The organism is Streptomyces sp. AK010, assembly GCF_014207295.1.
GTDB lineage: Bacteria > Actinomycetota > Actinomycetes > Streptomycetales > Streptomycetaceae > Streptomyces > Streptomyces massasporeus.
Window position 1 is genome coordinate 166758 of record NZ_JACHCX010000007.1, and the last position, 201691, is coordinate 368448.

Genomic DNA, 201691 nt, shown 5'->3' on the forward strand with positions numbered 1-201691 from the left:
GCGGGTGGCCGTGTGCCCGAACCCGGGCTCCGCCCGGGCCCGTTTCGCCGGTCTGCCGTTCGCGCTGCGGGCCGGGGGCGGGAGCTTGCTGGTGACGCCGGTGCCGGGGCCCGGTGTCGCGCTGCGGCTGGCCCGGCGCGCCCGACGCGTGCTCGGTACCGCGCGCCGGAAGGTGAATTCCCGTATCAGGAACGGAGGGCGGTGACGGCATGCGACCGCTGGGGACAGAGGGCGCCTGGCTACTGGAGCCCAAGATCTTTCCGGACGACCGGGGCAGCTTCCACGAGTGGTACCGCGGTGCGGAGTTCCGCGAGGCGACGGGACACGACCTGTCCCTGGCGCAGGCCAACTGCTCGGTCTCCAGGCGGGGCGTGCTGCGGGGTGTGCACTTCGCCGACGTACCGCCCGGTCAGGCCAAGTACGTCACGTGCGTCCGCGGTGCCGTCCTGGACGTGGTGGTCGACATCCGCGTCGGCTCCCCCACCTACGGGGCGTGGGAGGCCGTACGGCTCGACGACGACACGCGGCACGCGATCTTCCTCGCGGAGGGCCTCGGTCACGCCTTCATGGCCCTCACGGACGACGCGACGGTGGTCTATCTGTGCTCGGAGGGCTACGCCCCGGGCCGTGAGCACGGCATCCACCCCTTGGACCCGGCGCTGGGCATCGAGTGGCCCCAGGGCATCACCCCGCTTTTGTCCCGCAAGGACGAGCAGGCCCCGACCCTGGCCGAGGCGGAACGCCAGGGGCTCCTGCCCTCGTACGAGGCCTGTCTGGCGTACTACGAGGAACTGCGGAGCGAGCAGGGGGCGTAGCCCTCGGCCCGAGCTCGGACACGCCGCAGGCCCGGACGCGATCGGCGTCCGGGCCTGCGCTCCGTGCAACCCGGGAAGGGTGTCGGCCCCGGCCGTCCTCGGGCGGTGGCCGGCGCCGTCGTTCAGCGGCTCACGCCGACCTGCTGCAACGCCTTGCGCAGGGGCTCCCAGCCGATGGAGCGGGGCAGGCCGCGGTTGCGGGCCTGCGCGAGAGGGCGCCAGAAGCCGGCTTCCAGGAGCGTCTCGGGGCGGACCGCACCGGCCCGCTCCAGGATCGTCTCGGGGACCTTCTGCGGGTCGGGGATCTTGTACTCGGCCATGATCTCGTCGTACTTGTCGTGCAGGACCCGGTTGTCCGGGTCGGCACCGAAGACGACCAGCTGGCCGGTGGGGGCGGTGTCCACCTGCACCGTGACCAGGTCCGGGCGGTAGCGGGCCAGCACCTCGGTGATCTTGTAGACGTCGCCGGTCCAGGCGTTGGTGTGCCGGTCCCGGGCCGCCTCGTCCACGCTGCGCGGCAGCATGTCGTCGAGGACGATCACACTGCCCCAGTCCGAGTACTTCTCGACGTTCATGAAGTCGCGCAGCGCGAACTCGAACAGGTGCATGCCGTCGATGAACGACAGGTCCAGCGTCGTCTTGCGCCAGTAGCCGATCGGGCTGCGGCCACGGCGCAGGTTGCGCAGCGGGTGACGGCCGCCCTTCAGGTGCTGGAGGGGATTGTCACGCGCGAAGAAGTCGTCGCTGGTGGCCTTCACCAGGTGGACGTCACACCTCAGCTCCGAGACCACCTTGAAGGCGGGGTCGATCGCGATGCTGGGGACGCGGGACAGCGTCAGGCTGCGCCCGTCGTTGACGCCGATCTCCAGGTAGTTGCGATTGGCGCTGACCTTGTGCAGTTCCCGGAGGAACTCATGGCGTTTCACGAGGAAGACCTTCCTTGCGGATGCGGGGCAGTGCTTCGTGCAGGGCGGAGCGCCAGTCGCGCGGCAGCGGCAGGCCGATCTCCTGCCAACGGCGGTGCGCGAGGGCGCTGTACGCCGGGCGGGGCGCGGGCCGGGGGAAGGCCGCGCTGCTGGTGGGGCGTACCCGGTCCGGGTCGGCGCCGATGAGGGAGAACACCTCCCGGGCGAGGTCGAACCAGGTCGCCTCGCCGGAGTTGGTCGCGTGGAAGACGCCGTGCGCCTCGGGGCCGAGCAGGGGGCCGAGGTCGGCGATCCGCTCGGCGACGTCCGCGCTCCAGGTGGGCTGCCCGCGCTGGTCGTCGACGACGTCGAGGGTGTCCCGGCGTGCTTCCAGTCCGATCATGGTCCGGACGAAGTGGGAGCCGTGGACACCGTAGAGCCACGCCGTGCGCAGCACCGCGCTCGCCCCGGGGAGCTCGTCCAGCACGGCCCGCTCCCCGGCCAGTTTGGTGCGGCCGTAGGCGGTGCGGGGGCCGGTCGGGTGGTCCTCCGGGTAGGGGGTGGTACGGGCCTCGCCGGAGAAGACGTAGTCCGTGGAGACGTGGATGAGGCGGGCGTCGTGCGCGGCACAGGCCCGGGCCAGCAGGCGCGGGCCGTCGCCGTTGATCTCCAGGGCGCGGGCCTCGTCGGTCTCGGCGTCGTCGACGGCCGTGTAGGCGGCGCAGTTCACGACCAGGTCGGGTCGGTGCTCCCGCACGGCGGAGTCGACGGCCGGGGGGCTGGTGATGTCCAGGGCCGCGCGGTCGAGGCCGACGACGCTCTCGCCGCGGCGCGTGAGTTCCTCGACGACGTCACGGCCGAGCATCCCGCCCGCGCCGGTGATCAGCCACCTCATGCCCGCTCCTGGGCGACGCGCTGCTTCAGGGGCTCCCACCAGGCCCGGTTGCCGCGGTACCAGGCGACGGTCTCTTCGAGGCCGGTGGTGAAGTCGTGGCGGGGGCGGTAGCCGAGTTCGTCGCGGGCCTTGGAGCAGTCGACGGAGTAGCGCAGGTCGTGGCCCTTGCGGTCCTCGACGTACTCCACCCGGTCCCAGTCCGCTCCGCAGGCCTCCAGGAGCAGGCCGGTGAGTTCCTTGTTCGTGAGTTCGGTGCCGCCGCCGATGTTGTAGACCTCGCCGGGCCGGCCCTTGGCGCGGGCGAGGTCGACGCCCTGACAGTGGTCGTCGACGTGCAGCCAGTCGCGGATGTTGCGGCCCTCGCCGTACAGCGGCACCTTGTGGCCGTCGAGGAGGTTGGTGACGAACAGCGGGATGACCTTCTCGGGGAACTGGTGCGGGCCGTAGTTGTTGGAGCAGCGCGTGACGCGCACGTCCAGGCCGTGGGTGCGGTGGTAGGCCAGCGCGAGGAGGTCGGAGGATGCCTTGGAGGCCGAGTACGGCGAGTTCGGCTGGAGCGGGTGGTCCTCCGGCCACGAGCCGGTCTCGATGGAGCCGTAGACCTCGTCGGTGGAGACGTGCACGAAGGGGCCCGTGCCGTGGCGCAGGGCGGCGTCCAGCAGGGTCTGGGTGCCGAGGACGTTGGTGCGGACGAAGTCGGCGGCGCCGCTGATGGAGCGGTCGACATGGGACTCGGCGGCGAAGTGCACGACCTGGTCCGCGTCGGCCATCAGCTTGTCGACCAGTTCGGCGTCGCAGATGTCGCCCTGCACGAACTCCAGCCGCGGGTGGGTCAGTTCGAGGTTGTCGAGGGTGCCGGCGTAGGTGAGCTTGTCCAGCACGGTGATGCGCGGCGCGTCGGGCGCGTCCGAGGCGAGCAGTGCCCGGACGTAGCGGGAGCCGATGAACCCGGCGGCGCCGGTGACGAGGAGGTTCATGAAGTGATCTGCACCTTGCTGTGATCTCCGAGGACGAGACGGTGGGCGCTGGGGACGCTGGGGGCGGGGGTCACCTCGACGTGCCGGCCGATCAGCGAGGCCTCGATGCGGCCGACGCCCTGGATCGAGGAGTCCCGCAGCACGATGGAGAACTCCAGCTCGCTGTCGATGATCCGGCAGTTCTCGGCGACGGAGGTGAAGGGGCCGACGTAGGAGTTGCTGACGACGGTGCCCGAGCCGATGACGACGGGTCCGACGACACGGGAGTTGACGATCCGCGCGCCCTCTTCGAGCACGACGCGCCCGATGGTCTCGGACGCGTCGTCCACCTCGCCGTCGATGCGGCGCTCCATGGCTTCGAGGACCGTGCGGTTCACCTCGAGCATGTCGCCGACGTTGCCGGTGTCCTTCCAGTAGCCCTTGATGACCGTGGAGCGCACGTCGGCGCGGGTGTCGATCAGGTGCTGGATGGCGTGGGTGATCTCCAGTTCGCCGCGCCAGGAGGGTTCGATGGCGCGGACCGCCTCGTGGATGAGGGCCGTGAACATGTAGACGCCGACCAGCGCGAGATCGCTCTTGGGCTGGTCGGGCTTCTCCTCCAGGCCGATCACCTGGCCGGACGGGTCGAGTTCGGCGACGCCGAAGGCGCGCGGGTCGGCCACCCGCGTGAGCAGGATCTGGGCGTCGGGCCGGTTGCCGCGGAACTCCTCGACGAGGCCGGTGATGCCGCCGACGATGAAGTTGTCGCCGAGGTACATCACGAAGTCGTCGTCACCGAGGTAGTCCCGGGCGATCAGCACCGCGTGGGCGAGCCCCAGGGGCCGCTCCTGGGGGATGTAGGTGACCTTGAGGCCGAACTTCGACCCGTCCCCGACCGCTTCCTCGATCTCCTCGGCGGTCTCCCCGACGATCATGCCGACGTCGGTGATGCCGGCCTCGGCGATCGACTCCAACCCGTAGAACAGCACGGCCTTGTTGGCCACGGGCACCAGTTGCTTGGCCGACGTGTGCGTGATCGGCCTCAGTCTTGTTCCTGCGCCGCCGGACAGCACGAGAGCCTTCATTCGGTTCACCTTAGTCGTGATCCGGCGGATGTGAACATCACTTCTTTTGGTTGTCGATGCGCGGAGTTACTCGGATCGACACCGCGCGGTCCGCGGGCGAGGTATCAGTCCTCACCCCGGACGATGTTCCACTCCGCCCCGGAGTGCGCCACTCCGGGCGTGCCCCGGTCCTCGACGGCGGGGAGGCAGGTGCGCAGCGCGGCCTTTCCGCGCAGACGGCGTGCCTTCGACCAGCCGGTCTCGTGCTGACGGACGACGGGCTTCTCACTGGTGTCCATGGACTCCACGACTCATCATCTTCCTTCTGCTTCCACTGCTGTTCGAGTCCCCAGTGAAAAACCGAACAAACCCGGACCGGAGCACCTGCGGCGCGATGCCGAAGTCCCTTGCTCCGGACCGGGGTTCGGAACACCAGTTAGGCGGACGCGTTCCGACCGCGCCCGTCAGGCATTGGGGTGCGCGGCGCTGATGTCACCGAGCGCCGACTCCGGGTCACGCTCCATGGCCATGTCGCCCAGGGAGGCGATGCCCACGGGATGCCCGTGGTCGACGACCGGGATGCGGCGCACGGAGTGCTCGCGCATCAGGCCCACCGCCTGGGCCGGGTCCTCGTCGGGGCCGACGGTGACCAGCTCGTCGCTGCACGCGCCGGCGACGGTGATCCGCTCCGGGTCACCGCCCCGGCTGACGGTCCGCACCACGATGTCACGGTCGGTGACCACCCCTCGCAGCCGGTCGCCCTCCGTCACCAGTACGGCTCCGAGGTCCTCGTCGCGCATGATGCGCGCGACCTCGGCGACGGAGGTCTGCGGTTCGACGGTGACCGGGTCGCCGGTCATGATGTCGCGGACATGCTGAGCCATGACGTTCCTCTTCCTTCGGCTCGTGGTGTCTTCTCCGTCCTGCGCCGCGGCGGGTACCCGGCCGGCCCGCGGCGTCACCAGGTGCGGCCGGCCGCCAGCAGACGGTCGCGGACGAGGGTCACGTGCGGGTTGTCCGAGGTGCCCGGCCGCTGGACGAGGAAGCCGGTGTTGATCGGCGCGTCCTCGGGGGCGTCGAGAAGGACCAGGGCGCCGGACGCCAGCTCCCCGGCGCACAGGTAGCGCGGCAGCACGCTGTAGCCGGCACCGGCCGTGACCAACGCGAGGACGGCCCTCAGGTCCGGGACCGAGACTGCGGCGCGGCAGTTCAGGCGCCGGCCGAAGACGTGCCGCCAGTAGCGGCGCACGATGGGCAGGTCCTCGGCGTACGTGATCAGCGGGATGTCGTGCAGCGCGGCGGGTCCGTCGGCGGCCGGTCGCCGCGCGACGCGCTCGGCCCAGTCGGGAGCGGCGACCAGGACGAACTCCTCGTCGGTCAGCGGCACCGCGGACAGGGTGCGGCCGCGGGGCCGGGTGGTGGCGATCACCAGGTCGTGGCGGCCGGCGCGCAGTTCGTCGAGCAGGGGCTCGGTGAGCCCCATGGTCACACGCAGCCGTACGCCCTCGGTGACGAGCGGGGCGAGGGCTGGCAGGGCTCGGGTGGACAGCAACTCGGCGGGCCCGGCGAGGTGGACCGGCTCGGCGCGCGAGCGCTCCTGGGGGCCGTGCCCCGTGGCCTCCGCGAGCGCGTCGAGGGGGGCCGCGACGCGGGCGGCGAGTTCGTCGGCCACGGCGGTCGGGGCCACGCCGCGCGGCAGCCGTTCGAAGAGCTCCCGGCGGGTCTGCCGCTCCAGGGAGCGGATCTGGGTGGTGACGGTGGGCTGGGACAGGCCCAGCAGCTGCGCGGCGGCCGTGAAGGAGCCGGACCGGTAGACGGCCAGGAAGGTGCGCAGCAGGTTGAGGTCGTACTGCGGGGGCGTGCCGGACGTGCCGAGGGGATCGATGGGCCTCACACGATCCGACCCTACTGCGCTGCGCCATTGGAATCCCTATGGCTGCCATTGGCTCTGCCATTGGAAAACCGGCGGTGCGGGGGCCTACCGTCGAGCTCATCCGAATTATCGCCGCGCTGTCCGACCGCGGCCCGTCCTCACGGAGATGCACCCACCATGTCGAAGATCCTCTTCGTCGTCACCGGCGCCGACACCTGGACCCTGGCCGACGGCACCGCACACCCCACCGGCTTCTGGGCCGAGGAGGCCGTCGCCCCGTACGAGGCGTTCCGGGCCGCCGGCCACGAGGTCGTCGTGGCCACGCCCGATGGGGTCGAGCCCACCGTCGACCGGGCCTCCCTCGCCGCCGAGGTGAACGGGGGCCAGGAGAACGCCGACCGGGTCGCCAAGGCGCTGGAGTCCTTCACCGAGCTGCGCCACCCCGTCCGTCTCGAGGACGTCCGGGTGGACGACTACGCGGCCGTCTTCTACCCCGGCGGCCACGGCCCGATGGAGGACCTCGCCGTGAACGCCGACTCCGGCCGGCTGCTCGCCCGGGCCCTGGAGTCGGGCAGGCCGCTCGGGGTCGTCTGCCACGGGCCGGCCGCGCTGCTGGCCGCTGTCGGGGCCGACGGCACCAACGTCTTCGCCGGCTACGAGGTCGCGGCGTTCACCAACGCCGAGGAGATCCAGGGCGGCCTCGCCGACCGCGCGAAGTGGCTGCTCCAGGACCGCCTCACCGAGGCCGGGGTGACCGTGCGGGCCGGTGAGCCGTGGGCCCCGCACGTGGTCGCCGACCGGAACCTGGTCACGGGCCAGAACCCGGCGTCGTCGGCCCCGCTGGCCCAGGAGCTGCTGAAGCGGCTCGGCTGAGCGGGAGCACCGCCCGCCGCGACCGGGTCAGCGTCCCAGCACCAGTTCCGCCCACACCTGCTTGCCGCCGCTGACCGGCAGGGTGCCCCAGGTCGCGGCGAGGGCCTCGACGAGGAGGATGCCCCGGCCGCCGGTGGCCTCCCAGCCGATGCTGGTCGGCCGGACCGGTGAGCGGGGTGAGGCGTCGGCGATGGCGATGCGCAGGCGGTTGTTGACGAGGGTGAGGTCCATCCGGACCTTGCCGTCGGTGTGGACCAGGGCGTTGGTGACGAGTTCTGAGACGACGAGGAGCGCGGCGTCGTAGTCCACGGTGACGCCCCAGGAACGCAAGGTGCGCCGGGCGAAGCGGCGGGCGTGCCCGACGGCCTGCGGCACCCGCCAGACCGTCCAGCTCTCCCTCAGCGGGCGCAGTTCCATGCCGTCGTAGCGCAGGAGGAGCAGGGCCACGTCGTCGCTGCGCGGGGCGTTGCCCAGGAGGGCGTCGGCGACGAGCCCCATGGCGGTGGGGGTGGCTTCGGCGAGCCGCTCGGCCAGGTGCTCCATGCCTTCGTCGATGTCGGAGTCGGGCGTCTCGACGAGCCCGTCCGTGGCCAGCGCGATGACGGTGCCGGGCGGGAGCCGCAGCGGGCTCATGGGGAAGTCGGCCCGGGCGACCACCCCGAGGGGCGGGCCGCCCTCCGCCTCCGCGATGTCGGTCCGGCCGTCCGGGTAGCGCAGCACCGGCGGCAGATGCCCGGCGCGCACGCACCAGGCGGCGCCCTCCTCCAGGTCGACGTCGACGTAGCAGCAGGTGGCGAAGAGGTCGCTCTCCATGTCCATCAGGAGCCGGTTGGCGTGCGCGACCACGACGTCCGGCGGGTGCCCCTCGACGGCGTAGGCGCGCAGGGCGGTGCGCATCTGGCCCATGAGGGTGGCGGCGCCGGCGCTGTGGCCCTGGACGTCGCCGATGACGAGGGCGACGTGGTTGTCGGGCAGCGGGATGACGTCGTACCAGTCGCCGCCGAGTTCGAGCCCGGCCGTGCTGGGCAGGTAGCGGGCGACGGCCACCGCGCCGGGCAGCCGGGGCAGGCTGCGTGGCAGCAGCTGGCGCTGGAGCATGCCGACGAGTTCGTGCTCGGCGTCGAAGGCCCGGGCCCGCATCAGGGCCTGTCCGGCGAGGCCGGCGCAGGCGGTGAGCAGGGCGCGTTCGTCGGTGCCGAAGTCGTGCGGGGTGTCCCAGCCGATCAGACAGGCTCCGGCCATGCGGTTCCCGGCGGGCAGCGGCAGCACGGCGAGGCCGCCGGGGCCGACCTCGGCCAGGGCCCGTTCCAGGGAGCTGCCGGCGGGCCAGATCCGGGCCCGGCCCTCGCGCAGCGCGGCGGCGAGGGTGGGCATGGCGCGCACGGGTGCGTCGGGCCACTCGGTGCGCCACTCCGACCGCCACAGCTCGGGCCAGGCCTCGGGCTCGGGCGGGTCGAGGACGGTGACGACGAGCCGGTCGCCCTCCAGCTCGGCGAGGGCGATCCGGTCGGCCCGCAGCGGCCGGCGCAGCGCGGCGACCACGGCCCGTCCGACGTCGCGGACGGTGACGGCCGTGGCCAGCGCGGCGGCCAGGCGCTGGACGCGGGCGACGTCGGTGACGTCGGAGCGCAGTGTGGAGACGTCGACGACCGTGCCCACGAGGCGGGCCGGGCGGCCCTCGCCGCCGGGCAGGAGGCGCCCGCGCAGCCGGAGCCACTTCGGCGGCCCGGAGGGCTGGAGCACCCGGAACTCCAGCTCCCGGTCGCCGATGGACATGTGGTCGGCCTCGACCACGGACATCAGCGACGGCAGGTCCTCGGGGACGGTCAGGCTGAGCAGTGTCTCGACCCGGCCGTCGAACTCCACCGGGTCCAGGCCGAACAGGTCCAGCAGGTCGTCGCCGACCCGGACTCGTCCGGTGTCCATGGCGAGGCTGAAGGCGCTCGGCGGCAGTTCACCGGCCTCGGCGGGCGCGGCCGGGACGGTGAAGGCGACCGCGTCCGCGATGAGTTCCAGGCAGCGGAGGTCGTCGGCGCCGAACCCACCGGGCCGTTCGGTCACGGCCAGCAGGCAGCCGCCGTCGCCCTGCACGGGCAGGGCCGTCAGGAAGAAGTCCCTCGACGGTACGCGCCGCGCCTGGGCGTGCTCGGCGAGTTCCGCCGGGCTCAGTGACACCGGCTGCCCGCGGCGGTGGGCCTCGGCGGCCGGGGACCGTCCGGCGCGCGGGTAGCTGTCGCGCAGCCCGTACAGCGTCCTCGGGACGCCGGCCGACTCCATCAGGCAGAGCAGCTCGCCGTCCTCGCCGGGCGCGTAGACGGCGGCGAGCGCCGCACCGGCGAAGACGAGCGCCTGTTCGAGGACGCGGCGCAGCCGATCGGGCGACTCGTGATCGACCGCGATCGCCTTGAGGGCACCTTCGGCACGCAGCGTTCGCGTTCCGCTCTCCTGGGCGCCCTGACTGACCACGTTGGCCATTACAGCGCTAATGAGACACCTGCGCAGCCCCTGTGGGCGTTCCGTGGACCATCGAGGACGCGGACGCTCGAAAGAATCCGAACATGTCTTGACGCATGCGTTTCGCACGGTGTTCTCGTGACAGGCGTGACTGTCCGTGCCCGGCTGGTGGCTGGAAGGCTCGGTGCTCGTCAGGAGGGGGACGCATGGACAAGCGGTACGAGGTGTACGCGCTGGCCGACCGGCATTTCTACGAGACGCCGGACCGGCTGGCGCGGGGCGGCCAGGGGATGGCCGACCACCTCTACGAGACGGCCCGCCGGCCGCTGCCGGAGGGCTGGGAGTCGGCCCGGATCGGCGACTGGCAGACCATGACGCCGCTCGGCCCGGACGGCGAACCGGTGCAGGGCCCGGCCCAGGGGTGGAAGATCCACGCCTCGGCGACCCGGGCGAACGCCGGGGAGATCGCCCGGATCGTGTGGGACTACTGCGTCGAGCGGCGCGTCCCCTTCAAGTTCGTGCCGGGCCCGCATCTGCTCCACCTGCGCAACACCAAGTACGCGCCGCGTGACGGCAGCGGCAAGTTCGTCACCGTCTACCCGGCCGACGAGGAGCAGCTGCACCGGGTGCTGCGCGAGCTGGGCGCGCTGCTGGAGGGTTTCGAGGGGCCGTACATCCTCACCGACCTGCGCTGGGGCGAGGGCCCGCTGTACGTGCGCTACGGCGCCTTCGCCCGGGCGTTCGTCGTGGACGAGCGGGGCTCGCTGGTGCCGGCGGTGCGGGACGGCGAGGGGCGGCTGGTGCCGGACCGGCGGGCGCCGTCCTTTCAGGTGCCCGAGTGGGTGACGCTCCCGGCATTCCTCCAGCCGCACCTCGACGCGCGGAACGACACGACGACCGGCGAGCTGCCCTACCGCATCGAGAAGGCGCTGCACTTCTCCAACGGCGGCGGGGTGTACGCGGGCACCGACACCCGCGACGGGCGCAAGATCGTCCTCAAGGAGGGGCGGCCGCACGCGGGGCTGGCCTCGGACGGGGCCGACGCGATCGCCCGGCTGGAGCGGGAGAAACAGGCGCTGGAGCAGGTCGCGGGCACGGGCGTGGTCCCGGAGGTGCGCGACTGGTTCGAGCTCGGCGGGCACCGCTTCCTGGTGATGGACTTCCTGGAGGGCCGTCCGCTCAACGCCTTCTTCGCCCAGCGGCATCCGCTGCTCACCCAGGACCCCGACGCGCAGGCCGTCGCCTCCTACACGGCATGGGCGCTGCGCATCCACCGCAGGGTGGAGGAGGCCGTGGCGGCGGTGCACGCCCGGGGCATCGTCTTCAACGACCTGCACGTCTTCAACATCATGGTCGCCCCGGACGGGGAGACGGTGTTCCTCCTCGACTTCGAGGCCGCGGCCCCGGTCGGGGAGAACGGCCGACAGGTCGTCGCCCACCCCGGGTTCTTCGCGCCGCCGGACCGCCGGGGCGCCGACATCGACCGCTATGCGCTGGCCTGTCTGCGGCTGGCCCTGTTCCTGCCCGTGACCACGCTGTTCGTGGTCGACCGCGGCAAGGCGGCGCACCTGGCCGAGGTGATCGCGGAGCAGTTCCCGGACGTACCGCGGGAGTTCCTCGACGAGGCGGTCACGGAGATCACCCGGGAGGTGTCCGGCCGTACGGTGGCCGCTCCCTCCTCGCCGGTGGACCCGGGCGACTGGCCGTACAGCCGCGACTCGATGGTCAAGGCCATCCTCGCCTCGGCCACTCCCGAGCGCGACGACCGGCTCTTCCCGGGCGATGTCGCGCAGTTCTCCGACGGTGGCGGGCTCGGGCTCGCCCACGGCGCCGCGGGGGTGCTGTTCGCGCTGGACGCTGCCGGCGCCGAGCGGTACGAGGAGGGCGAGCGCTGGCTGCTGGACCGGACGGCACCGCCCCCGGTCGGCACCCCGCTCGGGCTGTACGACGGGCTCGCGGGCGTCGCCCTGGTCCTCGACCGGCTCGGGCACCGGCAGCGGGCGCTGGACCTGGTCGAGGGCATCCTCGCCGAGCGGTGGCAGAACCTCTCGTCCGACCTGCACGGCGGACTGGCCGGGCTCGGCCTCGTCCTCGGGCACCTGGCCCGTACGACCGGCGAGGCGGAACTGGCCGAGCGGGCCCACGAGGCCGCGCGGATCCTCGTCCAGCGGCTCACCGAGCCGGTCCCGGCCACGTCCCGGCCGCGCGCCGGACTGCTGCGCGGCGCGAGCGGCCCCGCGCTGCTCATGCTGCGGCAGTACGAGTGGACCGGCGAGGAGGCCTGGCTGGAGGCGGCGGCCGTGGCCCTGCGCCGGGACCTGGCGTCCTGCGTGACCCGCGAGAACGGGTCGCTGGAGGTCGACGAGGGCTGGCGGACGCTGCCCTACCTCGGCGACGGCAGCGCGGGCCTCGGCATGGTCCTGGACGACCTCGTGGACCGCTCCCCCGGCCTGGCCGGGGAGTTCGGGACGGCCCGCTCAGGGGTGATCACCGCCGCGACCTCACGCTTCTACGCGCAGCCCGGCCTCTTTCAGGGCCGCGCCGGAATGATCCTGCACCTCAGCCGCACGACCGCGCCGGGCGCGACCGAGGACCGGCTGGCGGCGCAGATCGCCGGGCTCGGCTGGTTCGCGATGGCCTACCAGGGCCAACTGGCCTTCCCCGGACACCAGATGATGCGGCTCTCCATGGACCTCGCCACCGGAACGGCAGGGTGCCTGCTGGCGCTCGGCGCGGCCCTCGACCCGGCGACCGACGCCCACCTGCCGTTCCTCCCGCCGCCGAGCAGGCGGCCCCACTGACGCGGCTGCGCGATCCCGCGGAGTCGTGACACCACCCCGTCCCCACGGATGACCACGGACGGACCCCCAATGGAAGGACACACCATGGCACTTCTCGACCTGCAGACCATCGAGACCGAAGAGCGCACGGACGGCGGCGGCAACAGCACGGTGAGCCTGCTCTCCTGCATCAGCGCCGCGAGCGTTCTGCTCTGTCTCTGACCAGCGGTCTGCTCCCTCCGGGCGGCTCCCTCCCTTCGGGGAGGGGCCGCCCGGGGTCCTTCCCGCCCCAGGAAAGGCCCGTATGACCTCGCGCGGCGACGACGACCCGGCGACCGGACACGCGCGCACCCTGCTGCGCGCGGCCACCCGGTACAGCGGGGCGCGCTGCCTGGCGCTGTGCCTGGTGAGCATCGCCGCCACGGGTGCCGGGCTGCTGCTGCCGACCGCGCTGGGCCGGGCCCTCGATCTTCTGCTGGCGCACGCCCCCGCCACCGGCTGGGTGCTCTGCTGCGCCGGCCTCGTCCTGCTGCTCGGTCTGCTCGACGCGGTCCAGACCGTCCTCACCGGCACCGTCGACGCCCGTACCACCGCATGGCTGCGCCGCCGGCTGACCGGGCACGTGCTGGGCGTCGGCCCGCGCGCCGCGGACCGCTTCGGCTCCGGTGACCTCGTCGCCCGCCTGGTCGGCAACGCCGCCGAGGCGGGGACCACGCCGGCGGCCCGGGCGGCGCTCGTGGCCGCACTCGCCGGCCCCGTCGGCGGGGTGGTCGCGCTGGGTCTGATCGACTGGTGGCTCGCGGCCGTGTTCCTCGCCGGAGCCCCCGTGCTGGCCCTTCTCCTGCGCGCCGTCTCCCGTGACACCTCCGAGAGCGCGGCGCGCTACCAGCGGGCCCAGGGCCGGATCGCGGCCGCGCTGGCGGAGGCCGTCGAGGGCGTGCGCACCGTCCGGGCGGCCGGCACGGAAGGCCGGGAGACGGCCCGGGTGCTGCGGCCGCTGCCCGATCTGTCCCGGGCCGGGCACCGCATGTGGCGGGTGCAGGGGCGGGCCGCGGCCCGGGCGGTCGCCGTGGCACCGCTGCTGCAACTCGCGGTCGTCGCCGTGGCCGGGGTGCTGCTCACCCGGGACCGGCTCTCGGTCGGCGAGGTGCTCGCGGCGTCCCGGTACGCGGTGCTCGCGACGGGCGTCGGTGTGCTGGTCGGCCGGCTCGCGGGCCTGGCGCGGGCCCGGGCCGCGGCCCGGCGCCTCGGCGAGGTCGGGACCGAACCCGCCATCGTGTACGGCACCCGCGGGCTGCCCGACGGCCCCGGGCGGCTGGAGCTGCGCGGGGTGACGGCCCGGCGTGGCGGACGCGCCGTGCTGGGCGGGGTGGATCTCGACGTGCCGGGCGGCACGACCCTGGCCGTCGTCGGCCGGTCCGGCGCGGGCAAGTCGCTGCTGGCCGCACTCGCCGGACGGCTGGCCGATCCGGACGCGGGCGAGGTGCTCCTCGACGGGGTGCCGCTGCGCGAGCTGCCGCACGACGTCCTGCGCGGCGCCGTCGGCTACGCCTTCGCCCGCCCCGCCCTCCTCGGCGGCACGGTCGGGCGGGCGATCGGCCTCGGTCTGCCCTCCCCCTCCCCCGGCCTGGTCCGGAAGGCGGCCCGCGCGGCCCTCGCCGACGACTTCGTCCGCCGCCTCCCCGACGGATACGACACGCCCGTCGCCGACGCCCCGCGCTCCGGCGGCGAGTCACAACGGCTCGGTCTCGCCCGGGCGTTCGCGCACGGCGGCCGGCTGCTGATCCTCGACGACGCCCTCTCCAGCCTCGACACGGTGACGGAACGCCGCATCACCGACGCCCTGTTCGGCGACGGGCCGGGCGCCACCCGGCTGCTGGTCGCCCACCGCGGCGCGACGGCCGCGTGCGCCGACGCCGTGGCGTGGCTGGACGGGGGGCGGGTGCGGGCGGTGGGGCGGCACGAGGAGTTGTGGCGGCTCGCGGAGTACCGGGCGGTGTTCGGGGACGGCGCGGGCCCCGGCGGCACGGACGCGGGCGACGACGGTGCGCGGACGGACCCGGGCACCCGGGACGGGACGAGCGGGGAGAGCGCCGTGACGGGTGCGAACGGCCGGAGCGGTGCGGATGCCGGGGACGGGGCGCTGGCATGACGGCCCGGATCCGTGCGCGCCGACGCAGCGGGCGGGACGCGGACACGACCGCCGACGCCCCGGCGGGAGCCGCCCTCCCCACCCGGGGCCTGCGTTTCCTGCTGGCCCGCCGGCGGGTCCTGCTGCGGCTCACCGCCTGGTCCGTGCTGGAGACCGGTCAGACCTTCCTCATCGGGTACGGGCCCGCCCGCGCCCTGGACGAGGGGTTCCTGAGCGGGCGGGCGGATGTCGGACTGCTCTGGCTGGCCGTGACCGGAGTGGGCGTCCTGCTCGGCGCGTACGGGACCGCCCGGGTCTACGCCGCCGTCGCCGCGCTGGTCGAACCGTTCCGGGACCGGCTCGTGGAACGGGTGGTCACGCGCGGGGTGCGGACCGGGGACGCGGGTTCCCTGTCCGGGCTCACCCAGCAGGTGGAGATCGCCCGGGACACCTTCGCCGGGCTGGTCATGGTCTCCCGCTCCTTCGTGTTCACCGCCGCCGGTGCCCTGGCCGGCCTGTTCACGCTCGCCCCGCCGCTCCTGCTGGTCGTGGGGCCGCCCCTGGCGCTGGGCGTGGCGCTGTTCGCCGCGACGCTGCGTCCGCTCGCCCGGCGACAGGAGACGTTCCTGGTCGCCGACGAGGCCCTCGCCGGCGACCTCGGCGTCGTCGGCCCGGGCCTGCGGGACATCACGGCGACCGGCGCGGAGGCGGACATCGCCGCCGGCACCGGGGAACGGGTCGAGGCGGAACTGCGGGCGGCACGCGCCCTGGCCCACTGGGGCGTGCTGCGCGTGGCGTCCCTGACGATCGGCGGCCAGCTGCCGATCGTGCTGCTGCTGGCCGCCGGACCCTGGCTGCTGTCCCACGGCGTCACCGCGGGTGCCCTGGTCGGCGCCCTCGCCTACGTCACCCAGTCCCTGCTCCCGGCCCTGCGCAACCTGATCCACGGCCTGGGCACGAGCGGCTCCCGCCTGACGGTGGTGCTGCGCAGACTGGCCGGGCCGGACGCCGGCACACCCCGCCCGCCGGAGAGCAGGCCAGGGCCTTCGGGCACCACCGCGGACCACGGCACTCCGACCTCCGCCTTCTCCCTCTCCTCCGTCACGTTCGCCTACGGGCCCGCCAGCGCGCCCGTCGTCCGGGATCTCGATCTCACCCTCCCGCCCGGCGCGCACCTGGCCGTCGTGGGGCCCAGCGGCGCCGGCAAGTCCACGCTCACCGCGCTCGTGGCGGGGCTGCTCGCCCCCTCGCACGGCACGATCCGGGTCGGTGGACACCCCGTGCCCGGCCCGGAGGCTGCCGCCGAGCGGGTACTCATCCCACAGGAGGCGTACGTCTTCAGTGGCACCCTGGCCGAGAACCTCGCGTATCTGCGACCCGATCCGGTGCCCGTGGAGGAGTTGCTGGCCGCGGCCGAGGCGGTCGGGCTCACCCCGCTGGCCGAGCGGCTCGGAGGGCTCGACGCCCGGGTCGATCCGGCGACGCTGTCGGCCGGCGAACGGCAGCTGGTCGCACTGACCCGGGCCTATCTGTCGTACGCCCCGCTCGCCCTGCTGGACGAGGCGACCTGCCATCTGGACCCCGGGACGGAGGAGCGGGCGGAGCGGGCGTTCGCCGCGCGGCCGGGCGGGACCCTGGTGGTCGTGGCCCACCGCATCAGCTCGGCCCGCCGCGCCGGCCGGGTCCTGGTGATGGACGGCCGGAGCACGGCGTACGGCGGTCATGAGGAGCTGCTGCGGTCCTCGGCGCTGTACCGGGACCTCGTGGGGAGCTGGACTCGCGCCCCGGCCCGGCGCGGGTCAGAGCCAGCCCTGGCCCTGGGAGATGCGTATCGCGTCGATGCGGTTGCGGGCCCCGGTCTTGCGGGTGATGGCCGCCATGTAGTTGCGCACCGTCCCGTGGGACAGGTGCAGGCTCCCGGCGATCTCCGCGATGGAGGCTCCCTCGGCCGCGAGGGATAACACGCTCAGTTCTCTGCGGGTCAGCGGCATCTCCGCCGCCTGGAGGAACCCGAAGCCCAGCGAGTCGTTGACGAAACGTTCCCCCTCGGCAACGCGACGGATCCCGCGCAGCAGATTCTGCGGGGATCCCTCCTTGTCCACATAGCCGAGCGCCCCCGCCTCGGCCGCCCGCTTCAGCAGGCCCGGCCGATTCGCGCTGGCGAGCACGAGTAATCGGGGGCGCACGCGCTCCGGGCCCGGCCGGCACAGTTCGCCCAGCGGTGGGATGCCGTAGGAGTCCGCGCACTCCAGGTCCGCCGCGCACACGTCCGGCCCAACCGACCGCACCGTGCCCGGCGCGACGCGCCACGACGTGTCGTGCACCGCCAGGTCGGTCTCCCGCCGCAGCCACTCCGCCAGCACGGACCGCACCAGACACTCGTCGTGCACCAGAAGCACCCGGATCACTGCCACCCCTCCGCTCGACCTACGCCCCCTCGCCTGTTGAGCGCGTGCCCCATTGTTCGCGACCGTCACGCAGCGTGGGCGCGGAGAACCGGCCATCAGGGTGCGCGGGGGCGCACGCCCAGCGTCCGTACGCCCGGCCACGCTTCGACTACGGGGGCATGGGTCGGGGCAGTCGGGGTACGTGAGCGCGCCCGCCGGGGCCGGAGCGCATGTGACCGACGGTAACCAGGCCCGTCGCGGAATCGCTCGTCGTGCGGGACCGGCCGTCTGGGGGGAGATTTGTTCCTGGACCCGGTCGCGCGGCCGTGCGAGGAGGTGGTCGGCGTGTCCGACGAGCAGTCGTCCGCGCAGGCGCCGGCCGCCGCCATACCGCCGGTGGGCCGGCCGCTGCTCTCCTTGGCGCTGGCCTCGATGATGGACGAGGTGCACGCCCACTCCGGCGCGGTGTACCTGATGTCACCGGACCAGCCGGTGCTGGAGATGACCGTGATGGCCGGTCTGCCCCGGGCGTTCGCGGCCCCCTGGGAGCGGGTGGGCCTGAGCGCCCCGATCCCGGTCGCCGACGCGGCGCGCGAGCGGCGGCTGGTGTGGGTCGGCGGCGAGGAGGAGATGGCCCGCCACTATCCGCGGATCGCCGTGGTGCTGCCCTATCCGTTCGCCCTGGCCGCGGTGCCGGTCGCCACCGAGTCCAAGGTGTACGGCGCGGTCTTCGTGACCTGGCCGGGCGCGCATCCGCCGGAGATGTCCGACCACGAGCGCGAGCACCTGACCGCGGCCTGCGGCCGGCTCGCGGTCCGGCTGGAGCGGGCCGCCGAGCACAGCATCCCGCCGCACCCCGAGACCGATCTGCTCGCCTCCCCCCTGGTGGGCGGGATGGCCGGGACGCTGGGCACGGTCGAGGCGGCCCGGATGGTGAGCCGGCTGCCGTACGGACTGGTCTCACTGGACCTGCACGGACGCGTCGGCTTCGTCAACGCGGCGGCGGGTGAGCTGCTGAACGTCCCCGTCAGCCGGCTGCTCGGCACCCAGCTGTGGGCGTCGGTGCCCTGGCTCAACGACCCGGTGTACGAGGACCGTTACCGGGCCGCGCTGCTGAGCCAGCACGTCACCTCGTTCGTGGCGCTGCGCCCGCCCGGCGAATGGCTGTCGTTCCGGCTGTACCCGAGCACGACGGGCCTCAGCGTCCGCATCACCAGATCCCGGGCCGTGTCCCGGATGAACCGCACTGCACCGCCGCCCGACGGGACGCCGTCCCGCCTGGTCACCATCTCTCAGGTGCTGGACCTGGCCGGGGCGCTGACCGAGGCCGTGGGGGTGCAGGACGTGGTGCAGCTGGTCGCGGACGAGATCTCCCCGGCGGTGGGCAGCCAGGCCCTGGTCGTGCTGGGCTCGCGGGCGAACCGGCTCCAGGTGCTCGGGCATCGCGGGTACCGGGACCCGCACGTGGTGGAACGGTTCGACGGGATGCCCCTGACCGAGTCGACACCCGGCACCCAGGTGCTGCGGACGGGCGTGCCCGCGTTCTTCGAGTCGCAGGAGCAGCTGGAGCGCCTGTACCCGGCGCGGCTCGCGACCCCCGACGGGTTCGCGGCCTGGGCCTACCTGCCGCTGATCGCCCAGGGCCGCCCGGTGGGGACCTGTGTCCTCTCCTACGCCGAGCCCCACCCCTTCCCGACGGAGGAGCGGGCGGTGATGACCAGCATGGCCGGGCTGATCGCCCAGGCGCTGGAGCGGGCCCTGCTCTACGACGCCAAGCACCGGCTCGCGCACGGCCTCCAGGAGGCGCTGCTGCCGCACTCGCTGCCGTCACTGCCCGGCATCGAGGCGGTCGGCCGCTATGTGCCGGCCACTCAGGGCATGGACATCGGCGGCGATTTCTACGACCTGGTCGGCGCCCAGGGGACCGCGGCGGCGGTGATCGGGGACGTCCAGGGCCACAACGTGACGGCGGCCGGGCTGATGGGGCAGGTCCGCACCGCGGTGCGCGCGTACACGACCGTGGGGCAGGCGCCGGAGGAGGTCATGCGCAGCACCAACCGGCTGCTGCTCGACCTGGGTGCCGATCTCTTCGCCAGCTGCCTGTACCTGCGGCTCGACCCGGAGCACGGGCGGGCCGTGATGTCCCGGGCCGGGCATCCCCCGCCGCTGCTGAGACGGCCGGACGGCAAGGTGCGCGTCCTGGACCTGGCGGGCGGTCCGCTGCTGGGCATCGACGCCTCGGCGGTGTATCCGACGACGGAGGTCGCGCTGCCTCCCGGTTCGCTGCTCGTCCTCTACACCGACGGGCTGGTCGAGTCCCCCGGCACGGACTTCGAGGAGGCCCTCGCGGACCTGAGCCGGCGCCTGGCCGACGCCGGGGGCCAGCCGCTGGACGAACTGGCCGACAGCCTCGTCCACCAGGAGCGGCACCACACGGACGGGGAGGAACGGCTCGACGACATCGCCCTGTTGCTGATCAGGGCGCTCGGGTAGCTCCACCGGGCACAGCGCCGCGGACACGCCGGTGGCCGGCCCGGTCCCGCCAGGAAGGGGGCGGGACCGGGCCGGCGGCGTCGGACCGGCTGCCGACGGCTTGGGGAGGGGTCAGCGGGACTCGGTCAGACCGGAGTTGTCCTCGACGCCCTGACCCGCGTCCTGACCGGCACCGGCACCGGCTCCGGCACCCGCTTCGTCACCGCCGGCCTGCTCACCGGCACCCGCACCGGCTTCTTCACCGGCCCCGGCTTCCTGGCCGGCACCGGCCTCGCCACCGGCTCCGGCCTCCTCACCGGCACCGGCACCGGCGTCGTCGCCCGCGCCCGCACCGGCGTCGTCACCGGCACCGGCACCGCCGCCCGCGGCACCGCCCGCGCCGAGGGTCGCGCCGACCGCCTCCAGGGCGGTGGTCACCGGCTGGAAGAACGTCTCGCCGCCGGCCGTGCAGTCGCCGCTGCCGCCGGAGGTCAGGCCGATGGCGAGACCGTCCTGGGTGAACAGCGAGCCGCCGCTGTCGCCGGGTTCGGCGCAGACATCGGTCTGGATGAGGCCGGTGACCGTGCCCTCCGGGTAGTTCACCGTGGCGTCGAGGCCGAGGACCTGGCCGTCGTTGAGCCCGGTGGTGCTGCCCATCCGGAAGACCTGCTGGCCGACGGTCGCCTCGGCGGCCTCGGTGATCGGCACGGTCTGGTTGCCGGTGTTGACCTCGCTGGGCGCCTCGGTCGCCGGGTCGTCGTACTTCACGAGTGCGAAGTCGCCGTTGCCGGGGAAGGTCGACTGGTCGACCGTGGCGATCGGCTGGCCGCCCTGAGTGTCGGACCACTCGTTGCCGCCGAGGGTGCAGTGACCGGCCGTCAGGAAGGCCGGGGAGCCGTCGCCCGCGGTGACGTTGAAGCCGAGGGAGCAGCGCGAGCCGCCCGCGAAGATGGCGTCGCCTCCGGAGACGAACGGCTTGAAGGTGCCGGAGGACTTCTTGATGGTGGCCATGTCGGAGCCGAGCTCCTTCACGGTGCTCTCCAGTCTGTCCCACTTGGCACCGGTCACGGTGCTGTCCGCGGTCACCAGGAGCTTGTTGGTGCGCGGGTCGATCGACCACGAGGTGCCCGCGACGGTCGCCTCGGACTTGAGCGTCGACGCCCCGTCCTGAAGCTCCGACCAGCTGTTCTCCACCTCGCGGACCTTCGCGCCGGCCGCCTTCGCCTGCACGATCACGTTGTTGTCGTCGCCCGGCACGACGTTGACGACGAGCTGCCTGCTGTCGGCGTCGTAGTAGGAGCCGCCGAACGCCTCACCGAGGAGCCCGGAGAGCTGCGAGGCGAGATCCGAGGCGTCGCCCGCCTTCAGGGTCTTCGGCGCGGCCGCCGCGTCGCCGGACGAACCGTCCTGCGAGGCGTTGGCGTTGGGGAGCAGGATCGCGGCCGCGCCGAGCGCCACCACGCCGCCCGCCGCTATCGCGGCCTTGCGCTTCGGAATTCGCTTGTGACTCAAACTTCTCTCCTCCTGGGGAACGGAGTAGGTGCCGCCGTCCGGCAGCTTCTGGGGGGCGCCTGGATGGCTGTTGGTACGCACGGGCCGCACGGGGCGTTCAATTCCGATTGCAAGTGATCCCTTCGCATCGCGGAATCAGCCAACTCCCGCCGTCCGCACGGCGACCGCGCGGTCCACGACCGCCCTGTTCACATGGCCCGCTCCGGCAGGCCCGACCCGGGCGGACCGCGGAGAGCCATGGCCGGATGACGGCGCTCCAACGACGGGCCTCGCTGCGGCATGACGGAACGAAACGCTCCGTATCCAGTCGGGAACGATCTGTCGCAGTCACGGAGTCGAATCCCGACTTCAGTGAATCTGCACATCGAATGCTCAACCCGGTCACCGAAATGAGGGTTGTCCACACCCCGGCCGCGTAGGTCACACCTTTGGGGCGGTAGTGCCGGATTCGCCGCCCCGCCGGGCAAGGGCCCGGATGCGCCGATGCCGTGCGGCATGTGAAGAACTCGCCGCCAAGCGGTGCGCAGACCTGCACGGATCGGTGCCGCTGGGGCGCAAGTTGCCTGGTGAGGGGGGTGGTTGATTGGAAGCGCGGACCCGCAGCGTGCTTTGATCCATCGCACCGCGGGGGCCGCTCAGGGCATTCGGAAACGGATGCCCGGTGCTCGCGGTCGCGGCCGTCATCTGTCCCCAGAGGGGGCCGCTCCCCCCTTGTGAGATATCCATACGAAGGGAAGTTCCATCATGAACTCCACCCCCCAGGTTGAGACCGTCGAGATCGCCGACGCCGAGCTCGACGCCGTCTCCGGTGGCCTCGCCGTGAACGCCGTGAACACCGTCACCGACACGGTCGACAGCATCGCTCCGGTCTCCGGCCTGGTGAACACGGTCGTCGGCACCGTCGAGGGCACCACCGGCCTGAACACGGCCCCGGTCACCAACCTGGTCGCCGGTCTCTGATCGAGCCCTTGTGCCGTTGAGACCCGGAGCCGCAGCCGGCGGTTCCGGGTTCTTCGGGTTCCACATGCACCTCTTGCACGGTCGCAGGCACCTTCGCCAAGGCCGTGAGTACCTCTTCTACGGGTGAGGGAAGTTCCTTGCAGTTCCGCCAACAGGCCCTCGCCAAGCTCCAGTCACCGGAGGAACTCGACCTCCCGGTGCGCTTCGCCCGGCCGCAGGGCTGGCTCGTGCTCTCGGTGACGGTGGTCGCGATGGCCGCCGCCTCGGTGTGGGCGGTGGCCGGCTCGGTGACCTCCACCGTCAGCGCACCCGCCATCCTCACACACGGGCAGGGCAGCTACCTCCTCCAGAGCCCCGTCGCGGGCCAGGTCACGGCAGTGCTGGCCAAGCAGGGCCAGCAGGTGCCCGCGGGCTCCCCCGTGCTCAAGGTCCGCACGGCCAAGGGCGACGCGGTCGTCCGCACCCTCGACGCGGGCCGCGTCTCCGCGCTCGCCGCGACCGTCGGGCAGATCATCCAGACCGGCGCGAACGTCGCCGCCGTCGAGAAGGTCGCCCGCACGACGGACCCGCTCTACGCGACCGTGTACGTCCCCGCCGAGAACGCCGCCTCGATCCCCGACGACGCGGCCGTGGACCTGACCGTGCAGTCGGTGCCGACGCAGGAGTACGGCGTGCTGCGCGGCCATGTGAAGTCGGTGGACCGCTCGGCTCAGTCCCCGCAGCAGATCGCCGCGTTCCTCGGGGACAGCCAGCTGGGCGAGCAGTTCACGAAGAAGGGCAGGCCGGTGGCCGTGACGGTCCGGCTGGACACGTCCTCCGCCACGAAGAGCGGCTACCGGTGGTCGTCCGCGGACGGGCCCCCGTTCAAGCTGACCTCCATGACGCTGGCCTCCGGTTCGATCCGGCTGGCCGACCAGCATCCCGTCGACTGGCTGCTGCCATGAGCGCGACCGCGCAGGAGCCCCGCAGCAGGCGCCGCGCCGCCCCGACGAAGCGCAAGGTGCCCAAAGCCCGGGCCAAGACCGTCCGCACACCCACCGTGCTCCAGATGGAGGCCGTCGAGTGCGGCGCCGCCTCCCTGGCGATGGTGCTCGGCCACTACGGCAAGCACGTCCCGCTGGAGGAACTGCGCATCGCCTGCGGTGTCTCCCGCGACGGCTCGCGCGCCAGCAACCTCCTGAAGGCGGCCCGCTCCTACGGTCTGACGGCCAAGGGCATGCAGATGGACCTGGCCGCCCTCGCCGAGGTGAAGTCGCCGGCCATCCTGTTCTGGGAGTTCAACCACTACGTCGTCTACGACGGCATGGGCCGGCGTTTCGGCCGCCGCGGTGTCTACATCAACGACCCCGGCAAGGGCCGCCGGTTCGTCCCCATGGAGGACTTCGACGGCAGCTTCACCGGTGTCGTCCTCGTGCTGGAACCCGGTGAGGACTTCGCCCGGGGCGGCCGCAAGCCCGGCGTCCTGGGCGCGATGCCCGCCCGGCTGCGCGGCACGGCGGGCACGATGCCCGCCGCCGTCCTGGCGAGCCTGCTACTGGTGGCGGTCGGCGCCGCGGTGCCCGCGCTGAGCCGCACCTACATCGACGAGTTCCTGATCGGCAACCAGACCTCGTTGCTCGGCGTGCTGTTCACGTCGATGGCGGCGTGCGTGCTGCTCACCGTGGTCCTGACCTGGCTCCAGCAGGCCAACCTGCTGCGCGGCCGCATCATCTCCTCCACGCTCTCCAGCGCCCGCTTCCTGCGGCATCTGCTGCGGCTGCCGGTCACGTTCTTCTCCCAGCGCAGCCCGGCCGACCTGGTGCAGCGCCTGCAGTCCAACGACGCGGTGTCCGAGACCCTGTCCCGCGACCTCGCCGCGGCGGGCGTGGACGCGATCGTGGTCGTCCTCTACGCGGTGCTGCTCTACACCTACGACCCGCAGCTGACGTTCGTCGGCATCGGCGTGGCCCTGCTGAACATCGTCGCCATGCGGGTCGTCATCCGGCTGCGGGCGACGCGTACGGCGAAGCTGCGCGCGGACACGGCACGCCTGACCAACACCGCCTACACCGGTCTCCAGCTCATCGAGACGATGAAGGCGACCGGCGGCGAGGACGGCTACTTCCGCAAGTGGGCCGGGCAGCACGCCACGACCCTGGAGGAGCAGCAGCGGCTCGGTGTGCCGAGTGCCTGGCTGGGGGTGGTCGCGCCGACGCTCGCCACCCTCAACAGCGCGCTGATCCTGTGGATCGGCGGCATGCGGGCGGTCGAGGGGCACATCTCGGTCGGTCTGCTGGTCGCCTTCCAAGCCCTGGTCACCCGGTTCACGGCCCCGCTGACCCGGCTGAACGGCGTCGCCGGCCGCATCCAGGACTTCGCGGCGGACGTGGCCCGGCTGAAGGACGTGGAGAACTTCAAGGCGGACCCGCTCTACGGCCGCCCCGGCTCCGGCGAGTCCACCCGCCGCCTCCAGGGCCATGTCGAGCTGGAGAACATCACGTTCGGCTACAGCCCGCTCGACAAGCCCCTGCTCACCGGCTTCGACCTGACGGTCGGTCCTGGGCAGCAGGTCGCGCTGGTGGGCGGCTCGGGCAGCGGCAAGTCCACGGTGTCCCGGATGATCTCCGGGCTGTACGCGCCGTGGGAGGGCGTGATCCGCATCGACGGGCAGCGCATCGACGACATCCCGCGGGGGGCGCTGGCCGCCTCGGTCTCCTTCGTCGACCAGGACGTGTTCCTGTTCGAGGGCACCGTCCGCGACAACGTGGCGCTGTGGGACCCGTCGATCCCCGACGACGCGGTGGAGGACGCGCTGCGCGACGCCGCTCTGCACGATGTGATCACGCGCCGCCCTGGCGGCATCCACAGCAGGGTCGAGCAGGACGGCCGCAACTTCTCCGGCGGGCAGCGCCAGCGCCTGGAGATCGCCCGGGCGCTGGTGCGCCGGCCGAGCATCCTGGTGCTCGACGAGGTGACGAGCGCACTGGACGCGGAGACCGAGCAGGTCGTGATGGACAACCTGCGCCGGCGCGGCTGCGCCTGTGTGGTGATCGCACACCGGCTGAGCACGGTGCGCGACAGCGACGAGATCGTCGTCCTTCAGCACGGCACGATCGTGGAGCGGGGACGGCACGAGGACCTGGTGGCCCGCGGCGGCGCGTACGCGGCACTGGTCAGGGAGCGGTGACATGACGGCCGTTCACGAAGGGCACGACGGCGACCTGGTGCTCGGCGCCTTCGGGCAGATGGGTTCGCGCATCGACTGCGCCGGGTTCAACCGCCTCGACCTCGAAGGCCCGCAGGTGCTGTGGCTGGTCGCCTCCGGCGCCGTGGATCTGTTCGCGGTCGACGCCGGGCAGCAGGGCCATTGGCACCATCTGGGCCGGCTGGAGGCGGGCTCGCTGGTGCTCGGCCCGGTGCCGGGCCCGCAGCACACCCTGGTGGCCCGGCCGCTGCGGGACTGCGTGGTGCACCGCATCGGCCTGCGCGAGCTGTACCAGCCGGCCAACACGGCGACCTGGTCGTACGACGACTACGGCAACCCGCAGTACGTGCCGCCGACGACGAGTCCACTGGAGTACGCGCTCGCCCTCGGGGTCGGCCGCAGTCTGTCGATCCTCTTCCAGGCACCGATGGCCACCGAGCGGGCCGCCGCGCCCACCGACGACGACGTGTTCTGGATGCAGGTGCCGCCGGGCAGCGTGCAGTACGGCTCGCTGTACGGCGCGGAGGCCGCGGCCGACCTGCTGATGGACCCCGCGCTGTGGCAGTCCATGGTCGACCAGCAGCACCGGCTGCTGACCACGCTGGACCGCTGGATCGAGCAGCTGGAGCGCACCCACGAGTCGCGCACGGCCGAGGGCATCAAGGCCGGTGAGGCGGTGCGCGCCCAGGCCGACCAGACGCTGCTCGCCTCCATCGGCAAGCGCCCCTCGAAGCGCACGACCGCGGCCGACGCGGACGCCACGTACGCGGCCTGCAAGCTGGTCGGGCAGGCGGCCGGGATCCGTATCACCGAACCGACCCAGAAGGGCACCGGCGGGGACCGCCTCGACCCGGTCGAGCAGGTCGCCCTCGCCTCCCGGGTGCGTACCCGGGCCGTACGGCTCGACGGCCGCTGGTGGCGGGACAACGTGGGACCGCTGGTCGGTCAGCGGTCCCTGTCGGGTGCGCCGGTGGCGCTGCTGTGGCGGCGCGGCGGCTATGTCGCGGTGCATCCGTCGACCGGCCGGGAGACGCCGATCGAGAAGGCCAACGCCGAGGAGTTCGAGCCGCGCGCGGTGATGTTCTACCGCCCGCTGCCGGAGCGGGGGCTCAGTCCGCTGAGGCTGCTGCGGTTCTGCATGCAGGGCATGCGCGGCGACCTGACGGGTCTGCTGCTCAGTGGTCTGGTGACGGTGGCGATCGGCGCGCTGGTGCCCATCGCGACCGGCAAGGTGCTGGGCGAGTTCGTGCCGAAGGCGCAGACCGGGCTGATCGTGCAGGTGTGCCTCGCGGTGATGCTGAGCAGTGTGGTGGCGGCGGCCTTCATGCTGTTGCAGAACCTCACGATCCTGCGGCTGGAGGGCCGGATCGAGGCGACGCTCCAGCCGGCGGTGTGGGACCGGCTGCTGAGACTGCCGACGAAGTTCTTCACCGAGCGCTCCACGGGCGAACTGGCCAGTGCGGCCATGGGCATCAGCTCGATCCGCCGGCTGCTGGCGGGGGTCGGGCCGACGGTCGCCCAGTCGGTGACGGTCGGCGCGATGAACCTGGGGCTGCTGCTCTGGTACAGCGTGCCGATGGCGATGGCGGCGATCGGCATGCTCGTCGTGATCGCCGCCGTGTTCCTGGGGCTCGGGTTGTGGCAGGTGCGCTGGCAGCGGCGTCTCGTGGTGCTCTCCAACAAGCTGAACAACCAGGCGTTCCAGACGCTGCGGGGTCTGCCCAAGCTGCGGGTGGCCGCCGCCGAGAACTACGCGTACGCCGCGTGGGCGTCGGAGTTCGCGCGCAGCCGGGAGCTCCAGCAGAAGGTCGGGCGCATCAAGAACCTCACGTCGGTGCTGGGCGCGGTGTACCTGCCGCTGTGCACGCTGCTGATGTTCATGCTGCTGGCCGGCCCGGCCCGGGGGTCGATGTCGGCGGCGGCGTTCCTCACCTTCAACACCTCGGTGACGATGGTGCTGACCTCCGTCACGCAGCTGACGGGCTCGTTCGTCTCGGCGGTGGCCGCGCTGCCGCTGTTCGAGGAGATCAAGCCGGTGCTCGACGCGACGCCGGAGGTGCGCACGGCGAGCACCCGGCCGGGTCCGCTGACCGGGGCGATCGAGGCGCGGCGGGTGTCCTTCCGCTACTCGGACGACGGTCCGCTGGTCCTCGACGACGTGTCGTTCGACGTGCGGCCGGGCGAGTTCGTCGCGGTCGTCGGCCCGAGCGGCTGCGGAAAGTCGACGCTGCTGCGGCTGCTGATCGGCTTCGACCGGCCCGTGTCGGGCAGTGTGCTCTACGACGGGCAGGACCTGGCGGCCCTCGACCAGTCGGCGGTGCGCCGACAGTGCGGTGTGGTGCTCCAGAACGCGCAGCCGTTCACCGGTTCGATCCTGGACGTCATCTGCGGCACCGAGCCGTACACGCCGGAGGAGGCGATGGCGGCGGCCGAGATGGCCGGTCTCGCCGAGGACATCAAGCGGATGCCGATGGGTCTGCACACCATCGTCGCGGGCAGCGGAGCCGTCTCCGGCGGCCAGCGCCAGCGGCTGATGATCGCCCAGGCGCTGATCCGGCGGCCGCGCATCCTCTTCTTCGACGAGGCGACCAGCGCGCTCGACAACGAGACGCAGCGCACGGTCATCGAGAGCACCAAGGCTCTGAACGCCACCCGGATCGTCATCGCGCACCGGCTGTCGACCGTGCTGGACGCCGACCGGGTCGTGGTGATGGAGGAGGGCAAGGTCATCCAGCAGGGACCGCCGGCCCAGCTGCTCGCCGACACCGGAGGCCGGCTGCACGAGCTGGTGCGGCGTCAGATGGCGTGAGGCGGTCAGTCCCGTTGGCGTGAGCGGTCAGTCCAGTCCGGGCACCGGCGCGCCGGAGGGCATCCCCGTCGCGACGTAGGCGGCGTAGAGCTCCTTCCAGGGCGCGTCAGCCCCGGCGTGCGGACCGGCGGTCTCCTCGCCGCGCGCCCTGGCGTCCAGCGCGGCCAGGCACACCTCCCAGCCGGCGCCGTTGCGGGCGGCGCTGTCCTGGGCGTCGAGGACGTTGGTGAGCGTGAAGCGGGTGCTCTTCTCGCCGGTTTCCTCCAGGTCGAAGCGGAGTTCGTCCCCGCCCCACTCGAACGCCAGGTGCCGGGGCGGGTCGACGGCGAGGACCCGGCCGGTTGAGTTCTCCATGTGCGGGTCGCCGCTGAAACGGATCGTGCCGCCGGGGCGCAGCTCGATCTCGGCGCGGGACGGGAACCAGCGCTCCAGTTCGTCCGCGTCGGTGACGAACTGCCAGACGCGGTCCACGGGGTGGTCGTACACGCGGCTGAAACGGACGGCGGGGCGGCCGTCGTCCAGGGTCAGATAGGTGCCGGTGAGGTCGGGGGTCATGGCGGATCAGTCCTTCGGTGGGGTGGTTCGGGGGCGTCCGGCGTCTCGTCGAGGCGGCGGCCCAGCGTGTCGAGGCTCTTGTTCCAGAGCGCGCGGTAGGGGGCGAGCCAGGCGTCCAGGGCGGCGATCGGGGCGGGGTCGAGGGCGTAGACACGGCGTTGCGCGTCCTGCCGCACCCGGACCAGGCCCGCCTCGCGCAGCACCTTGAGGTGCTTGGAGGTGCTCGGCTGGCTCAGTCCGCTTGCCTCGACGATCTCACCGACGGACCGGGGCCGCTCCAGGAGCAGCGCGACGATGGCCCGCCGGTGGGAATCGGCGAGCGCGGTCCAGAGGGCGGCGTCGGACATGACCCCAATATGCCTCGCTCGTTATATACGCGTCAAGGAATATGCGAGCTACCGCCAAGCTGGACGTGCCGGGCACGATCCTGATGGCCGGCGGCCTGTTCTCCGTCGTCTACGGCTTCTCGAACGCGGGAGACGCACGACTGGGGCTAGCCGCACACCTGGGGCTTCCTGATCGCCGGCGGCGTGCTGCTGGCCGCCTTCGCCTGGTGGCAGACCCGCGCCGCCCACCCGCTGCTGCCCCTGCGCATCCTGCTCGACCGCACCCGCGGGGCGTCCTTCCTGGCCGTGCTGATCAGCGGCGCGGGCATGTTCGGGGTGTTGCTGTTCCTCACCTACTACCTGCCACTCCACCTGGGCTTCAGTCCCACGAAGACCGGTGTGGCGTTCCTGCCGATGGTCGGCGCGCTGATGGTGACGGCTCAGCTGGGCACCACCGTGCTGCTGCCGCGCCTCGGCCCGAAGGCCGTGATCCCGCTGGGCTTCGCCATCGCCACCGCCGGCGTGGCGTGGCTGACGGGTATCGGCGTCGGCTCCTCCTACGCGAGCGCGGTGCTGCCGCAGCTCGTCGTGATCGGCGTGGGTCTCGGCCTGGTGATGCCGTCGGCGATGCAGCCGGCCACGGGCGGCGTCGCGGCCGAGGACGCCGGCGTGGCCTCCGCCACCGTCAACGCCATGCAGCAGGTGGGCGGTTCGGTCGGCACGGCGCTGCTGGACACCCTCGCCGCGAGCGCGGTGTCCGACTATCTGTCCGGCAGGGACCCGAGCGGCAAGCTCGTGCAGGCCCAGGCCACGATCGAGAGCTGCACCACCGCCTTCTGGTGGTCGGCCGGGTTCTTTGCCGCGGGCGCGCTGATCACCCTGGCCCTGCACCGGCGCGGGGTGCCGGGACAGGACGCGGAGGCGGCGCCGGTCGTGCACATGTGACCGACGGGGCTGGCCGGGGGCCGTCGTGCGCGGGGGCACGGCGGCCCCCTCTCCCCTGCCGCGGCCTGCGCCCCCCGCGGGTGGCGCGTCCTCGCCGGTCCGGCGCGTGCGATCTGTTGACCGGCCCGGCAAATGGGTACCCACCGGCCATGCGTATCAGCGTGGTGGACGTGGGATCGAACACGGTCAGACTGGTGGTCGCGGACGCGGCGGACGGAGTGCCGCTGCCCGTGCACACCGCCAAGTGGCGGCTGAGGCTGTCCGAGCAGATCGCACCGGGAGGACCCGTCCCGGAGCAGGCCGTGGGGCAACTCGTCGACGCGGTGGCCGAGGCGAGCAGGGCCGCCACCCGGTGGGGTGCCGCCGACCCGCCGGCGTTCGCGACCGCCGTGGTACGCAACGCGCCGAACCGGCGCGAGGTGCTGCGCACCGTCCGCGCCCGTACGGGCGTCGACCTGTGCACCCTGCCGGGCGAGGTCGAGGCCGAATTGACGTTTCTCGGGGCGCGGCGCTGGATGGGCTGGCGCTCGGGTCCGCTCGCCCTGCTCGACATCGGCGGCGGCACCCTCGAAGTCGCCTTCGGGCGCGGCCGGTTGCCCGACTTCGTGGCGTCGCTGCCGCTGGGCGCGCGCCGACTGACGCACGAGTTCTTCGAGGACGAGGACCCGCCGTCGCCGGAGCGGGTGCGGGCGCTGCGCCGCAAGGTCCGCCATCAGCTGCGAGACGTCGCGGCGCGGATCCGCTGGGAGGGCCCGCGCACCGCGGTCGCCACCTCCCGCACCTTCCAGCAGCTGGGGCGGCTGTGCGGCGCCGCACCCGGGCGCCACGGCCCCTTCGTGGACCGGCAGATGCGCCGCTCCGAGCTGCAGGAGGCGATCACCCGGCTGGCCGCGCTGCCCGCCGCCGAACGCGCGCACCTGCCCGGCATCTCCGCCCCGCGCGCCGCACAGAGTCTGGCGGGAGCGGTGGTCGGGCACACCGCGATGAAGCTGACCGGCATCAAGGCCGTCACCGTCTGCCCGTGGGCGATCCGCGAAGGCGTGCTGCTGCGCCACATCGAGGACGGCCCCTCCTGGTGGGCGGAGGTCGCGCGCCGCAGCGAGGAGGCCGCTCCTCCCGACCCGGTGCCGCTGCGGATCGCCGCCACCTCCCGCTGACCGCCCGCGCCCATGCCCGTGACGGGCCGTACCCGAACACAGGAACAGGAAGGAGACTCCCGTGTCCCAGCACCATGATCACGGCCAGGACCAGCATGGCAAGCCGCCCGAGACGGCGCTCGAGGAGGTGCTGCGCGAGGTCGAGGACGCCGAGAACCGCACCCGCGACTCCGCGGAGCGGCGCCGCCACCGGGGCGAGGCCGGGGAGGCCGTCTCCCCCAGCCCGCGTGCGCAGGAGGAGTCCGAGGGGGACTGAGGAGGACCGGGCCGGGCCACTGGGGCGGCGCCCCGAACGGTCGCGCCGCCAGGGCCCGCGCCACACCCGGCAGATCCGCCGCCATGGCCCGCCCGGTCGAGCGCGACCAGTCGTGGCCCCGCTCGGCGTCAAGGAAGCTCGGCCCGGGGCCGGGCCCCTGGTTCCCGTGGGTCCCGCCTGGCCGGGGATCGTGGAGCCGACGTCTCGACGAGTGCTGGACCACGAGTGCCTTCGTGCCATGCCGGAGTACCCCGTGGGGCGGGTGTCACGCGAGGGGTGCCCGGTCGCCGGGCGGGTACCCGGCGCGCATGGAGCACCAAGGACCACGACTGCCGACCCCGCGCGGCCCGCTGAGCAGAGGTGTCGACGCGTATCTGCGGGGCGCGGGCCGCCTGCCCCGCCTCGAGGAGGTCGCCCGCGCCGAGGTGTACGGCGACGACCTCCAGCTCGCCCTGTACCTGTGCTACGAGCTGCACTACCGCGGCTTCGCGGAGGTCCCTCCCGAGCGTGAGTGGGACCCCGACCTGCTGCGCATCCGCGCGGCCATGGAGCAGCGCTTCCTGTCCGCGCTGCGCACCGACGCGCACGTCCACGAGAGCGTGGACGAGGCCTTGGCCGGCCTGCTGGTCGAGCCCGTCGAGGGCACCGGCGTGACCCACTTCCTGCGCGCCGAGGGCGAACTGTGGCAGGTGCGCGAGTATGCGGCCCAGCGCTCCCTGTACCACCTCAAGGAGGCGGATCCACACGCCTGGGTGCTGCCACGGCTGTGGGGCCGGGCGAAGGCGGGGATGGCCGCGGTGGAGTTCGACGAGTGGGGCGGCGGCCGGGCGGAGCGCGTGCACGCGGCCCTGTTCGCCGGCCTGATGACGGATCTGGGCCTGGACACCGCCTACGGCCGCTACCTCGACGCCGCGTCCGCCGAGGCCCTGGTCACCGTGAACATGATGTCCCTGTTCGGGCTGCACCGCACCCTCAGAGGCGCCCTGGTCGGGCACTTCGCGACGGTCGAGATCACCTCGTCGCCGGGGTCGCGACGGCTCGCCGAGGCGATGCGCCGCACGGGCGCCGGCCCCGCGGCCGAGCACTTCTACGACGAGCACGTCGAGGCCGACGCGGTCCACGAGCAGGTGGTGCGCCACGACGTCATCGGCGGACTGCTGGAGCAGGAGCCGCAGCTCGCCCCGGACGTCGCCTTCGGCATCGACGCCACCGAGTTCGTCGAGAAGCGCTTCGGCGCCCGGCTGCTCGCCGACTGGCGTGCGTCACGTTCTTCCCTGCGTACACCACTTGCCCGGGAAGCAGCCCATATCTCCTGATGGCCGGGGTACTCGGCGTGGCGTGATTGCACTGGTACCCCCGGGCGTGTACGCCCCGCAGGAGGACACCGAGCTGCTGGCCGGTGCCCTGTTCGACGAATCGCTGCCCCCGGGCGCGGAAGTCCTCGACGTGGGCACCGGCAGCGGCGCCCTGGCCCTGGAGGCCGCGCGCCGGGGCAGCCGTGTGACCGCCGTGGACGTGTCCTGGAGCGCCGTGTGGGCCGCGCGGCTGAACGCCCTGCTGGCGGGACTCCCGGTCCACATCCGGCACGGGAATCTCTTCGAACCCGTACACGGAGAAACGTTCGATCTGATCCTGGCCAACCCGCCGTACGTGCCGGCGCCGGACGGTCATCGCAGGCCGCCGCGGGGCGCGGCCCGGGCCTGGGACGCGGGCGGCGACGGACGGCTGGTCGTCGACCGCATCTGCCGGGAGGCGCCCGGTCTCCTGCGGCCGGGCGGGGTGCTGCTGCTCGTGCAGTCGGCGCTCAGCGGCCCGGACCTGACGGTCGGGCAATTGCGCGCGGCCGGCCTGAAGGCCGCGGTGACCCGTCGGCGCCGGATCGCGCTCGGGCCCGTGCTGCGTGGCCGGGAACACTGGCTGCGGGAGCGGGGGCTGCTGCCCGCCGTCGAGGACAAGGAAGAGCTGGTGGTCGTCCGTGCCGAACTCCCCGTCTGACCGGTCTGCCGCACCGCGCCGCGTCACCGTCCAGCGCAAGGGCCCGCTGCTGGTGGAGGGCCCGGTGGAGGTGGAGCTCGAGGACGGTTCCGTCGTCAGCTCCGACCGGTTCCGCGTCGCCCTGTGCACCTGCCGCCGCAGTCGCCGCTACCCGTGGTGCGACACGAGCCACCGCGACCGGGCGTGAGGCCCCGGGCGCGGTAGCGCCCAGAGGCCGGCGGGCGGCCCCACTCCGCCCGCCGGCCCCCTCGCACGAGATCGCGACCTCCCGTGACAACGGCCCGGCTCCCCAGCCACGGCCCGCTGCGCTTCACGGTGTCAGCGCGATCCCGGTCTGTGGGTCCAGCCCTCTCAGAAGGAGAAGACTCCCGTTCCGTAGGCGTTCTTCATACAGTCGTTGGAGAAGGTGCGCTCGTAGGAGACGCGCTTGCCCTGCCAGACGCCGTCCACGGTGACGACCACCGGGTCGTACTGCTTGGTGCACATCACGCCGTCCCTCGCGGTCAGGGCGTCGAAGTCCCCACCGACGCCGCGCAGTTCCGCGCAGGCCGAGCGGGCCGCCGGGTGCGTGCCGGCCGCCGTCGGGGCACAGGTCAGGGTGACCGCGCGTTCCGGAGTCGCTGCGATCGCGCTCTCGCCGTGGCCCACCGTGAGGACGAGGGCCGACGGGGCGTAGAGCGCGGTGGGGGCCTGACCCGGGGTGGCGAGCGCGGCCCCGGTGAGGGGTCCGCAGACGGCGGTGGCCGTCATGCCGAGGATCATGGCCCAGCGCGCGGTGTTCCGCATTGTGTGCATCCTTCCGCTTCGATTACGGGGTGTGCCGGTCCGTGCTCGGTCGGTGCCCGGAGCGGCGAGCGCGAGTCTGCCGAGTCCGCCGCGGAAACACACATCGACCCCACGGGTTTCAGTAACCTTGCGTATTGAATCAGTGGCGTGAAGTTACGGAACGCGCGCGGGTGAAGCCCGTAACTGCACGGCCTCCGGGGTCATGAAGCGGCCAGATGGCCGATTCCCGTGCGTTCGTTAATAGGCCTGAAACATTCCGATTCCACTCTCGGCCGACTGCTTTGCGACCCCTTGTGTTCATGTACTGGTGAAGTAATCGTCATTACATGATTACGAATGAGCAGAGAGAGAAGCTCCGCGGCTGGTTCGCCGGTCGCCTGCCCGACGACCTCTTCGAGGAGCTGACCGAGATCACGGTCGACCGCGAGGAGATCACCGTCATCGGCCGCATCCCCGCCCCCAGGCCGGCCGGGGACGCCCCGGCCACCGAACGGGAGGCGGCCCTGGAGAGCCGGGTGCAGGAATTCCGGGAGCGCACCCGCGTCGGCCGCATGGCCGTGGCCCGGGAGGCCGAGCACCGGTTCGGGCGGAAGGTGTCCTGGGGCGTGGAGTGCGGCGGGCGGCGCACACTCTTCACGCACGTGGCCGCGCCGGTCATGACACGGCTGCGCCAGCCGGAGCGCCAGGTGCTCGACACCCTGGTCGCCGGCGGTGTCGCGCGCAGCCGCAGCGACGCGCTGGCCTGGTGCGTGCGCCTGGTCCAGCGTCATACGGACGACTGGCTCGCCGAGTTGCGCGAGTCCCTGGAACACGTGCAGCGCGTCAGGGCCCAGGGCCCGGACTCCGAGCCGGACCCCGCCCCGCACGCGGACGAGGAGTGACCTGTTGTCAGACCCCTCGGCTACGTTGCCCGCATGACGGACTTCGTACTGGTGGCAGGGGCATGGCTCGGGGCGTGGGCATGGGACGAGGTGGCCGCGGAGCTGCGCGGCGCCGGGCATGACGTCCGTGCGCTGACGCTGACGGGCCTCGCCGAGAGACGGGACACACGGCCTGCCGGACAGCAGGCGCACGTCCGGGACATCGTCGAGGAGGTGGAGCGGCTCGGTCTGCGGGACGTCGTCCTGGTCGGGCACAGCTACGCGGGCGTTCCGGTCGGGCAGGCCGCCGGGCGGATCGGCGACCGGCTGCGGCGCGTGGTGTTCGTCGACGCGAACGTGCCCGTGGACGGGGAGTCGTTCCTGTCGGGCTGGCCCAGCGAGCAGGTACGGCGGACGATCGACGCGCAGGGCGGGTACTGGCCGCCGCTCGGCCCCGAGGAGTACGCGGGGCAGGGGCTGACGGACGAGCAGATCGCCCGGATCGTGGGAGCGACCCCGCACCCGGGTGTCACGCTCACCGAACCGGCCGTCCTCGACCGCCCTCTGGGTGAGCTGCCTGCGACGTACGTGAAGTGCCTTCTCGACGGGGACGAGCCGATACCGGCGGTGGCCGCGCTGCTCGGGAGCGACAGCTGGGAGCTGGTGGAGCTGGACACCGGGCACTGGCCGATGTTCTCGCAGCCGAGCGCACTGGCCCGTGTGCTGCGCGAGGCGGCGGTCCGCCCCTGATCCACCGGAGCGCATACCGCTCGGTATCGTCGCCCGTACGGCACGGTCTCGACGAGGAGACGACGGAGGCGGGGCGTACGTGGGCAAGCACTGGGCGGACTTCCAGTACGAGATCTATCTGAACGGGATGACGGGTGCCGTTCCGCGGCTGCCCACCGATCTGACCCGGCTGGAGGAGCTCACCGAGCAGCGGCTGGGGCCCGGACCGGTCGGGTATGTGGCGGGCAGCGCGGGCGACGGCAGTACGGCCCGCGCCAACCGGGCGGCCCTGGAGCGCCGCAGGATCGTGCCGCGCGTGCTGCGCGACGTGCACGACCGGGATCTGTCCGTCGAGGTCCTGGGCCGCGCCCTTCCGGCCCCCCTCGCGCTGGCCCCGGTCGGCGTGCTGTCGATCATGCACCCGGACGCCGAGTCCGCCGCGGCCCGGGCCGCCGCCGCACAGGGCGTGCCGTACATCCTGTCGTCCGCGTCCAGCACGCCCATGGAGCAGGTCGCCGAGGCGATGGGTGACGCCGAGCGCTGGTTCCAGCTGTACTGGCCGAAGGACCCGGAGGTGGCCCGCAGCTTCCTGAACCGGGCGAAGGCGGCCGGGTTCACGGCCCTGGTGGTCACCCTGGACACGCCGCTGCTGTCGTGGCGGCCGCGCGATCTCGACCAGGCGTACCTGCCGTTCCTGCACGGGGTCGGCACGGCGAACTACTTCTCGGACCCGGCGTTCCAAGCAGGTCTGGCCAAGCCGGTGCACGAGGATCCGAACGCGGCCGTGATGCACTTCGTCGGGATGTTCTCCGACCCGGCCAAGAGCTGGCCCGACCTGGCGTTCCTGCGGGAGAACTGGGACGGCCCGATCGTCCTCAAGGGCGTCCTGCACCCGGACGACGCGCGGCTGGCGGCCGAGGCCGGCATGGACGGCGTGGTCGTCTCCAACCACGGCGGCCGGCAGGTGGCCGGTGCCGTCGCCGCGGCCGACGTGCTTCCCCGCGTGGCGGAGGCGGTGGGCGACCGGCTCACCGTCCTCTTCGACAGCGGCGTCCGCACCGGCGACGACATCGTCAAGGCCCTCGCCCTCGGCGCCCGCGCGGTCCTCGTCGGCCGCCCGTACGTCTACGGCCTCGGCCTCGACGGGCAGTCCGGCGTCGAACACGTCATCCGCTGCCTGCTCGCCGAACTCGACCTCACGCTCGCCCTCTCGGGGCATGCGACACCGAACACCGTCGGCCCGGCCGACCTCGTCGAGGATCCGGCCTGACGGCGGGCTGCGCGGCTCGCCGGCCGCGCAGCCCCCGGTCAGCCCCCGGTGCCCCGCGTCACGTGGTCGGGCCGTCGGTGACCGTCACCTGGCGGGCCGCCGGGTCGTCATGCTCCTCGATCGACAGGGAGCCCTCCGTCGTCGGCAGGGGCTCCGACTGCCAGCGCTGGTCCTCGGAGGAGCGGTCGCGGACCTTGACGACGACGTCGGCGTCCGGGTCGTCGTCGGCCGGGGCGAGGGCGAGCCGCTCGTCCCAGCGGGGCAGCAACTCCCCCTGCACGGTGAGGTCGTAGCGCACGTCGTCGCCCCGCTCGGCATCCTCGTCGGCGCAGGTACCGAGGACGACGACACCGGCGTCCTTGTGGGAGTCCAGGCACAGCCCGGGATCGGCGACGCTGCGCAGGAGCCCGTCGTCCTCGTACGTCCACTGCTGGGTCCACACCGCCGAGCACGAGGCCAGCTTCGCGCCCGCGCCCTCCTTCGGCAGGTCCCGGATGTCGAGGCACAGGCCGGCACCGGTGTTGCGCAGCCGGGTCACGCCCTGGGCCATGGGAAGCCCGGCGGTGCCGGGTGGCGTCACCGATGCGGATCCCTTGCCGCCGGCGGCGCTGTTGGAGCCGGCCGGGTCGGCCTCGCCGCCGTCGTAGGACGACGCGCTGATGATGAGCACCGTCGCCAGCACCCCGGCCGAGACCGCGCCGACGCCCGAGAGCAGCGCCCGCGACGACCGCATCGCCTCCGGCACCCGGGCGGGCACGGGGAGCCGGGACAGCAGTCCGTGCCGCCCGCCGCCCCGCCGTCCGCCGCCGCGCCGGCCCGCACGGGCACCGCGCGTGCCGTGCGACGCGCGCCCCGGGCGCGAGTCGAGGTAGCGGCGGGCGCCCCAGCCGAGCACCGCCTCGGCGACCAACGGCCCCAGCGGGCCTTCGAAATGGCTCAGTTGCTCCGCGGCGTTCCGGCAGTAGCGGCACTCGTCCAGATGCTGCTGGACGTCCGGCAGCAGTGCACCGCCGCGGCGGATCGGGACGTCGAGGAGACGGTTGTAGAACCGGCAATCGTGGGTCGGCGCGAGTTCGCGATGGGCACGTACGCAGCCTTCACGGAATTTGTCCCGGGCCTGTTCGAGGGACGCCGCCGCGATGTCGGTGTCCATGCCCAGCAGGCCGGCCGGGACGCTTAAAGGATCTGCCTCGACCTCGACATGCCACAGCAAACAGCGCGAGGCCGCGGGAAGTGCCTGGAATGCCCGCTCCGCGAGGATGCGATTTTCGGGCGTCATGGACGTCGCGGCGCGCAGCCCGCGTCCTCCGGCCGGTTTCTGCAACGCGGGCAGAACGGCTGATATTCGATCGTCGCCGGACCACTCGCGGATCGTGTCGCGCACGGTCACCAGAAGGGCCGGGCGCAGTGCGACGGCGGTCTCGCCGAAGGCGAGGCGGTTGAGGGTCCGGTGGAAGGCGGTTCCGGTCACCATGGCTGCCACCTGCGCCGACGAGGCGAGGCAGATGACCGCGTAGTCGTGCACCGACTGGTAGTGCCGCGCCATCAGCAGCGCGACGGAATGGGCGGCGACCTCGCCCTCCGGGCTGCCTCTCAGCGGGGCGGCGAGTGATTCATCGGATTCCCCGGGATCCCCGCCGGGCGGGGGATACGGGGGACGAGGGGGGTGGGGGGTGGGCACTGAGATGGTTCCTTCCCACGCGTGTGACACACAGAAGTCCTGCCGCCGAAAAAGGAGGCCCGGTTGGTGCGTACCTTTTTGGCGGGGCGCGGGAGGTGCGAATTCACCGACGGCGAATCGGACGCGGTCCACAAAGCACGTGCGACACCCGGCCATTCCCCCCGCACGCGCGTTTCACTCTTGCACAACCCCCACACGGCCAACAAGGCACCCGGACAACATCCCCACCATTGACAGAAAGTCAGAAACGGGGAACGGATACGCGTGGATCGCACCCGTTTTCGACATTTCCCTGCGGCCTGTGTGAATCGGGCGCCGGGTCCGGCCCCTCAGATCTGCCAGGAGCGCAACCGGTCCGCCGCGCCGTAGACGTCGGTGGTGCCGGACAACAGGTCGCGGGCGAGGTCGACGAGGGCGCCGTAGGGCGGGTCGATACCGACACCGCTGACGAACATGTACGCCACGGCCGTCGCACAGGCGAAGCGGGCGTTGGCCGAGGGCAGCGGCCGGAGCACGGTGATGGTGTGCAGCAGCGCGGCGGCCCGCCAGGCCGGGTCGGAGTTCACCCCGAGGCGCGGCGGGTCGACGCGGTGCCGGGCGACGGCGGCGACCAGCGCCGAGAAGTCGTTGACGGTGGGCTGGTCCGGCAGGACCTCCTCATGGCGCTGGAGCAGCCAGGGCACGTCGATATGGATCACGGGCGCCATGGGTCAGGCAGCCCGCCCTTCGCCCTTGGCGGGCGGTTCGTCGTCGGGGAACGCGGCGGCGAACTCGTCGGCGTGCGTGGCGAAGAACCGGCGGAAGGCCTCCGCGCCCTCCTGCAGCGCCCGATGGCGGGCTATGTCGGCCGCGGCCGCCTCGCGCACGAGGGCCTTCATGGACGTACCGCGCTCCTTGGCGATCTGCCGCAGGTCCTCAAGTTCGCGGTCGCTGAACTCCACGTTGAGAGCTGGCATGCCTTCACGGTACCGCTCGGGTACTGACTCGTAAATATCCCCAGGTCAGGGAGGTCGTCTGAAGGTACCAGGGAGAAGGGCCACGTGAGATGTGGGTCACATCGAGCCGTGCGATGTCACAAATCAGCGCGCTGTCCGGCTCGCAGTCGGTGAGCGCATCCACGGGAGGCACACCCATGACCGAGATCTCCGTCACCGGCACCGAAACCCCGCTCGACGCGGCGACCGGGGTGTTCGTCGAACATCGCGAGCTGCTGTTCGGCGTGGTCTACAACATGCTCGGCAGCGTCGCCGACACGGAGGACGTCCTGCAGGAGACATGGCTGTCCTGGGCGGCACGCGGCGGCGCCCCCCTGGCCGGCGTCGACAACCCGCGCGCCTATCTCGTCCGGGTGGCGGTCAACCACGCGCTGCGCCGCCGCGCCGTCATCAGCCGCCGGCGGGAGACGTACGTCGGCCCGTGGCTGCCCGAGCCCCTGGTCGGCGCGGACACCGGGACCGCCGAGGATCCGGCCCTGCGTTCCGAGTCCGTGTCGCTGGCCATGCTGGTGGTCCTGGAGTCGCTGACACCGCTGGAACGGGCCGTGTTCGTGCTGGGTGAGGTGTTCGGCTACCCGCATGCCGAGATCGCGGAGATCATCGACCGCTCCCCTGCCGCCGTGCGGCAGTTGGCGCACCGGGCCCGGGAGCACGTGCACGCGCGGCGGCCGCGGTACGAGGCGCATCCGCGGGTGCGGCGGGAGGCGACCGAGCGGTTCGTGCGGGCGGCGCTCGGCGGGGACATCGCCGAGCTGATGGAGGTGCTCGCACCGGACGTGACGGCATGGACGGACGCGGGCGGCAAGCGCCGGCGGGCGAGCCTGCGCCCGGTGCACGGCCGGGACAAGGTGACCCGGCTGCTCACCGCCGGGCGCGGCGGCCCAAACCACCCGGTCTGGCGCTACCGGCGCGTCAACGGCGACGACGCGGCGGTGCTGTTCGACGGCGACGCGCCGTACGCGGTCCTGGTTCTGGACCTCACCCCGGAGGGCGACCGGGTACGCGGCATCTACGTGGTCGCCAACCCCGACAAGCTCGCCCACCTGCCCGCGGCGCGGGGCGACCGGTGGGGCGCCGGTCAGGAGTGAGCGCGGCAGAACTCCCGGACGGTCCGGTTGAACGGCTCGGGCGCCTCGATGTTGCTGAGGTGCCCGATGCCGGGGAGCACGACCAGCGTGGCCCGCGGGATCGCATCGAGGAACTGGTGGGCGACGGGATCCACGGGTGAGCGGGCGTCGAGCTCCCCCCACAGCAGGAGCGTCGGCACCTCGATCTTCGGCAGCAGATCCCGCAGGTCGGCCTCGGCCATGACGGTGAGTTCGGTCCGCATGCTCTGGGCGCGGGTGTCGGCCGACATCACGGACAGCAGACGGACGGCTTCGGCGGGGGGCCGCCCGGCGAACAGTCCCGGCATGGTCGGTGCGAACGCCTCGGCCGGGACCGCGAGCATGCGCTCCGCCCCCTCGACCCGGGAGCGCACCTCCGCGGCGGGCAGCGAGCCCTTCCAGCCCGCGTAGGTGTCGACGAGGAGCAGGGTCCGCACGAGCGCGGCGTGGTGCCGGTAGAGCTCCAGCACGACGGTGCCGCCCCAGGACGCGCCGAGGACATGGGCCGGTCCCAGATCCACGTCCTCGATGACGGCCGCCAGGCTGCGGGCGTAGTCGGCCAGGGTGAAGGAGGGCGGTACGTCGGAGGAGCGGCCGGCGCCGGGTTCGTCCCAGGCGACGACGGTGAACTCGTCGGCCAGGTCCTCGGCCTGGGGGCGGAACAGCCGGGCGTCCGCCGTGGCGCCGTGCGCGAGCACGAGGGGCGGGCCCTGGCCCACCCGGTCGTACGCGACCTCGATGCCGTCGACCCGCACCGCTGGCATGTCACCAGGCTACGCGCGCGTGCCGGGGGCGTCCTGTCGGCGGACTCCCCCGGCACGCGGGCGGCGGCGCTGCCCGGCTCCTACCCCTGGTCCGCCACGAAGGAGGCCATACGGGTCAGGGCGGCGTTCCAGTTGATCGTGTGCTCGTTGGTCGACCAGGACTGGATGTCGTCGATGTAGCAGAACTGGCCGACGCAGCCCTGCAGTTTGCTCTGTGCGTAGGGGTCCTGGATGCTCGAGTTCGGTCCGCCCGCGAGGGTGCCCCGCGGCGGGTTGGGCAGCTTCGGGTCGAGCTGGCGGGCGTACCAGCGGCTGTGCTGGTTCTGCGCGCTGACCTCGCCGTAGCCGGTGACGTAGGAGATGTTCAGCGCGTTGCGGCCCAGGACGTAGTCCATGCTCTGCAGCGCGCCGTCCCGGTACGCGGCGGCGCCGGTGAGGTCGTACGCCGTGGCGAGGACGACCGCGTTGTTGAGGACCTGGTGGCTGGAGCCCCAGTCGTAGGTGTTGCCGTCCGGTGCGTACGGCATGCCGTAGGGGTGGGCCTTGAGGGTGGCCAGGTAGCGGTCGGCGCCCTTGACGACGGACTGGCGCACCTTGTCGCGGCCGGGCAGTCCGTTGGGCACGGTGGCCAGGTCCAGCCGGCCCGCCGCGCCGGTGCGGGCCCAGTCGAAGCCGAGGGGCTTGAAGAGGTCGGCCGTGTGGACCGGGGACTTCAGGACGTACTCCTCGAACCGCTTCTCCCCGGTGGAGAGGTACAGCTCGGCCGCCGCCCAGTAGAAGTCGTCGGTGACGTCGCTGTCGGGGTAGGCGCCGCCGCCGATGCCGTCGCTCGCAGAGGCGAGGCGGTCGGGGTGGGCGAGCGCCGCCGACCAGGCCTTGCGGGCGGCGGCCAGCGCCTTGCCGGCGAACGTCCTGTCGTAGGGCCGGTAGAGGCGGGCGGCCTGTGCGGCCGTGGCGGCCAGGTTGAGGGTGGCGGCGGTGGAGGGCGGGTGCAGCTCGCGCTTCTGCGGGTCGTCGCTGGGCAGCAGGGGCAGGCCGGTCCACTGCTCGTCGTGGATCTTGTGGTGGGCCATGCCGGCCAGCGGCTTCCCGTCGGGCACCTGCATCCTCAGCAGGAACTCCAGCTCCCAGCGGGCCTCGTCGAGGATGTCGGGCACCTTGTTGCCGCTCTCGGGGATGTCGAGCGTGCCGTCACGGAGTTTGTCCGCCTGCCCGGTGCGGGCGTGCCGGGCGCGTTCGTAGGTGCTCAGCAGTTCCCAGGTGGAGATGCCGCCGTTGACGACGTACTTGCCGTGGTCGCCGGCGTCGTACCAGCCGCCGCTGACGTCGAGGGTGTAGTCGCACACGCCGGGCTGACAGGGCACGGCGGTGTCGCCCTGGTTGGGTGCCACGCCCACGTGACCGGCCGGGCGGCCGTAGCCGGGCCGTAGGTCGTCGCGGATCGCGAGGCCGCTGCGCTGCGTGTAGTAGTACTTCGCCGAGTCCAGCCGGAGCCGCTCGTAGGCGCTCGCGCCGATGTCGAAGGGCCTGCTGGTCTGGCCGTCGGCGACGAGCGTGAAGCCCGTGCCCTTGGTGCGGTAGGCGCCGAAGTCGATGGAGTGGACGTTCTGCCCGGAGGAGGCGTCGACCCCGCGCGGCAGGGTCGTGCCCTTCGCGACGACCGTCCCGCCGGAGGTCTTCAGCTGCCAGGGCAGCCTGGTCGTGGCGTCGGTGACCAGGGTGGCGTTCTTCGGGCCGGCCGGTAGATAGCCGACCTGGTTGACGCGCACCCGGGGACCGGTGTCGGGTTCGTACGGCTCCGGCGCCACGCCGCCGAGCAGCGAGACGTCGTCCATGCAGAAGCGCCAGGCGTCCGCGCTGCCGCCGAGCTGGAAGCCGACCTGGCCCTGCGCGGTGTCGACGGGCGAGGTGAAGGTGTAGGAGTAGTGGTCGCCGGAGACGCTGAGCTGCGGCGTCACCTCGTGGTAGGTGTCGTAGGGCGACACCGACAGGCCCACGATCGCCCGCACCACGTGCCCGGCGGGTGTCCCGGTCGCGCTGAACGAGAAGCGGTACGACTCGCCCTTCACGAGGGTGATGTCGTTCTGCCCGACGGCGGCGTCCCAGCGGTTGGCGGTGCCGCCGGGGACGTCGGCGCAGAGCCGGCCGTCGGACAGGCCCGCGGTGACGTTGCTGGTCGTCCACCAGGGGTCGGTGGTGGTGTCGAAGGTGCCGTTCCTGACCTGCTCGACCTCGTCGGCCCCGGCCGGCGAGGACGGCAGCGCGGTGAGCGCGGTCGCCAGCAGGGCCGTCAGGGACAGCAGGGCGGTTCTGCGTCGTTTCACGTCTGGGCTCCTCCGGGAGGTGCGGGCGACGCTCGGCATGGGAGCGCTCCCAGATGCGGACGCAGGCCATGGTTGTGGCTGTTGTGACGCCCCGTCAACGGTTCGGACGGGACTGGCTGTTCACCGCCCGTCCGGACCGGGGCGGTCTACAGGGCGTCCAGTCGGCTGATGCGGATCGCGCCACGCGCCTCGCCGGGATGGCGGCTTGTCAGCGTGAGCCGGATCCGGGAGCCTCGCAGGGCCTTGAAGGTGATCACGGTGGGGGCGTCGGAGGCGGTGGCCCAGCCTGTCTCGGTGTCCCGCGCGATCCGCCACGCGCGGCCGTCCCAGACCGCCACCTCGATGGCAGCGGGCAGGCTGTGCGCGGCGTCCACGGTGAAGGAGACCTCCACCCGGTCGTAGCCGCGGGTGCGCCCGTGGTCGACGCGGACCCAGTCCTCGGGCCGCGCCCCGTCGAAGTCCGGCAGCAGGGGCGTGGCCTGCTTGAAGAAGCCGTTGGACCAGCCGGTGGCCGGGTCGCCGTCGAGCATGGCGGCGGGCAGTGTGTCCGGACGGCCGGAGTAGCTCGCGTCCGCGCGCGGGTGCCCGACGGGCGCCGGGTGCTCCGGTCCGAAGGCGGCCGGGGCCGTCTCGGCCCGGTCCTGTGCGCGGGTGGCCCGTACGGTCGCCGTGCCCGCGCGCAGCCCCTCGGCGCGGGCGGTCACCTTCACCGCCCCCTCCTTCGTGCCGGACCGGACGATGGCGAGGGCCTTGCCGTGGAAGGCGGTCCGGGTGCTCGCCTGATAGCGCTCGGCACTCTCCTGCCGGCCGTTGTCGAGCCCCGCGAGGGAGCCGCCCGCCACCTCGAAGGACAGCAGGTGCTCCGCGTCGGGCACCACCACCCCGCGCCGGTCGACGACCTCGGCGGTCACGAAGACCAGGGCGCGGCCGTCCGCGGCGAGGGAGGGGCGGTCCGCGGTCAGGCGTATCGCGTGCGGGGCTCCGGCGGTGCGCAGCACGTCGGTGGCGACCACCGTGCCGGCACGCCGGGCGACGGCCTTCAGCTCTCCGGGTTCGAAGGGCACCTTCCAGGTCAGGTGGAGCTTGCCGGCGCTGCCGTTCGGACTGGTGTAGCTGCCCGGGTGGGGGCCGTCGGTGAAGGTCTTGTCGTCGCCGGTCGCCTCGGTGGTCTCCAGGTAGGTGCGGCCGTCGGCGGTCTCCTTGGTGTCGAACCGCCGTACGCCCAGGGACGTGCCGTTGAGGTACAGCTCGACGGTGTCGACGTTCGCGTACGCCCAGACCTCGACCGTGTCGCCCTTGTCGTGGTTCCAGGTCATCGGCAGCAGGTGGACCATCGGTTCGCTGGTCCACTGGCTCCGGAAGAGGTGGTACATGTCCTTCGGGAATCCGGCCGTGTCCACCGCGCCGAAGAAGGACGCCTTGACCGGGAAGACGTCGTACGGCGTGGGCTCGCCGATGTAGTCGATGCCGGACCAGAGGAACTGCCCGGCGAACCACTTCCGGTCCCGGTCCTTCTTGTGGCCGTACTCGCCGCTCATGGTCCAGGAGGCGAGGTTGTTGTCGTAGGAGGAGGTCGCGCGTCTGCCCGGGGTGTGGTTCTCGCCGGTGTTGAGGTGCTCGGGCTCCTGGTAGGCGCCGCGGGTGGAGGTCTCCGAGGAGGACTCCGACTCGAACAGGAACAGGTGCGGGTAGGCAGCGTGCAGCTGGTCGACCGACTTGGCGGTGTTGTAGTTGAGGCCGAGGCCGTCCAGCTTGGCCAGCATCAGGTCGGCGGCGGATCCCTTGGCGGGCAGGCGGCGGTACCTGTCGGAGCCGATGACCAGCGGGCGGGTGTCGTCGGCGGCCCTGATCGCCGCGATGATCCGGTCGGCCATGGCGAGGCCGGCGGTGGAGGTGGAGTCGGGGACCTCGTTGCCGATGGACCAGCTGAGCACGGCGGGCGAGTTGCGGGCCGCCAGCACCATCTCGGTGGCGTCCTTCTCGCACCACTCGTCGAAGAATCGGCCGTAGTCGTACCGGTTCTTTCCGGTGCGCCAGCAGTCGAACGCCTCCACCAGCATGACGACGCCGAGCTCCTCGCAGACCTGGACCACCTCGGGCGCGGGCGGGTTGTGGGAGGTGCGCAGGGCGTTGACGCCCATGGACCGCATGATCTCCAGCTGCCTGCGGACGGCGTCGATGCTGACGGCGGCGCCGAGTGCGCCCAGGTCGTGGTGGAGGTCGACGCCCTTGATCTTGTGGCGGGTGCCGTTGAGGAAGAAGCCCTCGTCCGGGTCGAAGCGGAAGGTGCGGAAGCCGAAGACCGTGCGGTGGGTGTCGGTGGTGCGGCCGCCGACGCGCAGCTCGGTGTGCAGGGTGTAGCGGTGCGGTGTCTCGAAGTCCCACAACTCCGGGCGCGGGACGGTGAGTTCCTGGGTCTCGGTGTGCTCGCCCGTGACGGCCGCGGTGGAGGATGTGCGGGCGACCGTCCGGCCCGTGCGGTCGACGATCCGGGAGACGACCTCGACGTCCGCGCCCGCGCCGGAGGTGTTGACGACGGATGTGCCGACCCGTACGACGGCACGCGCGGCGGAGATCTCGGGCGTGGTGACGCGGGTGCCCCAGCGGGCCACGTGCACCGGCTCGGTGATCACCAGGCGGGCCTCGCGGTAGATGCCGCTGCCGGAGTACCAGCGGCTGCTGGGGAGCCGGTTGCGGACCTCGACGGCGATCACGTTCTCGGTGGTGCCGTCGGTGTGCACCAGGTCGGTGAGGTCGAGGGCGAAGCCGGTGTAGCCGTAGGGGTGACGGCCGGCCACCTTGCCGTTGCAGTACACGGTGGAGTTCATGTAGACGCCGTCGAACTCCACCGAGACGCGCTTGCCGGCGAGGCCGGGCGGCAGGGTGAAGGCCAGGCGGTACCAGCCGAGACCCCCGGGCAGGAAGCCGGTGCCGCTGGTGGTGCCGTGCTCGGTGGTGGGGGTCTGCTCGATGCTCCAGTCGTGCGGGACGGCGGTCTCGCGCCATCCGGAGTCGTCGTAGCCGGGAAGGTGGGCGTCGGCGTAGGCGCCGGTCGGGTCGGTGATGCCGCCCGGGTTCACCAGCGCGAAGCGCCAGCCGTCGCGCAGTGCGACGGTCCGGCGGCCGGACGCGCCGGGCGCCTGCTCGGCGGCCCACGCCTCCGGGGCGCCGAGCAGCGTCCCGGCCGCGGGTGCGGCGGCAGAGGCGAGCAGGACCGATCTGCGCGTGACCGACATGGCGGCTCTCCCTCAGTAGGACCCAGAAGTACTCACAACTGATCGCGAACAAACAGATTCTGTCGACGCGTCACACGCGGCCGTCAAGAGTGCGGGAGCGACCTTCTGCCGCATGGGCGGCTTCGGCGCCATGTGTGCGTGACCCCGGCCGGGAAGGCGGCACCGGGGTTACCGGTCCACGCTGGGCGCCCACGGACTACGCTGGAACTCAACTGACTTCCCTGTTCACTGTGAGTGTCCGTATGGAGTCGCGACGATGAGTCCGGACGAGGCGTTGGACGATGGCGTGGCCGCCCGTGCCGTCATCGCCGTCGACGGCACGCTCACCGAGTGGAGCGAGGGCGCCCGCCGTCTGCTGGGCCACACGGCCGCCGAGGTCGTGGGCCGCCCGGCCGCCGACCTGCTGGCCGACGGCGCGGACCCGCCGGCCGTGCCGGACGACTCGCGCTGGAGCGGCACCGTCACCCTTCGCCATCGTGACGGCCACCCCGTCACCCTCTGGGTGCTCGCCCACCGCCGGCCGCCGGACGCGGCGGAGGCGATCGACTGGCTGGCGGTGTCCCCGCCGGAGGCCGTCGACCACGCGCTTGCGGACGACCCGCTGGTGCGCGCGGCGCTGACGCAGTCGCCCTGCGCCACGATGATCTTCGACGAGCGGCTGCGGCTGCGTGGCGTGAACGAGGCCATGGCCGATCTGCTGGGACTGCCCGCCGGGCGGATGCTGGGCCTCAGGCCCACCGACGTCGGCAGCCGGCCGCCGAACGCCGAGCTCGAGGAGAACTTGCGCCGGGTGCTGAGCACCGGCCGGCGGCAGGACATGCAGTCGTACTTGAAGGCGACCGGCGAGGACCGGGGCGCGCACGCGTGGCTGGCCCGGATGGCGCCGCTCACCGACGGGGCGGGCCGGGTGCGGGGCGTGTGCGTGACCGCCCACGACTTCTCCGACCAGTACCGCGCGCGAGAGCGGTTGCAGCTGGTCAACGAGGCGAGCGTGCGGATCGGCACCACCCTCGACGTCACCCGTACCGCCCAGGAGCTGGCGGACGTGTGTGTCCCGGCGCTCGCCGACTTCGTCAGCGTCGACCTGCTCGACCCGCAGGAGCACGGCGGCGAGTCCGCCGGACCGCCGGTCCCGCCGCTGCGTCTGCGCCGGGCCGCCCACCAGTCGGTCAACAAGGGCAGCCCCGAGGCCGTCGCCAAGCCCGGGCAGGTGGACCTCTACCCCGAGAACTCCCCGCAGTCCGCCTCGCTGGTCGCGGGGCACACCGTCGTGGCCTCGGGCTCCTCCGGCGACCTCGAGCGGTGGCTGGCCTGGGACCCGGTGCGCTTCCGGCGGATCCAGGAGTACGGCATCCACTCCACGATGTCCGTTCCGCTGCAGGCCCGGGGCACGACCCTCGGGGTCGCGGTCTTCACCCGCTTCCGGCGCCCCGAGGCGTTCACCGTCGACGACGTGCTGCTGGCCGAGGAGGTCACGGCCCGGGCCGCCGTCTGCATCGACAACGCGCGCCGCTACTCCCGCGAGCGCGAGACGACCCTCACCCTGCAGCGCAGTCTGCTGCCCCGCACCCTGCCGCGCACCGCGGCGGTCGAGGCGGCCTCCCGCTACCTGCCGGCCACCCGCTCCGGCGTCGGAGGCGACTGGTTCGACGTGATCCCGCTGTCGGGGATGCGGGTCGCCATGATCGTCGGCGACGTCGTCGGCCACGGCATCCAGGCCTCGGCCACCATGGGCCGGCTGCGCACCGCCGTCCGCACCCTCGCCGACATCGACCTGGCCCCCGACGAGCTGCTCACCCACCTCGACGACCTGGTCGTCCGGCTGTCGGAGGAATCCGGCGGGGACCACGGCACCGGAGAGGTGGGCGCGACCTGTCTGTACGCGGTCTACGACCCGGTCTCCCGGCGCTGCACCCTGGCCCGGGCCGGGCATCCGCTGCCCCTGCTGGTGCCGCCGGACGGCCCGGCGCGGCAGCTCGACCTGCCTTCGGGGCCGCCGCTGGGCGTCGGGGGGCTGCCGTTCGAGGCCGCCGAGGTGGAGCTGCGGGAGGGCAGCGTCCTGGCGTTCCACACGGACGGGCTGCTGGTCAACCGGGAGCGGGGCGTCGACGCCAGCGGCCGGATGCTCCGCGAGGCGCTGTCGGCGCCCTCCGACTCCCTGGACGAGATCTGCGACCGCGTACTGCACACGCTGCTCCCGCCGGGCGGCTCCAGCGACGACGTGGCCCTGTTGCTGGCCCGCACCCGCGGCCTGCCGTCCGCCCAGGTCGCCACCTGGGACATCCCCGCCGACCCGGCACTGGTGGCGCCCATCCGCAAGCAGGTCGTCGACCAGCTAGAACGCTGGGGGCTGGCCGAGGCCACCTTCACAGGCGAGCTGGTCGTGAGCGAGCTGGTCACCAACGCCATCCGCTACGGCGCCCCGCCCATCCGGCTGCGGCTCATCCATGACGCGGCCACCCTGATCTGTGAGGTGTCCGACAGCAACCACACGGCGCCGCACCTGCGCCGGGCCAAGACCTGGGACGAGGGGGGCCGCGGGCTGCTCCTGGTCGCCCAGCTCACCCAGCGGTGGGGCAGCAGGCACACCGGCGAGGGCAAGACCATCTGGGCGGAGCTGGCCCTGCTCGACGACGAGACCTGAGTCACCGGCGGCACTCGCTGCGGCCCGTGGTCCTCGACCAGGACCGCGGGGCCGCCGAGGGTCTCTTACCGACGCCTGGTTTCATTGGGCGGGCACCGCCTGATCGCGCCCCGGAGGACCCCGCCCTGAACACCCCGCTCGCCGAAGTCCTGTCCGTGACGCTGCTGGCCGCCGTGCTCGTCTGGGCCGTCGCCCGCCCCAAGGGCCTGCCGGAGGCCGTGCTGGCGGTGCCCGCCGCCGGGATCGCCGTCGCCCTCGGAATCATCACTCCCGATCACGCCTGGGAGGAGATCCAGCGACTGGGGCCCGTCGTCGGCTTCCTCGCGGCCGTGCTGGTGCTCGCCCACTTCTGCGACGTCGAGGGGCTGTTCACCGCGTGCGGGGCGTGGATGGCCCGCTGGGCGGCGGGGCGCCCCACACGGCTGCTGACCGCGGTGTTCGCGCTGGCGTCCGTCATCACGGCCGTGCTCAGTCTGGACGCCACCGTCGTCCTGCTCACCCCGGTGGTGCTGGCCACCGCGACCCGCATGGGCGTGCAAGCACGGCCGCATCTGTACGCGTGCGCCCATCTGTCGAACACCGCCTCGCTACTGCTTCCGGTCTCCAATCTGACCAATCTGCTGGCGTTCACGGCGAGCGGGCTGCGCTTCACCCGCTTCGCCGCGCTGATGGCGCTGCCGTGGCTGGTCGCGATCGCCGCCGAGTACCTGGTGTTCCGGCGGTTCTTCGACGACGAACTCGCGGCGCCCCTCCCCTCCCCCGACGCCGAGCCGCGTCCCGAGCCGCTCCCGCTGTTCGCCCTCGTCACCGTCGGCTGCACGCTCGCCGGGTTCGTAGTGGCCTCCGCCATGGGGATCGAGCCGGCGTGGGCCGCGCTGGCCGGTGCGCTGGTGCTGGCCGGGCGGGCACTGGTGCGGCGCAAGGCCACCCCCCTGACGGTGGTGCGGTCGGCGGCCCCGGCCTTCCTGGTGTTCGTGCTCGCGCTCGGCGTGGTCGTGCGTGCGGTCGTCGACCACGGGCTCGCCGATGCGCTGCGGCGCGTGCTGCCCGGCGGATCGGGCCTGCTGTCGCTGCTGGGTGTGGCCGCGGTGGCCGCCGTCCTGGCCAACCTCATCAACAACCTGCCCGCGGTGCTGGTGCTGCTGCCCCTGACCGCCGGGTCCGGTCCGGGCGCCGTGCTGGCGGTGCTGCTCGGTGTGAACATCGGCCCCAACCTGACCTACGCCGGATCACTGGCGACCCTGCTGTGGCGGCGGATCGTGCAGCAGCACGGGAACCGGGTCGGGCTCGGGGAGTTCACCCGGCTCGGGCTGCTCGCCACTCCGGCGGCGCTGGTGCCGGCCGTGGTGGCCCTGTGGCTGTCGCTGACCGTCGTCGGAGCCTGAACCGGCCCGGTCAGCGGCGTCCGCCTCCGCCGTAGCCGTAGCCGTAGCCGGGGTAGCCGTAGCCCGGATTGCCGTACTGACCGTCCGAGTCGCAGTGGTGGCCGTAGCGGTGGCAGGGCGATTCGGTGGCGGCCGGGCTGCTCCGGGCCGGCTGCGGCGCCGGGGACGTCGCGGACGGCCTCGGGGTGGGCTCGGGCGTCTTCGACGGGGTGGGTGTGGACGTGGGGCGCGGGACGGGAGCGGCGGCCTTCCAGTTCACGGACTCCATCCGGAGGTCCGCCTTGGAGGTGTCGATCACCCAGCGCTGGACCTCGTCGTCCGCCCGGGCCTTGAGGACCAGGGCTCCCGAGCCGTCGGTCGCGGCCGGGGTGAGGGCCAGGTCCTGGTCCGAGCGGGGCACCAGGGCGCCCTGCAGGGTGAAGTCGTAGCGGATGTTCTTCGGGTCGGGCCGGGACGCGCCCGTGCAGGGGGCCAGCCGCACCGAGTATCCGAGCTGCGAGTCCAGGCACAGGTCGGGAGCGGCGCCGTTGCGCAGCAACCCGTCGGTCTCATAGGTCCACTGCTGGGCTGCGTCGGCCGAGCAGGTCGTGAGCTCGGCCTCCCCGCCCTCCACGGCCTTGTCGCCGTCGATGCCCACGCACAGGCCCGAGGAGACGTTGTGCAGCCGGCCGCGCAGGGCGCCCTTCTCGGCATCGCCCGCACCGGCCCAGGACGGGTCGCGGCTCGCCTCGCCCGCGTCGGAGTCGGGGGCCTCCCCGGTGGGCCGGTCGGCAGCGGCCGGCGCGTCGTCGCCGGAGTTGCCGGTGGACCACAGGACCAGTGGCAGGACGACCAGACCGCTGACGGTCAGCACGCCCGCGGTGAGGTTGCGCCGCCGGGCGGTACGGCGGGCCGCCTTCTGGGCGGATCTTCGTGCGGCGGCCCGGGAGCCTTCGGGGCGAGGGGCCCGGGGTGCGGGGGCGGGCGGTACGGAGACGTCCGCGCGGGTCGGAACCTGCGCGGTGGCCGCGGCCGGGGCCACGCACTCGGGCTTCGAAGGGGGCGGCGGCACGGCCGCCGGGCCGCCCGGATCGGTGAACGACTCCCCGACCGCGCCGGCGAGGGCGACCGGGTCCGGGAAGGCCTCACGCCCCTCACGTGCCGGGCCGGGGAAAGCCTCACGCGCCGCATGAACCGGATCCGGGAAGTCCGCACGCGCCGGACCGGGGAACGCCTCGCGCGGTGCACGGACCGGGCCGGCCGGGAAATCCTCACGAGCCCCGCCGGCCGGGCCCGGGAAGGCCTCGCGCCCCTCGCCGGCCGGCCCGGGGAATGTCTCGCGGGGTGGGTGGACCGGATCCGGAGCAGCCGCATGCCGCTCGCGTGCCGGCCCGGGCGTCTCGCGGGGTGCGCGAACCGGGTCCGGAATGATCTCGTACGCCAGATCGACCGGGTCGGGGAAGACCTCGCGCGCCAGGGCGACCGGGTCCGGGAGCAGTTCACGCGCCGCACCGGCCGGCATCACGGCGGCGGCCGCACCGGCCGCCGTCCCGGGCCTCCCGGGCTTTCCGGCGTGCCGCCCGCCCCCGGCGCTCTCCCCCGCCTCGTGCGCCCGGCGCTCCGCGTAGTCCCGCCCGCCCCAGCCCAGCACCCCCTCCGAGAGGGCGACACCCAGGTCGTGATTGAACTGGTCGAGCTGGTCGGCGGCAGCGCTGCAGTGCCCGCAGCCGTCGATGTGCGCGCGTAGATCCGGGTCGATGTCGAGACCCCCGCGCCGGTACGTCACGTCGAGCAGGCGCAGATAGCGCCGGCACTCCTCGTCGGGGGCGAGTTCACGGTGCAGCTGAAGGGACTCCTCGCGCAGCCGGTCCCGGGCCCGGCCCAGTTCGACCCGCGCGCCCTCCTCGTCCAGGCCGAGCAGCCCGGCCGGGGAGGTGAGCGGTTCGGCCTCGACCTCGACGTGCCACAGCAGACAGCGCGCGGACTGGGGCAGCCGCTGGTAGGCCCCGGACAGCAGGCGCCGGCGCGGCGAGGGCAGCAGCCGGGAGGCGGGCCGGTTCCCGTCGCCGGTCCCGGCGAGCAGGTCCGGGTGGAGCGTGTCGCACCGGTGGTCGCCGGCCCACTCGGCCGCGATGCGCCGCACGGTGAGGAGCAGGTGGGGCCGCCACGCGGAGGTCGGGCCGTTCTGCCGGAGCGTTTCGCCGAAGAGGCGGGTGAAAGCCGCAGTCGTGAGCATTCCCGCGGAGCGCGGGCCGTCGGTGCACAGCCGGGCGTAGGCGAAGGCCGCCTCCCAGTGCCGGTCCAGCAGTTCACCCACGGGGTGAAGTGCGGGCGTCGCCCCGGTCCACTTCCTGAGCTCCGCGCTCAGTTGCTCGTCCGTCGCGCCGAACCTGCGGGCCGAGGCCGGGGAATTCGACGGGCCTGCGTCTTCCAAGGCTGCATTCCTCTCAAGGACATACGGAATAAAGTCCATACCAAGGGGTATGCCGGCCCGGCGGCCTCGCGCATACGAAAGAGCGGCGTGTTGTGGACACGCCGACAGGGCACACCTTTGCACAGCTCAGCAACAGGGAACAAGTGAACCAGCGGTTTCGTGCATTGCGCACGCGGCCGGCGGCTTTTGACGAAATGTCAATCAAGTGAGCGAAAGGCATTTCCTTGGTGCCTCCCCCCCTTTGGCCGCTCACATTCGGTCCCCTGCGGCACCGGCCCGAAAACCATTGACACACCGCCTGAACAGCAGCTCACACCGTCGTCCCCGTTCTGGCCGCCGGCCTTTCCCGCCCGGCTGCGGAACCAATAGCGCCGCTCAGCCGGACGGATCGCCGTGCGTCGTGCGGTACGACCCGGGCGGTTCCCCGTAGCGCTCGCGAAAGGCGCGATTGAAGTGGAACGGGCTGACGAAACCCGAGGCAGCGGCGACGCGCTCCACGGGCAGGTCGGTGCTCTCCAGCAGCCGGGCGGCATGGCGCAGCCGCGCCTCGCGCAGGGCGCGCATGGGCGACTGGCCCAACTGGCGGCTGAACAGATGGGCGAAGCGCGACGGTGACAGCGCGACGCCCCCGGCGAGCGAGCGGACAGTGTGCGGGGCTCCCGGGTCGGCGTCGATCAGCTCCTGGGCACGGCGGATCCGTGCGTCGAGGCCAGGCCGGGGCGCCGTCGGCCGGGCGCCGGTGGTGAGGAGGACGACCTCCTCCAGCGCGCACAGGGCCAGTTCGCGGGCCGCGCTGCCGTGCGCCACGGCGACCTGCGGGTTCGGGGGTGACGCGTCGGGCGGCGCCTCGGTGCCGGTCCAGCGGGCGTCGGCGTGCATCCGCCGGAACGCCGTCCCGACGCGGTCCCGCACCGCGGCCGGGGCGGAGGTGACCGCGTACATCCCGTCGCCGGTGCCGTACGGCCGCAGCCACGTGGCCCAGGACGGACGGGCCTGGCAGTGCACCCACCAGAACTGCCAGTGCGGGGCGCCGGGCCCGACGGCGTAACCGTGCGGGACGCCGGGGGCGAGCACGACCAGGTCGCCCGCGCCGGCCGTGGTTCGGGCACCGCCCTGCCACAGCAGGCCCCGGCCCGCGGTGGTCCAGGTGACGAGCCAGCTCGCGGATCCGTGCGGCCGGTTGACGCCGTAGCCGGGCGGCTGGTCGAAGTGACCGAGCACCACCAGCCCGGGGGGCGGGGCGGGATCCCCGCCGTCCCCGGTGCGTCCGGTGTTCCCGGAACTCCCGGTGTTCCCGGAGCTCGCGATGTTCCCGGAACTCCCGGTGATCCCGGAACTCCCGGTGTTGCCGGTGATCCCGGAGCTCCCGGTGATCCCGGAGCTCGCAGTGTTCCCGGAGCTCGCGGTGATCCCGGAGCTCCCGGTGATCCCGGAGCTCGCGGAACTCCCGGTGTACTCGCCGTCCCAGGCGTCCCCGCTGTCCGGGTGCGCAGCAGCGTCGGGCAATCCGTCAGCACGCACGGGCATCCTCCTCCGCGGCCGGGTGGCCTAGCGTTTCGAACCGAGGACACCTGACCGAGGAGTGCGTTCATGACAGTCACGGGCAACGGCGCCGTCGGCGTTTCCATCCTGGACCCCGCTGGGCTCCGGCGGTACCGGGAGGGGTTCGAGGAGGACGGTTTCACGGTGGTGCGCGGGCTCTTCGGGTCCGACGAGATCGATCATCTGTGCGGCGAGTTCACGGCGCTGCGGGCGGCCGGTCCGGTGCCCGGGCACTTCGAGCCACGCGCCGAGGACAGGCCGGGCACCGACCCGCTGCACGTCTGGCCGCGGGTGATGCACCCGCACGAGATCAACGGCCTCGCACGCGAGGTCCTGCTGGACGCCCGGCTGCGGACGGTCCTGGAGGCCCTCCTCGGGGAGGAGGTGCTGGCCGCGCAGAGCATGTTCTACTTCAAGCCGCCGGGGGCCCGGGGGCAGGCGCTGCACCAGGACAACTTCTACCTGCGGGTGGAGCCGGGCACCTGTGTGGCCGCGTGGGTGGCCTGCGACGTGATCGACCGGGAGAACGGCGGACTGGAGGTCGTGCCGGGCACGCACCGCATGGACGTGTTCTGCCCGGAGCCGGCCGATCCCGACGTGTCCTTCGCCCGGGAGTACGTTCCGCCGCCGCCGGGGCTGGCGCCGGTGCCGGTGGACATGACGCCGGGGGACGTCCTGTTCTTCAACGGGAGCCTGGTGCACGGCTCACAGCCGAACCGGGCGCCCGAGCGGTTCCGCCGGTCGTTCATCGGGCACTACGTGGGGCGGTCGGCGGAGCGGATCGGGCGGTTCTACCGGACGCTGGCGATGAGCGGGGCGAGGGTGGAACTGGCGGAGAGCGAGGGGGCGGGCCCCTGCGGAACGGAGTTCGAACCGCAGGGCCCGCACTGAGCTTCGAGTGACCTCTCTCAGTGCCCGGCGATGGGGTGGGGACCGTACGGGCGCTGCAGTTCCTCCAGTTCCTCGTCGCTCAGCTCGATTTCCACGGCGGCCACCGCGTCCTCCAGGTGCCCGGGCTTGGACGCGCCGACGATCGGGGCGGTCACCGTGGGCTGGTGGAGGAGCCAGGCGAGGGCGATCTGCGCGCGGGGGACGCCCCGCTCCCCGGCGATGCGGGTGACCGCCTCGACGATGGCGCGGTCCCCCTCCTGGTACAGGGTGCTGCCGAAGCTGTCGGTGGCGCTGCGCTCGGTGGTGGTGTCCCAGTCCCGGGTGAGCCTGCCGCGGGCGAGCGGGCTCCACGGCAGGACGCCCACGCCCTGGTCCGCGCACAGGGGCAGCATCTCGCGCTCCTCCTCGCGGTAGATCAGGTTGTAGTGGTTCTGCATGGAGACGAAGCGGGTCCAGCCGTTCAGCCGCGCGGTGTACTCCATCTTGGAGAACTGCCACGCGTACATCGAACTCGCCCCGATGTAGCGGACCTTGCCCGCCTTGACGACGTCGTGCAGGGCCTCCATGGTCTCCTCGACCGGGGTCTGCGGGTCGAAACGATGGATCTGGTAGAGGTCGACGTAGTCGGTGCCGAGGCGGGTGAGGCTCTGGTCGAGCTCGGTCATGATCGCCTTGCGGGACAGTCCGCCGCCGTTCGGTCCGGGGCGCATCCGGCCGTGCACCTTCGTCGCGAGGACGATCTCGTCGCGGCGGGCGAAGTCGCGCAGGGCCCGGCCGACGATCTCCTCGCTGGTGCCGTCGGAGTAGACGTTCGCCGTGTCGAAGAAGGTGATCCCCGCTTCGACCGCCTGCCGGATCAGCGGCCGCGAGGCCTCCTCGTCGAGGGTCCACTCGTGCGTGCCGCGGTCGGGCAGACCGTAGGTCATGCACCCCAGACAGATCCGCGAGACGTCCAGGCCCGTCGAACCGAGCTTCACGTACTGCATCGATGCTGCTCCTGCCTTCGGAGGGGTTTCCACGGGGAGCGTACGTGTTCGATCGCACTCGAAGTCGCGGCCGACGAGGGTGCCTGACGGGTCGTCACCACTGCCGTGACCTCTGCCGGCGGCGTCCGGCCGTCAGCCGCGCCCGACCATGTCCAGGGCCCGTTCCCACCCGAACTCCGGCCGGCCGCCGTCCGTCCCCGGCTCTCCCGTGTACGGCTCACCGAACCGCACGCCCATCCCCCGCAGCCGTTCGACGCTGTCCCGGTAGGCGGGGTGGGCGGCCAGCGCGTCGGCCACGCACGGCAGGACGACGATCGGCACCCCGAGCCCCGCGACCTCGCACAGGGTGCCCAGGGCGAGGGTGTCGGCGATACCGGCCGCCCACTTGTTGACGGTGTTGAACGTGGCGGGCGCGACGACCACGGCGTCCGGTGCCGGAAAGGGACGCGGCTCGCCCGGTGCGCGCCAGGCCGAGCGGATGGGCCGGCCCGTCTGGGCCTCGACGGCGGCGGTGTCGAAGAAGCCGTTCATCGCGACGGGTGTCGCGATGACGCCCACCTCCCAGTCCCGTTCCTGCGCGGCGGTGATCAGCTTGCTGACGTCCGCGGCGATGCCGGCGGCGCAGACGACGACGTAGAGGAAGGGCTTGCGGGCGGCCTGTTCGGTCATCCGGGAAACCCTAGCGACTCCCCCGGACTCACCGGAGGGGAAGATGTCTCCGCGTTCCGACTCCGGCCGGGCGCCGTGGATCCGGCTCCTCCTCCTCGATCGGCACGTCGTTGATGCTCGCCTCGCGGCGGGTCATCAGGCCGTGCTCGTCGAACTCCCATCGTTGCCGTAGGAGCGCCACCACTCCGAGTACGCCGAGCGGCACGGGGAGCCGGAACAGCGGATCCTGGCCGTGTTCGACTGGCTCGGGATGTGGTTCGCCGAGCCGGGCTTCCGCGGCTGCGCATGGCTCGACGCGTACGGCGAGCCGGGCGCCACCTCGGAGCGCGTGGCCGGCCAGGTGCGCGCGCACAAGCGGGCGTTCCGGGAGTACCTGGGCGCGCTGGTGGCGGCGGCGGAGCGGCCCGATGCGCTGGCCGGGCAGCTGTTCCTGCTGGCCGAGGGGGCCATGGCCACAGCGGGCGTCACCAGGAGCGCCGAGCCCGCGGCCGAGGCGCGCGAGGCGGCCCGGCGGCTCCTGGAGGCCGGGTGAGCTCCGGGGTCAGCCCACCGTCTCGGACACGCTGATGGCGCTGACCGGGCAGGCGCGGGCCGCCTCCCGCAGCAGCGGGCTGCCGCTGTCCTCGGCGCCGGGCAGCAGGGTGCTGCAGCCGTCGTCGTCCTGGGTGAAGACGTCCGGGGCGGTCAGGGCGCACTGGCCCGCGCCGATGCAGACGTCCTGGTCGATGTCGATGCGCATGTGCGGAAGGCCTCTTACCAGGTCACGGGGAGTTCCAGCATCCCCTGGATGGTGTCGCCGGGCTTGAAGGGGATCTCCTCGGCCGGGGCTGCCAGGCGCAGGGTGGGCAGCCGGTCGAAGAGGCTGCGCAGGGCGATCTCCAGCTCGGCCCGGGCGAGGTTCTGGCCGAGGCACTGGTGGATGCCGAAGCCGAACGCGACGTGGTGCCGGGCGGAGCGGCTCCAGTCCAGCCTGTCCGGCTCGGGGTAGACCGTCTCGTCGCGGTTGATGACGGAGGTCGCGAAGACCACTCCCTCGCCCTTGCGGATCGTCGTCCCGGCCACCTCGATGTCCTCCACGGCGAGGCGCAGCATGCCGTCCGCGATCGACAGCATCCGCATCAGCTCCTCCACCGCGGCCGGCAGCAGCCGGGGGTCCGCGCGCAGCTCGGCGAGCCGCTCGGGGTGCTGGAGCAGGGTGAAGGTGCCGAGCGAGATCATGTTGGCGGTCGTCTCGTGGCCCGCGACCAGCAGGATGAGAGCCATGGCGATCAGGCCCTCGCGGTCGAGGTCGCCCTCGCGCAGCTGCCGGTGGACCAGGTCGTCCAGGAGGCCGGTGCCCGGGTCCTGCTGCTTGCGGTCGATCAGCTCGCCGAAGTACGTCTCCAGCCGGTCGCGGGCGTCGAGCACGTCGGCGGTCTCGGGGCCGCGCAGCAGCCGTCGCGACTGGGTCTCGAAGAAGTCGTGGTCGGAGTACGGGACGCCCAGCAGGGCGCAGATCACCATGGACGGCACGGGCAGCGCGAAGGCGCTCACCAGGTCGGCGACCGGGCCCGCGGCGATCATCGCGTCGAGCCGTTCGTCCACGATCTGCTGGATCCGTGGCCGGAGTTCGACGGCCCGCTTGAGGGTGAAGTCCCCGACGACCATCCGCCGCTGGGCGCGGTGCTCGGGGTCGTCGACGCCGAGCAGGGCCGTTCTGCGGTTGCGGATGCCGGCGAAGCGCTCGGTGGGGGCGGGGAAGCCGGGCCGGTCGCGGTTGGACGACAGGCGCGGGTCGGCCAGCAGCGCGCGGGCGGTGGCGTGCCCGCTGACGAGCCACGCCTCGCGTCCGTCGAAGAGGGCGATGCGGGTCAGGGGGCGTTCGGTGCGCAGCGCGTCGTAGGCGGCGGGCGGGTGGTAGGGGCAGGTCCGGCTCTGAGGGAAGGCGACGGGTGCGGTCGTGTCCGTCATGAAGACCTCGCAGACGAGTAGTGCGTCGTACCGATCTTCATTAGATGCCCCAGGCATCTATAGGGCGACGCGAAGTTCGGCCAGATCGCCGACGCCGGCAACATGGCCGGGGAACGCCGCCTCCCTGTTCGAACACCGGGGGCGGAGGCGCGTGTTGCGGGTTCACCATCCTTGCCGGGGCGCGGGTGCGGCGGCGCCGATTCGAAAACCGGTTGTCGGCGGGGCCGGGCAGGCCTCAGGATCCGGCCATGCCTGCGTTCACCGTTGCCCTGCCGTTGTCCGCCGCCTCCGCCGCGGGCCGACAGCAGCAGTCCGGCCGCCGGGGAGGACCGACGCCACCGCGGTCATGACGGCCGCGCTCGTCGCGGGGCTGCTCGCCGGGTACGGCATCGCCGTCCCCGTGGGCGTTGTCGGGACCTACGTGGTCTCCCTCACCGCCCGCACCACCCTGCGCACCGGTGTCTGCGCCGCGCTCGGCGTCGCCACCGCCGACGGGCTCTACGCCCTCGCGGCCACCCTCGGGGGCACCGCTCTGGCGTCCACGCTGCGGCCGGTGCTCGGTCCGCTGCGCTGGGTGTGCGTAGCGGTGCTGCTGGCCCTGGCGGCATGGGGCGCCATGACCGCGCTGCGGGAGTACCGCGGCCACCGGCTCGCGACCCGTACCGCCCCCGCTCCCCCGGGCCCCGCCCGGGCCTACCTGGGCCTGCTGGGCATCACCCTGCTGAACCCCACCACCGTCGTCTACTTCGCGGCCCTCGTGCTCGGTTCCCAGGCCACCGGCCCGGCCGGTCCGCTGGAGCAGGGCGTGTTCGTGCTGGCCGCGTTCGCCGCCTCCGCGAGCTGGCAGGTGCTGCTGGCCGGGAGCGGCGCCCTGCTGGGCCGTGCGCTGACCGGCCGCCGGGGGCGGCTGGCGACGGCCCTGGTCGCGAGCGGTGTGATGACGGCTCTGGCCGTGCGGATGGCGCTGCCGCCGGGGTGAGGGCCGACTTCCGGCCCGATCCGCCCGGGTGCGGATGATTCCCGGGGGCACGAATGTTGAAGACGGGTGGCGATGAGCCGCGGACGCGACGATGGGACGGATGCCATGCCTCTCGAAGGCGAGTACGAACCCAGCCCGACGCAGTGGGTGCGCAAGCAGGTCGAGCTGTACGAGAGCTCCGGCGGCAAGGAGGGGACGACGCTGCAGGGCTCGAAGATGCCGGTCGTCGTCCTGACCTCACGCGGGGCGCGGAGCGGGAAGCTGCGCAAGACGCCGGTGATGCGGGTGGAGCACGAGGGGCGCTACGCCGCGGTGGCTTCCCTCGGCGGGTCGCCCAAGCATCCGGTCTGGTACTTCAACCTCCTGGCCGATCCGCACGTGGAGCTCCAGGACGGGCCGGTGAAGCAGGACATGACCGCCCGTGAGGTCACGGGCGAGGAGAAGGCGGCCTGGTGGGAGCGGGCCGTCGCGGCCTACCCGGCGTATGCCGACTACCAGAAGAAGACGGACCGGGAGATCCCGGTGTTCGTCCTGGAGCCGACCGAGGGCGGCTGAGCACGGGGCCGGCCGCCCGTGCGGGCAGCCGGCCTCAAAAAAGATCTTGCTCCCCGGGTGTGTGAACCCGTACCGAGGGGGCACGCGAGGTTCAGGCCCCGCCGCGTTCCCCCGTCGCGGCGGGGCTTTCCGCTGCCTCGCGGGCGAGCCGGTCCGTCACGTCGAGGAATATCTGGTCCGCCTCGGGCACCGTCCGCGCGATGGATCGCTTGATCCGGACGGCGACCTCCTCGACGCGCTCGCTGTCCAGGCCGGGCACGAGGTCGACACGGGCCGCCACGAGGGCCGTGTCCAGCCCGGTCTTCATCGTGAACAGCGCCTCCACACTGTCGATCTCCGGCTGGGCCCGCAGCAGTGACTCGATCCGCCCGCTCGACTCCGGGTCGGCCGCCTCGCCGATCAGCTGGTCGCGGGCGTCGCGGCCCAGCCGGAAGGCCACGTAGACCAGGAGCGCGCCGATCGCGAGTGAGGCGGACGCCTCCCACACCACCTGGCCGGTGACCATGTGCAGCGCCATGCCCACGATGGCCAGGGTGACGCCGAGCACGGCGGTGCCGTCCTCGGCGACGACCGTACGCAGGGCCGGGTCGCGCATCCCGGCACCGGCGCCGCCCTGCTTGCGCACCTGGTGGAGCGCCCGCAGCAGCGAACCGCCCTCCGCGAGGAGGGCGATCCCGAGCACGATCAGGCCGGCCACATAGCCGCCGAGTTCCTCCTCCGCACCGCTCGCCAGGGCCTCGAAGCCCTGGAAGAAGGAGAAACAGCCGCCCATGACGAAGATCCCGACGGCCGCGAGGAGCGACCAGAAGAACCGCTCCTTGCCGTAGCCGAAAGGATGACGCCGGTCGGCGGGGCGGCGGCTGCGGCGCAGTGCCGCGAGCAGGAACACCTCGTTCAGGCTGTCGGCCACCGAGTGGGCCGCCTCGGACAGCAGGGCGGGCGACCCCGCCGCCAGGCCGCCGATGGCTTTGGCCACCGCGATCACCAGATTGGCCGCGAGCGCCACCAGCACGGTGACGCGTGTCCTGCGATCACTTCCTTCATCAGTCACCCACGCCGATTGCCCCGGTCGGCGGTGCTCACACCGTGCCGTCGGCGGAAAACGGGGAACGCGTTCACCAGGGTCCACGTACGGCAAGGAGGTCACCCCCATGAGCCGCGACGACGGCGACGACGGCAACACCGGCTACGGAAGGAGGACGTTCAAACGGTCCAAGGCGCATTTCGCGGACCGCATCACCGCGGACGGCCGGGACGGCTGGCCGGTCGAGGCCGGCCGCTACCGTCTGGTCGTCAGCCGCGCCTGCCCGTGGGCGAGCCGGTCGCTGGTCTCCCGGCGGCTGCTCGGCCTGGAGGACTCCCTGTCCCTGGCCGTCGCCGACCCGATCCAGGACGACCGCAGCTGGCGCTTCACACTCGACGAGAACGGCCGCGACCCGGTCCTCGGCATCCGCTTCCTCGCCGAGGCCTACGACCGGCGCGAGAGCGACTACCCCGGCGGGGTCAGTGTGCCCGCGATCGTGGACGCGCCCAGCGGCCGGCTGGTGACCAACGACTACCAGCAGCTCACACTCGACCTCGCGACCGAGTGGACGGCCCTGCACCGGGACGGCGCGCCCGACCTGTACCCGGACAAGCTGCGCGACGAGATCGACGAGGTGATGGCGGGCGTCTACGCGGACGTCAACAACGGCGTCTACAAGGCGGGGTTCGCCACCGGGCAGGAGGAGTACGAGGCCGCCTGCGCCGGGGTGTTCCGCCGGCTGGAGCTGCTCGCGGACCGGCTGGAGCGGCAGCGGTACCTCGTCGGCGACACGATCACCGAGGCGGACATCCGCCTGTTCACCACGCTGGTGCGCTTCGACGCGGTCTACCACGGCCACTTCAAGTGCAACCGCTGGAAGCTGACGGAGAACCAGGTGCTGTGGGCGTACGTCCGTGACCTCTACCAGACGCCCGGGTTCGGCGACACCGTCGACTTCGACCACATCAAGCGCCACTACCACCAGGTGCACACGGGCATCAATCCGACCCGCATCGTGCCGCTCGGCCCGGACCTGTCCGGCTGGCTGACCCCGCACCACCGCGAGGAGCTGCCCGGCCGTCCGTTCGGTGACGGTACACCGCCCGGGCCGGTCCGCGCCGAGGAACGGATCCCGGCGGCCCACACCCCCTGACCCCCTTCAGCTACCAAGGAGTCCCCCGTGGCAAAGAAGAAGAAGATGTCTCTCGCGTACCAGCCCCTCGGGTTCGTGCTCGGCTGGTCGGGCGGCTGGCTGGCCGGGCTCGCCTTCCGCAAGACGTGGATGGCGATCCGGCACGAGCAGGACGCGCCCGACGCGCTGGACAAGGACCGCGGCTGGGGTGAAGTGCTGCTGGCCGCGGCGATCCAGGGCGCCATCTTCGCGGTGGTGCGCAGCGCCGTGGACCGTGCGGGCGCCAAGGCGATCGAGCGTTCGACCGGAACCTGGCCGGCCGGCGAGAAGGGCGGCCGGGACTGACGCCGACGCGGCCCCGCCCGGCACCGTACCGGGCGGGGCCGTGCTGTGCGCTCGGCCGTTGTTCTGGATCGTCTGCGTGGTGGGCGCGACTCGGGGGCGCAGGGCGACGGCCAGGGCCTGCCGGCGCCGGGCGCACGCCGGGTTCAGCCCTGCTTGGGTGCCGTCGGGGCGGTGCGGCGCAGGGTGAAGGAGTGGCCTGCCGGGTCGGCGTAGCCGCGTTCCTCCAGGGGGCCCGAGGGCTCCTTGGCCTCCAGGGGGCGGCCGCCGAGGCCGATGACGCGGCGTTCGACCGCGTCGAGGTCGTCGACCACGAACTCCAGGTGGGCCTGGAGGGAGTTCTCGGGGCGCGGCCAGCTGGGCGGGGTCGCGTTGACGTCCCGGCGCAGTGCGATCCGGAAGCCGTCGGGGCTCTTGATCTCCACCCGGTTGGCGGTGGCGTCCGACTCCTCCCCCTCCAGCAGTTCCTTGTAGAACGCGGCGAGCTTCTCGGGCTCGGCGCAGTCGAGCACGAGGACCCCCGCTTTCACCAGTGCCATGTCTCCTCCGCAGGATTCCGGTCGCGGGGCGGTCGTGCCCCGCGGACCCGTACCTTGCGGATATCCCGGAGCGGCGGATTCAGTCGGTCTTCAACCATCGTCCGTCGCGCATGAGTTCGCGCCCGTCGAGCTCGTCGGCCTCCCGCCGGGCCTGGATCCGCCGCGGCACGACACGGAAGTAGAGGTACGGCGTGGCGAGCCGGCGGGGGCCGAACCCGGTCTTGGCGGCGAAGAGTTCGGCGTCCTGCTCGGTCAGCTCGCCGGGCTGGACCGTCTCGGCGGTGCCCTCGACGAGGACGACGTCGCGGGTCGGCCCGATGCCCGCCCGGGCCCGGCCGGAGGCGGCCGGGTTCCGTCCGGTGGGGCTGGACGCGGGCGTGGCGAACAGCAGGTACGAGCCGTTCCGCAGGAAGGACAGCGGGACGCGGCAGCGCGTCCCCGACCCGCCGTCGGCCGTGGCGACCCAGGCGTCCACGTCGTGCTCCAGGCGGTGCAGGGAGTCCTTCTTGCGCTGCCCGGCGCTGCGCACGGGTGCGGACGTCGTCGTCGGTGTGCCTCCTGAGAAGTCTGAGAAGTCGCCGGACAGACCGAGTCCAGTGTGCGCCGGGCAACCGCAGAGGCCCGGCGGACGCGACACGCCGAGTGAGGGACGAGGGAGTATACGCAGCTCAGGCGCCTTGAGCAGTAACGGACATCACGGTCCGGTCACGCGTAGATCAATTACGCGTTGGGCAGATTGGTTCCGCTTCAACTTTCGTGCCACGAACCCCGGTTCGAGCGGATGGGCGCTCACCCTGACCGTCCACCCGCCGAGGCGGGGCCATTCGTGCTGCCGTGACCACAGCTTGAAGGGAGACCCGTGTGAAACCTCGAGTCGTAGGCGGTGGTCCGGAGTTTTCCACCGACACCTTCCTCCCGGCCCATCCGGGCGCCCAGCTCCAGTCCGCGGAGGCGGGGAACGCCCTGGCCCGCCTCTTCGCACACCACACAAGACGGTGCACGGACGAGTTCCGCGCTTCCGAGAACGCCGCTCAGCAGCGGCTGGACACACTCCGATCCCCGCACTCCAGGACCACGTTGCATGTCGAGGGAGCCCTCCGTCTGGCGCCGCGCGCATTCCTCCCGCCCGACGAAGAGGGCTCCGCCAGGTTGCAGCGGCTCGACGCCGGCCTGCGCGTGATCGCGGCAGCCTTTCCCCAGGTCAGCACCGATATCGAGCTCTGTCGACTGACCTGCGCGATGCTGGAAGGGGCATGGAGGAGCCGAGCACTCGCCGTGCCGCGCGAGGAGGAGCAGACCGCCGTGTGCGACTGCTCGTTGTGCGGTCGGCTGCCCACGCCCCCCGAGCGCACGCCGGCTGACTACGATTGGCGGCAGAGCGCCGGTCGTCCCCTCACAGTCAAGACCTGGCCCTACGCCAGGGAACTCGACAGCGTCCTGACCGGTGGATGGGTCTTGGCCCGGGTGTTGAACGACTTCGAGCGAGACCTCGGCTACCGCCACCGCTTCGAGGACGACATCCTGCTCTTCCACGAGTACAAGCGCGTGATCGACACCATAGACACCACGCACCTCACCCAGCTCATTGCAGCCCGCCTGGCCGAGAACTTCAGCACCAACACCGCACGTGCCCTGGTCTGCGGCCTCTACGCGGCCCACAAGCGATCGGCGGACGAGTACTGGCTCCAGCAGCACCACATGGGCAGCGTCGTACTCCCCCAGACCAACCCGCTCGGCCAGAGCGCCTACTCCGTCCTGCAGATGATGGACTGCCTGTTCTGGCACGTCTCGCCCGACACAGAGCTCTGGCAGGAAGAACACCTCGCCTCCCTGCTGCTGTGCCGCGTCGTCGACGACATGGTCGACGTACGAGCCGACGCCCTCACCGGCGAGATCAGCAATTTCTGGCTCACCGACATGCCCGCCCACGCCAAGGTCCTCTACGCCGCCGCCGCCATCGCCCTCATCAAGCACGGCTGCATGCCCGAGGCGCATTCGCCGATGTGGAACACCTGGCTGATGCCCAGCACCATCGTCTGGCTGGGGCTCACGGGCCGCCACGCCCTGTGGTTCGACGGCATCACCCAGGGCCTCCCCCCGGCCGAGGGGTGCCCGTTGTGCGACCTTCAGCCCGACGCGTGCACCGGTGTCCTCACCCACGGCATCACCCTCACCATCGCCCCGCGGCCCACCGCACCGGCTCTGGGCACCCACGCCGCCGAGCTGTCCGCCCGCTGCCGGGCCCAGTACCCCACGACATGGCCCCTTTTCGACGCCGAGCTCCATGCCTTCGAGGCACTGCACGGTCCCTGGCACGGCAGCATCGACAGCACCTGGGAGGTCCTGCGCCGCACGTACATCTCCGCCGTGGAGGCGGCCGGCGCCGCACCGTCCACGGCCCGCGCGCGTGAGATCCAACAGGACTCCGGCGCAGTCGGAGCCGAGTTCTTCCACACCCTGCAAGACCCTCGCACCGGGAGGGAGGACATCGCACTGCTCGCCTACATGTTCGGCTGCGCCCACCCGCATTTCCTCTGGAGCGCCACGGGATACCGGCCCTCGGACCTCGCAGGCGACTGGCTCGACGGCTGACGCCGCTGCCCGGCCGGCAGAGCCGGCCGGGCAGCGGCGTTCCGGGCCTATACGTCGAACTCGACCGGCAGGCTGTCCAGCAGCGACATCCATGTGGACGCGGTCGAGGTGAGCTCCCCCGACGGCACGGCCAGGCGTAGGCCAGGCAGACGGTGCAGCAGGACGTCCACCGCGATCTCGATGACGGCCATCCCGATGCTCTGCCCCGGGCACTCGTGCGGGCCCGCGCCGAACGCCAGGTGCGCCTGGTTGCCGTGCACCGAGACACCCAACTCCGGCCGGATCTCGGGGTCGAGGTTGCCCGGGGCGAGACCGATGACGAGCAGGTCGCCCTCCTTGACGCGGTGCCCGCCCAGTTCCACGTCGCCGACGGCGAAGCGCCCCGGCAGGACGGCCAGCGGCGGCGAGTTCCACATGGCCTCCTCCACCACCGCCGAGATGTTCAGCTGACCGCTGATCAGGCCGGAGAGCCGGGAGTCGTCGGTCAGGACCAGCGCCAGCACCCGGGCCAGCAGGTTGGTCGTCACATGCGCGGCGATCAGCACCGCGCGCAGGTGGGAGACGACCTCGTCGTGGTCGAGCCCCGCGTGATGCTCCAGCAGGCCGGTGGCAAGGTCGGAGCCGGGTTCCGACCGCCTGCGTTCGGCGAGTTCACCGAGGATCTCTTTGATCACGCCGTCGTGCAGGACGGCGTTCTCGCCGCCCCTCATCACCTGGGCGCAGGACTCGACCAGGCGGCGTCCCTCGGCCTCGGCGAGCCCCAGAACGCGCGCGACCACGATCATCGGCAGGCAGTCGGCGTAGTCCGCCACCAGATCGGCGCGGCCGGAGCCCGCGAACGTGTCGATCTGCTTGTTGGCGAAGCGCATGGCGTGGCGGCGGACACCGCGGCCGGCGGCGGACTGCAGGGCGTCGTTGACGGCTCGGCGCAGCCGGCGGTGAGCCTCGCCGTCCTGGGACACGCAGTCGGGACGCCAGGCCAGCATCGGAACGAGCGGAGAGTCGTCCGCGATCCGGCCCTCCCGCAGGTCACGCCATGTCCGCGCGTCCCGGGCGAACTGGAGGGGATTCTCGAGCACTCGCCGGCTGTCCCGGTAGCCCAGTACCAGCCAGGCGGGGATGTCGCCTTCCAGCAGCACCGGTGCGACCGAGCCGTGTTCCTTGCGCAGCCGCTCGTAGATGCCCCCGGGGTCGGTCGCGGCCTCCGGCCCGTACAGCCGGGTGAGGTCGCTGCCGTGGTGGGCCACGGGGCAGCCGGGGCCCTGGAGGGAGTGGTCGGTCGAGTCGTTCATCGGGGCTCCAGGGCCACGGCCGAGCGTTCCTTCAGATGGTGGATCAGGGCGACGAGTACGTCCCGGCTGGAGGCCCGGTCGCGTGCGTCGAAGGCCACGACCGGGGTGTGCGCGGGGATGTCCAGGGCGTCCCGGATCTCCTCGGCCGGGTAGTTCCGGGAGTCGGGGAAGACGTTCAGCGCGACGACGAAGGGGACCTCCTGGCGCTCCATCTCCTCGATCGCCCGGAAACTGGACTCCAGGCGGCGGGTGTCCACCAGGACGATCGCGCCGAGGGCACCCTTGAACAGCCCGTTCCACAGGAACCAGAACCGCTCCTGCCCGGGCGTGCCGAACAGGTACAGCACCAGACTCTCGTTGATGCCGATCTTGCCGAAGTCGAGGCTGACGGTGGTCTGCGTCTTGTCGGCGACGCCGATGAGATGGTCGATGTCGGCACTGGCCTGGGTGAGGGTCTCCTCGGTGGTGAGCGGCTTGATGTCGCTGACCGACCGGACCATGGTGGTCTTCCCGGTGCCGAACCCGCCGGCGATCATCACCTTCACCGAGCGGGTGTCCCCGCCCGAGCCTCCGGGTTGGTCAAAGCCTTTCAAGTCCACTGAGTACCTCCTCAAGGAGCGCGAGGTCGGGCCCGCGGCCGGCGTCGTGCGCCGGGATGGGGTTACGGGCTTCGACGCGACCTGCGTCCAGCAGGTCCGACAGCAGCACCGCGAGAATGTTGAAGGGGAGCCCGAGGTGAGCGCCGAGCTCGGCGACCGAGAGCGGGTCGCGGCAGCGCCGGAGGATCTCCTCGTGCTCGTGCTGCATGCCCGTTAACGGGGTGGCGCGGGAGACGACGAGGGTCGCCACGTCGAGGCTCGACGCCGAACCGCCCGGTCCGCTGCGCCCGCCGGTGAGGACGTAGTAGCGCTCGAGACCGGACGGGTCCGACGGCCTGCGGGGAGCACTCATCCAGAGTGCTCCTCCAGGCGCGGAGTGGTGCCGAGGAGCTCACCCATCCTGCGGGCCAGATCTCTCATCTGGTGGCCGAGCAGACCCTGGTCGAGGCCTTCCCTGGCGAGGACGCCGAGGTACGTCTCCACACCCGCGCGCACGACGAAGAGGTGCCCGCCGTCCACCTCGATCATCGCGAGGCGCAACTGCCCGGCGTACTTGGGGAACTGCTCGGCGACCGGCTGGGCCAGGGCCTGCAGACCGGCCACCACGGCGGCGAAGCGGTCGACGTCGTCGGGGTCTTCGGCGCCGTAGGACGTGATGGCCTTGCCGTCGCTGGAGGCCACGAGGGCGAAGCGGATCTCCTGGATGCTCTCGACGAGATCGCGGAGCGCCCAGCTCACATCTGTTCCTTGTTGCGTCATGGGACTAGTCGCTCTCTTCGGTGCGGTGCTCGGTGTACTCGCGGCCGGCGAGGGTGTCGCGTTCGCCGGCAGCCTCGGATGCCTCCGCCGCGTCGCGTCCGGCGGTGGCGAAGGCGGCGAGACCCGAGAAGGACGCGTCCGGCGGGACGGCGGCCACCGTGCCCCGGTCGGTCCGTTCGGCCGGCCTGGGCGCCTCCGTCTCGTTGCGCTTGCTGCGGCGCCGGGGCAGTCCGCCGGGCGTGGTCTCCCCGGTCTCGGCCGGCGCGGCCCGTGGTTCGGGTTCCGCGACCGCCTCGCGGGCCGGGGCGGCCGCGGCGGTGCGGACCTGCGGGGCCGGCGCGGCCGGTACGGTCGCGGCCGTCGGCAGCGGGCTGAAGTACTTGTGCGGCACCACGACCACCACGGAGGTTCCGAGCCACGGCGAGTCCGCGAAGGTCACGCGGATGCCGTAGCGGCGGGCGAGGGCGCCGACGACGCGCAGACCGATGTTGGCGTCCTCGGTGATGCCGCCGAGGCCCGCGCCGGGTGCGGTGCCCGCGAGGGCGTACTCGGCCTCGCGCTTCTTCTCCTCGCTCAGGCCCTTGCCGGAGTCCTGGATCTCGATGCCGACGCCGTTGGGGACCTCCTTGCCGGAGATGAGCACCGGCTCGGTGGGCGGCGAGTAGCGGGCCGCGTTGTCCAGGAGGTGGGCCAGGATCAGCGTGAGGTGGTCGACGAGGCCTCCGTCGACGCCGAGTTCGGGCAGGTGGCGCACCTGGATCCGGTGGAAGTCCTTGATCCGGCCGATGCCGCCGCGCACCACGCTGAGCAGCCGCTGCGGTTCCTGCCACTGCCGGCCGGGCCGGTCGGAGCCGCCGAGCACACCGATGCTCGCGGCGAGCGAGTCGGCGGGGCCGAGCTCCTGGTCGAGCTCCATCAGGCCCCGGGCGACGGCCGGCAGCCGGCCGTGCTCGCCCTGCATCTCGTGCAGCCGGCCGCGGAGCTTGCTGGTCAGCACGTGGATGCGGTTGCCGATGCTGATCACGGCCTGCTCGGCGGAGGTGGAGCGGTCGAACTCCGCCTCGAGACCGATGAGTGAGGTGCGCAGCAGCTTGCGCAGTTCGGCCTGGAGTTCCGGGCTGACCTTGGCGCACTGGTTGACCGTGGGCAGCAGGTCGTCGATGGCGTCGCCGGAGCGCAGCTTCTCCATCGCTTCGGGCAGCTGCTCGTCGGCGAGCCGGGCGACCGCGGCGAGCTGGTGGGAGAGCTGCTCCTGCCAGACCGCGGCCTGGTCGGCGAGCTGGGCCTCGTACGACGAGGCCTGCTCGGTCAGCCGTTCCTCGTAGGCCCGGGACCGGTCGGCGAGCTGCGACTCGTACGTGGCGCTCTGGTCGGCCAGGCGCCGCTCGTACGTCGCGTTCTGCTCGTTGAGCTGGGATTCCAGGCCGGCACGATCGGCGGCGAACTTGCGTTCAAGTCCCGCCACATGCTGCTGCCACTGCTGGTTGTGCTCGGCCTGCGTGGTGCGGAAGGAGCCTTCCACACGGTGCAGTTGGGCCCGGGTGCGCAGCAGCAGGCGTACGCACACGGCGCCGGCAGCCGTCGCCGCGACACCGGCGACGGCCACGGTTATTCGCTCCGAGCTCATGAACGTGGCGGCAACGGTCCCGCCTCCCAAGCCCAGCGGCATCAACCACCAGCTGTACCAGGCGACAGGGGCCCGCGCCGCCGGTGGCGGAGTGGCGAGTTCCATCTGCATCCTTCGAAGCAACACGAACGAACAGGGGGGGTGTGGACCGCACTCATGAGTACGCACCGCGAGTCGACCGGACGCGATCGCGTCAACTCGCAGCGCCGATCGGAACCTTATCGGGTTCGGACCCGAAAGGATCAACTGCGGCCACCTGCCGGACGTGAGGGCTCCGTCACTCTCCGAAAGAGGGCAACTGGTCGACAAATGGCTTTGCTGTCAGTGGAATTGGCGGTGCGTCAGGCCGCACGGCGCCCCGCGTAGCGTGCCGTGCGGCGAGGTCGCGGAGGTCAGCGGGCGGTCTGGAACGTGCGGCGGTAGGCCTGCGGGGAAACCCCGATCGCCGCGTTCAGGTGCTGACGCAGGGACGCGCCGGTCGCGAAGCCGACCCGGCCGGCGATCTGGTCCACCGTCAGATCACTGGATTCGAGCAGATGCCGGGCCCGGACCACGCGCTGCTGGATCAGCCAGCGGCCGGGGCTGAGCCCCACCTCGTCGTGGAAGCGGCGGGCGAAGGTGCGCTGACTCATCCGGGCGTGGCCGGAGAGGTCGGCGAGGGTGAGCGGTTCGTCGAGGCGCTCCAGGGCCCAGGCGCGGGTTGCGGCGGTGCTCGCGGCGCCCTGCTCGGGGACGGGCTGCTCGATGTACTGGGCCTGGCCGCCGTCCCGGAAGGGCGGGACGACGCAGCGGCGGGCGACGCTGTTGGCCAGCCGGCTGCCATGGTCCTTGCGGACGAGGTGCAGGCAGATGTCCACGCCGGAGGCGGCCCCGGCGGAGGTGAGGAACGGATGGTCGTCGACGAACAGCACGTCCGGGTCGAGATCGACGCGCGGGAACATGCGCCGGAACCGGTCGGCGACCTGCCAGTGAGTGGTCGCCCGGCGCCCGTCGAGGAGGCCGGCGGCGGCGAGGACGAAGGCGCCGGTGCAGATCGAGACGATGCGGGTGCCGGGGCGGATGAGCGCGAGCGCGGCCAGGATGTCGTCGGACACCTCGTCGGCCAGGTGGGCGGGCGCCACGGGTGCGATCACCACCGTGTCGGCCGTGGCCAGGGCTTCGGGGCCGTGCTCCACGGTGACGCCGAAGTCCGCGTCGGTGCGCACCGGACGGCCGTCGACCGAGCAGGTGAGGACCTCGTAGCGGCCGTCGGCCGCGCCGAGGATCCGGCTGGGGATGCCCAGCTCGAAGGGGTACACCCCGTCCAGGGCCAGGACCACCACTCGTTCACGTCGCATGGCACGATTCTATCGAAGGTTGGCAATCTTGCCATTGGCGGGGTGCGTGCGGACCGGCAGGCTGGTTGACCATGAGCACACAGCACACGATGCGAGCCATGAGCCAGGACGTCCTCGGCGGCCCCGAGGTCCTGAAGGAAGTACAGGTCGAACGCCCGGTACCCAGGCCGAACGAGGTACTGGTCCGGGTGCGGGCCGCCGGGGTCAACCCGACCGACTGGAAGCACCGCGCGACCGGCGGGTTCCTGGGCGAGCCGCCCTTCGTCCTGGGCTGGGACGTCTCCGGGGTGGTGGAGGCGGTCGGCATCGGTGTCGTGGCCTTCGCACCCGGTGACGAGGTCTTCGGCATGCTGCCCTACCCGTACGGGCACGGCTCGCACGCCGAGTACGTCATCGCCCCCGTCCGCGCCCTGACCCGGAAGCCGGCCGGGGTCGACCACACCCAGGCGGGCGCGCTGCCGCTGGTCTCGCTCACCGCCTGGCAGGCGCTGACCGAGCACGCGGACCTCCGGCCCGGCCAACGGGTGCTGATCCACGCCGCGGCCGGCGGGGTCGGGCACGTGGCGGTGCAGATCGCCAAGGCACGCGGCGCGTACGTGATCGGCACGGCGAGCGCGGGCAAGCACGAGTTCCTGCGCTCGATCGGCGTCGACGAGACGATCGACTACCGCGAGACGGACGTCACCGAGGCCGTGAAGGACGTCGACGTCGTGCTGGACACGATCGGCGGCGACAACTCCCTGCACTCACTGCGCGTGCTGCGCCCCGGCGGTGTCCTGGTGTCGATCCTCCCCGTCGGCTCGGACGACCTCTACGAGGAGGCCGCACGGCTCGGCGTACGTGCCCTGCGGATGCTGGTGGACGCCGACCGCAGCGGCATGGAGGTGATCGCGGACCTGATCGAGACGGGCAAGCTGCGCGCCACGATCGCCGGCACCTTCCCCCTGGCCGAGGCCGCCGAGGCACACACCCTCGGCGACACCGGCCGCACGACGGGGAAGCTGGTGCTGCTGAACGACTGAGCCGGCACCGCGGCGGGCGGTTTCAGAACGTCAGGACCGGCTTGATCGTCTTGCCGGACCGCATGTCCTGGACCGCCCGGTCGATGTCCTCGAAGGGGTAGGTGCCGATCAGGCGGTGCAGGGGGAGCCGGCCGTCCTTCACCAGGTGGACCAGGGCCGGGATCATGGTCCGGGTCTCGCTGTCGCCGAGGGTGAGGCCGACGATCCGCTTGCCGCCGAGGAGGCCGTTGACGTCCAGGGCGACCTCGGTGCCGAAGGGCGGGGCGCCGACGACGACCAGGGTGCCGCGTGCGGCGAGCGCGTCGACGCCCCGGCGCAGGACCCCGACGTGGCCCGTGGTCTCCACGACACCGTCCGCGCCCTGGCCGCCCGTGATGCCGGTGAGGGCCTCGGCCAGGTCCTCCCGGCTCGTGTCGACGGTGTGCGTGGCGCCCAGTTCCGTCGCCAGACAGAGGCGTCCGGTGACCCGGTCGACGGCGACGATCCGCGTCGCCGGGGTGAGCGCCGCCGCCATCACAGCCGACAGACCGACCGCTCCGGCGCCCAGGACGACGACCGTGCTGCCCGTGTCCGGCTTCAGCACGTTCCAGACGGCACCCACACCGGTCTGCACGCCGCAGCCCAGCGGGGCGATCGACTCCAGCGGCACATCCGGGTCGACCTTGACCAGGCTGCGCTCGTCGGCCAGCGCCAGCTCCGCGAAGGAGGACTGGCCGAAGAAGTGGCCGCCCAGGGCCTCGCCGCCCCGGCTGATGGTGTGCGACCCGTCGGCCCGGCCGCCGCCGAGCAGGTTCAGCGGCAGCCAGGTCGCGCAGTACGCGGGATGACCGCCGCGGCAGTTGCGGCAGTCTCCGCAGGAGGTGAAGGAGAGCAGGACGTGGTCGCCCGGCGCGACGCCGGTGACGGCGGGGCCGACGGCCTCGACGACGCCCGCGCCCTCGTGGCCCAGGACCCCGGGCAGCGGGAAGGGCAGTCCGCCGCTCGCCACCCCCAGGTCGGTGTGGCACAGGCCGGTGGCGACCATGCGGACCAGCGCCTCGTGCGGGCCGGGCGCGTCGAGGACGACGTCGCAGAGGGTGAAGGGCGCGCCGCCGGACTCGACGACCGCGGCACGGGTGGTGGTGGGCATCGCGATGACTCCTTGACGGTGTCTCAGTCGAGCGAGACGACGACGGACTTGACCTTGGTGTAACCGGCGAGGGCCTCGGGCCCGTACTCGCGGCCGTGGCCGGAGTCCTTCACCCCGCCGAAGGGCACCGCGGGGTCGAGCATCGCCCAGTCGTTGATCCAGACGATGCCGGCCTGGAGCCGGTCGGCGACCCGGTGGGCGCGGGCGAGGTGGCTGGTCTGGATCCCCGAGGCCAGGCCGTACGGCGTGGAGTTGGCGAGGGCGACGGCCTCGTCCTCGTCGTCGAAGGGCTGCACGGTGAGGACCGGCCCGAAGATCTCCTCCTGGATCACCCGGGAGTCGTTCGCCAGGTCGGCGATGACGGTGGGCCGGTAGTAGTAGCCGCCGTCGAGGTCGAGCCGCTCGCCGCCGCAGACGATGCGGGCGCCCTCCATGCGGGCCAGGGCGACGTACTCCTCCACCTTCTTCAGGTGCTTCTCGGCGGCCATCGGGCCGATGACCGTGGCCGGGTCGCGGGGGTCGCCGATGGGTACGCCGGGCACGGCCTCGGCGAGGATGCCGAGCAGGGTCGGGTACACCGGGCGGGCCACCAGCAGGCGCGGCCCGCCCATGCAGAACTGGCCGGTGTTGAAGACGAATCCCTTGATGACCGCGCCGACCGCCTTCTCCAGATCGGCGTCCTCGAAGACGATGTGGGCGGCGTTCCCGCCGAGTTCCATGGTGACGGGCTTCAGCGCCCCTCCGGCGACGCTCGCCACGTGCCGGCCGATCGCGGTGGAGCCGGTGAAGGCGACCTTGTCGACACCCTGGTGCCGCAGCAGCGCCTCCCCCGCCACCGGGCCGGTACCGGTCACGACGTTGACCACGCCGTCGGGGACGCCGGCCTCCTGGAGCAGCCGGGCCATGTACAGGGCGCTGAGCGGCGTCTCGTCGGCCGGCTTGTGGACGACCGTGTTGCCGGCCGCCAGAGCCGGGGCGAGCTTCGAACCGGCCAGGATCAGCGGGAAGTTGAACGGGGTGATCGCGGCGACCACGCCCAGGGGCTCGCGCTTGGTGTAGGCGAGGGCGTTCAAGGGGAGGTCGCGCAGGGCGCCGTCCTGGCTCTGGGCGAGATGGGCGTAGTACTCGTAGTCGTTGGCCGCGTTGGTGACGTCGACCGCGCCGCACAGCGTGATCGGCTTGCCGACGTCGAGGCTCTCCAGCGCGGCGAGCTCGTCGGCGTTCTCCCGGATGAGCTGGGCGACGCGCTGGAGCACCCGGCCGCGCTCACGGCCGCTCAGACCGGACCACGCTCCGTCGTAGAAGGCCTCGCGGGCGGCGTGTACGGCCGCGTCGACGTCGGCGGGGCCCGCCTCGGCGACGGTGGCGACGGCCCTGCCCCGGGAGGGGTCGATCACCTCGGTGCGTGCCCCGTCGGCGGCCTCGCGCCATCGGCCCCCGATGAACAGCTGCCCGGGTGTGCTCTCGAAGGTGGTCATCGCCACTCCTCAGCGTAGTCACCAAGATTTCAACAAACAGGTTTCCTGTCTGTGCGCAGTCTCTTTACGGACAGGAATCCTGTCAATGGTCTAGCCTGCCTCCATGCTCGACACACAGGTGACCAAGGCGCCCCCGTCCCTGCTCTACATGGTCAAGCAGGTGGAGCTCGTGGTGCGCTCCCACCTGGACGAGCTGGTCAGACCCTCGGGAATCACCGCGCTTCAGTACACGGCGCTGACCGTGCTGGAACGGCACGACGGACTGTCCGCGGCACAGCTGGCGCGCGACTCCTTCGTCACCGCCCAGTCCATCGCGGACCTGGTCCGCTCTCTGGAGGGCCGCGGACTCGTACGCCGGGAGCGCAACCCCCGCAACCGCCGGGAGCTGCTGATCCTGCTCACCGACTCCGGCCGCGAGCTGCTGGCCCGGCACGCCGGGCCCGTCCGGGAGCTGGAGGAGCGGATGGTGCGCGACCTCACCGCGCACCAGACCGAGCAGTTCCGCCAGGCGCTCACCAAGGCCTGGCACGCCCTGTCGTGATCCGGCCGGGGCTGCGCGACGCGCCCCCGGAATGTCGCCCGCGTACGCCCCGGCGTGAACCTTGGCCAACTCGGCCGGAATTCAAAGACATATGTCAATCGAACATGCTCAAATTCACTCGTTGGAGGGTAACTTGCACAGCGGGGACCGGTGTTGAGGCCGTCGCCCCTCCCCACGCACGGAGCAGGCTGGAGGCGATCTCGTCGTGCGGCAGGAACCTGCACCGCTCACCCGGCATCTGCGCGTCCGCCAGGAACGGGGACACACGGTGCTGGAGTTCCGCGGCGAGATCGACCTCGCCGCGGCCTCGGAGATCGCCCCGCACCTGGACCGCGAGACCGGCCGCCCCGCCGCCCGGATCGTGATCGACCTCAGCGGGATCGACTTCTTCGACTGCTCCGGCCTGCGGCTGCTGTACCGGGCCCGCAGCCGGGTGCTCGACCGGCGGGGCCATGTGCTCCTCGTCTGTGCGCACCCGCTGACGCTGCGCGTCCTGCGGATCACCGGCCTGTCCCGGCTGCTGCCTCCGCAGCCGACGCTGGACGCCGCCCTGGCGCAGCCCGAGGCGACGTCCCGCCCCTGACGGCTGTGCGCCCCGCGTGCTTCCCCCGAAGTCGTCCCGTCCTCGACTCGGCGGTCTGGCAGGGCGTCTGGCGGGCATCCGGACCGTAGGAAGGAGGGCCGTCGTATGACGACTCCCGTCAAGCGCCTCCCCAGGCGCATGCCCGGCTGGGCGAAGGTGGTGGCCGCGCTCGTGCTGGTGCTGGTCGTGTTCTTCGCCGGGCTCAGGCTGAGCGTACTCCCGGGCCTGAAGGACCTGTTCGGCACCGAGACGCACGACCGGTCCGGTCCCGCGCTGCTGACGTCCATCCAGGACATCAGCCGCTACGACGCCGCCTCCGGCAACTTCCAGGTCGTCGTGGACCTGGAGAAGGACGCCAAGCTCCTGCCCGACGCGATCCGCGGCACCCGCACCCTGTACGTCGGTGCCGGCACCGTCGACGCCTACGTCGACCTGGGCAAGGTCGGCGAGAACGACGTGAAGGTCAACGGCGACCGCACGTCCGCCACGCTCCGGCTGCCCCACGCCCAGCTGGGCAAGCCCGCCCTCGACCCCGACCGCTCCTACGCGGTCTCCAAGCAGCGCGGTCTCTTCGACCGCCTCGGCGACCTCTTCTCGGACAATCCCAACGGTGAGCAGGCCGTGCAGAAGCTCGCGGTGCGGCACATCGGCGACGCGGCGCAGGAGAGCGAGCTGACCGCGCGCGCCGAGTCGAACACCACCGGCATGCTCGAGGGTCTGCTGCGCTCCCTCGGCTTCAAGGAGGTGCGTGTCTCGTACGGGAACTGATCAGTTCCCGAGGACCCCGGGCAGGGCCGACGCCCCCAGCAGCGAGGTGCCGACCAGGAGCCGGGCGACGTAGTCCCCGACGTGCCCGGAGGGCAGGCGCCGTAGCGGCAGGGCCCGGCCCGGGGCGGCCAGCAGCCGGGGCCGGGTGACCGCCACGGCCGTAAGGGCGAGCGCCGGCGCGCCCGAGGCGAGGCCGAGCAGGACGCCGAGCGGGGTCCGTGCCGGCTGCTCGCGGCCCGCCGGCCAGGGCGCGCGAGGCGACGAGGTTGCCGCCGATCAACAGGGCGCCGATCACAAGGAGTTTCGTCGTCTCCCGGCCGGTTCCGTGACCGCGCACAGCGCCGGCACGACCGCGGCCCCGAGGTAGGCCCCCTCCCAGGTGACCCCCCGGCCGCGGGACGCGGCGGGACGCGGCGGCTCCCCGCCGGGAGTGCCCCCGCGATTCGCGGGCAAACCGAGGGTGGGCACGGTCCCCGGCGACGCCGCCGGGGACCGTGGCCGGGAATCACCCCCCACGGCATCGTCGGCCTGCCTGGGGGTAACCGCCCTGTCACGCAGGGACGTTGAAGACTGGAGGACTCCCCATGGCCAGTGCAGCCTCACGTCCCCGGACCACCGGGTCCGGGAGCGAGCGACGCCCGCTCCCGTTGCCCGTCCGGCTGCTGGCGATGCTGTGCGCGTTCACGTTCATGGTGGCCTTCGCCGTGGTGCTGGCCCGGCTGACCCTGCAACCCTCGCCCGCCTCTCAGGCGCTGACCCACAGCAATCTCCAGCCGGGCAGTTCCCTGAAGGCCTACCTCGACCAGCCCGAACTGCGGGACGCCTTCAAGCAGATCGGCGGCAACATCCTGCTGGGCATTCCCTTCGGCGTCCTCGTGCCCGTGGTCGCTCCCCGCACCCGCGGCATCCTGCGCGTGCTGCTCCTGACCGCGATCGTGATGCTCCTGGTGGAGTTCGCGCAGGGCGCCCTGGTCACCGGCCGCGCCTTCGATATCGACGACGTCATCCTCAACACGACGGGCGCGCTCATCGGCTACCTGCTCCTGGGGCGTCGCCTCAGCAGGGCCGTGCACGCGCGCAAGCCGCGCTCGGGCGGGGCGGCGGGGAAGCCGTCGGCGGAGAAGAAGCCGTCGGCGGGCAAGGCCTAGGGACCGGCAGATCCTAGTGCACGGTCCAGGTGAACTTGTCGCCGCCCACCCAGCGGACCACGTCCGGGTCGTCCATGTCGTGCACGGTGATCCCGAACGCGGCCGCGGCCGCCAGCACGTCGGTGACGGCCCGGGCCTCCCCGACCACCTGGCCGTCGATCTGCACGATCCGGAACGGCGGTGTGGCCGGCTGTACCCCGAGCACCAGGATCCGCGGGTGGGATATGTACGGGCTCGCACTTTCGGTCATGCATCGAGCGTAGAACGCAACCGGCGGCGGCGCGGGTCCAGGACGCCCGCCGGGCCGACCCGCCGCTCAGGGGCGGCGCCAGTCGTGACCGGTCAGATGTGAACCGGCCTGCGGGCCCATCCGGAGCATGCCGCCGTCGACGCTCCAGGACGCGCCGGTGACGTACGAGGCGTCCGGGCCGGCGAGGAAGGCGATGACGGCGGCGACCTCGCGGGCGTCGCCGGGCCGGCCGAGCGGGGTGCCCGGGCGGCTCTCGGTGTGCGGGTCGGTGTCCTCCTGTCCGGTCATGGGCGTGGAGATCTCCCCCTCGGCGACGGCGTTGACGGTGATGCGCTGCTCGGCCAGTTCGAGCGCCATGACCTGGGTGAGCTGCCCGAGCCCGCCCTTGGCGGCACAGTAGGGCGCGGCGCCCACCCGCGGCTCGTGCTCGTGGACGGACGTGACGTTGATGATCCGGCCGCCCTCGCCGCGCCCGATCATGTGCCGGGCCGCCTTCTGCCCGCACAGGAACGGCCCCACGAGATCGACGTCGAGGACCTCGCGCACATCGGACAGCTCCAGGTCGAGGAAGGGCGTCATGGTGCCGGTCCCCGCGTTGTTGACCAGCACGTCGATACGGCCGAGCCGTTCGCACAGGTCGTCGACGGTGTCGGCGGCGCCGGGCAGCCGGGTGAGGTCCATCCGGGCGACCTCGGCCCGCTGTCCGTGCGAGCGCACTTCGTCGGCCGTCTCCTCCGCGCCCTTGCGGTCGCTGTGACAGGTGATGCCGACGTCCATGCCCGCCTGCGCCAGGCGTACGGCGGTGGCGCGGCCGATGCCGGAGTCGGCGCCGGTGATCACGGCGACCTTGCTGGGTGACGCGCTGGGGGCGGACATGACGAGCTCCTCGTCGACGGGGCCGGGACGAGGCATCGCAGCACCCGGGGGGATACCGGGCAAACCGCGCGCCCGTCGTGCGGCCTCCCGGGCGCTGGGGAACCCTTGAGGGGGAGGTGGCGATGGACCCCGTCGAGGCACTGGACCGGATCGCCTTCCTGCTGGAGCGGTCCCTGGCACCGACCTACCGCGTGCGCGCCTTCCGTACGGCGGCGCGCGTGCTGAAGGACCTGGGCGGCGACGAGGTGCGCCGACGGGCGGCGGACGGGTCGCTGGAGAAGCTCAAGGGGGTCGGCCCGAAGACGGCGCAGGTGGTGCGGGAGGCGCTGGCCGGCCAGGTGCCCGGCTATCTGTCGAAGCTGGAGGGCGAGGCGCACGAGCAGCCTGCCGTGCGGGGCGGCGAGCAGCTGCGGGCGCTGCTGCGCGGGGACTGTCATCTGCACTCCGACTGGTCGGACGGGGGCAGCCCGATCGAGGAGATGGGCCGGGCCGCCGCGGAGCTGGGCCACGAGTGGGCGGCGCTGACCGACCACTCGCCGCGGCTGACGGTGGCCCGCGGGCTGTCGCCCGGACGGCTGCGGGAGCAGCTGGACGTGGTGGCGGAGCTGAACGAGACCTGGGCGCCGTTCCGGCTGCTGACCGGCATCGAGTGCGACATCCTCGAGGACGGCACCCTCGACCAGGAGCCCAAGTTGCTGGACCGGCTCGACGTGGTGGTGGTGTCGGTGCACTCCAAGCTGCGCATGGACGCCCGGTCGATGACCCGGCGGATGGTGGCCGCCGTACGTGATCCGCATTCGGACGTGCTCGGGCACTGCACGGGGCGGCTGGTGACCGGGCGGGGGCGGCCGGAGTCGGAGTTCGACGCGGACGAGGTGTTCGCCGCCCTCGCCGAGACGGGCACGGCCCTGGAGATCAACAGCAGGCCGGAGCGGCTGGACCCGCCGCGGCGGCTGCTGCGCCGGGCCGTGGACGCGGGGGTGCTGTTCTCCGTCGACACCGACGCACACGCGCCCGGGCAGCTGGACTGGCAGATCAACGGCTGCGCGCGGGCGGAGGAGTGCGGGGTGCCGCCGGAGCGGGTGGTGACCACGTGGTCCCTCGACGAGCTCTTGGCCTGGACCCGGGAGCGGCGGGTGCCGTCCGGCGTGGCGGGCGGCTGACGTGGTACCCGCGCTGCCGTGGAGGAAAGGACTGCACCTATGGGAAGCGCGGGACAGGCTGCCGTGTTCGACGTCGACGGCACGCTGGTCGACACCAATCATCTGCATGTCGTGGCCTGGTGGGAGGCCTTCCGGCAGGCGGGTCACGACGTGCCGATGCACGCCGTTCACCGGGCCGTGGGCCTGCCGTCGACCGACCTGGTCGCCCATCTGCTGGGCGAGGACCGGGACACGGACCAGGACGCCGACATCCAAGCCGGGCACAAGGCTTTGTACGGGCAGTACTTCGACCGGCTGCCCGCGCTGCCGGGGGCCGGGGACCTGCTGCGGCGGCTGCACCGGGACGGCTGGACGGTGGTGCTGGCCACCTCCGCGGGCGGCGCGGAGCTCGGCGCGCTGCGCCGGGCCATCGACGCGGACGAGGCCATCAGCGCCACGGCGAGCGCCGACGACGTCGACGAGGGCAAGCCGGCCCCCGAGCCGGTGGAGCACGCCCTGGAGCTGGCCGGGGTGCCGGCGGCGCGGGCGGTGTTCGTCGGGGACACCGTGTGGGACATGCGCGCGGGCAGCAGGGCCGGGGTGCGCTGCCTGGGCGTCCTGTGCGGTGGCATCCCGCGCGCCGATCTGGAGGAGGCCGGCGCGGACGCGATCTACGCCGACCCCGCGCACCTGCTGTCGGCCCTCGACGGCGGCCTGCTTGCATGAGGGAACGTGAAAGCGCCGGTCAGGCGGATACGCAGCACATGACGCGTGTGACGAGTGCGGTACGGCGCAGGGCGGGAGCCTTCCGCCGGCGGAGGAACATGAAGGCGAACACGGGGGCGGCCTCGAAGGCGCGGTCCCACGGAGCATCCACCGAGCAGGGCCGGATCGGGAATGCGGAGCAGGAAATGCGACGCGTACGGCCGGTGGATGCCGTGCGACGGGACTCGCGGTCGGCCCTGGAGGCCGTACGGGCGGCGTGGCGCGGTCCCGGGCGGGAGCGGGACCTGGTCGTCCAGTCGCTGAAGGCGGCCGGGGCGGCCGTGCTCGCCTGGCTGGTGGGCGGCGTCTGGATGGGCGATCCGCTGGCCCTGATGGCGCCCTGGGTGGCGCTGGTGCTGGTGCAGGCCACGGTCTTCAGCTCCCTGCTGCAGGGGGCGCGGCAGTTCGGGGCGATCTGCGTCGGCACGCTGGTGGCCTCGGGGGCACAGGCCATCACCGACGACACGACCGGCGCGCTCGCCCTGTCCGTACCGGTGCTGATGCTGCTCGCGAACTGGCCTCGCTTCGGTGACCAGGGCATCTACGCGGCGACGACGGCCCTGTTCACCATCTCCTCGGGCATGGTGAGCCTGTCGGCCGTCGGGCACCGCGTGGAGCAGGCCGCGATCGGCGCCGTCATCGGCGTCGCCGTCAACGCGCTCGTCCTGCCCCCGATCCACCTGCGGGACGTACGGGAGAACCTGGCGTCCCTCGCCCGGGAGGCGGGAGAGGTGCTGCACACCGTCGCCGGCGATCTGCGCGAGGGCGAGTGGGACGCGCAGACCGCGGCCGGCTGGGTCAGTGCCTCGAACCGGCTGGACCACCGTCTGAAGGCCTTGCGCTCGGCGCGCCGGTGGAGCCAGGAGAGCCTGCGCCTGACCTACGCCCCGCTGCGCGCCCTGCACCGCGTGCCGCACGACGGTGTCCTGCCGGCGGTGGACGAGGACGAGCGGCTCAGCCGGGTCACCGGGCACGTCGCCACACTGACCCGGGCGCTCGCGGTGTCGGTGGACGACAAGCGGACGCCCGCCCCGCCCGAGGGCCCGGCGCTGCGCTCGTACGCGCGTCTGCTGGAGCTGATCGGGGACGCCCTGTGCGCGGAGGCCGACAGTCTGCTCGAGGGCGGTGTGACCGCCCGGCCGGACGACGAGACCGAGAAGGCCATGCAGGAGCTGCACGAGGAGTTGCAGGACGGACTGCGCCGGCACGCCGGGGAGGGGGCCGCCCACACCGCCGTCCTGGGCACCCTGCTCCTCCAGGCGGAGAACCTGTGGGCCGAGACCGCCCCGGGCGACGAGGAGCAGTGACGCGCCTCACCGGACGGGTGGGCCGCGCGCGGAACACCCGGATGTGATTGCCCGTTGAACAACACGTGGGTCCGGACAGGATCCGCTCCTGTGAGCCGCCCCGGCCGTGATTCCCCCGTCCGGCCGGGGCTTCCCTCTGCCCCCGTAGAAGACGCGCCACCCGGGTACTCGGTCACCTCTCGCGGAACCACGCGGCCGAGAGGAGCGCAGGGTGAGCAGCGCAACGGGCATGAGGGTCGTCGTCACGGGCGCCACCGGCAACGTCGGAACCAGCGTGGTGCGCCGGTTGTCGGAGGACCCGGAGGTTTCCTCCGTGCTGGGTCTGGCCCGGCGGATCCCCGACTGGTCGCCCCCGAAGACGGACTGGGCCGCCGTCGATCTGGCCTCCGAGCGGTCCGATCTGGTGGAGCGGTTCACGGACGCCGACGCGGTGGTCCATCTGGCCTGGGCGTTCCAGCCGACGCACCACCCGGCCGCGACCTGGCGCACGAACGTCCTCGGCAGCATGCGCGTCCTGGAGGCAGTGGCCACGGCGGGCGTGCCGGCGCTGGTGCACGCCTCGTCGGTCGGCGCGTACTCCCCCGGCCCGAAGGACGAGGCCGTGGACGAGTCCTGGCCGACGCACGGCTGGCCGGACGCCGCGTACTGCCGGGAGAAGGCCTATCTGGAGCGGGCGCTGGACACGTTCGAGCGCGACCACCGCGAGACGCGGGTGGTGCGGATGCGGCCCGCCTTCCTGTTCCAGCGGGAATCGGCGAGCGAGCAGCGCCGCATCTTCGGCGGCCGGTTCCTGCCCGGCCCGCTGGCCCGCCCGGAGTTGCTTCCCTTCCTGCCCGACGTCCCCGGGCTGCGGGTGCAGGCGCTGCACACGGGCGACGCGGCGAACGCGTATCGGCTGGCGCTGCGCTCCGACGTCCGGGGCGCCTTCAACCTGGCGGCCGACCCGCCGGTCGACGCGCGGCTGCTGGGCGAGATGTTCGACGCGCGTCCGGTTCGGCTGCCCCGCACGGCGGCCCGGTCGGCGATCGCCGCCGCCTGGGGCCTGCATCTGCTGCCCGCCTCCCCGCACCTGTTCGACGCGGTGCTGCGGCTGCCGCTGATGGACTGCACGCGTGCGCACACGGAACTCGGCTGGCGGCCGGAGCACACGGCGCCCGAGGTGCTGGAGGAGTTCCTGCTGGGCCTGAAGCAGGGGGCGGGGGCGCCCACGGAGCCGATGCGGGGACGCAAGGTGGGCTGACCGGGCGGTCTGCGGTTCCCCAGGTGTTCCCGGGCGGCCTGCGGGACTCTCCAGGTGTCCGGACATGCCCGGGGGCCGCAGCCGACCCCCACAGCCGGCTGCGGCCCCCGGTGGGATGCCCTCCTCAGGCGGAGGGCTCTTCAGGCACCGGGTGCTCGGTCTGAACCGTCCCCGAGCGCGGTGTTCCCTGCCGGCCCGTCCCCGCTTCGTCGGTGTCGGGGACGTCGTCGGAGGGCTCGTCGGTCTCGTCGTCGCGGCGCGTGTCGTGCTCGCCGGTGCCCGTGAAGCGCGGGGCGACCTCCCACGGGTCCTCGCCGGCGTCGGCCTGCTGGTCCGGCATGTCCCGCGGGATGGGGTCACCGTTCTCGCCGGGTCCTTCGAGGCGGTGGTCGGTCACGGCGTGCTCCCTTCTGTGGTCCGGGCGCCTCGCGAGTACCTCCGCGGTGATCGGCGAAACCTCTAGCGGGGCGTCCGCTCCCGAAGCGCCGTGCGCCAGGCCGGGACCGGGTACTCCGGTGCGGGGTCGGGGCGCCGTCCGCCGCGGGCGAAGAAGTCGGCGAGCGGCAGGATCGCGGCGCCGACCGTGACCGCGTCGGGTCCGAGCCGGCCGAGGTCGACGGTCACCTTCCCGGCCGGGTGGCGCAGCGCGTACGACATGGCGTGGCGGCGTACGGCGGGCAGGAAGCGGGAGCCGAGCGCCAGGCCCGCCCAGCCGCCGATCAGGATGCGCTCCGGCTGGAAGAGGTTGATCAGGTCGGACAGACCCGCCCCGAGGTACTCGGCGGTCTCCTCCAGGACGGCCAGCGCGACGGGGTCGGCGGCAGCGCCCTCGCAGGGGTGGGCCGCGGCGAGCATCGTGGTGAGGGCGGTCTCCTCGTCGGTGCCGTCCGGGACGCGGCCGCCCTCCTCCCGCCAGCGGGCGAGCAGCGACTCGGCGCCCGCGTACGCCTCCAGACAGCCGAGCGCCCCGCACCGGCAGCGGCGGCCTCGCACGCGTACGGTCAGGTGCCCCCACTCCACCGCGCGGCCCTGCTCCACGTCGGGGGTGACGAGGCTGGCGCCGACGCCGGAGCCGAACAGCACCACGACGGCGTTGCGGGCGCCGCGTCCGGCGCCGAACCACATCTCGGCCTGGCCCAGGGTCTTGGCGCCGTTGTCGATGAAGTACGGGACGGTGTCCGGCAGCGGGGAACGGGCGCGCAGCAGCGCCTCCAGCGGGACGGCGTCCCAGCCGATGGTCTGCCCGTGCACGAGCGCGCCACGGTCTCCGGTGCGCTCGACGATGCCGGGGACGCCGATGCCGACGCCGAGGAGCCGCTCGGGCGCGAGGCCGGCGGTGTCCAGCACCTCGGCGATGCCGTGGCGGATGTGGTCGACGATGGCCTCGACCTCGTACCGCTGCGGCGACAGCGGGCGCTCGACGCGGGCGAGTTCGGTGAGGGTGAGGTCGAAGAGCTCGACGCGGACCCGGGTCTCGCCGACGTCGACGCCGATCATGTGGCCGCTGCCGGGCGCGACCCGCAGCAGGGTGCGCGGGCGGCCCCCGTCGGAGTCGACGCTGCCGGCCTCCTCCACGAGCCCGTCGGCGACGAGATCCGCGACGACGTTGCTGACGGAACCGGAGCTCAGGCCGGTCACCGGGCCGAGTTCGAAGCGGCTGAGCGGGCCGTCGAAGTAGAGCCTCCGCAGCACGGCCGTGCGGTTGGCCCGCCTGAGATCGCGTACCGTGCGCCCGTTCCGCGCCGCCATGTGACTCCCCTCGCATCCCCTGTCCGACCTGCAACATACCGTCGGGGCGGGGCTCGGCGCGACATTCTCCGCCCCTTATTTCACGGTGTGAGCTAACAGGCGCCCGGGCGGGCGGGAGCGGCCTCCGCGATCTCGTCCAGGGCCGCGACGAGCTTTGGGGCGACGCTCTCCCGCACCCAGCGCCGCTGCTCCTCACCGGCCTCGTGGGGAACCGTCTCGGTGAGCATGATCAGGTACAGGTAGGCGCGGTAGAGCGCGAGGCGCAGCCGGGCCGCGGTGTCGAAGCGGGCTCGTCCTCCGGCCTCCCGGTAGCCCGCGAGGAACTCCTCGTCCTTCCTGATGTCGCCGAGGAGCGCGAGGGAGACGAAGTCGGCCAGGGGGTCGCCCCAGAACATGCGCTCCCCGTCGATGAGGCCGCCGATCCGCACCTCCCCGCCCGTGCGGTCGACGAGGATGTTGCCCCGCCACAGGTCGAAGTGGACCAGGCGGGGGTCGGTGACCTCGTCGAGGGCGCCGAACGCGGACGCCGCGGTACGGGCCACCGCGTCGACGGGGCGGGGGCAGCCGGGCCCCGTAGCGCCGGGCGTCGTCGAGGACGGCGTCGAACATCGCCGTGAACGCGGTGCGCCAGTCGGCGGCGAGCAGGCCGAGGGCGCCGGAGGGGTAGCCGAAGCCGGGGCCCGTCACGCGGTGCAGGCGGGCCACCTGGCGCCCCAGCTCCGCGCGCAGGGTCATCTGCTCCGTGTCGGTGAGCGTGCCGTCCCACGGCTCGCCCGGGACGGCCGTCATCAGCAGGAAGTCGTCCCCCGCGGACACCTTGTGCGGTGCCGGGACCCCGACCCGGGCGGCCGAGCGGTAGAACTCGGCCTCCGAGACGAGCAGCCGCCTCTCGTACCGCAGACCGGGGACGGCCGCGGCGGGCGGGACCTTCAGTACGTAGCGGCCGCCGCCGGTGAGGCGGAGCTCCTCGACGGTGTTGTACGTGCCGCCGGTCAGCGGGGCGAGGTGGGTCAGGCGGCCGGGGTCCAGGCCCGCCGCCGCCAGGACGTGCCGGGCCCGTTCCCAGGAGTCCACCACGGCGTGCCCGCCCCTCCCCTGCCGCTTCGGTCAGCCGGCCGCGTACACGTCCTCGACGTAACGCCCGTCCGCGATCAGGCCGTCGAGCCACTGCTCGGCGGCGGCCTCGTCCGTGCCGTCGACGGCCTGCGTGTGCTTGCGGAACAGCGTACGGAACGCCTCCCGCACCCCGGGCGCCATTCGGGAACCGTCTCCGCAGACGTACACCCGCGCCCCGGCGTCCAGCAGGGCCCACACCTCTGCCGCCTCGGCGGCGATCCGGTGCTGCACGAACCGCACCTCGCCCTCGGGACTCTCGCTGAAGGCGGGGCGCAGGGACACGGCACCGGCGGCCTCGGCGGCGCGCAGTTCCTCGGCGTGCAGGAAGTCCGCGTCGGGGGCGTCGCAGCCGAAGTAGCACAGGGCCGGGGCGAGTTCGGTACCCGCCGCGACGGCCGCCGTGCGGTCGGCGACGACGCCGCGGAACGGCGCGAGGCCGGTGCCCGCCGCGACCATGACGACCGGCGCCGAGTCGGCGGTGACGTCGATGCGGAAGGCGTCCCGGCAGGGCTGCACGCGTGCGTACACGGTGTCGCCGGGCTCGACGGTGGTGAGGTGGCCGGAGCCGGTGCCCCGGTAGACGCCCCGGCCGGAGCGGGCGGGTGCCTCCAGCAGCGAGACCATCAGGTCCACGTGGCCGGGGTCGACGGCGGGCGAGGAGGAGACGGAGTAGTGGCGCGGGCGCAGCGGGGTGAGGAGGTCGAGGAGCGGCGGCCAGTCCAGGGCCCCGCGCAGGGCCGGGTGGTCCTCCAGGATCTCCACGAGGGTACGCGGGTCGTCGCCGAGGGCGGCCAGGGCCGCGCGCTCCGGCGGGCACGGGTTGGCGGCGGCGAGCGCGGCCAGCTGCCCGGCGCTCGGGCGCTCCTGCAGCTCCACGTGGTGGGTGAACAGCTGCCGAACCGTCACGGGCCGGTCCACGGCGATGCCGTCGCGGCGCGGGCGGGTGGCGCGGATGTCCAGAACCGTGTCGAGGTCGACGCCGAGCGCGGTGGCGGCCCGTGTGACGAGGTCCGGGGCGTTGGCGGGGAGCACGGTGAGGTGGTCGGCCGTGCGGTAGGTGACGCCGTCCGGCAGCGCGACGCGGACGAACCGCTTGCGGCGCGCGTAGCCGGGGGCGGTGAGGTCGCGGGTCTCGGTGACGCGCATGGGGACGAGTCCGTGCCGTTCGGCGAGGGCGTCGAGCGGGCCGCCGGTCACGGTGCGGACCTGGTAGGCGGTGGCGGGCTCGGGCTGCGGGGTGGTGGCGTCCGGGTCGCCGTAGCGCTCCAGGAGGGCGCCGCGCAGGGAGGTCGTGAAGGCGCGGACGGTGCCGGTGAGATCGCCGGAGGCGTCGGCCGCGGCACGCTCCAGCAGTCGGCCGGCACCGGACGCGGCGAGCCGCTCGTCGATGCGGGTGGGGACGTGCTGGTAGGTGGCGGCCCAGTTGCGGTCGCCGACGCCGAGGACGGCGTACGTCACGCCGGACAGGTCGTGGGTCTCCTCCAGCCGGGCGGCGAAGGCGGTGGCGTCGTCGGTGGGGCGGCCGTTGTAGGAGGCGGCGGTGATGACGACGGGCCGGTCGGTGGGCAGGCCGCCCGCGTAGGCGTCGAGCGCGGCCACCTCCGTGTCGCAGCCGATCGCGGCGGCCTCGTCGGCGAGCTGCGCCGCATAGTCGCGGCAGGTGCCGTAGTTGCTGCCGTGCAGGAAGAGCGCGGCCGTGCCGGGGCGGACGCGGGCGGGCAGGTCCTGCGGCTCGGCCGACTCCGCGTCCTGGGCCGGGGCGGCCCCGGGCAGCGGCGTGTGGACGCGGTCGGCGGCGGTGCGCGGCGCGAGCGCGAGGGTGAAGCCCTCGGGCTTGAGGGTGAGGGTCTCCTTGACCGTGAGCCGGTAGTCGGCGTGGTCGCTCAGCCGGTAGCGGTGCACGAGCATGGCCAGCAGCATGGTCGCCTCGTGCAGCGCGAACTGCCGTCCGATGCAGGCGCGCTCGCCGGTGCCGAACGGCTTGAAGGCGTGCACCGGGCGCTCCGCCTCGGCCTCGGCCGTGAAGCGGGAGGGGTCGAACAGCTCGGGGTTGTCGCCCCACACGGACTGCCGGTGCAGCATCGGTGTGAGGACGAGGGCGGACTGCCCGGCGCGCAGGGGGATGCGCCCGCCGAGCAGGGTGTCCTCGCGTGCCTGCCGGGAGAAGACGGCGGCCGTGGGCCAGAGCCGCAGGGCCTCGTTGAGGACCTGGCGGGTGTAGGTCAGCCTGCCGACCTCGTCGTACGTCGGCTCGGGGTCGGCCGCGTCGCCCCACAGCTCGTCGACCTCGCGCTGCACCAGTTGGAGGGCCGTGGGGTGCTTGGCGAGGTAGTACAGCGCGAAGGACATGGCGCCGGAGGTGGTCTCGTGGCCGGCGATCAGGAACGTGATGACCTGGTTGCGGATGTTGGCGGTGTCGAGTGTGGTGCCGTCGGCCGGGTGCTCGGCGGTGAGCATCAGGCCGAGGAGGTCGTCGGCGTCGCTCTGGTCGGTGCCGGTGCGCGCGGCGATGACGTCGTCGACGACGCGGGCCAGGTAGGCGGAGTCGTCGCGGAAGGCCGCGTCCTGCGCCGCGTGGTCCTGGCCCGGGACGCGCGCCAGGCGGGTCATGCTCCACTCCAGGCAGCGGACCATCGACTCGACGAAGGGGTGCGGCTCGGCCCGCTCGAAGGAGCCGAAGTCGTAGCCGAAACCGGCGAGTCCGATGGTGTCGAGCGTCATGCGGGTCATGTCGTCGGGCACGTTCACCGGCCGCCCGGCGCGGGCGTCGCGGTCCCAGGACGCGATGAGCCGGCGGGCCACCTTCAGCATCACGGGGTGGTAGGTGCGCATCGAGCCCAGCGCGAAGGCGGGCATCAGGATGTCGTGCGCCTTGGCCCAGTTGGGCTCCTCGTTGTACGCGGTGAACAGGCCGTCGGCGGCGAACTCGCGGACGTTCTCCAGACCGGGCCCGATGTGCTTGGCGAACCGCTGCTCGTCCGCGAGGTCGGCCACGAGGTCCAGGCCGCCCACGAACAGGGTGTCCCGCCCGTACAGCCGCCGCACGAACACGGGCCCGTGCTCGCGCATCAGGTCCATGGCCTGCTGGATGGGCGCGCCGCCGGGTCCGGTGGCGGTGATGTCGGCGACGGGGACGCCGGGGAGGGTGTCGGCGGTCAGGGGAGGCTGTCCGGTGGGGGGCATGACGCGGCAACTGCCTTTCGCGGTACGGAAGTACTGTGCTCCAGCGTGATCCACCGGGCGCGGGAGGCGGTGCCGCGGCCCTACATGATTGTGTAGTGCGAGCAGATGCGCCGCTCTTGCGCGGGAGTGGCCCGGCGTGGCAGGAGAGGCTCGTGGACCTGGCCCGGCAGGAGGCCGTGACATGGCGCAACCGCGCCCTGCTGCTGTTCGACCGGGTCGCGATGCCGGTCGCGGTGTGCGACGTGTACGGGGCGGTGCTGCTGGCCAATCCGGCGATGGCCGCGGAGTGCGGTACGACGCCGGGCCGGCTGCGCGGCCGTGACGTGCTGGACCTGTTCAGCCCGCGGGAGGCCACGCAGGTGGAGCGCATCGCCGAGGCCCTGCGGCTGCGCCACCGCTCGCGCTACCAGATGTCGGTGCGCTGGCGGGCCCCCGGCGGTGTGGAGCGCCACGGCGAGCTGACGGCCGACCCGGTCAGCGACTCGGCGGAGGACACCCCGGCGCTCCTGGTGATGCTCCGGGTGGACGCCGAACCGGCGCCCTCCCCCACCGCACTCGCCGGACAGGTCCGGGTCACACCGATGGAGGCCCGCGTCCTGACGCTGCTGGCCGCCGGCGCCACCACGGCCCGGGCCGCCCGAGAGACGGCTCTCACCACGGACGGCGTGACCTACCACCTGCGCCGGCTGTCGTCCCGCTGGGGCGCGTCCAACCGCACGGAACTGGTGGCCCGGGCCTACGCGCTCGGGGTGCTCAGGGCCGGGGTCTGGCCGCCGGAGGTCTCGGAGGCCGGGCAAGACCGGGAGACCCCGGACGACGAGGCCTGACGGAAATCCGCTGGCCCGCCCGCGTCACGGCTGTCTAATCTGACCTGGCCCCAAAACCTAGGACCCCTAGGTTTCGCGACGATCACTCTCAGGAGCCCCCGTGCAGCCGCTCACCGAGCAGGACATCCGCACCTCCTTCATCAACTGCTCCAAGGGCGAGGCCAAGCGCCTGGCCGTGCCCCGGGACCTCGGCGAGCGCCCCTGGGGCGATCTCGACTTCCTCGGGTGGCGGGACCCGGGGGCGCCCGACCGGAGCTATCTGGTGACCGAGCGGGCGGGGCGGCTCGTCGGCGTGTCGATGCGGTTCCAGCCGCCCAGCGCGGATTCCTGCACCGCAGCATGTGTTCGCTGTGCCTGACCACGCACCCGCGGGGCGGGGTCGCGCTGATGACGGCACGGAAGGCGGGGGCGGCCGGGCGCGAGGGCAACTCCGTCGGGGCGTACATGTGCACCGACCTCGCCTGCTCCCTGTACATCCGCGGGAAGAAGGCGCTCGAGGCCGGGTCCCGGTTCGAGGAGAGCCTCACCGTCGAGGAGCAGATCGAGCGCACCGCGGGCCATCTGGCCGCCTTCCTCGACAAGGTGTACGCCTGATCCCCTCGGTCGCCCGTGGTTTGCCCCGGCGCTAACGTCCTTCATGAGCGTCCTTCATGGATGTGTTCGACGGATGCGTTCGATGCGCCGGGAATTGGATGCGTCGGGAAGGGGAACAGCCCGAGGATGCGAGAGGTACGTGAGTGGACGGCGCACGCCGAGCGGATCGTGAGGAAGCGTCGTGATCCCGTGGTCGTCCAGACGCTGCGGTCCGCGACCGCGGCGACGATCGCGTACGTCATCGCGCTGCGCCTGAGCCCCGAGCCGGCGCCTCTCACCGCTCCCCTGACGGCGCTGCTGGTCGTCCAGGTGACGCTGTACGCCACCATCACCAACGGCTTCCGGCGGGTGAACGCCGTGGTGACCGGCGTCCTCGTCGCCATCGCGTTCAGCCTGCTGGTGGGCCTGACCTGGTGGAGCCTCGCACTGCTCCTGCTGGCCTCGCTGGTCGTGGGGCGGCTGGTCCGGGTGGAGGAGTACGTACCCGAGGTCGCGATCAGCGCGATGCTCGTCCTCGGCGTGACCAGCGTCGGGGACTACGCATGGGCCCGGGTGGTGGAGACGCTGATCGGCGCGGTCGTCGGGCTCGCCTGCAACCTGCTGCTGGCCCCGCCGGTGTGGGTGGAGGAGGCGGGCGAGTCGATCGAGGACCTGGCGCGCCGCCTGCGGCAGTTGATGCTGCGCATGGGCGAGGAGGCGGCCGGCGGCACGCCCGTGGACCGCGTGGAGAAGCAGCTGCACGAGGCGCGCCGGCTGGACCACGACATCGTCGAGGTGGACGCGGCCCTGCGGCAGGCCGAGGACAGTCTGCGGCTCAACCCGCGCGTTCAGGACAGCGTGCTGCACCGGGTGGTGATGCGCACCGGCCTGGACACGCTGGAGATCTGCACGGTCGTCCTGCGGGTGCTCGCCCGGTCCCTCACCGACCTCGCGAAGAAGCGGGAACCCGAGCCGCTGTTCGAGGCCGAGACGGGCGCCGTTCTGGAGCAGCTGCTGTCCGAGATCGCCGACGCCGTGGTGAGCTTCGCGGTGCTGGTCACCACCCATCTCAGCGCGAGCGCCGAGTCGGCGGAGGAGCGGCTCGCGGCGGAACTGCGCACCGCCGCGGGCACCCGCGACAAGCTGAATCTGCTGCTGCGCGAAGAAGCCGGGCGCGACCCCGGGTACTGGCAGCTGCCGGGAGCCGTCCTGACGGAGGTCAACCGCATCCTCGACGAGCTCGACACCGAGCACCGCACCCGGCGCCTGTTCGAGGAGCTGGACCGCGTCTCGCGCGAGCAACGCGCCCGGATGCCCCGTCTGACGCGGCTGCGGGAGCGGCTGGGCGTCACGGAACAGCTGTGGCGGAACCGCGCGGGGTTCGACGGGCGTTCTGGCTGAGGGGAGCGCCGGCAGGGGGCCGGCCCCGGATGCGGGGAGCGGGCCGATGGCCGACACGACCGTGCGGATCGACGGGAACACACTGCGGCTGCCGGGCGGGGTCGCGGTGCGGTTCATCCGCACCCTGCGCCTGCCGGAGACCGGTACCCATCCGCTGCCGCCGGGCCTCGGGGAGTTCCCGGTGCGACGGGTCAGACGCACCAGCTCAAGGACGCCCCGGGCAAGCCGGTCGAGGACGGGGACCGGTAACCGGCCCGGGGGCGGACGGGGAGGCCGCCCCCGGGGCGCGGCGCGGACGGGGACCGTCGGGACCACCACGACGGCCCACCCCGCGCAACGCCCTGCCGTTGTTGCACGCGGGGGCCGGGAAACGCCAGGGTGACTGTCACGACGGGGACGAGTGACGACCTGAGGGGCGACATGGACAGTGGTGGCTGGAGCAGGCGCCGATTCGTCGGCGCACTGGCGGGCGGGGCCGCCGCGGCGGCGCTGCCGGCCTGTGACAACACGCCCGCGCCCGCGACGACTCCGACCACGGCCCCGGAGCCGAGCACGTCACGGGAGGCCCGCCGCCCCTCCGGGCCCCGCCCGCTCCACCTCGGCACCTACACGTCCGTCGAGGGCGGCGGCAAGGGCATCGGCCTGGCCACGTACGACACGGCGACGGGCCGGATCACCGGCGCCGGCACGATCCCCGGCGTCGGCGACCCGTCGTACCTCGCGATCCACCCGGACCGCGGCACGCTGTACGCGGTGGACGAGCGCGACGACGGCACGGTGACCGCAGTCCGGCTGTCCGACCGGAAGGTGCTGGGCAGCCGGAGCACCGGCGGGGCGGCGCCCTGCCATCTGTCGGTGCATCCGGGCGGGCGCTGGCTGCTCAGCGCGAACTACGGCACGGGCAGTGTGGCCGTGCACCCCATCGACGCCTCTGGCGCACTCGGCGAGCGCACCGACCTCGTCCGGCACACCAGCCCGCCGCCCGGCCCCGGACAGGAGGGCCCGCACGCCCACCAGTTCGTCACGAGCCCGGACGGGGGCCATGTCCTCGCCGTCGATCTGGGCACGGACACCGTGTACACCTACCGGCTGAACGAGAAGGCCGGCACCCTCACCGAGGTCGCGCAGGCGCACACCCGGCCGGGCGCGGGCCCACGCCACCTCACCTTCCACCCGGACGGCCGGTACGCCTACCTCGCCAACGAGGCCGACAACACCGTCGCGGTCTGCTCGTACGACAAGGCCTCCGGCCGCGTGACCGTCGGCGAGGCGCAGTCCACGGGCACGGGTTCCGGTACGAGCTACCCGGCGCAGATCCTGGTGACCGCCGACGGCCGCCACGCCTATCTCGCCAACCGGGGCCACAACAGCCTCACCCGCTACGCCGTCGAGGCGGACGGCGCCCGGCTCCGGCTGCTCGACACGGTGCCGGTGGGCGGGGACTTCCCCCGGCAGATCGCCTTCTCGCCGGAGGGCACGCTGTTGTTCGCGGCGAACCAGAAGTCCTCCACCGTCACCGTCTTCCACGTGGACGAGGCGAACGGCGAACTGCGGCGCGCAGGAGAATCGTTCCCCTCACCCGTCGCCGTCTGTGCGCTGCCACTGTAGGGCCCGCGGGCACGACGCGGCGGTGGCCTGGCTGAGCAGGATGTGCATGCGTTCGGTGAGCTGCGCGACGTCGTCCGCGGGGGCGTGGAAGGCGAGGCGTACGTCGCCGTGGGTGCGGGCCCGTTCGATGCGCAGCGTCAGTCCGTGCCGGTCGACGGCGAGCGGCTGGACGCGGACCGCGCCGTGCAGGCTGTCGGAGTCGACGAGCCGGGTGAGCCGCTCAACGGCGTCGGCGTGGCAGTCGGCGAGATGGGTCAGCAGCCGGGCCTCCGCCGTGGTGAGCGGGTCGGGCACGGCGGCGGCGAACTCGTCGAGGTCGACGACCATGGAGCCGGACGGCTGCCGCAGCACGACCCGCGTGGGCGTGAAGGCGAGCCGCTCCCCCTCGACGGCGAACCAGCCCGCGAGCCACAGCCGGGAGCGGATCCGGCTGCGGACCGGGACGGGCGCCACGTCGGCGAACTCCAGCACGGCGGACGGCTCCCCGCGGGGCGCGCAGATCGCGGCCGCCAGCAGGGCGCTGCCCTCCGGCACCTCGACGAGCACCCGGCCGTCCTCGCCCACGGTGTGCGCGCCGACCAGCTCCTCCCGCGTGCCCTCCGCGGTCACGGAGCAGGACCACGCGGCGGCGAGCACCGAACGCGCCCGCTCCGCCGCGGCGGGAGCCGCCGTCCAGCTGTGGCTGTCGTCACCCATCCCAGACCTCCTTAGGTAAGCCTCACCTAACCTACCGAAGATCGGGGTGCACGCCAACCACGGCACGTGCTCTTTCGAGACCTTTCAGGGCGTGAGGACGCCGAGGAGGGCGCGCGTGCACAGCTCGCGCACCTTCCCCCGGCCCAACTCCGCACCGCGCAGCCACTCCAGGCAGACGGCCGTGGTGAACGCCAGCCAGCCGCGCACGGCCAGCCGGACCTCCGGCCGGTCCTCGAAGGCGGGCCCGAACTCGGGGTCCGCGGCGAGCGCGGCGAGGATCTGCCGCTCCTGCGCGGCCAGGGCGCGCTGGTAGACCCGCCGGACCGCCTGGTCCCCGGCCGCGTCGGCGCGATGGAAGGCCCGGTAGCCGTGCGCGTGCGCCTGCACGTACTCCAGGAACGTCTCGAGACCGGCCGCGAGTTGTTCGCGGACCGGCACGCCGGGCACCGCCGCCGTCATGCGCAGCATGCGCTCGCTCTCGCGCTCGACGACCGCCGCGAAGAAGTCCCGCTTGGTCGGGAAGTAGTGGTACAGCAACCCGCGTGACACCCCGGCGATCTCGGCGACCTGCTCGATCCACACGTCGTCGTAGGGGCTCTCCGAGAACAGCCGCGCACCGACCGACAGGAGCTGCTCCCGGCGCTCCTCGGTGCTGAGCCGGCGGCGCGTGCGCCCGCCCTGGTTCGCGGCCATGCCCGCACTTTACTTGACGTCGGTTCAACAACCGCATCAGACTGAACCGCGCTATTGAACCCACGTACAACACGTGCGAACCCGCCGCCGGATCAAGGGAGATCGCGTCATGACCCAGGCGCCGATACGGACCGGGGAGCCCAAGGGTTTCCGGAGTGCCGAGCTGGGCTGGCCGGAGCTGGACCGCATTCCGCGTCCGCCGCGCCGCATCCCCCTCCTCGGCGACGTGGTGGGCGTGAACCGGAGCACTCCCCTGCAGGACTCGCTGCGCTACGCCCGCCGACTGGGGCCGGTGTTCCGGCGGAAGGCGTTCGGCAAGGAGTTCGTGTTCGTGTGGGGTGCCCGGCACGCGGCCGACCTCGCGGACGAGTCGCGGTTCGCCAAGCACGTGGGGCTCGGCGTGGCCAATCTCCGGCCGGTCGCCGGGGACGGCCTGTTCACGGCGTACAACCACGAGCCGAACTGGCAGCTGGCCCACGAGGTGCTCGCGCCGGGGTTCAGCCGCGACGCCATGGCCGGCTACCACCCGATGATGCTGGACGTCGCCAGGCGGCTGACGGAGCACTGGGACCGGGCGGCGGCGACGGGCCGGGCGGTGGACGTGCCCGGCGACATGACCAAGCTGACGCTGGAGACGATCGCGCGCACCGGCTTCGGGCACGACTTCGGTTCGTTCGAGCGCTCCCGGCCGCATCCCTTCGTGACCGCGATGGTGGGCACGCTGACCTACGCGCAGCGGCTCAACACCGTGCCCTTCCCGCTGGCTCCCCTGCTGCTGCGGAGCGCGACCCGCCGCAACGCGGCCGACATCGCCCACCTCAACCACACGGTCGACGAACTGGTCCGGGCCCGGCGCGCCACCGGCGGCGGCGACGGCGACCTGCTCGACCGCATGCTGGAGACCGCCCACCCCGACACCGGGGAACGGCTGGCGCCGCAGAACGTCCGCCGCCAGGTCATCACCTTCCTCGTCGCCGGGCACGAGACGACCTCGGGCGCGCTCTCCTTCGCCCTGCACTACCTCTCCCGCCACCCCGAGATCGCGGCCCGCGCCCGCGCGGAGGTGGACCGGGTGTGGGGCGACACGGCAGAACCCGCCTACGAGCAGGTGGCGCGGCTGCGCTACGTCCGCCGGGTGCTGGACGAGTCGCTGCGGCTGTGGCCCACCGCGCCCGCGTTCTCCCGGGAGGCCCGCCAGGACACGGTGCTGGCCGGAGAGCACCCGATGCGGCGCGGGGCCTGGGCGCTGGTGCTGACGCCGATGCTGCACCGGGACCCCGAGGTGTGGGGCGCGGACGCCGAGCGGTTCGACCCCGACCGCTTCGACGCGCAGGCCGTACAGTCACGGCCCCCGCACACCTTCAAGCCGTTCGGGACGGGCGCGCGGGCGTGCATCGGCCGCCAGTTCGCGCTGCACGAGGCCACGCTGGTGCTCGGGTTGCTGCTGCGGCGCTACGAGCTGCGGGCCGACCCCGCCTACCGACTGCGCGTGACGGAACGGCTGACGCTGATGCCGGAGGGCCTCAGGCTGCGGCCGGAGCGCCGCACCGCGGTGCCGGAGCCGGCCTCAGACCTGCGCCGTCCAGTGCCCGGGGCGGGTGACTGACCCGGGCAGCCGGGTCCCGGCACTCCCCCGGGCCGCGTTCAGCTGCGGTTGGGTGAGGAAGAACGCCCCGGTCAGGTCGGCGTCCGTGAGGTCCGCGTCGCGCAGGTCGGCACCGATCAGATCGGCGCCCCGCAGGTCCGCGCCGGTGAGGTCGGCGGCGATGAGATAGGCACCGCGGAGACTGGCACCGCGCAGGTCGGCGCCCTTGAGGCGGGCGCCCATGAGGTCCGCACCCCGGCGGTCCTTCCTGCGGCCCTCGGTGCCGGCCCTGGCCAGCTCGCTCGTCCTCAGCAGCAGGACGTTGACCTCCTGGCGGTGTGCCGCCACGTCCAGCCCGGCGAGCTCCTCGGGGGTCCCGCCGGTCAGCTCCTGGGTCTTCTCCAGCGCCTCGCACAGCTCGGCGTGGACGGGTCGGGCCGCGGGCAGGGCGAGCGCCTCGGTCAGGTACCACAGCAGTTCGTGCAGCTGCCGGACCACCGGGAACACCTCGAACATGCGGCGGGCCCGCTCCGGCGGCCCGGTCCGCCAGTCCTGCCCGCCGAAGGTGATCTGCGAGACCTGCTGCCCGGCGCCGAAGCAGTCGTAGACCGTGCAGCCGGTGAATCCCTTCTGCCGGAGCCTGGCGTGGATGCCGCAGCGGTGGTCCTCCCGGAGGTTGCGGCAGGGTGTGCCGGCGGCCTTGTCGACCGCGAAGTCGGCCGAGGCGGCGAAGGGCAGGGCGACACAGCACAGCCCGAAACACCGCTCGCAGTCGCCGCGCAGTTCGGCCCGCTCGGCCTGATGATCTCGCATGCGGTTCAGCATACGAAACGACATGTCATCGGTCGGGTGCGGTCACCCCGCGCCCCGGGCGCCTCCAGCCGCTCCAGTCGCTCGGGGTCGGCCAGGATGTACAGGTCGGTGATGCGCCCGTCGGCGATCGTCACGCCCATGACCGACTGGATGCGGCCCTCCGGCGCGATGATCATTCCGACCGAGCCGTTGACCAGCACCAGCTCCGCGGACCGCGTGAACGGGGCGAACATGAGCGCCTGCTCCGCCACCGCCTTCGCGCCCTGGACCAGCTTGGAGGCGGCCGCTCCGCGCACGAGGGCGCCCGAGTCGGCCCGCAGCAGCACATCGGGGTGCAGGAGGGCCACCAGCGCCTAGAAGTCCCCGGCGCGCGAGGCGGCGAGGAAGGCGTCGAGCACCTGCTTCTGCCGGCCGAGGTCGGGCTCGTTCGACGGCGTCGCGCCACTCACCCGGCGCCGGGCGCGGCTCGCCAGCTGCCGGGTCGCGGCGGCGCTGCGCTCCACGATCGGCGCGATGTCGTCGAACGGCACGGCGAACATGTCGTGCAGCACGAAGGTGAGCCGCTCGTCGGGCGCCAGGTTCTCCAGCACGACGAGCAGGGCCAGGCCCACCGAGTCGGCCTGGAGCACCTCCTCGGCCGGGTCGATGTGCGACAGGGGCCGGAGCACCGGGTCCGGGACGAAGGCCCCCACGGTGTCCTGGGTGTCGCCCATCGGCTCCTCGCGGCGGGCGGTGCGCGAGCGCAGCATGTCCAGGCAGACCCGGCCGGTCACCGTGGTCAGCCAGCCGCCGAGGTTCTGGATGTCGTCCGTGTCGGTCCGGCTGAGCTTCAGCCACGCTTCCTGGACGGCGTCCTCCGCCTCGGTTAGCGATCCGAGCATGCGGTAGGCCACCGCCTTGAGGTGTCCGCGGTGTTCCTCGAACCGGTGCGCCAGTTCCTCGCTGCCTGTCATGGTCACCCCCGTCGTCTGCCGGTCAACCGCTGATCATCTGCTGAACAGTTCGAACGCCACCGCGGGGCGGCCCCCGAACCGCTCCCCCGTCCTCTCGGCGTGCTGCGAAAGGAAGCCGCGCACGTACGTCTCCGGGTCCTCGCTGGTCAACACCTCGATGTAGGTGCGGTGTTCCAGCAGGGAACGCACCGCCCGCTCCAGGCCGGGCGTCGCGTCGACGGCGTGCGTGGGGGTGCTGGAGCCCGCGACGGCGACCCAGCGCACGCCGTCCCAGGGGTCGAGGCCCTGCTCGACGAGCTCGGGGAAGATCCACCGGTTGCCGGCGTCGCCGGCCGCGTCGAGCGTGGCCCGGCCCACCGCCACGTGGTCCGGAGTGTTCCAGGCGACGCCGCCCCAGGTATCGCGGTGGTTGAGCGTGATGACCAGCTCGGGCCGGTGCCGGCGGATGGCGGCGGCGATGTCGCGGCGCAGGGCCGTGCCGTACTCGATGACACCGTCCCTGTGGTCGAGGAACTCCACCTCCGAGACGCCGACCACCGCCGCGCTGGCCCGCTGCTCCCGCTCGCGCAGGGGCCCGCACCGCGCGGGCTCGATGGTGTCGATGCCCGCCTCGCCCCGGGTCGCGAGCACGTAGACGACCTCGCGGCCCTCGTCGGTCCAGGCCGCGATCGCCGCCGAGCAGCCGTACTCGAGGTCGTCCGGGTGTGCCACGACCGCGAGAGCACGCCGCCAGTCATCGGGCATGGGCTGCAGTTGAGTGGTCGTCATGCCCGCAGACTAGCCCGCGCCGCCGACAGCACCGGGCGTACGGCACGGCATCAGGCCTCGCCCCGCACGAGCGCCAGCAGCCGGTCGAGGACGCGGGGGCCGCCGGTGCGGATGCCGTCGTGCTCGAACTCGTCCGTGATCCAGGTGCGCAGAGCCCGGATCGTGCGGGCGGTGCGCAGGGAGTGGGCCGTGTCGACGTACATGTCGTCGTGGTAGACGGCCGCCACCACCGGCACCGTGTTGGCGGCGAGGCGGGCGGGGTCGTACAGGGGCGTCCAGTCGGTGCGGGCGGCGAGCAGGTCGGCGGTCTCGCGCAGCGGGCGCAGCGCCGGGTCGCAGTCGAACATCCAGGGGTGAATCGATTCCCCGGTGAACAGGAGAGGCTCGTCGCCCGCGAGGGCCTTGGCGGCGTCGAACTGCGGGAACTCGGCGCGGACCCGCTCGGCGGACCAGGCCGTGGGCCGGGCGTCCTGGCCGTAGATCGACTCGTGGACCAGGGCGTACAGCGGGTGGCGGGCGTAGGAGAGCATGGCCTGCACCTGTTCCTGGAACGCGTCGGAGAGCGTGGTGCCCTGCGGGGTGCGGACGAAGGCGTTCTCCAAGAGGTAGTGCAGGCGGTGGGTGCCGTCGCCGGTGCCGAGGGCGATACCGAGGGACTGGAAGGCCTCGACGGTGAGCAGGTAGCCGTTCGGCAGGACCACGTCGTGGTGCAGCAGGTGGTCGGCGATGCGGCGGGCGCGCTCGACGTCCTGCGGGTAGCGGGCGTAGTGGGCGGCGACCTTGCGTTCGATGCGCGGGAAGGCGGCCCGGTAGACGTCGTCGGCGTGGGCGTCCAGGGAGGGCAGACCGCCGGTGATCACGGCCGTCGCCAGGCCCTCGGGCGCGAGGGACAGGTAGCTGGTGACGCAGAAGCCGCCGAAGCTCTGGCCGAGGACGGTCCAGGGCTTGCCGCCGGTGAGCTCGGCGCGGATGGCCTCGCAGTCGCGGACGATCGCGTCGGCACGGAAGTGCGTGAGGTAGCCGGCCTGCTCGGCCGGGCCGCCGCGCAGCGGGAGCGTCTGGCGGTTGGCGGGTGTGCTGTGTCCGGTGCCGCGCTGGTCGAGCAGCAGGACGCGGTACTCCTTGAGGGCCCGGCCGAGCCAGCCCGGCCGGCCGACGGAGCGGTCCGCGCCGAAGCCGGGGCCGCCCTGGAGGTAGAGCAGCCACGGCAGGTCCTGGTGCGTCTTGTCGCTCGCGACGACCTCGCGGGCGTACAGCTCGATCGTCTCGCCCCCGGGGCGGTCGTGGTCGAGGGGGACGGTGAAGCGGCGGTCGGTGAGGACGACTCCGGGCTGGCGGTAGCTGACGGTCAACAGGGCTCCCGGGACGGACGGATTTTCGGGCCGCGTCCCAGTTCATCACAGCGACCGTCCGCGGGTGAGCCCTTCGATCATGAAACCTTGCTGAACGGCCGTTCAGGCTGAGCCTGAGCGGCCGTTCAGGCTCAGCGGGCGGACAGGCTGGAGCGGCGGACCACCAGCTCGGGCTGGAGGACGACCCTGCGGTGCTCGTGTGCGCGCGCCGCGCCGTCTTCCTCCGTCTCCTCCAGGAGCAGGTCGGCTGCCATGGCGCCCATGGTGACGGCGGGCTGCCGCACCGAGGTGAGCGGGACGGCCGCGGCGGCGGCGAACTCGATGTCGTCGTAGCCGACGATGGCGAGGTCGTCCGGGACGCCGACGCCGGCCGCGTACATGGCCTGCAGGACGCCGAGGGCGAGCAGGTCGTTGGCGCAGAACACGGCGGTGGGCCGGTCGGCGAGGCCGAGCAGCCGGGCCCCGGCGTCGCGGCCGGCGGCGACGTCCAGCCGTTCGCTGGGCAGCTCGCGCAGCGCGTCGGGGCCGAGCCCGGCCTCGGCGAGCGCCTCCAGGGCGCCGGTGCGGCGGTCGCTGACCTGGTTCAGGCCGGGCGGGCCGCTGACGTAGGCGAGAGAGCGGTGCCCGGCGTCGACGAGGTGGCGTACCGCGAGGGCGCCGCCCGCGACGTCGTCGACGGAGACCGAGCACTCGGTGGTGCCCTCGGCGACCCGGTCGACCAGGACGAACGGGATGTTGTGCCGGCGGAACGCCTCGATGTTGCGGCCGGTGGCGTCGGCCGGGGTGAGCAGCACGCCGCGCACCCGCTGCTCGGCGAAGAGCGACAGGTACTCGGCCTCCTCGCCCGGGTTCTGGGCGCTGTTGCAGACCATCACGCCGAGTCCGGCCCGGCGGGCGGCACGCTCGGCGCCGCGCGCCACGTCGACGAAGAAGGGGTTGCCCATGTCCAGGACCAGCAGCCCCATGATGCGGCTGCGGCCCGCGCGCAGCTGGCGTGCGGACTCACTGCGGACGTAGCCGAGCCGGTCTATCGCGGACAGCACCCGGGCCCGGGTCTCGGTCGCGACCGTGTCCGGGCGGTTGATCACGTTCGAGACCGTGCCGACGGAGACTCCGGCGACGCGGGCGACGTCCTTGATACCCACCGACTGGGCCATCGGGCAGGGACCTCCAGAGGGGAGACGAGGGGGCGGCCGGGGCGGCCTCACATTACCGGCATGCCGCCCCGGGAACCGGATGCGGTCAGGCGGGCAGCCGGAAGTCCGTCACGTGCAGCGCCGAGGGCGTCGTGCCGCTGGACTTCTCCTGGTACATGAACGACAGCACCCCGTCCTGCGCGACCCTCGTCTCGTCGATGACGACCTCGCCGAAGGCGTCGAGTCCGCTGCCGTCGAAGAGGATCCTCCAGTCCGTGTGCCCCGAGGCGGCGGAGGCCGCGGCGATCCGGCCGAAGGGGAAGACCGCGTACGCGTTGTCGTACTTGTCCAGGATCAGCTTGGTGCGCTGGCTGGAGTTCAGCGGGACCGGTATCTCGGTCTTCTGCCAGGTGCCGGAGGCGTTCTTGCGGACGTGGAAGGCACGGCCGTTGGCGGTGCGGTCCGCGACGTAGTTCGTGGTGCACTGGCCGAAGCGGCCGGGCACGTAGGAGATGATCGCGTGCGGCCGGCCCGCGGAGTCGGTGAACTGGCTCTCCTGGTTCATCAGGGAGTGGTCCGGATTGAGCGGGTCGATCACCAGGCCGGCGTCGGTCACGGACACCTTGTCGGAGCCGCCCGTCACACCCACGACGGTCCCGGCGTTGTTGCGCCAGGTGCGGCCGCGGTCGTCGGAGTAGACGTAGCCGGTGTCGTGGTTGGTGATGCCGCCGCCGTTGCACATCACGGCGCCGTTCTGCTCGCGCCAGGTGAAGAAGGAATGCAGCCGGCCGTTGCGGTCGTAGTCGATGCCGTGCAGGTACATGTTGCGGGCCGTCGAGGAGCCGTGCTCGCTGGTGTACGTGCCCGTCGAGGCGGACCACTCGCCGAGGTTGGTCCACTTGGTGCCGTCGTACTCGGCGAGGGCGTTGCGGCCGTTGCCGGAGACGGCGACGCGGTAGCTCAGCTGGAGCTTGCCGTCGGGCGTCGACACGAACTGCGGATAGGTGAACTGCGAGGTGAGCGCCACCCCGTCCAGGGTCGACTGGGGCGCCCCGAAACGGGCGGCGGTCCAGCTCAGCCCCGCGGGGTCGTCCATGAGCCCGGCGACGGACTTGACGTAGGTGAAGCCGTCGCTGTGGGAGTCCATGTTGAGGTGCAGCCGGCCGTCGCCCTTGGAGACGCCCATGGAGATGACGTTGTGCGAGTCGCTGGCCTTGAGCGTGTGGCCGACCTTCACGGTGGACCAGGTGCTCCCGCCGAGGACGCGGCGGCCGACGACGGCGCCCCGGTCGGCGGTGTACCAGACGGCGTACTGGTAGCCCTTGTAGGTCAGCAGGCCGTTCTTCTGGAACGCGTTGTTGTTGACCAGACCGTCGTACGACACGAAGAAGATCGCCTGGCCGTCGAGCGTGGTGGTGCCGGTCCGGGTGACGGAGGGGCCGGGGTCGGCGGCCCGCGCGGTGCCGGAGGCGAGGGCGGGGGTCACCACCGCTCCCGCGAGGGCGGCGGCCAGCAACGTACGTCTGTGCATCTCGTGGACTCCATCGTCATGCGAGGTGGAACACTTCGGTGAGCGGTTTCATGGCCTCGTCGGGCCGGGCGCCGTCCAGCGACTCGAAGAACGGCGCCATCTCCGCCTGCCAGCGGGCGTTGACGTCGGTGGCTTCCATGGCGGCCCGGGCGGCGGCGAAGTCCTCGGTCTCGAGGTAGCCGACGAGCAGTCCGTCCTCGCGCAGGAAGAGCGAGTAGTTGTGCCAGCCGGTCTGCGAGAGTGCCGTCAGCATCTCGGGCCACACCGCGGCGTGCCGCTCGCGGTACTCGTAGAGGCGCTCCGCCCGGACCTTCAGCAGGAAGCACACGCGCTGCATCAACGACCTCCCAGGGTCTAGAAGTTGAACTGGTCGATGTTCTTCGCGTCGAACACGGTCGGCTTGCCGAGGCTGATCACGCCGTCCTTGCCGATGGTGTACTCGCCCATGGAGCCGGCCTTGAAGGTCTCGCCCTCCTTGCCGGTGATCTGCCCGGAGGACAGGGCGACGGCGGTGCGGGCGGCCAGTTCGCCGAGCCTGGCCGGGTCCCACAGCTCGAACGCCTCGACGGTGCCGTTCTTGACGTACTTGCGCATGTCGTTCGGGGTGCCGAGGCCGGTCAGACTGACCTTGCCCTTGTACTTGGAGCCCGACAGGTACTGGGCTGCGGCCTTGATGCCGACGGTGGTCGGGGAGATGATCCCCTTGAGGTTCGGGTACTCCTGCAGCAGGCCCTGGGTCTGCTGGAAGGACTGCTGGGCGTCGTCGTTGCCGTAGGCGGTCTTCACCAGCTTCATGTTCTTGTACTCGGGCTTCTTCAGCTCGTCCTTCATGAAGTCGATCCAGGTGTTCTGGTTCGTCGCGGTCTGCGCGGCGGACAGGATCGCGATCTCGCCCCTGAAGTCGATCTGCTTGGCGAGCAGCTGCACCTCGGTACGGCCCAGGTCCTCGGCGGAGGCCTGCGAGACGAAGGCGTTGCGGCAGTCGGGCGTGGTGTCGGAGTCGTAGGTGACGACCTTGATGTCGTTCTTCATGGCCTGCTTGAGCGCGGTGCACAGCGCCCCCGGGTCCTGCGCGGACACGGCCATCGCGTCGACCTGCTGCTGGGTGAGCGTGTTGACGTAGGAGACCTGTCCGGCGGTGTCGGTCGCGCTGGACGGGCCGACCTCCTTGTAGCTGGAGCCCAGCTCCTTGAGCGCCTTCTCGCCGCCCTTGTCGGCGCTGGTGAAGTACGGGTTGTTGACCTGCTTGGGCAGAAACCCGACGGTGAGGCCCTTCTTGGTGGCCGCGTTCGGGTCGGCCTTGCCGGCGGTGGCGGCGCTGCCGCCCTCGTTCGCGACGTCCTTCTTGGTGGTGCCGCCGCCGCAGGCGGTGAGGGCCAGGGTGAGAGAGGTGGCGGTGGCGAGGGCCGCGCAGCTGCGGCGCAGGGTTGACTTACGCATGACGGTTTCCTTTGACGAAGGAGAGTGAGACGCGCCCTTGTCTGCCAGGGGCGCGGGGCTGTATCGCTGTGCGGCTCCGCCGCACAGGGCGCGAACAGCCACAGCGGACGGTCAGCCGGACGACGATGGAGCACGCACGACGGCGATCTGCCGCGCGACCCGCGGCCCGAGTACGGAAAGCACGAGCAACACACCGGTGACGACGATCTGCGACTGCGCGGAAACGTCCTGGAGGCTCATCACGTTCTGCAACGCCCCCAGCAGAAACACCCCGGCGATGGCACCGCCGAGCGTGCCCTTGCCGCCGTCGAAGTCGATGCCGCCGAGCAACACGGCGGCCACGACGGACAGTTCGAGGCCGGTGGCGTTGTCGTAACGGGCGCTGGCGTAGTGCAGCGCCCAGAAGATCCCGGTCAGGGAGGCCATCAGACCGGTCAGCGTGAACAGGATCAGCTTCTGCCGCCTGACCCGGATGCCGGCGAAGCGGGCCGCCTCCTCGCTCGCGCCGATCGCGAACAGCGACCGCCCGAACGGTGTGGCGTGCAGCGCGACCACGGCGATGGCCAGCAGGACGAGGAACGGCAGGAAGGCGTACGGGATGAACGTGTCGCCGATCCGCCCAGCCGCGAAGTCCAGGTACTGCGTGGGGAAGTCGGTGACCGCGTCGGAGCCGAGCACGATCTGCGCGATGCCCCGGTAGGCCGCCAGCGTGCCGATGGTCACGGCGAGGGACGGCAGCCCCAGCCTGGTCACCAGCAGGCCGTTGACCAGTCCGCACACCACACCCAGCAGCAGGCAGATCGGGATGATGGTCTCGATGGCCATGCCCTGGTTCCACAGGGCACCCATCACCGCGCCGGACAGTCCGGCCGTGGAGGCGACCGACAGGTCGATCTCACCGGAGACGACCAGCAGGGTCATCGGCAGAGCGATCAGCGCGATCGGCAGCGTGTTGCCGATCAGGAACGACAGGTTGAGCGCGTTGCCGAAGCCGTCGACGAAACCGAAGGAGAACAGCAGGACCACGACGAGGAGTGCACCGACGACCGTGTCCCAGCGGACCGCTCGGCTCAGGGAGATGTCAGCCATGGCGGGCGTTCCTCTTCTTCAGGGCGGAGGCCACGCGCAGCGCGACGACCCGGTCGACCGCGATCGCGAGGATGAGCAGGATGCCGTTGATCGCGAGCACCCAGACGGAGCTGACGCCGAGGGCGGGCAGCACGCTGTTGACGGAGGTCAGCAGCAGGGCGCCGAGGGCGGCGCCGTGGACGCTGCCGGAGCCGCCGGTGAAGACGACGCCGCCGACCACGACCGCGCTGACGACGGTCAGTTCGTAGCCGCCCCCGGTGCCGGAGTCGACGTTGCCGAAGCGGGCCAGGTACATGGCGCCGGCGAGTCCGGCGAGCGCGCCGCAGAAGGTGTACGCGGCGAGGATCCGCTTGCGGACGGGGATCCCGGCGAGGCGGGCCGCCTCGGGGTTGGAGCCGAGGGCGTACAGCTCGCGTCCGCCGGCGAAATGCCTGAGGTAGTAGGCGGTGGCGATGAGCACCGCCAGCGCGATCAGCGCCAGGTACGGCACCGCGGAGATGCCGCCGGAGCCGAAGTCGACGAATCCGCCGGGCAGATCGGCCGCGGTGATCTGGCGGGAGCCGACCCAGATGGAGTCGATGCCGCGGATGATGTAGAGCGTGCCGAGGGTGACGACGAGCGCGGGCACCTGTCCGAGGCTGACGAGCAGTCCGTTGAGCAGTCCGAAGCCGATGCCGAGCAGCACCGCCAGGGCGATCGCCACGACGGAGTCGCCCCCGCCCTGGAGATACGTGCCGGCGGCGAAGGCGCTGATGCCGAGGGTGGATCCGACGGACAGGTCGACGTTGCGGGTGATGACGACAAGGGACTGGCCGGTGGCGACCAGGACCAGGATCGTCGCGTTCAGCAGCAGGTCCTTGATGCCCTGCTCGGACAGGAACTCGCTGTTGCCCGCCTGGGTGACGCCGATCATCACCAGGAAGACGAGCAGGATGGCGAGTTCGCGCATCTTGAAGACGCGGTCGACCAGCCGGGTGCCGCTCGACTTGGGCACGTCGGCCACGGGGGCTTCTCGCGGGGTGACGACCGTCATGCGGCGGCCCTCCCGGTGGCTGCGGCCATCACGGTTTCCTCGGTGGCGTCGGAGCGCGGGATCTCGGCGGTGAGCCGGCCCTCGTGCATCACCAGCACGCGGTCGGCCATGCCGAGGATCTCGGGCAGGTCGGAGGAGATCATCAGGACGGCCACACCGTCGGCGGCCAGCTGCGACAGCAGCCGGTGCACCTCGGCCTTGGTGCCGACGTCGATGCCGCGGGTCGGCTCGTCGACGATCAGCACCTTCGGGCCGGTGGCCAGCCACTTGGCGAGTACGACCTTCTGCTGGTTGCCGCCGGAGAGCGTGTTGACCGTGTCGGCGATCCGGGCGTACTTCACCTGGAGCTTGACGGCCCAGTCGAGGGAGCGGCTGCGCTCGGCGCCGCGGTCCATCAGCCCGGCCTTCACGGTCGTACGCAGCCCGGTGAGCCCGATGTTCCGCTCGATGGACATGTCCATCACCAGGCCCTGGGCGCGCCGGTCCTCCGGGACCAGGGCGACTCCGGCGGCCATGGCGGCGGAGGGCGCGCCGTTGACCAGGGACGTGCCGTGGACGAAGACCTCGCCGGCGTCCCGGCGGTCGATGCCGAACACCGCCCGGGCGACCTCGGTGCGCCCGGCGCCGACGAGCCCGGCAAGGCCGACGATCTCGCCGTGCCGGACCTCGAAGGAGACGTCGGTGAAGACCCCCTCGCGGGTCAGCCGGCGCACGCTCAGGGCGACTTCGCCCGGCTTCACGTCCTGCTTGGGGTAGAGCTCGTCGAGGTCGCGGCCGACCATGCGGCGCACCAGGTCGTCCTCGGTCATGCCCTCCAGGAGCTCGCCGGCGATCCGGGCGCCGTCGCGCAGGGTGGTGACCCGGCGGCAGATCTCGAAGATCTCCTCCAGCCGGTGGGAGATGAACAGCACGGCTGCGCCCTGGTCGCGCAGGGTGCGGACGACGCCGAAGAGGCGGGCGACCTCGCTGCCGGTGAGGGCGGCGGTCGGCTCGTCCATGATCAGGACGCGGGCGTCGAAGGAGAGGGCCTTGGCGATCTCGACGATCTGCTGGTCGGCGATGGACAGACCGCGGGCGGGCCGGTCGGGGTCGAGTTCGACACCGAGGCGCTGCATCAGGGCGGCGGTCGCGCTGTGGGTGGCCTTGTGGTCGATCCGGCCGAGGGCGCGGCGCGGCTGGCGGCCCGTGTAGATGTTCTCGGCGATCGACAGGTCGGGGAAGAGCGTGGGCTCCTGGTAGATCACGGCGATGCCGGCGTCGCGGGCGTCGCCGGGTCCGTGGAAGGCGACGGGCGCACCGTCGAGCAGCACCTGGCCGGCGTCCGGGCGGTGCACTCCGGCGAGCGTCTTGATGAGGGTGGACTTGCCGGCACCGTTCTCACCGGCGAGTGCGTGCACCTCCCCGGGGAACAGCTCCAGGGAGACGTCCCGCAGTGCGCGGACCGCGCCGAAGGACTTGGAGACGTCCTTCAGCGCGAGAACCGGGGCCGGACCCGTGGTGGACGGGTGGGTCATGAGGGCTCCTCGACGACGCCGGCGGGTCGGCCCTCTCGGCGTCGTGAAAGGTTTCAACTGGGTTGCCGGGACGTTAGGCGGGCCGCGCATGTCACGTCAATGGGTTCCGGTCGAAAAAGTTTCGAGGACAGAAGGTCACGCATGAGTCACGGGAAACCGTCTCCACCGCAGGGGTTGACACCCCTTCGGGGAGCCCATAACTTCGCGTCCTGAATCGTTTCATTCAGTGGTCGTCACGACCCGATGTCACAGGAGCCTGACGTGACCGAGCTCGCCGCGGCGAAGGCCGCTCTCAAGACACAGGCCGTCGAGACGCCGTCGTGGGCCTACGGGAACTCGGGCACGCGGTTCAAGGTGTTCGCGCAGCAGGGTGTGCCGCGCACGCCGGTCGAGAAGCTGGACGACGCGGCGAAGGTGCACGAGTTCACCGGCGTCGCCCCGACCGTGGCCCTGCACATTCCGTGGGACAAGGTCGACGACTACGCGGCGCTGGCGAAGCACGCCGAGCAGCGGGGCGTGAAGCTCGGGGCGATCAACTCCAACACCTTCCAGGACGACGACTACAGGCTCGGGAGCATCTGCCACCCGGAGGCTTCCGTACGCCGCAAGGCCGTGGATCATCTGCTGGAGTGCGTCGACATCATGGACGCGACGGGCTCGGCGGATCTGAAGCTGTGGTTCGCCGACGGGACGAACTATCCCGGGCAGGACGACATCCGGGGGCGGCAGGACCGGCTGGCCGAGGGGCTCGCCGAGGTCTACGAGCGGCTCGGGGACGGGCAGCGGATGCTGCTGGAGTACAAGCTCTTCGAGCCGGCGTTCTACACGACGGATGTGCCGGACTGGGGTACCGCCTACGCCCACTGCCTGAAGCTCGGACCCAAGGCGCAGGTCGTCGTCGACACCGGGCATCACGCGCCGGGGACGAACATCGAGTTCATCGTGGCGACGCTGCTGCGTGAGGGGAAGCTCGGCGGGTTCGACTTCAACTCGCGGTTCTACGCGGACGACGACCTGATGGTCGGGGCGGCGGATCCGTTCCAGCTGTTCCGGATCATGTACGAGGTGATCCGGGGCGGGGGGTTCACGCCCGACGTCGCCTTCATGCTCGACCAGTGTCACAACATCGAGGCGAAGATCCCCGCGATCATCCGGTCGGTGATGAATGTGCAGGAGGCCACGGCGAAGGCGCTGCTGGTCGATGGTGACGCGTTGGGGGCGGCGCAGCGCGGTGGTGATGTGCTGGAGGCCAATGCCGTGCTGATGGATGCGTACAACACGGATGTGCGGCCGTTGCTGCGGGAGGTTCGGGAGGAGATGGGGTTGGACCCCGAGCCCCTTGCCGCGTACCGGGCGTCCGGGTGGGCTTCGAAGATCGTCGCGGAGCGGGTGGGTGGAGAGCAGGCCGGTTGGGGGGCCTGAGCTGCTGCCTCTCGTCTGCCGGGTGACTGTGCGTCGCAGGACGCGGGTTGTGGTGGGTTGCTCGCGCCGTTCCCCGCGCCCCTTGAACCCACGGCCCTGCGGGCCGAAAGGCAGGGGCGCAGCCCCTGCCTTTCAGGGGCGCGGGGAACGGCGCGAGAAGCCCCACCCACCCGCGCTCGGCAACGCACCCGCGCCCCCGAGCTGAACCCCGTACTCATTTCACCGTAAGGATTGATCGCACATGGCAACCCATCCCGAAGCCGTAGCCCTGCTGGCTCGTTCTCGTCGGCTCGGTGCCGATCCGCGGAACACCAACTACGCCGGTGGCAACGCGTCCGCCAAGGGGACGGACACCGACCCCGTCACCGGGGGTGACGTGGAGCTGATGTGGGTGAAGGGGTCCGGCGGCGACCTGGGCACTCTGACCGAAGCCGGGCTCGCCGTGCTGCGGCTGGACCGGATGCGGGCACTCGTGGACGTGTACCCGGGTGTCGAGCGCGAGGACGAGATGGCCGCCGCGTTCGACTACTGCCTGCACGGGAAGGGCGGGGCCGCCCCGTCCATCGACACCGCCATGCACGGTCTGGTCGAGGCCGCGCACGTCGATCATCTGCACCCGGACTCGGGGATCGCGCTCGCGTGTGCCGCCGATGGGGAGAAGCTGACCGCCGAGTGCTTCGGGGACAGCGTGGTGTGGGTGCCGTGGCGACGGCCCGGTTTCCAGCTGGGGCTGGACATCGCCGCCGTGAAGGAGGCCAATCCGCAGGCCATCGGGTGCGTGCTCGGCGGGCACGGGATCACCGCCTGGGGTGACACCTCCGAGGAGTGCGAGCGGAACTCACTGCACATCATCCGGACCGCCGAGACGTTCCTCGCCGAGCGGGGGAAGGCCGAGCCCTTCGGGCCGGTGATCGAGGGGTACGCCGCGCTGAGCGCCGCGGAACGGCGGGAGCGGGCCGCTGCGCTCGCCCCGTACGTGCGGGCCCTCGCCTCGCAGGACCGGCCCCAGGTCGGGCACTTCGACGACTCCGAGGTCGTGCTCGACTTCCTCGCGAGCGCGGAGCACCCGCGGCTCGCCGCGCTCGGGACGTCCTGCCCGGACCACTTCCTGCGGACCAAGGTCCGGCCGCTGGTGCTGGACCTGCCGCCGAGTGCCCCGCTCGACGCGGCGATCGCCCGGCTGAAGGAGCTGCACGCCGGGTACCGCGAGGAGTACGCCGCCTACTACGAGCGGCACGCCGAGCCCGACTCCCCCGCCATGCGCGGCGCCGACCCGGCGATCGTGCTGGTGCCGGGCGTGGGCATGTTCTCCTTCGGCAAGGACAAGCAGACCGCCCGGGTCGCGGGCGAGTTCTACGTCAACGCCGTCAACGTGATGCGCGGGGCCGAGGCCGTGTCCACGTACGCGCCGATCGAGGAGTCCGAGAAGTTCCGGATCGAGTACTGGGCGCTGGAGGAGGCCAAGCTCCAGCGGATGCCGAAGCCCAAGGCGCTGGCGACCCGGGTGGCCCTGGTGACGGGTGCCGGCAGCGGTATCGGGAAGGCCGTCGCCCACCGGCTCGTCGCCGAGGGGGCGTGCGTGGTCGTCGCCGACCTCGACGCGCAGAACGCCGAGGCCGTCGCCGAGGAGCTGGGCGGCCCCGACAAGGCCGTCGCCGTGACGGTGGACGTCACCTCCGAGGAGCAGATCGCCGAGGCGTTCCGGTCGGCCGTGCTGGCCTTCGGCGGAGTCGACCTCGTCGTCAACAACGCGGGCATCTCGATCTCCAAGCCGCTGCTGGAGACCTCCGCCAAGGACTGGGACCTCCAGCACGACATCATGGCGCGCGGCTCCTTCCTCGTGTCGCGGGAAGCGGCCCGGGTGATGATCGCCCAGGAGCTGGGCGGCGACATCGTCTACATCGCCTCGAAGAACGCCGTGTTCGCCGGTCCCAACAACATCGCCTACTCCGCCACCAAGGCCGACCAGGCCCACCAGGTGCGGCTGCTCGCCGCCGAACTGGGCGAGCACGGCATCCGGGTCAACGGGATCAACCCCGACGGTGTGGTGCGCGGCTCGGGCATCTTCGCCGGCGGGTGGGGCGCCAAACGGGCCGCCGTGTACGGGGTGGAGGAGGAGAAGCTGGGTGAGTTCTACGCCCAGCGGACCATCCTCAAGCGCGAGGTGCTCCCGGAGCACGTCGCCAACGCCGTTTTCGCGCTGACCGGTGGGGACCTCACCCACACGACCGGTCTGCACATCCCGGTCGACGCCGGGGTCGCGGCCGCCTTCCTGCGATGAGCGCGACGGTGAAGTCCTACGCCGCGGTCGACCTGGGCGCATCCAGCGGGCGCGTCATGGTCGGCCGCGCCGGCCCGGACTCGCTGGAGCTGAGCGAGGCGCACCGCTTCCCCAACCGGCCCGTCCGGGTGCCCGAGGGGCTGCGGTGGGACGTGCTCGGGCTGTACGCCGGGGTACTGGACGGCCTGAAGGCGGCCGGTGCCCACTGCGGTGGACGACTCGACTCCGTCGGCATCGACAGCTGGGCCGTGGACTACGGGCTGCTGGACGCGGACGGGGCGCTGCTCGGCAACCCCGTGCACTACCGCGACTCCCGGACGGAGGGTGTCGCGGAGAAGGTGTGGGCGACCGTGCCCGCGGCGGAGCTGTACGCCGCGACCGGGTTGCAGTACGCACCCTTCAACACCCTCTACCAGCTGACCGCCGCGCGGTCGACGGCTCAGCTCGCCCGGGCCCGGCGGCTGCTGCTGGTGCCGGACCTGCTCACGTACTGGCTGACCGGCGAGCAGGGCACCGAGCTGACCAACGCGTCCACGACGCAGTTGATCGATCCCCGCATCCGTGACTGGGCGTACGACATCGTCTCCCGGCTCGGCATCGACCTGGACCTGTTCGCGCCGCTGCGGCGACCCGGCGACCCGGCCGGGCTGCTGCGCGGCGAGGTGCTGGAGGAGACCGGGCTCTCCGGTCCGGTGCCGGTGACGGCCGTGGGGTCGCACGACACCGCTTCCGCGGTCGCCGCCGTTCCGGCGTCGGGCGAGCGGTTCGCCTACATCTGCACGGGCACCTGGTCGCTGGCCGGTCTGGAGCTGGACGCGCCGGTGCTGACCGAGGAGAGCCGGGCCGCCAACTTCACCAACGAGCTGGGACTGGACGGCACGGTCCGCTACCTGCGGAACATCATGGGGCTGTGGCTGCTCCAGGAGTGCGTGCGGGCCTGGGGCGACCCGGACCTGGGCGCGCTGCTGCTGGAGGCGTCCAAGGCTCCGGCCCTGCGATCGGTCGTGAACGCGGGTGACGCGGCGTTCCTGGCGCCCGGGGGGATGCCGGAGCGGATCGCCGACGCATGCCGGGCCTCGGGGCAGCCGGTCCCCGAGTCGCCGGCCGAGGTGACGCGCTGCATCCTCGACTCCCTCGCCCTCGCGCACCGCAAGGCCGTCTCGGACGCCCAGCGGCTCGCGGGGCACGCGGTCGACGTCGTGCACGTGGTCGGGGGCGGGACGCGCAACGCGCTGCTGTGCCAGCTGACCGCCGACGCGTGCGGGCTGCCGGTCGTGTCCGGGCCGACCGAGGCCGCCGCGCTGGGCAACGTCCTCGTACAGGCGCGGGCGCACGGGCTGGTCGGTGACCTGGCCGGAATGCGGCGGCTGCTGGTGAACACACAGCCGCTCACGCGGTACGAGCCCCGGGGCGGGACCGAGCGGTGGCACGCCGCACAGGCCCGGCTCGCCAGGGAGTGACGGGGTCTCCCCCCGGCCTTGTCCCCCTACTACGCTGCACTCATCCGATGATCGACCTCAAGGAGCCGCGATGCGTGTCGCCCTGTTCCTGACCTGCGTCAACGACACGCTGTATCCGGACACCGGGCGCGCCGTGGTGAAACTGCTGACCAGGCTGGGTGTCGACGTCGACTTCCCGAGCGGGCAGACCTGCTGCGGACAGGCCCACTACAACACCGGCTACCGCCACGAGGCCGAGCCGCTCGCCCGGCATTTCTCCGATGTCTTCGGCGGGTACGAAGCGATCGTGACGCCGTCCGGGTCGTGCGGGGCGATGGTGCGGGAGCTGTATCCGCGGATGGGCGAGCGGGCCCTGGCCGAGGGGCGGGGGGACACCCTCGCGGCCACCCTGGCGCCGGTGGTGCCCAAGACGTACGAGCTGACCGAGTTCCTGGTCGACGTGCTGGGTGTGACGGACGTCGGGGCGTACTACCCGCACAAGGTGACCTACCACCCGACCTGCCACGGGCTGCGCGGACTCGGGCTCGGCGAGCGGCCGCGGCGGCTGCTGCGGGCGGTGAAGGGCCTGGAGCTCGCCGAGCTGCCGGGGGCCGACGAGTGCTGCGGGTTCGGCGGCACCTTCGCGCTGAAGAACCCCGACGTCTCGGCGGCGATGGGCGCGGACAAGGTGCGCAACGCCGAGTCGACGGGTGCCGAGGTGCTGTGCGCGGCCGACAACTCCTGTCTGATGCACATCGGCGGGACGATGGCCCGGCTGCGCACCGGCATGCGGCCGGTGCACATCGCGGAGATCCTGGCGAGCACGGAGGAGGAACCGGCCGTATGAGCGGGACGTATCTCGGTATGCCGGCGTTTCCGGAGGCCGCGCGGGAGGCCGTGGGGAACGCGACCCTGCGCGGCAATCTCCGGCACGCCACGCACACCATCCGCGCCAAGCGGGCGAAGGCCGTGACGGAGGTGTCCGACTGGGCCGAGCTGCGCGAGGCGGGCAAGCGCATCAAGGACCACACGCTGCGCCATCTCGACCGCTACCTCGTGCAGTTGGAGGAGTCGGTCACGGCCGCGGGCGGCGTCGTGCACTGGGCCGCCGACGCGGACGAGGCCAACGACATCGTCACGCAACTCGTGAAGATGACCGGCGAGTCGGAGGTCGTCAAGGTCAAGTCGATGGCCACGCAGGAGATCGGGCTCAACGAGGCGCTGGAGGCCGAGAACATCCACGCCTACGAGACCGATCTCGCCGAGCTGATCGTGCAGTTGGGCAAGGACCGGCCCTCGCACATCCTCGTCCCGGCCATCCACCGCAACCGGGGCGAGATCCGGGACATCTTCGCCCGGGAGATGAGCGAGTGGGGCCGCCCCGCCCCCGAGGGCCTGACCGACACACCGGCCGAACTCGCCGAGGCCGCCCGCCTGCACCTGCGGGAGAAGTTCCTGCGGGCCAGGGTCGGCATCTCCGGCGCCAACTTCATGGTCGCCGAGACGGGCACGCTCGTGGTCGTCGAGTCCGAGGGCAACGGCCGGATGTGCCTGACCCTGCCCGAGACACTGATCTCGGTCGTCGGCATCGAGAAGATCGTGCCGGCGTGGCAGGACCTGGAGGTGTTCCTGCAGACCCTCCCCCGCTCCTCCACGGCCGAGCGCATGAACCCCTACACCTCGACGTGGACCGGCACCACGGACGAGGACGGTCCGCAGACCTTCCATCTGGTGCTGCTGGACAACGGCCGCACCGACACCCTCGCCGACGAGGTCGGCCGGCAGGCGCTGCGCTGCATCCGCTGCTCGGCGTGCCTCAACGTGTGCCCGGTCTACGAGCGGGCGGGCGGCCACGCCTACGGGTCGGTGTACCCGGGGCCGATCGGCGCGATCCTCAGCCCCCAACTGCGGGGCACGGGCAGTGAGATCGACGCCTCGCTGCCGTACGCGTCCTCGCTGTGCGGGGCGTGCTACGAGGTGTGCCCGGTCGCCATCGACATCCCCGAGGTGCTGGTGCATCTGCGGGAGCGGATCGTGCAGGGCGGCGAGGTCACCAGCGGGGGCAACAAGGTGGTGCTGCGGCCCGCGAAGGGGCATGCCGCCGAGCGGGCGGCGATGCGCGCGGCCCGCTGGGCGTTTCTGCATCCGGGCGCGCTGCGTACGGGCCAGCGCGCCGCCTCCCGGACGCGTCGCTTCCACCCCCGGACGCTGCCCGGCCCCGGCCGGGCCTGGAGCGGGACCCGGGAGCTGCCGCCGGTGCCCGCCGAGCCGTTCCGGGACTGGTGGCAGCGGACACGCGGCGGGAAGGACGGGGACAGGTGAACAGCAGGGAACGGATCCTGGGGCGGGTACGGCGCGCGCTGGCGGACGCACCCGCCGACGAGACACCCCTCTCGCGGGACTACCTCCGTGAGCACGGGCAGCGGACCGTCGCGCAGACGGTGGAACTGCTCGCGGAGAACCTGGCGGACTACCGGGCGCTCGTGCACCGTTGCGCGGACCGGGAGTTGGCGGGTCTGATCACGCGGCTGCTGGCGGAGCGAGGCTCGCGGACCGTGCTGGTCCCGCCCGGACTGCCGCCGTACTGGCTCAAGGCGTCCGACGCGACGCAGGTGCACGACCGTGCCGCGAGTACCGCGCACGAGCTGGACCGGGTCGACAGTGTGGTCACCGGCTGCGCGGTCGCCATCGCCGAGACCGGCACCCTCGTGCTGGACGGCTCGCCCGACCAGGGCCGCCGCCGGATCACCCTCGTCCCCGACCACCACATCTGTGTGGTGCGGGTTCCCGATCAGGTCGTGTCGTCCGTGCCGCAGGGCCTCGAACGCCTCGATCCGGCGCGCCCGTTGACGTGGATCTCCGGGCCGTCGGCGACCAGTGACATCGAGCTGGACCGGGTCGAGGGGGTGCACGGTCCGCGCACGCTGGAGGTGATCCTGGTCGGCGAGGACTGATCCCGAGGCTCGGGGCAGGATCGAGTCGACGTAGCCGCCGTCGACCCGCAGGGCACCGCCCGTGGTCGCCGATGCCTGGCCGGAGGCGAGGTAGACGACCATGTGGGCGATCTCCTCCGGCTCGATCAGCCGCTGGAGCAGGGACTGCGGCCGGTGCTGCCGCACAGGCCGGTGTGGGCACGTCCCCTGCTGCGGGACGCCGAGGGCGGGACACAGGTCGTGTCGCCGGTCCGCGGGCAGAACCGGTGCGCGAGCCGGGCAGCTCGTGAACCGGCTGCGCCTGGCCGTCAGCGTGTGCCGGAGGCGTCCAGCAGCGCGGTCACCGTCGCCGTGGTCAGGCCGTCCAGCGTCTCGATCCGAGCCCCGGCCCGGGCGCTCGCCCCGTCGAAGACCAGCATCAGCTGACGGGCGAGCAGCTCGGCGTCGCGCGCCCCGCCCTCCGCGGCCCGCGTGCGGAAGAAGCCGAGCAGCCACTCCTTCGCCCCGCGGGCGACGACGCTCGCCGGGTGCTCGGGATCCTTCAGCTCGACCAGCGCGGCGAGATAGGGGCAGCCCTGGTAGGCGGGCTCGGCCGAGGCCTTCTCCAGTCGCTCGAAGACCTGCAGGATCCTCTCGCGCGGGGTGCCGGCGTCCTCCTGCGGGCCGGGGGCCAGCCGCTCCTCGTACGCCGGGAGCCGCCGGGCCAGGCTCGCCGCGAGAACTTCGTCCTTGCTCGCGAAGAGCTGGTACATGGACCGCTTCGAGACCCCGGCGCTGCGGCACAGCGTCTCGACACCGAGGGAGACGCCCTCGCGATAGAACAGCTCGGCCGCCGCGTCGAGGAGCCGGTCCCTGGTGGACGCCTTGTCGGTTGTGGCCATACGGGCGAGAGTACCGCGCCCCGGGCTCCGGGGAAACCGATCGGTTTAGCCGACTGCCCGGACGAGAACCCCGTGACTGCGTGGGTGAACAAGCGCTAGATAGTGCTCTGCCCGTCCGCCCGACGCCGCCGTCCTGGAGGCCCCGTTGTTCACGTCCGTCGCGCGCACGGCATGCGGATCGGCACCGGCGAGACGGTCGACGCGGCGCGGGCGGTCGGGGAACTCGGCCTCGCGGACCGGGAGCTGCTGCGCTAGGGGCTCGCGGCGACCCTGCTGCACGGGCACGGACAGCGGCAGGTGTTCGACCCCGTCTTCGATCTCTACTTCCCGCGTGGCGTCGGCGGCCCGGAGCAGCGGACGGCCGGGCGGGAGGACCTGCGGAACCGGCTGGCCGACGCCCTGACCGCCGACGACCGGGCGATGCTGGGCAGGCCAACGATCGAGGCGTTCGACGGTTTCGGCGGTTACGGTTCCTCTCCGGAGTCGGACGGCTGGTCGTCGTACCAGACGCTCGAACGGCTGCGGCCGCAGACGCTGCTGGCCCGGGTGCGCGACAACGTCCGGGGACAGGGCGGGAGACAGGGGTTCGCGGACCGGTTGCTGGAGGACGAGGTCCGGCGGCGCATCGACGTCTTCCGCGCTCTGGTGGCGGCGGAGGCGCGGCGGCGGGTCGCCGAGCGGCGCGGCCGGGACGAGATCGCCCGGCGGGCGGTGGCCCCGACCGCCGACCGGGTCGACTTCCTGTTCGCCGGGCAGGACCGGCTGGCCGAGCCGCGCAGGACGGTGCAGCCTCTGGCCCGCAAGCTCGCGACCCGGCTGGCCGCCCGGCGCCGTCGCGCCTCGCGGGGCACGATCGACCTGCGGCTGACCCTGCGCGGTTCGCTGTCGACGGGCGGGGTGCCGATGAAGCCGGTGCTGCGCCGGCGGCGGCCCGCCCGTCCCGAACTGGTGCTGCTGTGCGATGTGTCGGGGTCCGTCTCCGGATGCACGAGTGCCGCAACGCCCGGCAGTTGAGCGCGCTGGTGGCGCGGCTGCTGCCGGTGTGATCAGGCGGCGGTGAGCTGCGGGTAGAGGGCGGCCGGGTCGGCCGCCAGTCCCGCCTTGACCTGCCGCGAGAGGTCGTCGGCCAGGACCTCGTAGGCGCCGGACGCGATGCCGTCGAGGGCCTGGGCAGCGACGGATCCGGCCGTGGACTTGGGGGCGTCGACCCCGACGGTCATGTCCGTGTCCACGTAGCCGACATGGAGGCCGGTGACGTCGATCCCCCGCGGCTTCAGGTCCAGGCGCAGCGAGTTGGTCTGCGACCAGAAGGCGGCCTTGGACGCGCTGTAGGAGCCGGCGAGGCCGATCCAGGACAGCACGGAGTGGACGTTGAGGATGTGGCCGCCGCCGTTGTGCTCGATGACGGGGACGAAGGCCCGGGTCACCAGGAGCGGCCCGTAGAAGTTGGTCTCGAACTCGCGGCGCACGTCCTCGACGGGCGAGTCGAGGAAGTTGGCGTTCACCGACGCACCGGCGTTGTTGATCAACAGGGTGACGTCCTGTGCCCGTTCGGCCGCCCCGGCGACGGACGCGGGGTCGGTCACCTCCAGGGCCAGCGGTACGGCGTCGGGGTGCGTGACGGTGCGCGGGTCGCGGGCGGTGGCGTACACCTTCCGCGCGCCCCGCTCGTACAGGGCCTCGACCAGCGCCCGGCCGATGCCGCGGCTGCCGCCGGTGACCAGGGCGACGGAACCTTCGATGGCGGTCATAGGAGTCTCCCTCATTGCTCACAGCACGGAAACCGATCGGTTTCCCATGCCGGGAAGCGTAAACCGATCGGTTTCCGGGAGCAAGGCCGGGGCTCGTCACTTCTGCTTCGCGTACTCCTTCGCCGTCTGCCCCTCGAAGTCGTAGACCACAACCTGCTCGTCACCCACGACCCAGGCGTCGTGACCGGGCGAGACGACGAAGACGTCGCCGGGTCCGACCTCGGTCTCCCCGCCGTCGTCCATGAGGATGTGCATGCGGCCCTGGACCATGCAGCAGTAGTGGTGCATCTGGCAGGTCGCGGTGCCCGCGATCGGGGCCACGGACTCCGTCCAGCGCCAGCCGGGCTCGAAGGTGGCCACGGCGAAGTCGAGTTCCGTCATGTGGACGGCTTCGAGGTGGCCGCGGGGGAAATCACGCCGTTCATCGGGCTTGTCGAGCGTCTTCACTTCCAGCATGACGCGCTCCCTTCCGGCCGCGACGCTCCGCGGCCGGGGCCGGCCCGCCCGGCGGCCCTGGACACCGCCGTCGGCGGCCGGCCCGCTACCACTCAATCGTCCACCCTGCCACCCGGGGCCGCCATTCGGGGAAGGCGCGCTCAGCGGCCGCCGCCGCACAGCTCGGCGAAGCGCCCGGTGCCGATGTTGCCGCCGGAGATGATCACGCCGACGCGCTGCGGCAGGGGGCCCGCCCGGCCCGTGAGCAGGGCCGCCAGCGGGGTGGCGCCACTCGGCTCGACGACGATCTTCAGGCGTTCGAAGGCGAACCGCATCGCGTCCCGGATCTCGTCGTCGGTGACCAGGACGACGTCGTCGAGGAGCCGTTGGTTGACCGAGAAGGTCAGCTCGCCGGGTGTGTGCAGCGCCTGGCCGTCGGCGATGGTGTGCGGGACCGGGATACTGACGCGCCGGCCGGCCTCCAGCGAGCGCTTCGTGTCGTCCCCGGCCTCCGGCTCGACGCCGATGGTGCGGACGCCGGGGTGCAGGCCCTTGGCCGCCGTGGCGCTGCCGGCCATCAGCCCCCCGCCGCCGACCGGCGTCAGCAGCGCATCCAACTCTCCGACTTCCTCCAGGAGTTCGAGAGCGGCCGTGCCCTGTCCGGCCATGACGTGCGGATGCTCGTACGGCGGGATGAGAGCGAGGCCGCGTTCGGCGGCGAGGACCTCGGCGATGGCGACGCGGTCGCCGGTGTAGCGGTCGTACGTGACGATCTCGGCGCCGTAGCCGGCGGTGGCCGCCCGCTTCGACGGCGGGGCGTCCTCCGGCATGACGATGACCGCGGTGGTGCCCAGCTCGCGGGCGGCCAGGGCGACGGCCTGGGCGTGGTTGCCGGAGGAGTAGGCGGCGATACCCCGGGACAGCTGCTCGGGGGTGAGACGGGAGGCGGCGTTGTAGGCGCCGCGGAACTTGAAGGCGCCCACGCGCTGGAAGTTCTCGCACTTGAGGTGGACTTCGGCGCCGGTGAGGGCGTCGAGGGTGCGCGAGCGCAGCACGGGCGTGCGGTGGGCGACGCCCTTGAGGCGGGCGGCGGCGTCGCGGACGTCGTCGAGGGTGACCGGTGGGGTGGTGGTCGTCACGCGGGTCCTCCGGTGGAAGTGTCGTGGGCGGCCCGGGCCCGGGAGAGGTAGTTGTAGGCGGAGGCGCGGGAGATGCCGAGCCGGGCGGCGACCTGCTCGACGGCGCCGCGCACGGCGAAGACACCGCGGGCGTCCAGCCCGTCGAACAGCTCGAGGCGCTCCGCGCGGTCGAGCTCCGCCCAGCTGCCCCGCTGCTTCGACTGGTGGACGTCGACGAGGGCGTCGACCACGGCGTCGATGTCGTTGCCGAAGGTGGTGGTCGGCAGCTCCGCCGGGGCGGAACCGAGTCCGGCGAGCGCGCCGAGCAGGCCGTGGACCTGGGTGACGGCAGTGACGTCCACGTTGACGCAGAGGGCACCGAACACGGCTCCCGTGGAGTCCCGCAGCACCATCGTGGAGGACTTCACCAGCGTCCCGCTGCGGGTGCGGGTGACGTAGTTCAGTTCGTCCCGCGCCTCGTCGCGGCGAGCGAGGACGCGCATGCCGATCTCGCTCATCGCGCCCCCGACCGCGCGCCCGGTCAGGGACCCGGCCACGGCGACCACCGACTCCTCGGGGTTGCGGTAGTCGTGCAGCACGACGTCGCACACCGGCCCGAAGGTGGCGGCGATCCCGTCCACGACCGGCTTCAGCGCGGCGAGGATCGCATCCCGCTCGGCATCCGGCTCACTGCTCATCCCGACTCCTCTCAGCTCCACCACTTTAGACCATGAGTCCATAGTTTGGATATGCAGTCCAAGCGATAGCCAACAGTCGGCAAAGGCGTCCGTGACGCCGAGGACGAGGTTGAGGTCGGGGTGCTTGGCGAGGATCGCCTTCGTCCTGGACAGGCCCGTGTCCGGGTCGATGCACTGCTCCCGCGCCACACCGACCGCGGGTACGGCCGGGCTCGGTGAGCACCTTGCCGGACAGGGCGGGAACCCTATCGTCAGGCCCCAGACGACATTGCTGTCCGAGCCGTTCGGAGGCTCGCCATGACACGCCACCACCAGATCGCGGCAGCCGCCCGCATCGGCATGCTCACCCGCGAGCACGACACCGCCTCGGCCTCCGCACAGGCCGCGGGCCGAGGCCACCGCGCTCGCGGTGCGGGACGGAGTGCTGCGGCCGGACCCGGATCATCTCGCACGCTTCGCCGAGCGGTGATCCGGGCCGGCCGGTCAGGACGTCAGCGCCTCGACGCGCCGCATGACCTCGCGGCAGAACTCCCCGACGCCGTCGGGGTCGTCGATGAACTGGTTCGGCTTGACGCAGAACGTCGTGAAGCCCTGCTCCCGTTGCTCCGGGATCCCGGAGAGCGCCGCGCCGAGGTCCGCGGGTGAGCGGTCGTCGGGGAAGACGGCCTGGGTGCCGCCGATCATCTCCAGGTCCGCGATGTCCCGCCCCGCCGCGGACATCGCCTCCTGGAGCCCCTGGAGGTCCTCGGGCGTGGGCCGGCCGAGCGGGTGGAAGCCGTGGCCGTACTCGACGAGGCGGCGCAGGACCGGGCCGTGCAGGCGCTGGCCGCCGAACCAGAGCCGGGGGCCGTCGGGGCGGTGCGCCTTGGGCTCGTACCAGACGTCCCGGAAGGGGTAGTGCGGTCCGTCGTGGGAGAGCGGGGACGGGCCCCAGGCCTTCGCCCACACCTGCAGGTGCTCGTCGAGGAGCCGTCCGCGCCGGGTGAAGGGGACGCCGAGGGCGTCGTACTCGTCCCTGCTCCAGCTGACCGTCGGCTGCACGACGAGCCGGCCCTCGCTGATCAGGTCGAGGGTGCCGAGCTCACGGGCGAGCAGCAGGGGGTGGCGCAGCGGGGCGAGGACGGCCGCGGCGGCCAGGCGCAGCCGGGAGGTGACGGAGGCGATGGCGGCGAGCAGCAGCAGGGAGTTCGGCCAGGGGGTGTGCGGGTCCTGGTTGCCGGGGAGGGCGTAGTCGCGGGGATTGCCCATGATGCCGGCGGCCGCCGCGTCGGGGCCGAGGACGATGTGCTCGCTGACCATGACGGCGTCGAATCCGGCGTCCTCCGCCTCACGGGCCCAGCGGACGGCGGCGGGCAGATCGGCCCGGCCGCCGGTGAGGGTCCAGTTCTCGCTGAGGACGAGGATCATGCGGGGAGGGCTGGGCATGACGGGTTTTCCTGGCGGCTTCGTACAATTTGAGTCCGAACGACTGACGGCCCGAGACGAGCCGCCCGTGCGTGAGACGTCGTGACCAGACGAAGGAGCCGCCCGTGCCGGGGCACCGATCCATCACCGAAGCCGAGAAGCTCGCCGCGGCGAAGCTCGGCGGCATCGCGATCCGCCGGGAGCAGATGGCGGCGGTGGCGAACATCTACCGGGCCGCGTCCGCCGTGCGCCAGCACCTTGAGAACTCGGTGCTGCGCGGCTCCGACCTGACCTGGACGGCCTTCGTCGTGCTGTGGGTGGTCTGGGTGTGGGGCGAGTCCGAGACCCGGCACGTGGCGGAGGAGGCGGGGATCTCCAAGGGCACGCTGACGGGGGTGGTGCGCACGCTGGAGTCCCGGGGCCTGCTCCGGCGGGACGGTCATCCGAGCGACGGGCGCCTGGTGCTGCTGAGCCTCACCCCGGAGGGCGAGGAGTTCATGACGCGGGTGTTCCCGGCGTTCAACGAGGAGGAGGCCTTCGTCACCGCCGGGCTCAGCGACGCCGAGTGCCGCCGCCTCGCCGAGGGGCTGCGCAGTGTGGTGCTCCAGGTGGAGGAGCACGGTGAGGAGCGGCGGCAGTCCCTGCTGGGCGGCGCCGAGCCGGCCCCGCGGCGCAGCGGGCGGCGGCCCCGGGCCTGAGTCCCGCCGCGGCCTCACCGGGCCGCGGCCCGCACGAGCGCGTCGAACAGGCCCTGCTGGGCGGGGTCCTCGTGGGCGGTGTCCTCCGGGTGCCACTGCACGGCCGTGAACCAGCCCGCGGCGCCCGGGAGTTCGAGGGCCTCGACCGTGCCGTCGGCCGCCCGGGCCGTGACGCGCAGGCCGCTGCCCGGGCGGTCGACGCGCTGATGGTGGTAGCAGGACGCGTCCGCCTTCTCGGCGTCGGCGGCCCGGGCGACGAGCGAGCCGGGTTCCAGGGTGACGGGGTGCACGAGGTGCCGGTGCTCCCGCTCGGGTCCGCCCATGTCCTGCTCCAGGGTGCCGCCGAGGGCGACGTTGACGACCTGGAGACCGCGGCAGACGGCGAGCAGCGGCATCCCCGACTCCAGGGCGTGCCGGGCTACGTCGAGGTCGAAGGCGTCCTGGAGGGTGTCGACGTCGTAGACGGTGTCGTGGGTGTCGTCGGCGCCGTAGCGGGAGGGGGCGAGGTCGCCGCCGCCGGGGAGCAGGACGCCGTCGAAGCGGGCGAGCCGGTCGGCGGTGCCGGTGTCCGCCGGGTGGATGCTCACCGGTTCGCCGCCGGCCCGCCAGACGGCCTCGATCAGGGCACGGGCGTTGACCTCGGCGGCGTACCGCAGGGCGGAGGTCGTGGCCGAGAAACGGGCGGGGACCGCGATCAGGGGGCGGGTCACAGCCGGATCCAGGTGGTCTTGAGCTCGGTGTACTTCTCCAGCGCGTGGGCGGACTTGTCGCGGCCGTTGCCCGACTGCTTCATGCCGCCGAAGGGCACGGTCAGGTCGCCCTCCTCGTAGCAGTTGACCCAGACCGTGCCGGCCTTCAGGGCGCGTGAGACCCGGTGGGCGGTGGACAGGTCGGAGGTCCACAGGCCGGCGGCGAGGCCGTACTCGGTGGCGTTGGCCAGGCGGACCGCCTCGTCGAGGTCGTCGAAGGCGAGCACGGACAGGACGGGCCCGAAGATCTCCTCCCGTGCCAGTCGCGAGCCCGGGTCCACGCGGTCGAGGACGGTCGGCTCCAGGTACGTGCCGCCCGTCTCGGCGAGGACGCGGTCGCCGCCGGTGCGCAGCCGGGCACCCTCGTCGACGCCGTGGCGGATGTGCCCGGCCACCCGGTCCAGGTGCGCCCGGCCGACGAGTGCGCCCATCTCCGTCTCCGGGTCGAGCGGGTCGCCGACCTTCAGTTCGCGGGCCCGCCGGACCACGGCGTCGGTGACCCGTTCGGCGATCGAGGAGTGCACGAGGAGCCGGGAGGGGGCCGTGCACATCTCGCCCTGGTTGAAGAAGATGCCCCAGGCGGCGGTGGCGGCAGCCTGGTCGAGGTCGGGGGCGTCGGGCAGGACGATGTTGGGCGACTTGCCGCCGAGTTCCAGCCAGACGCGCTTGAGGTTGGAGTCGGCGGCGTAGCGCAGGAAGTGGCGGCCGACGGCGGTGGAGCCGGTGAACGCCAGGACGTCGACGTCCGGGTGGAGGCCGAGGGCGCTGCCCGCTGTCGGGCCGTCGCCGGTGACGACGTTGAGCGCGCCGGGCGGGATGCCGGCCTCGCTGGCGAGACGCCCGAGGAGCAGCGCGCTGAGCGGGGAGTTCTCCGAGGGCTTCAGGACGACCGTGCAGCCGGCCGCGAGGGCGGGGGCGACCTTCCAGCCGGCCAGGGTCAGCGGGAAGTTCCACGGGACCACCGCCCCGACCACTCCGGCGGGTTCCCTGGTGACCAGGGCGAGTGCGTCCGGGGCGGTGTGCGGGGACTCGTCGGTGAGCTTGTCCGCGAGCTGGCCGTACCAGCGGAAGGTGGTGATGAGCGCGCGCAGTTCGATGCCGTACGCGTCCGAGATCGGTTTGCCCATCTCCAGGCTGACCGTGAGGGCGAGTTCCTCACGCCGCTCTTCGAGCAGGTCGGCGAGGCGGAGCAGGGCCCGGCCGCGCTCGGCGGGTGCCAGGCGCGGCCACGGGCCGGTGTCGAAGGCCCGCCGGGCGGCAGCGACGGCCGCGTCCACTTCGGCGGCGCCGCCGTCCGCGACCTCGGCGACGACCCGGCCGTCCCGCGGGGAGACGACCGGGAACGTCGCCCCTCCCCCGGCCTCCTCGGCGCCGTCGATGTGATGGCCACCGGAGAGCTGGAACACCTTGGCGCGGCGCAGCCACTCGTCGTGGGAGACGGCCGGCATGAGGACCTCCTTTGGTGTCAAACGACAGGGATAGGGCTGTCCGCGGACGGCGGCGCGTGCGGTCAGCCGTCGGCGGCCGCCACGGTCCGGCCCCGTACCCGCGCGGCGACCAGGCCGAGGGCCATGACGACCGGGACGGAGAGGGTGAGCCACAGGGCGGTGGTGCGTTCGCCGCCGATGAGGGTGGTGAAGTTGGCCAGGATGAGCCAGATCGCGCCCGCGAGGCCGAGCGCGCCCAGAGCGGGTGCGATCAGCGTGTTCCAGAGGCGCGCGTCGAGGCGGGCCCGGCGGAAGAAGACGACGACCGACACCGAGGTCAGCAGGTACAGCAGCATCATCGCCAGGACGGCGACACCGCTGAACCAGGAGAACAGCGTCAGCACCGGGTCCTTGCCGGCCAGGGCGAAGGGCACCACCAGGAGGACGGCCAGGACCGTCTGGACGCATCCGGCGGTCCAGGGCGCGTGACGGCGGTTGAGCCGGCACAGCCGCAGCGGCAGCAGCCCATCGCGGCCGAGGGAGAACAGGTAGCGGTTGGCCGAGTTGTGGAAGGTGAGGATGCCGGCGAAGAGGGACGTGGCGAGCAGCACGGGCAGCACGTCGCCCACCCAGCCGCCGAAGTCGGCCGCGATGGGCGCGAAGACGAACCCGGCGCCGTCGCCGCTCTCCAGGGCCTGGCCCGCGGCCGCGGTGGCCTTGGAGGCGCCGTAGGAGGAGATGATCATCCAGGAGACCAGGGCGAAGAAGCCGGTGACGACGACGACCGCGAGGTACGTGGCCCGCGGCACGGTCTTCTTGGGTTCGCGGGCCTCTTCGCCGTAGATGGCGGTGGCCTCGAAGCCGAACATGGAGGCCACGGCGAACATCACGGCCACGCCCGGGGCGCCGTCCAGGGCGGCGGACGGGGAGAAGCTGTCGGCGAGGCCGAGCCCCTCGGGTCCGCCGCCCCTGAAGAGGGTGACCAGGGCGAAGACCGACAGGATGCTGAACTCGGCGAGGACGAAGACGGCGAGGACCTTGGCGCCCATCTCGACACCGGCCGCACCGAGCGCCTGCACGACGGCCACGGTGACCAGCGTCCAGACCCACCACGGCAGGTCGAGGCCGGTGTGGCTCGCGACCAGGCCGCTCACGATGGCGCCGTAGAGGCCGTACATCGCGGCCTGGATGGTGCAGTAGGCGAAGAGCGCGAGGCCCGCGCTGCCGGTGCCGGTGGTGCGGCCCAGGCCCTTGCCGATATAGGTGTAGAAGGCGCCCGCGTCCACCACATGGCGCCCCATGGCGACGAAGCCCACCGAGAACAGCAGGATCACCAGGCCCGCCACCAGGTAGGCGGCGGGGACGCCGGGGCCGTTGCCGAGGGCCACGGCGATGGGGGCCGCCCCGGCGATGCCGGTCAGCGGGGCCTGGGCGGACAGGACGAAGAAGAGGATGCCCAGGACGCCGAGGGCGTTGGGCTTGAGCGTGCCTGCGGTGGGCGCATCCGGTTCCGTCGCGTGCCGGGAGACCGTCTGACTGTCCACTCGGATCACCTGCCAGAGGGGAGGAAGGATCGTTTCAGGCCAAACGAGTTGCCTCATCGTGGGGCGGAACTATCCGTTTGGCAAGGGGTGAGGGACGAGGAATTGCGGGAGGTGCGGGACGGGAGGGGCCGGAGTCCGGGGCGGGAGGAGGCCCGGGAGGGTCAGGCCTCGTCGCCGCGGCGATCGGCGAGCAGCCGCAGCACCGAGCGCAGCTCACCCAGGGCCTCGTCGATGACCTCGCGCTCTCCGAAGACCAGCTGGTGCAGGACGAGTCCCTCCAGCGTGGCGAACACCATCCGGGACAGGCCCTCGTCGACCGGGCCGGGCAGCATCTGGGTGAGTTCGCGCCGGGTCGCGTCGAAGTACTCGTCGTACAGGGACCGCAGGTGGGCCAGGAGCTCGGGGCGGCGCCGGGACTCCAGGAGCAGTTCGTACTGGAACGCCTGGAGGTCCGGCCCGGCCTCCACCATGTCCGTGAGACCCACCGAGAAGTCGGCGACCTCGCCGGTACCCGGTTCGAGGGCGCTGCTGCTCAGGGAGGAGCGGATGGCGTGGGCCACGGCCTCCTCGATCAGGGCGTCGCGGGAACCGAAGTGGTGCACGACGAGGCCGTGGGTGACCCCGGCCTCCTCGGCGACGGCCCGGTAGGTGAGCCTGCGCAGACCGCCCCGGGCCACGACCCGCACGGCGGCCTCCAGCAGGGCCTCACGGCCCGTGCCGTAGTTCACGCGCTTGCGGGGTCGGCGCCCGGCGGGCTCGGTCATGCCCGTGACCCTACCCGGGGCGTCCCGCCCGGCGACGCGGGCACCGGATGCCACGTCATCGGCGACGCGGCGACCGGATACACGTGGTCAACGGCGCGGGGGCCGGATGCCACGGAACTCCCAGTCGCCGCCGAGCGCGGTCGAGAGGACCTCCTCCGACTCGGTGGGCTGGGCGCCCACGTCCGTACGGATGGCGGTCGGGCCGGTGACGATGTGGTTGGTGAGCCGCCCGAGCCCCTCGACCTCCACCTCCACGACATCGCCCGGCTGGACGGGCCGCGAGTTGGCGGGCGTGCCGGACAGCAGGACGTCCCCGGGGTACAGGGTGATGGTGCGGGCGATGTCGGCGACGAGGTAGTGCATGTCCCAGGTCATCTCGTCGGTCGAACCGTCCTGCACCACCTCTCCGTTGACGTACGTCCGCAGCCGCTTGCCGTGGAAGTCCCAGTCGGTGACCAGGCCGGGGCCGAGCGGGCAGAGGGTGTCGGAGCCCTTCACGCGCAGCATCGACCCGGCGTCGGTGTCGCGGAAGTCGTGCAGGCCGTAGTCGTTGGCGACGGTGTAGCCGGCGATGTACTCGCCCGCGTCCTCCGGGCAGATGTTGCGGGCGGTCTTCCCGATGACGATGGCGACCTCGCCCTCGTAGTTGAGCCACTTGCAGCCCTCGGGGCGGACGATCGCGCCCCGGTGGGCGTTGAGGGACGAGGTCGGCTTGTGGAAATAGGTCGGCGTGCCGGGGAGCCCGATCCGGAACTCGTCGACCCGGCTGCGGTGGTTGAGATGCACGGCGACGATCTTGGACGGCACGACCGGCGGCAGGTGCCGGGCCGTCTCGGTCTTGACGCGGCGGCCGTCCCCGGCGACGAGTTCGCCGCCGTCGACGGTGACCTGGACGACGGCGCCGTCGAGGAGGATGCGGCGGTACTCAGGCATGGGTGGACTCCTGCGCGGAGGTGAGGTCTGCGGTCCAGCCGCCGGCGGGGCGGTCGAACCAGAGGTGGGCCTGGCCGGTGCCGACGGAGTTCTCGTACGCGCCGTACTGGCGGGCCTTGGCGACACAGGCCTGCTCGCCGAGGGCGCCGGCCATCATCAGGTAGTGGAAGAACTTCGCCTCGGGCTTGTACCGCCAGAACTCGTCCATGGTGTCGAGGACCTTGTCGTGGCGGCCCTCCTTGAACCAGGCGATACGCTCGTAGTCCGCCTCGCGGGCCTCGGGGGTGCGGATGTGCACCGGGTCGCCGGCCTCGTGGTCGCGCAGTTCGCGCAGCGGCCAGAAGGTGTGCGAGAGGGCGCCGGAGGCGATGAGCAGCACCCGCCGCCCGGGGGTCGCGGCGATCCCGTCGGCCAGCGCCCGCCCGAGCCGCAGGTGGTCCTCCATGTCGCCGGTCTGGCAGACGCCGATGGTGACCCACCGCTTGTCCGGCAGCCCCTCCCCCAGGTACTTCCAGAGGTTGAGGGTGGCGTAGTAGATCGGCAGGTACTCGTCATCGATCGGCGTGATCCAGGTGCCGTGCTTGTCGGCGAACGCGGCCACGTTGTGCGCGAGTTCGGGGTCGCCGGGGAAGTCGTACGGCATCCTGCACATGCCGCGCGGGAGTTCCTCGGAGGTGAAGAGCCCGGCCCTGCGCGTCTGCGCGGTCACGACGAACTCGACGGTGGTCGCCCAGTGCGAGTCAAGGACCACGACGGTGTCGTAATCATTGGCGGCATCTCGCTCGAAGACGTCCCTGCGCAGTTCCCGCAGCCCGGTGACGAGGGTGATCTCCTTGCCCTCGTTGAGCTCCAGCCGGTCGGCCTCGGGCAGCACGATGGTGGGCACGTGGGCGAGCAGCCCGGCCCCGACGATCTCACCCATGGTTTTGGTCCCATCCCTTCGGGGCGGTGACGGTGTTCTTCAGGTCGCAGTAGAAGTCGAAGCTCCAGGTGCCGCCCTCGCGGCCGACCCCGGACTGCCGGGAGCCGCCGAAGGGTGCCTGGAGGTCGCGTACGAAGAAGCAGTTGACCCAGACGGTGCCGGCGACGAGCCGCGCGGTGACCCGTTCGGCACGCTCCCGGTCGCCGGTCGCGACGGTGGCGGCCAGCCCGAACCGGGTGTCGTTGGCGAGCCGTACGGCCTCGTCCTCGCCGATGAAGGTCTGGAGGGTCAGCACCGGCCCGAAGACCTCCTCCTGCACGATCTCCGAGTCCTGGGCGACGTCGGTGAGCAGCGTCGGCGCGTAGTACTGCCCGTCCCCGCGCCGCCCGCCGATGACCGCCCGTGCCCCGGCCGCGACGGCCCGCCGCACGAATCCGTCGATCTTCTCCAGCTGGCGGGGGTGGATGTTGGGCCCGACGTCGGTGTCCTCGTCACGCGGGTCGCCCTGCCGCAGGGTGGTGGCCTTCTCCACGAACCGGCGGGTGAACTCCTCGGCCACCGGCTCCTCGACGAGCAGCCGGGTCGCCGCCAGGCAGACCTGCCCGGCGTTGTCGTACTGCTCCACGGCGAGGTCGACGGCCAGTTCGAGATCGGCGTCTGCGAAGACCAACAGGGGCGACTTGCCGCCGAGTTCGAGACTGAGGGGTGTGAGGTTCGCGGCGGCGGACTCCGCGATCCGCTTGGCCGTCGGCACCGACCCGGTGAAGCTGATGCGGCGCACGTCGGGGTGGGAGGTGAGCGCGTCGCCGATCTCGGAGCCGTATCCCTGGACGACGTTGAGGACACCGGCGGGCAGTCCGGCCTCCGCGGCGATGTCGGCCAGCAGGGAGGCGGTCAGCGGCGACCACTCGGCGGGCTTGAGGACGACGGTGTCGCCGGCCGCGAGGGCGGGGGCGACCTTCCAGGTGGCCAGCATCAGGGGCGCGTTCCACGGCGTGATCAGTACGCAGGGCCCGGCCGGGTCCCAGCTGACGTGGTTGGTGTGCCCGCGCGTCTCGAAGTCCTCGTGGTCGAGCCGGAGCAGCCAGTCGGCGAAGAACCGGAAGTTGTGCGCGACGCGGGGCATGACGCCCCGGCGGTGGGAGCGCAGCAGCGCCCCGTTGTCCGTGGTCTCGACGATCGCCAGCTCCTCGGTCCGCTTCTCGACACCGTCGGCGACGGCGTGCAGGATGCGGGCGCGATCGGCACGGGGGGTGGCGGCCCAGCCGGGGAACGCGTCCCGGGCGGCGGCGACAGCGGCTTCGGCCTCGGCGGGCCCGCCCCGGGCGATCTCGCCGAGCGCGGCGCCGTCGATGGGAGAGTGATCGGTGAAGGTCCCGGCGGAGGCGATACGACGCCCCCCGATCCAGTGCCGGGTGTCGACGGATACCCCGGCGACGGTGATGTTGTCAGGCATAAGAAGAGTTCCATTCAAACGAGGGGAATCGCACTACCCAGGGGCGCGGGGAACTGCGCGACAAGCCACGACGAACCCCGCACCCGCCCACCGGCATTACTCGGCACCCGCCCCGGACGTACCACTCTCCAGCAGCCGTCCTCCGTCCCACACCACCCCGACCTGCCGGTAGTAGGCAGCGATCGGCTCCCGGATCTCCAGCCGCGCCAGCTCCTCCGTCGGCGCCTCGAACAACTCCAGATCCGCATCGCCCACCCACGCCTGACCACCCTCGAAGGACGCGGCCCCGGACTCGATCAGCTCATCGAGAGCAAGCCCCTTGCCCTTCTCGATCGACGGCAGCCACCGGTGATGCGCCATGGGATGCGCGTTGACGAACCCGCCGCTCCCGGACGGCTCCCGCAGCGTCACCACGGCCTGCGCCAGACGCCGGTCCGCAGCCGCCAGCGTCGCCCCGAACCGGGCCCCCGCCTCGATCCGCGGGGCGGGTCCGTAGGGATGCGGCCGCGTCTGGTGGATGGAGCCGAGCTTCTTCGGATACCCCTGGTGCAGCCCCCGCGCGATCGCGAAGTCCTTGTCCACCCAGATGTGGACGCACCGCGAGTACGTCTGCCCCCGGAACCGGCACCGCACGACCGCGAACGCCTCCTTGTACTGCGCCCGCACGGGATCCAGCAGCTCCTCCCCCGACGCCGAGCACGACTGCCAGTCGGCCCAGATCAGGGCGACGGCACCCGGGTCCTCGTCCGCCAACTCCAGCGGCTCGGGGAGCAGTTCACGTACGCGTGCGGGATCCGTCCGGTACTCGACGGTGAGCAGGTCACCGGAGTAGCGCCACGGCGGAGAGGGGATCAGCGACGACGCGCCCGTCTCCGTCTTGGGGTGGAAGTATCCGCGAAGTCCGGTCACGAGAGGGCTCCTTGCGAGGTGAGGGCGGGCTGCTTCAGCAGTTCGGCGCGGTACCGGGCGGCGGTCCGGGCCGCCGAGGGTCCGCCGAGGGCGACGACACCGACCAGCAGCCCGTCGCGGTGGTACCCGACCAGCACGTCCCCCGAGAGGTGCCCGTCGAGGACCCGGACGTCGCCGAGCCCCAGGACGGGCGCACCGAAGGACTGCAACCGGAAGTCGTGCTGGTCGCTCCAGAAGGTGGGGAGGGGCGCGAAGGGCGCCGGGCCCGCGTCGCCGGCCACCAGCACCTTCGCCGCGTGCTTGGCCGAGTCGGTCGGCACCGACCAGTGCTCGACCCGCCGCGGCACACCGTCGTAGCGGGCGTTGGGGAAGCGCGCGACATCGCCCACCGCGACGACGTCGGGACGGCCGCCGACGCGCAGCTGCCCGTCGGTGAGCACGCCGTCGCTCAGGTCGAGTCCGTTGCCCTCCAGCCACTCGGTGTTGGCGACCGATCCCACGGACTCCACCACGACGTCGGCCGGCAGCACGGACCCGTCAGCCAGCACGACACCGGTGACACGGTTCCCGCCCTCGAACCCGGCCACACCCGCACCGAGCACGAAGCGGACCCCGCGCTCCTCGTGCCGCCGGCGCAGTTCCCGGGCGATCGGTTCCCCGAGCGGTGCGACCATCGGCAGCGGCAGCGAATCGACCACGGTCACCTCGGCGGCACCGAGGCCGACCGCCGTGGCGGCCACCTCGTAGCCGATGAACCCGGCGCCGACCACGACGACCCGTACGCCGGGCCGGGTCAGCTCGTCCCGCAGCACCTGGGCGTCGTCGATGGTCCGGACCGTGTGGCGGCCCGCGACCGGCCCGGGGCAGCGCAGCCGGCGGGGCCGCATCCCGGTGGCGACGACCAGACCGTCGTAGGAGAGCACCGCGCCGTCGTCGAGTTCGACGGTCCGGCCGGCGAGCCGGGCGGAGACGATTCTCGTGCCGAGCCGCCACTCCACGCCCGTCGCGGAGGCCTTCGGCGTGAAGGCAAGGGAGTCGAAGGACGCCTTGCCCGCGAGGACCTCCTTGGACAGCGGGGGCCGGTTGTACGGCGGGTGCGGCTCGTCGCCGATCACCGTGATGCCGCCGGTCCAGCCCACGGCGCGCAGCTGCTCCGCGGCCCGCAGTCCACCGAGGGAGGCACCGGCGACGATCATGCGCCCGCTCATGTCAGTCCTCGATCCGGATGGCCTGGAGCGGGCAGACGTCCGCGGCCTCCTCGACCTCGTCGCGCAGGGCGTCGTCGGGGTCGGGGACGTAGGCCAGGCGGCCGTCGTCGTCCATCCGGAAGACGTCGGGGGCCGAGAAGACGCACTGTCCGTGGTCCTGGCACTTGTTCATGTCGACGACGACCTTCATGGCCGGTCCTCCTGAATGTGAGGGCGTCGAAGCGGAAGGAAAGGGGCCCGGCCGGAAGGGGCCGGGCCCCGGCCAACGGGGTGCGTGAGAAGCACTCCGAACTCGTTTGGCTTCAAACAAGGTAGGCAGGGGCAGGGGTCTGGTCAAGAGCTATCCGGATGGATAAATTCTCGCCCCGGCCCTCTTGCGGGGCCCCTCGCCCCGCCTTACCGTTTGGCATCAAACGAGCACCAGGCGGTCCTGGCACCGCCGCGCCCGGACGCTCGCCCTCACGCCACCCGCCTCCCCGGCCCCCGTGTCCCGGAGGTGTCCCGACGTCCGCCCGAGGAGACAACGGTGAGCGCTCACGATTCCGAAGAAGTCCGCCGCCACATGGACCGGCTCGCCGCCGACGGCATCGACGTGGTCCGGGTGACCTACCCCGACCTGATCGGCACCGACCGGGCGCGTGACGTGCTGCTCGAAGAGCTGCCCCGGGCCTGTGAGCACGGCCTGGCGTTCTGCCGGGCCGTCTACCACACCAGCCCGCAGGGGGACGTCGTCCCGGTCAGCGGCGGGCTGGACGCGGGGCTGCCGGACATCTGCGTCCGCCCGGACCTCGACACGCTGGTGCCGCTGCCCTGGGAGCCGGGGGTGGCCGCCTGTCTGGGCGAGGTCGTCGACCCGGCGACCGGCGCGCCCGCGCCCGAGTCGCCCCGCGATCTGCTGCGGTCCGTCCTCGCCCGGTGCGCCGAGCACGGGCTGCGGCCGGTCGTCGGGCCCGAGCTCGAGTACTTCCTGTGCGAGCCGGACCCGTCGGGCGGCTGGCGCCGCTACGCGCCCGACCCCGGGGTCGTCTACACCGCCGGGCTGCGCGCCGACCCGGACAACCACCTGCTGCGCACCCTGCGCCACGTACGCGATCTCAAGGTCGGGGCGCTCAGCGGCAACCACGAGTTCGACGGCGGCCAGATCGAGATCAACCTGGTCCACTCGGACGCCGTGTCGGCCGCCGACCGCTCCTTCCGCTTCAAGGCCGCGATCAAGGAACTGGCCCGCAAGGAGGGCCGGCTGGCCACCTTCATGGCCAAGCCCTTCAACGACGCGGGCGGCTCCGGCTTCCACCTCCACCTGTCCTGCGACGACGAGGAGGGCCGCAACACCTTCGACGACCCGTCGGGCGCGTACGGCCTGTCCGCCACCGCCCGGCACGCCGTCGCCGGCGTCCTCGCCCACGCGCCCGCTCTCGCCGCGCTGCTCAACCCCACGGTCAACTCGTACAAGCGCTTCGGCCCGGACACCCTCGCGCCCTGGCTGATCGACTGGGGGCTGGACAACCGCAGCGCCATGGTGCGCATCCCGCCCGAGCGCGGCACCGGTGCCCGGCTCGAACTGCGCCTCGGCGACGCCAGCGCCAACCCCTATCTGGCGATCGCCGCCACGACGGCCGCCGCCCTGCTGGGCGTGCTGGCCGGCGAGGAACCGCCCGCCCCGCTGGAGGGCTACGGCTACGACACCGCCCGCTCGGCCGTTCTGCCGCAGACCCTGCCCGCCGCGCTGGACGCGCTGGAGGCGGACACCGCCCTGACCGACCTGCTCGGCAAGGGGTTCACCACGTCCTTCCTCTCCTACAAACGCGACGAGGTCGAACGCTTCCACCGGCATGTCACGGACTGGGAGTTCACCGAGTACGCCTACCACCTGTGACGCCCCCTGTGACGCCGAGGAGCCGCCGATGACCACCGAGACCCCGACCGACGCCGTGCGCGAGCCGCTGCCCCTGGCCGACGTGGACCTCTCCGACCTGGACCGCTTCACCGACGGTGTGACGCCGTGGCGGATGTTCCACACCCTGCGCCACGAGGACCCGGTGCACTGGCAGCCCGAGGAGGCGCCCAACTCCGGCTTCTGGTCGCTGACCCGGCACGAGGACATCGTGCGGGTGGACCGTGACGCGGAGACCTTCACGTCGACGAAGTTCGTCAACCTGGAGGAGGTCGACGACGACCAGATCAAGAAGCGCGCCTCGATCCTCGAACTGGACGGGGTGCGTCACCGGGCCCTGCGGAGCCTGATCCAGCGGCAGTTCGGTGCGAACGTGATCAGCGGCTACACCGACTTCCTGCGCGGGCTGACCGCGAGGACCCTCGACGCCGCCCTTGTCAAGGGCCGCTTCGACTTCGTCGAGGACGTCTCGGCGGACTTCCCCATCAACGTGCTCGCCCGGCTGCTGGACGTGCCCCCGGAGGACAACCAGAGGCTCATCGACTGGGGCAACCGCATCATCGGGCACACCGACCCCGACTACGCGGACGTCCTGCTGCACAGCGAGGAGAGCGAGCAGTACCGCGATCTGCCCTTCCGCTCCCCCGCCTCGCTGGAGGTCTTCGAGTACGGCCGCGAGCTGGCCCGGCAGCGCCGGGGCGGCGACGGCACCGACCTGGTCTCCCGCCTGGTCAACACCACACCCCGCGACGGCGTCCCGCTCTCCCCGCAGGACTTCGACAACTACTTCCTGCTCCTGGTCGTCGCCGGAAACGAGACCACCCGGCACACCATCTCCCACTCGATGCTGGCGCTCATCCAGCACCCCGAGCAGCTGGCCCGCCTCCAGGAGGACCCCTCGCTGATCCCGGTCGCGGTCGAGGAGTTCCTGCGCTGGGCCTCCCCCGTCTACCACTTCCGCCGCACCGCCACGCGCGATGTCGAGCTGGGCGGAAAGCGCGTACGGGAGGGCGACAAGGTGGTGATGTGGTTCGCCTCCGGCAACCGCGACGAGAAGGTCTTCGGCAACCCCTACGACTTCGACGTCACGCGCCGCGACAACGACCACGTCACCTTCGGCAAGGGCAGCCCCCACCTGTGCCTGGGCAACCTGCTCGCCCGCACCGAGATCCGCATCATGTTCGAGGAACTGATCCCGCGCCTGGCGGACATCCGCCTGGCCGGTGACGTCCCGAGGGTCCGCTCCAACTTCGTCAACGGCATCAAGAAGCTGCCGGTGGAGGTCACCCCGGCCTGACGCGAGCCTGCGGGCGCAGGGCCGGAACCGGCACGGCCCTCCCCGTGCGGCGGCGCACGCTCCGGACATGCGTCGCTCCGCGGTCGGCGAGAGGCTGGTGATGTCAGCACGGGCCCGCGTCCCGAGGAGATCGTCATGGACACCGCCCCCTGGAAGACATGCGCACCACGCTGCGGGGGCCGGTGATCGGTCCGCGGGACGCCAGGCGCAGCACGCCGCCTCGCCCTACGTCGCGCTGTGGAACCGGCTGGCCGGGTTCGCGCCGGCCGAGCTGGACGCCGCCTTTGCGGGCCGTGAGGTGGTCAAGGCGACCCTGATGCGGATCACGCTGCACGCGGTCCACGCGGACGACGATCAGGTGTTCCGGGAGGCGATGCAGCAGACGCTGTACGCCCCCCGGCTCGGGTACCGCTTCGCCGCGGCGGGGCTCACGCCGGCCGACGGCCAGGCGCTGCTCCCGGAGTTGCTCGACTTCGCCGACCGGCCGCGGACGGCCGCCGAGGTGCAGGACTGGCTGGCGGAGCGGGTCGGTGAGGAGAAGAAGGCCGGGGCATGGTGGGGGCTCAAGGCGTATGCGCCGCTGCTCCATGTGCCGACCGGCGGGCCGTGGTTGTTCGGCGCCCGGTCGTCGTTCGTCGCGGCGCGGACCGGTCCCGCGCCCGAAAGAGGTTCGTGACCACCGCCAGAGCGCCCGCGACGATCAGCAACGGGAGCAGTCGCCCCGCCCACTCCCCATGCGTCATACCGGGTCAACGGCTCCGGGTCCGGCCGGGTTCCCTGGCGCCGTGGGGGACGTGACGTCGCGTCAGTGGTGGGCATGGACCACGGCGTGACCCTTGCCGCGGCCGATCATCCACTTGTTGACCGGGGTCGTGATCAGGAAGGCGACCGCGAAACCGCCCAGGAGGGCGTACCAGAAGAGACCGTGCGACAGTTCGGCGTCCATCGCGCCCGGCGTGAACGCGATGATGAGGTTGTCCACGAGCTCCATCACCGCGATCGAGACCGTGTCCGCGGCGAGGGCGACCCGGATCGCGGCCTTGAGGTCGAGGCCTGCGCGCAGGACAGCGAACAGGGTGAACGAGTAGCCGAAGAGGAACGCCAGCGCGATCGCCACCACCATGGTGGGCACGTTGCCCCATCCCGCCGCCGTGCCGATCACCATGCCGAGGATCTCGCCGATCGCGCACCCGGTCAGGCAGTGCAGCGTCGCCTTCACGGCGGTCCCCCAGGACGCGGCCCCGTGCCGATGCTTCTCAGGTTCATGAGCGGTGTGGTCCATGAACCCGACTGTATACCCCCCAGGGGTATGTACGCGAGAGGTCGGCCAGGGCTCGCCGGGCGATCCCGCGGGGCGATCGGCACCGCTCGACGGCCGGCCGGATGATCGACCTAGAGTGGGTCGCCATGACGACCCACCCGACGCCCTCGCCCGAGCCGACCCAGCCACCCCGGCAGACCGGGGCGACGTCACCGTCCCAGGCGCCGCGGGACTACCTTTCCGAGCTGTTCTCCCTGGAGGGGCGGGTCGCGGTGGTCACCGGCGGCAGTTCCGGGATCGGCCGCGCCATCGCCGGCGCCCTCGCGCGGGCCGGGGCGAGCGTGGTGGTCGTGGCCCGCGGCGAGGCCGGGCTGGCCGCGACGGTCGAGGAGCTCACGGCCGAGGGCTGCCGCGCCGCGTGGGTCAGCGCGGATCTGAGCACCCGCGAGGGGGTGCGGACGGCCGCCGAACGGGCGGCCGGGGAGTTCGGGGAGCCCGACATCCTCGTCAACAGCGCCGGGATCAACCTGCGCCCGCCGATGGACGAGCTGGGCGAGGACGTCTGGGACGCCACGATGGCGGTCAACCTGGAGGCGCCGTTCCTGCTGGGGCAGCGCTTCGGACCCGGTATGGCGCAGCGCGGGTACGGGCGGATCGTCCACATCAGCTCGCAGCAGGCGCATCGCGCGTTCGTCCAGAGCGGCGCCTACGGCGCCTCCAAGGGCGGGCTGGAGGCACTGGCGCGTTCCCAGGCCGAGGCGTGGTCGCCGCGCGGGGTCACCTGCAACCTCCTCGTGCCGGGCTTCGTCATGACAGCGCTCAACGTGCGGCTGTCCTCGGACCCGGAGAAGGTGGCCGCCCTCGCCGCCCGCACGATGATCGGGCGCAACGGTCTCGCCGAGGACTTCGCGGGTGCGGCGGTCTTCCTGGCGAGCGCGGCGTCCGCCTACGTGACCGGGCAGTCGGTCTTCGTCGACGGCGGGCTGTCGGTCCACTGACACCGCCCCCGGCATCCGCCGGGGTCCCCCGAACGGCGAGCGGCCGACGGGCGACGGGCGGTGCTCGGTGTCACGCTGGGCACACAGGCCCCGCCGAAGGGAAAGCATCGCCATGATCACGACGGACTACGTCCCCGGTTCCCCCTGCTGGCTCGACCTGGGCGCTCCGGACGTCCCGGCCGCGGCCGCCTTCTACGGCGCCGTCCTCGGCTGGGACTACGAGTCCATGGGCGAGGACGGGGACTTCGAGGGCGGGATGTTCAAGAAGGACGGCAAGATCGTCGCCGGGCTCGGCAAGCTCACCGAGGAGGGCGCGCGCCCGGCCTGGATGCTCTACTACAGCGTCACCGACGCGGACGCCACGACCCAGGCCGTGCAGCAGGCGGGCGGCACCGTGCGGGTCGCGCCGATGGGCCTCGACGACTGGGGCCGGATGGCGCAGTACAGCGACCCGCTGGGCGGTCAGTTCGCCGTCTGGGAGCCGGGCACGAACAAGGGCGTGGAACTGGTGGATCAGCCGGGCTCGCTGTCGTGGACCGAGCTGTACACGACCGACGCCGCGGGCGCGCGGGACTTCTACGGCAGCCTCTTCGGCTGGCAGTTCAGCGACATGCCGCTGCCGGGCGGCGCCGGCACGTACACCCTGATCACCCCGGCGGGACTGCCCGAGGACCGGATGCACGGCGGGCTCATGCAACTCGGCAAGGAGGACCTGGCGGTGACGGGCGGACGGCCGTACTGGCACCCGGTCTTCGCCGTGGAGGACTGCGACGCCGCGGTGGCGCAGGTCACCGGGAACGGCGGCAGCGTGCAGATGGGCCCGGTGGACATGGAGGGCGTCGGCCGGCTCGCCGTCTGCCTCGACCCGGCGAACGCGGACTTCGTGGTGCTCGCCCCGTCCGAGAGCTGAGGGCCCGCCCGGACACGACCACCGGCGCGACATGGACGAAGAGCCCGATCCGGCAGATGAACTCCATCTCGCCCGGCTGGCGAAGAGCTGGGCCGAGGCGATCGTCTCCGACGACCCCGCGCGGATCGCGGAGTTCATGGCGGACGAGTGGGTCATCGTCTCCGCATCGGGGATCGACCCGAGGGAGAAGTTCCTCTCCCTCGTCGCGTCCGGCGCACTCACCCACTCGGCGATGGACCTCAGGACCGACCCCCGCGTCCGGATCCACGGCGACACCGCACTGGTGACGTGCCGGGTGACGAACACCGCCCACTACAGGGGCGAGCAGTACGACGCCGACGAGTGGACGACGGACGTGTTCGTGCGGCGGCAGGGCCGCTGGCTGTGCGTGCTGAGCCACATCACGTCCGCGGCCCCCGACTGAGGCACGAACCCTTCTTGCATATGATGCGCAAATGCGTGACTACAGCATCAGAGCAGCCACCACGGCCGACATCGACGGGGCCCGGGCGGTGATGCTCGACGCCGTGTACCGCGACTTCGGCACGGGCTACGTGCCGCGATGGCACGCCGACATCATCGACCCGGTGCCGTTCTACGTCACACCGCCCCGGCACGCCCTCCTGGTGGCCGTGGACGAGCGGGACGGGACGGTGGCGGCCACGGCGGCACTGGACGCCCGCGGCCCGGAGCACCCGCCGAACCCGCACTGGCTGGCCGAGCGGTTCCCCTCGGGCGAGACGGCTCAGCTCCGGCGGGTGTACGTGCGTCCCGAGCACCGGCGGCGCGGCCTGGCCCGGCAACTGGTGGACGGCCTGCTGGAGTTCGCCCGGACCGACGGCGGATACCGGTCCGTGTATCTGCACACCTATCCGCACTCCCCGGGCGCGCTGGGCCTGTGGCGGGCGCTGGGCAAGGTGGTCTGCGACGAGCGGGAGGAGGTGCCCGGCGGGGGCAGCGGCGTCGTGCACTTCGAGATACCGCTCACTTAACGAAAATGGTATTCATATACACTATGAGAACTCCCCGCCGGCTCATAGCCGGGCTGTTCGTGCTGCCCTTGCTCTCCGGCTGTTTCGCGTCCTCCGGCGACGACGCGTCGGCCTCCTCCGGCTCCGGCGACGGCGCCCGGCTGCGTGTCGCCCTGCCCTTCGCCCCGACCGAGAACTACTCGCCGTACGGCCAGGACGCGATGCTCCTGTCCCGGCTCGGCGTCATCGAAGGGCTGACCAAGCTGGACGCGAACGGCACGGCGGTCCCCGCGCTGGCCGAGTCGTGGAGCAGTGAGAACGGCGGCAGGAGCTGGCTGTTCACCCTGCGGGACGCGAGGTTCCAGAACGGCGAGGCCGTCACCGCCAAGGCCGTCGCCGCCGCCCTCACCGCCGCCGGGAAGGCCGACCCGGCACCGTCGGCGCTCGCGGGAGTGAAGCTGACCGCCGCGGCCGAGGACGACCAGCGGGTCCGGGTCAGCACCGCCGAGGCCGACCCCGTCCTGCCGTTGCGGCTGTCGAACCCCTCCCTCGCGGTGTTCGCGCCGAAGGCCTACGACACAAAGGGCACGGTGAACGTCGAAGGCACCGCCACCGGCCCCTTCGCACTCACCAGGATCGACGGAGACACCGCGGCCACGCTGGACCGCTTCGACGACTACTGGGGCGGCCGGGCCCAGGCGTCCGGCGTCACCGCCCGGTTCGTCTCCGACGGCACCGCCCGCGCCAACGCCCTGCGCACCGGCGACGTCGACATCGCCGAGTCCCTGCCCGTCGCCCAGGTCGCCTCCCTGGACGAGGACGACGTCCACGAGGTCGACACCGCCCGCAACACCAGCCTGTACCTCAACACCAAGTCCGGTGCGTTCACCGACGCGGGGCTGCGGGCGGCCGCACGCGAGGCGATCGACCCCTCGGTCATCGCCAAGGGCGCCTACGAGGGCTACGCCGTGCCCGCGCAGGGCCTGTTCGGCCCGGCCCTGACCTGGGCCGCCGGCAAGCGCGTCGAGCCGACCGGGCGGGCGCGGGCGACCGGCCCCGACGGCGAGCGCATCACCCTCGCCACCTACAGCGACCGGCCCGAGCTGCCGGAGACCGCCCAGGTGCTCCAACAGCAGCTGCGGAAGGCGGGGTTCGAGGTGAAGCTGGAGGTGCGCACGTACGCGCGCCTTGAAGGCGACCTGCTGGGCGGCAAGTTCGACGCCGCGGTCTTCTCCCGCAACATGATGCTGGACACCGGTGACCCGGTCACCGTCCTCGCGAGCGACTACACCTGCGACGGCTCCAACAACCTGTCGTTCCTGTGCGACAGGAAGGTGGACGAGCTGGTCGCCGCCGCCCAGGCCGAGTCCGACACCGCCGAGCGGCAGGACGCCGCCATGAAGGCGGAGGCGGCCGTCCTCGGCACCGACTCGGTGATCCCGCTGGTGCATCTGAAGCTCGTCGCGGGCATCGCGACGTCCGTCCGGGGCGCGCTGCCCGATCCGTACGAGCGCACCCTCATAGGGACGGGGACCCGGCGCTGAACAGCTCGAAGACCCCCTGGACGAACGGTGCCGCCGCCCGTGTGCGCTCCCTCGCGGGCGGTGGCGCCCCGACGCTGCTGTGGCGGACCGTGCTCGTGGCCGCCCTGGTGTGCGGTATCGGCCTGCTGCCGTGGCTGTCACGTACCGACCCCGCGCTGACCGTGCTCCGGGCGCGGTCGGCGGACCGCGACCCCGATCCCGAGACCCTGCGCGCCATCCGCGACGACCTCGGCCTGGACGACGGCCCGCTCGCCCTGCTCGGCCGCTGGCTGGGCGGACTGCTGCACGGCGACGCGGGCACGTCCTGGGTGTCCGGCAGCCAGGTGCTGCCCGGCGTCGGGCAGGCGCTCGGCGCGTCGCTGCTGTTGATGGCCGGGGCCCTGGTGGTCGCCGCGGGCACGGTGGCCGCCGTCTGCGCCCGTACGCTCCGGCTGGGCGCGCGGGGCCGGCTCGGGGCGCGCCGCCCCGGCGGGACGGCGACGGCGGTGCTGGCCGCGCTGCCCGAGTTCCTCGTCGCCGCGGTGCTGGCCTCGGTGATCGGTGTGCAGTTGGGCTGGCTGCCCGCCCTGGGCTGGTACGGGCCGCAGTGGATGGTGCTGCCCTCACTCGCCCTCGGTCTGCCCGCCGGGGCGGTGCTGGGGCGGATGCTCGACGACCTGCTGCCCGGCGCGTTCGCAGAACCCTGGGCGATGGCGGCCGCGGCCCGCGGTGTGCCGTCGAGGTCCCTGGCGCGGCAGGCGGTGCGCCGCTGCGTGCCCGGACTGCTGCCGAACCTGGCGCTGTTCGTGGTCGGCCTGACCGGCGGATCGGTCGCCGTCGAGCAGATCTTCGACATCCCGGGCCTGGGCCGGCTCACCCTGCAGGCCGCACTCGCGCAGGACCTGCCCGTCCTGCAGACCGGCACCCTCGCCCTCGTCCTGCTCGCGGTCACCGCGGGGCTCCTCGCCCGGCTCGCCGCCCGCCTGCTGATCGGTCCGGCGCTGCGCGACGGCGCCCTGCAGTCCCTGCACCGGCCCCGGCCGCCCGCGCCCCGCACCCTCCCCCTGCTCTACGGAGGGCTGCTGGCCGCCGTCATCGGCTTCGGGCTGCCCCGCGACCCGCTCGCCCTGGACACCCTCGCCCGGCTGCACGCCCCCTCCTTTGAGCATCCCTTCGGCACGGACGCGCTCGGCCGGGACGTGCTCGCCCGCATCTCGCACGGCGCGCTGACCACCCTCGGCACCGCACTCGCGGTGAGTGCCGCCGCCCTCGTCGCCGGGCTGCTGGGGCTGCTGCCGAGGGTGTCCGGGCCGCTGGTCGACACCCTCAGCGCCGTACCGCCCGTACTGGCCGGGCTCCTCGTCACCGGTGCCCTGGGCAGCGGACCCTGGACGCCCGCGTTCGCCGTGGCCGTCGTGGCCTGGTGCCCGCTGGCCGCGCACACCTCCTCCCTGCTGCGGCAGGAGCGCGCGACCACGCACCTGACGGCCACCCGGGCGCTGGGTGCCGGCCGCTGGTACCTGCTCCGGCACGAACTGCTGCCCGCCGTCGCACCCCCGGTCGCCCGGCACGCCCTGCTCCGGCTGCCGGGCATCGCGCTCAGCCTCGCGGCGCTGGGCTTCCTCGGGCTGGGCGCCCAGCCGCCGTCCCCCGACTGGGGCCTGCTGCTGGCGGAGAACCAGCCGTACGCCGAGCGCGCCCCGTGGGCCGTCCTCTTCCCCGCCGCCGTACTCGCCCTGCTCGGGGCGCTCGCGGTGACGGCCGCGGGCGGCGTACGGCTCCCCCGGCGGCGTACCCGGCCCGCCGGCCCGGCCGGACCGCCCGCGGACCGGGTCGTGCCGGTCCCGCGCCGGCGACCGGACCGCCCCGACGCCCTCCTGACGCCCGTGTCCGCCTCACAGACGGAAGAACGATGACCGACCCCGCCCCCCTCGCACCGGCCCGCGAGGCCGCCCGCGGGTCCGACGCCGAGCCCCGTGACAGCACCTGGCGCCTGTGCCGGGAACTGTCGCCGCTGCTGCGGCTGCTGATCCTCACCCAGCTCGCCTTCAACATCGGCTTCTACGCCGTCCTGCCGTTCCTCGCCGAGCACCTCGGCAGCGCGATCGGCATGGCGGGCTGGCTGGTCGGGTTCGTGCTCGGGCTGCGCACCTTCAGCCAGCAGGGGCTGTTCGTGGTCGGCGGGTGGCTCGTCGACCGGTTCGGGGTGCGGCCGGTCGTGCTGGCGGGTTGCGTGCTGCGGATCGCCGGGTTCGTGTGGCTCGGGTACGCGCAGGCGCCGGGGACCGTGATCGGGGCGGTGCTGGTGATCGGGTTCGCCGCCGCGCTGTTCTCCCCCGCCGTGGAGTCCGAGGTGGCCCGCCAGGCGGTGGTCTGGGAGGAGGGCGGCCACGGGCCGCGCACCCGGGTCCTCGCCCTGTTCAGCGTGGCGGGCCAGGTCGGGGCGTTCGCCGGGCCGCTGCTCGGCGCGCTGCTGCTCGCCGTGGACTTCCGCACCGCGTGCCTCGCGGGTGCCGCCGTCTTCGTCCTCGTCCTCGCCGGGCACCTGTGGCTGATGCCGCAGCACATCCCCGGCCGGGTCCGTGTCCGGGAGCGGGGCGGGGCCCGCGCGCTGCTGCGCAACCGGCGCTTCCTCGCCCTGTGCTGCGCCTACGGCTCCTATCTGCTCGCCTACAACCAGCTGTATCTGGCCCTGCCGGACGAGGTGCAGCGCGCGGCCGGCTCCCAGGCGCCGCTGTCCTGGCTCTTCGCGCTCTCCTCGGTGCTGGTGGTGTTCGCCCAGCTGCCCGTGGCCCGCTGGGCGGGCGACCGGCTCGATCTGCGCCGCTCGATGACCGCGGGCCTGCTGCTGATCGCGTCCGGTTTCGCGGTGGTGGCCGCGGCCCGCCCGGCAGGCTGGACCGGCACCGCCGGGCTGTTGCCGGCCGCGGGCTTCGTGATCTTGCTCACCGTGGGGCAGATGCTGGTGGTGCCCGCCGCCCGCGCCTGGGTGCCCGACCTCGCCGAGGAAGGACGGCTCGGGCTCTACATGGGCGCGCTGTCGTCCGTCTCCGGCCTCATCGTCCTGGCCGGCAGCGCCGCCACCGGCTCGCTGCTCGACCTGGGGCTGCCGGCCGCCGTGCCGTGGCTGGTCCTCGCGGCCGTACCGGCCCTGGCGGTGGCCCTGTTGCCGCGCCGCGCGAAGGGGGCGGGCCAGACGGCCTGAGACGGCACCGGCGCCCCGGGACGCCCGAGCGCGCCGGAGCGTCACCCCGGCGGGTGACCTCTTCGCGCGGGATGTGCGAGACGGCGCCCGGTGAGGACACTGCTGCGGCGATCGGTGGTCACGCCGCGCCAGTATCCTGGGTCGGCTGCGGCATCCCCCACCAATCCCCGAGCAGAAACGGGGAGTTCGGCCTGCGGCAAACGACCTTCCCACACGCATGAGACGAGGACGAGTGCTGCTAGCGGGCCGCTACCGGCTGGATGTTGAGATCGGGCGCGGTGGAATGGGAGAGGTCTGGCGCGCGTACGACGAGACGCTCGCCAGAGCGGTGGCCCTGAAGCTGCTGCTCCCCCAGGACACCGATGCCACGGCGACCTCCCGGTTCCGTCTGGAGGCTCAGACCGCCGGGCGTCTCAACCACCCCAATGTGGTCGGCGTCCTGGACTTCGGCGAGTACGACAACCGGCTGTACCTGGTGATGGAGCTGGTCGAGGGCGACAGCCTCGCCGGGGTGCTGAACGGCTCCGGCGCGCTCCCCGCCGAGCAGGTGGCCGATCTGGCCGCACAGGCGTCCGCCGGGCTCGCCGCCGCGCACGGGCAGGGCATCGTGCACCGGGACGTCAAACCCGCCAACCTGCTGCTGGACACGAACGGCACCCTGAAGATCGGCGACTTCGGCATCGCGCGGTTCCTCGACGACCCGGGCGCCGCCCTCACCGCCACCGGCCAGATCATCGGCACCGGCCTGTACCTCGCGCCCGAGCGTGCCCTGGGCAAGCAGGCGGGGCCCGCCTCCGACATGTACTCCCTGGGCTGCGTGCTCTACCAGCTCCTCAGCGGGCGCCCGCCCTTCGAGGCCGACACCGCCGTCGCCCTCCTCCACCAGCACCTCGACTCCGCCCCCGTGCCACCCCGCGAGCTCGGTGTCGCCGGACTGCCGCCCGCCTTCGAGAACTACCTCCTCGGTCTGCTCGCCAAGCAGCCCGAGGACCGGCCCACCGCCCAGCAGGCCGCCGAATGGTTCGCCGGCGGCGCCTGGCGGGGCCTGCCCGAGCCGCTGCCGGAGGCCTCGCCGCCGCTGCGGCCCAGGACCACGTCCGCGGTGATGCCCGCCGGGCCGGGCCCGTACCCGGCGGCCGGGGCCGGCAGTCCGACCACGTACGCCCTGCCCGCGACTCCGGGGCACCGCAGCGCGGCCCGGGCGGCCCAGGCGGGGCGTTCGGGACGCTCCCGCGGGCGGGGCGGCCCGGGCAACCGGTCGCGACTGGCCGCGACGGCAGCCGCCGCGGCGCTCTTCCTCGCCGCGATGCTCATCGGCATGCGCTGGTTCTCGCCCGACACGACCGCGGAGGGCACGGAGCCGGACGCGTCCCCGAGCGCGAGCAGCCCCGCCGCCACGCCGTCCACCGACTCCGCGTCCTCTTCGTCCTCCGATTCCGAGGCCGGTCCCGGGGCCGGTCCGGCGGTGGCCGACGCGCCGGCCACCGGCAGCGTGGCCGATGTCACTCCCTCCGCGCCGACCGCATCCCCGACGCCTGTCGCGTCCGCGCCCGGCACCGCCCCTGCGACCCAAGAGGCGGGCCCCGGCGGGCCGGAGAAGCCGAAGCCGGAGAAGCCGCGCCGAGCCGGGAAGGACGGGGAGGGCGACGGCGACGGAGGCGACGACTGACGCGGCCCGGACGCCGCACGGCGGACCCCTGACCGGAGCACGTGGATCAGCCGGGGGATGCGCCGGTGTGCGAGCGGGCGCCCTCTTGCGCGCCCCTTGGGTGGCTTGTCATCGCCCTTACCCCGGCCTTATTGTCACCAGGCCTTGGTGAACGGGAAATCCGGTGTGATGCCGGTGCGGCCCTCGCCACTGTGAATCGGGAAGTCCGGCTCCGGCCCTCACGGGCAGCCACTGGGTCCTTGTGACCCGGGAAGGCGGAGTCCGGGCGGTGGTACCCGTCAGCCAGGAGACCGGCCAAGGCGCGTCAACCATCCACGAGGTGCTGGAGAGGGTCTGCTGAGCCATGCACATTGCCGAGGGTTTCCTTCCTCCGGCGCACGCGGTCGCCTGGGGCGTCGCGTCGGCGCCGTTCGTCGTCCACGGGGTCCGGTCACTCACCCGTGAAGTGCGCGAGCACCCCGAGAGCACTCTGCTCCTGGGTGCGTCCGGCGCCTTCACGTTCGTCCTGTCCGCCCTGAAACTGCCGTCCGTGACCGGCAGTTGCTCACACCCCACCGGCACGGGCCTCGGAGCCATCCTGTTCCGGCCGCCCATCATGGCGGTGCTGGGCACCATCACCCTGCTGTTCCAGGCGCTGTTGCTCGCGCACGGCGGCCTGACCACGCTCGGGGCCAACGTCTTCTCCATGGCGATCGTCGGCCCCTGGGCCGGATACGCCCTCTACAAGCTGCTGCGGCGCTCCAACGCCCCGCTGATGGTGGCGGTGTTCTCCGGCGCGTTCGTCGCCGACCTGTCCACCTACTGCGTCACCAGCGTGCAGCTGGCGCTCGCCTTCCCCGACCCAGCAAGCGGATTCCTGGGCGCGCTCGGCAAGTTCGGTTCCATCTTCGCCGTCACCCAGGTTCCGCTCGCGGTGAGCGAGGGTCTGCTGACCGTGCTTGTGATGCGGCTGCTGGTGCAGTCCAGCAAGGGCGAACTGACCCGGCTGGGCGTGCTCCTCGCCAAGAAGCAGGCGCGGACGGAGACCGAGGCGGTGACCCGATGAAGAGGAACACGAAGATCAACTTGGCGCTGCTGCTCGCCGTGGCCGCGCTCGCGGTGCTTCCCTTGGCGCTCGGGCTCGGCGACCACAAGAAGGAGCCGTTCGCGGGGTCCGACGGCGAGGCCGAGACGGCGATCACCGAGCTGAAGCCGGACTACGAGCCGTGGTTCTCACCGCTGTACGAGCCGCCGTCCGGTGAGATCGAGTCGGCCCTGTTCGCCCTCCAGGCGGCTCTCGGCGCCGGTGTCCTCGCCTACTACTTCGGTCTGCGCCGGGGCCGTAGGCAGGGTGAGCAGCGGGCGCTGGAGCGGGAGGCCGACAGCGCGCTCGCCGGCGCCGCCGGGAAGTCCACCGCAGAACAGGACTGAGCCCGGGTGCTGCCGATCGACGCGGCGGCGCACAGCAGTCGCTGGCGCCGCCGCCATCCCGTGGACAAGGCCGTGCTCGGGCTCGGCCTCACCGTGCTCGCGATCTCGCTGCCGCCCTGGCCGGGCGCGGCCCTGGTCCTCCTGACCGCCCTGGTGGTGCTGCTGGGGCCTGCCGGGGTGCCCGGCCGGCGGCTGTGGCGGGCCTACCGGGTGCCGCTGGGCTTCTGCGTGACCGGCGCGGTCACGCTGCTCGTCCAGGTGGGCGGGCCGGGGGGGTTCGTCTCCCTCGCGGACGACGGGCCGCTGCGGGCCGGTGAGTTGCTGCTGCGCACCTCGGCGGCCTCCCTGGGCGTGCTGCTGTTCGCCTTCACCACGCCCATGTCCGACCTGCTGCCCCGTCTGGTCCGGGCCGGGGTCCCCGCGCCGGTCGTCGACGTCGCGCTCGTGACGTACCGGATGAGCTTCCTGCTGCTGGACTCCATGCGCCGCATCCGGGAGGCCCAGGCGGCCCGGCTCGGCCACACCGGCCGGGGCGCTCAGTGGCGTTCCCTGGCCGGGCTCGGCGCCACCGCGTTCGTCCGCGCCTTCGACCGGGCGACCCGGCTCCAGGCCGGACTCGCCGGTCGCGGCTACGACGGCACCCTGCGCGTCCTGGTGCCCGAGGCCCGGGTCTCCGCCCGTTTCACGGCGGCCAGTTGCGCGCTCCTCGCCGCGCTGGCCGTCCTCACCCTCGTCCTGGAAAGGCCGCTGACATGAGCGAGCCCGCCCTCGTCGCCCTGCGGGGCGCGTCCTTCGCCTACGAGGACGGCCCGGCCGTGCTCAGCGGCCTCGACTTCGACATCCGCGAGGGGCGCGCGCTCGCGCTGCTCGGCCGCAACGGCAGCGGCAAGACCACGCTGATGCGGCTGCTCTCCGGCGGGCTCAAGCCGCACGAGGGGCGGCTGACGGTCCAGGGGCAGCCGGTGTCGTACGACCGCAAGGGGCTGACCCGGCTGCGGACCACCGTGCAGCTGGTCGTGCAGGACCCGGACGACCAGCTGTTCGCGGCGTCGGTCGAGCAGGACGTGTCGTTCGGGCCGTTGAACCTCGGCCTCGACGACGCGCAGGTGCGGGCTCGGGTGGCGGATGCGCTCGCCGCCCTGGACATCACGGCCCTGGCCGACCGCCCCACCCATCTGCTCTCCTACGGGCAGCGCAAACGCACCGCCATCGCGGGCGCGGTCGCCATGCGGCCGCGTGTCCTCGTCCTGGACGAGCCGACGGCCGGACTCGACCCCGACGGCCAGGAGCGGCTCCTCACCACCCTCGACGGTCTGCGTGCCGCCGGCACCACGGTGGTGATGGCCACTCACGACGTCGACCTCGCCCTGCGCTGGGCCGACGACGCGGCGCTGCTCACCCCGTCCGGTGTCCGCACCGGGCCCGCGGCCATGGCCCTGGCCCGCACGGACCTCCTGCGGGAGGCGGGGCTGCGTCTGCCGTGGGGTGCGGCGACGGCAAAGCTCCTGCGCGCACAGGGTTTGTTGGCCGAGGCGGAGCCGGGTCCGCGGACGCCGGACGAACTCGCCGCCCTGGTGGGGGGACGGCTGGGGGCGCCCGGAGGCTGAGGTCGCGCAGGCGCGCACGACGGTTCGTGACTCCGGCGCGCACCACGCGTTCGTGACGCCGGCGGCCGCCCGAAACCTGCTTGTCCGGCGTCGCGGCGCCGCACTACGTTGCCGAGGTGGATCTCGTCTCACGCACCTGGACGGCGTTGCGCGCGGCGGTGGCGGATCTCTCCGACGAGGATTTCGGGCGGCCCTCCGGCTGTACGGGCTGGCTGGTACGGGACCTGGTGTGCCATCTGATCGTCGACGCCCAGGACGTCCTGATCACCCTGGCCACCCCGTCCGAGCGGGAACCGACGCGTGACGCACTGACGTACTGGGACGTCTCCGGTACTCCGCCGACCTGTGACGACCCGCTCGACGCGCTGACCGTCCGGCTGGCCGCCGCCTACGAGGATCCGCAGCTGCTGAAATTCCGCCTGGACGACGTCGGCTCGGCCGCCGGCCGCGCGGCCCTGCTCGCCGACCCGGCCGGCCGGGTGAGCACCCGTGACGAGATCCTCACCGTGCGCGACTACCTCTCCACCTACGTCATGGAGTGGACGCTGCACCACCTCGACCTGATCGCCTGCCTCCCGGACGCGGAGCAGCCTCCCGCGGAGGGCCTCGTCCGGTCGCGGGAGATGCTGGAGCAGATCGCGGGGAACCCGTTCCCGCCCGCCTTCCACAACGTGGACGCCCTGCTGATCAGGCACCGGGCGGCGGGCACCGACCGAAAAGGAGCAGGCCGGGCTCGGCGAACTGGCCTCGAAAGTGCCGCTCTACCTGGGCTGACGTCCCGGTCGCCGCCGCGTCGCCCACCGGCCCGCTGTCCGGCCCGCTGTCGACTCACTCCGGCCGGGGTGGGAGCATGGCCGGATGGACATCCGCCGCAGGAACAACGTCACCGTCATGGGCCCCGCCGGCGCGCCCGTGCTGCTCCTCGCACACGGGTTCGGCTGCGACCAGAACATGTGGCGGCTGGTGGTGCCCGAGCTCTCGCGGCACTACCAGGTGGTGCTGTTCGACTACGTCGGTGCCGGCGGCTCGGACCTCGCGGCCTGGAGCGAGGAGCGGTACGCGTCGCTCCAGGGCTACGCCGCCGACGTCGTCGACGTCTGCGAGGAGCTGGACCTGCGGCAGGCGGTGTTCGTGGGGCACTCGGTGAGTGCCATGGTCGGGGTGCTGGCGGCGCAGGCGGCTCCGGAGCGGATCGGGGCGCTCGTGATGGTGACGCCCTCGCCCTGCTACATCGACGACGAGGGGTACCGCGGCGGCTTCAGCACGGAGGACATCGACGAGCTGCTCGCCTCCCTGGAGGCGAACTACCTCGGGTGGTCGTCCGCGATGGCCCCGGTGATCATGGGCAACCCGGAGCGGCCGGAGCTGGGCCAGGAGCTGACCAACAGCTTCTGCGCCACCGACCCCGACATCGCCCGCGTCTTCGCCCGCACGACGTTCCTCTCCGACAGCCGCGAGGACCTGAAGGGCGTGTCCGTGCCGACCCTCGTGCTGGAGTGCGAGCAGGACGCCATCGCGCCCCGCGAGGTCGGCGCCTACGTGCACGCGGCGATCCCCGCCTCCCGGCTGGTCACCCTCGACGCCACCGGGCACTGCCCGCAGCTCAGCGCGCCACGGGCCACCACCGGGGCGATCCTCGACTTCCTGGAGTCCCTGAAGTGATGTGTCGTACGGGCGGCGGCGTGCCGGACCCCGCCGAAAGGGGGGACGAGGCGTGCACGGACGCCGTGTTCTCCGCACTGCTGGAGGACAGTGCGGAGGACCTGTACGAGTCCGCCCCCTGCGGCTACCTGTCCACGATGATGGACGGCACCATCGCCAAGATCAACACCACGCTGCTGGACTGGCTCGGGCTGGACCGTGAGGCGGTGGCGGGCCGCAAGCGCTTCGCGGACCTCCTCACCATCGGCGGGAAGCTGTACCACGAGACGCACTTCGCTCCCCTGCTCCGGATGCAGGGCGAGCTCAGGGGCATCGCCCTGGACATGCGGCGCCAGGAGGGCGGCCCGCTGCCGGTGCTGGTCTCCGCGGTGATCAAGCACGGCACCGAGGGCGAGCCCCTGCTGATCCGGATCACCGTCTTCGACGCCTCGGACCGCCGCTCCTACGAGAAGGAGCTCCTGCGCCGCCGCGAGGAGGCCGAGCGGGCCCGCGCCGAGGCGGACGAGGCCCGGCGACAGGCCGAGGCCGACCGGGCCAGGCTGGCCGACGCACTCGCCGTCCTGCAGCGCTCCCTCGTGCCGGACTCGCTGCCCGCCGTGCCGGGCCTGGAATCGGCCGTCCACTACCACACGGCCTCGCCGGACCAGCTCGGCGGCGACTTCTACGACCTGTTCCCCGTGGCCGGGAACCGCTGGGCGTTCTTCCTCGGGGACGTGTGCGGCAAGGGCCCCGAGGCCGCCTCCCTCACCTCGCTGACCCGCTACACCCTGCGCGCCGCGGCCCACCACGACCCGGATCCGGCCTCGGCGCTGACCACGCTGAACGCCGTCCTGCACGAGCGGTACACCGGCGACGGCAATCCCCGGTACTGCACCTGCATCTTCGGGATCATCGAACCGGGCGGCGAGCACGCGCCGACGACCGTGCGCCTCGCCTCCGGCGGTCACCCGCCGGCGCTCGTCCTGCGATCCGACGGCCGCGCCGAATTCCTGCCCACCCCCGGTGGGCTGCTCATCGGCGTCCTCCCCAGCGCACCGATCGGCACCGCCGAGACCGTCCTGGCGCCCGGTGACACGGTCGTGCTGTACACCGACGGCCTCACCGAGGCCCGCACCGGCCCCGGCCGCGACGACCTGTACGGCGAGGACGCCCTGCACGCCTTCGCCACCGACCACGCCCCCGCCTCGGCGCACGAAGTGATCACCGCCTTCACCGGGCTGCTGGAGAGCTTCGGCGACGGTCTCGACGACGACACCGCCCTGCTGGCGCTCGGCGTTCCCGCCACCCCTTCCCTCATATCCCCCTCGATGAGTCACACCTCATGAACCCGCTCACCATCAGACAGCGCGACACCGCGACCGGCCCCGTTCTGCACGTGGCCGGCGACCTCGACTTCGACCAGGCCCCCGTACTGCGCGGCCGGCTCGACCAGCTCCCCCTGTCAGCGGGGCAGCGCCTGGTCCTCGACCTGTCCGATCTCGAGTTCTGCGATTCCTCGGGCATCACCGCCCTGCTCGCCGCCCGCCAGCACGCCCTGGCCGCCGACGCCGACTTCGTCCTGGCCGCCGTCCCAGCGAACCTGACGCGTGTCCTCACCCTCGTCGGCCTCGACCAGGTCTTCACGCTGCGCCCGGGTTCCAGCGCCGCGTCATGATCCATCCCTGACCCTGGCCCGGACGAAGACCGGCAATAGGTGTTTCTCCGGCAGCGCGGCCGGCAGGTCCTCCCAGTCGACCACGTGGGAGACGACCTTCCCGGGGTCGACCCTGCCTGAGGCGGCGAGCGCGAGGGCCTCGGGGATGTGGGCGCGCACGCCGTCACGGGCGACGCGCAGGGTGACGCCGGTGAGGTACATGTCGAGCAGGGGCAGTTCGCCGGGGCGGAAGTGGTTGCCCGCGCTCTCGCAGATCCCCTCGGGCGTCAGGCACTTGACGGCCAGGCCGAGCTGGTCGACGCGGCCGGTCGCCTCGACGGCGATGTCATGGCTCTACGGCAGCGGCTCCGGGACCTCGGCTGTGGTGGCGCCGAACTCGCGGGCGAGGGCGCGGTGTTCGGGGTCGGGATCGACGTAGAGAACGTCGGAGGCGCCGAGCGCGCGGGCGATGTCGCAGACGTACAGGCCGATGCTGCCGCGGGCGACGACCAGGACGCGGGCTCCGGAAAGCTCGATGACGGAGACCGCGCAGTTCACCGAACTGCTCCTGGTGCCGCCGACGGTGCTCGACCCGCCGGCCCCGGAGCCGCTGCGGTCCAGGGCCGCCGACGTCCGCTTCGAGAAGGTGACCTTCGCCCACCGGGGCGGCCGGCCGCTGTTCGAGGGACTCGACCTGGCCGTGCCGAGCGGGGCGAAGATCGGTCTCGTGGGCCGGTCCGGCGGCGGCAAGACCTCCGTACGCGGAACGGCTCACCTCCGTACGCGGGGCGGCTCACCTCCCTGCGCGGGGCGGCTCACCTCCCTGCGCGGGGCGGCTCACCTCCGTACGCGGGGCGGCTCACCTCCGTACGCGGGGCGGCTCACCTCCGTACGCGGGGCGGCTCACCTCCGTACGCGGGCCGCCAGGGCCTCCAGCAGGAGGTCCACGGCCGGTTCGAAGGAGCTGTCCGCCATCGCGGGCAGCTCCCGCCGCACCGCGGTCAGGGACGGGTACGTCGTCGGATCGAGGTCCTGGTAGACGTCCCGCCACGACCGGCGGTCGGCCTCGCGCTGCTGCGGGGCGAGCGCGTGAAACGCCGCCTCCGTGGCGGCGTGGCTGAGGACGGTGTCGATGAAGGCCAGGTAGAACCGTGCGGCGTCGGCCGGCGGGAAGCCCGCGGTGAGCAGCAGGCCGATCCCCGTCTCGACGGCACGGATCTCGTTCCGGCGCCGGGTCACGCGGTGGGCGGCCATGGCGGCCGCCCGCGGATGGGCGAGGTATCCCGCGCGGACCCTCAGGGCCATCTCGCGCAGCGAGGCCACCCAGTCGTCCCCCGGGGTGAAGCCGGCCATGGCGTCGCCGATGATCCGGTCGGCGATGGCGAGCACCAGGTCATCGGTGCCGTGGAAGTAGCGGTACAGCGCCGTCGGGTCGCAGCCCAGGGCCGCGCCGAGCCGGCGCACGCTCAGCGCCTCGGGCCCGTGCTCGCCGATGAGCCGCAGCGCGGTCTGCACGATCAGGTCCTCCGACAGCAGGACTCCCGAACGGGTCGGCCTCCGACGCCGGCGTTCCTGCGGGACACGGGTGGTCATGACCCGGACTCCTCTCCTCGCGCACCGGGGTCTTCTCGCGCGCCGGCGGCATCTCGCCGACCGGAGCCTTCTCGCGTAACGCAGTGAACGGCCCTTGTCGCCTTACGTCAACAGGGTTGACCCAATATGGCCACCGGCTGTTCCATCACAGTCCCGCGCGGCTCTTCCCACCTCGTCCCCGAGGAGCCAGTCATGTCGTCCGCACCGCCCCCGCCCCGTCCCGCGCTGCGCCGTTCCCTCGGCGTCGTCGACGGCGTCGCCATCGCCGCATCCAGCACCGCGGCCACCACCAGCATCGCCATCGGCATGGGCACGATCGCGACCGTCGTGGGCCTGCAGGCCCCGGCGCTCCTGCTGCTGGCGTTCCTGCCGGTGCTGGGCATTGCCCTCGCCTACGCCCGGCTCAACCGCTCCGAACCCAACTGCGGCAACGGCTACACCTGGGTCGGCAGATCCCTCGGCCCCTGGCCCGGCTTCCTCACCGGCTGGGTCACGCTGGTCGGCTCGGTCATCTTCTGCGCCTACACCAGCGCGATCATGGGCTCGGTCGTGCTGGCCTTCGCCGACAAGGCCGGTCTGCGCAGCCTGGCGGGCGTCGCCCTCGATCCGACGTCCACCGGCATGTGCACGGCGGTCGGGCTGGTCATCCTGCTGGCCCTCACCGTCCTGGCCGTCACCGGTGTCCGCGGTGCGACCCGGTTCCAGTTCGCCCTGCTGGTCTTCGAGTACGCGGTGCTGCTCGGCTTCTGCGGCTGGGCCCTGCTCACCGGCGACCACGCGGTGTCGCTGTCCTGGTTCAACCCGTTCGAGATCTCCAGCGGAACCCACTTCGCCCAGGGCATGGTCCTCGCGGTGTTCTTCTTCTGGGGCTGGGACGCGGCGTTCAGCGTCAACGAGGAGACCCAGAACCCGGGCGACTCGGCCCGGGGCGGGCTCATCGCCCTGTTCGCGATGCTCGGCCTGTTCCTCTTCGCCTCGGTCGCCTTCCAGCGGGAGATGAGCCTGGCTGAGCTCGTCCGCAACGGCCCGCAGGCCCTCCCCTACCTCGGGGAGAAGCTGGCCGCCGAGCCCTGGGCGACCCTGCCGCTCATCGCCCTGATGTTCTCCGCCGTCGCCTCCGTGCAGGCCACCCTGATCCCCACGGCACGCGGCCTGCTGGCCATGGGCCGCGACCGCACCATGGGCCCGCTGTGGACCCGGGTCCACCCGCGCTACGGCACACCCGCCGCGGGAACGGCCGTCGTGATGTCCGTCGCCGCCGTGATCGCCGTGCTCGCCTTCGCGATCCCCAAGCTGAGCGACATGCTGCTGGCCGCCGTCAACGCCATCGGCCTGATCGTGGCCCTCTACTACGGCCTCACCGCGCTCGCCTGCGCCGTGCGGTTCCGTGCCGCGCGGCACGAGGGGACGCGCGAGGCACTGCTGGCCGTCGTCGTGCCGGCCGGGTCCGGGCTGGTGCTGCTGGGCCTCGGCGGTTATCTCGGATACTCGTACCTCACCATGAGCGATCACTTCGAACTGAGCCCGGACAACGGCTGGTTCATGTTCTCGCTGCCCGCCGTGATCGTGCTCGCCGGCCTCGGCATGGCCGCCGTGGCCAAGTACGTCCGGCGCTCGCCCTACTTCACGACCGGGCGCGGCACCGACGCCGAGGCCCTGACCCTGCCGATGGACCGCACGGCGGTCTGACCCTCATGGAGTTCACCCCCATGTCACACCCCCCTGCCCCGGGACCCGCGGACCTCGTTCTCACCGGCGGCCCCGTGCACACCGTCGATCCGGCCCGCAGCCGCGCCACCTCGGTGGCCGTGCGCGGCGGGCGGATCGCCGCCGTCGGGCACGACGAGGTGCGCGAGCTGATCGGGCCGCGCACCGAGGTCGTCGACCTCGCCGGGAAGCTGCTGCTGCCGGGCTTCCAGGACGCCCACGTCCACCCGATGGGCGCGGGCCTCGAACTCGGCCTGTGCCACCTGGGCGACACCGTCGACGCGGACGAGTACCTGCGCAGGATCGCGGCCTACGCCGACGAGCACCCGGACGTCGAGTGGATCACCGGGGGCGGCTGGTCCATGGAGGCGTTCCCCGGCGGCTCCCCCACGGCCGACGTCCTCGACGCGGTCGTCCCGGACCGCCCCGTCTTCCTGCCGAACCGCGACCACCACGGCGCCTGGGTCAACAGCCGGGCCCTGGAGCGTGCGGGCATCGACGCCCGGACCCCCGACCCCGCCGACGGCCGGATCGAACGCGACGCCGAGGGCAACCCCACCGGGATGCTCCAGGAGGGCGCCGTCCACCTGGTGGGCCGACTGGTGCCCGACCCCACGCCGGAGGAGCAGCTCGCCGGTCTGCTGCGTGCCCAGGCCGTGCTGCACGCGCACGGCGTCACCGCCTGGCAGGACGCCATCGTCGGCACGTACGCCAACCTGACCGACCCGGCTCCGGCGTATCTGAAGGCGCTGGACCGAAGCCTGCTCACCGCGCGGGTCGTCGGCGCCCTGTGGTGGGACCGCGAGCGCGGCGCCGAGCAGATCGGCGAACTCGTCGCGAGGAGGGAGGAGTTGAGCCGGGACCGGTTCCGCGCCGGGACCGTGAAGATCATGCAGGACGGCATCGCCGAGAACCACACCGCGGCCATGCTGTCCCCCTATCTGACCGGCTGCGGCTGCGCCTCGGACAACAGCGGCATCAGCTTCGTCGAGCCGGGCGAGCTGCGGAAGTACGTCACCGAACTGGACGCCCACGGCTTCCAGGTGCACTTCCACGCGCTCGGCGACCGGGCGGTGCGTGAGGCACTGGACGCCGTGGAGTCCGCCCGGGCCGCCAACGGCAACCGCGACACACGGCACCACCTGGCACACCTCCAGGTCGTTCACCCCGGCGACCTGCCGCGCTTCCGGGCGCTGGGTGCGAGCGCCAACCTCCAGATGCTGTGGGCCGCGCACGAGCCGCAGATGGACGAACTGACCCTGCCCTTCCTGGGCGCGGAACGCGGCGCCTGGCAGTACCCGTTCGGGGATCTGCTGCGCGCCGGCGCGACCCTCGCGGCCGGCAGCGACTGGCCCGTCAGCAGCCCCGACCCCCTCCAGGCCATCCATGTCGCCGTCAACCGCGTCTCCCCCGAGGCCCCGGACGGCACCCCGGCCTTCTTCCCGCACCAGCGCCTCGACCTGGGGACCGCCATCGCCGCCTACACGGCGGGCAGCGCCCATGTGAACCACCTCGACGACATCACCGGCAGCATCACCGTCGGCAAGGCGGCGGACCTGGTCGTCCTCGACCGCGACCCGTTCGCGGGTCCGCCCGAGGAGATCGCCGCGACCCGGGTCCTGGAGACCTTCGTCGAGGGGCGGCGGGTCCACACCGGCACCTGAGGCGTGTTCCAATGCTCCGGGTCCGGATGTCACGGAGGGGGATGAGGCGCTGTGGGGTCGTCGGGGGGCGGGGTCATGCGGTCCGTGATGTGGATGCTGCTCGCCGTCGTGACGCTCGGCGTCGGCGTGGCGTCGGCCCGCGAGATCGGCGGGGCGCTGGATCGGGAGCGGGAGTACCGTGGCGCGCCGGCCTGCGCCGCGGTTCCGGTCGAGGCGTCGGGGTGCGTGTGGGAGCAGGAGTTCACCGTACGCAGCGAGACGGCGGCGAAGACGGTGCGGTGGCACGGCGTCGCCCTGGGCGCGACGGCGATCCTGACGCTCTGGGCGCAGGCGGCCAACGAGTGGCCGCTGTGGGCCGTTCCGGCGATCTGGGGACCGCTCGCGCTGCTGATCCCGGCGTCCATGACGGCTTTCGCCCTCGGCGCGCTGCGCGGCGAGCTGGACGACGACGCACCCGCCTCGCGGCAGCCACAGACCTCGTGACCGGGTGACCGGGTGACCGGGTGACCGGGTGACCGGGTGACCGGGTGACCGCTCAGGTCTGCCGGGCGCGCACGGGGCTGTGGGCGACGTCGTCCGGGCACTCGCGGTGCGGCTCCCGCGTGCGCCGGTCGCGGCGCCAGTCGTACGCCGCTAGGGCCAGGGACGCGGCCATGCCGAGGAGCCCGGCGGCCATCGCGAGGAAGAGCGCGCCGCGGTAGTCGTCGCTCCTGCTGCCGAGCACCAGGTAGTAGAGGCCGGGCAGGGCGGCGGTGCCCACCGCGGCGCCGAGCCGCTGCCCGGTCTGCAGGGCGCCGCCCGCCGCTCCCGCCATGTGCACGGGCACGTCGCGCAGCGTCATGGTGATGTTGGGGGAGATCACGCACCCTCCGCCGACACCGCCGAGGAACAGGACCGGGGCGGCGATCCAGGGCGCGACGTCGAGGGGCGCGAAACGCAGCAGCAGCGCGGTGCCGCCCAGTCCGAGGATCACGCCCGTGAGCCCGCCCACGGTGAGCAGGCGGCCGAGCCGGTCCACGAGCCGCCCGGAGACCGCGGCCGCGACGGCCGAGCCGAGGGCGAAGGGGGTCACGGCGAGGCCCGACTGAAGCGGGGAGAAGCCCAGGCCGTGCTGGTAGAAAAGGGCGAAGACCAGCCAGACGCCGCTGAAGCCGATGAAGTAGAGCGTGCCGACGCCGGCGCCGACGGCGTAGCCGCGCACGGTGGTGAACAGGCGCGGATCGAGCAGCGGCTGGGTACCGCGGTCCAGCAGCCGGCGCTGCCAGCGGGTGAAGACGAAGAGCAGCGCGGCACCGGCCAGGAACATCCACCACAGCCCGGTGAGGCCGCCGGCCTCCGCCTGGACCAGCGGGTACATGAGCGCGAGCACGCCGAGGCCGAGGAGCAGGACACCGGGCAGGTCCACGTGTTCCCGCCCGGAGCGCCGGGTGCGGGGCAGCAGGCGGCGGCCGAGGAGGACCGCGAGGATGCCGATGGGGACGTTGACGTAGAAGATCCAGCGCCAGCCCTGGGCGCCGTCGGCCAGGGCGAGGATCAGACCGCCGGTGAGGGGGCCGACCGCGGAGGAGATGCCCACGGTGGCGCCGAAGGACCCGAAGGCCCGGCCGCGTTCCCCGCCGCGGAACATCTGCTGGATGAGCGCGGAGTTCTGCGGGGCCATGAAACCGGCCGCCAGGCCCTGGGCGAGCCGGGCCACCACCAGCAGGGTGATGTTCGGGGCCGCTCCGCAGGCCGCGCTGAAGAGCACGAAGCCGCTGAGGGCGATCAGGAAGATGCGGCGCCGGTCCAGGGCGTCGCCGAGGCGGCCGGCGGTGACGAGGGCGAGGCCGAAGGAGAGGGCGTAGCCGGACACCACCCACTGCACCTCGGCCGCCGAGGCGTGCAGCTGCTGCTGGATCGTGGGCAGGGCGACGGCCACGATCGACACGTCCAGCAGGCTCATGAAGCCGGCGACCAGCGTGACCCCCAGGGCCCGCCACCGCTTCGGGTCCGGCTCGTAGCCGTCGGATGGCCCGCCCTGGTCCCGGCCGCCCGCCGCCGACGCTGTCACATGGGCTCCTCTCACCGGGCACGCACCCGGCGGAACAAGTTCCCCACCAGGCCGGGGGCACACACCCGCCCCAGTGATCCTCCCGGACGGCGCAGCGACCCGCGACCCGACCTGACCTGAGCGCCCGCTCATCACATTCCGTGATCAACCGGGCGCCGCGCGAAGGGGGTCGTTTGAGCGCGCGAGATTCGTGCAGGCGTTGTGCTTGGAAGGACGACCGGCGAAAGGAACCACGTGATGGCGGCGCCCGACAACGACGAGTCGGTGGATCCCGCGGCTGTGAGACGACACCGCGTGCTGTTCCGGGCGATCGAGAAACGACGTCACCCGAAGCTGCGCCGCAGCGACATCACGGTGACCGACGACGCGGCGGTCAAGCGCGCCACCAAGGCCGCCGCCCTCGGCAACGCGATGGAGTGGTACGACTTCGGCATCTACAGCTATCTGGCGGCCACGATCGGGAAGGTCTTCTTCCCCTCGGGCAGCGACACCGCCCAGTTGCTCGGCTCCTTCGCGACGTTCGCGGTGGCCTTCCTGGTGCGTCCGCTCGGCGGCATGGTCTTCGGGCCGCTCGGGGACAAGGTCGGCCGCAAGCGCATCCTCTCCCTGACCATGATCATGATGGCGGTGGGGACCTTCGCCATCGGTCTGGTGCCCTCGCACGCCGTGATCGGTCTGTGGGCCCCGGCCCTGCTGATCTTCTTCCGGCTGGTGCAGGGCTTCTCGACGGGCGGGGAGTACGGGGGTGCCTCGACGTTCATCGCGGAGTACGCGCCCGACAAGCGGCGCGGCTTCTTCGGCAGTTTCCTGGAGCTCGGCACGCTCGCCGGCTACGTCGGCGCCTCCGGCCTCGTCGTCGTCCTGCAGACCCTTCTGAGCGACGACCAGATGCTGTCGTGGGGCTGGCGCGTGCCGTTCCTGGTCGCGGCCCCGCTCGGCCTCATCGGGCTCTACCTGCGGCTCAAGCTGGACGAGACGCCCGCCTTCCAGAAGCTGGAGGGCGGCCAGGCGAAGGCGAGCGAGGCCGCCGACGCCGTGGAGACCTCGGCCGCCGCCGACCTCGGCAAGATCTTCACCCAGTACTGGCGGCCGCTGCTGCTGTGCCTCGCGCTGGTCGCGGCGTACAACATCACCGACTACATGCTGCTGTCGTACATGCCGACGTACCTGTCCGACGAGCTGGGCTACGCCACCAACCACGGCCTGCTGATCCTGGTCGTGGTGATGGTGCTGCAGATGTGCCTCATCAACCAGGTCGGTCGGCTCTCGGACCGCTTCGGGCGCAAACCGCTGCTGATGGCGGGGATGCTCGGCTTCCTGTTCCTGTCCCTGCCCTCGTTCCTGCTCATCCGGCAGGGCGACGTCGTCCTCATCACCCTGGGCCTGCTGCTGATGGGCCTCTCCCTGCTGCCGATGCTCGGCACGATGTCGGCGGCGCTCCCGGCGATATTCCCCACCCAGGTGCGCTACGGCTCGCTCTCGGTGGCCTACAACCTCGCCACGTCGATCTTCGGCGGCACGACACCTCTGGTGATCACCGCTCTGATCAGCGCGTTCGACTCGACCCTCATGCCGGCGTACTACGCCACGGGCGCCGCGGTCATCGGTGTCATCGCGGTGCTGTGCATGCGGGAGACCGCCAACAAGCCGCTGGCCGGCTCCCCGCCGTCCGTGGCGACGGAGGCCGAGGCGGAGGAACTCGTCCAGGCGCAGTCCCCTCAGCCCAGGTTCTGAGCCCCCGTGGAATGCCCCGTCCGCCGTCGCGGTCGGGGCATCCCGCGGTTGGGTCCACTCAGGCCGGGAACGCGGTGGGCGCTACGACTGTCGAGGCGAGGCCGGTAAGGCGATGACCGAGTACGAACGTTCCCGCACGATGCCCGCGCAGCCCGAGCACGTCTTCGACCAGGCCGCGAACGTCGGGCGGCTGGACAGCTGGCTGCCGGAGGCCCTGCACGTGGAGGCCGAGGAGCTGCCCGCCGTCACCGTGCACGAGGACCGCGCCGACGAGGACGTCTCCGCCGTGCTGCGCGCCCGGCGGGAGCAGATGCGGCTCGAGTGGGGCACCCGTGAGCAGGGTGGCTACGCGGGCTGGCTCCAGGTCGCCGGTCTCGACGGCGGCGCCAGTGAGGTGACCGTGCACCTGTCGTTCTTCGACGCCGGCCACGACCCGGGCGAGCGCGCCGTCGCCGATGCCCTGGACACCAGCCTGCGGCGACTGGAGGAGCAGGTGCGGCGGCCTGACCCCGCCGGCCCGCGTCACCCCTAGCCGGGGGTACCGTCGGCACCGGCCATCGGCGACGGCCCGCGGTCCTGCCCGTTGCACACCGAGGCGGCGCCGCACGCGCCCCGGGGGCGGATGGGGACGCCGTTGCTCCGCAGGACCTCGCGGACGTCCAGGATCAGGGAGAACACCTCGCGGTTGCGGTCCTCGCCCTGCTCGTCCCAGGCCCGCTGCTCGGCCTCGACGGCCATCCGGTCCTCGGCGAACACCCGCTCGGTGAAGCGTCTGATGAGCGGCCAGGCCAGGTGCAGAGCGCCGGGAATCCGGGGCTTCTCGATCATGAGCAGGCCGAAGGTGTGGCAGCGGCGCTGCTCGGCGTCCTCGGGCACGTAGGCGACCCAGAGGCGGAAGGCCGGCCGCTCGGCGTTCTCCGGGACCAGGTCGAGGGTCTGGTACGGGTACGAGGTGCGGATCGTCATGACGTCCCGGGAGTCGCTGCCGCCGATGCCCTCGGAGGCCAGCAGGCTGGCCCCGCGATTCCGCTTGCCCCCGGCATGACTGAACAGGTACCTGGCCTCCACCGACCGCTCGTCGGTCCGGAAGTCGAGCAGTTCGGGGTGGAGTCTGCCGACCACGCCCCGGTGGAGGAACTGGTGGTTCATGTCGAGCAGGTTCTCGTGCATGAACGAGTAGTGGCAGCGCACGGTCCGGGAGAACGTCATCGTCTTGTACAGCGGCGAACCGAACGCCGGCAGGTCGGGCAGCGGGGCGGCGGCCGCCTTGTCCGGGTCGCCCGGGAACACGAACACCAGGCCGTACGCCTCGCGGACGGGGTAGCCGCGCACGCCGCGCGGCGGCCGGCCGTCGCCCTTGGAGAGGTACGGGATCTGCGAGATGCGGCCGTCGCCCCGGTAGGCCCACGCGTGGTAGCAACAGCGCAAAGCCTCGCCCTCCACGACGCCCATGCTCAGCGGCACCTGACGATGGGCGCACCGGTCCTCCAGCGCGTACACGGTGCCGCTCTCCCCGCGGTAGAGCGCGATGCGCTCACCGGCGAAGGCCGCCGCGAACGCCCGCTTGCTGCGCACGTTCTTCGACAGGGCGACCGGGTACCAGAAGTCCGGGTTCGCCCCGACGCGCCGGAGGTCGACCATGCCGGTACTCGGGTCACGGTGCGCCGAGGGCCATGCGTCCCCGGCAGAGAAGGTCCCGGCCTCGTCGGTCTCGGTCATTCCTCTCCCTCACGCGTACGGGCAGCGACAGCCGCGCGTCGCGTCGGGCAGCACCGGGCTGCCGATGCGGGCGCCCCGGCTCCGTCCATGCTGACCGCGAGGTGCCGCTCACGCCCTGCCCGGCAGGTACGAACGGGTGACTGGAACGGGTGGCTGGAGGTCGAGCGCGGGGAGACCGGCCAGGCCGGTGTCGAGCATGATGCGGTCCACGGTCCGGGGCAGGGTGCTGTCGGCGCCGATGACGGTCTCGACGCCCCCGGGCAGCAGGTCGAGTTCGCGGTCAGGCGGATGGGGGCGGAGGCGGGGCGTTCCGGGCGAGGCCCTCCGGCTCTCGCCCCGGGGTTCGGCGCCGGTCAGCTCCCGGGGATGCGCAGGGCCAGCAGGGCGACGTCGTCGTCGTTCCCGGCGGGGCGGACGCGGCGCAGGAGCTGGTCGGTGAACGAGGCCAGGGGCCGGTGGGCGAGGGCGGCGGCGTGCTGGCTCAGTTGTTTCAGTCCCTCGTCGAGGGTGCGGCGGGGCGCCTCGATGAGACCGTCGGTGTACAGCACCAGGGTGGAGCCGGGCGGGAGTTGCGCGGTGGCGTCCGGGCGCCGGGTGCCGGTCTGGGTGCCCAGGAGGATGCCGTGGCCGTCGGTGAGGTACTCGGCCAGACCGTCCCGGCTGATCAGCAGCGGCGGGGGGTGGCCGGCGTTGGTCCAGGAGAGTTGCCAGTGGCCGTCGTCGGCCGGTTCGATCCGGGCGAAGATCGTCGTGGCCATGGTGACGTCGGTGATGTGCTGGATCGCCTCGTCGAGCCGTTCGACGATCCGGCTGGGCGGTTCGTGCTGGGACCAGGCGTAGGCGCGGAGCATGTTGCGGACCTGCGCCATGCCGGCCGCCGCCTCCAGGTCGTGGCCGACGACGTCTCCGATGGCCAGGGCGGTGGCCGCGTCGGACAGGGGGAAGGCGTCGTACCAGTCGCCGCCGACCTGTGAGGCGTCCGGTGCGGGCAGGTAGCGGACGGTCATCTGCAGGCCCGCGACACCCGGCATCTGCGGCAGCAGATGGTTCTGCATGGTCTCGGCGACCTTGCGCTGGCGCTGGTAGAGGCGGGCGTTGTCGAGGGCGAGGCCGGCACGGCGTGCGATGTCCTCGATCAGGGGGAGGTCCACGGGTGTGAAGGGTGCCGGGTTCTCGTCGCGGCCCAGGGTCAGCGCTCCCAGGACCGCGCGGGTGCTGCGAATGGGCGCGATGGCCGCGGAGTGCATGCCCGTGGCGTCGAAGAGGCGGCGCTGCTCGACCGCGATGCCGGAGTCCGGTGCCTCCTGGTAGGTCTGCGGTCCGACCAGGCTGGAGGCGACGCCGCGCAGGGCCCTGGAGAGCGGCATCGGGGATTCCTCGGGGACCGGCGGCATCGGCCCCTGCAAGTCTTCGCGGTGCGTGAGCGTGGCGCCGTCGGCGTGGACCACGACGGTACGCCACACCTCGTCGCGCTCGGTGATCAGGTCGACGACGACCCAGTCCGCGAGGCGGGGCAGGACCAGCGTGACCAGCCTGCGCAGCGCCTCGTCGACGTCGAGCGTGGAGGTCAGCTGCGCGGTGGTCTCCGCGAGCAGGGCCAGCCGGTGCAGCTCCGAGAGCGGCTGGGCCGCCGGCTCCGGCAGCGGGTCGGGGGCCCGGTCGTGGTCGGGGGCGTGGAAGACGACAAGCGTGCCGGCGTGGCGGCCGCCCACGTCGTACGGCGTGATCAGCCAGGAGATGCGCAGGAGGGTGCCGTCGGCGCAGGCGAAGTAGTCCTCGTCGGCCTGGGCGGTGCGCCCGGCGTGGAGGGCCTGCCGCATGGCGCACCGGGTCCGCGGCAGGGGCTGCCCCTGCGCGTCGCGGTGCAGCAGGTCGTGTGCGTCGTGGCCCGTCAGCTCGTCGGCGGACCGGCCGAGGAGCTGCTCGGCGCGGGTGTTCGCGGCGATGATGCAGCCCTGCTCGTCCACGACGTAGGCCCCGGCGCCGATGGCCTCCAGGGTCCCGGCCAGCACGACGGACGCTGTCGGCACGGACGGCCCGTGAACGGACTCCGTGTGCTCCAGCCCCGTCATCGCGGACTCCCTGCTGATCAAGCCGGCGTCCGTGCCGTCGGCATGCGCTGTTTGTCTGCCTCCCCGTATGCCCATACGACAGTAGAATTCACGTCGCCCAGGAGCGCGCGTCCTCCCGTCGGGCCGTGCGGGCCGCTGACCTGCGGTGCCGGGGAAGCGGGCGGGATGGTGCGGGAGCGGTCGCAGGCGCGCCGGAACGTACCGGGGCGTTCGTCGCGATCAGTGTGGCTCAGGTCGGGTCGACGTCGGTGTGCAGCGGGTGGTGGTCCGAGTACGGCGTCGGGTGCACGCGGTGCCTGAGGGGGACGAAGCCGCGCAGGAACACGTAGTCGAACTTGCTCTGCCAGTCGGTGGTCGGCTGACAGGTGCCGGTGGGCGACGGGTGGCACTGCGGGTCCGCGTCCGTGGCCAGTGCCCAGATCCCCGTCAGTTCGGGAGAGTCCGGCACGGCGTTGAAGTCGCCGAGCAGGATCGCGCGGTCGTGCCGGGCGACCTCCGCGGCGAGGACGCGCGTCTGGTCCGCCCGGACCGTCTCCTGACGCCGTTGGGCGAGGTGCGTGTTGAAGACCCGGACGGAGCGGTCGCCCACGGTGGTGGTGACGGCCATGTACCCGCGGTCTTCGGAGCCGCCGTCGGGGTACTCCACGTTGACGGGGTCCGTCATCGGTGCCGCGGAGAGGATCGCCTGGCCGAAGGCCCCAGGACTCCACGGGGTTCCCCCGCAGCGGCCCCATTTCCGCAGTACCGACCCGTACTCGACGTGGTAGACCAGCCCGTGGAGGTTCCGCAGGTACTCCCGGATCCTCTCGACGTCACGCACACACGCTTCCTGCATGCCGATGACCTGGGGCGCGGCCGCGGCGATCTCCGCGGCCCGGTCGAGGTCGCTCACCTCGCAGGGGTTGCAGATGTTCCACGTCATGACCCGGTTCGGTACGACGTCCCTGGCGGCTTGCGCGGACTGGGCCCCGGCGAAGAGGGCACCGGTCGGTGCGCTGGGGCCGATCAGCGCCATGCAGAGCGCCAGCACGGCACCCGCGAACAACCGCACTCCCGTGCTCCTACCGAGCAACCTCGCCTCCTCACGGTGGACCCAACTGGCCTCTTGGGCCTTCATGAACGAGGTTATGGGACGAGGCCGTCGGCGACACACGCCCTGTGCGATCTCGTGATCGCGACGCCCCGGCCCCCTTGCAGCCGGGAGCCGCCGAGGCCGGCGCCACGCTCCCCGGTCCTGGCGTCTTCGATGGTTGAGGGACCAGGCTGTGCGTAGGGTGGTCGGACTGATGATCGACGCAGGCGGTGAGGCATGGACTGGCAGAAGTTCGCCGAGGAGATGGCTCTGCTCGCACGGAGCCTGCTGAAGCAGGACTCGGTGCAGCAGACGCTGGACGAGATCGCGGCGTCGGCCGTGAAGCTGGTGGACGGCTGTGACGCTGCCGGGATCCTCGCGGTGCGCAAGGGACGCGCCGTCACGCTGTCCTCGTACGGCGACATGGTCGAGGAATCCGACCGCCGGCAGGGCGAGCTGGGCGAGGGCCCGTGCTTCGACCTCGCCCGCCGCACCGACGAGGAGCGGGTGTTCCGGATCGTGGACATGACCAAGCCGCAGCCGGACTGGCCCCGTTACGCCGAGGCCGCGCGCGAACTGGGCATCGGCAGCATGACCGGGGTCCTGCTGTACACCCACGAGGAGGACTTCGGCGCACTCAACCTGTACTCCCGCCGCCCGGGCACCTTCACCGAGGACATCGCGACCGCCGGCTGGCTGCTCGCCTCGCACGCCGCGGTCGCCCTCGCGGACGCCCGCACCATCGACCAGCTCGAACACGCTCTGGAGACCCGGCACGCCATCGGTGAGGCCATGGGCATCCTCAGGGAACGCCATGGGCTGAGCGACGCGGAGGCCTTCAGCGTGCTGCGGAACATCTCCCAGCACCACAACATCAAACTGCGGGACGTCGCCCAGCGGGTCAGGGACAAGCGCACCGACGGTCCGGCGTGAGCGCTCTGCTCAGGTGCGGGTGAGCAGGTCGGCGACCCGGGCGATCATCCGGTTCTCGGCACCGTCGCGTGCGGTCGTCGGGTGGTAGGCGATCACGAAGCGTCCGCGCTGATCACGCGTGGAGAACGCGGCGTTCTTGTAGCCGTACGTCTCACCGGTCTTGCCCCAGAGGGTCACGCCGTTGACGGTGGCCTGCTGAAGCCCGGTGCTGTGGCGGGCCGGGGAGCCGTCCCGGATGCGCACGTCGTCCGGCGGCAGCGTGAACATGAGCCGGATCAGCTCCGGCGGCAGCAGTTCTCCGGAGAACGGGGCGGTGAGCAGCCGGTCGAGGTCGCCGGTGGTGGAGATCATCTCGCCCTCGCCCCGGGCGGACGACTGGTCGTACACGGTGATGCCCTCCAGGCCACCGTCCGCCATCGACAGGTAGCCGTGCACATGTCGGCCTCCCCGATTGCTGCCCTGGGTCAGGTCGTCCCGGTCACTGCTCCGCGCCTGATGTGGAGCTTGTCCGGGGCACCGAGGTCATCGTTGGCGTCCCGTTCGTCCGCCTCACCGAAACCGGCGGAGCCGCCGGAGCCGCCGGTGCCGCCGAACGATCTGAACCCATGCCGGGGATCAGGCCGCGACCAGCTCCTGCTCGCGCTCCGGGGTCTTGAGCTTGGGCTTCTTGTTCGGCAGTGAGAGCCGGAAGACCTTGTGCCACGCGGAGAACACCTGCTTGGGCAGCGGCCCGGTGACGTACTCCAGCTCGTACTTCTCGAACAGCGCGCGCACCTTCACCGCGACCTCGGCGTACCGGTTGCTCGGCAGGTCCGGGAACAGGTGGTGCTCGATCTGGTGCGACAGGTTGCCGGTCATGAAGTGCATGGCCTTGCTGCCGCTGATGTTCGCCGAGCCCATCATCTGGCGCAGGTACCACTGGCCGCGCGTCTCGCCCTTGATCGACCGGCGCTCGAAGACCTGCACGCCTTCGGGGAAGTGCCCACACATGATCACCGAGTGGGACCAGAGGTTGCGCACCAGGTTCGCGGTGAACGTGGCGGCGAGCGTGGGGAGGAACGACGGGCCCGACAGCAGCGGGTGGATCACGTAGTCCTTGAGCACCTGCTTGCGGATCTTGCGGCCCACGGCCCTGGCCCGCGCACGGAACTCCGGGTTCTTGCGGCGGCGCTTGTGCAGGTTCTTGCCGAGCTCCAGGTCGTACGCCGCGATGCCGTACTCGAAGAAGCAGGCGTTGAGGAAGTTCCACAGCGGCTGGCCGAGGTGGAACGGGTGCCACTTCTGGTCCTCGTCGACGCGCATGATGCCGTAGCCGAGGTCGTTGTCCTTGCCGATCACGTTGGTGTACGCGTGGTGCAGCTCGTTGTGCGAGTGCTTCCACTGGTCGGCCGGCGAGACGTGGTCCCATTCCCAGGTGGTGGAGTGGATCTTCGGGTCCCGCATCCAGTCCCACTGGCCATGCAGGATGTTGTGGCCGATCTCCATGTTGTCCATGATCTTCGCCACGGACAGACCGGCGGTGCCGATCACCCACGCGGGCGGGAAGAACGAGAACAGCAGCACGCCCCTGCTGACCAGCTCGAGCGTGCGCTGCGCCGAGATGACCTTGCGGATGTAGGCGGCGTCCTTCTCCCCTCGGCCGGCGATCACCTCGTCGCGGATCGCGTCCAGCTCACGGCCGAGCTCCTCGATCTGCTCCGCGGTCAGGTGGGCGGTGGGGTCGATGGCGGTCAAGGTGCTCCTACCGTTCGATGTCGCAGGGGCCCGCCGCGGCGGACACACAGGTCTGGATGAGGACGCCCGGCTCGGCCTCGGTGATCTCGCCGGTGCGCAGGTCGCGGACGGCGCCCGCCTTGAGTGGCGTGACACAGCCGAAGCAGATGCCCATGCGGCACCCGGACGGCATGAGCACGCCGGCCTCCTCGCCGACGTCCAGCAACGGCGTGCCGCCGTCCGCGTCGACGGTCTTTCCGGTGGTGCTGAACGTGACCTCGCCGCCGTCGCCGGCGGCGACGATGGCGGGGCGGAAGCGTTCGGTGTGCAGGCGCTCCGGGACGCCGTGCTCGGCCCAGTGCTTTTCGGCGGCGTCGAGCAGGCCCGTGGGCCCGCAGGCCCAGGTCTCTCGCTCGGCCCAGTCGGGCACGAGTTCGTCGAGACGGGCGATGTCGAGCATGCCGTCCGTGTCGGTGTGCAGCTCGGTGAGACGCAGCTTCCTTTCCGCGACCAGGCCGTGCAGATCGTTGCGGAAGATCACGTCCTGCGGCTGCGGCGCGGAGTGGATCATGACGGCGTCGTCGAACTCGGTGTCGCGCAGCATGCCCATCACGGGCGTGATGCCGCTGCCGGCCGTCAGGTAGAGCACCTTGGCCGGCTTGGCCTGCGGCAGTACGAAGTCACCGGTCGCCTGGTCGAGCTGGATCAGTGTGCCCGGTTTCGCCCTGCGGACCAGGTGGTTGCTGACCTTGCCGTCCGGGATCGCCTTCACGGTGATCGTGACGCGGCCGTCCAGGCGGTTTGTCGGCGAGGTGAGCGAGTAGGCACGCCACAGGCGCACCCCGTCGACGTCCACCCCGATCCGCACGTACTGACCGGCCGTGTGGCCGCGCCAGCCCCGTCCCGGCCTGATCACGATGGTCGCGGCGTCACGGGTCTCTGGGTGCACGGCCTCGATGCGCCCACGCAGGTCGGCGCCGGTACGCAGCGGGCTGACCAGGTCGAGGTAGTCCGACGGCAGCAGCGGCGTCGTGACCATCTCCAGCAGTTTCCACGCCCTGCTGCGGAGGGCTGCACTCGTCATGACTCCAGCTTGATGCGCCTCAGCGCGTAAAGTCCTGTCCGTAGGACGTGAATCTGGTCGGCCGAATTGTTCGCAGGGAACAAAAGATGAGCCATGTACAGCGGAGGGCCACCGAACTGGCCCTGGATGAGACAACGGTCACCGCGCTTCGTGCGGCGCTGAAGACCACCGCCGACGAGGTCGTCCAGGCGATCATCGACGAGGTCCCTTCCTATGCCAACGCCCTTTCGGGCAGCATGGGCGGCACCATCCGCAGGGCCGTCCGCACCGCCCTGGGCCACTACCTGGACGTGGCGAGCGGGAACGCCACGGGCGGCGACGCCGGGGACGCGGCCTACGAGCTGGGCCGCGGCGAGGTGCGCGACGGCCGTTCGATGGACGCCCTGCTCAGCGCCTACCGCGTCGGCGCCCGCGTGGCCTGGCGTTGCCTGGCCGCGGGTGCCGTACCCGCAGGTCTGCCCGCCGCCGAGGTCGCCAAGTTCGCCGAGCTGACCTTCGCCTACATCGACGAGCTCTCCGCCGCCAGCGCCGCGGGCCATGCCGACGAACTGGCCGCCCGGGGCCGGGTTCATGAGCGCCATCTGGAACAACTGGTCCGCGACCTCCTCACCGGCGCGAGCCCGGACGCGCTGCAGGCGGCTGCTCAACGGGCAGGGTGGCAGCCCCCGGTTTCGCTGACGGCGGTTTTGTTGCCCGCCGCCCAGGCCCGGCCCGCCTACCGCGCTCTCGACCCGAGCACGCTCGTCCTCGACGATCTGCCGGACGCCCTGGGCGTGCTGCTCGTGCCCGATGCCGACCGATCACATCTGTTGAGGCGGCTGGCCGACCGCACCGCCGTGGTCGGCCCGGCCCGGCCATGGACGCGTGCGTCCGCCTCGTACGAACGGGCCGTACGCGCGCGCTCCCTCTCCACTGACATTCGCGACACCGAGGACCACCTGCCCGAGTTGGTGATGAGCGCCGACGCGGAAGCGTACGCGGACCTGCGTGCCCGAGCCCTCGCACCGTTGCAAACCTTGCCCGTCACGACCGCGCGGCGCCTGGAGGAGACGTTGCGGGCGTGGCTGCTGCACCAGGGCAGGCGGGAGGAGGTGGCGGCGGCGTTGTTCATCCATCCCCAGACCGTCCGGTACCGGATGTCGCAGCTGCGGGAGCTGTTCCCGGATCTCGCGTCGCCCCACCGGGTCCTCGAACTGACACTGGCGGTCGGTCTCCAGGGCAGCTGACGCGTTCTCGACCGTCCACGACCAAGGGCCACGAGGTGGCCCGCTGCACCGTCGAGAGGCTGATGGCCGAGCTGGTCCTGGAGGGCGTCATCCGTGGCCGGCGGCGTCGGACCACGATTTTGGAGCCGTCGGCGCCGCGTCCGCCGGGCCTGGTCGACCGCGACTTCACCGCCTCCCGGCCCGATCAGCTGTGGGTGGCGGAGATGACGTATGTCCGCACCTGGCCGGGGTGGGCGTATGTGGCGTTCGTCCTGGACATGTACTCGCGGATGATCGTCGGCCGGCAGGTCGCGAACCACATGCGGACCGAACTCCCTCTGGACGCCCTGGAGATGGCCCTCTGGCCACGCCGGATCAAGAGGGACTCCGGACCGATACACCACAGCGATCGCGGGTCGCAATACGTATCCGGTCGAACGGGCGATCTTCCAGTGGATCACCTGGTACAACGAAGAACGCCTTCACTCCGCGCTCGACTATGTGCCGTCGGCCGAGTACGAGGAAGCCTTCTGGCGCAGCCAGGAGCAAACCTCGCAGTCTGCCTGAACCGATCAAGACCGGACTCTACGAAACTCGGGGCAGCTCAGCCCGGCTGATGACGGCATTGGTGTTCGGGCGTGTGGTCGACATAGGCTGCGTCGGTTCGTGTCGTTCCCGGCGGCAGCCCATCGACGGAGAGGAAGCCGACAATGCAGCAGGCATCGGCCACCGACCCGGCTCCCGGGCGCCGCCCCGAGCTGGTCCCTGACCCTGATGTGGAGGCGGCCCGTATCGCGGCGGTGCGCCGCTACGACATCCTCGACACTCCGCCCGACGGGGCGTTCGACCGGGTGGCGGCGATGGCCGCCCGGCTCTTCGACGTGCCGGTGGCCACCGTTACGATCGTGGACACCGACCGCATCTGGTTCAAGGCCGCCCACGGTCTGGAGGGTGTCGCGGAGATCGGCCGTGATCCGGGCCTGTGCGGCTCGGCGATCCTCCGCGATGACACGATGGTCATCCCGGACACTCTCAAAGACCCCGTTGCAGCGGACAATCCGCTGGTTGCCGGGGATATGGGGGTGCGCTTCTACGCCGCCGCACCGATCATCACCCCGGAGGGCCACCGGCTGGGCACGGTCAACGTCCTCGACACCCGGCCGCGCTCGATCACCGAGTCGGACACCGCCACTCTTGCCGATCTCGCCGCGATCGTGCTGGACGAGATGGAGTTGCGGCTGTCGGCGCTGCGCGCGCTGCGCGACGAGCAGGCCCGCCGGGAGGCGGAGAGGCGGCACGCCGAGGCGGAACGGGCGGCACGGGAGAAGGCGGAGCAGGACAAGGCCGCCATCGCCGCGTTCGCCTCCACCCTCCAGCGCACCTTGCTCCCCCCGGCCCTGCCCGTGGTGCCGGGCCTGGAACTGGCCTGCCACTACCGCACCGCCTCCACGCACGACGTGGGCGGCGACTTCTACGATGTCTTCCCCCTCACCGGCGGCCGGTGGGCGTTCGTCCTCGGTGACGTGTGCGGCAAAGGACCCGAGGCGGCGACCGTCACCGCCCTGGCCCGCCACACTCTGCGCACCGCGGCCCAGATCAACGCCAACCCCGTCACCGTGCTGAGCGCGCTCAACACCATGCTGCTTACCGACGTCACCGCCGGCCGCCGCTTCTGCACCGTCCTCTTCGGCCTCCTGGAGCCGTACGAGGACGGCGGGTTCACCGTCACCGTCGCCACCGGCGGCCACCCGCCGGCCTACCACGTGCGCGCCGACGGCAGCGGCGCCATCGGGGTGCGATCCGTACACCCCAAGGGCGGCATGCTCGTCGGCGCCTTCCCGCAGGCGCCCTTCTCCCAGACCACGTTCTCCCTGACAGCCGGGGAGAGCCTGTTCCTCTACACCGACGGGCTGATCGAAGCCCGCACCACCGAGGGCGCCATGCTCGGCGAGGACGGCCTGACCGGCTTCCTCCACCAGCGCACCGGGCCCGTCACCGCCCCCTCCCTGGTCGAGGACAGCATCACCCTGCTGGCCTCGCTGCCCGACGGAGCCGGCGACGACGTGGCTCTGCTGGCCCTGTCCGTCCCCCGCCCTGACACCACACCCGACGGTGGTGTCGCCGCCACCGCCCACACCGCCGCCGCGCCCGAACACTTCGGCCAGGAGTGACGACCGACTTGCCCGACACGCTGCACCTGACTGTCCAGCACCCTCGTCCCGACCTCGCGATCGCCTCAGTCGCCGGGGACGTGGACACGCGCACCGCGGACACCCTGCGCCGCGAAGCCTCCGGAGTCATCGAGCGAGGGTGTCCGCACCTGGTTCTGGACCTGTCAGGGGTCGGCTTCTGCGACTCCGCCGGCCTCAGCGCGCTCATCGGCCTCTGGCACGCCACCCAGTCGGTGGGCGGCGTAATCGGGCTCGTGGACGTCCCCGACCGCCTGATGCGGATGCTCGTCCTCACCGGTGTCGACGCGGTCCTGCCGGTCCATGCCACCGCCGCAGAGGCAGTTACCGCCATGACCGACAGCCGATCGACCAGCACCGGCGAGCACGGCTCGATCACCGGTGCCTCCACACGGGGCGGGACCGGTGAACCGACCAGGGTGGAGCCCTTGGCCTGCGACAGCGCGCACAACCCCGCTGCCGACCTGAGCTGATCGCGGCGGCCTGCCAGAGGGTTCGTACCAGCGAGCGGGACCGGCCCTCCAAAGGCGTTCGGCGCCGGTCATGTGCCGGGCGCCCCAGGGCATCTCGCCGATCACCCGCAGGTGATCGGGGCGGCAGCCGCGCTCGCCGCCCTCGCTCTGACCGGCCGGGGTCCACGTCTGGCACGTGTACGCCGCCGCGTTCGCTGTGGGCCTCGCGACCGTGCTCGCCAACCCCGCACGCCAGTCCTTCCTCTCCGAACTGGTCGGCCCGGAACTGCTGCGGAGCGCGGTCGGCCTCAGCTCCCGCGCACTTCCAGTCCGCCCGGCTGATCGGTCCGGCCGTCGCGGCCCGCTGATCACGGGTGTCGGCACGGGGTGGGAGTTCCTCCTCAACGGCATCTCCTTCGCCGCGCCGCTGACCTGTATGAGCGCTGACGCGGCGCCGCGAACTGCACACCGTCGAGCGCGCCCCGCGCGGGAAGGGACAGCTGCGCGAGGGCCTGCGGTACGCCGCCGGTCCCCCCGACCTGGTCTGGCCCATCGTCTTGGTCGGCTCCTTCGGGACCTTCGCCCTCAAGGCGGGCAAGGGAGCCGACCTGCCCGCGTGACCGGCGTCCGCCCCGCCGGGGGAACGGACGCTCGATCTCCTTCGGCCACGTCCTGGGCGCCGTACTCACCGTCCGGTCCAGACCATCGGCCCGGCCCGGCCGCATCAGCCGACGGCATCCAGGGCGGCGTCCAGTCGGGCGGTGGCGTCGTCGGCGACGGGCTTGAGGGCGTCGAGGCCGGTGAGCGTGACCATGGTGCCCGGGTCGAGGGCCTGGACGAGCGTGGTGGCGCCGTCTCGGCGGATGACGACGTTGCAGGGCAGGAGCAGGCCGATGCTGCGGTCGGCTTCCAGGGCCTGGTGCGCGAGCGGCGGGTTGCAGGCGCCGAGGATCAGGTAGCCCTCCATGTCGTGGCCGAGCTTGGCCTTGAGGGTGGCCTTGACGTCGATCTCGGTGAGGATGCCGAAGCCCTGATCGGCCAGGGCCTTGCGTACGGCGGTCACGGCGGTGTCGAAGTCGGTGTCGAGGCGGACGGTGCGGTCGTAGGACACGGACACTCCCATCGTGTGGAACGACTGATTCCTCTATACCCCGCCGGGTACCCGCGAGGGACCAGCGGATGCCTTGAGGCGGGCGCCTTCCACCATGGAATACCCCCACGGGTATCCCTGTTAGGGTAGATGTCCAATACCCCCCGGGGTACGCCGTCCGAGAGGAGTCATGAGCCGTGTTCTTTGTCGACACCCTGACATTCGAGGGCCTGGGCAACCGCAGCTATCTGGCCGGCGGACCCAGTGCCGCGGTGGTCGTCGACCCGCCGCGCGACATCGACCAGGTCATCGCCGCAGCGGCCCGCCGCGGGGTGCGCATCGCCTTCGTGGCCGAGACCCACGTGCACAACGACTACGTCACCGGCGGCCTGGAGCTGGCCCGCGTGACCGGCGCTCAGTACCTCGTGCCTACCGGGGCACACGTGTCCTTCGACCGGACCCCTGTCGCCGACGGCGACACCGTGACCGTGGACGAGGGCCTGGTGCTGCGCGCCATCGCCACTCCCGGGCACACCCCGCACCACACCTCCTACGCCCTCGCGGAGAACGGGCGCGGTGTGGCGGCGTTCACCGGCGGGTCGCTGCTGATCGGCACTGTGGGCCGTCCCGATCTGGTCGAGCCGCGGCTGACCGAGCAGCTGGCCCGGGCCCAGCACGCCTCCGCTCACCGGCTGGCCGACGAGCTCGACGACGAAGTGCAGGTGCTGCCCACCCACGGGTTCGGCAGCTTCTGCTCCTCCTCCCAGGCCGAGGGGGACGCGACCACGATCGGCAAGGAGCGCGAGACCAATGACGCGCTGACCCTGGACGTGGACGCCTTCGTCGCCCAGATGCTCGACGGCCTGGACGACGTACCCGCCTACTACGCGCACATGGGTCCGGCCAACGCCGCGGGCCCCGCACCGGTCAACCTCACCCCGCCCGAGCGTGCGGACGCCGAGGAGATCGCCTCCCGGCTGGCCGCGGGCGAGTGGGTGGTCGACCTGCGCAGCCGGATGGCCTTCGCCGAGGGGCACGTGGCCGGATCGTTCAACTTCGAGGGCGAGGGCAAGCTCGCCACCTACCTGGCCTGGCTGATCCCGTGGGGCAAGCCCGTCACCCTGCTCGCCGACACCCCGGAGCAGATCGCCGACGCACAGCGGGAGCTGGCGCGGGTGGGCATCGACCGCCCGGCCGCCGCCGCCACCGGCGACCCGGCCGGCTGGGTCCGCGAGGGCGAACGGCTCGTTTCCTTCCCCCGCGCCCGCTTCGCCGACCTTGCCGGTGTCCGTGAGCGAGGGGACGAGGTGGTCGTGCTGGACGTGCGCCGGGGCTCCGAGCGTGCGGGTGGCTACATCGACGGTTCGGTCCACATCCCGATCCACGAGCTGCACGGCCGCATCGCCGAAGTACCGCCCGGAACGGTCTGGGTGCACTGCGCCGGCGGGATGCGCGCGGCGATCGCCGCCTCCCTGCTCGACGCCGCCGGCCGCGATGTGGTCGCCGTCGACGACGGCTTCGACGCCGCGAAGGATGCCGGACTGTCCCTGACCTCCGGCTGATCCCCGGCCGTTCCCCACAAGGAAGGAAACGTGTGATGTTCCTCTTTCGCCGAAACGGGCCGCGCGTCACGGTCGACGAGGCACGCAGCCGCACCGGCGGCGATCTGCCCGACGCGGTCCTGCTCGACGTGCGTGAGAAGCGCGAATGGACCGCCGGCCATGCCCCGGGCGCCGTCCACGTGCCGCTGACGAAGCTGGTCGCCGACGGCGTCCTGCCGGCCGAGGCGCAGGGGCGACCGCTGGTGGTGATCTGCCGCAGCGGACACCGCTCCCAGCGGGCGGCCAGGCTCCTCCTCGATCGCGGAGCGCAGGCGGTCGACGTCGAGGGCGGCATGAACGCGTGGGCCGCCGCCGGACATCCGGTCGTCGACGAGCGCGGGAACAGCGGCCGGATAGCGTGACCGTACTCGTTCTCGCCCTCGTCGCCGGGGCCGTCATCGGTCTCGCCCTCGGAGCCCTCGGCGGCGGTGGCAGCGTCCTCGCCGTACCGGCACTGATCTACCTGCTCGGCTTCACCCCGGCCGCCGCCACCACCGCCAGCCTGATCATCGTCACCGCCACCTCCGTCACCGCCCTGTACGCACACACCCGTGACGGAAACGTGGCATGGAAGACGGGCGCGCTGTTCGCCGCTGCGGGCATCGTCCCCGCCTTCCTCGCCGGCACCGTCGCCGGGCGCCTACCCGAAGCGGTGCTGACATCGGCGTTCGCGGTCATCGCCGCGCTGGCGGCCCTGCGTATGCTGCGGCCGTCCGCGTCCGAGCCGCCGGACCGCATCCGTCCCGGCAAGGCGGCCGGCGCCGGTGCCGGGCTGGGCGCCGTGACGGGCTTTCTGGGAGTCGGTGGGGGGTTTCTCGCCGTGCCCGCCCTGGTGGGCGTCCTGGGACTGGCCATGCGGCGGGCGGTGGGCACCAGCCTGCTCGTCATCACGGTCAACTCGCTGGCCGCGCTCGTCGCTCGCACCGGCACCGGTGGCGGGCTCCACTGGGAGATCATCGGCCCCTTCACCGGAGCCGCGATCCTCGGCGCCTGGGACGGCAAGCGGCTCGCGGCGAGGTTCTCCGGCGCCACCCTCCAGATGATCTTCGCCGTCGTCCTGCTGGCGGTGGCGGCCTTCATGCTCGTCGACGTGATCGTCTGAACACGAGGGGCGCCGACTGCTCAGGGCAACGACCGGGAGAGCCGCTCGGGCCGACCGCGCGTCTAAGGGCCGCCTGCAAGTCCGGTGCCCTTCAGAACAAGCTCCACCACCATCCGACACACAAGGAGACCTCTGCCATGGCCACACCCACCACCCTCGCCACCGACGAGGCGCGTACCCGCCTGCACGAGCTGACCGTCATCGACGTGCGCACACCGGGCGAATACGCCGGCGGCCACCTCCCCGGCGCGCTCAACATCCCCCTTGACCACATCCAGCGCGCGCTGCCCGACATCCGGTACGCCGCCGACCGCGGTGACGTCCTGGTCGTCTGCGCCTCGGGCGCACGCTCCGAGAACGCCGGCCGCATCCTCGCGGAGAACGGCGTCTCCGCAGCCACCCTCGCGGGAGGCACCGGCGCCTGGGCGGCCGAGGGTCACGAGCTCCACCGCCCCAAGGGCGCCTCGCGCGCCACCTGGGGCATGGAACGGCAGGTGAGGCTCACGGCAGGAGTGATCGTGCTGCTCGGGCTGCTGCTCGGGCTCGTCGTCCACCCCGCCTTCCAGCTGCTCTCCGCCGGCATCGCGGGCGGTCTGGTCTTCTCCGCCCTGACCAACACCTGCGGCATGGCCGCCCTGCTCGCCAAACTGCCCCACAACCGCCCCCGCGCCACCGACCTCGGCAACACGCTGGCCGCACTGCGCAACCGATGAGCCACGCTCAAAGGGGAGGGGTCCGGAGCCGGAACCCTCCCCGTTGGCCGCATGCCCAGGCATGCGGCCAACGGCCCGCTACCCGTGCGCGGACGTCTCCTCTTCCGGTGTCGGCTGTGGCTGGCGCCTTCGCGCCGGCCGGAACAGCATCAGCAGTGCGACCAGCGCTGAACTCACCGGCGTTGCGTTCACGCGGGTTGCTGTAGGCGACGTCGTGGAACTCCCAGAACTTCTTCTGCTGCCCGGCCGCCCAGCCGGCGAGCGCGGCCTGCTCGGACTCCTCGCCGAACACGGAGAAGTTGCGCCACTCGATACGCAGGAGGCCCTTGTCGACGTACGAGCGCAGCAGCTCGGGCTCGGTCTTGCGGGCGAACTGGCCACAGAACGCGCACTGGAAGTCGGAGTACTCGATCATCACCACCGGGGCGTCCGCCCGCCCTACGGCCAGGACACGGGCCGCCGTCGGCTCCCGCCTGCCGGTTGGCCCGGCGGACCCCACCCTCGCGCTGTTGGCCGTGGCCGCCTTCGTGTCGATCATCACCCCACCCGACCAGCCGGGCGGGTGGTCGAGCGCCACGGATCAAGCCAGGGAAAGGAACAGCTTCTCCAGCCGCGTACGCATCTGCTCCCGGTCGCCGGAGGCAGCCATGTCCGCATCGGTCAGGCAGTGCTGCAGGCCGGTGGCGATGATCGCGAAACCTGCCTTGTCCAGAGCCCGGGACGCCGCCGCAAGTTGCGTGACCACATCCTCGCAGTCCCGCCCCTCCTCGATCATCTTGATCACACCTGCGATCTGTCCCTGTGCCCGGCGCAGCCGGTTGACCACAGTCTTCAGCTCCTCAGCCGCCATCGCGAGTTCCACAGTCCACTCCTTCGAAATACCCCCACGGGTACCCTATCGAATGGGAAACCTCAGCGCGCCACAGGATATTTCCCCATCGCCTCCCTCATATCGAACGCCCTGGTCAGGCGCATCCCCCGGGCCGCACCCGCACCTTGTTCGCCACACCTACCGAGGGCGCGAACAGGTTCACGGTGTGATGGTCCGGCCACGGCACATGTCCGCGGCAGTGGTGTCGTCGGTGGCGCCGGCAGGTGGAGCCAGACCGGCCAGGAGGGCGTCCGCCGGCGTTTTCGGGATCCGCGCTCCGATGGCGGTCGAGGCGCTCGGCTCGCCGGGCCAGACCGGTATCGATGTCCTCGCGGCGGCGAAGATCCGCGCCCCCCGCAAGGCCAGTTCGTGCCGAGCCTGGCCCGGATGCGCTCCGCGAGTCCTTCGCCGAACGCCGTGATCGTCCACACCGCTTCGTTCGGCGGCTCACCTGCCGCTGAAGGTTCTGGAGGCCCTTGAGCGGCGTTGTGATCCTCCTGCGCGGGTTCGGCGCGCACCAGGTGTCGCAAGGGCAGCTCGGTGTGCCCGGGCCGCCCTCGGGGTCCATTGTCAGCAGCAGTCGCGACACTTGCCGCAACCGCAGGCTGCTGCGGTGCTCGGCGGGGACGTGAGTGGTGGGCGTACAGCAGCCCTTCCCCTGCCAGGCATCGCGGCCTTCCTTGACGGCGATCACGGCGATGACGAGGGCCGCGACCGGGTCGGCCCAGGACCAGCCGAGCAGCAGGTTGGCCAGCAGGCCGACCAGGAGCACGGCGGAAAGGTAGGTGCACAGCAGGGTCTGCTTGGACTCGGCGACTGCGGAGGCGGAGCAGAGCTCACGACCGGCCCCGCGTTGGGCTGCCGAGAGGAAGGGCATGATCGCCAGTGAGAGAAGCGGCGAGGACGATGCCCGGAATCGAGTGGTCGGCCTCGCCGGTGTCGGTCAACGCGCGGACCGCATCGACGGTGACGACGTAGCCCGCGAGCGCGAAGAACGATACGGCGATGATCCGCAGGGTGCGCTGCTCGCGGGCCTCGCGGGCGACGGGATCGCGGGCGGAGAACTGCCAGGCGACCGCTGTGGCGGACGAGACCTCGATGACGGAGTCGAGGCCGAAGCCGACCAGGGCGGTCGACGAGGCAAGGGCGCCGGCGGTGATCGCGACTACGGCTTCGATGACGTTGTAGGCGATGGTCGCGGCGACGAGCAGGCGTATGCGCCGGGTGAGCCGGTCACGGCGGGCAGGACTGAGGCCGAGGGACATCGCGGTCATTCAGCAGCAGCCCTACTTGTCCGCATCCGGGCAGGCCTTGTCCGTCTCGACGGAGACGACGGCCGCCCTCAGGTCGTCGAACGCGTGCCCCAGGCGCTCGTCGGCGAACCATTCAGGGATGGATAGATCCTGGGTGGGCCACCTCGGTGACGAAGGCGTTGCCCTGCCCTGCCGGGAGTCCGGCGCGGCCCGCGGTGCCGACGGCTGACCGGCGGTCAGGCCGAGGCATCCTGCGAGCGCGCGGCGCCCAGGCGGGCGCGGAGGGTGGCGGCGAAGTCCTCGGCGCGGGTCAGCTGGGTGCGCAGTTCCTCAATCTTGCGGCTGGCGTCCCTCTCGTAGTCGCGCACCCGCTCCAGGAGTGCCTCGCACTCGGCACCGTCGGCTGTCTCTGCATGGTCGAGCCGTTCGACGGCGTCGAGGAGGTCGCGCATCTGCTCCAGGGTGAAGCCCAGCGGCTTCATGCGGCGGATGACCATGAGCCGCTGCACGTCGGACTCCGTGTAGAGGCGGAATCCGCCCTGGGAGCGGGCGGAGGGGATGACCAGGCCGGTCTCCTCGTAGTGCCGGATGGTCCGCAGGGACAGCTCCGTCCGCGCGGCGACCTCGCCGATCTGCATGTGCTTGGCGTCCACGCCGGTACCTCTGGCCCTTCCCCTCGTGGCGGGGCCACGTCCCGTGCGACTCCGCCACCCCTACTCTAACGTTAGGGTAGAGTCATCGGCGGTGAGGGCGACTCCGCTGCCCCGCTGCTGCCGTTCGGGGTCGATGGCGCCCCCGGCAAGGATCCGATTTCCGCAGGAGAGAGCGTGCGCGAGCCCATGACGCCGATCGCCGCCGCCTGCCCGCCGTGATACTTCACTCCCGGATGTGAGCCGCCCGGCCGCCCGTGCACGCCGCCCCGCCTCACGTCCCTCCTCGACTTCAGGCCCGCTCCGCGGGCCGTCCGCGGGGCACCGGCCCGGCCCTCGCGCGTCCTTCCCGCACGCCCCACTGACCGTACGGGCGTGCCCGAGCACGACAGGTACGCATCTCCTTGTCTTCTGCTGCTGTGACTCCCGCCGCGCGGCTGCGCGGCCTCAAGCCGGACTGGCTGAACAACCCGAAGGTCTGGCGCACTGAGGTCCTCGCCGGCCTGGTCGTCGCCCTTGCGCTGATCCCCGAAGCGATCTCCTTCTCGATCATCGCCGGGGTCGACCCCGCGATCGGCCTGTTCGCCTCGTTCACGATGGCCGTGGTCATCTCGATCGTCGGCGGCCGACGCGCGATGATCTCCGCCGCCACCGGCGCCGTCGCCCTCGTGATCGCCCCCCTGAACCGTGAGCACGGCCTGGGCTACCTGATCGCCGCCGTCATCCTCGCCGGAGTCATCCAAGTCATGCTCGGCGCGCTCGGGGTGGCGAAGCTGATGCGTTTCGTGCCGCGCTCCGTGATGGTCGGGTTCGTCAACGCCCTGGCGATCCTGATCTTCATGGCCCAGGTGCCGGAGCTGCACGACGTGCCCTGGCCGGTGTACCCGCTGATCATCGGCGGCCTCGCGCTGATGGTGTTCTTCCCGAAGGTCACCAAGGTGATCCCGGCCCCGCTCGTCTCGATCGTCATCCTCACCGCCATCACGATCGCGGCCGGTATCGCGGTACCGACCGTAGGCGACAAGGGCGCCCTGCCGTCCTCCCTTCCCGTTCCCGGCCTGCCGGACGTGCCGTTCACCCTGGACACCCTGACGACGATCGCCCCGTACGGGTTCGCGATGGCGCTGGTCGGCCTGATGGAGTCCCTGATGACCGCCAAGCTGGTCGACGACATCACCGACACCCACTCCTCCAAGACCCGCGAGTCCATCGGCCAGGGCATCGCCAACATCGTCACCGGCTTCTTCGGCGGCATGGGGGGCTGCGCCATGATCGGCCAGACCATGATCAACGTGAAGGTGTCCGGTGCCCGCACCCGACTGTCCACCTTCCTCGCCGGCTCCTTCCTGATGGTGCTGTGCATCGCCTTCGGCCCGGTCGTCTCCGACATCCCCATGGCCGCACTGGTCGCCGTCATGGTCATGGTCTCCTTCGCGACCTTCGACTGGCACTCCATCGCGCCCAAGACCCTCAAGCGGATGCCCGCAGGGGAGATCGCCGTGATGGTCGTCACCGTGACCGCGGTGGTCGCCACCCACAACCTCGCCATCGGCGTCGTCATCGGCACGATCACCGCCATGGTCGTCTTCGCCAGGCGCGTGGCCCACCTCGCCCAGGTCACCGCCGTCACCGACCCCGACGGCAGCACGGTCGTCTACCAAGTCACGGGTGAGCTGTTCTTCGCCTCCTCCAACGACCTCGTCGGCCAGTTCGACTACGCGAACGACCCCGAGAAGGTCGTGGTCGACCTCTCCTCCGCCCACATCTGGGACGCCTCCTCCGTCGCCGCCCTCGACGCGATCGAGACCAAGTACAAGCAGCGCGGCAAGACGGTGGAGATCACCGGCCTGAACGACCTCAGCGCCGAGCTCCACGGCAAGCTCACCGGCGAACTCGCCGGCAGCCACTGACGCTCGCGCCACACCTCCGCGGCACGGGATCCCGGCCCACCAGGCCGGAATCCGCTCATCTCGCCCTGACGCTCTGCTCCGGTGGAGGGCCGCGGTAGGTGCCGAAGGTCGACAGATCGCCCTCCGGGTCCTGCACCGTGCACACGTACGCCGCGACGCCCGGGCCGAACCGGGTCTCGTGCGGCGCTTCGAGAACCACGCCGCCGGCGTCGACCACGGGTTTCGTCACCCTCCGTCCCATCCGTCAAGGCGTCTCGCCGTCTGCGGAAGGACCTGGCATCTCGTTCTGTGCAGGGGGTGGCCCAGGTGAGGGCGGAAACAGGAAGTCCTCCCACGCGTCCAGCGCGAACATCATGGCGGCGAGCGCAACCGGCACCAGCAGAGCTATCACGATCACGCTGCCTCCCACCGGAGCTGTGATCACGGGTGCTTGCGGAGAAGAGGATTCCTATCGGCCTGTCCCCAGCATCGTCCGAATGGGTTAGGGCTGCTCGTTCGCCCCATGGTTGCGTGGGCCATCCGAGTGACCCTGCGAGTGGTTCGCGGCCCCTACGCGCGCCGATCACGGCCCCTGTCGTCCATCTGGCCTCAGCCGCGCAGGACCGATCGAGACGCAGTGCTCCTTGATGTCGCGCATGGTGGCGATCGCGTTCCGTACGCACCCTGCAGCGGGCCTTCGCGAGTCTGGACGAGTCGTTCAGCGCCTACATCCGCCGCCGACGCCTCACCCCACACCGGAGATGCTGAGCTGTGATCCGGAGGGCGTACGCGCGCTCGGCGGCGTCACCCGTTGCCCGAGCCGCCCGGGCGCTGGGCGCCCGCGACGGTGGTCGGGAACCGGCCGTCTCAGAGGACAGCGGTCCCCGCGGGCGGGCCCCGAGAGGTGATCGTTGACGCGAGGAGCAGCCGGAGCGGCAGGCGGGCCGCGCGGCTGCGGCGAGCGCGGATGCGCGGGCGGTGCGGTGGCGCGGGCAGACTGAGCGGCAACAGGAGCGGTGCTGCGAGCCATCCGGCGACGGCCCGCAGCATGCGGAAGGCCGCGCGTTCACCGTGTGCGAGCCACAGGCCGCACAGCAGTGCGGCCAGCAGGTGGGCGGCGAGCATGCCCGTGGAGGACATCCCGCCCATGGTGTGTCCCGTCGCCGGCAGGGAGTCCATGGAACTCATGGCGTGCGTGGAGTCCATCGACCGCATGGGGGGACCGCCGTGGGCCATGGAGTCCATGGTGTGCCCCATGTGAGCCGTCGACGCCATGTGGTCCAGTGACGGCCGAGTTCGCGGGGGCCGGGGCGGTGGCGCTGCTGTGGGCCGCCCGGGAGCGCGGGACAGGCGTGCGGTCATGAGTGCGCGCACGAACGAGAGTTCGCGCCCGCCGGAGGAACGCAGGGCGCCACTCGGGCTGACCACGGCTCCCGCGTGGGCCGCCCCGGCCCTCGCCTCCCTCCTGGACCGGGTCGCCGTCACCCGCGCCGGGACCGGCGGTCGGTTCCCCCTCTACGCGGACCCGGACAGCGGTACCTGGACAACGACCGCGCGCGGCTCCTGGACCGGCGGCTTCTGGGCGGGGCTGCTGTGGCTGCGCGCCCGGGGCTCTGGGGACCCCTCCGACCGTGAGGCCGCACGGGCGTGCACGGCCCGGCTGGCCGACTGGGCCGAGGCGGACACCGCCACCCGCGGACTGATCTTCTGGTACGGCACCGCCCTCGCCGACGACGACCTGGATCTGCGATACCGGGCGGCCCGGGCCTGCCTGGACGACTTCGACCCGGAACTGGGCCTGGTGCCGTGGGGCTCGGCGTTCGGAGGGCCGCGGCTGCTGGCCCGCGTCGACGGTGTGCCCGGCATGGTACCGTTGCTGGCCACCGTCGATGCGGAGGCGGCCCGCTCCCATCTGCGGCTCCATGTCGACCTGTACCTGAGAGAACGGCTGCCCCGCTGGTCGTGGCAGCACACCCAAGGGGCCGGCTGGACCGCTCGTGCCGATCCGCCGCCGGGCTGGAGCCGGGGACCTGCGTGGCTGCTGCTCGCCCTCGCCGAGGCGGCGCGTCTGCCGGGCGGCGACGAATTCTCCGGGTACGTCGACGCGTTGATGCCCAGCCATCTCGTGCCACCGGCCGACGCCGCGCACCCCGGCGGCCCTCGCGACACCTCGGCGGCCGCCGTCACCGCCCTGGCGCTGCTCCGGCTGGGTTTCCGGGACCGTGCCGTCGCCGTCCTCGAAGAGCTGGCCGGCGGCCATCTGACGCCCGACGGCCGTCTCCTGGACGGCTGTTACGACCTGACGGCCGGAACAGCCGTCCGACACGAACTCGTCTGGGGCGACTTCTTCATGGCGTACGCCCTGGCGGTGCTCACGGGCCACGTGAGCACCGATGTCGGTTAGGCGGGAGCCGTACGCAGCACGCGCCGCGCCACCGACGTGATGTGCAGCTCCTCCGGGCCGTCGAGGATGCGGGCCGCGCGGCCGGTGCGGAAGAGGGCCGGCAGCGCGGTGTCCGGGCCGAGGCCCGCCGCGCCGTGGACCTGGATGGCCGCGTCGGCCACCAGGTGCAGCGTGCGCGCCGCGGCGACCTTGGCCAGGCCGACGTCCACATGGGCATCGCCGCGCGCGTCCAGCCGGGACACGGCCTCGTGGACGAGAGGCCGCGTCGTGCGCAGCGCGAGCAGCGACTCGAAGACACTGATGGGCGAGCGGCTCGCGGCCTGCGTCGTGCCGCGGGAGGACGCGGCGCTCACGCTGGGGACGTTGGGCGCCCATCTCGACACTCGTGGCCTGGAGCGTCGCAAGCACCCTGAACGGCTCCTGATACTGGCGGAGTTGCCGCTGACCCCGGCCGGCAAGCCGGACCGGGCGGCGCTGCGGGAACGGTGCACCACCGACGCGGAGGAGAAGCGCCCCCTGGCATCGGCGGGCTGACTCGGGAGTGTGCGCAAAGGCCGCCCGGGGAAATCCCTGGGCGGCCCTTTGCGTCCCGCCTGCTGCGGCTGCTCAGGAAGCGGTCATCGCCGTCTCCACCGCCTTCGCCGCGTTCTTGTAGACGGCTCGGAGATCCAGGTCCCTGGCCGGGTAGTTGACGATCTCCACCTGGCGCGCTCCGGAGTCCGGCAGCACCTTGCCGGCCGTCATGTGCGCGTTGTCGAGGACCAGTTGCGGCTTCTTCTCCGACAGGTCGGACAGTTGCCCGGCCGTCACCGCTTCGGGGCCGTAGGTACCGACCACGTTCGCCCCGGCCAGCTTCGCCGACCACGTCGAGAAGACCTGGGCGACGGCGGTGGGCGCCTTGCCGTCCGGCCAGGCGGCCTTCAGGTCCTTCTGCAGCGTGCGGTACTCGGTGTCGAAGGACTCGACCCACTCGGCGGCGGCGCCCTCGGTGCCGAACAGTTTGCCCAGCCGGGTCACCTCGGCCTTGGCCTTGTCGGGGTCGTTGTCGAGGTTGACCTCGACCAACTCGCCGTCGGAGCCGGCCGCCTCCTTGAACTTCGCCGCGTACGGCTCGAAGGGCGCGTACAGCACGAAGTCGGCGCCCGCCACGGCCGCCAGGTCGGAGGGCTTCGGGTCGTAGTCGGGCGCGTGTTGAACCGACTCGGGCACGATGACCTTGACGTCCTTCGCTCCGGCCACCTTGGCGAAGGCGCCCTCCCAGCTTGTGGTGGCGACGACGACAGGAACGGCGTTCTTCCCCTTCGCGTCCGCGTCGGACGAGGAGGACGACGGCTCGTTCTCGCTGCCGCAGCCGGTGGCCGCCAGCAGGAGGGCCGCGCCGGCGCTCAGTGCGAGGAGGGAAGTGATGCGGACGCGGGTGCGCGCCATGAGCTGATTCTCCGTTCAGGAACGAGATGGACAGCGAGGGCGACCACGCCGGCGGTCAGGACGAGGACGGGCCCGGGCGGCCAGTCGAAGCGGAGCGCGACGAGGAACCCGGTCAGGTTCACGACGACTCCGATACCGACGGCCCAGGCGGTGATGGACAACAGGGAACGGCCGAGCCGCCGCGCGCGAGCGCGGGCAGCAGCGTCAGCGCGTCGACGAGGAGAGCACCGGTGAGCTTGATGGCTCCGGCGGCCGCCACGGCGACCAGGACCAGCAGCAGGAGGGTGAGCCGCTCGACGCGCACGCCCGAGGACAGGGCGAGCTCACGGTCGTAGAGGAGGAGCGCGATGTCCCTGCGGCGCCACCAGAACAGGACCGGTACGACAACGGCGAGGGCTGCGACCAGCCACAGGTCGGCGGGGCCGACCGAGAGAATGGATCCCACAGCAGCGCGAAGGAGCCCGCCGCGTTGACGCCTGAGACGGCGAGCACGAGGAGCGCGGCCGCGATCGCCAGGCTCATCAGCAGGCCCATGGCGCCGGACAGGCCGTCCGGGGTGCGGGCCAGAGGCGCGACTCCGGCCCCGGCGAGCGCGCACGCCACCAGCGCGCACAGCATCGGATCGAGTCCGGTCAGCAGACCGACGGCTATGCCGAGGAGCGCGACGTGCATCATCGCGAACCGCACCGGCATGATGCCGAGTCCGACGATGACGACGCCGATCACCGGCAGGCCGACAGCCGCCACCAGCAGGGCGAGGCCCGCGCGCTGGACGGGCACCAGCTGGAGCAGCTGGCCGATGTCGGCCGCGGCCAGGATGCTCACCGGACCTCACGAAGCCGGCCGGCGGCCATCTCCAGAACCCGGTCGCACCGCTCGGCCAGGGCCCGGTCGTGTGTGACGACCACGACGGTCACCGGCAGGGAGAGCAGGAGGTCCGCCGCCTCCACCTGTCCGGAGAAGTCGAGTGCGGCAGTGGGTTCGTCGGCCAGCAGCACGCCCGCACCGGCCGCCACGCAGCCGACCGCCCGCGTCAGGTACATGCGCTGCAGCTGGCCGCCGGACAGCGTGTGCAGCGGCCGGTCGACCAGGTGCCCGGCACCGAGCTTGTCCGCCGCCTCGGCCGCCTCGCTCCGGGCCCCTCCGCTGGCCAGCAACTCACCGCCCAGCAGCGGAAACCGGCCGGTCGCCGGTTTCTGCGGGATCCACGCGCACGACCGGCGCCGCCAGGCCCACTCGGCCGCGCTCCTGGTGTCCCGACCGCCCACCAGGATCCTCCCGGCGATATGCCGGTGCAGGCCCAGAACGGCCCGCAGCAGCGTGGTCTTGCCCGAACCGTCGGTGCCGGTCAGCGCCACCCGCTGCCCGGGCGCGATGTCGAGATCGACGTCGCGCACGGCCTCGACCCGGCCGTGCCGGCACACGACGTCGGACATCCGGACGTCCAGCCCTTCCATGCCACCTCCCCGCCTCCTCACAGCAGTCGGAGGGGAGAGGCGGTTGGTTCCCGCCCGGCGGTGACAACCCGAGCGGGTGACGCGGGCCACCCTGGTGTGGTTCGTGTACAGCGCGGTCGAGCTGCGGTGCATGGCCCAGGAGGCGGGGTTCGGTCGGGTGGAGGTCTTCGGCGGTCTCGACGGCCGCCGTTACGACGAGAACGCCGAGCGGCTGGTGCTGTGGGCGGTCCGCGACGACTGATCGGGGGGGGTACGGGGGCGTGCGCAGAGGTCCGCACGTCCTTTTGACCTGTACTGGGCGGATCGTAGTATCAGCGGGTCATCGCCGCGACGGGAGACAGGAAGCCGGTGCGAATCCGGCACGGTCCCGTCCCGACTCAGCCTTTCACAATCTGGCGGACACGCGGGCGTCAGCCCGAGAACACGTCACCGGAACGACCGGAGCGGCCTCCCTCGAAGTGGCCACCAACAGGCCCGGCCCGTCGTCGAGGCCGTTCGCGAGCACACCGCCGGCCTGGCCTGCGTCAGCCGGTTGGTCTCAGGGCGCCGGACGGTGCTCTCAACCAGGAGCAGAGAGGCGGCAGGAACGCACGACGGCGACCACACATGCGGACACCAGCCAGGCCACCCAGCCGCCGAGTTCGCTCAGGGCGTCCAGAGCAGACCCCGCTCCCTCAGCACCACGCGGCGACACCCGTCCCTCGACGTCGTACACAACGGTGATCGCGTCACCGGGCCGGGTGGTCCGCTCGCAGCCGCGCCAGATGCGGACCTTCACCGGGACGCCGTTCCGGTCTGTCACCGAGCAGAGGTAGCGGCCGCCCCTCTGGGCATCGGCGGGGCCGCCTTCGACCGAGGTTACGACAACGGGCTCCGCACGCCCCCGCTCCGCCAGCACGAAACCCGCCGCGGCCTGGGGCGCCTGGAAGGCAAGGGTGGCTGCGAGCACCGCTACGGCACCGACCAGCGCACGGCCTGCCCGCTCCCCGCAGAGGTGCACGACGAGCAGGGCGGCGCACACCAGACCGCCCTCGCCTGCGGCCAGCCCGGTGATCCCGTACCAGGCACCTGCGACTGTAGTGCCAACAATGGCGACCGCTGCCAGGCATCCGGCCAGGACTCCCTTCACGGTCAGCCGGAGCGGTGGCAGCCCGACGAACTCGGACGGCCCCCACACGGTGCTGCGCATATGCGTCATCAAGTGCGGTTTCGCCGCGGCGGCGGAGTGGCTGCCACGCCGCATGTGCCACCCCTTTCCGCGTCGCGTCGGGCTCCGCCATCCTGGCGCGCGCGGGACCGCACCGCACCGCCTGGTGCCGGACGGACCCGCAGGGTCCACATTGCCGGGATCCGGCAGCAGGGGCGGAACCGCTCTCCCGATTTCCTTGCATTATGCAAAACGGAGGGCAGGCGGAGCAGAGAGGCCGGGTGCACGTCAGGCGTCGCCGGCGACGGGCACATCCATCGCCCACCCCAGCGGGTGCGACTCCGTGTCGTCCTGGGCCGGAGCGAGAGGCTCTCCCCCTGCCTCGTTGAAGGCGGCCAGCGCTTCGATGAGAGCCAGTCGCTGTGTCGGAGTGAGTCGCTCCACGATCTCGGCGATCGCGCCGCGGCGGCGGGCGGTGACGTCCGCGACCGTGCGGCGGCCTTCCTCCGTGAGCTGGAGCAGTGTTTCGCGACGGTTGCCGGGGTTGGGTTGCCGGTCGGCGAGCCCGGCGGCGATCAGCCGGTCGACCATCCGCATGGCCGTGGAGGGGGCGACCCGGAGCAGGTCGGCGAGTGTGACGAGCTTGGTGGCGCCGCGCGTGGACAGCACCACGAGCATTCTGAACTGCGGCAGCGTCACCCGTTCCTCGACAGCGGCGAGGGAGCGCGCGGAGACCCCCACCAGCAGGCGGGACGCGGTCAGCACCGACCGGGTCACCACGTCCACGTCATCCATCGTCCCCGCGGGGGTCTCACGCTCCGGCATGCGTCCTTTCTACCGTGCGGACCTTCCTGCTCCCTCACCTGACGGCAACCGATCTTCCTTCCCCATGACCGCCTCCGTGACCGCGGTAGCGCAGCAGGAGCATCGCGGCGTCGTCGTGCGGCGGTCCGACGGAGTGCTGGGCGAGATCCGCCCGCAGGGCCTCCAGGGCCCGGTGCGCGTCCGGGTCCTTCAGCAGGTGCGCCCGCTCACCCACGGGGTAGAAGCGGCCCTCCTCGTCCCGGGCCTCGGTGACGCCGTCGGTGTACAGCAGCAGCTGCTCGCCCGGGGCGAAGCCCACCCGATAGGGCTTCGGGTCCTCGCTTCCGTGCGCCCCGAGGCCCAACGGCAGCGCGAAGGAGTTCGGTTGCGGGAAGTCGACCGTGCCGTCCCCGCGCACGATCATCGGGGCCGGGTGCCCGTAGTTGAGGAAGACCACCTCGTGAGCCGCGCCGATCTCGGCGAGGACCGCGGTGACGAACTTCTCCCCTTCCAGTTCCCGGGCCACACTCCGCTCCAGGCGGTCGCCCAGACCCGACAGATCGGCCTCGTCGTACGCCGCCTCGCGGAAGGCACCCAGCACAACGGCCGCCGTCTCCACCGCGGCCAGGCCCTTGCCCTGGACGTCTCCGACGATGACCCGCACGCCGTGCGGGGAGGACACCACTTCGTACAGGTCCCCGCCGATCCGGGCCTCGGCGACCGCCGAGGTGTAGGACACCGCGGCGTGCAGCGGACCCGCCGTCAACGGCACCGGCCGCAGCAGCACCCGCTGGGCGACCTCCGCGATCGACCGAACGCTGGCCAGCTCCGCCTCCCGGTGCGAGCGCATCACCGCGGCCGCGACGCCCACACCGGTGACGCCGGCCACGGAGGCCAACGCGGTGTAGCCCCGGCGCCCGTCGAACAGCCCGTCGTACAGCCCGAGCGCGACGCACAGCACGAGGGCCGCGAGCCCGAACCAGGCCGTACGGCGCCACCCGCCGACCAGCCCGGCGAAGGCCGGCCCCAGAGAGACCAGCGGCAGGAACCCGACACCCGGCCCCGCAACGATGTCCGTCACCGCGACCACCGCCATCACCACGACCGGCATGCAGGACAGCAGCGTCCAGTCGGACGGCGGCTTCCGGTCGGTCATGCGGCACTCCTGCGATGTCGTGGCTGTCGAGAGCCGCCGGCCATCCCCGCAGGCGCCCCTCCCCCACCTTTAGACTATGCAAAGGTGGCTTCCACGCCAGGGCCCCCGCCCAGGGGTCTTTACCCAATCGAGTCCGAGAGACGACATTCCCGACACGTGGAGGGTCCGGCCATGACCGACAAAGACACCACCCACCGCCGCCCCAGACCTCCCACCGGGTGGCGACGCCTGGCCCTGCGCCTGCCGCTTCTGCTCTACCGCACCGGACTCGGCCCCCTCTTCGGAAAGCGGCTCCTTCTGCTGCACCACACCGGCCGGGTCTCCGACCTCGACCGCATGACGGTTCTCGAGGTCGTGTCCTTCGACCCGGCGAAGCCGAGTTGGACGGTCGCCGCCGGCTTCGGCCCGCGGGCCGACTGGTATCTGAACCTCTGCGCCCAGCCGAAGACCCTGATCCGATTCGGAAACCGTCCGCACGCGGTCACCGCGCACTTCCTGCCACCCGAGGCCGGAGCCGAGATCATGGCCGACCACGCGCGCCGGCACCCTCGCACCGCCCGCCGACTGTGCGCGTTCATGCGTCTTCCTGTTGACGGCGGCGAGGCGTCGTTCCGCGAGGCGGGACGGGCCATTCCCTTCGTACGACTCGCAGCCGCGGGCGGGCCCGACCGGGACGCACCCGGACAGTCGTGATCGGGAAATCCCGCAGCAACCCTGGCGATCACATTTTGCACTATGCAATGATCGGCGACCGGGGGTCGGCCGAAGGCCGATCGGCACAGGACAACCCTCCGGCCGTCGGCCGGCCCCCTCACAGGATGCGGCAGCCTCCGGCCACGAGACCCCTCCCAGAAGGAAAAGGGCGTGAACACCCCAGATCCAGACAGACCAAGAACAGCGCACGACCCGGATGCCACGCTGTCCGGCGCCGGTGACGTCTGGCTGAAGTTCCTTGCGGACAACGAGCGCGCCATCCGCGAGTCCGCCCCCAGGGAGCCCTCCGCGCAGGAACGGGCTGCCGCTCGACCACCCCGTCGTCTCGATACCCACCGGCAGAACCCGAGCCGTCCGCGTCCGGGTCGCACGCCGGCCGGCAGCAGGACGGAGGCCGTGGGTGAGCTGTGGCAGCCCGTCGACCCACGTCCGGCCTGGCGAGACCTCGACGGCCCCGCCAGGCTCCGCCGAACCGGCCGTGTGATCGGGACGGCAGCAGCCATCGGCCTGGCCCTCGGGGCCTGGTCCCTGCTGTCCACCACGGCGGGTGCCCCGAGCGGCGATCCGGGCGGCAGTACCGTCCAGGAGGTCGAGGAAGCGCCGGGCGCCATCCCCACGACCAGCCCAGGGTCCAGTGCCGTCGTGCCGACACCGACCGCTCCCATCGGGTGAAGGAGCCTCACCTTTCCAGAACCCGGCAACCAACGGCGCACCGGCATGCACATCAAGAACATGTCAATGCCACGTCAAAGACGTGTAAGGTTCCCAGCGGTGTGCCGGGAAGTCTGGTCGGCGGTCTGAGGACAAGTCTCTTCGCCGATCGGGGGTTCTGGTCATGGTGCTCATCGTGGTCTTCGGGGTGGCACTGCTCATAGCGGTGCTGTTGTCGGGGCTCGCCGCCCGGACCGTGCTGTCCACGTCCTTCCTCTTCCTCGTCGGCGGGGCCCTCGTCAGTGACGGGTTCCTCGGGCTGATCCACATCACGCCGGACAGCGGGATCGTGTCCGTCACGGCCGACCTGGCGCTGTTCGCGGTGTTGTTCACCGACGGCATGCACGTCTCCTTCCCCAAGCTGCGGGAGAACTGGCGCAACCCGGCCCGCGCGCTCGGGCTCGGCATGCCGCTGGCATTCGTCGGAACGGCTCTGATCACGCACTTCCTGGTGGGGCTGGACTGGACGACGTCCTTCCTGGTGGGCGCGGTGCTCGCGCCCACCGACCCGGTGTTCGCCTCGGCCATCGTCGGCCGCAAGGAAGTCCCGTCGAAGCTGCGGCAGTTGCTCAACGTGGAGAGCGGCATCAACGACGGGCTCGCCCTGCCGGTGGTCCTCATCCTCATCGCCGCGGCCGGGCCGACCTCCGGACACGCGGAGGCGTCGCTCGGGAAGATCGCGCTGGAGCTGGTACTCGGCCTCGTCTTCGGCGTGGTCGTGCCCTTCGTGGTGACCGATCTCGTACGGTTCAGGCTGCTGGGCGCCGAGCCCAAGCTGCAGCCGCTGCTGCCCCTGGCCATCGGCGTGATCCTCTACGCCCTGTGCCACCTCACGCACGCCAACCCCTACCTCGCGGCGTTCTCCGCGGGCGCGGTGCTCACCGCGCGGTCGCTGGAAGCGAAGGAGGCATTCGAGCCACTCGGTGAGATGCTGGCGGAGCTGGCCAAGTTCGCCGCCCTGCTGGTGTTCGGGGCGCTGCTGACACCGCGGCTGTTCGGCGACCTCCCCTTCGGCGGCTACGTCGCCGTCGTCCTCGCGATCGTGCTGATCCGGCCGGCCTCGCTGCTGCTGTCGCTGGTCGGCACCCGGTTCACCCGGCAGGAGAAACTGGTCGCAGCCTGGTTCGGCCCGAAGGGCTTCGCCTCTGTCGTGTACGGGCTGCTAGTGCTCCAGGCCGGGATCCCACAGGGCCAGGAGGCGTTCACCCTGATCGCCGTCTGCATCGCCTTCTCGATCATCGCCCACAGCTCCACCGACGTACCGATCGCCCGCCTGTTCAGGGTCGAGGACATCGCCGGCATCCCTGGCGACGAATCGGCTCCCGCGCCCGCGCGCGACACCCGCTGAATGGTCAGCCGACTCGGGCCAGGAGACGTACTTGAAGGAGGTGCGCATCTCCGTGGGGAGGAAGCAGCGCGTGTTACGTCTGGTGGAAGGGCTTTGCGCGGTCATCGCGCTGCTCTACGCGACGCTTTTCGTGTTGTTCACCAACTTCGATGCTCTCCCGGTCGCCTCCGCGAACGGCGACCTCACCTCGGCGATCGCGGTCCTCGCCGGGACGTGCTTCGGGTGGTTGGGCCTGCGTATGGTCCGCTCCTCACGCCGCCCTCCGGTCGGTCTGCTGATCATGGGGGCGTGCGCCGTCGGTCTGGTGACCGTGATGTGGTGGGCGCCCCACCCCACGGCGGAGGTGCAGCACACCACGCCCAGCCCGGGCCCCGGAAGCTCCTGGCACGCTCCCCCCAACGGCAGTCCCCGCATCGCGCCCTCTCCGCCCCCGCCGACTGCCGGACCGTGAGCAGCCTCGAGTGGAGCCCTCGGCCGCCCCATCAGAGACCGAAGGCTTCGCCATGGGAGTCCGGCCCGCTCGGAGCGGGTTGCCTGTCGCATCTCAGTCCCCGCCGCCGTCCGGCACCGGCCGTGCGGCGTGCCGGGCCGTGGGATTCCTGACCAGGTGTCGCGGGTCGCTCGCCCGGTTGATCGCCGACTCGACGGCCGCGATCCGGTCGGCCAGGAGGCCGAGGGCGAAGACGGCTCGGGTGAGTTGGTCGTCCTCCGAGCCGCCGAGGGACTGGGCTCGGACGTGGGCCGCCTTCAACTCCTCCCAGCGGTGGACCTGTTCAGCCGTGATGGTGCCGCGCAGCTCGGCCAGCTTGAGGAGATTGGCCTCGGCTCCGGAGGTGAGGGTCTGGGCCTCGATCCGGTAGTGGTCCTCGATCAGCGCGGCCAGTTCGACGTCGTTCATGACGGGCTGGATGCGCTGGGCGATCTTGTTCAGGGTGCGGTAGGAGCCCTGGAGCCGGAAGGGCGGTTCCGTGCGGGCCGTGTCCGACTGGGCCGCCGAGGCGATGTACGCCGCGTTCACGGTCAGGACCGCCTCCCGCGCGGTGAGCAGGTGCCGCAGTACGACCAGGATCCGCTCCAGCTCCGCGGGGGCGTACGGATGGGTCAGGCGGTCCGCGCGAGCCGCCGGGTCGCCCTGCGCGAGGCGGATCAGCTGGTCGAGGTCGGCGCGCTCGCGTCCGGCGAGCGGGGCGAGAACCGGGTTGGCGGTGAGGGCGTTCTCGATGAAGCTGAGCGCGAAGTGGTCGTCCTTGCCCGTCAGGACGTCGCCGAGGTTCCATACGTCGGCGCGGTTGGCGAGCATGTCGGGCACCTGGAAGCGGCTGCCGGACTCGGTGTAGGGGTTGCCGGCCATGCAGACGGCGAAGCGCTTGCCGCGCAGGTCGTAGGTGCGCGGCTCGCCGTCCCGCACGCCTTCGACGCGGCGGGTGGCGTCGCAGAGGGGGATGAACCTCTGGAGCAGTTCGGGCGAGATGTGCTGGATGTCGTCCAGGTAGAGGAAGGTGTTGTTGCCCGCCGCCAGCGCGAAGTTGATCTTCTCGATCTCCTGGCGGGCGGTGGCGTTGGGGGCCTCGGCCGGGTCGAGCGAAGTGACGGTGTGGCCGAGTGCAGGGCCGTCGATCTTCACGAGGATCATGCCGAGTCGGTCGGCGACGTACTCCATGAGCGTCGTCTTGCCGTAGCCCGGCGGGGAGATGAGCAGCAACAGGCCGCCGGTGTCGGTGCGCTTGGACCCGCCCGTGGTGCCGAGCTGCTTGGCGAGGCTGTCGCCGATGAGCGGGAGGTACACCTCGTCGATGAGCCTGCTGCGTACGAACGCGGACATCACGCGGGGCCGGTACTCGTCCAGGCGCAGACGGGAGCGTTCGGCGTCGACCAGGGCGGCGCGGCGGCGTTGACAGGCGCGGTGGGCGGGGACGTCATGCGTGCGGAACCGGCGCGTGCGGGCCAGGAGTTCGTCGATGCGGACCGTGAGGGCTCGGCCGGTGATGCGGGGGTGGGTGCCGAGCAGGCCCGTGACGGTCTCGGTGAGCGGCGCGTCGGACTCGTAGCGGGTCAGGGCGGGGCAGAGTTCGGCGGCCACCGCCTCGGCCAGGTCACCGGGGGTGAGGTCGGTGCCGGTGGCGGTGGTGTACGCCGTCAGCCATGCCTCGACCAGTTGCTCGCGGGCGGCCGGGTCGGTGAGGGCCGTGAGGTCGTCGTCGTAGGCCGATGTCCCCACGGTGCGGCGAAACTTGTCGAGCAGGGTGCGGGTGCCGGCGGCGATGGCGAAGCCGTCGGGTCCGGTCGTGAGCTCCTCGAACAGATAGGCGGCCGCTGCCTCTCCCCCCGCGACGTCCGCCAGTTCCCGTTGCAGGTCGGCGATGGCGGGTGCCAGGCCGAAGGTGTCCCGGGCCCGGGCGAGGGACACCGCGCGCCGGGTCCAGCTCTGCCGCTCCTCGTCCGTCGTGCCGTGCGCCCAGAACATCTGGGCGGCGGCTCGTGCGGCCGGTTCGTGGCGCAGCGGACCGGCGCGCTCGTGCAGGCGCAGGAGCGCGGTGAGGATCGCTGTCGCGTCGTGGTCGTGCACGCCGCGCTCGTAGCCCTCGTCGTACGCCGTCTCGGCGGCCTGCCGCACGAGCATCGGCAGATCGGCCTCCGCCAGGGCCGCGGGGCCGTGTTCGTCCAGGAGGCGGGCGGCGAGGTGCTCGGCGCGGTAGACCTCGGAAGACTCCGAGGGCAGGGGGCGGTCCCAGTAAGGGCGGGTGGCGGTGAAGTCGGGGTCGGTGACCGGGGAGCGGTAGTCGGTTCCGGTCAGAGCGAAGGCGAGGGTGTCGCCGTGCGCGACGAGAGTGAGGTCGAGGGGCTGGGTGTTGACGGCGAAGCGGTGGGTGCCGAGACGGATCACGCGTCCGTCGTCGGCGTAGAGGTCGGTGCGGTCGCGCAGGGTACGGAGCGCCTCCTGGCGGGCGGCCTTGAGGCGGCCGTCAAGTTCCTCGGCCCTCACCTGGTCGTCGAGCTGCCGCAGTTCGTCGGCGATGCCGCGGACCTTGGCCGGCATCGGGTCGGAGGTGAAGTAGGTGGCGACGGCGTCCGCGTCCGGCAGGGCCGTGGCCCGGCGGACGACGGTCCGCAGGACGCGGGCCGCCGAATCGCCCAGGCGCTCGGCGCGCCGGGCGCGGGCATCGGCCAGGGTCTGTCTGCGGGCGGAGAACGCCTCGTGGATCTCGTCCCGCTTGTCGGCGAGGGTGGCCAGGAAGTCGTCGAATTCGGCGAATCGGGACTCCAGGTTCTCCACCTGGACGAGCAGACGGGCGAGTTGCTCGTCACATGCCTCAGGGCTGCCGGCGGCAGCGAGCGCGCCGGTGACGGACTGGCCGAGCAGGGCGAACTCGGCGGCGAACTCGGCTCGTCCCTCCCGGTCGAGGAGTTCACGGCGGCGACCGTCGAGGGCGGCGCGGGCGCGGTTGACGCCGCCGAGGACCTCGGCGACGCGCTCCAGGATCGCGGTACGGACGGTGGCGTCGGCGATGTCGAGGCCGGCGACGACCTCGGTCACCGTGCGCAGCCCGTCGGCGAGTTCGTTCATGCGGGCGGCTACCGGCACGGCCTCGGCCACGGTGGCGATCGTCTCGGCGTCGGCGACGAGTCGCTCGACGTCCGCGTGGTGGCCGGCGAAGGCGTCCTCACGGGCGAGGTGAGCCACCGCCCGCCGGCCGAAGGCGTCGAGGTCGGACTCGGTGGCGGCGGCGACCTCGTCGACGCGGGCGGTGTCCGCGTACCGCATGTCCTTGAGAGTGAGCAGATGACCTCGCGCGCGCCGCAGTTCGGTCAGGCCGGTCACCCAGTCGGCCGTGCCGCGCGGGGTCTCGCCGCGCAGCCGTCCTACCACCGCGGCGACCCGTGCGGTGGCTTCGGCGAGCGCTTCCTCGGCCTGCCGGGTGAGGGTCTGGACGGTTTCGAACTCGGACAGAACCTGCTGTGCCGTGTCGCGCAGGTTTGACAGCGGAGTGTGGAGGTCACCCATTTCGGGGTCGGCCAGCCAGTGATGGGTGTCCGCGACCCGGTCGCAGGCGGCCAGCAGCGCCGCGTACACCTCGCTCGTGGGGGCCGTGTCGGCGACGGCACCCCTGATGGAGAGGCAGTCGGAGATGCCGCGCACCAGGTCGGCGTTGCCGATCCGCGCCAAAGGGCCGGTGCCGACCGGCTCGGCGGCGGCGTGGGTGTCGGAGACGTACGGAGAGTCCCACAGCTGGACGGGGTGGACGCGCCGTGGTTCGGCGGTGCCGGGCCGCAGTACGGCCAGCACGCCGTCGTCGAAGAGCGCCCAGCCGTTGCAGGGCAGGGGGTTGGCCATCTCCTTGCGGATCGTGTTGTACGGCAGGAGGAGGCTGCGGCCCTCCGCGCGCGCGTGGAAGGCGTAGAGCACGTCCTCGCCGTTCGGGGAGCGGATCTCCCGCTCGAACTCCAGATCCGCCGTGTCGAGTTCGTACGTCTTGTGGGCACCGGTGGCCAGGCAGTACCCGCCGGGGAAGACGATCCCCTGGTCCTCGGGCAGACGGCGGCAGGACCGGCCGATGCCGTCAAGGCGGACGACGGCCCTGGTGAGGGTGTTGAACACCAGGTATCGGTCGGTGTCCTCCTTGTAGGGGCGGATTCGCAGCAGGATCAGGGCACCCACGCGCGCGTGCGCGATGTCCGCGTCCGCGAGGGCCTGCAGCGGTTCGTCGACCGGCTCGGTGTGGACGCCCTCGGCCGTCTCGGTGTCGTCGTCGGTCTTGACGCTCAGCACGCCGCCGACCGTGGACACGAACATCTCGCCGTCGATGGAGATGTGGGGGTGGCGGCCGAGGATGTGGTCCTCGCGGGTGCTGGCGGTCCATTCGAGGTCGTGGGACGGCGGGAGGACGTGGTCGCGCTCGCCCCGCGCGTCGAGGAAGGTGGCCTGCCCGTCGTCCGACAGGGACCAGCGCAGCACCCGTGTGTCGTCCTCCCTCTCTCCGGTTCGGAAGACGGCGAGCAGCTTGCCCTCGGTGCGCAGGAGCCGGAGTAGCTGGGCCTGGCGGTAGTAGCGGTGCAGGGCGGCGAACTCGCGGACGAAGGCGGGGTCGTCGAGCAGGCCGGGGACGGCGTCGTCGGGCAGCCGTCCCAGGTCGCGGTCGTGCAGGGCCAGGACCTCGCCCACGCGCGTGTCCGTCTCCCGGCCCGGGACGGCGTTGGAGCCGACGAGCAGCGCCTCACCCACGGCCACGATGTCCCGGGGTATCGCCGCGTGCTCGGTGCGAAGCCGCTCCGTGCCGGCGAGTTCCAGCCGCGTCGAGCCGAACTCCTCGCTGCGGCGGGCGTTGAGCGCCTCGGCCCGGCGGGCGAGCTCGGCGGCCTGCGCGGTGAGGCGGTCGCGCAACACCTCGTACGTGCCGGTGTCCACTGACTCGTGCGTGCCGGAGTCCGGGCCGACCGTCGTGCCGGAGTCCGGGCCGACCGTCGTGCCGGAGTCCGGGCCGACCGTCGTGCCGGAGTCCGGGCCGACCGTCGTGCCGGAGTCCGGGCCGACCGG

177 protein-coding genes, 21 pseudogenes and 1 riboswitch (1 of these 199 running past the window's edge) are annotated in these 201691 nt (G+C 72.3%); of the genes and pseudogenes, 98 read left to right on the top strand and 100 right to left on the bottom strand.

The window, feature by feature from the left end:
• Both HDC93_RS16005 and rfbC read left to right on the top strand, forming a co-directional pair.
• Nucleotides 1-205: the 3' portion of a glycosyltransferase family A protein gene (locus HDC93_RS16005; protein ID WP_185011330.1), read on the top strand. 1736 nt of this gene lie to the left of the window's left edge; 205 of the gene's 1941 nt are visible here — the last part of the coding sequence; its start codon lies beyond the left edge, outside the window; it ends in the stop codon at nucleotides 203-205.
• Nucleotides 206-209: 4 nt separating this feature from the next.
• Complete coding sequence (gene rfbC / locus HDC93_RS16010; RefSeq protein WP_185011332.1) at nucleotides 210-815, top strand: dTDP-4-dehydrorhamnose 3,5-epimerase; 606 nt, start codon at nucleotides 210-212, stop codon at nucleotides 813-815.
• A gap of 122 nt (nucleotides 816-937) precedes the next feature.
• Here rfbC and HDC93_RS16015 read toward each other — a convergent pair whose 3' ends face one another.
• The 7 genes from HDC93_RS16015 to HDC93_RS16045 all read right to left on the bottom strand — a co-directional run bounded on the left by HDC93_RS16015 (nucleotide 938) and on the right by HDC93_RS16045 (nucleotide 6529).
• A complete protein-coding gene (locus HDC93_RS16015; protein ID WP_185011334.1) occupies nucleotides 938-1741 on the bottom strand; it encodes a class I SAM-dependent methyltransferase in 804 nt (267 codons plus the stop codon).
• Complete coding sequence (gene rfbD, locus HDC93_RS16020; RefSeq protein WP_185011336.1) at nucleotides 1728-2615, bottom strand: dTDP-4-dehydrorhamnose reductase; 888 nt, start codon at nucleotides 2613-2615, stop codon at nucleotides 1728-1730. The genes HDC93_RS16015 and rfbD overlap by 14 nt, the downstream gene beginning before the upstream one ends.
• A complete protein-coding gene (gene rfbB, locus HDC93_RS16025; RefSeq protein ID WP_185011338.1) occupies nucleotides 2612-3592 on the bottom strand; it encodes a dTDP-glucose 4,6-dehydratase in 981 nt (326 codons plus the stop codon). The genes rfbD and rfbB overlap by 4 nt, the downstream gene beginning before the upstream one ends.
• Nucleotides 3589-4656: a glucose-1-phosphate thymidylyltransferase gene (locus HDC93_RS16030; protein WP_185011340.1), complete on the bottom strand. Its 1068-nt coding sequence runs from the start codon at nucleotides 4654-4656 to the stop codon at nucleotides 3589-3591. The genes rfbB and HDC93_RS16030 overlap by 4 nt, the downstream gene beginning before the upstream one ends.
• Nucleotides 4657-4760: 104 nt before the next feature.
• A complete protein-coding gene (locus tag HDC93_RS16035; protein WP_221516753.1) occupies nucleotides 4761-4934 on the bottom strand; it encodes a hypothetical protein in 174 nt (57 codons plus the stop codon).
• A gap of 165 nt (nucleotides 4935-5099) precedes the next feature.
• On the bottom strand, nucleotides 5100-5519 hold the full coding sequence (locus tag HDC93_RS16040) for a CBS domain-containing protein (protein ID WP_185011342.1): 420 nt from the start codon (nucleotides 5517-5519) through the stop codon (nucleotides 5100-5102).
• Nucleotides 5520-5593: 74 nt separating this feature from the next.
• Nucleotides 5594-6529, bottom strand: coding sequence for a LysR family transcriptional regulator (locus HDC93_RS16045; RefSeq protein WP_185011344.1), 936 nt, complete (start codon nucleotides 6527-6529; stop codon nucleotides 5594-5596).
• A 156-nt stretch (nucleotides 6530-6685) separates the two neighbouring features.
• On the opposite strand from HDC93_RS16045, the gene HDC93_RS16050 reads away from it, so the two are divergent.
• On the top strand, nucleotides 6686-7381 hold the full coding sequence (locus tag HDC93_RS16050) for a type 1 glutamine amidotransferase domain-containing protein (protein ID WP_185011346.1): 696 nt from the start codon (nucleotides 6686-6688) through the stop codon (nucleotides 7379-7381).
• Between the two features lie 27 nt (nucleotides 7382-7408).
• Here the strand turns inward: HDC93_RS16050 and HDC93_RS16055 are convergent, their stop codons facing one another.
• Entirely contained in the window at nucleotides 7409-9856 is a 2448-nt protein-coding gene (locus tag HDC93_RS16055; RefSeq protein ID WP_185011348.1) for a SpoIIE family protein phosphatase, read from the bottom strand.
• Nucleotides 9857-10041: 185 nt separating this feature from the next.
• On the opposite strand from HDC93_RS16055, the gene lanKC reads away from it, so the two are divergent.
• From lanKC to HDC93_RS39325, 4 genes are all read left to right on the top strand, one after another.
• Nucleotides 10042-12636 carry a class III lanthionine synthetase LanKC gene (gene lanKC, locus HDC93_RS16060; RefSeq protein ID WP_185011350.1) on the top strand — a complete coding sequence of 865 codons (2595 nt, stop codon included), beginning with the start codon at nucleotides 10042-10044 and terminating at the stop codon, nucleotides 12634-12636.
• Between the two features lie 84 nt (nucleotides 12637-12720).
• A complete protein-coding gene (locus HDC93_RS16065) occupies nucleotides 12721-12837 on the top strand; it encodes a SapB/AmfS family lanthipeptide (RefSeq protein WP_031113019.1) in 117 nt (38 codons plus the stop codon).
• A gap of 82 nt (nucleotides 12838-12919) precedes the next feature.
• A complete protein-coding gene (locus HDC93_RS16070) occupies nucleotides 12920-14767 on the top strand; it encodes an ABC transporter ATP-binding protein (protein WP_185011352.1) in 1848 nt (615 codons plus the stop codon).
• Nucleotides 14764-16707, top strand: a complete 1944-nt coding sequence (locus HDC93_RS39325) for an ABC transporter ATP-binding protein (RefSeq protein ID WP_311774564.1) — start codon at nucleotides 14764-14766, stop codon at nucleotides 16705-16707. The genes HDC93_RS16070 and HDC93_RS39325 overlap by 4 nt, the downstream gene beginning before the upstream one ends.
• On the opposite strand, the pseudogene HDC93_RS16080 reads toward HDC93_RS39325, so the two are convergent.
• Nucleotides 16630-17250 (bottom strand): annotated as a pseudogene (locus HDC93_RS16080) (LuxR C-terminal-related transcriptional regulator); the annotation flags it as partial. The gene HDC93_RS39325 and the pseudogene HDC93_RS16080 sit on opposite strands and share 78 nt — an antisense overlap.
• 219 nt (nucleotides 17251-17469) lie before the next feature.
• On the opposite strand from HDC93_RS16080, the gene HDC93_RS16085 reads away from it, so the two are divergent.
• Nucleotides 17470-19626 carry a SpoIIE family protein phosphatase gene (locus tag HDC93_RS16085; protein ID WP_185011689.1) on the top strand — a complete coding sequence of 719 codons (2157 nt, stop codon included), beginning with the start codon at nucleotides 17470-17472 and terminating at the stop codon, nucleotides 19624-19626.
• Nucleotides 19627-19737: 111 nt separating this feature from the next.
• Here the strand turns inward: HDC93_RS16085 and HDC93_RS16090 are convergent, their stop codons facing one another.
• On the bottom strand, nucleotides 19738-21117 hold the full coding sequence (locus tag HDC93_RS16090; protein ID WP_185011356.1) for a S1 family peptidase: 1380 nt from the start codon (nucleotides 21115-21117) through the stop codon (nucleotides 19738-19740).
• A 744-nt stretch (nucleotides 21118-21861) separates the two neighbouring features.
• On the opposite strand from HDC93_RS16090, the gene HDC93_RS16095 reads away from it, so the two are divergent.
• From HDC93_RS16095 to HDC93_RS16110, 4 genes are all read left to right on the top strand, one after another.
• A complete protein-coding gene (locus HDC93_RS16095; RefSeq protein WP_185011358.1) occupies nucleotides 21862-22077 on the top strand; it encodes a type A2 lantipeptide in 216 nt (71 codons plus the stop codon).
• A 137-nt stretch (nucleotides 22078-22214) separates the two neighbouring features.
• Entirely contained in the window at nucleotides 22215-23021 is an 807-nt protein-coding gene (locus HDC93_RS16100) for an HlyD family efflux transporter periplasmic adaptor subunit (protein ID WP_185011360.1), read from the top strand.
• Nucleotides 23018-25243, top strand: a complete 2226-nt coding sequence (locus HDC93_RS16105) for an NHLP family bacteriocin export ABC transporter peptidase/permease/ATPase subunit (protein WP_185011362.1) — start codon at nucleotides 23018-23020, stop codon at nucleotides 25241-25243. The genes HDC93_RS16100 and HDC93_RS16105 overlap by 4 nt, the downstream gene beginning before the upstream one ends.
• 1 nt (nucleotide 25244) lies before the next feature.
• Nucleotides 25245-28070 (top strand): NHLP bacteriocin export ABC transporter permease/ATPase subunit, encoded by a 2826-nt coding sequence (locus tag HDC93_RS16110; RefSeq protein ID WP_185011364.1) that lies wholly within the window; start codon nucleotides 25245-25247, stop codon nucleotides 28068-28070.
• A 27-nt stretch (nucleotides 28071-28097) separates the two neighbouring features.
• Here the strand turns inward: HDC93_RS16110 and HDC93_RS16115 are convergent, their stop codons facing one another.
• Nucleotides 28098-28625, bottom strand: coding sequence for an SRPBCC family protein (locus HDC93_RS16115; RefSeq protein ID WP_185011366.1), 528 nt, complete (start codon nucleotides 28623-28625; stop codon nucleotides 28098-28100).
• Complete coding sequence (locus tag HDC93_RS16120) at nucleotides 28622-28972, bottom strand: helix-turn-helix transcriptional regulator (RefSeq protein ID WP_185011368.1); 351 nt, start codon at nucleotides 28970-28972, stop codon at nucleotides 28622-28624. The genes HDC93_RS16115 and HDC93_RS16120 overlap by 4 nt, the downstream gene beginning before the upstream one ends.
• Nucleotides 28973-29019: 47 nt before the next feature.
• On the opposite strand from HDC93_RS16120, the pseudogene HDC93_RS16125 reads away from it, so the two are divergent.
• The 6 genes and pseudogenes from HDC93_RS16125 to HDC93_RS16150 all read left to right on the top strand — a co-directional run.
• Nucleotides 29020-29896 (top strand): annotated as a pseudogene (locus HDC93_RS16125) (MFS transporter); the annotation flags it as partial.
• 149 nt (nucleotides 29897-30045) lie between these two features.
• Complete coding sequence (locus HDC93_RS16130; protein ID WP_185011371.1) at nucleotides 30046-31053, top strand: Ppx/GppA family phosphatase; 1008 nt, start codon at nucleotides 30046-30048, stop codon at nucleotides 31051-31053.
• 61 nt (nucleotides 31054-31114) lie between these two features.
• Nucleotides 31115-31309 carry a hypothetical protein gene (locus HDC93_RS16135; protein ID WP_185011372.1) on the top strand — a complete coding sequence of 65 codons (195 nt, stop codon included), beginning with the start codon at nucleotides 31115-31117 and terminating at the stop codon, nucleotides 31307-31309.
• A gap of 308 nt (nucleotides 31310-31617) precedes the next feature.
• Entirely contained in the window at nucleotides 31618-32625 is a 1008-nt protein-coding gene (locus HDC93_RS16140; RefSeq protein ID WP_185011374.1) for an iron-containing redox enzyme family protein, read from the top strand.
• 22 nt (nucleotides 32626-32647) lie between these two features.
• Nucleotides 32648-33304, top strand: coding sequence for a HemK2/MTQ2 family protein methyltransferase (locus HDC93_RS16145; protein WP_311774565.1), 657 nt, complete (start codon nucleotides 32648-32650; stop codon nucleotides 33302-33304).
• On the top strand, nucleotides 33285-33491 hold the full coding sequence (locus HDC93_RS16150; RefSeq protein ID WP_185011376.1) for a CDGSH iron-sulfur domain-containing protein: 207 nt from the start codon (nucleotides 33285-33287) through the stop codon (nucleotides 33489-33491). Before HDC93_RS16145 ends, HDC93_RS16150 begins: the two co-directional genes overlap by 20 nt.
• A gap of 164 nt (nucleotides 33492-33655) precedes the next feature.
• Here the strand turns inward: HDC93_RS16150 and HDC93_RS16155 are convergent, their stop codons facing one another.
• Nucleotides 33656-34090 (bottom strand): protease inhibitor, encoded by a 435-nt coding sequence (locus HDC93_RS16155; RefSeq protein WP_185011378.1) that lies wholly within the window; start codon nucleotides 34088-34090, stop codon nucleotides 33656-33658.
• A gap of 326 nt (nucleotides 34091-34416) precedes the next feature.
• Here HDC93_RS16155 and HDC93_RS16160 point away from each other — a divergent pair, with 326 nt between their 5' ends.
• The 3 genes from HDC93_RS16160 to HDC93_RS16170 all read left to right on the top strand — a co-directional run bounded on the left by HDC93_RS16160 (nucleotide 34417) and on the right by HDC93_RS16170 (nucleotide 36949).
• Nucleotides 34417-34971 carry a hypothetical protein gene (locus HDC93_RS16160; protein WP_185011380.1) on the top strand — a complete coding sequence of 185 codons (555 nt, stop codon included), beginning with the start codon at nucleotides 34417-34419 and terminating at the stop codon, nucleotides 34969-34971.
• Nucleotides 34972-35004: 33 nt separating this feature from the next.
• Entirely contained in the window at nucleotides 35005-35700 is a 696-nt protein-coding gene (locus HDC93_RS16165; protein ID WP_185011382.1) for an alpha/beta fold hydrolase, read from the top strand.
• Nucleotides 35701-35779: 79 nt separating this feature from the next.
• A complete protein-coding gene (locus HDC93_RS16170; RefSeq protein ID WP_185011384.1) occupies nucleotides 35780-36949 on the top strand; it encodes a lactate 2-monooxygenase in 1170 nt (389 codons plus the stop codon).
• A gap of 58 nt (nucleotides 36950-37007) precedes the next feature.
• On the opposite strand, the gene HDC93_RS16175 is transcribed toward HDC93_RS16170, so the two are convergent.
• The 3 genes from HDC93_RS16175 to HDC93_RS16185 all read right to left on the bottom strand — a co-directional run bounded on the left by HDC93_RS16175 (nucleotide 37008) and on the right by HDC93_RS16185 (nucleotide 39586).
• A complete protein-coding gene (locus tag HDC93_RS16175) occupies nucleotides 37008-38630 on the bottom strand; it encodes an RICIN domain-containing protein (protein ID WP_185011386.1) in 1623 nt (540 codons plus the stop codon).
• Between the two features lie 329 nt (nucleotides 38631-38959).
• The gene (locus HDC93_RS16180; RefSeq protein ID WP_031110699.1) at nucleotides 38960-39337 is read right to left on the bottom strand and encodes a hypothetical protein; all 378 of its coding nucleotides are present in this window, start codon (nucleotides 39335-39337) and stop codon (nucleotides 38960-38962) included.
• 3 nt (nucleotides 39338-39340) lie between these two features.
• Nucleotides 39341-39586: a hypothetical protein gene (locus tag HDC93_RS16185; protein ID WP_030845137.1), complete on the bottom strand. Its 246-nt coding sequence runs from the start codon at nucleotides 39584-39586 to the stop codon at nucleotides 39341-39343.
• Between the two features lie 176 nt (nucleotides 39587-39762).
• Here HDC93_RS16185 and HDC93_RS16190 point away from each other — a divergent pair, with 176 nt between their 5' ends.
• Nucleotides 39763-40713: a sigma-70 family RNA polymerase sigma factor gene (locus HDC93_RS16190; RefSeq protein ID WP_185011388.1), complete on the top strand. Its 951-nt coding sequence runs from the start codon at nucleotides 39763-39765 to the stop codon at nucleotides 40711-40713.
• Here HDC93_RS16190 and HDC93_RS16195 read toward each other — a convergent pair.
• The 3 genes from HDC93_RS16195 to HDC93_RS16205 form a co-directional block, all read right to left on the bottom strand.
• Nucleotides 40704-41495, bottom strand: coding sequence for an alpha/beta fold hydrolase (locus HDC93_RS16195; RefSeq protein ID WP_185011390.1), 792 nt, complete (start codon nucleotides 41493-41495; stop codon nucleotides 40704-40706). The two genes, HDC93_RS16190 and HDC93_RS16195, sit on opposite strands and share 10 nt — an antisense overlap.
• Nucleotides 41496-41575: 80 nt before the next feature.
• The gene (locus HDC93_RS16200; RefSeq protein WP_185011392.1) at nucleotides 41576-43819 is read right to left on the bottom strand and encodes a glycoside hydrolase family 9 protein; all 2244 of its coding nucleotides are present in this window, start codon (nucleotides 43817-43819) and stop codon (nucleotides 41576-41578) included.
• A gap of 146 nt (nucleotides 43820-43965) precedes the next feature.
• The gene (locus HDC93_RS16205; RefSeq protein WP_185011394.1) at nucleotides 43966-47055 is read right to left on the bottom strand and encodes a glycoside hydrolase family 2 TIM barrel-domain containing protein; all 3090 of its coding nucleotides are present in this window, start codon (nucleotides 47053-47055) and stop codon (nucleotides 43966-43968) included.
• Nucleotides 47056-47311: 256 nt separating this feature from the next.
• Between HDC93_RS16205 and HDC93_RS16210 the strand changes: the two genes are divergently transcribed.
• Both HDC93_RS16210 and HDC93_RS16215 read left to right on the top strand, forming a co-directional pair.
• Complete coding sequence (locus HDC93_RS16210) at nucleotides 47312-49699, top strand: SpoIIE family protein phosphatase (protein ID WP_185011396.1); 2388 nt, start codon at nucleotides 47312-47314, stop codon at nucleotides 49697-49699.
• Nucleotides 49700-49824: 125 nt separating this feature from the next.
• Nucleotides 49825-51084, top strand: a complete 1260-nt coding sequence (locus tag HDC93_RS16215) for an arsenic transporter (RefSeq protein WP_185011693.1) — start codon at nucleotides 49825-49827, stop codon at nucleotides 51082-51084.
• A gap of 10 nt (nucleotides 51085-51094) precedes the next feature.
• Here the strand turns inward: HDC93_RS16215 and HDC93_RS16220 are convergent, their stop codons facing one another.
• A complete protein-coding gene (locus tag HDC93_RS16220) occupies nucleotides 51095-53497 on the bottom strand; it encodes a ricin-type beta-trefoil lectin domain protein (RefSeq protein WP_260419590.1) in 2403 nt (800 codons plus the stop codon).
• Nucleotides 53498-53872: 375 nt separating this feature from the next.
• On the bottom strand, nucleotides 53873-54721 hold the full coding sequence (locus HDC93_RS16225; RefSeq protein ID WP_185011400.1) for a helix-turn-helix domain-containing protein: 849 nt from the start codon (nucleotides 54719-54721) through the stop codon (nucleotides 53873-53875).
• A 46-nt stretch (nucleotides 54722-54767) separates the two neighbouring features.
• On the opposite strand from HDC93_RS16225, the gene HDC93_RS37820 reads away from it, so the two are divergent.
• Both HDC93_RS37820 and HDC93_RS16235 read left to right on the top strand, forming a co-directional pair.
• Nucleotides 54768-55049, top strand: coding sequence for a hypothetical protein (locus tag HDC93_RS37820; protein WP_221516806.1), 282 nt, complete (start codon nucleotides 54768-54770; stop codon nucleotides 55047-55049).
• Between the two features lie 38 nt (nucleotides 55050-55087).
• Entirely contained in the window at nucleotides 55088-55930 is an 843-nt protein-coding gene (locus tag HDC93_RS16235; RefSeq protein WP_185011402.1) for a phytanoyl-CoA dioxygenase family protein, read from the top strand.
• A gap of 17 nt (nucleotides 55931-55947) precedes the next feature.
• Here HDC93_RS16235 and HDC93_RS16240 read toward each other — a convergent pair whose 3' ends face one another.
• The 3 genes and pseudogenes from HDC93_RS16240 to HDC93_RS39685 form a co-directional block, all read right to left on the bottom strand.
• Entirely contained in the window at nucleotides 55948-56916 is a 969-nt protein-coding gene (locus tag HDC93_RS16240; RefSeq protein WP_185011404.1) for an aldo/keto reductase, read from the bottom strand.
• Nucleotides 56917-57048: 132 nt separating this feature from the next.
• Complete coding sequence (locus HDC93_RS16245; protein ID WP_185011406.1) at nucleotides 57049-57585, bottom strand: flavoprotein; 537 nt, start codon at nucleotides 57583-57585, stop codon at nucleotides 57049-57051.
• A 36-nt stretch (nucleotides 57586-57621) separates the two neighbouring features.
• A pseudogene (locus HDC93_RS39685) lies at nucleotides 57622-57789 on the bottom strand (DUF1348 family protein); the annotation flags it as partial.
• Here HDC93_RS39685 and HDC93_RS16255 point away from each other — a divergent pair.
• Nucleotides 57782-58117, top strand: a pseudogene (locus HDC93_RS16255) (TetR/AcrR family transcriptional regulator); the annotation flags it as partial. The pseudogenes HDC93_RS39685 and HDC93_RS16255 sit on opposite strands and share 8 nt — an antisense overlap.
• A 9-nt stretch (nucleotides 58118-58126) precedes the next feature.
• On the opposite strand, the gene HDC93_RS16260 reads toward HDC93_RS16255, so the two are convergent.
• Nucleotides 58127-58324, bottom strand: a complete 198-nt coding sequence (locus HDC93_RS16260; RefSeq protein ID WP_185011408.1) for a ferredoxin — start codon at nucleotides 58322-58324, stop codon at nucleotides 58127-58129.
• A gap of 14 nt (nucleotides 58325-58338) precedes the next feature.
• Nucleotides 58339-59535: a cytochrome P450 gene (locus HDC93_RS16265; RefSeq protein ID WP_185011410.1), complete on the bottom strand. Its 1197-nt coding sequence runs from the start codon at nucleotides 59533-59535 to the stop codon at nucleotides 58339-58341.
• A 346-nt stretch (nucleotides 59536-59881) separates the two neighbouring features.
• On the opposite strand from HDC93_RS16265, the gene HDC93_RS16270 reads away from it, so the two are divergent.
• Both HDC93_RS16270 and HDC93_RS16275 read left to right on the top strand, forming a co-directional pair.
• Nucleotides 59882-60514 carry a LysE/ArgO family amino acid transporter gene (locus HDC93_RS16270; RefSeq protein WP_185011413.1) on the top strand — a complete coding sequence of 211 codons (633 nt, stop codon included), beginning with the start codon at nucleotides 59882-59884 and terminating at the stop codon, nucleotides 60512-60514.
• 105 nt (nucleotides 60515-60619) lie between these two features.
• Entirely contained in the window at nucleotides 60620-61069 is a 450-nt protein-coding gene (locus HDC93_RS16275; RefSeq protein ID WP_185011415.1) for a nitroreductase family deazaflavin-dependent oxidoreductase, read from the top strand.
• Nucleotides 61070-61160: 91 nt separating this feature from the next.
• Here the strand turns inward: HDC93_RS16275 and HDC93_RS16280 are convergent, their stop codons facing one another.
• A complete protein-coding gene (locus HDC93_RS16280; protein ID WP_185011697.1) occupies nucleotides 61161-62081 on the bottom strand; it encodes a cation diffusion facilitator family transporter in 921 nt (306 codons plus the stop codon).
• Nucleotides 62082-62220: 139 nt separating this feature from the next.
• Between HDC93_RS16280 and HDC93_RS16285 the strand changes: the two genes are divergently transcribed.
• Both HDC93_RS16285 and HDC93_RS16290 read left to right on the top strand, forming a co-directional pair.
• Nucleotides 62221-63246 carry a glutathione S-transferase family protein gene (locus HDC93_RS16285; protein ID WP_185011417.1) on the top strand — a complete coding sequence of 342 codons (1026 nt, stop codon included), beginning with the start codon at nucleotides 62221-62223 and terminating at the stop codon, nucleotides 63244-63246.
• Nucleotides 63247-63273: 27 nt separating this feature from the next.
• On the top strand, nucleotides 63274-63570 hold the full coding sequence (locus HDC93_RS16290; RefSeq protein ID WP_185011419.1) for a DUF4235 domain-containing protein: 297 nt from the start codon (nucleotides 63274-63276) through the stop codon (nucleotides 63568-63570).
• Nucleotides 63571-63713: 143 nt separating this feature from the next.
• On the opposite strand, the gene HDC93_RS16295 is transcribed toward HDC93_RS16290, so the two are convergent.
• Both HDC93_RS16295 and HDC93_RS16300 read right to left on the bottom strand, forming a co-directional pair.
• Nucleotides 63714-64106, bottom strand: a complete 393-nt coding sequence (locus tag HDC93_RS16295; protein WP_185011421.1) for a VOC family protein — start codon at nucleotides 64104-64106, stop codon at nucleotides 63714-63716.
• 79 nt (nucleotides 64107-64185) lie between these two features.
• Nucleotides 64186-64635 (bottom strand): pyridoxamine 5'-phosphate oxidase family protein, encoded by a 450-nt coding sequence (locus HDC93_RS16300; RefSeq protein ID WP_185011422.1) that lies wholly within the window; start codon nucleotides 64633-64635, stop codon nucleotides 64186-64188.
• Nucleotides 64636-64967: 332 nt separating this feature from the next.
• On the opposite strand from HDC93_RS16300, the gene HDC93_RS16305 reads away from it, so the two are divergent.
• Entirely contained in the window at nucleotides 64968-66698 is a 1731-nt protein-coding gene (locus HDC93_RS16305; protein WP_311774566.1) for a hypothetical protein, read from the top strand.
• Nucleotides 66699-66745: 47 nt separating this feature from the next.
• Here HDC93_RS16305 and HDC93_RS16310 read toward each other — a convergent pair whose 3' ends face one another.
• From HDC93_RS16310 to HDC93_RS16335, 6 genes are all read right to left on the bottom strand, one after another.
• Nucleotides 66746-67990, bottom strand: a complete 1245-nt coding sequence (locus HDC93_RS16310; protein WP_185011424.1) for a cytochrome P450 — start codon at nucleotides 67988-67990, stop codon at nucleotides 66746-66748.
• Entirely contained in the window at nucleotides 67987-68589 is a 603-nt protein-coding gene (locus HDC93_RS16315; protein WP_185011427.1) for an ATP/GTP-binding protein, read from the bottom strand. The genes HDC93_RS16310 and HDC93_RS16315 overlap by 4 nt, the downstream gene beginning before the upstream one ends.
• Nucleotides 68570-68941, bottom strand: a complete 372-nt coding sequence (locus HDC93_RS16320) for a DUF742 domain-containing protein (RefSeq protein WP_185011429.1) — start codon at nucleotides 68939-68941, stop codon at nucleotides 68570-68572. Before HDC93_RS16320 ends, HDC93_RS16315 begins: the two co-directional genes overlap by 20 nt.
• Entirely contained in the window at nucleotides 68938-69348 is a 411-nt protein-coding gene (locus HDC93_RS16325; protein WP_003994857.1) for a roadblock/LC7 domain-containing protein, read from the bottom strand. Before HDC93_RS16325 ends, HDC93_RS16320 begins: the two co-directional genes overlap by 4 nt.
• A 4-nt stretch (nucleotides 69349-69352) precedes the next feature.
• Nucleotides 69353-71080: an ATP-binding protein gene (locus HDC93_RS16330; RefSeq protein ID WP_185011431.1), complete on the bottom strand. Its 1728-nt coding sequence runs from the start codon at nucleotides 71078-71080 to the stop codon at nucleotides 69353-69355.
• Between the two features lie 287 nt (nucleotides 71081-71367).
• Nucleotides 71368-72312, bottom strand: a complete 945-nt coding sequence (locus HDC93_RS16335; RefSeq protein ID WP_185011433.1) for a GlxA family transcriptional regulator — start codon at nucleotides 72310-72312, stop codon at nucleotides 71368-71370.
• Between the two features lie 71 nt (nucleotides 72313-72383).
• On the opposite strand from HDC93_RS16335, the gene HDC93_RS16340 reads away from it, so the two are divergent.
• Entirely contained in the window at nucleotides 72384-73334 is a 951-nt protein-coding gene (locus HDC93_RS16340) for an NADP-dependent oxidoreductase (protein WP_185011435.1), read from the top strand.
• Nucleotides 73335-73356: 22 nt separating this feature from the next.
• Here the strand turns inward: HDC93_RS16340 and HDC93_RS16345 are convergent, their stop codons facing one another.
• Nucleotides 73357-74463, bottom strand: a complete 1107-nt coding sequence (locus HDC93_RS16345) for an NAD(P)-dependent alcohol dehydrogenase (RefSeq protein WP_185011437.1) — start codon at nucleotides 74461-74463, stop codon at nucleotides 73357-73359.
• Between the two features lie 23 nt (nucleotides 74464-74486).
• The gene (locus HDC93_RS16350; protein WP_185011439.1) at nucleotides 74487-75941 is read right to left on the bottom strand and encodes an aldehyde dehydrogenase; all 1455 of its coding nucleotides are present in this window, start codon (nucleotides 75939-75941) and stop codon (nucleotides 74487-74489) included.
• A gap of 103 nt (nucleotides 75942-76044) precedes the next feature.
• Between HDC93_RS16350 and HDC93_RS16355 the strand changes: the two genes are divergently transcribed.
• From HDC93_RS16355 to HDC93_RS16365, 3 genes are all read left to right on the top strand, one after another.
• Nucleotides 76045-76482, top strand: a complete 438-nt coding sequence (locus HDC93_RS16355; RefSeq protein WP_031110653.1) for a MarR family winged helix-turn-helix transcriptional regulator — start codon at nucleotides 76045-76047, stop codon at nucleotides 76480-76482.
• Between the two features lie 205 nt (nucleotides 76483-76687).
• Nucleotides 76688-77065 carry an anti-sigma factor antagonist gene (locus HDC93_RS16360; RefSeq protein ID WP_185011441.1) on the top strand — a complete coding sequence of 126 codons (378 nt, stop codon included), beginning with the start codon at nucleotides 76688-76690 and terminating at the stop codon, nucleotides 77063-77065.
• Nucleotides 77066-77170: 105 nt separating this feature from the next.
• Nucleotides 77171-77833 carry a DUF4230 domain-containing protein gene (locus HDC93_RS16365; RefSeq protein ID WP_185011443.1) on the top strand — a complete coding sequence of 221 codons (663 nt, stop codon included), beginning with the start codon at nucleotides 77171-77173 and terminating at the stop codon, nucleotides 77831-77833.
• On the opposite strand, the gene HDC93_RS16370 is transcribed toward HDC93_RS16365, so the two are convergent.
• On the bottom strand, nucleotides 77834-77989 hold the full coding sequence (locus HDC93_RS16370; RefSeq protein ID WP_398770088.1) for a hypothetical protein: 156 nt from the start codon (nucleotides 77987-77989) through the stop codon (nucleotides 77834-77836).
• A gap of 428 nt (nucleotides 77990-78417) precedes the next feature.
• Here HDC93_RS16370 and HDC93_RS16375 point away from each other — a divergent pair, with 428 nt between their 5' ends.
• The gene (locus HDC93_RS16375) at nucleotides 78418-78981 is read left to right on the top strand and encodes a VanZ family protein (RefSeq protein WP_185011445.1); all 564 of its coding nucleotides are present in this window, start codon (nucleotides 78418-78420) and stop codon (nucleotides 78979-78981) included.
• Between the two features lie 13 nt (nucleotides 78982-78994).
• Here the strand turns inward: HDC93_RS16375 and HDC93_RS16380 are convergent, their stop codons facing one another.
• Nucleotides 78995-79231 (bottom strand): hypothetical protein, encoded by a 237-nt coding sequence (locus HDC93_RS16380; protein ID WP_185011447.1) that lies wholly within the window; start codon nucleotides 79229-79231, stop codon nucleotides 78995-78997.
• 66 nt (nucleotides 79232-79297) lie between these two features.
• Complete coding sequence (locus tag HDC93_RS16385) at nucleotides 79298-80107, bottom strand: SDR family oxidoreductase (RefSeq protein ID WP_185011449.1); 810 nt, start codon at nucleotides 80105-80107, stop codon at nucleotides 79298-79300.
• A 122-nt stretch (nucleotides 80108-80229) separates the two neighbouring features.
• On the opposite strand from HDC93_RS16385, the gene HDC93_RS16390 reads away from it, so the two are divergent.
• The 4 genes from HDC93_RS16390 (at nucleotide 80230) to HDC93_RS16405 (ending at nucleotide 84561) form a co-directional block, all read left to right on the top strand.
• Entirely contained in the window at nucleotides 80230-81270 is a 1041-nt protein-coding gene (locus HDC93_RS16390; RefSeq protein ID WP_185011451.1) for a PHP domain-containing protein, read from the top strand.
• 39 nt (nucleotides 81271-81309) lie between these two features.
• Entirely contained in the window at nucleotides 81310-81975 is a 666-nt protein-coding gene (locus HDC93_RS16395) for an HAD family hydrolase (protein WP_185011453.1), read from the top strand.
• A gap of 185 nt (nucleotides 81976-82160) precedes the next feature.
• On the top strand, nucleotides 82161-83321 hold the full coding sequence (locus HDC93_RS16400; RefSeq protein WP_185011455.1) for an aromatic acid exporter family protein: 1161 nt from the start codon (nucleotides 82161-82163) through the stop codon (nucleotides 83319-83321).
• A 211-nt stretch (nucleotides 83322-83532) separates the two neighbouring features.
• The gene (locus HDC93_RS16405; RefSeq protein ID WP_185011456.1) at nucleotides 83533-84561 is read left to right on the top strand and encodes an SDR family oxidoreductase; all 1029 of its coding nucleotides are present in this window, start codon (nucleotides 83533-83535) and stop codon (nucleotides 84559-84561) included.
• 124 nt (nucleotides 84562-84685) lie between these two features.
• Here HDC93_RS16405 and HDC93_RS16410 read toward each other — a convergent pair whose 3' ends face one another.
• The 4 genes and pseudogenes from HDC93_RS16410 to HDC93_RS16425 all read right to left on the bottom strand — a co-directional run bounded on the left by HDC93_RS16410 (nucleotide 84686) and on the right by HDC93_RS16425 (nucleotide 90609).
• Nucleotides 84686-84958, bottom strand: a complete 273-nt coding sequence (locus HDC93_RS16410; protein ID WP_185011458.1) for a hypothetical protein — start codon at nucleotides 84956-84958, stop codon at nucleotides 84686-84688.
• A 62-nt stretch (nucleotides 84959-85020) separates the two neighbouring features.
• Nucleotides 85021-86310 (bottom strand): ROK family transcriptional regulator, encoded by a 1290-nt coding sequence (locus HDC93_RS16415; protein WP_185011460.1) that lies wholly within the window; start codon nucleotides 86308-86310, stop codon nucleotides 85021-85023.
• A 92-nt stretch (nucleotides 86311-86402) separates the two neighbouring features.
• A pseudogene (locus HDC93_RS16420) lies at nucleotides 86403-87387 on the bottom strand (phosphotransferase family protein).
• A gap of 30 nt (nucleotides 87388-87417) precedes the next feature.
• Nucleotides 87418-90609: a cytochrome P450 gene (locus HDC93_RS16425; protein ID WP_185011462.1), complete on the bottom strand. Its 3192-nt coding sequence runs from the start codon at nucleotides 90607-90609 to the stop codon at nucleotides 87418-87420.
• A 152-nt stretch (nucleotides 90610-90761) separates the two neighbouring features.
• Between HDC93_RS16425 and HDC93_RS16430 the strand changes: the two genes are divergently transcribed.
• The 5 genes and pseudogenes from HDC93_RS16430 (at nucleotide 90762) to HDC93_RS16445 (ending at nucleotide 95018) form a co-directional block, all read left to right on the top strand.
• Nucleotides 90762-91436 (top strand): PAS domain S-box protein, encoded by a 675-nt coding sequence (locus HDC93_RS16430; protein ID WP_185011464.1) that lies wholly within the window; start codon nucleotides 90762-90764, stop codon nucleotides 91434-91436.
• A gap of 100 nt (nucleotides 91437-91536) precedes the next feature.
• Nucleotides 91537-92030: pseudogene (locus tag HDC93_RS16435) on the top strand (FBP domain-containing protein).
• Nucleotides 92031-92156: 126 nt separating this feature from the next.
• Nucleotides 92157-93410 (top strand): FUSC family protein, encoded by a 1254-nt coding sequence (locus tag HDC93_RS16440; protein ID WP_185011466.1) that lies wholly within the window; start codon nucleotides 92157-92159, stop codon nucleotides 93408-93410.
• Between the two features lie 46 nt (nucleotides 93411-93456).
• Nucleotides 93457-93651, top strand: a pseudogene (locus HDC93_RS39690) (hypothetical protein); the annotation flags it as partial.
• 179 nt (nucleotides 93652-93830) lie between these two features.
• Entirely contained in the window at nucleotides 93831-95018 is a 1188-nt protein-coding gene (locus HDC93_RS16445; protein ID WP_185011701.1) for a lactonase family protein, read from the top strand.
• On the opposite strand, the gene HDC93_RS16450 is transcribed toward HDC93_RS16445, so the two are convergent.
• Nucleotides 94986-95714 (bottom strand): DUF2470 domain-containing protein, encoded by a 729-nt coding sequence (locus HDC93_RS16450; RefSeq protein WP_185011468.1) that lies wholly within the window; start codon nucleotides 95712-95714, stop codon nucleotides 94986-94988. The two genes, HDC93_RS16445 and HDC93_RS16450, sit on opposite strands and share 33 nt — an antisense overlap.
• An 84-nt stretch (nucleotides 95715-95798) precedes the next feature.
• Entirely contained in the window at nucleotides 95799-96407 is a 609-nt protein-coding gene (locus tag HDC93_RS16455; RefSeq protein WP_185011470.1) for a TetR/AcrR family transcriptional regulator, read from the bottom strand.
• Between the two features lie 109 nt (nucleotides 96408-96516).
• Between HDC93_RS16455 and HDC93_RS16460 the strand changes: the two genes are divergently transcribed.
• Nucleotides 96517-98013 (top strand): cytochrome P450, encoded by a 1497-nt coding sequence (locus tag HDC93_RS16460; RefSeq protein WP_185011472.1) that lies wholly within the window; start codon nucleotides 96517-96519, stop codon nucleotides 98011-98013.
• On the opposite strand, the gene HDC93_RS16465 is transcribed toward HDC93_RS16460, so the two are convergent.
• From HDC93_RS16465 to HDC93_RS16515, 11 genes and pseudogenes are all read right to left on the bottom strand, one after another.
• Nucleotides 97975-98817, bottom strand: a complete 843-nt coding sequence (locus HDC93_RS16465; protein ID WP_185011474.1) for a pentapeptide repeat-containing protein — start codon at nucleotides 98815-98817, stop codon at nucleotides 97975-97977. The two genes, HDC93_RS16460 and HDC93_RS16465, sit on opposite strands and share 39 nt — an antisense overlap.
• A pseudogene (gene sigJ / locus HDC93_RS16470) lies at nucleotides 98811-99758 on the bottom strand (RNA polymerase sigma factor SigJ). The gene HDC93_RS16465 and the pseudogene sigJ overlap by 7 nt, the downstream one beginning before the upstream one ends.
• A 33-nt stretch (nucleotides 99759-99791) precedes the next feature.
• Complete coding sequence (locus tag HDC93_RS16475; RefSeq protein ID WP_185011476.1) at nucleotides 99792-100526, bottom strand: PIG-L deacetylase family protein; 735 nt, start codon at nucleotides 100524-100526, stop codon at nucleotides 99792-99794.
• 50 nt (nucleotides 100527-100576) lie between these two features.
• Entirely contained in the window at nucleotides 100577-101878 is a 1302-nt protein-coding gene (locus tag HDC93_RS16480) for an alpha/beta fold hydrolase (protein WP_185011478.1), read from the bottom strand.
• A gap of 131 nt (nucleotides 101879-102009) precedes the next feature.
• Entirely contained in the window at nucleotides 102010-103035 is a 1026-nt protein-coding gene (locus HDC93_RS16485; protein WP_185011479.1) for a LacI family DNA-binding transcriptional regulator, read from the bottom strand.
• Between the two features lie 85 nt (nucleotides 103036-103120).
• Nucleotides 103121-104545 carry a BNR repeat-containing protein gene (locus HDC93_RS16490; RefSeq protein ID WP_185011481.1) on the bottom strand — a complete coding sequence of 475 codons (1425 nt, stop codon included), beginning with the start codon at nucleotides 104543-104545 and terminating at the stop codon, nucleotides 103121-103123.
• A gap of 16 nt (nucleotides 104546-104561) precedes the next feature.
• A complete protein-coding gene (locus HDC93_RS16495; RefSeq protein ID WP_185011483.1) occupies nucleotides 104562-104882 on the bottom strand; it encodes an L-rhamnose mutarotase in 321 nt (106 codons plus the stop codon).
• A 17-nt stretch (nucleotides 104883-104899) separates the two neighbouring features.
• Nucleotides 104900-105985 (bottom strand): rhamnose ABC transporter substrate-binding protein, encoded by a 1086-nt coding sequence (gene rhaS / locus HDC93_RS16500; RefSeq protein WP_185011485.1) that lies wholly within the window; start codon nucleotides 105983-105985, stop codon nucleotides 104900-104902.
• Nucleotides 105986-106096: 111 nt separating this feature from the next.
• Entirely contained in the window at nucleotides 106097-107074 is a 978-nt protein-coding gene (locus tag HDC93_RS16505; RefSeq protein ID WP_185011487.1) for an ABC transporter permease, read from the bottom strand.
• Nucleotides 107067-108107: an ABC transporter permease gene (locus tag HDC93_RS16510; protein WP_185011489.1), complete on the bottom strand. Its 1041-nt coding sequence runs from the start codon at nucleotides 108105-108107 to the stop codon at nucleotides 107067-107069. The genes HDC93_RS16505 and HDC93_RS16510 overlap by 8 nt, the downstream gene beginning before the upstream one ends.
• On the bottom strand, nucleotides 108104-109621 hold the full coding sequence (locus tag HDC93_RS16515; RefSeq protein ID WP_185011491.1) for a sugar ABC transporter ATP-binding protein: 1518 nt from the start codon (nucleotides 109619-109621) through the stop codon (nucleotides 108104-108106). Before HDC93_RS16515 ends, HDC93_RS16510 begins: the two co-directional genes overlap by 4 nt.
• 261 nt (nucleotides 109622-109882) lie before the next feature.
• Here HDC93_RS16515 and rhaI point away from each other — a divergent pair, with 261 nt between their 5' ends.
• From rhaI to HDC93_RS16545, 6 genes are all read left to right on the top strand, one after another.
• Nucleotides 109883-111043 carry an L-rhamnose isomerase gene (gene rhaI / locus HDC93_RS16520; RefSeq protein ID WP_185011493.1) on the top strand — a complete coding sequence of 387 codons (1161 nt, stop codon included), beginning with the start codon at nucleotides 109883-109885 and terminating at the stop codon, nucleotides 111041-111043.
• A gap of 241 nt (nucleotides 111044-111284) precedes the next feature.
• Nucleotides 111285-113324 (top strand): bifunctional aldolase/short-chain dehydrogenase, encoded by a 2040-nt coding sequence (locus HDC93_RS16525; RefSeq protein WP_185011494.1) that lies wholly within the window; start codon nucleotides 111285-111287, stop codon nucleotides 113322-113324.
• Nucleotides 113321-114784, top strand: coding sequence for a rhamnulokinase family protein (locus HDC93_RS16530; protein ID WP_185011496.1), 1464 nt, complete (start codon nucleotides 113321-113323; stop codon nucleotides 114782-114784). The genes HDC93_RS16525 and HDC93_RS16530 overlap by 4 nt, the downstream gene beginning before the upstream one ends.
• A 70-nt stretch (nucleotides 114785-114854) precedes the next feature.
• Nucleotides 114855-115610: a (Fe-S)-binding protein gene (locus tag HDC93_RS16535; protein WP_185011498.1), complete on the top strand. Its 756-nt coding sequence runs from the start codon at nucleotides 114855-114857 to the stop codon at nucleotides 115608-115610.
• A complete protein-coding gene (locus HDC93_RS16540; protein WP_185011500.1) occupies nucleotides 115607-117085 on the top strand; it encodes a lactate utilization protein B in 1479 nt (492 codons plus the stop codon). The genes HDC93_RS16535 and HDC93_RS16540 overlap by 4 nt, the downstream gene beginning before the upstream one ends.
• Nucleotides 117082-117717, top strand: a complete 636-nt coding sequence (locus tag HDC93_RS16545; protein WP_185011502.1) for a lactate utilization protein C — start codon at nucleotides 117082-117084, stop codon at nucleotides 117715-117717. The genes HDC93_RS16540 and HDC93_RS16545 overlap by 4 nt, the downstream gene beginning before the upstream one ends.
• A gap of 12 nt (nucleotides 117718-117729) precedes the next feature.
• On the opposite strand, the pseudogene HDC93_RS16550 reads toward HDC93_RS16545, so the two are convergent.
• Nucleotides 117730-117882, bottom strand: a pseudogene (locus HDC93_RS16550) (SDR family oxidoreductase); the annotation flags it as partial.
• Nucleotides 117883-118004: 122 nt separating this feature from the next.
• On the bottom strand, nucleotides 118005-118577 hold the full coding sequence (locus tag HDC93_RS16555) for a TetR/AcrR family transcriptional regulator (RefSeq protein ID WP_185011504.1): 573 nt from the start codon (nucleotides 118575-118577) through the stop codon (nucleotides 118005-118007).
• A gap of 171 nt (nucleotides 118578-118748) precedes the next feature.
• Between HDC93_RS16555 and HDC93_RS16560 the strand changes: the two are divergent.
• Nucleotides 118749-119561, top strand: a pseudogene (locus HDC93_RS16560) (VWA domain-containing protein); the annotation flags it as partial.
• A 62-nt stretch (nucleotides 119562-119623) separates the two neighbouring features.
• Here the strand turns inward: HDC93_RS16560 and HDC93_RS16565 are convergent.
• The 5 genes from HDC93_RS16565 to HDC93_RS16585 form a co-directional block, all read right to left on the bottom strand.
• Nucleotides 119624-120328: an SDR family oxidoreductase gene (locus HDC93_RS16565; RefSeq protein WP_185011506.1), complete on the bottom strand. Its 705-nt coding sequence runs from the start codon at nucleotides 120326-120328 to the stop codon at nucleotides 119624-119626.
• Between the two features lie 96 nt (nucleotides 120329-120424).
• Nucleotides 120425-120784 carry a cupin domain-containing protein gene (locus HDC93_RS16570; RefSeq protein ID WP_185011508.1) on the bottom strand — a complete coding sequence of 120 codons (360 nt, stop codon included), beginning with the start codon at nucleotides 120782-120784 and terminating at the stop codon, nucleotides 120425-120427.
• Between the two features lie 140 nt (nucleotides 120785-120924).
• Nucleotides 120925-121902, bottom strand: coding sequence for a pyridoxal-phosphate dependent enzyme (locus HDC93_RS16575; protein WP_185011511.1), 978 nt, complete (start codon nucleotides 121900-121902; stop codon nucleotides 120925-120927).
• Nucleotides 121899-122579, bottom strand: a complete 681-nt coding sequence (locus HDC93_RS16580) for a transcriptional regulator (RefSeq protein WP_185011513.1) — start codon at nucleotides 122577-122579, stop codon at nucleotides 121899-121901. Before HDC93_RS16580 ends, HDC93_RS16575 begins: the two co-directional genes overlap by 4 nt.
• 483 nt (nucleotides 122580-123062) lie before the next feature.
• Entirely contained in the window at nucleotides 123063-124004 is a 942-nt protein-coding gene (locus tag HDC93_RS16585) for a TIGR03619 family F420-dependent LLM class oxidoreductase (RefSeq protein WP_185011515.1), read from the bottom strand.
• A 104-nt stretch (nucleotides 124005-124108) separates the two neighbouring features.
• Here HDC93_RS16585 and HDC93_RS16590 point away from each other — a divergent pair, with 104 nt between their 5' ends.
• The gene (locus HDC93_RS16590) at nucleotides 124109-124681 is read left to right on the top strand and encodes a MarR family winged helix-turn-helix transcriptional regulator (RefSeq protein WP_185011517.1); all 573 of its coding nucleotides are present in this window, start codon (nucleotides 124109-124111) and stop codon (nucleotides 124679-124681) included.
• A 14-nt stretch (nucleotides 124682-124695) separates the two neighbouring features.
• Here the strand turns inward: HDC93_RS16590 and HDC93_RS16595 are convergent, their stop codons facing one another.
• From HDC93_RS16595 to HDC93_RS16640, 10 genes are all read right to left on the bottom strand, one after another.
• Nucleotides 124696-125391, bottom strand: a complete 696-nt coding sequence (locus tag HDC93_RS16595; protein ID WP_185011519.1) for a gamma-glutamyl-gamma-aminobutyrate hydrolase family protein — start codon at nucleotides 125389-125391, stop codon at nucleotides 124696-124698.
• Nucleotides 125388-126878: an aldehyde dehydrogenase gene (locus HDC93_RS16600; protein ID WP_185011521.1), complete on the bottom strand. Its 1491-nt coding sequence runs from the start codon at nucleotides 126876-126878 to the stop codon at nucleotides 125388-125390. Before HDC93_RS16600 ends, HDC93_RS16595 begins: the two co-directional genes overlap by 4 nt.
• Nucleotides 126879-126940: 62 nt before the next feature.
• Nucleotides 126941-128401: an APC family permease gene (locus tag HDC93_RS16605; RefSeq protein ID WP_185011523.1), complete on the bottom strand. Its 1461-nt coding sequence runs from the start codon at nucleotides 128399-128401 to the stop codon at nucleotides 126941-126943.
• A gap of 161 nt (nucleotides 128402-128562) precedes the next feature.
• Entirely contained in the window at nucleotides 128563-129165 is a 603-nt protein-coding gene (locus HDC93_RS16610) for a TetR/AcrR family transcriptional regulator (RefSeq protein ID WP_185011525.1), read from the bottom strand.
• Nucleotides 129166-129252: 87 nt separating this feature from the next.
• Nucleotides 129253-130098 carry a fumarylacetoacetate hydrolase family protein gene (locus HDC93_RS16615; RefSeq protein WP_185011527.1) on the bottom strand — a complete coding sequence of 282 codons (846 nt, stop codon included), beginning with the start codon at nucleotides 130096-130098 and terminating at the stop codon, nucleotides 129253-129255.
• Nucleotides 130091-131020 carry a 3,4-dihydroxyphenylacetate 2,3-dioxygenase gene (locus HDC93_RS16620; RefSeq protein WP_185011529.1) on the bottom strand — a complete coding sequence of 310 codons (930 nt, stop codon included), beginning with the start codon at nucleotides 131018-131020 and terminating at the stop codon, nucleotides 130091-130093. Before HDC93_RS16620 ends, HDC93_RS16615 begins: the two co-directional genes overlap by 8 nt.
• A complete protein-coding gene (locus tag HDC93_RS16625) occupies nucleotides 131013-132476 on the bottom strand; it encodes an aldehyde dehydrogenase (protein ID WP_185011531.1) in 1464 nt (487 codons plus the stop codon). The genes HDC93_RS16620 and HDC93_RS16625 overlap by 8 nt, the downstream gene beginning before the upstream one ends.
• Before the next feature lie 96 nt (nucleotides 132477-132572).
• On the bottom strand, nucleotides 132573-133385 hold the full coding sequence (locus HDC93_RS16630; protein WP_185011532.1) for an acetoacetate decarboxylase family protein: 813 nt from the start codon (nucleotides 133383-133385) through the stop codon (nucleotides 132573-132575).
• Complete coding sequence (locus HDC93_RS16635) at nucleotides 133382-134593, bottom strand: NAD(P)/FAD-dependent oxidoreductase (protein WP_185011534.1); 1212 nt, start codon at nucleotides 134591-134593, stop codon at nucleotides 133382-133384. Before HDC93_RS16635 ends, HDC93_RS16630 begins: the two co-directional genes overlap by 4 nt.
• Nucleotide 134594: 1 nt before the next feature.
• Nucleotides 134595-134783, bottom strand: a complete 189-nt coding sequence (locus tag HDC93_RS16640; protein WP_031108213.1) for a ferredoxin — start codon at nucleotides 134781-134783, stop codon at nucleotides 134595-134597.
• 336 nt (nucleotides 134784-135119) lie between these two features.
• Here HDC93_RS16640 and HDC93_RS16645 point away from each other — a divergent pair, with 336 nt between their 5' ends.
• The 3 genes and pseudogenes from HDC93_RS16645 to HDC93_RS16655 all read left to right on the top strand — a co-directional run.
• The gene (locus tag HDC93_RS16645) at nucleotides 135120-136469 is read left to right on the top strand and encodes a glutamine synthetase family protein (protein WP_185011536.1); all 1350 of its coding nucleotides are present in this window, start codon (nucleotides 135120-135122) and stop codon (nucleotides 136467-136469) included.
• Between the two features lie 28 nt (nucleotides 136470-136497).
• Nucleotides 136498-137784 carry a cytochrome P450 gene (locus HDC93_RS16650; RefSeq protein WP_185011538.1) on the top strand — a complete coding sequence of 429 codons (1287 nt, stop codon included), beginning with the start codon at nucleotides 136498-136500 and terminating at the stop codon, nucleotides 137782-137784.
• 202 nt (nucleotides 137785-137986) lie between these two features.
• Nucleotides 137987-138448: pseudogene (locus tag HDC93_RS16655) on the top strand (DNA glycosylase AlkZ-like family protein); the annotation flags it as partial.
• A gap of 141 nt (nucleotides 138449-138589) precedes the next feature.
• Here the strand turns inward: HDC93_RS16655 and HDC93_RS16660 are convergent.
• The gene (locus HDC93_RS16660) at nucleotides 138590-139066 is read right to left on the bottom strand and encodes a DUF4396 domain-containing protein (protein WP_185011540.1); all 477 of its coding nucleotides are present in this window, start codon (nucleotides 139064-139066) and stop codon (nucleotides 138590-138592) included.
• 125 nt (nucleotides 139067-139191) lie between these two features.
• Here HDC93_RS16660 and HDC93_RS16665 point away from each other — a divergent pair, with 125 nt between their 5' ends.
• The 16 genes and pseudogenes from HDC93_RS16665 (at nucleotide 139192) to HDC93_RS16740 (ending at nucleotide 154654) form a co-directional block, all read left to right on the top strand.
• Nucleotides 139192-140043: an SDR family NAD(P)-dependent oxidoreductase gene (locus HDC93_RS16665; RefSeq protein WP_260419593.1), complete on the top strand. Its 852-nt coding sequence runs from the start codon at nucleotides 139192-139194 to the stop codon at nucleotides 140041-140043.
• Nucleotides 140044-140155: 112 nt separating this feature from the next.
• Entirely contained in the window at nucleotides 140156-140953 is a 798-nt protein-coding gene (locus tag HDC93_RS16670) for a VOC family protein (RefSeq protein WP_185011542.1), read from the top strand.
• Nucleotides 140954-140984: 31 nt separating this feature from the next.
• The gene (locus HDC93_RS16675; protein ID WP_185011544.1) at nucleotides 140985-141377 is read left to right on the top strand and encodes a nuclear transport factor 2 family protein; all 393 of its coding nucleotides are present in this window, start codon (nucleotides 140985-140987) and stop codon (nucleotides 141375-141377) included.
• 31 nt (nucleotides 141378-141408) lie between these two features.
• Complete coding sequence (locus HDC93_RS16680; RefSeq protein WP_185011546.1) at nucleotides 141409-141945, top strand: GNAT family N-acetyltransferase; 537 nt, start codon at nucleotides 141409-141411, stop codon at nucleotides 141943-141945.
• 23 nt (nucleotides 141946-141968) lie between these two features.
• The gene (locus HDC93_RS16685) at nucleotides 141969-143468 is read left to right on the top strand and encodes an ABC transporter substrate-binding protein (protein ID WP_185011548.1); all 1500 of its coding nucleotides are present in this window, start codon (nucleotides 141969-141971) and stop codon (nucleotides 143466-143468) included.
• Nucleotides 143469-143509: 41 nt separating this feature from the next.
• Nucleotides 143510-145363 (top strand): ABC transporter permease subunit, encoded by a 1854-nt coding sequence (locus HDC93_RS16690; protein ID WP_311774567.1) that lies wholly within the window; start codon nucleotides 143510-143512, stop codon nucleotides 145361-145363.
• Nucleotides 145360-146652, top strand: a complete 1293-nt coding sequence (locus HDC93_RS16695; RefSeq protein WP_185011550.1) for an MFS transporter — start codon at nucleotides 145360-145362, stop codon at nucleotides 146650-146652. Before HDC93_RS16690 ends, HDC93_RS16695 begins: the two co-directional genes overlap by 4 nt.
• A gap of 217 nt (nucleotides 146653-146869) precedes the next feature.
• On the top strand, nucleotides 146870-148321 hold the full coding sequence (locus HDC93_RS16700; RefSeq protein ID WP_221516760.1) for a serine/threonine-protein kinase: 1452 nt from the start codon (nucleotides 146870-146872) through the stop codon (nucleotides 148319-148321).
• 128 nt (nucleotides 148322-148449) lie between these two features.
• Nucleotides 148450-148635: riboswitch (cobalamin riboswitch) on the top strand.
• A 29-nt stretch (nucleotides 148636-148664) separates the two neighbouring features.
• Nucleotides 148665-149366: an energy-coupling factor ABC transporter permease gene (locus HDC93_RS16705; RefSeq protein WP_185011552.1), complete on the top strand. Its 702-nt coding sequence runs from the start codon at nucleotides 148665-148667 to the stop codon at nucleotides 149364-149366.
• Nucleotides 149363-149731 (top strand): energy-coupling factor ABC transporter substrate-binding protein, encoded by a 369-nt coding sequence (locus tag HDC93_RS16710; protein WP_185011555.1) that lies wholly within the window; start codon nucleotides 149363-149365, stop codon nucleotides 149729-149731. Before HDC93_RS16705 ends, HDC93_RS16710 begins: the two co-directional genes overlap by 4 nt.
• 6 nt (nucleotides 149732-149737) lie before the next feature.
• Nucleotides 149738-150487: a cobalt ECF transporter T component CbiQ gene (cbiQ, locus tag HDC93_RS16715; protein WP_097222364.1), complete on the top strand. Its 750-nt coding sequence runs from the start codon at nucleotides 149738-149740 to the stop codon at nucleotides 150485-150487.
• Nucleotides 150484-151338, top strand: coding sequence for an energy-coupling factor ABC transporter ATP-binding protein (locus HDC93_RS16720; protein WP_185011557.1), 855 nt, complete (start codon nucleotides 150484-150486; stop codon nucleotides 151336-151338). The genes cbiQ and HDC93_RS16720 overlap by 4 nt, the downstream gene beginning before the upstream one ends.
• Before the next feature lie 116 nt (nucleotides 151339-151454).
• Nucleotides 151455-152112, top strand: a pseudogene (locus HDC93_RS16725) (maleylpyruvate isomerase N-terminal domain-containing protein).
• 84 nt (nucleotides 152113-152196) lie between these two features.
• Nucleotides 152197-153000 carry an alpha/beta fold hydrolase gene (locus HDC93_RS16730; RefSeq protein ID WP_185011559.1) on the top strand — a complete coding sequence of 268 codons (804 nt, stop codon included), beginning with the start codon at nucleotides 152197-152199 and terminating at the stop codon, nucleotides 152998-153000.
• Nucleotides 153000-154325, top strand: coding sequence for a PP2C family protein-serine/threonine phosphatase (locus HDC93_RS16735; protein WP_185011561.1), 1326 nt, complete (start codon nucleotides 153000-153002; stop codon nucleotides 154323-154325). The genes HDC93_RS16730 and HDC93_RS16735 overlap by 1 nt, the downstream gene beginning before the upstream one ends.
• On the top strand, nucleotides 154322-154654 hold the full coding sequence (locus HDC93_RS16740) for an STAS domain-containing protein (protein WP_185011563.1): 333 nt from the start codon (nucleotides 154322-154324) through the stop codon (nucleotides 154652-154654). The genes HDC93_RS16735 and HDC93_RS16740 overlap by 4 nt, the downstream gene beginning before the upstream one ends.
• On the opposite strand, the pseudogene HDC93_RS16745 reads toward HDC93_RS16740, so the two are convergent.
• Nucleotides 154649-155158 (bottom strand): annotated as a pseudogene (locus tag HDC93_RS16745) (zinc-binding dehydrogenase); the annotation flags it as partial. The gene HDC93_RS16740 and the pseudogene HDC93_RS16745 overlap by 6 nt on opposite strands.
• Here HDC93_RS16745 and HDC93_RS38390 point away from each other — a divergent pair.
• Nucleotides 155151-155393: pseudogene (locus HDC93_RS38390) on the top strand (ABC transporter ATP-binding protein); the annotation flags it as partial. The pseudogenes HDC93_RS16745 and HDC93_RS38390 sit on opposite strands and share 8 nt — an antisense overlap.
• A 143-nt stretch (nucleotides 155394-155536) precedes the next feature.
• Here HDC93_RS38390 and HDC93_RS16750 read toward each other — a convergent pair.
• A complete protein-coding gene (locus HDC93_RS16750) occupies nucleotides 155537-156226 on the bottom strand; it encodes a TetR/AcrR family transcriptional regulator (RefSeq protein WP_185011565.1) in 690 nt (229 codons plus the stop codon).
• Between the two features lie 192 nt (nucleotides 156227-156418).
• Between HDC93_RS16750 and HDC93_RS16755 the strand changes: the two genes are divergently transcribed.
• From HDC93_RS16755 to HDC93_RS16765, 3 genes are all read left to right on the top strand, one after another.
• The gene (locus HDC93_RS16755) at nucleotides 156419-157915 is read left to right on the top strand and encodes an APC family permease (RefSeq protein WP_185011567.1); all 1497 of its coding nucleotides are present in this window, start codon (nucleotides 156419-156421) and stop codon (nucleotides 157913-157915) included.
• A 20-nt stretch (nucleotides 157916-157935) separates the two neighbouring features.
• A complete protein-coding gene (locus HDC93_RS16760; protein WP_260419594.1) occupies nucleotides 157936-159597 on the top strand; it encodes an amidohydrolase in 1662 nt (553 codons plus the stop codon).
• Between the two features lie 75 nt (nucleotides 159598-159672).
• Entirely contained in the window at nucleotides 159673-160080 is a 408-nt protein-coding gene (locus HDC93_RS16765; protein ID WP_221516761.1) for a hypothetical protein, read from the top strand.
• A gap of 52 nt (nucleotides 160081-160132) precedes the next feature.
• Here HDC93_RS16765 and HDC93_RS16770 read toward each other — a convergent pair whose 3' ends face one another.
• Nucleotides 160133-161647 (bottom strand): MFS transporter, encoded by a 1515-nt coding sequence (locus HDC93_RS16770; RefSeq protein ID WP_185011571.1) that lies wholly within the window; start codon nucleotides 161645-161647, stop codon nucleotides 160133-160135.
• Between the two features lie 237 nt (nucleotides 161648-161884).
• On the opposite strand from HDC93_RS16770, the gene proP reads away from it, so the two are divergent.
• Both proP and HDC93_RS16780 read left to right on the top strand, forming a co-directional pair.
• Nucleotides 161885-163381 carry a glycine betaine/L-proline transporter ProP gene (gene proP, locus HDC93_RS16775; RefSeq protein ID WP_185011573.1) on the top strand — a complete coding sequence of 499 codons (1497 nt, stop codon included), beginning with the start codon at nucleotides 161885-161887 and terminating at the stop codon, nucleotides 163379-163381.
• 112 nt (nucleotides 163382-163493) lie between these two features.
• The gene (locus HDC93_RS16780) at nucleotides 163494-163913 is read left to right on the top strand and encodes an SRPBCC family protein (RefSeq protein WP_185011574.1); all 420 of its coding nucleotides are present in this window, start codon (nucleotides 163494-163496) and stop codon (nucleotides 163911-163913) included.
• Here the strand turns inward: HDC93_RS16780 and HDC93_RS16785 are convergent.
• The 3 genes from HDC93_RS16785 to HDC93_RS16795 all read right to left on the bottom strand — a co-directional run bounded on the left by HDC93_RS16785 (nucleotide 163910) and on the right by HDC93_RS16795 (nucleotide 168289).
• Nucleotides 163910-165100 carry an aromatic ring-hydroxylating dioxygenase subunit alpha gene (locus HDC93_RS16785; protein WP_185011576.1) on the bottom strand — a complete coding sequence of 397 codons (1191 nt, stop codon included), beginning with the start codon at nucleotides 165098-165100 and terminating at the stop codon, nucleotides 163910-163912. The genes HDC93_RS16780 and HDC93_RS16785 overlap by 4 nt on opposite strands.
• Nucleotides 165101-165453: 353 nt before the next feature.
• Entirely contained in the window at nucleotides 165454-167172 is a 1719-nt protein-coding gene (locus HDC93_RS16790; protein WP_185011578.1) for a SpoIIE family protein phosphatase, read from the bottom strand.
• Nucleotides 167173-167401: 229 nt separating this feature from the next.
• Nucleotides 167402-168289: an endonuclease/exonuclease/phosphatase family protein gene (locus tag HDC93_RS16795; protein ID WP_185011580.1), complete on the bottom strand. Its 888-nt coding sequence runs from the start codon at nucleotides 168287-168289 to the stop codon at nucleotides 167402-167404.
• 192 nt (nucleotides 168290-168481) lie between these two features.
• Between HDC93_RS16795 and HDC93_RS16800 the strand changes: the two genes are divergently transcribed.
• On the top strand, nucleotides 168482-169177 hold the full coding sequence (locus HDC93_RS16800; RefSeq protein WP_185011582.1) for a GAF and ANTAR domain-containing protein: 696 nt from the start codon (nucleotides 168482-168484) through the stop codon (nucleotides 169175-169177).
• Between the two features lie 9 nt (nucleotides 169178-169186).
• Here HDC93_RS16800 and HDC93_RS16805 read toward each other — a convergent pair whose 3' ends face one another.
• From HDC93_RS16805 to HDC93_RS16815, 3 genes are all read right to left on the bottom strand, one after another.
• Entirely contained in the window at nucleotides 169187-169612 is a 426-nt protein-coding gene (locus HDC93_RS16805) for a hypothetical protein (protein WP_260419595.1), read from the bottom strand.
• Nucleotides 169613-169792: 180 nt separating this feature from the next.
• Nucleotides 169793-170911: an acyl-CoA desaturase gene (locus HDC93_RS16810; RefSeq protein ID WP_185011584.1), complete on the bottom strand. Its 1119-nt coding sequence runs from the start codon at nucleotides 170909-170911 to the stop codon at nucleotides 169793-169795.
• Between the two features lie 7 nt (nucleotides 170912-170918).
• Nucleotides 170919-171974 carry a ferredoxin reductase gene (locus HDC93_RS16815; protein ID WP_185011586.1) on the bottom strand — a complete coding sequence of 352 codons (1056 nt, stop codon included), beginning with the start codon at nucleotides 171972-171974 and terminating at the stop codon, nucleotides 170919-170921.
• 86 nt (nucleotides 171975-172060) lie between these two features.
• On the opposite strand from HDC93_RS16815, the gene HDC93_RS16820 reads away from it, so the two are divergent.
• The 5 genes and pseudogenes from HDC93_RS16820 to HDC93_RS38395 form a co-directional block, all read left to right on the top strand.
• Nucleotides 172061-173200: a CdaR family transcriptional regulator gene (locus HDC93_RS16820; RefSeq protein WP_185011588.1), complete on the top strand. Its 1140-nt coding sequence runs from the start codon at nucleotides 172061-172063 to the stop codon at nucleotides 173198-173200.
• A 203-nt stretch (nucleotides 173201-173403) separates the two neighbouring features.
• Nucleotides 173404-173796: a DDE-type integrase/transposase/recombinase gene (locus tag HDC93_RS39695; protein ID WP_398985358.1), complete on the top strand. Its 393-nt coding sequence runs from the start codon at nucleotides 173404-173406 to the stop codon at nucleotides 173794-173796.
• A 93-nt stretch (nucleotides 173797-173889) separates the two neighbouring features.
• Nucleotides 173890-175350, top strand: a complete 1461-nt coding sequence (locus HDC93_RS16830) for a PP2C family protein-serine/threonine phosphatase (RefSeq protein WP_185011592.1) — start codon at nucleotides 173890-173892, stop codon at nucleotides 175348-175350.
• Between the two features lie 8 nt (nucleotides 175351-175358).
• On the top strand, nucleotides 175359-175841 hold the full coding sequence (locus HDC93_RS16835) for an STAS domain-containing protein (protein ID WP_185011595.1): 483 nt from the start codon (nucleotides 175359-175361) through the stop codon (nucleotides 175839-175841).
• A gap of 126 nt (nucleotides 175842-175967) precedes the next feature.
• Nucleotides 175968-176401: pseudogene (locus HDC93_RS38395) on the top strand (MFS transporter); the annotation flags it as partial.
• 143 nt (nucleotides 176402-176544) lie between these two features.
• Here HDC93_RS38395 and HDC93_RS16840 read toward each other — a convergent pair.
• A complete protein-coding gene (locus tag HDC93_RS16840; protein WP_185011596.1) occupies nucleotides 176545-176931 on the bottom strand; it encodes a DUF302 domain-containing protein in 387 nt (128 codons plus the stop codon).
• Nucleotides 176932-177107: 176 nt separating this feature from the next.
• Between HDC93_RS16840 and HDC93_RS16845 the strand changes: the two genes are divergently transcribed.
• The 4 genes from HDC93_RS16845 to HDC93_RS16860 all read left to right on the top strand — a co-directional run bounded on the left by HDC93_RS16845 (nucleotide 177108) and on the right by HDC93_RS16860 (nucleotide 180326).
• A complete protein-coding gene (locus HDC93_RS16845) occupies nucleotides 177108-178472 on the top strand; it encodes an MBL fold metallo-hydrolase (RefSeq protein ID WP_185011598.1) in 1365 nt (454 codons plus the stop codon).
• Between the two features lie 35 nt (nucleotides 178473-178507).
• Nucleotides 178508-178873 carry a rhodanese-like domain-containing protein gene (locus HDC93_RS16850; protein WP_185011600.1) on the top strand — a complete coding sequence of 122 codons (366 nt, stop codon included), beginning with the start codon at nucleotides 178508-178510 and terminating at the stop codon, nucleotides 178871-178873.
• Entirely contained in the window at nucleotides 178870-179613 is a 744-nt protein-coding gene (locus tag HDC93_RS16855; protein ID WP_185011602.1) for a sulfite exporter TauE/SafE family protein, read from the top strand. The genes HDC93_RS16850 and HDC93_RS16855 overlap by 4 nt, the downstream gene beginning before the upstream one ends.
• Before the next feature lie 137 nt (nucleotides 179614-179750).
• Complete coding sequence (locus HDC93_RS16860; protein WP_185011604.1) at nucleotides 179751-180326, top strand: rhodanese-like domain-containing protein; 576 nt, start codon at nucleotides 179751-179753, stop codon at nucleotides 180324-180326.
• Between the two features lie 166 nt (nucleotides 180327-180492).
• On the opposite strand, the pseudogene HDC93_RS38400 reads toward HDC93_RS16860, so the two are convergent.
• The 5 genes and pseudogenes from HDC93_RS38400 to HDC93_RS16880 all read right to left on the bottom strand — a co-directional run.
• A pseudogene (locus HDC93_RS38400) lies at nucleotides 180493-180786 on the bottom strand (DsbA family protein); the annotation flags it as partial.
• A gap of 120 nt (nucleotides 180787-180906) precedes the next feature.
• Complete coding sequence (locus HDC93_RS16870) at nucleotides 180907-181188, bottom strand: metal-sensitive transcriptional regulator (protein ID WP_010358257.1); 282 nt, start codon at nucleotides 181186-181188, stop codon at nucleotides 180907-180909.
• A gap of 579 nt (nucleotides 181189-181767) precedes the next feature.
• Nucleotides 181768-182471 (bottom strand): annotated as a pseudogene (locus HDC93_RS16875) (cation transporter).
• 12 nt (nucleotides 182472-182483) lie between these two features.
• Nucleotides 182484-182576 (bottom strand): annotated as a pseudogene (locus HDC93_RS38405) (transcriptional regulator); the annotation flags it as partial.
• 110 nt (nucleotides 182577-182686) lie between these two features.
• Nucleotides 182687-183103, bottom strand: a complete 417-nt coding sequence (locus HDC93_RS16880; protein ID WP_185011607.1) for a MerR family transcriptional regulator — start codon at nucleotides 183101-183103, stop codon at nucleotides 182687-182689.
• A gap of 401 nt (nucleotides 183104-183504) precedes the next feature.
• Here HDC93_RS16880 and HDC93_RS16885 point away from each other — a divergent pair, with 401 nt between their 5' ends.
• Nucleotides 183505-185010, top strand: a complete 1506-nt coding sequence (locus HDC93_RS16885) for a SulP family inorganic anion transporter (RefSeq protein ID WP_185011609.1) — start codon at nucleotides 183505-183507, stop codon at nucleotides 185008-185010.
• Between the two features lie 55 nt (nucleotides 185011-185065).
• Here the strand turns inward: HDC93_RS16885 and HDC93_RS16890 are convergent, their stop codons facing one another.
• Both HDC93_RS16890 and HDC93_RS16895 read right to left on the bottom strand, forming a co-directional pair.
• Entirely contained in the window at nucleotides 185066-185239 is a 174-nt protein-coding gene (locus HDC93_RS16890) for a hypothetical protein (RefSeq protein WP_260419596.1), read from the bottom strand.
• A 617-nt stretch (nucleotides 185240-185856) separates the two neighbouring features.
• On the bottom strand, nucleotides 185857-186264 hold the full coding sequence (locus tag HDC93_RS16895) for a hypothetical protein (RefSeq protein ID WP_398985318.1): 408 nt from the start codon (nucleotides 186262-186264) through the stop codon (nucleotides 185857-185859).
• An 85-nt stretch (nucleotides 186265-186349) separates the two neighbouring features.
• Between HDC93_RS16895 and HDC93_RS16900 the strand changes: the two genes are divergently transcribed.
• Nucleotides 186350-187393 carry a sugar ABC transporter permease gene (locus HDC93_RS16900; RefSeq protein WP_185011611.1) on the top strand — a complete coding sequence of 348 codons (1044 nt, stop codon included), beginning with the start codon at nucleotides 186350-186352 and terminating at the stop codon, nucleotides 187391-187393.
• Here HDC93_RS16900 and HDC93_RS16905 read toward each other — a convergent pair.
• A pseudogene (locus HDC93_RS16905) lies at nucleotides 187390-187689 on the bottom strand (acyl-CoA dehydrogenase family protein); the annotation flags it as partial. The gene HDC93_RS16900 and the pseudogene HDC93_RS16905 overlap by 4 nt on opposite strands.
• 1 nt (nucleotide 187690) lies before the next feature.
• Here HDC93_RS16905 and HDC93_RS16910 point away from each other — a divergent pair.
• Nucleotides 187691-187927, top strand: a pseudogene (locus HDC93_RS16910) (long-chain fatty acid--CoA ligase); the annotation flags it as partial.
• A gap of 72 nt (nucleotides 187928-187999) precedes the next feature.
• Here HDC93_RS16910 and HDC93_RS16915 read toward each other — a convergent pair.
• The 3 genes and pseudogenes from HDC93_RS16915 to HDC93_RS16925 all read right to left on the bottom strand — a co-directional run bounded on the left by HDC93_RS16915 (nucleotide 188000) and on the right by HDC93_RS16925 (nucleotide 190278).
• On the bottom strand, nucleotides 188000-188821 hold the full coding sequence (locus HDC93_RS16915) for a metal ABC transporter solute-binding protein, Zn/Mn family (RefSeq protein ID WP_185011613.1): 822 nt from the start codon (nucleotides 188819-188821) through the stop codon (nucleotides 188000-188002).
• Nucleotides 188779-189646: pseudogene (locus tag HDC93_RS16920) on the bottom strand (metal ABC transporter permease). The gene HDC93_RS16915 and the pseudogene HDC93_RS16920 overlap by 43 nt, the downstream one beginning before the upstream one ends.
• Nucleotides 189643-190278, bottom strand: coding sequence for an ABC transporter ATP-binding protein (locus tag HDC93_RS16925; protein WP_185011615.1), 636 nt, complete (start codon nucleotides 190276-190278; stop codon nucleotides 189643-189645). Before HDC93_RS16925 ends, HDC93_RS16920 begins: the two are co-directional and overlap by 4 nt.
• A gap of 76 nt (nucleotides 190279-190354) precedes the next feature.
• Here HDC93_RS16925 and HDC93_RS16930 point away from each other — a divergent pair, with 76 nt between their 5' ends.
• Nucleotides 190355-190519: a hypothetical protein gene (locus HDC93_RS16930; protein ID WP_260419597.1), complete on the top strand. Its 165-nt coding sequence runs from the start codon at nucleotides 190355-190357 to the stop codon at nucleotides 190517-190519.
• 318 nt (nucleotides 190520-190837) lie between these two features.
• Here HDC93_RS16930 and HDC93_RS16935 read toward each other — a convergent pair whose 3' ends face one another.
• The 3 genes from HDC93_RS16935 to HDC93_RS16945 form a co-directional block, all read right to left on the bottom strand.
• Nucleotides 190838-191467, bottom strand: coding sequence for a hypothetical protein (locus tag HDC93_RS16935; RefSeq protein WP_260419598.1), 630 nt, complete (start codon nucleotides 191465-191467; stop codon nucleotides 190838-190840).
• A 246-nt stretch (nucleotides 191468-191713) separates the two neighbouring features.
• The gene (locus HDC93_RS16940) at nucleotides 191714-192250 is read right to left on the bottom strand and encodes a MarR family winged helix-turn-helix transcriptional regulator (RefSeq protein WP_185011617.1); all 537 of its coding nucleotides are present in this window, start codon (nucleotides 192248-192250) and stop codon (nucleotides 191714-191716) included.
• 34 nt (nucleotides 192251-192284) lie between these two features.
• A complete protein-coding gene (locus HDC93_RS16945) occupies nucleotides 192285-193385 on the bottom strand; it encodes a PP2C family protein-serine/threonine phosphatase (RefSeq protein ID WP_185011619.1) in 1101 nt (366 codons plus the stop codon).
• Between the two features lie 171 nt (nucleotides 193386-193556).
• On the opposite strand from HDC93_RS16945, the gene HDC93_RS16950 reads away from it, so the two are divergent.
• The 4 genes from HDC93_RS16950 (at nucleotide 193557) to HDC93_RS16965 (ending at nucleotide 196609) form a co-directional block, all read left to right on the top strand.
• The gene (locus HDC93_RS16950) at nucleotides 193557-194078 is read left to right on the top strand and encodes a nitroreductase family deazaflavin-dependent oxidoreductase (protein WP_185011621.1); all 522 of its coding nucleotides are present in this window, start codon (nucleotides 193557-193559) and stop codon (nucleotides 194076-194078) included.
• Between the two features lie 417 nt (nucleotides 194079-194495).
• Complete coding sequence (locus HDC93_RS16955; protein ID WP_185011623.1) at nucleotides 194496-194771, top strand: hypothetical protein; 276 nt, start codon at nucleotides 194496-194498, stop codon at nucleotides 194769-194771.
• Nucleotides 194772-194934: 163 nt separating this feature from the next.
• Nucleotides 194935-196158, top strand: a complete 1224-nt coding sequence (locus HDC93_RS16960; RefSeq protein WP_185011625.1) for a sodium:proton antiporter — start codon at nucleotides 194935-194937, stop codon at nucleotides 196156-196158.
• Between the two features lie 70 nt (nucleotides 196159-196228).
• The gene (locus HDC93_RS16965) at nucleotides 196229-196609 is read left to right on the top strand and encodes a hypothetical protein (protein ID WP_185011627.1); all 381 of its coding nucleotides are present in this window, start codon (nucleotides 196229-196231) and stop codon (nucleotides 196607-196609) included.
• A gap of 93 nt (nucleotides 196610-196702) precedes the next feature.
• Here the strand turns inward: HDC93_RS16965 and HDC93_RS16970 are convergent, their stop codons facing one another.
• Nucleotides 196703-201562 (bottom strand): DNA repair ATPase, encoded by a 4860-nt coding sequence (locus HDC93_RS16970; protein WP_185011715.1) that lies wholly within the window; start codon nucleotides 201560-201562, stop codon nucleotides 196703-196705.
• Nucleotides 201563-201691: the final 129 nt, after the last annotated feature.

What these genes read in the sequence shown, in the direction of transcription:
- HDC93_RS16105 (WP_185011362.1), top strand. Translation starts at nt 23,018, where the DNA reads ATGAGCGCGACCGCGCAGGAGCCCCGCAGCAGGCGCCGCGCCGCCCCG.
- HDC93_RS16755 (WP_185011567.1), top strand. Translation starts at nt 156,419, where the DNA reads ATGTCGTCCGCACCGCCCCCGCCCCGTCCCGCGCTGCGCCGTTCCCTC.
- HDC93_RS16095 (WP_185011358.1), top strand. Translation starts at nt 21,862, where the DNA reads ATGAACTCCACCCCCCAGGTTGAGACCGTCGAGATCGCCGACGCCGAG.
- HDC93_RS16240 (WP_185011404.1), bottom strand. Translation starts at nt 56,916, where the DNA reads ATGCAGTACGTGAAGCTCGGTTCGACGGGCCTGGACGTCTCGCGGATC.
- HDC93_RS16195 (WP_185011390.1), bottom strand. Translation starts at nt 41,495, where the DNA reads ATGCCAGCGGTGCGGGTCGACGGCATCGAGGTCGCGTACGACCGGGTG.
- HDC93_RS16830 (WP_185011592.1), top strand. Translation starts at nt 173,890, where the DNA reads ATGCAGCAGGCATCGGCCACCGACCCGGCTCCCGGGCGCCGCCCCGAG.
- HDC93_RS16730 (WP_185011559.1), top strand. Translation starts at nt 152,197, where the DNA reads ATGGACATCCGCCGCAGGAACAACGTCACCGTCATGGGCCCCGCCGGC.
- HDC93_RS16570 (WP_185011508.1), bottom strand. Translation starts at nt 120,784, where the DNA reads ATGCTGGAAGTGAAGACGCTCGACAAGCCCGATGAACGGCGTGATTTC.
- HDC93_RS16780 (WP_185011574.1), top strand. Translation starts at nt 163,494, where the DNA reads ATGACCGAGTACGAACGTTCCCGCACGATGCCCGCGCAGCCCGAGCAC.
- HDC93_RS16850 (WP_185011600.1), top strand. Translation starts at nt 178,508, where the DNA reads ATGTTCCTCTTTCGCCGAAACGGGCCGCGCGTCACGGTCGACGAGGCA.
- HDC93_RS16740 (WP_185011563.1), top strand. Translation starts at nt 154,322, where the DNA reads ATGAACCCGCTCACCATCAGACAGCGCGACACCGCGACCGGCCCCGTT.
- HDC93_RS16335 (WP_185011433.1), bottom strand. Translation starts at nt 72,312, where the DNA reads ATGCGACGTGAACGAGTGGTGGTCCTGGCCCTGGACGGGGTGTACCCC.
- HDC93_RS16665 (WP_260419593.1), top strand. Translation starts at nt 139,192, where the DNA reads ATGACGACCCACCCGACGCCCTCGCCCGAGCCGACCCAGCCACCCCGG.
- HDC93_RS16710 (WP_185011555.1), top strand. Translation starts at nt 149,363, where the DNA reads ATGAAGAGGAACACGAAGATCAACTTGGCGCTGCTGCTCGCCGTGGCC.
- HDC93_RS16285 (WP_185011417.1), top strand. Translation starts at nt 62,221, where the DNA reads ATGAGCCGCGACGACGGCGACGACGGCAACACCGGCTACGGAAGGAGG.
- HDC93_RS16235 (WP_185011402.1), top strand. Translation starts at nt 55,088, where the DNA reads ATGACAGTCACGGGCAACGGCGCCGTCGGCGTTTCCATCCTGGACCCC.
- HDC93_RS16450 (WP_185011468.1), bottom strand. Translation starts at nt 95,714, where the DNA reads ATGGGTGACGACAGCCACAGCTGGACGGCGGCTCCCGCCGCGGCGGAG.
- HDC93_RS16425 (WP_185011462.1), bottom strand. Translation starts at nt 90,609, where the DNA reads ATGCCCCCCACCGGACAGCCTCCCCTGACCGCCGACACCCTCCCCGGC.
- HDC93_RS16275 (WP_185011415.1), top strand. Translation starts at nt 60,620, where the DNA reads ATGCCTCTCGAAGGCGAGTACGAACCCAGCCCGACGCAGTGGGTGCGC.
- HDC93_RS39325 (WP_311774564.1), top strand. Translation starts at nt 14,764, where the DNA reads ATGACGGCCCGGATCCGTGCGCGCCGACGCAGCGGGCGGGACGCGGAC.
- HDC93_RS16935 (WP_260419598.1), bottom strand. Translation starts at nt 191,467, where the DNA reads ATGCGCAGCACCGTGTGGGGGCCGTCCGAGTTCGTCGGGCTGCCACCG.
- HDC93_RS16950 (WP_185011621.1), top strand. Translation starts at nt 193,557, where the DNA reads ATGACCGACAAAGACACCACCCACCGCCGCCCCAGACCTCCCACCGGG.
- HDC93_RS16205 (WP_185011394.1), bottom strand. Translation starts at nt 47,055, where the DNA reads ATGTCGGTCACGCGCAGATCGGTCCTGCTCGCCTCTGCCGCCGCACCC.
- HDC93_RS16700 (WP_221516760.1), top strand. Translation starts at nt 146,870, where the DNA reads ATGAGACGAGGACGAGTGCTGCTAGCGGGCCGCTACCGGCTGGATGTT.
- rfbD (WP_185011336.1), bottom strand. Translation starts at nt 2,615, where the DNA reads ATGAGGTGGCTGATCACCGGCGCGGGCGGGATGCTCGGCCGTGACGTC.
- HDC93_RS16945 (WP_185011619.1), bottom strand. Translation starts at nt 193,385, where the DNA reads ATGACCGACCGGAAGCCGCCGTCCGACTGGACGCTGCTGTCCTGCATG.
- HDC93_RS16070 (WP_185011352.1), top strand. Translation starts at nt 12,920, where the DNA reads ATGACCTCGCGCGGCGACGACGACCCGGCGACCGGACACGCGCGCACC.
- HDC93_RS16610 (WP_185011525.1), bottom strand. Translation starts at nt 129,165, where the DNA reads ATGACCGAGCCCGCCGGGCGCCGACCCCGCAAGCGCGTGAACTACGGC.
- HDC93_RS16415 (WP_185011460.1), bottom strand. Translation starts at nt 86,310, where the DNA reads ATGGCGGCGCGGAACGGGCGCACGGTACGCGATCTCAGGCGGGCCAAC.
- HDC93_RS16925 (WP_185011615.1), bottom strand. Translation starts at nt 190,278, where the DNA reads ATGGAAGGGCTGGACGTCCGGATGTCCGACGTCGTGTGCCGGCACGGC.
- HDC93_RS16385 (WP_185011449.1), bottom strand. Translation starts at nt 80,107, where the DNA reads ATGTCCGCCCCCAGCGCGTCACCCAGCAAGGTCGCCGTGATCACCGGC.
- HDC93_RS16390 (WP_185011451.1), top strand. Translation starts at nt 80,230, where the DNA reads ATGGACCCCGTCGAGGCACTGGACCGGATCGCCTTCCTGCTGGAGCGG.
- HDC93_RS16625 (WP_185011531.1), bottom strand. Translation starts at nt 132,476, where the DNA reads ATGCCTGACAACATCACCGTCGCCGGGGTATCCGTCGACACCCGGCAC.
- HDC93_RS16750 (WP_185011565.1), bottom strand. Translation starts at nt 156,226, where the DNA reads ATGACCACCCGTGTCCCGCAGGAACGCCGGCGTCGGAGGCCGACCCGT.
- HDC93_RS16675 (WP_185011544.1), top strand. Translation starts at nt 140,985, where the DNA reads ATGGACGAAGAGCCCGATCCGGCAGATGAACTCCATCTCGCCCGGCTG.
- HDC93_RS16190 (WP_185011388.1), top strand. Translation starts at nt 39,763, where the DNA reads ATGACCGAGATCTCCGTCACCGGCACCGAAACCCCGCTCGACGCGGCG.
- HDC93_RS16260 (WP_185011408.1), bottom strand. Translation starts at nt 58,324, where the DNA reads ATGCGCATCGACATCGACCAGGACGTCTGCATCGGCGCGGGCCAGTGC.
- HDC93_RS16820 (WP_185011588.1), top strand. Translation starts at nt 172,061, where the DNA reads ATGAGCCATGTACAGCGGAGGGCCACCGAACTGGCCCTGGATGAGACA.
- HDC93_RS16540 (WP_185011500.1), top strand. Translation starts at nt 115,607, where the DNA reads ATGAGCGGGACGTATCTCGGTATGCCGGCGTTTCCGGAGGCCGCGCGG.
- rhaS (WP_185011485.1), bottom strand. Translation starts at nt 105,985, where the DNA reads ATGCGTAAGTCAACCCTGCGCCGCAGCTGCGCGGCCCTCGCCACCGCC.
- HDC93_RS16130 (WP_185011371.1), top strand. Translation starts at nt 30,046, where the DNA reads ATGCGTATCAGCGTGGTGGACGTGGGATCGAACACGGTCAGACTGGTG.
- HDC93_RS16760 (WP_260419594.1), top strand. Translation starts at nt 157,936, where the DNA reads ATGTCACACCCCCCTGCCCCGGGACCCGCGGACCTCGTTCTCACCGGC.
- HDC93_RS16535 (WP_185011498.1), top strand. Translation starts at nt 114,855, where the DNA reads ATGCGTGTCGCCCTGTTCCTGACCTGCGTCAACGACACGCTGTATCCG.
- HDC93_RS16160 (WP_185011380.1), top strand. Translation starts at nt 34,417, where the DNA reads ATGATTACGAATGAGCAGAGAGAGAAGCTCCGCGGCTGGTTCGCCGGT.
- HDC93_RS16490 (WP_185011481.1), bottom strand. Translation starts at nt 104,545, where the DNA reads ATGCACAGACGTACGTTGCTGGCCGCCGCCCTCGCGGGAGCGGTGGTG.
- HDC93_RS16680 (WP_185011546.1), top strand. Translation starts at nt 141,409, where the DNA reads ATGCGTGACTACAGCATCAGAGCAGCCACCACGGCCGACATCGACGGG.
- HDC93_RS16310 (WP_185011424.1), bottom strand. Translation starts at nt 67,990, where the DNA reads ATGAACGACTCGACCGACCACTCCCTCCAGGGCCCCGGCTGCCCCGTG.
- HDC93_RS16790 (WP_185011578.1), bottom strand. Translation starts at nt 167,172, where the DNA reads ATGACGGGGCTGGAGCACACGGAGTCCGTTCACGGGCCGTCCGTGCCG.
- HDC93_RS16620 (WP_185011529.1), bottom strand. Translation starts at nt 131,020, where the DNA reads ATGGGTGAGATCGTCGGGGCCGGGCTGCTCGCCCACGTGCCCACCATC.
- HDC93_RS16495 (WP_185011483.1), bottom strand. Translation starts at nt 104,882, where the DNA reads ATGCAGCGCGTGTGCTTCCTGCTGAAGGTCCGGGCGGAGCGCCTCTAC.
- HDC93_RS16765 (WP_221516761.1), top strand. Translation starts at nt 159,673, where the DNA reads ATGCGGTCCGTGATGTGGATGCTGCTCGCCGTCGTGACGCTCGGCGTC.
- HDC93_RS16660 (WP_185011540.1), bottom strand. Translation starts at nt 139,066, where the DNA reads ATGGACCACACCGCTCATGAACCTGAGAAGCATCGGCACGGGGCCGCG.
- HDC93_RS16375 (WP_185011445.1), top strand. Translation starts at nt 78,418, where the DNA reads ATGGCCAGTGCAGCCTCACGTCCCCGGACCACCGGGTCCGGGAGCGAG.
- HDC93_RS16395 (WP_185011453.1), top strand. Translation starts at nt 81,310, where the DNA reads ATGGGAAGCGCGGGACAGGCTGCCGTGTTCGACGTCGACGGCACGCTG.
- rfbC (WP_185011332.1), top strand. Translation starts at nt 210, where the DNA reads ATGCGACCGCTGGGGACAGAGGGCGCCTGGCTACTGGAGCCCAAGATC.
- HDC93_RS16245 (WP_185011406.1), bottom strand. Translation starts at nt 57,585, where the DNA reads ATGACCGAACAGGCCGCCCGCAAGCCCTTCCTCTACGTCGTCGTCTGC.
- HDC93_RS16110 (WP_185011364.1), top strand. Translation starts at nt 25,245, where the DNA reads ATGACGGCCGTTCACGAAGGGCACGACGGCGACCTGGTGCTCGGCGCC.
- HDC93_RS16460 (WP_185011472.1), top strand. Translation starts at nt 96,517, where the DNA reads ATGACCCAGGCGCCGATACGGACCGGGGAGCCCAAGGGTTTCCGGAGT.
- HDC93_RS16635 (WP_185011534.1), bottom strand. Translation starts at nt 134,593, where the DNA reads ATGAGCGGGCGCATGATCGTCGCCGGTGCCTCCCTCGGTGGACTGCGG.
- lanKC (WP_185011350.1), top strand. Translation starts at nt 10,042, where the DNA reads ATGGACAAGCGGTACGAGGTGTACGCGCTGGCCGACCGGCATTTCTAC.
- HDC93_RS16210 (WP_185011396.1), top strand. Translation starts at nt 47,312, where the DNA reads ATGAGTCCGGACGAGGCGTTGGACGATGGCGTGGCCGCCCGTGCCGTC.
- HDC93_RS16445 (WP_185011701.1), top strand. Translation starts at nt 93,831, where the DNA reads ATGGACAGTGGTGGCTGGAGCAGGCGCCGATTCGTCGGCGCACTGGCG.
- HDC93_RS16525 (WP_185011494.1), top strand. Translation starts at nt 111,285, where the DNA reads ATGGCAACCCATCCCGAAGCCGTAGCCCTGCTGGCTCGTTCTCGTCGG.
- HDC93_RS16455 (WP_185011470.1), bottom strand. Translation starts at nt 96,407, where the DNA reads ATGGCCGCGAACCAGGGCGGGCGCACGCGCCGCCGGCTCAGCACCGAG.
- HDC93_RS16485 (WP_185011479.1), bottom strand. Translation starts at nt 103,035, where the DNA reads ATGGCCCAGTCGGTGGGTATCAAGGACGTCGCCCGCGTCGCCGGAGTC.
- HDC93_RS16365 (WP_185011443.1), top strand. Translation starts at nt 77,171, where the DNA reads ATGACGACTCCCGTCAAGCGCCTCCCCAGGCGCATGCCCGGCTGGGCG.
- HDC93_RS16030 (WP_185011340.1), bottom strand. Translation starts at nt 4,656, where the DNA reads ATGAAGGCTCTCGTGCTGTCCGGCGGCGCAGGAACAAGACTGAGGCCG.
- HDC93_RS39695 (WP_398985358.1), top strand. Translation starts at nt 173,404, where the DNA reads ATGACGTATGTCCGCACCTGGCCGGGGTGGGCGTATGTGGCGTTCGTC.
- HDC93_RS16165 (WP_185011382.1), top strand. Translation starts at nt 35,005, where the DNA reads ATGACGGACTTCGTACTGGTGGCAGGGGCATGGCTCGGGGCGTGGGCA.
- HDC93_RS16815 (WP_185011586.1), bottom strand. Translation starts at nt 171,974, where the DNA reads ATGACGAGTGCAGCCCTCCGCAGCAGGGCGTGGAAACTGCTGGAGATG.
- HDC93_RS16065 (WP_031113019.1), top strand. Translation starts at nt 12,721, where the DNA reads ATGGCACTTCTCGACCTGCAGACCATCGAGACCGAAGAGCGCACGGAC.
- HDC93_RS16265 (WP_185011410.1), bottom strand. Translation starts at nt 59,535, where the DNA reads ATGACGGACACGACCGCACCCGTCGCCTTCCCTCAGAGCCGGACCTGC.
- proP (WP_185011573.1), top strand. Translation starts at nt 161,885, where the DNA reads ATGGCGGCGCCCGACAACGACGAGTCGGTGGATCCCGCGGCTGTGAGA.
- HDC93_RS16340 (WP_185011435.1), top strand. Translation starts at nt 72,384, where the DNA reads ATGAGCACACAGCACACGATGCGAGCCATGAGCCAGGACGTCCTCGGC.
- HDC93_RS16055 (WP_185011348.1), bottom strand. Translation starts at nt 9,856, where the DNA reads ATGGCCAACGTGGTCAGTCAGGGCGCCCAGGAGAGCGGAACGCGAACG.
- HDC93_RS16650 (WP_185011538.1), top strand. Translation starts at nt 136,498, where the DNA reads ATGACCACCGAGACCCCGACCGACGCCGTGCGCGAGCCGCTGCCCCTG.
- HDC93_RS16140 (WP_185011374.1), top strand. Translation starts at nt 31,618, where the DNA reads ATGGAGCACCAAGGACCACGACTGCCGACCCCGCGCGGCCCGCTGAGC.
- HDC93_RS16785 (WP_185011576.1), bottom strand. Translation starts at nt 165,100, where the DNA reads ATGACCGAGACCGACGAGGCCGGGACCTTCTCTGCCGGGGACGCATGG.
- HDC93_RS16860 (WP_185011604.1), top strand. Translation starts at nt 179,751, where the DNA reads ATGGCCACACCCACCACCCTCGCCACCGACGAGGCGCGTACCCGCCTG.
- HDC93_RS16040 (WP_185011342.1), bottom strand. Translation starts at nt 5,519, where the DNA reads ATGGCTCAGCATGTCCGCGACATCATGACCGGCGACCCGGTCACCGTC.
- HDC93_RS16330 (WP_185011431.1), bottom strand. Translation starts at nt 71,080, where the DNA reads ATGGAACTCGCCACTCCGCCACCGGCGGCGCGGGCCCCTGTCGCCTGG.
- HDC93_RS16115 (WP_185011366.1), bottom strand. Translation starts at nt 28,625, where the DNA reads ATGACCCCCGACCTCACCGGCACCTATCTGACCCTGGACGACGGCCGC.
- HDC93_RS16580 (WP_185011513.1), bottom strand. Translation starts at nt 122,579, where the DNA reads ATGAGCAGTGAGCCGGATGCCGAGCGGGATGCGATCCTCGCCGCGCTG.
- HDC93_RS16915 (WP_185011613.1), bottom strand. Translation starts at nt 188,821, where the DNA reads ATGGCGCGCACCCGCGTCCGCATCACTTCCCTCCTCGCACTGAGCGCC.
- HDC93_RS16895 (WP_398985318.1), bottom strand. Translation starts at nt 186,264, where the DNA reads ATGGCGTCGACGGCTCACATGGGGCACACCATGGACTCCATGGCCCAC.
- HDC93_RS16685 (WP_185011548.1), top strand. Translation starts at nt 141,969, where the DNA reads ATGAGAACTCCCCGCCGGCTCATAGCCGGGCTGTTCGTGCTGCCCTTG.
- HDC93_RS16185 (WP_030845137.1), bottom strand. Translation starts at nt 39,586, where the DNA reads ATGCCAGCTCTCAACGTGGAGTTCAGCGACCGCGAACTTGAGGACCTG.
- HDC93_RS16600 (WP_185011521.1), bottom strand. Translation starts at nt 126,878, where the DNA reads ATGCCGGCCGTCTCCCACGACGAGTGGCTGCGCCGCGCCAAGGTGTTC.
- HDC93_RS16940 (WP_185011617.1), bottom strand. Translation starts at nt 192,250, where the DNA reads ATGCCGGAGCGTGAGACCCCCGCGGGGACGATGGATGACGTGGACGTG.
- HDC93_RS16050 (WP_185011346.1), top strand. Translation starts at nt 6,686, where the DNA reads ATGTCGAAGATCCTCTTCGTCGTCACCGGCGCCGACACCTGGACCCTG.
- HDC93_RS16295 (WP_185011421.1), bottom strand. Translation starts at nt 64,106, where the DNA reads ATGGCACTGGTGAAAGCGGGGGTCCTCGTGCTCGACTGCGCCGAGCCC.
- HDC93_RS16155 (WP_185011378.1), bottom strand. Translation starts at nt 34,090, where the DNA reads ATGCGGAACACCGCGCGCTGGGCCATGATCCTCGGCATGACGGCCACC.
- HDC93_RS16475 (WP_185011476.1), bottom strand. Translation starts at nt 100,526, where the DNA reads ATGACGACCACTCAACTGCAGCCCATGCCCGATGACTGGCGGCGTGCT.
- HDC93_RS16735 (WP_185011561.1), top strand. Translation starts at nt 153,000, where the DNA reads ATGTGTCGTACGGGCGGCGGCGTGCCGGACCCCGCCGAAAGGGGGGAC.
- HDC93_RS16320 (WP_185011429.1), bottom strand. Translation starts at nt 68,941, where the DNA reads ATGAGTGCTCCCCGCAGGCCGTCGGACCCGTCCGGTCTCGAGCGCTAC.
- HDC93_RS16035 (WP_221516753.1), bottom strand. Translation starts at nt 4,934, where the DNA reads ATGGACACCAGTGAGAAGCCCGTCGTCCGTCAGCACGAGACCGGCTGG.
- HDC93_RS16515 (WP_185011491.1), bottom strand. Translation starts at nt 109,621, where the DNA reads ATGACCCACCCGTCCACCACGGGTCCGGCCCCGGTTCTCGCGCTGAAG.
- HDC93_RS16800 (WP_185011582.1), top strand. Translation starts at nt 168,482, where the DNA reads ATGGACTGGCAGAAGTTCGCCGAGGAGATGGCTCTGCTCGCACGGAGC.
- HDC93_RS16530 (WP_185011496.1), top strand. Translation starts at nt 113,321, where the DNA reads ATGAGCGCGACGGTGAAGTCCTACGCCGCGGTCGACCTGGGCGCATCC.
- HDC93_RS16465 (WP_185011474.1), bottom strand. Translation starts at nt 98,817, where the DNA reads ATGCTGAACCGCATGCGAGATCATCAGGCCGAGCGGGCCGAACTGCGC.
- HDC93_RS16355 (WP_031110653.1), top strand. Translation starts at nt 76,045, where the DNA reads ATGCTCGACACACAGGTGACCAAGGCGCCCCCGTCCCTGCTCTACATG.
- HDC93_RS16615 (WP_185011527.1), bottom strand. Translation starts at nt 130,098, where the DNA reads ATGCCTGAGTACCGCCGCATCCTCCTCGACGGCGCCGTCGTCCAGGTC.
- HDC93_RS16960 (WP_185011625.1), top strand. Translation starts at nt 194,935, where the DNA reads ATGGTGCTCATCGTGGTCTTCGGGGTGGCACTGCTCATAGCGGTGCTG.
- HDC93_RS16400 (WP_185011455.1), top strand. Translation starts at nt 82,161, where the DNA reads ATGCGACGCGTACGGCCGGTGGATGCCGTGCGACGGGACTCGCGGTCG.
- HDC93_RS16180 (WP_031110699.1), bottom strand. Translation starts at nt 39,337, where the DNA reads ATGGCGCCCGTGATCCATATCGACGTGCCCTGGCTGCTCCAGCGCCAT.
- HDC93_RS16380 (WP_185011447.1), bottom strand. Translation starts at nt 79,231, where the DNA reads ATGACCGAAAGTGCGAGCCCGTACATATCCCACCCGCGGATCCTGGTG.
- HDC93_RS16900 (WP_185011611.1), top strand. Translation starts at nt 186,350, where the DNA reads ATGAGTGCGCGCACGAACGAGAGTTCGCGCCCGCCGGAGGAACGCAGG.
- HDC93_RS16120 (WP_185011368.1), bottom strand. Translation starts at nt 28,972, where the DNA reads ATGTCCGACGCCGCCCTCTGGACCGCGCTCGCCGATTCCCACCGGCGG.
- HDC93_RS16585 (WP_185011515.1), bottom strand. Translation starts at nt 124,004, where the DNA reads ATGCCCAGCCCTCCCCGCATGATCCTCGTCCTCAGCGAGAACTGGACC.
- HDC93_RS16640 (WP_031108213.1), bottom strand. Translation starts at nt 134,783, where the DNA reads ATGAAGGTCGTCGTCGACATGAACAAGTGCCAGGACCACGGACAGTGC.
- HDC93_RS16510 (WP_185011489.1), bottom strand. Translation starts at nt 108,107, where the DNA reads ATGACGGTCGTCACCCCGCGAGAAGCCCCCGTGGCCGACGTGCCCAAG.
- HDC93_RS16695 (WP_185011550.1), top strand. Translation starts at nt 145,360, where the DNA reads ATGACCGACCCCGCCCCCCTCGCACCGGCCCGCGAGGCCGCCCGCGGG.
- HDC93_RS16345 (WP_185011437.1), bottom strand. Translation starts at nt 74,463, where the DNA reads ATGCCCACCACCACCCGTGCCGCGGTCGTCGAGTCCGGCGGCGCGCCC.
- HDC93_RS16555 (WP_185011504.1), bottom strand. Translation starts at nt 118,577, where the DNA reads ATGGCCACAACCGACAAGGCGTCCACCAGGGACCGGCTCCTCGACGCG.
- HDC93_RS16795 (WP_185011580.1), bottom strand. Translation starts at nt 168,289, where the DNA reads ATGAAGGCCCAAGAGGCCAGTTGGGTCCACCGTGAGGAGGCGAGGTTG.
- HDC93_RS16720 (WP_185011557.1), top strand. Translation starts at nt 150,484, where the DNA reads ATGAGCGAGCCCGCCCTCGTCGCCCTGCGGGGCGCGTCCTTCGCCTAC.
- HDC93_RS16505 (WP_185011487.1), bottom strand. Translation starts at nt 107,074, where the DNA reads ATGGCTGACATCTCCCTGAGCCGAGCGGTCCGCTGGGACACGGTCGTC.
- HDC93_RS16705 (WP_185011552.1), top strand. Translation starts at nt 148,665, where the DNA reads ATGCACATTGCCGAGGGTTTCCTTCCTCCGGCGCACGCGGTCGCCTGG.
- HDC93_RS16270 (WP_185011413.1), top strand. Translation starts at nt 59,882, where the DNA reads ATGACGGCCGCGCTCGTCGCGGGGCTGCTCGCCGGGTACGGCATCGCC.
- HDC93_RS16440 (WP_185011466.1), top strand. Translation starts at nt 92,157, where the DNA reads ATGCGAGAGGTACGTGAGTGGACGGCGCACGCCGAGCGGATCGTGAGG.
- rfbB (WP_185011338.1), bottom strand. Translation starts at nt 3,592, where the DNA reads ATGAACCTCCTCGTCACCGGCGCCGCCGGGTTCATCGGCTCCCGCTAC.
- HDC93_RS16565 (WP_185011506.1), bottom strand. Translation starts at nt 120,328, where the DNA reads ATGACCGCCATCGAAGGTTCCGTCGCCCTGGTCACCGGCGGCAGCCGC.
- HDC93_RS16325 (WP_003994857.1), bottom strand. Translation starts at nt 69,348, where the DNA reads ATGACGCAACAAGGAACAGATGTGAGCTGGGCGCTCCGCGATCTCGTC.
- HDC93_RS16670 (WP_185011542.1), top strand. Translation starts at nt 140,156, where the DNA reads ATGATCACGACGGACTACGTCCCCGGTTCCCCCTGCTGGCTCGACCTG.
- HDC93_RS16350 (WP_185011439.1), bottom strand. Translation starts at nt 75,941, where the DNA reads ATGACCACCTTCGAGAGCACACCCGGGCAGCTGTTCATCGGGGGCCGA.